This is a genomic window from Pseudomonas shiyinii (genome assembly GCF_056725765.1).
In genome coordinates this window covers 2107606-2272500 of record NZ_CM161522.1, presented here as the reverse complement: position 1 = coordinate 2272500, position 164895 = coordinate 2107606, and the positions used below count along the sequence as shown (strand labels likewise).

The window sequence follows — 164895 nt, the reverse complement described above, 5'->3', positions numbered from 1 at the left end:
AAGCTGGATGCTCGAACGGCGGAACTCTTGGCGTGCCAGGCGCGCCTGCCCTGACGCCGTCGGGCGCAGTGGGCGCAGATGGATCAAACTTCGTGAGGCTTGCAGGTTCTTCCGTAGACACCCTACCGGAGACAGCCCATGAGCAGACCCGAACAGCACAAGCCCGCCGACGGCCCTCATTCTTCCGAGCACGCGACACGCAAGAACGACCTGGGTTTCGACCCGGACTCCCCCGACCTGGAAGACCCGCAAGTCGACCCGCAAGGCCCGGCCAAGGCGCCTCGGGACGACGAAAAAAAGGATTGAACCAAGAAGGCTTCACCAGCGCCCCGAGGCGCTGGTGAAGGTCAGGTGCCGCCAGGTGCATTCAGCCTTGCGGCATTTTCTTGGCTTCCTCGACGCCTGCGGACGACAGCTTGATTGGGTAGTTCACGCTCAGCCGATGCTCGGCATCGACATCGACGCTGCCATCCTGGATCAACCCCTGCTCCTGCAGAGTCTTGAGCATCCCGGCCACGGCTTTTTCACCGCGGTAGTTGTCCAGCAGCTCCTTGCCCAGGCCTTGCGGGTGGGCATGGAACAGGCGGGTGAGGATTTCGGAACGTAGTGCATCGTTACTCATGGCGTGCCTCACACGTGCTGCAGGTCATTTGCCGTGCTTGGCCTGGAGCTGCTTGGCGTGCTCCAGGTGCTGCTCGAGCTTGGGCAGGGTTTCGCTGGCAAAGGCCTTGAGCTCGGGTTTGTCGGAGGTGTTCGCTTCGTCCTTGAACAGCTTCACGGCCTTTTCATGGGCCTCGACCTGGTTGTTGATATACGACTGGTCGAAGGACTCGTCGCGCCATTCCAGGATCATCTTCTTGACCTTGTCGGTCAGCGCGGCTTCGTCCGGCACGCTGATATCCAGCGAGCGGGCGATATCGCCGAGTTTCTGATTGGCCTGGGTGTGGTCGGTGACCATCTGTTGGGCGAAGGCCTTGATCTCAGGGTTCTTGCTCTTTTCCTGGGCCAAATTGCCCGTCACCACTTCGGCGATGCCCGACTCGGTGGCACTGTCGACGAAGTCGTTGGAGCTGGCGGCCAGCACATGCATCGAAGCCATGCCCAGCGCGACGGTCAGGCCGACCCGCTTGAGGAACAGATTGCTCATGTGTCACTCCTTATCCATTGGCGCGACCTCAGTGTCGCTTATGGTTGAGCACGGCCAGTGGGCAAAGGTTTGATTTTTCTGCACGCCACGAGGCAAGTGGTCATTGGGTTGAACGTTGCCGGCAACCAGCGCTCAGACATTCAAAGGTTGCACCGAGGAGCCTGCCCATGAGCATCGAACGCAGCATTCCCGAGCTCGAAGCCTGGTACGCCCAGTACGATGACGCGAGCTATCGGCGCGAGTCGCCGGATGCCTACCACCATGAACTGATCCGTACCGCCGAAGCCCTGCGCGACGATGGCGCCATCGACTGGGACGACTGGCTGGCGCTCAAGGCCCTGGCCGACCAGGCCCATGGCCGTGCGCTTGAAGAAGCGGTGCAGGCCCATGTCGATGACCCTGACGCATGAAGACCTTGAAGATCGCCACGTTCAACATCAACGGCATCCGCAGCCGCCTGCCCGGGCTTCTGGCCTGGCTGGCGCGCGAGCAACCGGACATCGCCTGCCTGCAGGAACTCAAGGCCGCCGACAAGGATTTCCCGCGCGATGCCCTGGAGGCCGCAGGCTATGGCTGCCTGCACCACGGTCAGCCGTCCTGGAACGGCGTGGCCATCCTGGCCCGGGGTAGCGAGCCGCTGGAGGTACGACGCGGCTTGCCAGGCATGGAGGCGGACAGCCAGAGCCGGTACCTGGAGGCCGCGGCCCATGGGGTATTGGTGGCATGCCTGTACCTGCCCAACGGCAACCCCCAGCCTGGGCCGAAGTTCGACTATAAACTGCGCTGGTTCCACTGCCTGAACGCGCACGCCCAGGGGCTGCTGGACAGCGGCCACCCAACGGTGCTGGCAGGGGACTTCAACGTGGTACCCACCGACCAGGACATCTACAACACGCGCTCCTGGCTCAAGGATGCGCTGCTCCAGCCCGAGAGCCGTGAATGCTACCGCCAGCTGCTGGCCCAGGGCTGGAGCGACGCCATCCGCCAGTTGCACCCGCACGAGCAGGTCTATACGTTCTGGGATTACTTCCGTAACCATTGGCAGCGCAACGCGGGCCTGCGCATCGACCACCTGCTGCTCAGCCCCGAGCTTGTACCACGGCTCGAGGCCGCCGGGGTGGATGCCTGGGTGCGCAACGAGCCGAAGGCGAGCGACCATGCGCCGGTCTGGGTCTCGCTGCAAACCGCGTCGTAGGCCAGCGCAAAGGTGCCAAGCGTTGTCTGCGTGCCTGGCACGCTGTTCTATAGTCATAGGCGGCGAGGGCGGGACAACAAGGGACTGTAATGGCTGCAAGCAGGAAACCGCACGAAGAGGGGCTTTTGGCGATCACCGGCGAAGGCCGGGCTGTCGCGTTGTTCCGCCTGGTGTTGAGCTTCATGGCCGTGGTGATGCTGGCTTTCGTCTCGGTCGAAAGCTGGCGGATCGCCCGTGACTACCGCCATGCGTCGCTGAATGCAGAGGACGCAGTGATCAACCTGGCCAGGGCCACCGCTCAGCACGCCGAAGATGCGATTCGCCAGGTCGACGCCATTACCGCAGCGTTGGCCGAACGGCTCGAAGGCGATGGCTTCGCCAACCTGGACCGGCCGCGCTTGCATGCCTTGCTCAAGCAGCAGAAGGCCATCATGCCGCAGCTGCACGGCCTGTTCGTCTACGACGCCGAGGGCCGCTGGGTGGTAACCGACCAGGCCTCGACGCCCAAGCACGCCAACAATGCCGACCGCGACTACTTCATCTATCACCGCACCCATACCGACCGCGGTGTGCGTATCGGTTCGGTGGTGCGCAGCCGTTCCACGGGCGACCTGGTGATCCCGATCTCTCGGCGCCTGGACCACCCGGACGGCCGTTTCGCCGGGGTGCTGCTGGGCACCATCAAAGTGGACTGGTTCGTACGCTACTACGGCGACTTCAAGATCGACGAACGCGGCGCGCTGGTACTGGCCAAGCGTGATGGCACCATCCTGGTCCGACGGCCGTTCGTCGAGCAGGTAGTGGGGCGCAGCCTGGCGGACAGCGAGATCTTCCGCAACCACCTGCCTTACGCCGACCAGGGCGTGGCCGAGGCGGTGGCGGTGGTCGACGGTACCCCGCGGCTGTATGCCTACCGGGCACTGTCCAGCTACCCACTGGTGGTGGAAGCCGGTTTGTCGCGGGAGTCGATCCTCGCCCCATGGCGCCACGACATGCTCAAGTCGGTCGCCGTGCTGCTGCTGTTGCTGGTGGGGCTGGCGACCTTCGGTTGGGTGGTGCTGCGCCAGCTACGCGAGCGCATCGTCATCGAACGCGCCTTGCACCAGGCGCACCAGACCCTCAAGTCCCTGGCGCTGACCGACAGCCTGACAGGCCTGGGTAACCGGCGCCGGCTCGACGGTGTGTTCGACGCGGAGATTCGCCGGGCCCGCCGCCAAGGCTACCCGTTGGCGCTGGTGATGATGGACCTGGACTACTTCAAGGCCTACAACGACCGCTATGGCCACCCCGGCGGCGACCAGTGCCTGCGACGCGTGGGCGAAGTGCTGCGCCATGCGCTGAAGCGCCCAGGCGATCTGGCGGTGCGCTATGGCGGCGAGGAGTTCACCTTGCTGCTGCCGAACACCGACGCCCAGGGTGCGGTGGCGATCGTGCAGGAGATCCTGACCTTGCTGCGCCGGCAGATGATCGAACATGCCGGCAGCCCGCTGGGGCATGTCACCGCCAGTGCGGGCATCGCGGTGGGGTACCCAGGGCCTGAAACGATCACGCCGGAAAACCTGATGGCGACGGCGGATGGCGCCCTGTACGAGGCCAAACGGCAAGGGCGGGACCGCTATCAGCTGGCCACCGGTGCGCTGACCGGCACCCATTCGTGAGCGATCAAGCCGCCGGCACGATCGTCAATGCCATCGCGCAGCGCCCGGTCAGGCCGTGGGCGCGTTCGGCCTGCAGGATATCGCCCAGGCGGGCGTCCAGTTGTGCGGGGTCGATGATTTTGAACCCGTGCCGGGCGTAGAACGGCGCGTTCCAGGGGACCTCGGCGAAGGTCGTCAGGGTGACGACCCGCTTGCCGTGGCTCCGCGCGATGCTGATTGCTTGCTGGAGCAGGGCGCGCCCCATCCCTAGGCCCTGGGCCTGCGCGCTCACCGACACTTCGTGGATATGCAGCCAGTCGTGTGCCTGTTCGGTGCAAACGAAACCTCGCGGGCAGTCGTTGCCGTCCACCGCCACCCAGCTGCCTTGCCCGGCAATGAAGGCCCGGTGGGCGTTTTCGTCCAGCACATCGCCGGTGGCCAGCCAAGCCAGGTCGGGCAAACGCAGGAAGGCCTGGGCCGCCGAGCGCTCGATGGCGGCAAGCAAGGGGACATCATGAAGGCGGGTAGGGCGAATGTGCATGAGCGGTCCCTGGCAAAATACCCAGTCTGCGAGCCCTGCCGCGCCAAGGCAAGGCTCGCCAGCGGCTCATTCGCCGACCAGCTCGCGCAGCTGCCAGCGCACCGAGCTGACGCCTTTTTCGAGGCTTACCCGGCTGACCAGGCGTTCCAGCTGGGTAGGGGCCTGCGGTGTACCGAGCAGCTCGGCGCGCACCTCCAGGCGCGCGGGGTTGGCCAGGTCTTCGCTGTGCAGCGACTGCAGGCGCAGGCCGGGGTCGCTGAGGCTGTGCAACATCAGGCTGCGTACCTGGATTTCGTCCTCGGCGCGGCAGACGATGCGGACCTCGAAACGCTGCTCCACCTCGCTGGCCGGCAGCACCTCCTGGCGGTCCAGGCGCTGGGCGATGTCGCGCAGCAGGATATTGGCGCACAGCACCACCAGGCTGCCCAATGCGGCCTCGAGGAGTAGGCCCAGGCTGCACAGCACACCAATGGCGGCCGTGCACCAAAGTGTGGCTGCGGTGTTCAGGCCTCGCACGTTGAAACCGTCGCGCATGATCACGCCACCACCGAGAAACCCGATACCGGACACCACGTAGGCGGCGATTCGCGAAGCATCGGTGGGTGCCATGCCAGGCACCGCCTGGGTCATGAGCACGAACAGGCACGCGCCGGTGCTGACCAGCGCATTGGTGCGCAGGCCGGTCAGGCGCTGGCGCAGTTGACGTTCGGCACCGATCAGGGCGCCGAGTACCAGGGCTACGCTGACGCGCAGCAGAAAGACTTTCCAATCCATAGCAAACCTCATTTCCCGGGCACATGCCCGTGGGGCGCCGCCTGCGGCGCAACTGAAAACAACGAGTGCGAGGACCACATGCCTGCGTGCTGGGCACAAGGGCAGGTAGGAAAGAAGGGGAGACATCGACCCGCCTGGGCCGTGATGAACCACCGTCTACCGTGTGCGGCAAGACAGTGGCAAGAGGGCTGCCGGACTAGCTTGCCGTGTGGGCCTGTCGCAATCGACTGGGGCTACTGTCCAATGCAGGACTCCTGTTGTGGGATGCAAAACTGCGCCGCGGACCTTACGCCTGGCGCCAGGCAGGGTCAAGGACAGTTGCGTGACAATTGCGCGATCTGGGAAATTTCCTTCATGAAACCGGAGGTTCGGCGACCGGACTTTCATGAAAAAGGCCTCTGAAGCGCGCCCAGGCGGTGTTAACCTTGCGCCCTTCGTTACAACCTCGGACCGTTACATGCTGTTCAATCTCGCCATCCTGTTCGGCACGCTGGTGGCCATGGAGGGCGTCGGCACGCTGGCCCACAAGTACGTCATGCATGGCTGGGGCTGGTGGCTGCACCGCTCGCACCATGAGCCCCACCTGGGCATGCTGGAGACCAACGACCTGTACCTGGTGGCACTCGCCCTGATCGCCTCGGGCCTGGTCGCCCTGGGCAAGGCCGGGTACGCACCGCTGCAATGGGTCGGCGCTGGCGTGGCGGGCTACGGCGTGTTGTATGTACTGGCCCACGATGGCTTCTTCCATCGCCACTGGCCCCAGGCGCCGAAGCCGGTGAACCGCTACCTGCGACGCCTGTATCGGGCCCATCGGCTGCACCACGCGCTGCCCGGACGCAAGGGCAGCGTGTCGTTCGGGTTCTTCTATGCACCGCCTTTGCGGGTGCTCAAGCGCCAGGTACGCGAGCGTCGGGCACAAGGCCTGTAGACACGTCAGGCCTTGCGGCGCAGCATCAGAATGAAGAACAGGCCGCCGATGGCGGCGGTGGCGATGCCGATGGGCAGGTCCTGAGGCGCGATCAACGTACGTGCGCCGATGTCCACCCAGACCATGAACAGCGCCCCGAGCAAGGCACAGGCCGGGAGCAGCCGTCGATGTTCGGCGCCTACCAGCCGGCGGGCGACATGGGGCAGCATCAGGCCGACAAAGCCGATGGCCCCGGACAACGACACCAGCACGCCTGTGAGCAGCGCACACCCCACGAACACCTGGGCTCTTACCCGACGGGGCTCGAAGCCCAGGCTGACGGCTGTCTGTTCGCCGCTCATCAAACCATTGAGGGCCCGCGCCAGGCTCATCAGCAAGGCAAAGCCCGCCAGCACGCACAGTGCCGGCAGCCACAGCAGCGACCACTGCGCCAGGCCCAGGCCGCCCAGCATCCAGAACATCACCGAGCTGGCCGCATGTGGGTCGCCGGTGTAGAGCAGCAGGTTGGCCAGGGCCATGATCACGAAGGACACGGCCACCCCCGCGAGCAGCAGCCGGTCGCTGTCCAGGCGCCCGCGTCGGCTGGCCACCGCCAATACCAGCAGCATGCTGGCCAGCGCGCCGATGAACGCCGCAAGCGGCAGGCTGAACGGGCCGGCGAAGGCGCCCAGAAACAGCACCACTAGGACAGCGCCCAGCACCGCACCGGAACTGACCCCGAGCAGATGCGGATCGGCCAGCGGGTTGCGGGTCACGGCCTGCAATGCACCACCGACCAAGGCCAGGCCTGCACCCACCAGCGCACCGAGCAGCACCCGCGGCGCGCGGATCTGCCAGACGATCTGTGCCTGGCCCCGGCTCCATTCCCCTGGGTCGGCCAGGCCTGCCTGTTGCAACACGATACCCAGCACATCGGCCAGGGGTACCTGGGCAGCACCGAACCCCAGGGACACCAGACACGAGCACAGCATTGCCATCAGCAGCGCGACGAGCAACAACCGGTAGGCGCGACGATCACGTATCGGCATCACTGCAGTGTGCCTGCGAACAGGCGGGGATGCAGCGCCGCTGCCAACTGCTCGATGGCGCTGGCGTTGTCCACCGATGGGGTGACCTGAATATAGGAGAGCACCACGAAACGTCGTTCGCGGATGGCCGTCACCTCGCCCAGGGCCGGGTGCGCGAGCAGGAAGTCGCGCTTCTGCTGCCAGGAGGTCGGGCCGTAGTCGACGATCACGATCACCTGCGGGTCGCGCTCCACCACGCTCTCCCAGTTCACTTCGGTCCAGCTGGCGTTGACATCGGCCATTACATTGTCACCGCCGGCCGCCTCGATCAGCGCTTGGGGCATGCCGAGGCGGCCGGAGGTGGTGGGGCGGTCTTCGCCGCTGTCATAGAGAAATACACGGGGCGCCTGGGAGGCAGCGGCGACCTGCGCCTGCACACGCGCCACGCGCTGGCGCAGGGTGGCGATCAGGGCCTGGGCCTGCTGGCGAACGTCGAAGATGCGCCCCAGGTTGTCCAGGTCCCGGTACAGGTCATCGAGGCTGGCGCGGTGCTGGGGCATGACCCGCGAGCAGGACTCGCTGAGCTCGTACACCGGGATGCCGAACGGTGCCAGGGCCTGTGGCGTGACCGGGCCGCCCACGTACATGCCGTAGCCCCAGCCGGCAAAGAGGAAGTCGACGTTGGCATCGAGCAGGGTTTCCACCGATGGGTAGCGTGGCGCGAGTTCCGGCAGGCCGTCCAGGGCACCCGTCATGGTTGGGTCAAGGGTCTTCCAGCCACTGATGCCGGTGAAGCCAACCATACGCTCGCGCAACCCCAGGGCCAGGAGCATGCCGGTCAGGTTGCTGTCATGGCTCACCGCCCGCTGGGGCGGCTGGCTGAAGGTGACATCGCGCTCGCAGCTGCGCACGGTCACGGGGTAGTCGCCTGCCCAGGCGACGAAGGGCAGGGCGGCCAGCAGGGCCAGGCAGGTGAGGCTTCGCTTCATGCGGGGCTGATCCAGGTGATGCGTGGGTGAAAGGCCACGGGGTGACGGTCGACCAGTGCCCGTACACCGAAAACTTCGGCCAGGCATTGTTCGGTCAGTACCTCGGCCGGAGTGCCGTGGGCAACGATGCGACCGGCCTCGATGACATACAGCCGGTCACAGAAGGCCGCAGCCAGGTTCAGGTCGTGGAAACTGGCGAGCAGGCTCAGGCCTGTGGCGCGCAAGTGCTCCAGCAAGGCCAACTGGTAGCGAGGGTCCAGGTGGTTGGTGGGTTCGTCGAGGATCAACAGGCGCGGTTGCTGGACCAGCGCGCGAGCCAACAGCACGCGCTGCTTCTCGCCACCGGACAACGGGGTAAAGCCATGATCGCTGCGCTCTTGCAGGCCCAGGCGATGCAGGCTGGCGTTCACCAGCGCATCGTCATCATCGCCGTCGAACCAACCCTGGTGCGGCGCGCGGCCCATGGCGACCACATCGCGTACGCTCAGGCCAAAATCCTCGGGAAACTCTTGGAGCATCACCGCGATGCGCTGCGCCACCCAGCGCGCCGGGCGCTGCCAGATGTCCTCGTTTTCGAGCAGCACGCGCCCGCCATCAGGCCGTGTGAAGCGATAGGCGCAGCGCAGCAGGCTGGTCTTGCCGCTGCCGTTGGGGCCGATCAGGCCGACGCATTCACCGGGGAGTACCTCCAGGTCAATGCCGTCGAGCAGCCGCCGGCCACCAGGCGATGGTGCCCAGTGCAAACCTTCGAGACGCAGGGTAGGGGCAGACATGACGAGCAACCGTACCGGGAATGAATGTAACCCGACGATGACGGCGCGCAAGGGAATCGCGGGCAAGCTGCTGCCCAAGACCGGCCCGCGCCCGCCCACCGCGGGAGTTGCCAAACGAGGTGACAGGCCGGTCTCCGGGCTTGCGAGAGGCGTGAGGCATTCACCTTCCCATGCCGGTGGCACAGTGGCGTATCGAATGCATCGCTCGCTTACCGTTGCGGGGGCAGCGCCGGACTGATCGCACAAGGCGAGGCACCGGCTTCCCGTTTAATCCCCGGCGCGGCGGCAGGGGACACCTGAAACTGGGGCGCATCTGAGCATTTATGGGGTGGGGAGTCAACTTGCAGGGCGGTCGTTATGGCATCGCACGCAGCCAAAACCTGAACCGGCGCACCCGGTTCAGGTTTTGGCGCGCGGCAGCTTACGAGACGAAGTCGGTGGAAAGAGACAACACGTCGAACATCAAGGCCTCGAAGATCACCAGCAGGTTCAGGTCAATACGACGCAGGTCGTTGCGGTTCAGGCATTCGCCTCGTCCTGCGCGTCCTGGCTAAGAAGCCGCGCTGTTGAAACTGCAGCCTGGAGATCAAGATGGCTCGAGGCAAACGACTTCATCAGGAGCGAGCGGGGAAGAGCCCAATCCCATTTCTCTTGGATCATGTTTTCGACGTTCTCCAATATGGACTCTACATCTGAGATGTCCATCTGGCCGACCACGCGCAACGCTCGCAGCGTATCCTCCCCACCGAATGCAACTTCCAGGAAGAGTCCCGTATTTTCACACTGAATGCCCACATGCCTGAGCAACAAGGCCAGCGCATCGTTGGTATAGTCCCCTCGCCAGGTCGCGACGTGGCTTACGCTAGCTGAGCCAACAATCGCAGCGGCACTCAAGCCGAGGGCACGGAAGTTACTCCGAGCTTCCTCCAGTAGGGCTTGAGCATGCTTGTCCAGGAAGGGACAAGGGGTGGTTTCCGTCAGTACGTTTCGCATTTCAAGCCTGACGCGATCATCCACCTGCGCGCCTAGCCCATCAAACTGAGGGGGCTCGCCGCCCCGCGCCGGCGTGACCACGATCACCTTCGCTTCAAGGTCGACGTCCTGAACCTGCCAGCGTCTGCCGCCGAAAATGATACGTTGCTCCTTGGTCAGGGGTTTGCTGATGGGCAGCGAGCCAAGTGGTTTGCCATTCTGGAGCAAACGAAACTCTTCATCACTCGTGAAGGCGGTGTAGAACTCATAGTGGTTGATTAACCGCTCCCCGAGTTCGCCTGGCAGCAGAAGTCCTGAGCTGTCCTGGACGATCAACTCTTTCTCACCCATACCTTTGAGCAAAGACAGGAAATCAGGCTTGGTGACGCTCGCAAAACTGCCGCTAGCTATGAGATTTCCCCATAATTGCGCCGCCGAGGCACCGCCGAGCTGAGCAATCGAAGACAAGCACTGCTGCACCAGTGTCGAGGCGTGTAGGCCTTCCGACCGTGGTGGTTCAAACCATCCATTGATCAGCAAGCGGATCATGGCGACCGTTTGGACAAGGCCCTCACGTAACTGATCGGAGAGATTAGACTGATCCGTTAAGGGGCGCTCTCGGCAGTACGCTCTGAGCATAGCAGGCTCACCGGGTCGACGACCTGAGCGGCCAAGCCGTTGCCTGAGACTCGCAACAGAGGGGGGGGAGCCGATCTGTGCGACCGTCCTGATGTTACCGATGTCGATACCCAGCTCAAGGGTGGTAGTGCATACGGCAGAAGCTGGAGGGTCTCCCGCCTTCAACGCCTGTTCGGCATCCTGGCGGAGGTCCTTGGACAAGCTACCGTGGTGCGGCCAGAACTCGTTTGGCACTCCATCGTTCTCGCACAGTGAACGCAGACGGTCGGCAAACCATTCAACCTCCTGGCGCCTGTTGGGGAAGATCAGGTTGTTATGCCCCCTGAGTACCTTATACAAGTGACCTGCGATAGCCACTTTCGTACCTGAGGTGTCTTCCTTCTCGGCGCTTTCATCTGTTGATGCATTGTCAGGGTGTTCGGCCACCAGTTGCTGCATGGGCTGTTCAATGTACCCACGTACCTGCACCTGGAGTTCCTGGCCAGAGGATTTCGACTCGATGACAGTAATGTCATCGGGGCGAACTGGCCTCAGAAATTTTCGGGCCAGCGACATCTCCCCAAGCGTCGCCGAAAGTCCTACACGAGGCAGGGCCCTACCTACGACGATCTCAACCCGTTGCATAAGCGATTGCAGCTGCTTACCGCGTTCACTGCCAATGAAGGCATGGAGCTCATCGACGACGATATAGCGCAGGTTCTGAAAAGCTCCAGGCAAACTCGAGCCTCTGTTCACGAACAGCGCCTCGAGCGACTCCGGAGTGATCAGCAAGATGCCTTCGGGTGATTTCAAGAACCGTTGTTTCTTACTTGCTGCCACATCACCATGCCAAGCAACGACAGGCAGCTCTAGCCGCTCGCACAGCCGGCTGAGTCTGTCCCACTGGTCGTTGATCAGTGCCTTGAGTGGGCTGATATACAGCACTGCGCCGGCAGGCTCACAGTCGTTGAGTAGGTTGGTCAGGATGGGGAGGAATGCAGCCTCCGTTTTGCCTGCCGCGGTGGACGCAGCAATGATCACATCGCGATCAGCGCCCACCAACGCCGGTACCGACCACTCCTGGGCATCACGTAACGACGTCCACCCCTGTGACCAGATCCATTGCTGGACCTCGGGGTGCAGACGTTCAAAAGAAGAAGAGTCAGAGCTTGAAGCTGGCGAGCTCATCGTCGGCCTCTACTTCAAGATCCTGTTGCCCAGCCTCATCCTTGGCCAGCTCCACGGCGCCCAGCAAGGTACGCCAATCCACTGTAGGGTTTTGCTCGATCACCGCGAGCAGGTTGATGAAAGCTGTAATGGTCGTGCGTGGCGTCCGGAAGTACGCCTCGCCCAAGCGCTGGTTGCAGTGCGCCATGAAAGCGGGGATTGCTTCGTCCGGCAGCAAGAACTTTTCAGGCTCGCCGAAGGCGTAGACGTTACGCAGCTTTTGTAGCAGCACATAGAAGTCTTCTGGGGTCAGGCTGCTGAGTCGAATGACCGGCCCAGAAAGATCGACCAGGCCGGATTTAGCAAAGCTGTTTTCAGCGAGGCGCGACTGGAGGGCAGGGTAACTATAGAGCCCGCGACGCGTGTCCATCAGAAACTCAGGTGTGCCCCCCAGGACAAAGCCCAGGCCTTCAGCGGAGCCCTGCAGAGAATCGTTGAGGATGCGCAGGATCTGTTCGTAGTTGGCGTTGCGGGCTTGGGTGTTCGCCAGTTTGTACAAGTTTACTAATTCATCCAGGCAGACCATCAAGCCGCCAAAACCTGCTAAACGCACAAACCGTGATAGCAGCTTCAACTGGTCGTAGACGGAGGCATCGTCGACGATCGTACGTACGCCGAGCGCAGCCCGAGCATCGGTCTTGGTGGAAAATTCGCCGCGCAGCCAGCGGATGGCATCAGCTTTGAGCTGCTCATTGCCTTCTTCGAAACCGCGACAGTAAGCAGCAATGACGTCGGCAAAGTCATAGCCGTTGACCATCTCGGTGAGCTCTGCCAGGTACTCACGAATGACGACCTCGCTCTCAACACCTTTGGCCTTGGCTTCCGCTTTAGCCTGGGAAATGAATTTCTCGACGATACCCTGGAGTGCACCGCCGTCGGGTTTGGTACGCGTGGACATGTTCTTGGCGAGCTCCGAGTAAAGTGAGCGCGCTTGACCGCCTGAGGCGTGAAGCCGGCGGTCTGGATTCAAGTCGGCGTGCATGGTGACGAGCTTTCGCTCCATGGCGATGCCGCGCACCAGATTGAGGAAGAAGGTTTTACCTGCACCGTATTCGCCGACAACGACCCGAAATGCCGAGCCGCCATCCGCGAGACGATCCACATCCTTGAGCAGGGAATCGAGTTCTCCTGCTCGACCTACCTGAATCAGATGCTGCCCCACACGGGGCACAACGCCCGCTCGCAGCGATTGAATGACCGCGTCGCGATCCTTGGCTCGTATCTTACTCATAGGGCTAATTCATCCAGAATTTCAGGGTTGATTTCGATAGGGTCGTCGCCTTCAGTCACGGGCATGTCGAACAGCTCAAACGCTGTGTCGTTGATCCGTTCTAGAGCGCCATCCAACATCAGATCCATATCACTGGCTGCGTCTTCCAGCTCAGCGCGGCTCCATTCAGTCCTAGAAACCAATAGACGGAGAAACGCGGAATGCTCGACGTCCAAACCATGTACGGTAGCAAGCTGTTCGGCGGTACTGCCTTCCTGTTCTTGGGGGGCCTCTTGTCCCGAGGCATTAGGTGTTTCAGTAGGCGATTCTTCATTGAAGACGCTTGCCAGAAGCGCCGACACTTCTGCTGTTTCTTGTTGCAGACGAGCGACCTTGTCCATGTCCAAGGCAAAGCCTGAACCACTGCTTTCTGAAGACGGTGCCATAGTGGCCGATGCGGCAGTCGCAGTCATTGCCTCCACGACTTGGGGAGGGCGAACGGCTGCGCTATGTAGGTCGCTATAGACGAACTGTGGATCGAGAGCGAGCGATTTGTACACGCGCTCAAGCAGCTTCACTTCCTGCGGTGTCACCTCACCATCGGCTTGCGCCAGATGAGCCAGGAAACTGGCAATTTTTCGTTTGGCCTCAAGGGGCAGCGGCTCAAGTTTCTTCTTGAGGCTTACCAGCGTGGGCGGCTGCTTCAATTGAATCTGGAGATGCGCCTTCAAGCGTTTGCGGTGCGCGACGCAGAGGTGATCCCATGAGTCAATGTGTCCTGACAACAGATTCACCTCCTCAAGCGAGGTGTCACCGTCTGCCGCAGCGACTGCACTGGCCAGATCTAAGGTCACTGCTGCAGCGCTGTAAGCATCGGTAGAACGAAGGGTTCCTTCGTCAGAGTCCACAGCGAACAGCGCGATGGTGTCTTCTGCCTTGGGCGTACGGCTGCCAGAAAGGACATCGGGCTCCAATCCAATTCGCTTGCTTTCCAAGGCCCGGGCGAGTGCGACGACTTTGTCGCGGGAGAGCGCGCCGGCTGATTTGAATCGGCCTGCCAGCTCACCGAAACTCATGCAAATGGTTTCGCCCCCGACACGTTGCTCCAACTGTTCGAGCTCTGCTTTTGCTTCAGCAGGCCAGAGTTCTGTTGGCAACTGCAGGATGGCTTCCAGGCTATCCCCGGCGTCTGGATTGCGCCCCAGGTACCGACTGTAAGCGTCAAGCACGGTGGTGCAGTCCTCGACAATGACCTGCAGCTTGTTACGCGTTCCCGAAGTTGCCGCAACATCGGGAAGGTCACCTACGGCCACTGCCGGAATGCTCAACCCGGCGGAAGCAGGACGATAGGCAATTTTCAGCTTGGTCTTGTTCTGAGGAAGCACAATGCCGTTGGGGTAGTGCTTCGCAAATTCGTTCTTGAAGAGCGCTGCAAATTGCTCCGGGCACCTTGTCACAGGTGTACGCCTGGAAATGTTCGGTTCCGCAAGCGCCCAGGCCAATGCCCAGCTCGGATTGAGTGGGTACTTATCTACGGCCATCTGACCCAACGCGACCCTCAGTGACATGGGCAGCTCATATCCATCTGCGGCACTGGCGGCGGGCTCATTCATGTAACTCTGAGGTTGAACAGAACCCGCGTCGATATGAGCGAGGAAGCGGGTAGCGTAGCCGCGGAAAGAATTGTTGTCGCCGTAGAGACCAAGCAAGCGCTCGACCTCAGCCTTGATGACTGGGATCTCTGCCTTGGCCTGAGGGTCAGTCAGTGCATCGACCAGCGCGCGGCGCTCAAGCCCGTAGAAAAACAGGAACACATAACCTGCATCGGCAGGCTGGCGGCGACCACCTGCCAACCATTGGAGATACGCTCGCCGCGCCTCAGGCGTGATGCTTCGGTAGCTTGGCCAGTAGGGCATCTGCCGCTCGGTGAGATTCATAGGTGAGCGCGCGACTCGGAGCGTAGCATCGATCAAGGACGGTTCAGTCTGGCCGAACTGTGTCGCTCGTTCGGTGATGTAGAGCATTCCGCCTGGGATGGCCAGCCCAGCCACGTTGATGGAGTCACCTTCAGCAAGCCAACGAACCCCGGTGGGCTTAGCACTTGGCTTTGGGATGGCGTAGCTCTGACTATCACTGGACGAGCCGATTTGGACGGTATGGAAATCTCGCTCGCGGGTATTAGTGCTGAACTGGACGGTTACTGTGGGGGAGGTTGCTTGTCGAGAAGACGCAGCGATCTCCGTGGCAATATCGTCTTCAGGAACGTAGGGCTTTGCCTGGGTGGTGCGCCTAACCGCCCATATCAAAACGCCTATGCCCAGGATCACCCCAAGGGCGATCCACACCTGTTTTGGAATCTGTGCCAAGAGGGCAACGACGAACAACAAGGCGTACAGAGCGATCGACCCGCCGCCGCCCCCTTTGAGCTTCCGTGGCATATGAGTGTTCCGTAAAGTGGGTAATGGCCAAGTGATATTCTTGCGGATTTTCCATGACCGGCCAAGCCGTCTGTGCGAACGATGTCAACTTAGCGACGAACGCCTACCGAGCACGTGTCCCTACTTGGCAGAGAGGGGGTCCGGTTGGCGATCTTTGAATGAGCCAGCTGCATTTGAGCTCAGTTTTCACCCTTAGCGTTCGTGGCGGGTGAGCAGTTCGAAGAGATTATGGGAATTCAAGGTTCCAGAGACAGCCGGACTCATAACTCGACTAAATGAATATTTAGTGTAGTTATTCCTTGAGGTCATATTATAAGGGCAGGGTAGCTGATCTCGTGAGGTACCTTCGGCGTCATTGACCATCGAGGATTACCACTCAATGACTCATTTTCCAGGCTGGATGCTTGAAAGCGCCCATAACTACCTCAAGGCCGCTGAGCTTCTACACGCCCAAAACCTCCCAGATGTCGCCATGGTCAATGCGGCGCTCGGTATGGAAATCCTGCTGAAAAGCTTTATTTCCTTGCCAGATCAGCACCCAGGTACTTCTGGCGAAACCTACAAGCTCGACGTCGAAGCTCTCAAAACGGCCCACCAGCACCTGCAGTCAATTGGCAAGATTCCACCCAAACAAAAGCGTGATGCTCACGATCTGCTGACGCTGTTTCACGCGATGCCTGCGGCGATTCGAGAGCGCCTGGCCCTTAACAGCCAGGAACATTCATTCGAGCGGTATCGCGATGTGTTCACCAACAGCCGATATCAGTATGAGTCGGTCAGCAGGAAATTTTCCGATCCAGTACTGATGGAGTTGCTACGGTGGACGTTGGCCAACGTGGTTGGCTACTACAAGGAGCGAGGCTCGCAGGATCCGTTAGTGCTGGGTTACATCGCTGAGGTTCAAGCTCGATCTGAAGCGCAGTGATCTAGGCCAGGGGCCTGGCTTCAAATCTGTCCACCCACGGCCCCGGTAGCTCCATAGGAAGCTGCGCATAATGTATATTATGTTAAATTACAGGTCATGTCATAAATGTTCATGAGCTACCTAGGCTGCTGATTCGACAACCCCGTTTTTTGCATCCACTCTCTCAACGGGCCATGTCCTTGGTGTTCATGGCGAGTCATTGCATGGGCTTCCGATGAAGCTGATTCAGTGCCGTTTCTCCTCAGGTCAACGTGTACCGCTGCTCGTGCAGACCGGAGATGCGGCGCCGTTGCCCATGCTAGTCCCATTCATCTACGTTCAACTCAAGTTACGGTACCGTGCGTACAATACGGCTGCGGCGCATCTACGCGCGATCCAGGCTTTCTACATCTATGCGAAAGGCCGAGACCTAGATATCGATGAGGCCATCTTGGCCTGCGACTTCGAGTCGATTTTGGCTTTACTGGATGGTTACGCTATCTGGCTCCAAAGCGGCCGCCACGCCGACAACGTAGTCGCCCAAATCGGCACAACTGCAACGGTACCTTTTCCGCAGATCGATCCGCGTACCCGTGACCAATACCTGCGGCTGTTGAAGCAGTACCTGTCCTGGTGTGTCTCCCGATACATTTCTCGCGCTCGCCAAACTTCAACCTCCCTGGCTAACATCGAGTTGGCATTTGCAGATCTCGCCGACGTCGTTTAACGGCGCTTTGAGAGCCACATCATTAATGCCCGACCCGACCGCACTCGTTACCGCGGCCTGACCGATACCCAACTCCAGATTGTTCGTACACTGATTAGCCCGGGAGCCGCGGAGAATCCGTTTCCGGAACGATTGCAGTTGCGAAATTGGCTAATGATTGAATTGTTGCTGGAGACCGGTATCCGGCGTGGAGAGCCTCTGAAGCTCTACACTACGGATATCAACCAAGGTTCTCAGCACGCCTATGTCACCATCAATGACCGCGAACGTGACCCCGCCGACCCACGTGCTGAAGAGCCTGCGCTGAAAACCCACGGACGAACCGTAGGTATTTCTGCACAGTTGTATGAGGTCTACGAGCACTACATCCAGAGCGAACGGCGTCCTCTACGTGACGGCAAACCAATGAAATTGCTGCACCGCTATCTGTTCATCTCTGACAGAGGCCGCCCGCTGTCGATTCGCGCATTGTCTAACGTCCTCGATCGGCTGTTTCTGACCATTGAACTGGCGCATCCGGGGTTGTTGCCGACTCTTTCTGCGCATGACTTTCGCCACACCTTCGCCGACCGTTTCTTGGCTTACCTGGTCGAGCAGCGTGGGCACGACCTGAAGCGCGCCACGGACGAACTCCGGCGAGTCTGCGGTTGGGCTGAGACTTCGGCGATGCCACGTCGTTATGCAAGTCGTTATCTAGCCGAGTCGGCCAACCACCGTAACGCGCAGCGTGCCTCGGCAGCTTGGGGCCGACTTGACAGTTAAGGAGGTTCGTCGTGCCTAAATCAGCCGATCCCAAACAGGCATCACCCTCCTCCTCTCTTTCGGCCTACGTATTCGAGGGCCCGGCTCTGGTTGCGATTCGAACTCGCACCAATGATCAGCCAAAGTACGTCGATACCCGTTTGCCGGTGTGGACGTGGTACGACGGCGGGCTCGCAATGACAATCGATTGGGCTGCGCTTCAATTGAACTCAGAGTTCATCGAAATTGGGAAGGGCTTCATGGCCTACGCACTTGAGAAATACGCGCCTCGAACAGCGGCAATGTTCGCAGACTCCCTTCGCTCTTTATCTAATACGAACCTAGCGACTGGGCTCCCCTGGGAATCTACTGAGCTAACCTCAGCTCTTGAAGAGTTAAAAAAATCTAGAAGAGCTTTGGTAGGATTTCGAGGGTTTTATCGTTGGGCAAACGATAGAGGAAGCTCCATTAACTGTGGCTCTGGATTAATCCTGTACGCTTAACGTCTTCAAAAACGCGTGACTGCTGTCATCTTTCTACGAGATAAACGTGGGTCGCCCAGAGATAACCAACGCCCTTCAGCTGAGCCATGCAATCCGGCAAAAGTCTTGGATAGCTCAGACTGAACGTACGGTGTAGCCCTAACCTACTACAGAGATGGTACAGATTTTATTGAAGATCAATCTGCTCAGGGTCGTATTGCGACTGTCGCGACCGGTCGGCCTATGGCGAGCAAAAATTTGCGGAAATTAGCGTTGACTCGTGATCCTTGCTATTCATCACTAGTTTTGTATAGTAATTAACATTAGTCATCAGGCTCCGTTCAATCGCCGTCGGCTTCATGCCATTACCCCCTTCCGAAACGCACCGAAGAAATCCAGAAACGTCTGTGTGCTGACATCAGCGGAGTCGCTAATTTCTAAGGCTGTGTCCCTAAATGGAGCAAGAGGCCATCAAATGCATACTGCACTGAAAAAGAACCCGCATATGCGGGTTTTATATTGACTTGTGTTGACTCTATGAAGCGTTCACACTGAGCGATTGGCTACAACAGTAATTCACGATATGTGCTTGAACAGCAGCCCTGTCGGCGAATTTTCACGGGCATTTTGTTCTGCCTGAAGATCCTTATACTTTGTCCTGATGTCTTTAAGATTAGGCAAACCAACCATTCCTAAAACACCACCTAGCGCGCCTAGTGCCACACTTCCTGTCAGAGCCCCCGCCACTCCAATTGTTCCGGCAGCCAGGCATGATGCAACGTCGATTCCGTAAAGCTTGAGTTTTTTATTACGTGCTTCTTTCAACGACGCCTGGTGCGCCGCGAAAGCACGATCCAGGTTTTCGACGACTTGGTCGGCCGTCCGGAAGTAGTTTTCTGGTCGCACTTTGATCAGCTCAGAAACTCCCTGCCCTAGCAAAGACCTAAGCTCCCCAGCCAAACCGGCCTTCCGGATATTCAGCACTGTTTCCGGAGGAACGTTGCCAAGCCACTCCAAATTTTTATTTGCCTCAGCGCTCAATGCACGCATTACATGCATACTCTTTCGATCATCAGTTGGACGCTCCACTGCTCCACCTTGGTAGTCCAACATCCAATTAAAGTACTTCCACGACGTTTCCGCACCTATAAATGGTGTCCCACCAAAGTGATTAGCGCACTGTTGAGAGGCCAATGCCTGGGGCATGCGCCCCAAGCAAGCATACAGCACATGATTTCCTGCTATAGCGGGGTCCAAGCCTGGGGTGCGTCCTTCTTTCAAAGCCTTGGTCAGTTGCGCACGAGCATCTCTCCCCCACTCGGTATCAATGATCAATCGATCAGTACCTTTAAGCTCAGCTAGTACGGCGTCAACAGAATGCAGCTCTCCACAAAAATCTACCAAGTGTTCAACGGACTCAAATTCACGACCAAACAGGTAGCCGCCATGATTACAGGACAGAGGCCGGCTCTGCTCAGCTAGCAGCTCCCTATCCTCACTATTCATATCCCTTGGGTTAGGTGAAATGACCACCAACGGAGGGTCTACTTCAGCTAGCGCGATGTCCCTGTACGTCATCGCATTCAAAACGTGCTTAATAAATAGCTCAATGACCTGTTTGGCTGGCAATGCCTCAAAGAGCGGGGCGATCTTGAGAATCGGGCAAGGAAGCACGATCGTGTCGATGTAAAGGCCAGCAGTGGATACAACGTTTTCCCAATGCGCGGGAAACAGGTCACCAGAGAAGGTAGCCTTGAACTGCTGGCCATCTTGAAGGTGGAACGCTGCGGGATCTGACACCGATAACCAGAATTCTCTGATACCCTCTGCGAGTTCAGGCAGAGCTTTCGTACAATGGTTTACCAAATCGTCATTCCTCACCGCAACTGCAGCCGCCTGTGCAGGTGTCGCATCAGCCTTGACCATCTGTTTGTAAAGAAAATCGAATTCTCGGAACAAAAAATCGAAATAAACGCTCTGGATTTTTTGTAAGCTTACCGACTTTTTAGATTCATCTCGATAGGCGAAGGCTTTGATGGCCAAAGTCATGGCACGAATCCGGCCATCAACGGTTGTCGGATCAACTAAGCCGTCAGGTCGTAACCTAATCGCCATTAAACTCTCTCTGAAGCCATCTACCAGATGCGCTGCTATATGAAGTTTCCCCTCATCGAGCCGGGCTCGGAGCAAGAAGACTCTATCCGTGAGATCCTGAACTTCTTCTTCAGAGTATTGGCGCATCCTGATCGTCTCTTCATATTTGATGGTGAATAGGCACTAACGCCCCGTAGACATTCTATGGCAGATTACACTGCAAGCGCACGCGGCCTTGCATTCATCGTTGCAAAGGATCGCCCGCTTGCTGCACACAGCTTAATCCCCTTCCTCCGCGACATTCTGGATCGGTGTAGCTTACCTTCCAACTCTATAGTGCTCACTCCATGAGGCGCAGCTTGCAACATGGGCGGCGAGCTCTGGCTGGGATATCAAAACGCTGATGGAGTACGTGGGCTGGAGTGATATGAAATCAGCGCTTCGCTAGGTTGAGCCTGCGCAGCAGTTTGGTGGGCTCATTAGGAAGCCTGAAGCGTGATAAGGAGTGTGCAGATGCGATGGCCGATTAAGCCAACCAGAGCCGCTGAATCGAGAAGGCAGAATTGCCCCTGTTTTCGTAGACGCTCCAAGCCTGACAGGCTGGGCGAGCTCCAGGCTTTTTTGAAGGTGCACGGAATAGCCATAAAATGACGGCTCAATTACGTTTGCTCCAAACCACAATCCGCTTGGCTTCAGGTTTGACGGTCCCCACAAAACCCCTTGTAGCAAGTGCATCGATCAGTCGGCGATCCACATCATGAACCGGGAAATTCACGCGCCTCTTTTTGAGTAAAGCCTGATACTCCTCACCCGCGAGTGGCAACACTTCAGCCACTTCTAGCCAACTGCAGCCCATTGAGAGAGCATGAATCAGTAGATTGATCCGCTGCTCTCTAGAAAGCGCCCCAGTCGGAAGCAGCCTCAGTATCGTCGGAAGGTAGGCCATCGGGAATCGCAATCCATCACGTGTTGCGCGATCACACACCCCAGCCAATGCTTCAACGGCACCTTCGCATGTGTCATAGGCATCGCCGGGAATGCCCGACCAAATCTCGATGGCTTCAGCTGTCGAGCATACCTCTGCATTGCTGAGCTCAAGGGCCAACGACACCGGTAACGCTGACATGTCCATCTGGTCACGGGCGACACCCCACCGGTGGATGAGGTAAGCCCCTAGGTAAGAGAAAGCGTGATCGGTAATGAATGCCTGAATCTCCTCTCTGTACTCGACCATGTCACCGTTGGCGAACACCGCCCAACGATTGCCAGGCGCCGCGGTGTCCATGACAACGCCTGGGCTCAACACGACCTTCGAGAGAAGCGTACGAAGGGTTGCATTGTCGACTTGCGGCGCGCGAATGAGGAAAGTCTGCAAGTCATCGTTGCGATTCGCGTCCTGCCATAATTCTTCAGCCAGGTTTTGAGCGTTGTGCTTGAGGTAATCAACGAATGTAGCCAGTGCTGACTCACCCAAATCGACGAAGTCTTTGGATTCATTATCAGCTACAATCGCCCGATTGAAGTACGTCCAAGCCGCATCACTAACAGGGTGAACACGTCCCGCCATCAGGATCTTCGTCCATAACGAGGTCGGTACCGCGTCAAGGTCAGTCACGCTGCAAGTTGTCTTTTCGAGCAATACCTCCAGTGTGTAGGGTTCTCTCTGACAAAGTCCGAACAAGGCCACGAGCGATTCCGGTGTCTCTTCGAGCACCCCCTCTTGGCTTACGAGCTGCGCCACGAACCCGTCCGGATCCTCCTCGATCATGCTGTCCAGGCCAGTAATTTCCAGCTTGCTGAGCCGTTGGTAAGTTACCCTATCGCTCTGATTACCCGGATCCAGTGTCCGGCAGAGCAATTGCAGCATTTTGAGGTTCAGTGCCAAACACCCCCACTCCACCATTTGCCGCAGATCTGCAGCCGTGGCACTCGAATCAAGGTTCGAGAATTGCGCCGGTAGCTCCCTGACCCACCTCCATCCGCTCTGGTTGCTCGCAATCTTCGCGGTGACAACCGATGCCTCACGAAGCTCACTGATGGCCTTCCGTAGCCCGCGAGGCTTATCGTCGAGTGTTTGCATCTCCTTGGGTGTCAGGACATCCAGAAGCGCAACGAGGAACTGCTGCCTCAAGGTGGGGGCTTTAAACCGATCATGGTTAAGCAATAAAGGGATGAGGTCGCGGTCTGCGTCATAAATAGCTCTTATGAGCGCCGTGGCCTGCAACCGAGGGGTAATCGATGCAACAGCCTCGGCGAAACGCTCTGTGTAATCATGACCACTTCGAAGGATTAAGCGGAGCTTGTCCTTCCTGGCAGCCGCGTCATCCTTGTGCGTGTGCAGTAGCTCATGGATGAGATCAACCATGATACCGCGCCCGCCATCTACCGACTCCAGATCCAGCTTTCTGACCACAAGCTCCGGATTATGTATCGGGGTGGTTACATCGTACTCCTCACCCCGAACCATTCCCATTATGAGGTTCTTGTCCGACTGGGTGAGTGAGCCTTCGTAGAAATAGCCGAGGTAATCGACATAGTCAGTGTCGAAGAAGCCGCGGTGAACCAGGAAGACGATGAGTTCCAACCCCTTCAGACGCTTGGCAACTTCATTGCCGTACCCCATGGATACAATCTGTCGGAAGCCTGCCGTCTTGAGACGCTGCACCTTGCGTCGATTCGTGTCGAACTGCTCATCCAGCTCATCAAGCGAGGTCTGGAAAAGCTCCAGGCGCTCATCGTAACGAGCTGCTTGCAGAGCCTTTTTAGATAGGACGGCTTGTCCGCCATCCTGCCAGTGTGAAATCACCATAGGTTGCACGCTTCGGCATGCTACTACCTGGGCGAACACAGAATCAGATACGAAGTCCAACAGCGTGAAGGTAGTCCCGCCATCTAGCCGAACGTGGTTTGCAGTTGGCTTACTCCCAAGTTTCAAAATCTCAAACCAGACCGACATTCGCAAGTGCTCCACACTATCGGCCACCTCGTCTTCACGTACTGCACGCTGATCCTTTAGCGCTTGAGCTTCCGCATCGAGCAATTCTGTTTGAGCTTTTACCCACTTTGCGTAGCCATCAACGACGCCGTAGATCGCGCCCCGCCGCTTGACCAAGTCCGCATAGGCATTAGGGTGCAGGTTTCGAATCGCAACCATGGCAAACAGCTTGTTGGGATCCAGCTCCAGACCGTCGTTGGCCAGTACATTCGCGTAGACGTCATACTCGTTGACGATATTCTTGATCAGCCGCATTTCGTCGATGTAGTAGCACACCGCCTCTATGAGTTTGCGATTCAATCCATCATCGAGCGGTTTGCCGGCCACCTGGCGCGCCTTCATGAGCTCGACCAGCTTCTCCCTGGAGTTCTCGGAGTTGATCACAGGGATGATGGGGATGATGAGGTCGAAGAATTTCGTCTTGTCAGTGACCGTGAACAGCTCATCACGGATGGCGTAGACGAAATGGACAGAACGCCTAACCTGAGGTGATCGCTGGATGATGAAGTTGATCTCTCGCAGCCTGAAGAAGATGTCCTGGATGTCGAAACGATCCAGATCTTCGATGACCACTACGCTGATATCACTGCGCTCGAAGCAATAGAGGATCTCATCGACGTTTTTATGAAGCACTGATCCATGATGAGTTGCCTCAAGCTTGCCCCCCTTGAGGGTCAGGCCGTCGATGGTGAACAGGGACATGAACTTCAACCCCGAATACAACAGATAGACAGCACCAACGGCCACGCCAGCCAATGCCGCAGACTCGGGAAGAAGCATCAATCCCTGGATCAGCCATTCCAGCGACACGGTTTTTATCATCGCAAGCTTGGGTACATAGAGCCTCAAGGCGCAGACGGCAAGCAGAGTAAAACCGAGGGTGCGCATGCAGATACTGAGGGTTGAGGCTTGGACTATCCGCTTCAGGCGAGTCTTGGGCACTTTCGCTGCGGGCACCGCGTAGAGCAGTTGCTGGACGATGGTCTCTTCAATGCGATTGACCAAATCGACATCGGTTGGTGTGTGCTCGGCCCCAGTAGCAGCCGGGCCCTCAGGTTCCGAGTCAGTGTCGGAAGGTTGACCACTCGGCTGAGGTGTCAAACCCGAGGTGGGTTTGCTGAAGGTCGCTAGGGACACATAGGTGTGGTTGAACTGTGGATGATTGCTGAAGAACGTCTTCAGCACGCTGCTCTTGCCCGCGCCATAGCTACCTGTGAGCGCGATGTTCAGAACATTGGGGTTTTCTAGTGCATGTAGCAGCTCACGCTCATACCGGGCCGATCGGCCATCCGTCACAATGACGGGAGTCAAGGGCTCAAAGAAGGGGTCAACGTTGTCCCCCTGGTGACGGGTAGAAAGCACCCTCCACGCGGCTCTCCCTCCAACCACAAGCGCTTCCCACGCCAAGCCTAGACGACTTTTGATAGCTCCCAGCATCTACCCCGATCTCATGCAATGGCCTTCCGTGTCCCGCTGAGCAGGCGAATGACCGCTAATAGTCCAGTCGATGCAGCTTTGGCGCTGCAACAAAATCCATAGAGGCTATATGCCATATTCGGTCGCGAAACACCACGTAAGCGCACCTCTTGCTGAAGTGGAACATACCTGAACCATCCGGACGGATGGGCGACGAGACTAATGACGGGAAAGCTAGATCTATGAACACCAATCGATGAACAGATGCGTTCATTTCAGGAGCACTGAGCTAGTAATTGAGCGCTTTTGTGGCGCTTATGGACATTCGACATCGCCCACTTGTTAAATCATGTATTATTAGGAGCTTGCGGTCCTCAATTTGAAATGCCTTGGATGCCATTGAGACTTACCGTCACGTTCCCCCTCCACCACTAAAAATCCACCTTTCCGCGACCCGCCTTGACTTCACTCCGCCTGGCCTTTCCTTCGAGGCGCCGGGTCTTGGACCCAAGGGTCGGCTTGGTGGGACGGCGCTTCTTCTCGGTCTTGCCGGCAGCGATGATCAACTCGGCAAGACGTGCCAATGCGTCTGCGCGGTTCTGCTCCTGGGTGCGGTATTGCTGGGCCTTGATAATCAATACGCCATCGCCGGTGATGCGACTGTCACGCAACGCCAGCAGCCGTTCTTTGTAAAACTCAGGCAGCGACGATGCCAGGATATCGAAGCGCAGATGCACGGCGCTGGACACTTTGTTGACATTCTGCCCGCCCGCGCCTTGTGCGCGAATGTATGTGAGCTCGATGTCGGTGTCCGGCAGGCATACGTTATTTGAGATGGTCAGCATGGCATGGTCCTGGTAATTAGCACCTGCTGAGACTTTACGCCTTTTTTATTCGACATTTCCCCAGGGTCCCCAATACTCCCGGCATCCAATCTTCGGATTCACTCGATGCCACTCCCAGCATTGCGCTTCATCGCCTTCATCATCGGTGTCTTCCTGATCACCTTGGCTGTGAGCATGGTGATCCCCATGGCCACCCTGCTGGTCTATAACCGCAGTGACGATCTGGGCGCGTTCGTCTGGTCGAGCCTGATCGCGCTCTGTGCCGGCCTGTTGATGATCGCCCGAGGCATTCCTGAGGCTCCGCAACTGCGCGCCAGGGACATGTACATGCTGACGACCGCCAGCTGGATCATCGTCTGCGCGTTCGCGGCGTTGCCCATGGTGTTCATCCGGCATATCAGCTACACGGATGCTTTCTTCGAAACCATGTCGGGCATCACCACGACCGGCTCTACAGTGTTGACTGGTCTGGATACGGCGTCGCCCGGGCTGTTGATCTGGCGGTCCCTGTTGCATTGGCTTGGCGGCATCGGCTTTATCGGCATGGCGGTCGCGATCTTGCCCTTGCTGCGTGTGGGCGGCATGCGCCTGTTTCAGACCGAGTCGTCGGATTGGTCGGACAAGGTCACGCCACGCTCGCATGTAGCGGCCAAGATGATTCTTGTGACCTATCTCGCCTTGACCGCCATGGGTGCGCTGGCGCTTTGGGTTGCAGGCATGACGCCGTTCGAGGCCGTCAATCATGCGATGTCGTTGATTTCCACGGGCGGTTTCTCGACGTCCGATGCTTCACTGGGTCATTGGACACAACCTGCAGTGCACTGGCTGGCAGTCGTGATCATGATCCTCGGCAGCCTGCCGTTCACGTTGTACGTGGCCACGTTGCGTGGGCATCACGGTGCCTTGTTCAGCGACCACCAAGTTCGGGGTTTCCTTGGTTTTCTGCTCTTCGTATGGGTCACAGTCGGCACCTGGCTGTGCTGGCATAGCGACCTGTCCTGGTGGGACGCCTTTCGTGTCGTTGCGGTGAACGTCACCTCGGTGGTTACCACCACCGGCATCGCCGTTGGAGACTACACACTTTGGGGTAGCTTCTCGGTTCTGTTGTTCTTCTATCTGACGTTCATCGGTGGCTGCTCAGGCTCCACGGCCGGGGGCCTGAAGATCTTCCGTTTCCAGGTGGCGGCCGCGCTGTTGGTCAGCAACCTTAAGCAATTGACGCATCCGCGGGCAGTGATTTCGAAGAAATACAATGGGCACCCGATCGATGAAGAGATCGTTCGTTCATTGCTGACATTCTCTTTCTTTTTCTCCATCACCATCGCCGTCATCGCACTGGGCCTTGCCTTGATCGGGCTCGACTGGACCACGGCACTGACCGGTGCAGCCACCGCCGTGTGCAACGTCGGGCCAGGGCTGGGCGCGATCATCGGCCCTGTAGGCAACTTCGCGTCGCTGCCGGACGCTGCCAAATGGCTGCTGACGGTGGGCATGCTGCTCGGTCGGCTCGAGATTCTCACCGTGTTGGTCCTGGTCTCCCCTGCTTTCTGGCGATTCTAAGCGATGTAGAAAAGCACTGACGGCCAACAGGCCAGCGTGGCCATGGCGGCAAATTGGGCTTATCTCTCGTTATGTCGTAAAGTGGCCGATTGCCGAAAGAACCGTCATGGCCCTAGCCATGAAGGGCTTTCATCCTTTACAAGCGAAAGTGGTGAAGATGAACAAGCCTTTCATTTCGCTGTGCCCTGAAATCACTCGGGCACACGCGCTGATGCTGATGGATTGGTTGCAGGATGAGCGCGTTACCTGTTACTTGAGCGATTCGCGTCACGTCTCCCGCTCCATCGAGCAAGCCATCGATCGGACGCAATTGCCGATCCTGACCCACCTGTTCAACCGTGGCGGCCGATTCTTCATCGCCTATGACCGGCATGACGCCCCGGTGGGTTTTGTCCGCCTCGTCAAGACCGGCTCGGATTGCGAGATCGTGCTGGCCATCGGAGACCGCAAAAAATGGGGTCGGCGGCTTGGTCTGCGCACGATCCGCGAAGGCATGAAACTGGCCTTCTTCGACATGCGCGCGGCGAAACTGATTGCCAAGATCCACCCTGACAACACGCGTTCGTTGCAAGCCTTCCTGCGCAGCGGCTTTGTGCTGGAGAGCGAAACACCGACATTGAAGTCGTTTTCCATGACGCTGGTGCGCTATCGCCAGTTATTGCGCGAAGGTGTCGTCAGCGATTGCTCTGGGATCTACATCACTGAAATCGACAAAGCCAGGCTCGAGCGCTTGATTGCGCTTGAGCAAGGCCCGGCCGTTGTCGACCTCGAACATGAACTCGAGCGGGCCATTGTCGTCAAGCCGCAGAAGGTGGCGAGTACCGTTGTCACGATGAACTCCAAGGTCTTGCTGCAGCTGGACGATGAAGAGATCGAGGTCGCCTTGGTCTACCCTGAAGACGCGGACAGCAGCGCGGGGAAGCATTCCGTGTGTTCCGACATTGGTGCGGCCATTCTGGGCTACCAGGAGGGGGACGCCATCGATTGGCGAATTTCTGAACGCAATCGCCGGATCGAGATCAGGAAAGTGCTTTACCAACCGGAGACTGCGGGGCATTTTCACCTGTAGCCACACGCCGGCTACAGTGCGATACACGATGGGCCTTGCTCGACACATCCCAGATAAACGCCATTGGCACCATGGCTCCACCACGCGGCGGCATCCCGCTCGCCGCATTCCCTCCGGAGCCTGCCATGAACCGAACCGCTGACACCGCCAACCTGTATGGTTGGCGCCTGTTTTCCTTGTTGTCCGTGCTGGTGCTCATCGCCGCCGCACTGGCCCTATGGGCCCAGCCGCAATGGGTGGATGCCTTGCGTAGCGCCATCAGGGTCACCGCGTGCACGTCCTTTGCCCTGTTCCTGGCGACTTTTCTCGCCTCGTCGATGGCAGCCCTGGTGCCCAGCCCACTGACCCGAGGTCTGCTGCGAGAGCGACGCTTCCTAGGGCTGGCATTCGCGTTCTCCCATGCCGTGCATGCGGTGCTGATCATCCTGTACGCGAACGGGTTTCCCGAATCGTTCTGGCATGGGCGCAGCGCCGCCACGAATATTCCAGGTTCGATCGGCTATGTGTTCATCCTTTTGTTGACAGTCACCTCCTTCCCCGCCGTGGCCAAGTTGCTCGGTGCCCGTTTATGGAAGGCGCTGCACAGCACGGGGACCTGGGTGATCGCCGGTGTGTTCCTGCTGTCCTTCTACAAGCGTTTGCCCATGGGGTCTTGGTATCCACTGGCGTTCGCGCTGATGTTCAGCGCGATCTTCTTCAAACTGACCGCCAAATGGGCCTTGCGTCTACGCCGCAACGCTCGCGCAGGAACAGAGCGAACCACAGTGGCTTGAGCGATGGAGATGCGGCTCGGGCGGCTCGAGATGCAGGTCCTGCTCTCCCCTGCTTTCTGGCGATTCCCGGCCCGGCGGGGTCGATTCAAAGCCCGAGCTCACTCAACCCAGGGTGATCGTCCGGTCGCCGCCCTAACGGCCAATGGTACTTGCGCTCGCTTTCGGCAATCGGCAGGTCATTGATACTGGAGAACCGCCGCTGCATCAGCCCGTTCGCGGCGAACTCCCAGTTTTCGTTGCCGTACGAGCGGAACCAGTTACCCGAATCGTCGTGCCATTCGTACGCATAACGGACTGCGATACGGTTATCCGCAAACGCCCACAGCTCCTTGATCAACCGGTAGTCGAGCTCCTTGTGCCATTTGCGTTCAAGAAATGCCTGCACCTGGGCGCGGCCTTCGATGAACTCGGCGCGGTTGCGCCAATGGGTATCTTCCGTATACGCCAGCGCCACTTTGGCCGGGTCGCGTGAGTTCCAACCGTCTTCAGCGCCACGGACTTTCTGGATGGCCGTTTCCAAGGTGAACGGCGGCAAGGGTGGACGCAGTGCTTCGGTCATTTCGGTGCCCTCTGTAAATGATCTGGCGCATTAAGCTATAGCTCAAGCAAGTCGACATCGCGTCGCTTTTCTATTCCAAAACAGGTCACACACATCAACCAAACTAAGCGGTTTGGTTATAAGATAGACCCATTCATTCTTTCCTCTCCCTCCCGCTCCCCTGCCAGAATCCATCTCGCCAGCGGTCTACCACCGTCGCTCTACAACGGGCCTTTCCTATCCGCAATCGCCCGCTCTCGCCCATCCCAGGAGCTGCATATTCATGAAGAAACTCACTGCCCTCACCATCCTCGCCCTGGTCGTCCTTTCCGGCGCGGCCCATGCCGATCGCCTGGCGGATATCAAGCAAGCCGGTGTGCTGCGTGTCGCTGCCTTCGACAGCAACCCACCGTTCGGCTTCGTCGATGCCAAGAGCAAGCAGATCGAAGGCCTCGACGTGGATTACGCCAAAGCGTTGGCCGACAAGCTCGGCGTCAAGCTCCAGGTGCTGCCAACCAACCCGGCCAACCGTGTGCCGCTGCTGACGGCGAACAAGGTCGACCTGGTGCTGGCCAACTTCACCATCACCCCGGAACGTGCACAGCAGGTGGACTTCAGCATCCCCTACTTCTCCTCAGGGCAGCAGTTCATCGTCAAGAAAGGCAGCCTGAAAAGCCCGGACGATCTGAACAAATGGCGCGTCGGCGTCGACAAGGGCACGGTCAACGAAGGGGTGCTGCGCGACAAGTTCCCCGGCGCCAAGGTCATCGCCTACGACGACACGCCGTTTGCCTTCACGGCGCTGCGCAACGGCCAGGTACAGGCCATCACCCAGGACGGCCCGAAGCTGATCGGGTTGTTGGCCAACGTGCCGGACAAGGACAAGTACGAAGTGCCGCCCTTCACCATCTCCAACGACTTGATCGGTGTCGGCATCCCCAAGGGCGAGACGGCCCTGGCCGACTTCGTCAACCAGAGCCTGCGCGACCTCGAAGCCAACGGCCAGGCACAGAAGATCTACGACACCTGGTTCGGCCCCCAGACCAAGACCCCGCTCGCGCGCCTGTACAAGATCGGCGACAAGAGCTGATCGCGCCGCTGCAACCGCGCGCCTCACGCCCGTAAGGCGCGCGACTCGTTTCGTTCGCTGGAACCCCCTCGATGTTCGGTGACCTCCTCGCCCCGCGTTACCTGCTCCTGCTGCTCGACGGTTTCTTGATCAGCCTGGGCCTTGCCCTGCTTAGTTGCGTGCTCGCCACGCTGATCGGCGCACCATTGGCCATCGCCCGCCTTGCGCGCAGGCGGCGGTGTGCCTGGCCGGCGCGTGCCTATCTGGCCGCCTTTCGCAATACCCCGCTGCTGGTGCAGTTGTTCTTCTGGTACTTCGGTGTGCCGGCGCTGTTGCCGGAAACTCTGGTGGCCTGGCTCAACACGCCGCATCAATGGCTTGGCTTGCCGTGGCCTTCGTTCGAGTTCCTCGCCGCGGCCTGGGGGCTGACGCTCTATACCGCGGCCTTCGTTGCCGAGGAAATCCGCGCCGGCATCGCCTCGGTACGCCCGCAGCAGCGAGCGGCGGGCCTGGCGCTGGGGCTGCAGCCGGCACAGGTGTGGCGGGTGGTGGTGTTGCCCCAGGCGCTGCGTACTGCGCTGCCGCCGTTGCTGGGCCAGTACATGAATGCGCTGAAGAACTCCTCCCTGGCCATGGCTATTGGCCTTGCCGAACTGTCCTACGCCTCGCGCCAGGTGGAGACCGAGACCTTCAAGACCTTCCAGGCCTTCGGCGTCGCCACCCTCCTCTACATCGGTGCGATCGCGCTCATCGAAGCCCTGGGCCAAGCCCTGCAGCACAGCCGCCGCTACCGTCAGGGAGGGGCGTGAGCCATGGACTTCTCGGTGGTTGTCGACAATCTGCAATACCTATTGATGGGCGCCTATCCCGACGGGCCGATCGGTGGCGCCGTGCTGACCGTCCTGCTGGCGTTGTTCTCTGGCCTGACCTCAGCCGTGCTGGGCCTGGGGCTGGGTATCGCCCTGGCGGTGTTGCGTGGCTGGCCACGCTGGGTATTGGTGACGGTACTGGGGTTCTTTCGCGCCATCCCGGTACTGATGCTGATCTTCTGGAGCTACTTCCTGCTGCCGATCGTGTTCAAGGTCGACGTGCCGGCGTTGGCCACGGTGGTCTGCGCATTGTCATTGATCGGCGGCGCCTACCTTGCGCACTCGGTGTACGCGGGCATCCACAGCCTGCCCGCCGGGCAATGGGCGGCGGCGAAAGCCTTGGGCCTGCGACCTTGGCAGGTACTGCGTCTGGTGATATTGCCCCAGGCGTTGCCGATCATGCTGCCGTCGTTCCTCAATCAATGGGTCTCGTTGATCAAGGACACCTCGCTGGCCTACGTGATCGGGGTGGGCGAGCTGTCGTTCGTGGCGACCCAGGTGAGCAACCGGGTGATGGTGCATCCCACGGAAATCTACCTGTTCGTTGCCCTGCTCTACTTTCTGTTCTGCTCCATGCTCGACCTGTTTGCCGGGTCGCTCGCCAAGTCTCGTAGCCCGGGGCAGCCAAAGATGCACTGACGTTATTCTGGCCATGACCTGCAAGGCTTCAACGACGTCCACCCGATCGGTCGCGTTGGTACATCAGAGAATGTCGCTGACGTGATAACCTTCTTGCTTCCAAGGCCTGCTAGGTCACCGGCGCGATCAGGGACGTGGACGGCGGTGTGATGGCCGGTGGCAACTGAGTCGCGGCACTCGATCATGAAGGGGCCGGCCCAAAACTGGATTACGCAGATGCTCGTCAACGCAGACTTCTCCCGCCGCGCCACCGTTTCACCCGATGACTACCAATGGGTGCCCTCGCCGCAACAGGGCGTCGAGCGGGTGATGCTCGACCGGCTCGGCGGCGAACGGGCCCGAGCGACCAGTATCGTGCGGTACGCCCCCGGCTCGTGCTTCCCGCCCCATGGCCATCCTGGAGGCGAAGAGGTGCTGGTCCTATCCGGCACCTTTTCCGAAGGCGATGTGCACTACCCTGCCGGCTACTACCTGCGCAACCCGCCAGGTTCGGCCCACCAACCTTCCAGCGCCGACGGCGCAATCATCTTCGTCAAGCTCTGGCAGATGCAGCCGGACGAAAGAATGCCCGTGCGAATCGACACGCGAGACGCCGCCAATTGGCACATGCAAGGCGGCCGAGAAGTCTGCCCCTTGTTTGCCAACGACACCGAGCGCGTGAGTTTGCAACGACTGCCGCCAGGCGCACCAATGTTCGATGGAGGGGTGGCCAGCGCCGAATGGCTGGTCGTCTCCGGCCGGCTGGAAACCGCTGACGGGGCATTTGACCAAGGCAGCTGGATGCGGCTGCCGCAAGGGTCCTACCCGGACATGGTGGCCGGCGCACACGGCGCCGTCGTGTACCTCAAGACCGGGCACCTGCCTCCTGAATGCTGAGCCCGACCAGCCAGCGGCTTCGACGACCGGCTCCAACAACCGTGCGAAGTCTGCATAGCGTGCATCGGCAAAGTCTGCCAATGCACGGCAGCTTATGACCTCAGCGTTTATCTATACGTTTCGCCGGAAATGGGAAAGTAGTCCTCAGGTGTATAGGGGCGCGCATAGGGCGAACGCGGGATCGTTATAGGCGCGAAAGTTTAAAATGGTGCGTACCCTATTTGGTTGAAAGTTCATTGAATTCGTCATGGAGCTCTATGAATTTTTAACAGATTTAAAACGGGCTGGCGGGTACAGCCAACCCTTGTGTACCGCCATACGCACTGCGCAAGCGATGCTGCCTTATTGCGCCAGAAAACACAACGACGTATTCTCGCGCAACTTTCGAGTTATCGAAGAAAGTTGCGCCGCCATATGGCCATTACTTGCATAAAGCCATCACCATGAACTTACGCATCCCCAACCCCAACGATATATGTGAGTGGTTGCTGAGTACCGGCGCCTTGCAACTCACCGATATCCAACGTGCTACCCGCTTGGGGTTGGCCCAAGGTATTGCCGAGGATGAAAAGTTACATACGCTGCTGCGCCTGGGTGCGGTAAAAGAGCAGCAAATGGCCACTGCCTATGCGCAATTGCTCGGCGCGCCAAGGCTGACGAACGAAACGGTCCAGGCCAGCCCCACCGTGCCCGAGCGCTTTGCCCGTCACTATGGGGTCATTGCCTTGAGCGAAGATCCGACACGGCTGCGGGTGGCCGCCGCGGTGCCGCTCAGCGGCTACGCCATCTCCGCCCTTGGCTACCAGGCGGAAAAACCGGTCGAGGTGGTGATCGCCACTGCCGACGAGGTCACCCGGTTGATCGGGCAGGCGTATGGGGACGGCCGATCGAGCGCCGTGGCCTCGATCGAGGCGGTGGTCGACGACGGCCTCGCCGACAACGACCTGGAACAGCTCAAGGACATGGCCTCCGAGGCTCCGGTCATCCGCCTGGTCAACCTGATACTGCAGCGCGCCGTGGAACAACGGGCGTCGGATGTCCATGTCGAGCCGTTCGAGCAGCAGCTGAAGGTGCGCTACCGGGTCGATGGCCTGCTGGTCGAAGGCGATGCGCCGCCCAGTGGTTACGCGGCGGCGATCATCTCGCGCCTGAAGATCATGGCCCGCCTGGACATCGCCGAACGCCGGCTGCCTCAGGACGGGCGCATCATGCTGCGCATCCATGGGCGCGAGCTGGACCTGCGCGTCTCCACCGTACCGACCAGCTTCGGCGAGTCGGTGGTGATGCGCCTGCTGGACCGGCAAAACGTGCGCTTCGATTTCGCGAGCCTGGGCATCGGCCAGCCAACCCTCGAAGCCATCGAACACCTGCTGGCACGCCCCCACGGCATCTTCCTGGTCACCGGCCCGACCGGCTCAGGCAAGACGACCACGCTCTACACCGCGCTCTCGGGTCTCAATACCGCTGAGCGCAAGATCATCACGGTCGAAGACCCGGTCGAGTACCAGTTGCCAGGCATCAACCAGATCCAGGTCAAGCCGGCGATCGGCTTGGATTTCGCCAACGCGCTGCGTTCGATCGTCCGCCAGGACCCCGACGTCATCATGGTCGGTGAAATACGCGACCTGGAAACTTGCCGTATCGCCATCCAGTCTTCCCTGACCGGCCACCTGGTGCTGTCGTCGCTGCACACCAACAGTGCCGCAGCCACCATCACCCGCCTGCTGGACATGGGCGTGGAAGGCTACCTGCTGGCCTCGACCCTCCAGGGTATCCTGGCCCAGCGCCTGGTCAGGCGGCTGGATCCGGCGACCCGAATCGCCTTCGAGGCCCCCGCCGAGCTCATCGAGCGCTACGACCTGGCGCGTCATACCCGCCAGCGGCCGATCCTGCTCTATCGGGCAGACGAGCAGGCCGCCGGAGGCGGCTACCATGGCCGCGTCGCCATCACCGAATTGCTGGTACTGGATGACACGTTGCGCGCCTTGCTGATGGGGCGTTGCGACAGCACCAGCCTGGAGGCTGCCGCTCGCGCCAAAGGCCTGGTGACACTTCACGAAGATGGCCTGCGCCAGGCCCTGGCGGGCACTACCTCGCTCGAGGAAGTGCTGCGCGTCACGGGAGACGCCTGAGGTGCCGGTATTTTCCTACCGGGCACTGGATGCCGAGCGCCGTGAGCAACAGGGCGAGCTGCAGGCCAACGACCGCAACGACGCAGCCTGCCAGTTGCAACGGCGTGGCCTGCTGGTCCTGAGCCTTAAGCCGGGCAGCCGTATGCGTCGAGGGAGCCGCCAGCGCGCTGTGTTGCGCGCAGCGGAACTCGCCACGCTGACCCAGCAGCTCGCCACCCTGATCATCGCCGGTCAACCGGTGGACAAGGCCCTGGCCACGCTGCTCAAGCATGTGCGCAAGCCTGCTGCCCAGGCAGTGCTGGAACAGGTACGCGACCAGGTCAAGGCCGGGCATTCGTTGTCCCAGGCCCTTGCGGTACACCCGGCGACGTTCCCGCCGTTCTATACCAGCCTGGTGCGGGCCGGCGAAGCCGCGGGCGTGCTCGAGGTGACCCTGGCGCAGTTGAGCAGCTACCTGGAGCGCAGCCACAGGCTGCGTGGCGAAATCACCAATGCGCTGATCTACCCGGCATTCCTGGTGGTTGGCGTGATCGGCTCACTGGGGCTGCTCCTGGCCTACGTGGTGCCGCAGTTCGTACCCGTGTTCCAGGACCTGGGCGTGCCGCTTCCGCTGGCGACCCGTGTCATCCTGGCCCTGGGTGAATGCGTCAACACCTGGGGCCTGCCGGGCCTGGCCATGCTGGTCGGCGCAGCATGGTTGTGGTCGGCCGTGCGGCGCAACCCGCAGCGACGTGAGGCCCTGGACCAAAGAGTCTGGCGCAGCCGTCTGTTGGGGCCGCTGGTGCAACGGCTGGAAACCGCTCGCCTGGCGTTCACCCTGGGCACCTTGCTCAACCACAGCGTGGCCTTGCTGCCAGCACTGGTCATCAGCCGCGACATCAGCAGCAATCACGGCCTGCGCCAGCACCTCGGGCAGGCCACCGAACAGGTCAAGCAAGGCAGCAGCCTGGCCCGGGCGCTGTCTCGCGCGCCGATGCTGCCGGAGCTTGCCATCCAGATGATCGAGGTCGGCGAACAGTCCGGCAGCCTCGGCGCGATGCTGCTCAAGCTCGCCGACCTCTACGACCACGAGGCCAAGCGCACCCTCGAACATCTGCTGGCGGCCCTGGTGCCGACCCTGACCCTGCTCATGGCGGTTGCAGTGGCGGCGATCATGCTCGCCATCATGCTGCCGCTCATGAGCCTCACCGACACGCTCTAGGAGACCAACATGCGCGCCCAGCGACGCCAAACCACCCGCCAAGCGGGCTTCACCTTGCTCGAAATGCTCGCGGTCATCGTGCTCCTGGGCATCGTCGCAGCGATTGTGGTGCGCCAGGTCGGGGGCAATGTCGACAAAGGCAAGTACGGCGCCGGCAAGGCGCAGTTGGCCAGCCTGGGCATGAAGATCGAAAGCTATGCCCTGGATGTGGGCACCCCACCTGGCGAGCTGGGCCATTTGCTGCACAAGCCTGCCAATGCCAGCCGTTGGGCCGGGCCCTATGCCAAGCCTTCGGACCTGCTCGACCCGTTCGGCCACCCCTTCGCGTATCGCTATCCAGGCGAGCATGGCAGCTTCGACCTGATCTTCCTCGGCCAGGACGGCGCGCCCGGCGGGCAAGGTCACGCCGCCGACCTGGGCAACTGGGAATAACCCGCTTCGTGGCCCGGCCCCGCGAGCGCGGCTTCACCCTCTTCGAGCTGTTGCTGGTACTGGTATTGGCCGGCACAGCCATGGCGATCCTGGCCCCGGCACTGGGCCGCGGCATGCAGGCGGCGACCGAGCGCAGCGCGTTGGCAAGCATGGTCGGCGCCTTGCGCAGCGCACGGGTCCAGGCCATCGCCGGTGGGCAAACCGTACAGGTGACCTTCGACCTGGGTGCCCGTCTCGTCCGGGCGCCAGGGCGCAAGCCTACCGCATGGCCCGCCGACTTCAGGGTACGCCTGCACACTGCGCGCGAGCTGGGCGCGGCCTTTGCGTTCTACCCTGATGGTGCCGCCAGCGGTGGCAACATCCTGGTGACCCGTGGCCAGGCGCGTTGGCGCATCGACATCAATTGGCTGACCGGCAGCGTCACCCTGCGGGCATTGCCATGAGCTGCCAACGTGGCTTCACCTTGCTGGAAATGCTCGCGGCCATTGCCGTGTTGACGATGGCGACCGTGATCGCGCTGGGCGCTTTCGCCCAGGGCAGCCGCGCGTTGCAGCAGGCTGAGCGCGCCGACCGGCACACAGGCGCTGCGCGATCGTTGATGGACGATTTCGACCTTGGCGGGCTGGAACCCGGTAGACATCGTGGCACTTGGCAAGGCCTGGACTGGGTGCTGGAGGTGTCCGCCGAACCTGTGGCCGCGGGCACGGTCGAGCTGTACCGGCTGGTATTGTCGATCAACGATGGGCAGCGCACCACCCACTACAGCACGCTGCGTGCGCGCAACGGGCAGGCCCGGCCATGAGGCGGCAAACGGGTTTCACCTTGCTGGAAACGCTCATGGTCTTGAGCCTGGTGGGGCTGCTGATGGGGTTGGTGGCGTCGGTACTGGTGCTGGCCAATCGCTCGCTGGCCAGCGCCGAGCACCTGGCCACACAGTTGGATGAGCAACGTGCCGCCCAGCGCATGCTGCGCCGTGCCCTGGGCCAAGTGCTCGCGCTGAGTGCACAGACCGAAGACGGCAGGCATACCGCGACGTTCGAAGGCCATGGCGACCAGGTGGTTTTCTACGCGCCTGTACCCAACTCGGTGGGCGGCGGCCTGTACCGCCAGCGCCTGCGACTGCGCGAGGGTCGCCTGCAACTGCAGCTGGCAAGGCTGGACGGGCAATGGCTGCATCCCTGGAGTGAGCCCCTTCCCTTGCAAGGCGGGGTCAAGGCATTGAAGCTGCGCTATAGCGGCGACTCCCCCCTGGGCAAGGCCACCGGCTGGGTGGCTGACTGGCCATGGCCCCAGCGCCTTCCCCGAGCGGTGCGCGTCGATGTGCTGCTCGCCAACGGCCAGGCCTGGCCCACCCTGCACGTCAACCTCCTGCTGGACCATTCTGGCGACGGTGGTCGGCCATGACGGGTCAACGAGGGGCGGCGTTGCTGGTCGTACTGTGGGTGGTCGGGGTGCTTGGCGTGCTGCTGGGCGGGCTGGTGACGGCCGTTCAACTCCAGCAACGCCTGGCACGCCTGCAAGGCGACCAGACCCAGGCAGCCTTCGCCGCGCAGGCGGGCGTCGAGCTTGCGGTGGCCAATGCCCTGCGCAACGACAGGGCCCGCTGGTTGCCCGATGGCCAGGCGCACACCCTGCACTTCGCCGGCAGCACGCTGCGAGTCAGCCTCACCAGCGAGCGCGGCAAGCTCGACCTCAACGCCTGCTCGCCCACAAGCCTTGCGAAGCTGTTGCGTGCCAGCGGCGCCACTGAACAGGCCACAAGCAGCGTGACCCAGGCCTTACTGGCAAGACGTAACGAGGTCCCCCTGCGAATGCCCGAAGAATTTCGTTCGCTCCCCGGGATGACCCAGGCGGTCTATGACCGCGCGTTGCCGTCCATCACCGTCTGGGCCGGTACTCCGTTGCCCGCGACGGGGCTCGCCTCGCCACGGCTGGCCGCGGTGCTCGGCTTGCCCAGCCCTCGCGGCACAGCCCCGGAGCCGGGGCCGGTATTGACCGTCACCAGCGAGGCGCGATTGGCCAATGGCTCCACCTCACGCCTGCAGGTGACGCTGATCCTTCGACCCGCCTATGCCGGCAACAAACCCTACCGGCTGCTAAGGAGGCAAGAATGAAGCGGATGATGAGGCGGCTCGCGGCACCACGGCACGCTTGGCACACCGGTTGGCTGAACAGCAGCGTGCGCCGCTGGGTGGGCGCCTGGGTTACAGAGCTGGTCGAGATGTTGCCGCCTGCGCTGACGGCGCGGATGGGGACGCGTAACGTCGATCAGGTGGTCACCTGGCCGTTGCCCGCCGATTGCCAACCAGGGCGCCCGACTGTCTTGCTGCTCGCGCCTACCCAGGTCATGGCCCAACGCATCAGCCTGCCCTTGGCGGCCATACGCAACCTGCGTGAAGTGCTCACCTACGAAATCGACAAGTACACGCCCTATACCGCGGACCAGGTGCATTTCGTCGCGCGTGTGCTGCACCGGCACGCTTCCAGCGCCGATGTGCAGTTGGTGGCCGTTGCGCGTACGGCCCTGCAGACGATGATCGCTGCCTGCCGCGAGCGGGGCCTGCACCTGCTTGCCCTGGACGCCCAAGGCGTCGACGGCGAGCGCTTGCGCATCGACCTGCTGCCGCCCGGCACGCGTCGTGTGCTGACACGCTCCGCCCGGCTCGACCGCTGGCTATGGCTCGGTTGCTGTGCAGCCACCCTGGCGTTGGCGGCCGCATACCTGGAGCGTCGCCAGGCCGAGGTCCAAGCCATGCAGCGGGAAGTGGCCGTACAGCGCAATGCCGTGCAGCACCTGCTGGAGCTGCGCAACACGTTGGATACGACGCTGGACGCATCGGCCTACCTGGCCCGCCTGAAGGCGCAGCGCCCCTCCCTGAGCTGGCTGCTGGCAGACCTTACCTCATGCCTGGGCAGGGACACCTGGGTGGAGCACCTGCAGGTGCACGCAAACGGCCAGGTGACGTTTACCGGCCAGAGCGCCCAGGCCAGTGCGCTGCCCACCCAGCTGAAGGGTTGCCAGACCTTCGTGGACGCCCGCTTCCAGGGCGCGATCCTGGTCGACCAGGCCGGCAACCGAGACCAATTCACCATCAGCGCCCAACTCACACAGGAGCCCCGTGATGCGTCCGCTAAGCCGTAGAGAACGCAAGGTCGCTGCACTGGGCCTGCTGGCCGCGCTGATCGGGGCAGCCTGGTACCTGGGGGTCGAGCGCCTCTGGCTGGCTCCCCTGCGCACCCTGGATGAACAAACCCAGGCCCTGCAGGAGCAACAGCGCCGCTACGCCAGCTTGATGCTGCAGAAACCAGCGCTGCAGGCCCAGTTCAAGCGTGCCCAGGATGACCCCGCCAGGCGCGAAAGCCTGCTGCCTGGCGACGACTCGAACACCGTCGCGGCGGACTTGATGCAGCAGGTAGCCGACCAGGTCGAACGGCTGTCCCGCCATGGCGCGGGTTGTGAAGTGACCCAGAGCATGCCGATGCCCACCGGCGAACAAGGCGCACCACCCACCACGCCTTATCGCCAGGTGAAGGTGAGCCTGACGCTGGCCTGCGCCATCGAGCCCCTGGCGCTGCTGATGCATGCGCTGGAGTACGACCAGCCCAGCCTGTTCATCGACCAGCTGAGCATTCGCCGCGCTGCCTCGGCACCAGCACAGGGCGGCGCGGGCCGCCTGGACGTGCACCTGCTGATCCATGGCTACATGCGTGAAGCCGCCTCAGCAGGGGCTTCTTCATGAAGCGGCGCCCTCGCACACGGGTGCTGCTGGTGGTGAACCTGGCGCTGCTGGTGGCCATCGCCTGGACGCTCGGCGCACCGATCACGCCCCAGTGGCTGGCCGCAGACCCGGTTCCCGGCCCCAAGGCCCCCACACCACCTGTGCCCTCGCCCCAGCTCTCGCAAGCGCTGCTCGCTGAAACCTGGGCCCGCCCCCTGTTCGCCCCGGACCGCCAGCCCGACCCGTCCGTGCCCGGGGAACAGGTGCCGGTGCTTTCCGGCCTGACCTTGACCGGCGTGGTCTTGAGCGCCGGCGCCAAGCTCGCCTACCTGCGTGAAGGCGCTCAGCCTGCGCACAAGGTCGAACTGGGGGCGACCCTGGGCAGTGGCTGGACCCTCAGCCACCTCACCGCCACCACCGCCACTTTCACCCGCAACGCCCAGACCTACACGCTCAGCCTGCCCGTGCCGCGCTTGCCCGCGCCATCGAAGGCCTCCGTCATCACACCGCCACGTACCTCATCACCATGACCATGCCGTTATTCCCGCATTTTCTCCTGCCGACATTGCGCACGCCGTTGCTGGGCCTGGGTGTCGCTGTCGCCCTGGCCGGGTGCGCCCTTCCCAGGCAAGGCCTGCAAACCGACCAGGCGCTGATGCGCGAAGCCCTCGAGGGGGCCGGTGCGCCACCGCCGCCTGCCAGCATCACACCGGCGCCCACCCCCGCTCGCAGCGATATGACTGTCGCGCCCCCTGCACGGCGCATCATCGAGGGCGACCAAGGTTTCCTTCGCCCGTCGCCCAAGACCCTGCGTACGCCAGCTCCGGAGCCAGGCGACATCGTCTTCAATTTCACCGACCAGCCGATCGAAGCGGTGGTCAACAGCATCATGGGCGACCTGCTGCATGAGAACTACAGCATCACCCAGGGCGTGCAAGGCACGGTCAGCTTTTCCACCTCCAGGCCCGTCAGCCCGAAACAGGCCCTGTCGATCCTGGAAACACTGCTGTCCTGGACCGACAACGCGATGATCCGCCAGGGCGATCGCTATGTCATCCTGCCTGCGGACCAGGCCGTAGCCGGCAAGCTGGTGCCTGAAGTGGCCACGGCGCAACCCGCCCCGGGCCTGGCCGCCCGCCTCTACCCTTTGCGCTACATCGGCGCGACCGAAATGCAAAAGCTGTTGCAGCCGTTCGTGCGCGACAACGCCTTCCTGTTGGTCGACCCGGCACGCAACCTGATCAGCCTGGCCGGCACGCCGGATGAATTAGCGAACTATCAGGACACCATCGACACTTTCGATGTCGACTGGCTCAAAGGCATGTCGATCGGCGTCTACGGCCTGCAACGCGCCTCGGTTGGCGAATTGATGCCACAGTTGCAGAAGCTGTTCGGCCCGGACAGCGACCTGCCGTTGGCCGACATGGTCAGGTTCATGCCCAACGAGCGCACCAATTCGATCGTCGCCATCTCGGCGCAACCGGCGTACCTGCAAGAAGTGGGCGACTGGATCAGGACCATCGACGAAGGCGGCGGCAACGAGCCGCAGCTGTATGTCTACGATGTGCGCAACATGAAGGCCGTGGACCTGGCTCGCTATCTACGCCAGATCTATGGCTCGCGCAGGGTTGCCGAAGCCGCGGCGGCCAAGGTGGCGCCGGGGCTGAAGACGACCAACCTGTTGTCGTTGAATGGCAGCGGGCAGCCAGATAACGGCTTCGCCTCGCATGCCTCAGGAGACGAAAGCCTTGGCGATGATGAAACGACCGATGAACTGGGTGAACCGAGCGACGAAGCCGCCGTAGCGGAACCCGACGTCGGCACGCCAGGGAGCAGCGGCGCCAACCCTCTCGAGGAGGCCGTGCGCATCACGGCGCAGAAAAGCAGCAATCAGTTGCTGGTCAGAGCCCGGCCGGCCCAATGGGAAGAGATCGAGTCGGCAGTCAAGCGCCTGGACAGCCCGCCGCTGCAGGTGCAGATCGAAACCCGGATTCTTGAAGTCACGCTCACCGGCGACCTCGACCTGGGCGTGCAGTGGTACCTGGGGCGGCTGGCGGGCAACTCGTCCAGCCCTACCGTGGCCAACGAACCCGGCAGCCAGGGAGCATTGGGCGCAGGCGGGGTCGCCTTGGGCAGCAGCTCGATGTTCTACTCGTTCGTCAGCGACAACCTGCAAGTCGCACTGCGAGCCTTGGAGACGCGAGGGCTGACCCAGGTGCTGTCGGCGCCTTCGCTGGTGGTGCTGAACAACCAGCAGGCGCAGATCCAGGTGGGGGAAAACATTCCGATCAGCCAGACCACGGTCAATACAGGCGCCTCGGATACGACCCTGAGCAGCGTCGAATACGTGCAGACCGGGGTGATTCTGGATGTGGTACCGCGGATCAACCCCGGCGGCCTGGTGTACATGGATATCCAGCAACAGGTCAGCGATGCCGACGACAGCGCGATCACACCCACCCAGCCCAACCCGCGTATCACCAGCCGCGCCGTCTCGACCCAGGTGGCCGTGCAGAGTGGCCAGACGGTATTGCTGGGCGGGTTGATCAAGCAGGACAACGCCAAGCTGCAGACCCGCGTGCCCTGGCTCTCGGACATCCCCGGCCTTGGGTGGTTGTTCGGCAGCCGTTCGAAGCGCCGCGACCGTACCGAGCTGATCGTGCTGATCACACCGAAGGTGGTGAACAACCCCGAGCAGGCACGCCAGGTGACGGCGGAGTATCGCCAGCAGATGCAGTTGTTGAAAGCCCAGGCGGCGGGTTACTGAGCGCTTGGCAGCGCCCCGGCTCTCAAATCAATGAGTTATCGGGGCGGGCCTGATTGCGGGACAAGCCTGCTCCCGCAATCAGCCCAGCGCCGTCAGATCCCGTCGCGGGCCAGGTCCATCGCGAAGTAGGTCAGGATCAGGTCGGCGCCGGCTCGCTTGATCGAGCCGATGCTCTCGCGCACCACCCGTGCCTCGTCGATGGCGCCGGCCAGGCCGCCGAACTTGATCATCGCGTACTCGCCGCTGACCTGGTACGCCGCCAGCGGCAGGCGCGAGGCGGCGCGGATGTCGGCGATCACGTCGAGGTAGGCGCCGGCTGGCTTGACCATCAGCACATCGGCCCCTTCCTGCTCGTCGAGCAGCGACTCGCGCACAGCTTCGCGGCGGTTCATCGGGTTCATCTGGTAGCTTTTGCGATCACCTTTGAGCGCGGTGCCGCCGGCTTCGCGGAACGGGCCGTAGAGCGAAGAGGCGAACTTGGTCGAGTAAGCCATGATCGCCGTGTCATGGAAGCCTGCACCGTCCAGGGCGCTGCGGATGGCCTGGACCTGGCCGTCCATCGCCGCCGACGGGGCAATGAAGTCGGCACCGGCGGCAGCGGCCACCACGGCCTGCTTGCCCAGGTTGGCCAGGGTGGCGTCGTTGTCCACGCCATGGTCGTGCAGCACGCCGCAATGGCCGTGGCTGGTGTACTCGCAGAAGCAGGTGTCGGACATCACCACCATTTCCGGCACGGTGTCCTTGCAGATACGCGCCATGCGCGCCACCAGGCCGTTTTCGTTCCAGGTGTCGCTACCGGTCGCGTCCAGGTTGTGCGAGACGCCGAAGGTCATCACCGACTTGATGCCGGCGCGGGCGTAGCGCTCGATTTCGCTGGCGAGCCGCTTCTCGGGGATGCGATTGACCCCGGGCATGCTGGTGATGGGCACGAAATCGTCGATGCCTTCTTCGACGAAGATCGGCAGGATCAGGTCGTCGAGGCGGAATTCGGTCTCCTGGAACAGGTTGCGCAACGACGGGTTCTGGCGCAGGCGACGTGGGCGGACGATGGGGAAGTTCGACATTGGAGCTCCAGACAAGTTTTGCTACCCGCCACCATAAGTCGTAGGGCCGTCACTGACCAGTCTTGACGTGAAGAATATGTGTTGCGCCCCGGGCAACAAACCCGGGCGGGCGCGGTCTGGCGCCCGTTCCGGTGTCTGCTGAGCGACAATCGGTCGCAATCACCTGGGCAGTGGGTACAGCGCCTCGTCGAACTGCGACAGCTTGGGGAATTCCAGTGGCAGGTCGTCCGAGAGGTGGCTCAGGCGTTGCTGGTAGTCGTGCAGGAAGCTTTTACGCGCCTCATCGCTGATGTACGGCACATGCCAGGCCACGAACGGCGGCAGCACCTCGAAGCCGACATAGGCCAGGGTACCGCGCAGGATCGGCCGCAGCATGTCCTCCAGCGGCCCATGGATCGCGCCCTCGCCGAACATGTGCTCGCGCCCGCCCAGGGTCACGGTCACCAGCGCCTTCTTGCCCACCAACCCGCCCTGGTCGTAGAAGCGCTTGCCGCCGTAGCACACGCCGGAGACGAGTACGCGGTCGATCCAGCCCTTGAGCATGGCCGGGGTGGAGAACCAGAAGATCGGGAAGTTGAGCACCAGCAGGTCGGCCCACAGCAGCTTGTCCAGCTCGGCCTGGATATCCGCGGCGATGGAGCCGCTCTTGACCCCCAGGCGCTGCTCCAGGGCATACACCAGGTAGTCAGGGTTCTCACGCGTGCCGAAATCCTCGGCGCTGGCCACCGGGTTCCAGCCCATGGCGTACAGGTCGCTGACCTGCACCTGGTGCCCCTGGGCCGTGAAGGTCTCGACCGCCTGGTCGCGCAGGGCGGCGGTGAAGGATTTCGGCTCGGGGTGAGCGTGGACGATCAGTACGTTCATGAAGGTTGTCCTTGCACAGTTTGCAGGTTGGATTGCCCGGCCCGGCGGGCCAGCAGGCGGTTGAGCCAGTCGGGGTCCATTTCCGGTTCGGAGGAAAACAGCAGCCCGGTGTAGTCGTGGTACGGCGGCGCGAAGATGGCTTCTCGGCTGCCATGGTCGACCACTCGCCCGCGCTGCATCACCATCACTTCGTCGGCGATGGCGCGTACCGTGGCCACGTCGTGGGTGATGAACAGGTAGGAAACGCCCAACTGGCGTTGAATACGGTCAAGCAGCTTGAGAACGCCCTCGGCCACCAGTTGGTCCAGGGCCGAGGTGACTTCGTCGCAGATGATCAGCTCAGGCTCGGCGGCCAGCGCCCGAGCGATGCAGATGCGCTGCTTCTGGCCGCCGGAGAGTTCGCGAGGCTGGCGGTGCATGTACTTGCCCGGGTCGAGTTCTATCATCTCCAGCAACTCGGCCACACGTTGATGCAGCGCCTTGCCCTTGAGCCCCAGGTAGAGGGTCAGCGGTCGACCGATGATATCGACGATACGCTGGCGTGGGTTCAGTGCGGTATCGGGGATCTGGTAGATCATCTGGATCCGCCGCAGCTGCTCCTTGCTGCGCTGACGATAGTCCGCCGGCAGTGCCTCGCCGTCGTACAGCACCTGGCCGCTGCTGGCCGGCAACAGGCCCGTGATCAACCGTGCGGTAGTGCTCTTGCCGCTGCCGGACTCGCCGATCACCGCCAGGGTCTGGCCACGGTGCAGCGTGAGCGAGACATCGTGCAGCACCGGCTGGGCGCCATAGCTGGCATTGGCCCGGCGGACTTCCAGCAAGGGCCGGGCGTGGGCCAGGCACGGCTTGACCTCGGTATGGAAGCTGCGCACGGCCCACAGCGACCGGGTGTAGTCCTGGCGCGGGCTTTCCAGCATGGTGCGGGTCTGGGCCTCCTCCACCAGGCTGCCATGGCGCAGCACCATGATGCGATCGGCGATCTGCGCCACCAGCGCCAGGTCATGACTGATGTACAAGGCCGCGCTGCCGTAGGTGCGTATCGCATCGCGAATGGCGGTCAGCACTTCGATCTGGGTGGTGACGTCCAGAGCGGTGGTCGGCTCGTCGAAGACGATCAAATCTGGATGGCACGCCATGGCCATGGCGGTCATCACCCGCTGCAACTGGCCACCGGAAACCTGGTGCGGGTAGCGTTGGCCGATGCGTTCCGGATCCGGCAGGCGCAGTATCCGGTACAGCTCCACCGCCTCGGCCTCGGCGCGGACACGGTCGATGCCGCCGTTCTTCACGGCGGTCTCGATGTGCTGGTCGATCAGCCGATGGGCCGGGTTGAACGAGGCAGCGGCGCTTTGCGCTACATAGGCGATGCGAAGGCCACGCAGGCGACGCAAAGTCTCGGACGCAGCGCCCACCAACTCTTGGCCGTCGAAACGCACCGAGCCGCCGCTGATGCGGCAACCGTCACGCACATAGCCCATGGCCGCCAGGCCCAGGGTCGACTTGCCCGCCCCCGACTCGCCGATCAGCCCCAGCACCTCGCCTCGCGCGAGGGTCAGGTCGATGCCCTTGATCAACGGGTGCCAGGCGTCGTCATGGTGTCCGTCGATGCGCAGGTTCCGTATTTCCAGCAACGGTGTATTCATGCTCAGCACTCCTTCAGGCCACTGGAAGTATGCAGTACCCAGTCCACGACGAAATTCACGCTGACGGTGATCAGCGCCACGGCCAGCGCCGGCAGCAACGGGCTGAGTTCACCGAAGGTGATCAGCACCGCATTGTCGCGCACCATGCTGCCCCAGTCGGCGGTCGGTGGCTGAATGCCAAGGCCCAGGAACGACAAGGCACTGATGAACAGGAAGACGAAACAGAAGCGCAGGCCGAACTCGGCGATCAAGGGGGCTGCGGCATTGGGCAGCACCTCGCGGCTGACCAGCCACCACAACCCTTCCCCACGCAGGCGCGCGGCCTCGACGAAGTCCTGCACCACCACGTTCATCGCCACCGCCCGTGCCAGGCGGAACACCCGGGTGGCATCGAGCAGCGCGATCACCAGCACCAGCGAAGTCGCGGTGGTGCCGACCACGCTGAGGATCAACAAGGCGAAGATCAACTGCGGGATGGCCATGAGGATATCCACCAGGCGCGATAACCCCTGGTCGACCAAGCCGCCCTTGACCGCCGCCATCAGGCCGCAGAAACCGCCCACCGCGAAGGCCAGAGCGGTGGTCAGGAAGGCGATGCCCAGGGTGTTGCGCGCACCGTAGATCAGGCGGCTGAACATGTCACGGCCCAGGTTGTCGGTGCCCAGCAAGAACTGCCCGCCCCAGGGCGCGAAACCCTCGCCGACCACTTCGGTCTCGCCGAACGGCGCCAACACCGGTGCGAACAGCGCCACCAGCACGTAGAGCAGGATCACCAGTACACCGAACTTGGCGCTCAACGGCGCACGTTGCAATTGCTTGAACAGGCTCATCGGCTGGCTACCCCTTGGGATGCATCAGGCGCGGATTGCTGGCGATCGACAGCACATCGGCAGTGGTATTGAGCAGGACGTAGGTGGCGGCGAAGATCAGGCTGCAGGCCTGCACCACGGGGATGTCGCGCTTGGCGACCGAGTCCACCAGCAGTTGGCCAAGCCCCGGGTAGACGAACACCACCTCGACCACCACAACGCCGACCACCAGGTAGGCCAGGTTCAGCGCCACTACGTTGATGATCGGAGCCAAAGCGTTGGGCAAGGCATGGCGGAAGATGATCCGCCCCGGCGAAATGCCCTTGAGCCGGGCCATTTCAATGTAGGGACTGGCCAGCAGGTTCACCAACGAGGCGCGGGTCATGCGCATCATCTGCGCGATCACCACCAAGGCCAGCGTCAGCACCGGTAGCAACGAACGCTGCAGAACCTCGCCCAAGGAGGCGTCCGGTGGCAGAATCGAGATGCTCGGCAGCCAGCCCAGGCTCACCGCGAACAGCAAGATCAAAATGTAGGCCACGAAGAACTCGGGAAACGAAACAGCGGTCAGGGCACTGGTGTTGAGCAACCGGTCGAACCAACTGTTGCGGTACAGCGCCGCGAGCATACCCAGCAGCAACGCCAGGGGCACTGATACCAATGCGGCCAGCAACGCCAGGCTGAAGGTGTTGCCCAGGCGCGCGCCGATCAGTTCGGCGATAGGCCGCTGGTTCGCCAGGGACACTCCCAAGTCGCCGTGCAGCAATTGCCAGGCCCAGTGGCCGAAGCGGCTCGGCGCTGGCATGTCCAGGCCCAGCTGGGCCCTCAGCGCGGCCACGGTTTCAGGGGTGGCGGACTGGCCGAGCATGGCCTGGGCGACATCGCCGGGCAGCATGCCGACGGCCAGGAAGACGATGACCGAAACCGCCAGCAGCGACAGCAGCCCCAAGGCCAGACGCCGTGCAAGCAATGAACCAAGGCTATTCATCATTGAGCTTCTCCAGGAACAACCAAAGGGTCACGCCAACCACCAGCGCTCGATCAAGCGCAGGCCGTCCAGCTCGCCATAGGGTGCGGTGACGCCGCCATGGGTGACTCGGCGCGAACGCGCCGCCACGGAGCTGGCGAACAAGGGCACGATGGCCCCGCCATCATCGCGGCACAGGCTCTGCATTTCGTCGTACATCTCCTGGCGCAACGGTGCGTTCATCTCTCCCCGGGCGGCGGCCAGCAACTGGTTGAAGCGGGCATTGTCCCAATGCGTCTCGTTCCAGGCCGCGCCCTTGGCGTAGCCGATGCTGAACATGCGGTCGGCGGTCAAGCTGCTGTACCAGAACGAGGTGGTGAAGGGCTGTTTCATCCACACGTTGGTGAAAAAACCATCGACCGGCTCGCGTACGACCTCGATGTCGATACCGGCACGCCGTGCCTGCTCCTTGAACAACACCGAGGCATCGACCGCGCCGGTGTAGGCAGCTTCCGACGCCTGCAAGCGTACCTTGAGCCCGTCCATGCCGGCCTTGCGCAGGTGAAAGCGTGCCTTGTCCGGGTCGTAGCTGCGCTGTTCCAGGGCGGCGTTGATGAAGCGGCTGCCGGGCTGGATCGGATGGTCATTGCCGATCTGGCCGTAGCCGTGCAGCACAGAAGCCAGCAGGGCCTTGCGATCGATGGCGTACTTGAGCGCCAGGCGTACGTCGTTGTTGCGAAACTGCGGGCTGTCGCAAAGCATGGGAAAGGTGTAGTGCTGCGCGCCCTTGGTTTCCTCGATGACCAGCTGCGGGCTGCGCTTGAGCAGCGCCACGATCTTGAGGTCGACCTTGTTGATCACGTCCACCTGGCCGGTGACCAGGGCATTGACCCGCGCCGTACCATCGGAGATGGCCAGCAACTGCGCGCCAGCGAAGTGTGCTCGGCCGGGTTTCCAGTAGTCCGGGTTGCGCTCCAGGTCCATACGCACCCCCGGCTCGAAGCGCTTGAGGCGATAACCACCCGTGCCGATGCTATGGCGCCAGTCGGCCACGCCGTCCTTGGCCGGCATGATCACCAGGTGGTAGTCGGCGACTACATAGGCAAAGTCGGCGTTACCCGCGTGCAGCTCGAATACGACCGTATCATTGCCCTGAGCGCGCACCTGGGCTACGTCGCCCAGCACGGCCTTGGCCGCCGAGGTGGACTTCTCGCCCAGGTGGTGCTGGATCGAGGCGACCACGTCCTGGGCATCGAGGGTCTTGCCGTCGTGAAAGGTGACGCCCTGGCGCAGGAAGAAGGTCCAGACCCTGGCATCGGGGCTGGACTCCCAGCGTTCTGCCAGTTCAGGGATCGCCGTGCCATCCACGCCGATCTCGCTGAGGGTGTTATACACCGCCGAGAAGCCGACAAAGGTGAAGGTGTCGCTCCACGAGCCAGGGTCGCCAGAGTCGGTGCTGCTGCCGCCGGCCAGCCCTAAGCTCAGGATACCGCCGGCCTTGGGTGTGGCCTGCCCGGCCCAGCTCGGCAACGGCAGGCCCAGAGAGAAGGCGCCGGCGACGGTCGCAGCGGCCCCGTACTTGAGAAAATCCCGACGCGGCAGGCCAGCTTCGGGTATCGCTTGAGTGATCTTGTTCTTGTTATCGCTCATGGCATCGCCTTTTTGAACCGCTAAGAGAAAGGTCGCGCACTTCGATGACTCATAATTGTAATTGTCATCGTGATAAATACATTAGACTCTATGCCGTGCCTCTGCCAAGTGGATTTTCACAGGGGTGTAGACTTCGATTTTCGACCCAGGAACCTTCGCCGATGAGCCAGTCGACGCGTCTGATCACCGCCTCCTATATCCTCTCGTTCGTGGCCGCCAACGCCCCGCAGAAGCTTCGCACCGACACCATCTCCAAGTGGGTCAAGGTTCACCCTGCACGGGTGCGCAGCCTGGCCTCGCAGCTGGTCAAGGCCAATATCCTCAAATCCTGGCGCGGCGCCCATGGCGGCCTGACCCTGGCGCGCCCACCCAGCGAGATCACCCTGCGCGATGTGTATGACGCCGTGCAGGAGAGTTCATTGATTGCCGAGAAGATCGACAACCCGTTCTCCGGGATGGAAGACCACTGCAAGGTGTATGAAGTGTTCACCAGGCTGTTCGCCATGCTCGAGGCGAACATGCGCCTGGACCTGGGATCGATCACCGCAGACCAGTTGTTCGTGGCGTTCGACAGGCCGGTGGACGATGCGGCCGCAGGATGAACCCGGTTCGCCGACGATTGGCGCGGCCCTGCCATCGCGGTTGCATGGCAAGGGCCGCGCCGTGGATCGCGGAGCAAGCGCAGGGTTGTGCAAGATCATGGCCCTGCTCGTTCAGAGCTGCACCGCCTTGACCTCGACGAACTCGCCCAGCCCCTCCTCGCCCCATTCCCGGCCATTGCCGGATTGCTTGTACCCGCCAAACGGCGCCCGGTAGTTGAACCCGGCCCCGTTGACGAAGCACTGCCCGGCGCGCATCTGTCGCGCCAGGTCCAGGCCGCGCTCGCGGCTACCGGCCCAGACCGCGCTGGACAGGCCGAACGGCGAATCGTTGGCCATTTCGACTGCCTCGGCCTCGTCGGCATAAGGGATCAGGCACAGCACCGGCCCGAAGATTTCCTCCTGGGCGATGCGCATGCGGTTGTCGACGTCGGCGAACAACGTAGGCGCCACATAGTAGCCCCGCTCGAAGCCCGTGGCGGTGTCGCCGCCGCACAGCAGCCGCGCGCCCTCCTCCTGGCCCAGGCGAATATAGTCCAGCACGGTGCGCCGCTGCCCGGCCGAGCACATGGGGCCGAGGAAGCTGCGTGGGTCTCGCGGGTCGCCCATGGCCAGCGCCTGGGTTTGCGCCACCGCGATTTCCAGGGCCTGCGCATAGCGCTCGGCCGGCAGCAGCATGCGGGTGAGCGCCGTGCAGGTCTGCCCCGAGTTGATCATCACGTCCTGCACGCCATGGCGCACGGCCGCTTCCAGGTCGGCATCGGCGGTGATCAACAGCGGCGACTTGCCGCCCAGCTCCAGGCACACGCGCTTGACCGTCGGCGCGGCGGCCTGGGAGACCCGTACCCCGGCACCGGTGGAGCCGGTGAACGACACCATGTCCACCTGCGGATGCCGGGCCAGGGCCTCGCCCACCTTCGCCCCCGGTCCGCTGACCAGGTTGAACACGCCGGCAGGCAGGCCGATGGCGTCGATCATCTCGGCCAGCAGGAAGGCGTGCAAGGGTGTCTCCTGGCTGGGCTTGACCACCACCGTGCAGCCGGCGGCCAAGGCCGGGGCCAACTTGCCGATCATCTGGTGCAGCGGGTAGTTCCAGGGGTTGATGAAGGCGCACACCCCTACCGCCTCGCGGTACACCAACGAATTGCCGACCTCGCGCACCTCGTCCATCAGCCCGGCCAGCTCACTGTATTGCTCCAGGCCCTCGATAGGGCCGTCGACCTGGACCATCTGGCACCACTGCACCGGCATGCCCAGCTCGGCGGTGATCACATCGGCCATTTCCCCGGCCTTGGCCTTCAGTTGCCCGGCCAGGGCACGAATGTAGCCGGCCCGCACGCTGGAGGGCGTGCGCGACCAGGCGTCGAACGCACGCCGGGCGGCAGACACCGCCCGATCTACATCCTCCTCGTTGCCCAGCGGGACACGGCCGATGGCCGCCTCGCTGGCCGGGTCGATGACCTCGGCCATGCCCTGCCCGCTCGGCAATTGCCAGGCGCCGTCGATATACAGTCGCGGGTACTCACGCATGGGCCTGCTCCTGCATCAGGGCCCGCGCACAACGGGCTATGCGCCGGCAGGCGTCGTCCAGCGCCTCGGCGCCGAGCACCAGGCCCAGGCGTATATGCCCGGCGGCGCTCGGCCCGAAGGCCTCCCCTGCCAACACCGAGACGCCTTCCTGGTCCAGCAGGCGGTCTGCGAAGGCCTGGGCGCTCAGGCCGGTTTCACGAATATCGACCATCACGAACATCCCGCCATCGGGCTTGAGCGCCTTGATGCCCGGGCAGCCGGCCAGGCGCTCGCAGACCAGGTCGCGTCGTTGACGATAGGCGTCGCGCATTGCCTCGAGCTCCGCCAACGGCTGCTCCAGGGCCACCACCGCGGCATCCTGGATGAAGTCGGGCGAGCCGTAGAGCATGCACAGGGCGAGGTTCTCCAGATGGCCGGCCAGCTCGGCCGACCCCACCACCCAGCCTACCCGCCAGCCGGTCATGGCATGGGACTTGGACAGGCTGTTCAGCGTCGCGGTGCGCTCGGCCATGCCCGGCAGGCTGCCGGGGCTGACGTGCTCGCCGTCGTACAGCAGCTCGCTGTAGACCTCGTCGGAAATCAGCCACAGGTCATGGGCGATGCACAGCTCGGCCAGGGCCTCCCAGGTGGCGCGTGGCAGGCTCGCCCCCGAGGGGTTGTGCGGGCTGTTCAGGGCCAGCGCACGGGTACGGGGGGTGATGCGTGCCGCCACATCCGCGGGGCATACGCGAAAACCGTTCTCCGGCTTGACCGGTACCGGCACCACGGTAGCCCCACAAGCACCGAACACGGCTTCGTAGGTGACGTACATCGGCTCGGCGACGATCACCTCGTCACCCGGCTCCAGCACGCACTGGGCCACGCAGAACAGCGCGCACTGGGCGCCGGCCAGCACGGTGACCTGATCGGCATCCACCTTCTGGCCGCTGCGTTGCTGGTGGCGACGGGCAATGGCCTGGCGCAAGGCCAGCTTGCCGCGTACGTCCGAATAATGGGTGTGGCCGTTGCGCAGGCTGTCGATAGCTGCCTCGACGATGGGTGCCGGGGTGTCGAAGTCGGGGTCGCCCACCGACAGCAACAGGATGTCCCTGCCCTCGGCCTGCATCGCCAGGGCGCGGTAGTGGATGTCCCAGGCGGCGGCACCGTCGCCGGCGATGCGTTGGGTCAGCTTGGAAAAGCGCATGGCAATCCTCCGTCAGTGCGCACAGGCGTGCTTGAGTTCGACCAGGGTCACACCGTTGCGGGCAAAGCCCGCCTGCAGCGCCCGTTGCAGCTCATCGAGGCTGCGCGGTTGCGCCACGGTGCAGCCGAACGCCCGGCCGAGCGCGGCGAAGTCCGGGTTGCGCGGCAACACGCCGATGGGTTCGATGTCCAGGCCGAGCATGTCGTCGCGGATCTGGCCCAGGGCGTCGTTGTTCCACAACAGCACCACCAGCGGGCGGTCCAGCTCCTCGACCGCGGTAGCCAGCTCCTGCGCGGTATAGAGGAAGCCGCCATCGCCCACCAGCACCAGGCCCGGACGGTCAGCGCTGGCGAACATGCCGCCGATACCCGCTGGCAGGCCATAGCCGAGGGTGCCGTAGCCGGTGGGGTGCAGCCAGCTGCGCGGCGCGCGGCTGGTGAAGGCATAGTTGCCGGTGTAGGCCAGCTGGGTCATGTCGCTGCTGATGAAGGCGTTTTCCGGCAGCACGGCGGCTATACGGTCGAGGATCGCCTGGTGGATGCCTTGCAGCGGGCCATGGCCTGCGCGGATCGCCTGACGCAAGTTGGCCACCGCCTCGATGGCGGCGCCGGCGTCGCGCTGGATGTGCGGCAGGTGTTCCAGCAGGCCGGCGAGGGTCTGCCGGGCATCGCCATGCAAGGCCAGGGCACAGGGGTAGAAGTCATTGAATTTGCGCGGGTCGATGTCCACCCGCAGCAGTTCGCCACGAAGCGGCAGGCGCTCGCGCCAGAAATCGGTGTCGGCCATTTCCGTACCCACCGCCAGCACCACGTCGGCTTCGCCGATCAGTTGCCAGCCAGGTTCCACGCACAGGCTGGCACCGGCATTCAAAGGCGATTCCGGCGGCAACAGGCCCTTGCCGGCCACGCTGGTGAACACCGGCGCCGCCAGGCGCTCGCTGAGCTGGCGCAGTTCGTCGGCCGCCTGCAAGGCGCCGCCACCGGCGATGATCATCGGCCGCTTGGCGGCGGCGAGCTTCAAGGCCGCCTGGTCCAGGCTGTCGCGATCGGGCAGGCCACGCCCGGGGCGGCGCACCACCTCGGTGCTCCAGTCGCGGGCGACCGGGGCCGCCAACACATCCAGCGGCACCGAGATGTGCACCGGGCGTGGGCGCTCGCTGTCGAACACGGCCCAGGCACGGGCGATCAGCTCTGGCAGGTCTTCGGCGCACAGGGCCACGGCGGAGAACGCGGTGATCGGCGCGGTCATGGCGCGCTGGTCCTGGGTCTCATGCAGGCAACCCCAACCTTTGCCCAGGCTTGCGGTGTGGTTGACGCTGGAGATCACCAGCATCGGGATGGAGTCGGCATAGGCCTGGCCGATGGCGGTGGCCGCGTTGGTCACGCCGGGGCCGGTGATGACGAAACACACGCCCGGCTTGCCGCTGACCCGGGCATAGCCGTCGGCCATGAAGCCGGCGCCCTGCTCATGGCGGGTCAGCACATGGCGGATGCCACTGCCCGGCAGCCCACGATACAACTCCAGGGTATGCACCCCGGGGATGCCGAACACGGTATCGACGCCATAGTTGCCCAGCAGCCGCACCAAGGCCTGGCCGGCGGTCATGGAGGGTTCACGCATTATCGTTCTCCTTGCGGCTGGCCGAGGCGGATCAGCGCATCGACCGCGGTGGTGCCCTGGGCACCGACCATCAATGGGTTCACGTCCAACTCCAGCAAGCGGCCTGCATTCTCGCAGGCGTAGTCGGCCACGGCGCGGATCGCCGCCACCAAGGCGTCCAGATCGGCCGCCGGGCGCCCCCGGAAGCCTTGCAACAGGCCGGCGCTACGCAGGCCCAGCACGGCATTGCGGATGGCCCCGTCGGTGGTGGGCAACAACAGGTTGACGCTGTCCTTGAGCAGCTCGACCAGCACCCCGCCGGCGCCGATCACCAGGGCCAGGGCGAAGTCGTTCTCGCGCTTGATGCCAACGATCAGTTCGGCCAGTGGCGCCTCGGCCATGGGCTCGAGCAGCACCTGGTCGAACGGCACATTCGGCGCGTAGGCCGCAATACGCTCGCGCATCTGCTCGAGCGCTGCCGCCAGGGCGTTGGCATCACGCAGATTGAGCGCCACGGCGCCGGCTTCGGTCTTGTGCGGCAACTGCGCACTGACTGCCTTGAGCACCAGGGGGAAGCCCACCCCGACGGCATCCGTGACAGCCTGCCCGGGCGTGCTCAGCACACCGGCTGGTACCGGCAGGCCGAACGCACGCAGCGCCTGCTTGGATTGCCACTCGTCGAGCACGTTCGCCTGGCCATCCAGCGCCTGAGGGCACAGCGGCACCAAGGCCGACTCGCCCAGTGCCAGCAAGCGCGGGCGGTTACGTTGGTAGGCGACGATCCGCCCCCAGGCCGCCAGACCGTCCTCCACGCCTTGCAAGGCGGCGATGCCATGGGCGTGCAGGCGCTCGCGGGCATAGGCCGGCAGCAGCTCCGGGAAGGCCGAGGTGACGAAGCCGACCTTGCCGTGGCGCGCCAGGGCGTCGCAGTAAAGCCCCAACAGCAGGTCGCACTCCTTGCGCTCGCCGGTGAACTGCGCCGGGTAGTCCAGCACCAACATGGCTGCGTCGGCATCGCCGCGCAGGGCACTGTCGAGCATGCGCTCGAGCGCGGCGGCATCGCCCCAGATCGCCGTGGTGAAATCCAGTGGGTTGACCAGGTTGGCGTAGGCCGGAAGCACCTGGGCCAGTTCATCCACCTGCCCGGGTTCGAGCTTGGGCAAGGTCAGGTGATTGCGTTCGGCATAGTCGGCGATCAGCCCGGCGTCGCCACCGGAACATGCCAAGGCGATCAGGCGGCCATCCTTGGGCAGTTGCCCGCAGGCAGCGGCCTTGAGGGTTTCGACGAAGCTCACCGGGCCGCTCACACGGATCACGCCCAGGCGCTGGAACAGGCTGTCGTACAGCGCGTCGGAGCCCGACAGCGAACTGGTGTGGCTCAGCGCCAGTTCCGCGCCGATCTGCGAGACACCTGTCTTCAAGGCAATGACCGGGATGCCGCGCTCCAGAGCCTTGTGCGCGGCGCGGGCAAAGCCGGGCACGTTCTTCAGGCCTTCCAGGTGCAGGCCGATGGCCGTGACCCGTGGGTCGTCCAGCAGCACGTCCATCAGCTCGGCCACGCCCAGCTGTGCCTGGTTGCCGACCGAGGCCATGTAGGCCACCGGCAGCGAGCGGTCGCTCATCGACAGGTTGTAGGCGAAGTTGCCGCTCTGGGTCAGGATCGCTACGCCCCTCTCCACCTGCTTGCCGCCGTGGGCGACCGGCCACAAGGCAGCGCCATGCAGGTAGTCGAGCAGGCCGTAGCAGTTGGGGCCAAGCAAGGCCATGGAGCCGGCGGCCTCGAGCAGGCGCTGTTGCAACAGACGCCCTTGCTCGCCGCTCTCGGCGAAACCCGAGGCGTAGCAGATGGCACCGCCGGCACCACGATCGGCCAGGGCCTGGACGCATTGCAGGGTCAGGTCCTTGTTGGTGGCGATGAACACGGCGTCCGGTGCACACGGCAGGTCGGCGACGCTCGCCACGCATGGCACGCCGTCCAGGCTTTCGTGCTGCGGGTTGACCAGCCACATCTGGCCGGCGAAGCCACCTTCGGCGCAGCGCTTGAGCGCCCGTGCCATGCTGCGGCCGCCGACGAAGGCCAGGTGCCTGGGTGCCAATAGGCGCTTGAGGTTGTCACGAATCGAATGCGACATGGGGGTTCTCCAGGCCGATCAGCGCAGCAAGGGGCGCAGCAGTTCGCGGGAAATGATGTGCCGCTGGATCTCCGAGGTGCCCTCCCAGATCCGCTCGATGCGCGCGTTGCGCCAGATGCGTTCCACCGGCCCTTCATCCATCAGGCCCATGCCGCCGAAGATCTGCACCGCCTCGTCGGCGACCTTGCCCAGCACTTCGCTGGCGAACAGCTTGGCCATGCCGGCCTCACCGTCGGTCATGCTGCCCTGGTCCATCTTCCAGGCGGTGTGCAGGGTCAGCAGCTCCGCGGCGCGGATCTGCGTGGCCATGTCGGCGAGCTTGAACGACACCCCCTGGTAGCTGCCGATCGCCTGGCCGAACTGCTTGCGGTCGGCCGACCACTGCAGCGACAGGTCCAAGGCACGCTGTGCCTGGCCGACGCAGTTGGCGGCGACCATCACCCGGCCGGCGGTGAGCCAGGCGTTGGCCACTTCCCAGCCCTTGTCCACTTCGCCCAGCACCTTGCTGGCCGGCACGCGGCAGTCGTCGAAGAACAGCTCGTAGGTGTGGTAGCCCCGGTTGCTCACGCACTTGGGCCCACGGCGCACGGTCATGCCAGGGGTTCCGCGGTCGACCAGGAAGGCGGTCACGGCGTTGCGCTTGCGCCCGTTGTGCTCGTAGGTGTCGGTGACGGCGAAGACGATGGCGAAGTCGGCATGGCCGGCATGGCTGATGAAGTGCTTGCTGCCGTTGATCACGAAGTCATCACCGTCGCGCACGGCGCGGGTCTTGATGGCGTTGGCGTCGGAGCCGGCGCCTGGCTCGGTGAGGGCGAAGCAGTCGATCTTCTCGCCTTGCACGCACGGCAGCAGGTAGTCGTTGATCTGCTCGTCCTTACAGGCCATGAGGATCTTCGAGGGGCGTGCGACAAAGACATGCAGGGCCCAGGACACCTTGGACAGCTCGCGTTCGATCAGCGCCTGGGACAGGTAGTCCAGGCCACCACCGCCGACCTCCTCAGGCATGTTGAAGGCGTAGAAGCCGGCGGCGATCGCCTTGCCGCGGATCTGCGCGGCAAGCTCGGGTGACACGGCATCGGCGCGGTCCACCTCTTCCTCGTAGGGCAGCAGCTCCTTGTTAACGAAGCTGCGTACCGCTTCCACCAACATTTCTTGTTCTTGGGTCAGTTGGAAATTCATCTGGAATGGTCCTGAAGAAGGTCGTGTAAGTGGTTATTTGCCAACGAAATGTGGTGCACGTTTCTCGATCGAAGCACGCAGTGCCTCGGCGCCGTCCTGGCTACGCCCGCACAGCAGGCCGGCAGCGAGCTCCGCCTGCAACTGCTCGGCCAGGGTGCGCTGGGCACCGTCGCGGATCAGGCGCTTGGTCTGGGCATGGGCGAAGGTCGGGCCATTGGCCAGGCGTCCGGCCAGCTCGGCGGTTACCGCAGGCAACTGGTCGTCAGCGCAAACCTCGCCCACCAGCCCGGCGGCCAGGGCACGTTCGGCGCTCCAGAGCTCGTCGAGGAACAGCAGGCGCTTGGCCTGTTCGCTGCCGATCAGCCGTGGCAGGTGCCAGCTGGCCCCGGCATCGGGGCTGTAGGCCATGCTGGTGTAGCCAGCCTTGAAGCGTGCCGAGGCTGCGGCGATGCGCAGGTCGCAGCACAGGCTCAGGTCCATGCCGGCGCCGACCGCGGTGCCGTTGATGGCGGCGATGGTGGGCTTGTCCAGGCTGTGCAGGCGCTGCATCAGGGCGTGGGCGGTCTCAGTCCAGCCGTAGCTTTCCAGGGCGCCGCGCGCTTCGGCCTCGGCCCATTCGGCGAGGTCTGCGCCTGCGCAGAAGCTGCGGCCGGTGCCGGTGAGTACCACTACCCGTACTACAGGGTCGGTGTTGAAGGCCTCCAGCAGCGTGTGCAGTTGTTTCAGGCTGGGGATGTCCAGGGCGTTGCGCTGCTCGGGGCGGTTTAGGGTGATCCAGGCAACGCCGGCTTCGACCTTGCTCAGCAGTGGCGACGGGCTAGTCATGGGAGGCCTCGATGTTGTTTGAGTGGTATGAGGGATCTGGTTTGAAGAGATACTAAACGAGTGTTCAGCAAGGCGGCAATCGAGGCTATATTGCGTGTAACAAATGAAGTTACGCATATAACTCATTGTTTTTTATTGATTTGAATTGACGACAAACGAATTCGATCGGTGCCTTGTTACAACTTTGTACAACTGAGGTTTTTGCAGTGCCTGCCCCAACGCAATCGCGGGACAAGCCCGCCCCTACAGGTGCTTCTTTTCCTGTAGGAGCGGGCTTGTCCCGCGATTTGAGCCTTCAGTTGAGGGCGCGGCTCAAACCCCAGGGGCGCTCGGCGCGAAAGCACCCTGGCGACGACGGTTGACCAGGAAATACGCCGCATAGCACAGGGCAATGAAGCCAAAGCCCCAGTACAACGACGGCCGCTGGGTCTCGTCCATGGCCAGGAACACGAACAGCGAGCTGCACAGGGTGATGCACAGCAGCGGCACCAGAGGGTACAGCGGTGCACGGTACTTCAGGTCCTCAAGCTTGCCGCCGTCACGCAGGTACGCCTTGCGGAAACGGTACTGCGCCAGGGCGATGACGATCCAGGTCACGGTGCCGGACATCCCGCTCACCGCCATCAGCACCATGAACAGCGTGTCCGCGGCGACGAAGCTGGTCATCAGCGACACCAGCGCGAAGCACAGGGTGATGCTCAAGGCACGCAGCGGTACGCCACGCTTGCTCAACGGCGACAGGCTCCTGGGCGCCATGCCGGTCTTGGACATGGCCCAGAGGATGCGGGTGGAGGCGTACAGCCCAGAGTTACCCACCGACAGAATGGCGGTGAGGATGACGAAGTTCATCAAGTCCGCCGCGTAGGGGATGCCGACCATGTCGAACACCTGCACGAACGGGCTTTCCATCAGGCCGGCCTGCTCATGGGGCACGATGGCCGAGAGCACGGCGATCGCCAGGACATAGAAGATCAGCACGCGGAACACCACGTTGCGCACGGCACGCGGGATGCTCTTTTCCGGGTGCTCGGTCTCGCCGGCGGCCACGCCCATGATCTCGCAGCCCTGGAAGGCATAGACCACGGTCATCATCACCGCGAACACCGCCGACAGGCCATGGGGGAATACCGCGTCGCCGACCAGGTTGTCCAGCATCGGTGCCGGTGCCCCGTTGTTCAGCGGGATGCCGCCGAAGATCACCAGCAGGCCAATGACGATGAAGCCCAGGATGGTCGCCACCTTGATGCCGGAGAACCAGTACTCGGCCTCACCGAAGGCCCGGGTAGCCAGGGCGTTGAGGCCGAACAGCACGCCGACGAACAGGGCCGACCAGTACCAGATCGGCACGTCGGGGAACCAGCGGGTCATGAGCATGCCTGCGGCAGTGAACTCCAGGCCCACGGTGGTGGCCCAGCTCATCCAGTACACCCAGCCGATCATGAAGCCGGTGGCCGGGCCGATGAACTTCGTGGCGTGGGCCTGGAACGAGCCGGACACCGGCATCTGTACCGACAGTTCGCCCAGGCAGACCATCACCAGGTACATCAGCAAACCTGCCACCAGGTAGGCCAGGATCGCGCCCATCGGGCCGCCCTGGTTGATGGTGACCCCCGAACCCATGAACAGGCCGGTGCCGATCACACCGCCCAACGACAGCATGAAGATGTGGCGGCTCTTGAGCGCGCGGGTCAGCTGGATACCTTTGCGGTCGGTGGTGTCAGACATGGCGCACCTCGGCTGGGCAGGTACGCTGCAAAAGCAGTGGATTCAGGCGGGCATCAGCTTTACGGCAGTTCATTATTGTTATCTCCAATAAGCCTCATGGACCGTGTGGAGCACGGTTGCGATCGATTATTGGAAACGGATGTAAGGTGCCGTTGTACGAAAGGATCGAAGATGTAAAAAGTCGTAACTTTTTTGTACGTCAGCCCTGGATCAGGCGTTCCAGGGTGTCATGCGCTGCGGCAAGCTGCTCGGCCAAGGGATCGCCGAGGCCTTCGAGTGCCGCCAGGTCATCGGCCGAGGCGGCATCCTCCATGCGCCGCAGCACCGCCGCCAGGCCACGAAAGCCCAGGGAGTCGCTACTGCCCGCCAGGCGATGGGCCAGGTGCGCGACCTCGGTGCAGTCCCTGGCCTGCAGGGCCTGGGCCAGGGGCGCCTGGTGCTGCTCGATGGCCTGGCGCAGGCCCACCAGCAAGCCCTGCACCTTCTGCTCGCCGAGCAGCGTGCGGTGGGTCTGCAGCAATGCCCAGTCCAGGCTTTGCTCCGGCGCCTTCGCCGGCATCGTCGGCGCCGCCTCGGCCAGGGCCTGGCGCAGGCTGTCCAGGCGCAGCGGCTTGGCCAGCACGCCCTGCATGCCCGCTTCCAGGTAGCCAGGTACCTGTGCAGGCTGAACACCGGCGGTCAAGGCCAGGATCCGGGTATCGCGATTGGGCCCCGCCGTGGCGCGCAATTGCCGGCACAACTCCACGCCGCTCATGCCCGGCAGGTGCACATCCAGCAGGATCAGGTCGAAGCGGTGGCGCGCGCACATCGCCAGGGCTTGCCCTGCGTCTTCGGCAAAGCTCACCTGGTGGCCATCGCGGGTGAGCAGGCCGCCGGCCACGTCGCGGTTGAGCGGCACGTCCTCGACCACCAGGATATCCAGCGCCTGGGAAGCCTGGCGAATGGGCGCCTGGGCCCGTGGCTGCCGGCCGCGGGCAAGCTCCAGCTCGAACCAGAAGCAACTGCCCTGCCCCTCGGCGCTGTCCAGGCCGATGCGACCGCCCAGCTTTTCCACCAGGTGCTTGCAGATCGCCAGCCCCAGGCCCGTGCCGCCATAGCGCCGGGCCACGGCGTCGCTGGCCTGGGTGAAGCGTTCGAAGATCCTGGATTGCATGGCCGGGGCGATGCCAATGCCGTCATCACTGACCTCTACCCTCACCCACTGGCCCGCGCCCTGGTTGCCCAGCACCTGGACCTGGACGCTGACCTGCCCGTGCTCGGTGAACTTGATGGCGTTGGCCAGCAGGTTGCTCAGCACCTGGCGCAGGTACTGCTCGGCACCGTACTGGAAGGGGGCCAGTTGCGGGTCGACCTGGCAATGCAGGCGGTTACCGTTACCCACGGCCCGGGGCTCGAGCAGGGTCATGACCTCCTCGCACAGCTGACGCAGGGAGAAGTCGACCCGGTCCGGGCGGCTCTCACCCTCCTCCAAGCGTGCGAAATACAGCACTTCGTTGAGGATCGTGAGCAACCCTTCCCCGGCCTTGTACAACGCGTCCAGGCGTTGCCGGTCGAGGTCGTCCAGGTGCCCGCCGCGCAGTAGTTCAGCCATGCCGAGGATGCCGTTCAGGGGCGTGCGCAGCTCATGGCTCATGGTGGCCAGAAAACGTGACTTGGCCAGGTTCGCCGCCTCGGCCTCGTCCTTGGCCCGCGCCAGGCTCTCGGTACGCCGCTCGACCATGGCCTGCAGCTCGTCGCGTTTGTCCTGCAAGGCCAGCCGGTCCAGCTCGCGGCGCTCGATGTCGCTGAGAATCGCCCGGCGCATGTCATCCAGGGCATGGGCCACGGTGTCGATCTCGTCAGGGCGCGCCGAGCGACGCCGGCCCAGGCGCAGAGGCTCCTGCCACTGCCCGGCGCCGATACGCCGGGCAAACTCGGCCATCACCTGCAGGTGGCGCGTCACCAGGCGGTAGAACAATCCCGACAGCGCCACCGCCAAGCCGCACAGGAACACGCCCATCCATAACAGGCTGGTGAGCCCGGTGGCGAACAGGCGCCGGTGCACCGCTCCCAGGTCGATGCTGACTTCCAGCTCGCCCAGGTGGCGCAACGGCCCCGAAGGCGGCTGGTAGTCCAACGGGAAGCGCTCGATGCGCAGCGGCCCCTTGGGCTCGGCCTCGCCGCGCAGCAACCGGAAGTCGTCGCTCTGCAGGCGCACCCGGGCCACATCGGAAAAGTCCACCAGGCCGCGCAGCTGCACGTCCAGCTGCGCCTCGTCCAGGTCCCACAGGCTGCGCTCCAGGCTGGCCAGGTAGCCGGCGCGGATCAGGTCCATGCGCGCCTCGATGTCGCGCATTTCCCGGCGGTACTCGAAATACAGCTGCACGGAGCTTGCCAGCACGGTGAAGCACAGGCTGAACAGGAAGATGAACAGCAGCAGGCGGCGCAGCAGGCCATCGGTGTGCAGGCGGATCATCGTGCGTTCGCCGGCAGGTCGATCATGTCGCGGTAGGTCACCTCGCTCTGCCCCAGCCAGCCGTCGATTTCGCCGCTGTCGGTCATGCGCTGCAGTTGCGCGTCGATGGCGTCCATCTTCTGGCTCAGGGGTGAGTGGCGCGACACCGCGACACGCAAGTAGTCCACGCTCAGGGCCTTGGGCAGGGCCTGGATGTCCTCGGCACCGGGCAGGTGCTCGATGAACAGCTCGCCGGTGCGCCGCTCCTGGATGACGAAATCGATGCGCCCTCGGATCAGCTTGCCGAAGTTCTGCTGGCTGGAGGACACCCATTCGATGTTCTGGTGCCGTGCCACGAAACGGTCGAACTCGGCACCATAGCTCTCGCCGAACAGCAGCCCGCCGCGATAGCCGGCCAGGTCTTCGATGCGCTCGAAATGCACCGGCCGACGCCGGTTATAGAACACTGCCACTTCCTCGCGCAGCACCGGCACCGTGGAAAAGCGCATGCTCTGGTCACGCTGGTCGGTGTTGTAGGCCAGCACCACGTCGACCCGCCCGGCAGCAGCGTCCATCAGGCAGCGCTTCCAGTTGCCCAGCACCACGATCTGCATCTCGTAGCCCAGGCGCCCGAGCAGCTCACGTACCACGGTCGGCGCCAGGCCACGTACCTGGCGCCCGTCGCTCCAGGAAATCGGCGGGTAGACCGGGTAATCGCAATAACGGATGCGCTCCCCGGCCCCGGCCTGCAGGCTCAGCAGCACCAGGGCCAGCACCAGCAGGCGGGCCATGGGGTTCAGGCCGCCACGCTGGCGGTGAACAGGTAGCCGGTGCCGTGGATGGTGATGATCAGGTGCGGCTCGGCCGGGTCGTCGTGCAGCTTGCGCCGCAGGCGGCCGACCAGCACGTCGATGGAGCGATCGTTGGGCACCCATTCGCGGTTGCGGATCTGGTCCATCAACTGGTCGCGGGTCAGGGTATGGCCACTGTTGCGCAGGAACACGCTGAGCAGCTGGAATTCGCCATGGGTGAGCAGGGTTTCGCCGCCGTCGGGGTCGATCAGCCGGCGCCGGTCGGTATCGAGCGACCAGTCGGCGAACTGCTTGAGAGATTGGGTGCATGGCGGTGCGGGCTGGGCGACACGAGCATGGCGCACGCGGCGGATCAGGTTCTTGGCGCGCGATACCAGCTCACGGGGGTTGAGCGGCTTGATCACGTAGTCGTCGGCGCCGCATTCCAGGCCGACGATGCGGTCGATGTCGTCGTTGCGGCCGGTGATGAGGATGATCCCGACCTCCGAACGCACCCGCAGTTCACGGGTCAGGGTCAGGCCGTCCTTGCCCGGCAGGCGGATGTCCAACAGCACCAGGTCGACATCCTGGCTGGTGAGGAAGGCATCGGCCTGCTCGGCGGTGGCGGCGCTATGGACGTCGTAGCCTTCCTGGGACAGGTAGGCATGCAGCAAGTCGCGAATAAGCGGATCGTCATCGACGACCAGTACCCGAGGCGTCATTGCGTGTTGTCTCTTTTCTTATTGGTGTTGTTTTTCGAACCCGCGACGGCAGCGTACCCGTTACTGAACAGGCGATCAACAGCCCTCGGTCACACTGAAGCGCCGCCGCCCCCCTGCCTGCAGGCCGTCTACCCAGGCTTCGCAGATCAACACCCCCTGCTCCGGCGAGAAGGTTCCGGGGTTGAGCCCGGATTCGAGCCACAAGCCGTCGAGCAAGGCGCTCAGGCTGATGGCGGCAAGGTCCGCGTCGAAGCCCTGCCAGCCTTCCTCGCTGGCCAGCGCGCCCAGCAGGCGGCTCAGTTCGTTGCGGTACTCGCCGTAGGAATGGTCGTGCACCTGGTTGATGGCGTCAGCCGTTTTCACCGCCCCCCAGAACGCCAGCCAGGCATCGAGCAGTTGCGGGTCGAGCAGCTCAGCACAGAACGAGGCGCGAAAGAACGCCGACAACCGCTCGCGGGCATTGGGCGCTGCCTGGGCCATGGCTTCGCGCAGCAGGCCCATGACCCGCCCGGTCACGGCCATGTAGGCGTCGGCGACCAGTTCGTCCTTACCCGAATAGTGGTGGCTGATCAGCCCCACCGACACCCCGGCCTCGGCCGAGATCTTGCGGATCGAGGCGCCCTGGAAGCCGTGCCGTTTCAGGCAGGCAAGGGTCGCCTCGACCAGGTTGGCCTTGCGCAGTTCCGGCAGCATGCGGTTGTAGCGGGCTTCCTGGCTCATCGTGGTTCTCATCGGGACTAGTCTGGCTGAACGACTGTACAACAAGCCGAGCACCGTGATAAACCCTCCCTGCCACCGGCCCGGCGTCCATGCCCCGGGCCCCGACCACAACAACAAAAGCGGCTGCCATGAACGACCTGATCACCTACGCGCTGGACCAGGGCCTGCTGACCCTGACCCTCAACCGCCCCGACAAGCTCAACGCCCTGAACGTCGCCATGTATCGCCAACTGGGCGACCTGCTGCGCGCAGCCGATGAAGACCCGCTGGTCGAGGTCATCCTCATCACCGGCGGCGCGCAGGCCTTCAGCGCCGGCAACGATCTGCGCGATTTCCTCGACAACCCGCCCCGCGACCGCGACAGCCCGGTGTTCCGCCTGATGCGGGTGGTCATGGGCTTGGCCAAGCCGCTGATCGCCGCCGTCAATGGCCCGGCCATCGGCATCGGCACCACCCTGCTGCTGCACTGCGACCAGGTGCTGGTAAGCCGCTCGGCCAAGCTGCGCATGCCTTTCGCCCCGTTGGGGGTGTGCCCGGAGTTCGGTTCGAGCCTGCTGCTGCCCCGGCTGCTTGGCCACGCCCGGGCCGCGCGGTTGCTGCTGGCCAACGAACTGCTCACGGGTGAACAGGCAGTGGCCTGGGGCCTGGCCAATGAGCTGCATGAGGATGGCGAGCAGTGCCTGGCCGCCGCCCGGCAGCTGGCGCGCAAGCTGCAGGCCATGCCCCAGGAGGCCCTGCGCATCAGCAAGCGGCTGCTCAAGGACGGTTACCGTGCGCAGCTGGAAGCCACGGTGGAGCGTGAAAGCCAGTTGTTCGTCGAGCGCTTGCAGAGTGCCGAGGCGAAGGCTGCGTTGCGGGCGCTGATCAAGGACTGAGCCTCAGCGCGCGAAGGCCCGGGCCAATTGCTCGATGATCAGGCGTATCCGGGCCGTGTGGCGAAGGTCCTTGTGGGTGACCATCCACACCTCGTAGAGATCCTTGCGCTGGCGTGCCGGCCATAGGCGTACCAGGCCGTCACGCTCGCCCATGTCGATGGGAATCTCGCCGATACCCAGCCCTTCGGCAATGGCACGGCGCACCATCAGGCTCGAATTCACAGCCGCCACTACCCGCCCCTGGTCGATCGCTTCATCGACCAATGTGGGTACCGGCCGGTCGCGCCAATACGGCTCGTACATCACCAGATCGTGCCCGGCGAAACCGCTGCCCGGCACCGGCTCGTCATGCTGCTGCAGGTACTCGGCGCTGGCATACAGCCCCATCGGCCAACTGGCGAGTTTGCGCAGGATCAGGTCCGGGTTGTCCGGACGCAGGTTGCGGATGGCGATATCGGTCTCCCGTTGCGACAGGTTGACCAGCTCCGAGGCGCCATGCAGCACCACGCGGATGTCCGGGTGCTCCAGGTGAAGCGCGCGCAGCGCCGGCAACACGAAGTCGCAGGCCAGCGAGTCGGTGGTAGAGATCCGTACCTCGCCCGCGCCTTCACTGTCGACCCCGCCGATACGTCGGGTCAGCTCCAGTGCGGCACTTTCGACCTTTTGTGCAAGCGCGAATGCTTCTTCGCCGATGCTGGTCAACTGGTAACCCCCCGGGGTTCGCAGGAACAGGGTCGAGCCCAGGTCCGCCTCCAGCGCAGCAATACGCCGCCCCACGGTGGCCTGGTCGATCCGCAACACCCGTGCGGCACGGCGCAATGTCAGTTCGCGGCCCAGGGCCAGCAGGATCCTGGCGTCATCCCAATTCATCGATGTTTTTCCTCGCAGCACATCTGCAACAAGGCGCCGCAAAATCGCCGCGCGCCCTCAACAACGCAGTTCCGTACCCTTTCACGTAGTCTCCTACACGAAAAGGCTGGAACCCATGAACAAACGCTTCGACATGATGGCCATCGAAATCAGCCAACCAGGCGCCCCCGATGTCCTCAAGCCCACTCGCCGGACCGTGCCCACGCCTGGCGCACGGGAGGTGCTGATCAAGGTACGGGCAGCCGGCGTCAACGGCCCGGACCTGCTTCAACGCAAGGGCCTGTACGACCCGCCCGCCGGTGCTTCGGACATTCCCGGCCTGGAAATCGCCGGCGAGGTCGTCGCTTTGGGCCACGAGGTACGGCATTTTGCCATTGGCGACCCGGTGATCGCCTTGGTGACCGGCGGGGGCTACGCCGAGTACGCAGTCGCCGATGAGCGCACCACCCTGCACCAGCCCGAAGGCCTGACAATGGTGGAGGCCGCCGCCCTGCCGGAAACCTTCATGACCGTCTGGGTCAACCTGTTCCAGCGTGGCGCCTTCAAGGCCGGCGAATCGGTGCTGATCCATGGTGGCGTCTCCGGCATCGGTACCACTGCGACCATGCTGGCCAAGACCCTCGGCGCCTCGCGGATCTTCACCACCGTGGCCAACCCTGAACAGCAGGCGGCCAGCCGGGCCCTGGGCGCCGATGTGGCGATCGACTACAACCGCCAGGATTTTGCCCGTGAAGTGCTGCACCATACCGACGGCCAAGGCGTGGATGTGATCGTCGACATCATCGCCGGCGATTACGTGGCACGTAACCTCCAGGCCGCCGCCTTGAACGGCCGGATCGTGCAGATCGGCGTACTCAAGGGCCCCGCGCCGCAGCTGGATCTGTTCCCGTTGCTGACCAAGCGCCTGACCCTTGTCGGCTCGACCCTGCGCTCGCGCAGCGCCGACGACAAGGCGCAGATCATCGCCCAGTTGCAAGAACAGGTCTGGCCTCATGTTCGCAGCGGCGCAGTCAAACCCCTGATCTTCCGTACCTTCGACCTCACCGAGGCAGCCAAGGCCCATGCTTTGATGGAAAGTGGTCAGCACATGGGCAAGGTGGTGCTCACCGTCGACGCTTGAGTTCAATCGCCCATGTCCGCCAGCTCGCCGTTGCGCAAGGCGACCCTGACCGCTTGTGCGGTCGTATCGACGCCAAGCCGACGGCGTGCCGAGCGCAGGTGGTTCTCCACCGTGCGCGGCGACAGGCCAAGGGTCGCGGCGATGTCGGCCTGGCGTCGCCCGGCAGCTGTCCAGGCCAGCACCTCCCGCTCACGCTCGGAGAGCTGGCGGACATCGCTGTCGACCGGCGCCTCCAGCAAACGACGGGCTGCCCAGAACGCCGCGGTCGCCAGCATGGTCAAGGCCAGCCGCTCACGCGCAGACGCGGCGATCCGCTCACCGCCCAGGCTCATCGCCCCCTCCAGCCCTGCCGGGCCGAACACCGGAACCTGCAGGCCATGGACGCCAGGGCCACTGGGCGCGCGCACCACCCGATAGCGTTCGTTGCCGTCCACCGACACCTTGCTCCAGTAGAACGGTGCACGTGCGTGCAGGATATGGCGGGTCACCGGGCAATGGCGCACATAGGTTTCGGCATCCACCGGCGACTGGTCGCCGAACCAGTTGCCCTCCACCCAATGGATGCGCTCGACCACCTCGTCTCGCGCTGCTGTAGCGGAGAACAGCACGAAGCGGTCGTACCCCAGTGGGCCGGCGTAGCTACGCACGGCGTCCTGGACGACCGTGAGCGCCGTGGCGCCCTCGATCGCCAAGGCGGTGGCGAACATACCCTCAACGCAAAGGCGGCTCATCCTGCGCCGACCTCCTCGAGCAGCGCAGCCGCCGCCAGCTTGCCGAGTGCGTTGCCGGCCAATGGGCTGTCACCGGTGAGCAGCTTGCGGTCGCGCAGGGTTGCACCCGAGATGTCCTGGTTGACGATTTCCACGCCCAGGGCCTTGAGCCGCTCGCCGAACTTCCAGGTCAGGTGGCCGGGCATGTAGCCGATGTCAGGGGTCTTGGCATCCAGGTCATCGGGGAATGCGCAAATACGGTAACCGTTGTAGATGCAGCTTTCACGGCTTTCATCGAGCCCCGCAGCCAGTAGCGCAGCAGGCCCGTGGCACAGGGAGATCACAAACTTGTCCTGCGCGGCCGCCCATTGCAACACCCGCTTGACGTCCCGGCTTTCGGGCAGGCCGATCAACGCACCATGACCGCCGGGGATGAACACACCGATATAGTCCGAATCCGGGCCCAATGCCCGCTCGATCACATCGGCAAGCTTGAGCGGCTGCTTGAACGCATCCCGGTAGCGGGCATACAGGCCCTTGACCTCAACGTCCTGCGAAGGCATCGCCCAGAATTCGAACTTCACCGGGTTGCCCGATAAGGTCGCCACGTCGAAGGTGAAACCGGCCTTGTCCAGGTGATACATCGGCAGCAGGGTTTCCACGGGATGGTTGCCGGTAGAGAACATGGTGCCGTTGTCGGTCAGCAGATAGCGCTCGTCGGCACCGATCATCAGCACCTTCCAGCGACCGCCGGTGTAGGGTTTGGGGTAGTCGGCGCCACTGAGGTCGGACTTGGGCGCGGTGAACTGGCTGAGCGAATAAGGGGAAGGGAAGAAAGCGTTATCTTCGGCTGGGTCAGGTGTGGGGCGCTTGTCGTCCTGGGGGCTCGTCATGGTGTTCTCCAGCTGGGTTGGATTGGCGAAGTCCATGCTAGGTGCCTGGTTGGCCGGCGACAATGAGGGTTTTCCCCCAATTCGGTTGACGCCAACCAGGCAGTCTAGCCCCGCGACAAGCTGCTGGTGCTGTTGCACTGGGTGATGATGCCCCGCGCCTCAGCGGCGCGCCACCTGCCAAAGCCTGGCGATGTCGGTCGCCCGCGCCTTGAGCAGTACCCCGGCCTCGGCACAGGCTCGCTCCAGGGTCATCGGCCCGCTGGCCAGGGCAAACGCGGCATCGATACCGTGGGCGTAAAGTTGCTGGTAGCCCTCGCCGAGGGTACCGGCCAGCACCACCACGGGTACGCCATGACGCTTGGCGACGCGCGCAACGCCCATGGGCGTCTTGCCGCGCAGGGTCTGGGCGTCGAAGCGCCCTTCCCCGGTGATCACCAGGTCGGCGCCTTGCACCAGCGTGTCGAGGCCGGCAAGGTCCGCGACCACCTCGACGCCAGGGCGGAAGCGAGCGCCCATGAACGCCTTGGCGGCAAAACCCATACCTCCCGCCGCACCGCAGCCTGGGAAATCGCGTACATCTTCGCCCAGCAGTTGCGCGCAATGGTCGGCGAAATGGCCCAGGGCCTGGTCCAGCGCCTGCACCTGCTCTGGGCTTGCACCTTTTTGCGGGCCAAAGATCGCCGAAGCGCCATGGGGGCCACACAGGGGGTTGTCGACATCGGCAGCCACTTCCACCTGGACTTCAGCCAAACGTGGGTCCAGGTCACTGGCATCGATGTGCGCCAAGCCGGCCAAGGCCTGCCCGCCTTCTGCCAGCGGTTGGCCGTTTGCATCCAGCAAGCGCAAGCCCAACGCACGCAGCATACCGCTGCCGCCGTCGTTGGTGGCGCTGCCGCCGATGGCCAGGACGATACGCGTGGCACCGGCGGCCAGGGCGGCGGCGATCAGCTCGCCGGTGCCCCAGGTGCTGCTGCGGCAGGCGTCGCGCTGGCCGGTGGGCACCAGTTGCAGGCCGCTGGCCTGGGCCATTTCGATGATCGCCGTGCGGCTGGATGCCAGCCATCCCCAACCGGCTTCGACCGGCGCACCCAGCGGGCCACGCACCCTCTGGCGGCGCAGTTCGCCCTGGCTGGCGGCGAGGATCGCCTCCATGGTGCCTTCGCCACCGTCAGCCATGGGGCATTCGACAAGCTCCGCGTCCGGCCAGGCTTCGGCCAGGCCGGTGCCGATGGCACGGGCGACACCGGCAGCGTCGAGGCTGTCCTTGAACGAATCGGGGGCGATGACGATTTTCATGGGGATTCTCCTGATCCAGATAGCCCGCATGCTGACAGGTGTAGCGCAAGGTGGCCTCTGGCGAATGCACAAAAGCGTGGCGGTGGTGTTTGGGCGAATGCCTTCGCGCCAGACTTCCCAAGGGCACGGCTCCCACAGGGTCGGTGAGCGGTACCGTTGTGGGAGCCGGCTTGCCGGCGATAGGACCGGAGCAAGCGCTACACAGCCAGGCCTATTCCGCCGGCAGCAACTGCAACCCCAGATACAAGCTCAGCATGCCCTCCAGCCGTAATGGGTCCACCTCGCCGACTTCGGCAATGCGCTCCAGGCGGTAGCGCAGGCTGTTGCGGTGAATGCCCAGCGCGTCCGCACAGGCCTGGCTCTGCCCGTCGTGGGCGCACCAGGCGCGCAGGGTCGCCAGCAATTGCCCGCTGGTGTCCTTGGCGCGGATGCGCTGCAACGGCTCGAGCAGTTCGTCCAGGGCGTCATCGTTGCGGTGGCGCCAGAGCAAGGCCGGCAACCGGTAACGGCCAAGGCTGAGCAGGCGCTCGCCTGGCAGCACTTCGCGGCCATAGGCCAGCAAGTCGCGAATCCGCCGATAGCCGCGGCGCAACTGCTCCAGGCTGTGGGCCACGTTACCCAGGGCCAGGCGTTCGACCTTCCAGCCATGGCGTGCCAGGCGCTCCACCAGGCGCTGCTCGTCCAAGGCCACGCTCGCCGGGCGGCACCAGAGCAGCGAATGCCGTGCGGGGCTGACGCACCAGCTGTCCGGGAAGCGGCTCATCAACCAGCCGGCCAAGGTTTCCGCCGGCGGCCCAGACTCGAGTTCGAACAGGCAAGGCACCCGTGCCAATTGGGGTTTGAGCCCCAGCTGTTGGGCCTCGTCGAGCAAACGTGGCGAGTCGCCGCTGCTGCCCAGCAGCAAGGCCAGCAGGTCATCGCAGCGCTGGCGCCGCCATTGCTGCTCCACTTGCAGGTGGCGCTGGGCCAGGAGCATCTCGGCGGTCATGCGCACCAGTTCGCCATAGGTGCGCAACTGCTGTGGGTCACCCGTCAGGCCCAGCACCCCGATCAACCGGCCATCGAGCATCAAGGGCAGGTTCACCCCCGGTTGCACACCCTTCAGGCACTTGGCCGCGTCCACGTCCAGCTCGACGATCCGGCCGTTGGCCAGTACCAGTTGCGCGCCCTCGTGGCGGGTGTTGATCCGCTCCGGCTCGCCACTGCCGAGGATCAGGCCTTGGCTGTCCATGACATTGACGTTGCACGGAAGGATGGCCATCGCCCGGTCGACGATGTCCTGTGCCAGGTCGTGGTCCAGTTCGAACATGCAGGGATCCTTGGTAGGCTTTGGTCGCCGGCACAGCAGGCCGTGCCGGAGGCTGTGCAAAAGCACAAAGACAGCCGCGCTGCGCTCACCGAGACTCGTCAGGGCGAGCGCCGGAACAGGCGACGCGGCGACAACCATAACAAAAGAGAACCCGATCATGGCATACAGCCCCGCCCCTGACCAAGGCAAAGACATCACCCGCGATGCGCTCTACCGGCGCATCACCCTGCGGCTGATTCCGTTCATTTTCATCTGCTACCTATTCAACTACCTGGACCGCGTCAACGTCGGCTTCGCCAAACTGCAGATGCTCGATGCGCTGCAGTTCAGCGAAACCGTCTATGGCCTCGGTGCCGGGATCTTCTTCATCGGCTACGTGCTGTGCGGCCTGCCCAGCAACCTGGCGCTCAACCGCTTCGGCCCGCGGCGCTGGATCGCGGTGATGATGATCGCCTGGGGTAGCCTTTCGACTTGCCTGCTGTTCGTCACCACCCCCACCGAGTTCTACGCCCTGCGCCTGCTCACCGGCGCCGCCGAGGCGGGCTTCTTCCCGGGTGTGGTGCTATACCTTTCGCGCTGGTTCCCGGCCGACCGTCGTGGTCGCATCATGGCGCTGTTCATGTCGGCGATCCCGGTCTCGGGCCTGCTCGGGGGGCCATTCTCCGGCTGGATCCTCGACCACTTCGCCGCCGGCCAGCATGGCCTGGCCGGCTGGCAGTGGATGTTCCTGATCCAGGGCCTGCCCACCGTAGCCTTGGGGATCCTGGCGATCATGCTGCTCAGCGACGGCTACCAGAAAGCGGCCTGGCTGAGCCCAGCCGAACGCCAACTGATCGAGGCCGACCTCAAGGCCGACGCTGCCTCCAAGCCAGCCGCTCGCGGTGATGGCGTGCTCGCCGTGCTGGGTAACCCACTGATCTGGACCTTCGGCTTCGTCTACTTCTGCATCCAGAGCGGTGTGTACGCGATCAACTTCTGGCTGCCGTCGATCATCAAGAACCTGGGCTTCGACAGCCCGCTGCTGATCGGTTGGCTGAGCGCCATCCCATACCTGCTGGCCGGGGTGTTCATGATCATCGTCGGCCGCTCGGCAGACCTGCGCAACGAACGCCGCTGGCACCTGGTGGTGCCGATGCTGATGGGCGCCATCGGCCTGCTGATCGCGGTGAACTTCGCCCAGAACCCGACCATCGCCCTGCTCGGCCTGTCCATCGCCACCATGGGCGCACTCACCGGCCTGCCGATGTTCTGGCCGATGCCGACTGCCCTGCTCAGCGCCAGTGCCGCCGTGGCGGGCCTGGCGATCATCAACTCGGTCGGCCAGATGGCGGGCTTCCTGAGCCCTTACCTGGTCGGATTCATCAAAGACCAGACCGGCTCGACCGATGCCGCGCTGTATTCGCTGGCGGCGTTGATCGTGTTCGGCAGCCTGGTAGCGCTGCGGGTGACCCGTGCCGGCGCACTGAAAGCCGTGCGCGCCGACTGACTGGTCCCTCCGATCGTCGGTTGCCTGCATCCCTCGTGCGACAAGGGCGTCAAATGGACCTGAACGGTTCCTTGGAGACGCCCCATGACCCAGCACAGCGTGGCCCGCCTCGACCAGCTCGACGAACACAAGCCCCTACGAGCCCAGGCCGGCAACGAAGACATCATCCTCATTCGTCAAGGCGACCAGGTCCACGCCTATCAGGGCAACTGCCCCCATGCCGGCGCGCCACTCGAAGAAGGCGCCTTGTGCGGCGGCCTGCTGGTCTGTCCTTGGCACAAAGCCGCCTTCGCCGTGGACGAAGGCGCGGTATGCGAGCCCCCGGCCCTGGCGGACCTGCGCCGTTACCCGGTGCAGATCAAAGACGAGCAGATCTGGGTCGATGACCAGGCCCTGCCCGTAGGCGACCCGCCCCGTCACAGCGACGCCCGCTGTTTCGTGGTGATCGGCGCTGGCGCGGCAGGCACTGCGGCCGTGGCCACGTTGTTGGACCACGGTTTCGGTGGTCGCCTGGTGTGGGTGGACCAGGAACGTCGGCCATCCTACGACCGTACCGCCCTGAGCAAATTCGTCATCGCCGGGCAGATGCCGCCCGACGAGGTCCCCGCCCTGCTGGCGCCCGACGCCCTGCGCCGCGGCCACCTGGAACGCGTGCACGGCAAGGTGCGCCTCCTCGATGTCGACAAACGCCAGGTAGTACTGGCCGATGGCAAGCGCCTTGACTACGACGCCGCCCTGCTGGCCACCGGCGGCAAACCCAGGCGCCTCGACATCCCAGGGGCACAATTGCCGGGCATCTGCCTGCTGCGCTCCCGGGACGACGCCGCCCACCTGCTCGACGCGGCCGAACCGGGGCAATCGGTGGTCATCGTCGGCGATGGATTCATCGGCCTGGAGGCCGCCTCGGCGTTGCGCAAGCAGGGCTTGAACGTGCATGTGGTAGCCCGCCATGACATCCCCCTGGCCAAGCAGTTGGGCGAGCGCATCGGCCGCAGCCTACGCGAGCTGCACGAACGCAAGGGCGTGGTGTTCCATGGCCCCACCGAGGTGCTGCGCTTCGAAGGCACGGACAGGGTCCAGGCAGTGCTGCTGGCCAACGGCGAGCGCCTGGAAACTCCATTGGTCCTGCTGGGCGTCGGGGTCAAGCCGGCGACTGCCTTCGTGCATGGTCTGGACCTGGCCGATGACCATTCGCTGGCCGTGAACGCCCAGATGCAGGCTGCCGAAGGCCTGTGGGCCGCCGGGGACATCGCCACCTTCCCGCTGACCGGCCGCCCGACGCGCATCGAGCATTGGCGCCTGGCCCAGCAGCATGGCGTCATCGCCGCCGCCAACATGCTCGGCGAGCAGCGCCGCTACGATGACGTACCGTTCTTCTGGACCTACCAGCATGGGCGTACCCTGGAAGTGCTCGGCCACGGGCGCCACTGGAACCGCATCGAGTACGTCGGCGAACCGGAACAAGGCAACTTCATCGCCCTGCAGTGTGTCGACGACCAGGTCGAAGCGGTGATCGCCAAAGGTTACTCCAGGGCCATGGCCGCCCTATCGCAGCGGATGAAGCGCCCCCTGACCAGCCGCGAGGCGCGGGAATTGATCGATGCCTGGCCGGATTGAGAATCCGATTTGCCCTACGCACGAGCGCCCAACATTCTCGCGAGAGCGCCTTATCGTTGCCAGCCAAAGCCTTTCAATGCCCGGGGGATATGTGTAAAACAGCCCAACATTCCCAGACAAAAGGCCTTCAGCAATGATCTACCGTCCCCTCGGCCATAGCGGCCTCCAGGTCTCTGCGCTCACCCTGGGCAGCATGATGTTCGGCGAGCAGACCAGCACCGAGGACTCGCTGCGCATCATCGACAAGGCTTGGGACCAGGGCATCAACTTCATCGACACCGCCGATGTCTACAACGGTGGCCGTTCCGAAGAGATCGTCGGTGAAGCCGTGGCGCGCCATCGCCAGGACTGGATCGTCGCTTCCAAGGCCGGCTATGGCCCGGTGGACGGCGTGCCCAATCGCAGCGGGCTGTCGCGCAAGCACCTGTTCAATGCCCTCGACGCCTCGCTGACGCGCATGGGCCTGGACTACCTGGACATCTACTACCTGCACCGCGAAGACCACAACGTGCCGCTGGAAGAGACCGTGCGCGCGATCGGCGACCTGCTGCAGCAGGGCAAGATCCGCTACTGGGGGGTGTCCAATTTCCGTGGCTGGCGCATCGCCGAGATCTGCAACCTGGCCGAACGCCTGGGTGTGGCCAAGCCTGTGGTCAGCCAGCCGCTGTACAACATCGTCAATCGCCAGGCCGAGCCCGAACAATTGACCGCTGCGGCCTACCACGGCCTGGGCGTGGTGCCGTTCAGCCCGCTGGCCCGTGGTGTGCTCAGCGGCAAGTATGCGCCAGGCTCCACACCCGATGCCGGCAGCCGCGCCGGGCGCCAGGACAAGCGTATCATGGAGGTCGAATGGCGCCAGGAATCGCTGGCCATCGCCCAGAAGATCCACGCCTATACCGACGCCAAGGGCGTGGGCATCGTCGAATTCGCCATCGCCTGGGTGCTGAACAACCGCCTGGTCAGCTCGGCGATCGTCGGCCCGCGTACCGAGGCCCAGTGGGACACCTATGCCGGTGCGCTGGATGTGAAGATCAGCGCCGAGGACGAAGCCTTCATCGATTCGCTGGTGACCCCGGGGCATGCCTCGACACCAGGCTTCAACGATGTGGCGCATTTCGTCACCGGGCGGTTGCCACGCGCCTGATCTTGAGAACGGCGCAATCTCGGTGGAAGCTGGCGACAGCCTGCGCTCATAGAACAACGCATGACCATTTGATTTGCGGCACCGCCGCTCCCACAGGGTGCTGCATCGGCCAAGCGGAGCCTGGGTCGTATTGGCACGGGCGCCCATCAGCGCCCGACTTCGGCCGCCTGCGCCGGCCCCAGGTACTTCTGGGTCCAGGCCGCCAGCGGCAGCGGCGGTTGCTGCTCGACGATGCGTCGCCAGATCAGCATCAGGTCCTGGGCATTGAACATCGATCCCATGTCATCGCCCAGCCACAGCGTGGGAGTGCCGGCGGTCCAATGGCCTGTGTCGTCACGGCGGGCCATGGTGAAGCGGAAGGTGTAGTTGCCCGGTATGCCCATGCGCAGGTCGGTCACCACCAGGGCATCGCCCACCACGTCATAGCGCAGCCAGCCATCGGTGAACCAGCGCAGGCGTTCGTGCAGCGGCACGCCGTCGAGCACCTTGGCCGCCTCCAGGTTCAACGACTGGCGCTGCATCTCCGGGGGCTCGCGGTCGAACAGGCTGCTGACGCCTTCGTAGTAATGCCCATCGGGGGTCTTGGCCAGCACGCGCCATACCAGGCTGTTGAAGGCGATCGGCACAGCGCGCACCTCGGTGACGGCGATGCCTTGCTGGTCCAGTGCGAACTGGAAGCGCTGCTCGGCCGCCATGCGCCCGGCCAGGCCAAAGCCCAGGTAGGCGGTGCTGAACACCAGCGCCAAGGTCAACAGCGGGATCGCCCTGCCCTGCATACCCTTGAATGCCGCGTACAGCACGGCGCCGAGCAGCGGCACCGTGTACACCGGGTCGATGATGAACACCGCCGCCCAGCTTTCCGGGGTCAGGTGCAACGGCCAGAACAACTGGGTGCCATAGACCGTGAAGGCATCGAGGATCGGGTGGGTCACCAGGGCCAGCCAGAACGCCAGGAACAGCCTGGGCCAGCGGTAGCCCTTCTCTGGCCAGCGCCTTCGGGCGATTGCGCTCACCAGCCAGGCCAGCAGCAGGGCCAGGCCGGTAAGAACGAAGATCGAATGGGAAAAACCCCGGTGGAAGGTCATCTGCGACACCGGGTCGGCGTAGCGGATGACCACGTCCAGGTCTGGAAGCGTGCCGAGGGCTGCGCCATACAGCAGTGAGCGGCGGCCCTGGATGCGCCCCAGCACCGCGCCTTGCAGCGCGGCGCCGAGGACGGCTTGGGTCAGTGAGTCCAAGGTAGAAATCCATGAAAAGTCGTTTTCAGGAAGCTACCTGCATCCTGGCGGGCAGTGCAAACCCTATCGCCGGCAAACCCGCTGCCACAGGCTTTCCGGCATCCTGCAAAGCACAGCCATGGCGCTGGGAGCGGGTTTACCCGACGGTCAGGCTTGCTGCAAGGCCCGTGGTCGCCCGCTGCGCTGCTCGGCCTCCTTGTCTGTGGCCTTCTGCAGTTGGAAATCGAATGCAAGTTCCGCGTAGCGCCCCTGAACACCCCGCGCGCCGTCCTCACGGAAGGTGATCTCGCCCACCAGGCCATCACGGGTGGCATAGGCGAAGTCATCCCACAGGTAGCGGTCGCCGGCGAGGTTGATCTGGGTGGTCAGGTGTCGGTGCCCCGGCGCCGAGATGAAGAAGTGCACATGGGCCGGGCGCTGGCCGTGGCGGCCGAGCAGGTCAAGGCACTCCTGGGTGGGTCCCTGCGGGTCGCAGCCATAGCCCGACGGCACGATGGTGCGGGCGCGGTAGCGACCTTCAGCGTCGGTAACGATGCGTCGACGCAGGTTGTAGGCCGACTGGCTCTGGTCGAAGAACGAATAGGTGCCTCGGGTATTGGCATGCCACAGGTCGACCGTAGCACCGGCCAAGGGGCGGCCCTGGGGATCGAGCACCTGCCCTTCGAGGAACATCACCGTGGCGACGCCGTCCTCGCTGCCGTCGTCCATGCGTGTTTCGCCCTTGGCCAGCGGTGCACCGGCAACGTACAGCGGGCCTTCGATGGTGCGCGGGGTGCCGCCGGTGAGGCCGGCCTGGGCGTCCTTGGCGTCCTGCAGCAGGTCGAGGAAGTGCTCCAGGCCCAGCCCTGCCACCAGCAGCCCGGCCTCGCCGCGACCGCCCAGGCGGTTCAGGTAGTCGACGGCATGCCAGAACTCGTCCTCGCTGATCTCGAGGTCCTCGATCAGCCTGGCGGTATCCTGCAGGACCCGCTGCACGACGCGCTTGAGGCGCGGGTTGCCCTCGTCGTTACCGAAGCCTGAGGCCTGTTCGAAGAATGCCTGGACATCGGCGGTGTGGGAGATCTTCACGGTCATGGTGGCGTACCTCGTCTTGTTCTTGTGCAAGGGTTCGAATCAGCGGTCGTCGGCATGGATCGATGAGGGGTGGCGGCACAGGCCGTGCACCTCGATGTCCATGTAGGGGAACAGCGGCAGTTGCATCAGGATGTCGTGCAAGGCCTCGACGCTGGGCACGTCGAACACGCTGTAGTTGGCGTACTGCCCGGCGATGCGCCACAGGTGGCGCCAGGTGCCCTCGTGCTGCAGGCGCTGGGCCAACTCCTTCTCGTCGGCCTTCAGTTGCGCGGCCTTGGCCGGGTCCATGTCCAGGGGCAGTTTCACCGTCATCTTCACGTGGAACAGCATGGGGCTCTCCTTCAGAGGCAGTCAGGTTCAGCGGCGGGCGAAGCGCGCCAGGCGCGTCTCGTCCAGGGTCAGGCCCAGCCCGGGCGTACGCGGCACGTGCAGCTGGAAGTCGTGGTAACGGGGTGGCTCGGTGACGATTTCCTCGGTCAGCAGCAGCGGGCCGAACAGCTCGGTACCCCAGGTCAATTGGCGCAAGGTCAGGAAGGCATGGGCCGAGGCCAGGGTGCCGACCGACCCTTCGAGCATGGTCCCGCCGTACAGGGCGATACCGGCGGCTTCGGCGATCTGCGCGGTGCGCAGCACAGCACGAGGCCCGCCGTTCTTGGCGATTTTCAGAGCGAAAATACTGGCGGCGCCGTCGGCTGCCAGGCTGAAGGCGTCCTCGACGCTTTCGATGGACTCGTCGGCCATGATCGGCGCCGGGCTACGCTGGTTCAGGCGCACCTGGCCGGCGCGGTTGATCCGCGAGATGGGTTGCTCGACCAGGTCGATGCCGTTGTCGCCCAGCACCTGGCAGGCCCGGATGGCCTGGGATTCGTCCCAGTACTGGTTGACGTCGACCCGCACGCTGGCCCGCTCGCCCAGTTCGCGCTTGATCGCCAGCACATGCTTGAGGTCCTGCGCCAGTGGGTTGGCGCCGATCTTGAGCTTGAACATCCGGTGGCGACGAACCTCGAGCATGTGCTCGGCCTCGGCGATGTCGCGGGCGGTGTCGCCGCTGGCCAAGGTCCAGGCCACTTCGAGGCTGTCGCGTACCCGCCCGCCGAGCAACTCACTGACCGGCAGGCCGAGGCGCTTGCCCTGGGCATCGAGCAACGCGCTTTCGATGCCGGACTTGGCGAAGGTATTGCCCTTGGCCAGCTTGTCGAGCGTGAGCATGGCGGCATTGATGTTGTCCGCCGCCATCCCGACCAGGGCCGGGGCCAGGTGCGCGTCGATGTTGGCCTTGATGCCCTCGGGGCTTTCATAGCCATAGGCCAGGCCACCGATGGTGGTGGCTTCGCCGATGCCCTCGACACCGTCGCTGCAGCGCAGGCGCAGGATCACCAGGGTTTGCTGCTGCAGGGTATGCATCGCCAGCTTGTGCGGGCGAATGGTCGGCAGGTCGACGATGAGGGCGTCCAGCCGGTCGATGGTTGGGGTTGTCATGCCAGGTCTCCAGTCAGGTCATTGGAAAGGGTCATGCCTGGGCAGCCTCAGCCGAGGTCGCCGCCACCGACCGGCAGTGTGACGCCAGTGATGTAGGAGGCCTCGTCGCTGGCCAGGAAAAGGATCGCGCCGACCTGCTCGTCGATGGTCCCGTAGCGTTTCATCAGGCTGCTGGAGACGGTCTGGTCGACGATCTGCTGGTACCAGCCTTTCTCCAGCTCACTCTGTTCGCTGCTATTGCGCGGGATGCGTCGGGGCGGTGCCTCGGTGCCACCAGGCGCGGTGGCGTTGACGCGAATCCCACGCCCGGCGGTTTCGAAGGCCAGGCAAGCGGTCAGCGCATTCACCCCGCCTTTGGCCGCGCCATAGGGCACACGGTTGACGCCGCGAGTGGCGATGGACGAGACGTTGACGATGGCCCCGCGGCCCTGCTCGAGCATGTAGGGCAGCGCGGCATGGCAACACCACAGGGTCGGGAACAGCGAACGGCGCACTTCGGCCTCGATCTGCGCGACTTCGTAGTGCTCGAAGGGCTTGGCCCAGAGGGTGCCGCCGACATTGTTGACCAGGATGTCCAGGCGGCCGAAGGTGTCCACGGCGGTGGCCATGACCCGGGCGCAGTCGGTGTGCAGCTCAAGATCGCCGGTGAGGGTCAGCACGCCCTCCCCGGCCAGTTCATGGACCAGCTCTGAGCGGTCCACCGCCACCACCTGTGCGCCTTCAGCCTTGAGCCGCCAGCACACGCCCCGGCCGATGCCCTGGGCAGCGCCGGTGACCAGGGCGACCTTGCCTTGGAATCTGTTGTTCATATGCAAACCTCCGCTGCCCCGCCCCCACAGGAGGCGGGGCAGGCAATAAAAAGAATCAGGCCGCCGCCGCGAACTTCTCGTAATAGAAGTTCGCCGGGGTGATGCCCTGTTCGCGGATGTACTGGCTGACCGCCTCGACCATCGGTGGCGGGCCGCACAGATAAACGTCCACATCGCCATCGTTGAGGTGGCGTGGCTCGATGTGCTGGGTCACATAGCCCTTGTGCGGGTATTGGCTGTCGGGGTTGGCCACGCAGGCGCTGAAGCTGAAGTTGGGAATCTGCGCGGCCAGGGCCTGGAGGCGGTCGAGTTCGACCAGGTCGAAGTCGTTGGTCACCCCGTAGATCAAATGCAGAGGGTGCTCGCTGCCCTGCTCGGCGATTTTTTCCAGCATCGCCGTGAACGGTGCCAGGCCCGTGCCGCCGGCCAGCAGCAGCAAAGGGCGCTGGATCGGGCGCAGGTAGAAACTGCCCAGGGGCCCTGCCAGGGTCATGCTGTCGCCGGCCTTGGCCAGGCTGGTGAGGAAGCGGCTCATCAGGCCGCCTGGCACGTTGCGGATCAGGAAGCTGACCTCGCCGTCCTTCTGCAGCGAGCTGAAGGAGTAGGCCCGGCTCTGGTCGCTGCCCGGCACCTTGAGGTTGACGTACTGCCCCGGCAGGAACGCCAGGCGGCTCAGTGCCTCCCCCTTGATCGACAAGGCAATGGTGCTGGCCGACAGCTGGCGCACCTCGCTGATGGCCGCTTCGAAACTGGCCTGTTCGGTCTTGCACAGTTGCGACGAGGCCGGGATACGTACCACGCAATCGCTCTCGGCGCGCATCTGGCAGGTGAGCACGAAGCCCTCGGCAATTTCGTCTTCGCTCAGGGCGTCTTCGATGAAGTTGTCGCCCAGGTCGTAACGCCCGGACTCGGCCTTGCACTTGCAGGTACCACAGGCGCCATCGCGGCAGTCCAGCGGAATGTTGATGCCCTGGCGGTAGGCGGCGTCGGCCACGGTTTCATGGCCGCTGGCCTCGATGAAGCGGGTGACTCCGTCTTCGAAATTAAGTGCGATCTGGAAGCTCATGTTGCACCTCGCGGGCGAGCCTGGCCACGGTGCACCCGTTGGCACACCGAGCGGCTCGCGTGACCTCGGATCAGATGTGGTAGATGTCGATGACCTGACGCACGTAGTCGTTCTTGAGCACCACCTTCTTGGCCAGGATCAGCGGCTGTTCGCCGCGCAGGTCGAGGGTGTAGAAGCTGGTGCCGAAGTAGCTGTCGGTGGTCTTGTAGCGAAAGCTCAAGGTGTGCCAGTTGAAGCGCACCTGGCATTGCCCTTCGCCGTGCTCGACGATCTCGATGTTGCTGATGTTGTGGGAGGTGCGGGTATCCGGCACCGTGGCGCTGGAGCGCTCGGTCTTGATGCGGAACACCCGGTCCTCCAGGCCACCGCGGTTGCCGTACCAGATCAGCGAGATCTCGCGCTGGGGGTCTTCGGTGAGGGTGTCGTCATCGTCCCAGGACGGCATCCAGAAGGTCGCATCGGCGGCGTACAGCTCCAGCCATTGGTCCCACTGGGCATCGTCCAGGTAACGCGCTTCGCGGTAGAGAAAGTCCCGCACGGTGTCATGGATACTCATTGCACGGCCTCCACGGGAATCAACCGCTGTTCCTGTTCCAGAGCCTGGAGCAGGGTCTGCTGCCAGTACTTGTGCTGCAGCACGAACAGGCCTTCGTCCTCGGTGCGCACGCCCGAGAGCAGTGGCCGGAGCTCGATCTGCCGCGCCGCATCGTCGGCGCCCTCGACCCAGTGCGCAGCGCCACGGGACATGTCGTTCCAACCGCTGCCTGCGCCGTAGCCGGTCTGGCAGGAGCGAAACTCCTCAAGGTCGTCCGGGGTGGCCATGCCGCTGACGTTGAAGAAGTCCTCGTACTGGCGGATACGCTTGGCCCGCGCCTCGGCGCTCTCGCCCTTGGGTGCGATGCAATAGATGGTGATTTCGGTCTTGTTCACCGAGATCGGCCGGGCGACACGGATCTGCGAGCTGAACTGATCCATCAGGTAGACGTTGGGATACAGGCACAGGTTGCGCGAGTTCTCGATCATCCAGTCGGCGCGGGCCTGGCCGAAATCGGCCGCCAGCTGGTCGCGCCGCTCGTAGGCCGGGCGGTCCTCGGGGTTGGCCCAGCGGGTCCAGAGCAACAGGTGGCCATGGTCGAAGGAATAGAAGCCCCCGCCCTGCTTGGCCCAGGCGCCGGCGCTCATGGTCTTGATCTCGTCGCCGGCCTCGCGCTGTTTGCGCTGGTTCTGGGTGGCGGCGTAGTTCCAGTGCACGGAGCTGACGTGGTAGCCGTCTGCACCGTTCTCGGCGGTGAGCTTCCAGTTGCCTTCGTAGATATAGGAACTGGCGCCGCGCAGCACCTCCAGGCCCTCGGGCGACTGGTCGACGATCATGTCGATGATCTTCGCCGACTCGCCCAGGTGCTCGACCAGCGGCTTGACGTCGGCATTCAGGCTGCCGAACAGGAAGCCCCGGTAGGACTCGAAGCGTGCCACCTTGGTCAGGTCATGGGAGCCATCGCAGTTGAAGCTGTCGGGGTAGCCGGCATTGGCCGGGTCCTTGACCTTGAGCAGCTTGCCGCTGTTGTTGAAGGTCCAGCCATGGAACGGGCAGGTGTAGCTGGCACGGTTGCCGCGCTTGTGGCGGCAGAGCATCGCGCCACGGTGGCTGCAGGCATTGAGGAAGGCGTTGAGTTCCCCGTCCTTGTTGCGCGCGACGAAGATCGGCTGACGCCCCATGTTCAGGGTCAGGAAGTCGTTCTTCTCGGGGATCTGGCTTTCATGGGCCAGGTAGATCCAGTTGCCCTCGAAGATGTGTTTCATCTCCAGGTCGAACAGGCGCGGGTCGGTGAACATCTCCCGCTTGCAGCGGTAGACACCTTTTTCCCGATCGTCCTCGAGCATGGCATTGAGGTAGTCGAATCCCAGGGACATGGCCAGGGTCTCCATTTGTTATTGTTCAGGCCATGTCAGGTTAGGGCGGGGTCGGCAGGGGCAATATCCGGATCGTGCAGAGTGCTATCCGAATTGTGCAGGTTCACGTTCGCAGGGCCGCGCCCACGAAAGAACGCTACGCGCGGCGCTTGAGCGTCTCGGAGGGCAGCTCACCGAACTGTTGCCGGTAGCTGTCCGAGAATCGGCCCAGGTGCAGGAAGCCGTAGTCCAGGGCCAGCTCGGTGACATTGCGCACCGGGCAACTGGCATCGCTCAGGCAGGCGTGCACCTGTTCGAGCTTGCGCTGGCGAATGTACTGCCTGGGTGTGATGCCCAGGTGCCGGTCGAACAGTGCATAGAGCGAGCGCACGCTCATGCAGGCCTGCTCGGCCAGGCCTTCGACCGAGAGCTCCAGCTTCAGGTTGCGGTCGATATGCTCGAGGATCCGTTCCAGGCCCGCCCCTGGCGAGCCGAGGGCTTCACGCAGGACGTTGGTGTGCATCAGCGTCAACAGCTTGCTGGCGACGATCTGGCTGTAGTGCCCCTGCACCCGCGGCAACGCATCGCTCACCTCGGCTTCGTGGCAGACCATGGCCAGCAGGTTGACGAAACCATCCAGTTCTTCGAGCCGGTAGTGGTTGCGCAAGAAACGCACACCGCCGCTGGGCCGTTGCCAGCGCTGTTCGTCGCAGATCGACTCGAGCAGGCGCGTGGGCACCTTGAGGATGAATTTCTCGCAGTCCTGGGAATAGGTGAGGTCCACCGGGTCGTCGGGGTTGATCAGCAACAACTCCCCTGGCACCAGGTAGTGTTCGCGCTGGTGCCCACGCCACAGGCAATGGCCATTGAGCAGGATCTGCAGGTGGTAGATGGTTTCCAGCGCCGGTGAAGTGACCCGCACGCTGCCGCCGTAGCTGATACGGCACAGGTCCAGCTCGGCGAACTTGCGATGGCTCAGGCTGGCCTGGGGGTGGGTGGTGCGGGACAAACCGATGCAATGCTGGCCCACATGCCGGTTGACGTAGTCGGACACGGCATAGGGGTCGGCGTGGTGGAACACGCTGCTGCGCTCGCTCAACAAGCGGCTTTCCATAGGCAAGGCACTCGGCTTCGTTATTGTTCTGGTCGCCGCGCCCTACGGGCACTCAAGGCCCGTGGCCACGGTCGCTCACGGTCAGTCTATCGAGCCGGTGGTACAAGGATGCGGGCAGGCGACCACCGGCGGTGCCCGGCACAGGCTAAGCAAAAAGCCGGCGAGCAGGCAATGGGACCAAAGCAAAGGCTGTGCGAACAGCGAACGATCGACGATCAGACCTGTTCGATGATCGGACGGCCGCGCCATCTGCAGAACGGGGCACTGAGGAGCGGCTTGCCCAGTGATCAGGCCGGGCCCGATATCACCGTCGATTGTCCAAAGGTGCTACTGCACCGGCAGGAAGTTCATCAGCAACAGGCTCTGGGCGTAGTTCAGGCCGATGCGCCGGTAGCGTTCGTCGAGCATCTGGGCCAGCAGGTCCAGCCGCGCCACGATCTTGCCGAACTCCACGGCGAAGCTCAGGTTGCTGCCTTCTTCGGAGATCTCGTTGGAGAACAGCAGCAATACCCCGTTGGCATCCTGGCGCTGGCTGAGCATCCAGGTGGCCTTCTCGATGTTGCGCGCAGCGTTGTTGACGAACAGCGGGTCGATGGTGTCGGTCATGTAGAACTCGGTGCGCCCGCCATGGGCGGTGATCACCATGCTGCCGATGGCGTAGATGAACGCCCCGACCCGGTCGCCGCGAAACTCCGGGCTCAAGGCGTAGCTCAGGGCCGCAAGGTCGCGACGGTTGCCCAATTGCGGCAAGGGCTGACGCTGCTCGATGGCCAGACGAATCTGCCGCTCGGCGGTGGCGGCGTCGAGGTAGCCGGACAGTTTCCATTGGCTGGGGTTGCGCTGGTAGAGCTTGTTCATCAGCAGATACAAGCTCTGCAGGTTGTCACGCATGGACAGGGTCGCCATGCGATCGACGCTGGTCTGGAACAGCTCGCTGGGCTTGCCGTCACCGAACTGGGTGATGATGTCGCGGCCCTGCTCCTGGGTACAGGCGCACAGGGCGAGCGTGGCGCCTGCCAAGAGCAGGCGCAAGGAAGGTTTCAGCAGTGATACAACCATCGGCACCGGGGTCTGGGGTCAACGGCTGGGGCGGACATCGGCCCAGCCTGGCCATGGATAGAGCCCGTAAATGCAAAAAAGTGCGATGGTGGGCAAAACTCGGGACTGCTACATGGCGTGACGCAACATCTCCACCACCTGCGCGTGCAGCGTCGGGTCGCCACACGCCACGACGCAGCCGCCATTTTGCGCCGAGCTGCCATCCCAGGCAGTGATCACCCCGCCGGCGCCTTCGATGATCGGCATCAGCGCCTGCACATCGTACGGCTGCAGGCTGGCCTCGACGATCACATCGACGAAGCCCGAGGCCAGCATGCAGTACGCATAGCAGTCGCCACCGTAGCGCATCAGCCGCGCCTTCTGCGCCACGGCTTCGAAGGCTGTCTTGCGCTCGGGCGTGTCGAACATGTCAGGGGTGGTGCACATCAGTGTGGCCGCAGCCAGGTCAGCGCAGGCCCGGGTCTTGAGCGGCGTACCGCTGCGCCAGGCGCCGGCGGGGGTGCCGACGAAACGTTCGCCGGTGAAGGGCTGGTTCATCACCCCCACGACCGGGCGGGTGCCGTCATTCAGGGCGATCAGCGTGCCCCACAGCGGCAGGCCGGTGATGAAGGCGCGGGTGCCATCGATCGGGTCCAGGACCCAGGTCAGCGGGCTGCTGCCGACGGCCGCGCCGTGTTCCTCGCCGAGAATGCCATGCTCCGGGTAACGGGCCAGGATCTGCCCGCGCATGGCGTCTTCGGCGGCCTTGTCGGCCACGGTCACCGGGTCGTACAAGCGCCCGCCCTTGTCCTCGACGTCCAGGCTTGCACGGAAATACGGCTGGATCGCCGCGGCGGCGACATCGGCCAGCTGCTCGGCGAAGGCGCGGAATTCGCCAATCTGTTCAACGCTCAGGGACATGGATCGGGCCTCGATGTGGAGAAAGGGCTCGCATCATACCCCAGGTCCGGCACGTCGGCTGGTCGGCCGGTAGGGTCTAGACTGAATGAGGGATTCGGCCATTTGGCCCGGACAACCAGCGCTGGCAGGAATGGGGGCTGCCGCACGTGGAGGTATGAGATGAGCCAGTTCAAGCGATTGTTCGTCATGCTCGGACCGCAGATGCGCCACACCCCTGCCCTGCAGCGGGCGGCGGCGCTGGCCGAGTCCAGCGGTGCACTGCTGGATATCAACGTGTTCGTCGACGATGTCGACACCTTCGGTCTGATGAGCGACAGTCGCGAACGTGAGCGCCTGCTCGAACACAACCGCCAATGGTTGGCCGACGAGGCCGAGCAACTACGCAATGCCGGGCTGGATGTGTCCACCGAGCTGCTGCTCACCCGCGACCCGTTGGGCAGCGTGCTGGAACAGGTCGAACGCTTGGGCTGCGACCTGCTGGTCAAGGATGTGCAGCACGAGCCGGTGCTCAAGCGCCTGCTGGTGACGCCCCTGGACTGGCAACTGCTCAAGGACAGCCCCATCGCCGTGCACCTGGTCAGCGATATCCGCCTGCCGCTGCCCCGGCAGATCGCCGCTGCGGTAGATCTGAACTGCCACGAAGGTGCCGAGCACCTGGACGAACAAGTCATCCGCTGCGCCCACGCCCTGGCCTTGCAGTGCAACGCCGAACTGCACCTGCTGCACGTCTGCGATGCGGCCAAGACGCATATTGCCGACTTCGGTGCCGGTACCGTGACCATGCCAGGCTTCGATGGCAGCGTGCGCACCGCCCAGCGGGCAGCCTTCAACCGCCTGGGCGACCATCACCAGATCGACCTGGAACGCAGGCATTTTCTCGAAGGGCCGGCCATACGGGAAATCGCCCAGTTCGTCAGCCACAGCCGGGCGGACGTGATCGTCATGGGCAGCCACCGGCACGATGCGATGCGTACCTTCCTCGGCGGGACCACGGCCCATGTGGTGGAACACCCGCTGTGCAACGTGCTGGCGATCAAGGCGGTGCGGTGAGGCCTGGGGGCCAAGCGCGGAGCAAGCCCGCTCTCATAGAACAACGCATGACCATTTGATTTGCGGCACCCTGTGGGAGCGGGCTTGTCCCGCGATTGGGCCGGGCCCGATATCACCGTCGCCTGGCAAGGGCTTCGCCCTTGATCGCGGGGCAAGTCGGACCGCCGCACCGCCGCTCCCACAGGGGCTGCATTGGCCGCTTGTTCTCTGTGTGACAGCGCAGCCCGAAGGGCTGGGTAATCTCCCACGAGGCAAGCGGAGCCTGGACCGTATTGGCGATCAGAAGCCTTTGCTGTAGTACAGCGAGTAGGATTCGATACCGTCGTTGGGTTGCTTCAGGCCGGCATTGGAATAGTGCATCGCGCGAATACCGATCTTCTGCTCTTGCGGCAACTTGAGACCAAAGCCGATGCGGTCTTCGAAGTTGACCGAAGAGCCCAGGCGCTGGTCGCCGACATCGGTCTTGGAGAACGCGGCAAGGCCGATACCCGCCTCGATGAAGGGGGTATAGGTGAAGCCGCTGAATTCATAGACGAACACCGGGCTGAACGACAGCGAGTGAGCACCACTGGCTTCACCGCCTTCCCAGTACGTGTAGGCCGCATCCCAATAGCCGGTCAGGTGGCCCGTGTTGCTTTCGAACCACTTCTTGTCCCAGTCGAAGGAAAGGCCGATGCGGTAGGTCATGTCGCCTTGGCCGGTGGCACCAACGGCGCCGGACACTTGTGCGGCCTGGGCCATGTTGGCGCCGGCCAAGGCCAGGATGGCGGCGGCCAGCGAAGCGGCGAGACGGGTTTTCATCAATGACATCTCCTGATGGTCTTCACGGACAAGCCGGTGCATTGCCTGCCGGCTTGTTGCCAGTCGGGGGCTCGTGCCCCTCGTTCTTGCTTGTCGAACCTGGTGCATCCAACCAAGTAACAAGGCGTAATACTTTTTCGATTATCGACCAGTTAAACCAAAAGTTGAAACTCATTTGCCACTAAGGTCGACAACAGACTGTTGCAGTTTTGTCAGCAATGCATTTTCAGTCATAGACCGATTCCTGGTGTTCTCCCAATAACCGTCGTTGCCGCGGTGTCGCTTCTTCCACGACTTCGGGATTGAACCGCCACGTCAAGTAAGGCGAAAACTTCTGCGCGACCATGCGCCGGCCATAGTGCACCTGGAGCATGTCGCGGTCTCGCCCGCCACTGCTGTTGGCCCCGCCGCTATGCCAGACATCGCTGCGAAAGACCAGTGCGTCACCCGCCTGGCACAACACCGCCCGTGCCCCCTGCCCCAGCCAACTATCCTCGCCATCACGGGGCGGGCGGCCGGCCCGGTGGCTGCCGGGCACGATCCAGGTCGGCCCCACGGCATCGTCGATATTGCACAGGTACACCTGGGCGGTAAGGATTTGCGCCGGTTGGCTGAAGTCCTCACGGGCACGTATCCAGTCAGGCATTTCCATCGGCAGATAGTCCAGGTGCAGCCCCATGCCGGGGTACCCCGGATGGCTGCGCCAGGCTGTCTGGCCGATCACATGGCAATCGGCGCCCAGCACCGCTTCAGCTAGCTCGATCAGTGGTGGCAGGTCGAGAAACGACAGCCACAACGGGTCGCGGTTGAATACGCACTTGTAATGTTCGAGCAGGCCCTGGTAGTCCCAGTGCAGCGGTTGCAGGTCGTCGATGGCGCAACGCAGCAAGGCAATGCGCAGCGGGTCGAGTACGCCCGGAATCAGTACGTATCCACGGTCATGCAGGGATTGCAACTGGACGTCCAGGTTCATGGCCATGCTCCGGCAGGCACGCTCTGAAGTATCAGAAGGGCGAGGATTCAGGATCGTTCAAAAAATATAGGCCCGATCCGTGGCGCCGTGTGACGCCGGACCGAGCCTTGGCTGCTGAACCCATGGAGTACATGTGTACTCCACTCTTTTTCGGGCGAGCCCTAACGCCAGTGCAGGTTCACATTGGCCGGCGCCTTGCCGTCCACTGTCACTTGCTGCTGCACGGTTTCGCCATCGGCGGTACCGGTCACGCGGTACTGCCCTGGCGGCAACTGCACGAACAGCAATGGGCCGACATCCTGCAATGCCAGCACCGGCTGGCCCTGGGCATTCTGGATGTCCACGGCGGCGCCGCTCTGGAACTTGCCTTCCGGGCCGATCGACAGGGTAACGTGCAGGTCATAGCCCGGGGTGCGACGCAGGGCATTGGCTTCGTCCTGGCCGATACCACCCTGCAGGTAGCGCACGCCGTTCTGTTCCTGCGGCTGCAGGTGCACGCCTTGCGGATCGATCGGTGCGTTCAGGTCGGCCGCGGCGGCCAAGGTCCAAGGCATGACCAGGGCCACCAGCAGCGCCGCGCACAAGCCGAAATGATGGTTGCGCATGGTGCATTCCTCCCTCGAGGGATGGTCTACACAATGTTCGACGCCGTGCCAGCAGTGGCGTTCGAGCCAGACAGGGCCGCCCGTCAGGCCGCGCGGCGTTCCTCGAGCAGCTTGATGAACGTGCTCAGGCTGCGCGACACCGTACCCCGGCGCCAGACCAGCCAAGTCCTGAGGTAGCGAAAATCCTCCGACAGCGGCCAAACGCTCACCGTGCTGCAACCGGGCATGCTGTCGAGCATGCTGCGTGGCATCAAGGCAAGGCCGGCACCGGCGCTCACGCAGGCCAGCATGCCGTGGTAGGACTCCATTTCATGGATCTTGCCCGGCACCGCCTGGTCCTGGACGAACCAGTTCTCGAAATGGTGGCGGTAGGAGCAGTTGGCGCGAAAGGCATAGATGCTCTCGCCGTTCACATCGCGGGCACGGCGCACCGGGGCATGGTTGAGCGGTGCGATGATGACCATTTCCTCCTGGAAAACCGGCATGCCCTCCAGGGTGGGGTGCAACACCGGGCCATCGACGAATGCCGCCACCAAGCGCCCGGACAATACGCCTTCGAGCATGGTCCCCGACGGCCCGGTGGACAGGTCCAGGTCGACCTTGGGGTAGCGCTGGTTGTAGGCCGCCAGCAGCCCGGGAATGCGCACCGCCGCGGTACTTTCCAGCGAGCCCAGGGCGAAGGTGCCCTGGGGGTCCTCTCCCGCCACGGTCAGGCGCGCCTCGTGCACAAGGTCGAGGATGCGCCGGGTGTACTCGAGGAAGTTCCACCCGGCCGGTGACAGGCGCAGGCGGCTTTTCTCGCGGATGAACAGGTCGACGCCCAGGTCTTCCTCCAATTGCTTGATCCGCGTGGTGAGGTTCGAGGGCACCCGGTGGATCTGCTGGGCAGCGGCGCTGATGCTGCCGTGCTCGGCGACGGCCTTGAAGATTTCCAGTTGCACCAGGTCCACAGACTTCTCCATTCGTGAATGTTTCGCTCATTATTATTCAGTTTTCATTAACGTTGCACGCCACTAGTCTGGGCGCTCGCTGGACACAACAATGAGGAGCCCCGCCATGAGCGAGATCAGCAGCCTGACCCACGCCATTTCCATCGACCCACACAGTGGCGAGCGGATCGGCCACTACCCCTTCGATACCGACGCCGCACTGGAAGCGGCGCTGCAACGCGCCAAGGCAGGCTTCGGCCACTGGCGCCAGGTGTCGCCGGGTCAGCGCAGCGAATACCTGCTCGCCCTGGCCTCTGCCCTGCAGGCCCGGCACGAAACCTTCGCGCAGATGATCAGCCGCGAGATCGGCAAGCCGATCACCCAGGCCCGTGGTGAAGTCAGCAAGTGCGTAGGCTTGTGCCAGTGGTACGCCGAACACGGCCCGGCCATGCTCGCGCCGGAGCCGACCCAGATCGAAAAGGCCCGCATCGAGTACCGCCCGATGGGCCCGATCCTCGCCGTGATGCCGTGGAACTTCCCGGTCTGGCAGGTGCTGCGAGGCGCCGTACCGGCGCTGCTGGCCGGCAACACCTATGTGCTCAAGCACGCACCGAACGTGATGGGCAGCGCCTACCTGCTACTGGAGCTGTTCAAGCAAGCCGGCCTACCAGAAGGCGTGTTCGAGGTGATCAACGTCACCCCGGAGGGGGTCACCCGCGCCATCAATGACCCGCGCATCGCCGCGGTCACCCTCACCGGCAGCGTGCGGGCCGGCATGGCCATCGGCGCCCAGGCCGGTGCCGCGCTGAAAAAGTGTGTACTCGAACTGGGCGGTTCCGACCCGTTCATCGTCCTGGCTGACGCTGACCTCGACGCTGCAGTCAAGGCAGCGGTCATCGGTCGCTACCAAAACACCGGCCAGGTCTGCGCGGCCGCCAAGCGCATGATCGTCGAGCAAGGCATCGTCGAAGCGTTCACGCAAAAGTTCGTCGAAGCCACCCGCCAGCTCAAGATCGGCAACCCGCTGGACGACGACACCTACATCGGCCCGATGGCCCGTTTCGACCTGCGCGACGAACTCGACGGCCAGGTCCAGGCAACCCTGGCCGAAGGCGCGACCCTGCTGTTGGGCGGCAAGAAGGCCGAAGGCGTGGGCAACTACTACGAGCCCACCGTGTTCGGCGACGTTACCCCGCACATGACCGCCTTCAAACAGGAACTGTTCGGCCCGGTGGCGGCGATCATCACCGCTCGGGATGCAGACCATGCCGTCGAACTGGCCAACGACAGCGAGTTCGGCCTGGCCTCGACCCTCTACACCGCCGACCTGGCTTTGGCCGAGCGCATGACCGCGGCGCTGGATACCGGTGGCGTGTTCATCAACGGCTACTGCGCCTCCGACCCCCGTGTGGCCTTTGGCGGTGTGAAAAAGAGCGGCTTCGGGCGGGAGCTGTCGCATTTCGGTGTACGAGAGTTCTGCAACGTGCAGACCGTGTGGCTGGATCGCAACTGATTCTGGCATATATTCGCCGGGGTAGTTTTGGCGCCTGTGGAATCGAGCGCCGCCCGCGCGGCGCTCGATCTCATAGGCAGCGGAGCGGCTATGGCGAACGCTTGAGGGTCTCGCTCGGCAACTCCTTGAACAGCTCCCGATAGCTTTCGGAAAACCGCCCCAGGTGCCAGAACGACCAGCGCATCGCCACCTCGGCCACGGTCACGTCCCCGGCGCCATGGCGCAGCAGGTCACGCCTGGCCCCGTTGAGCCTGCGCAACCGCAGCCACTGCCCCGGCGGCATGTCGGTGAACGCCTTGAACGCCTGCTGCAACTGACGCAACGACACCCCGGCCACATCGGCCAGCTCCATCAAGTTGAGGGTTTCTTCTGGGCAATCGGCCGCCCATTCGCTGACCCGGCGCATGATCGCCCGCGCTTCGTCACGCCGCCCCAGCGCATCGCCCTGCAGGCGCTGGCAGGCGTTGTCGAGGATGAACAGGCAGTCTTCCAACAGTTGCTCGGCCAGCGCCTTGCCCTCCAGCGGGTAATCGGCATCGCCCAGCCGCGTGAGGGTCGCGCTCAGCCAGCTGCCGAACAAGGCGTTCTGCCCACTGCCGAGGGGCACCATGAACAACCCGTCCAGCCGCTCCAGGTTCAACCCATGGCGCACCATGAACGCCTGGTCGAAGACCACCGCCACTTCCTGGTAGTTCTCCGGGGTGATCCAGATATTGCGGCTGTCTTCGTTGAGCAGGTAGAGGCTGTTGTCGCTGCGGTCGAAGCAGAACGCCAACGACCCGCTCGGCGCGCGGAAGAACTGCTCGACCCGCGTGTTCAGGCACTCTTCGTAAACTTCCACCCCATCGAGCCCCAAACAACGCAGCTGGCCGTTGAAGTGCCCAGGGGACATCTGCCGATATTGCTGCTGCCACCCCGGGGTGGCGCGCACCTGTTCGGTCACGTCATGAGTATGGAAAGCCTGGACCTGCAAGGCATTGGCCGTTGTCACGCGCTCGCCCCTTACGCACTCTTTTGGTGCATTTGTTCGCGAAGAAAGTGGATAGATTGCCCCTGGGGGCTGCGACCAAGATAGACCTCAGCGCGTCGCCTGGGAAGATTCCAACGCGGACTCGCCCACAAAACCCAACCAAGAGGTCTGTATGAACGCCCCCTTCGATCAGCTGTCCGCCTGGCTGAAAGAACACCGGATCACCGAAGTCGAATGCGTGATCAGCGACCTGACCGGCATTGCCCGTGGCAAGATCGCCCCTACCGCCAAGTTCCTCCATGAGCGCGGCATGCGCCTGCCGGAAAGCGTGCTGCTGCAGACGGTCACCGGCGACTACGTCGATGACGACATCTACTACGACCTGCTCGATGCCGCCGACATCGATATGGTCTGCCGCCCCGACCCTGCGGCGGTGTACCAGATTCCCTGGGCGATCGAGCCCACCGCCATCGTCATCCACGACACCTTCGACAAGCATGGCAACCCGATCGAGCTGTCGCCGCGCAACGTGCTCAAGAAGGTGCTCAAGCTGTATGCCGACAAAGGCTGGCAGCCGATCGTGGCCCCGGAAATGGAGTTCTACCTGACCCAGCGCTGCGAAGACCCGGACCTGCCCCTGCAGGTGCCGCTGGGGCGCTCGGGCCGTGCCGAGAGCGGCCGGCAGTCGTTCTCCATCGATGCGGCCAACGAATTCGACCCGCTGTTCGAAGACGTCTACGACTGGTGCGAACTCCAGGGCCTGGACTTGGACACGTTGATCCACGAAGACGGCCCGGCGCAGATGGAGATCAACTTCCGCCACGGTGACGCCCTGGACCTGGCCGACCAGATCACCGTGTTCAAGCGCACCCTGCGCGAGGCGGCGCTCAAGCACAACGTCACGGCCACCTTCATGGCCAAGCCGATTACCGACGAACCGGGCAGCGCCATGCACCTGCACCAGAGCGTGGTCGACATTGCCACCGGCAAGCCGATCTTCGCCAACGACGACGGCAGCAAGAGCGAGCTGTTCCTGTACCACATCGGCGGCCTGCAGAAGTACATCCCCAAGGTGCTGCCGATGTTCGCACCGAACGTCAACTCGTTCCGCCGCTTCCTGCCGGACACCTCGGCACCGGTGAACGTCGAGTGGGGCGAGGAAAACCGCACCGCCGGCTTGCGCGTGCCGACCTCCAGCCCCGAGGCCATGCGCGTGGAGAACCGCCTGCCCGGCGCCGACGCCAACCCGTACCTGGCGATCGCCGCAAGCCTGTTGTGCGGCTACCTGGGCATGGTCGAGCGGATCGAGCCGAGCGCGCCGGTGCAGGGCCGCGCCTATGAGCGGCGCAACCTGCGCCTGCCGATCACCATCGAGGATGCGCTGCAGCACATGGAAGACTGCCAGATCCTGCACCAGTACCTGGGCCGGCAGTTCGTCCAGGGCTACGTGGCGGTCAAGCGCGCCGAGCACGAGAACTTCAAGCGCGTGATCAGCTCGTGGGAGCGTGAATTCCTGCTGCTGAGCGTCTGAGCCTCGGGGCGCCTGTGGGAGCGCATGGGTCGATATACGGCCTATTCGCCAGAGAACCCGCTCCCACGGGGCCTTCGCCCGCCAGCTCCGAAACAACACCGTAAACAACAAAGCCAAACGAGGTGTCGACATGCGTCATCTGCAAACCCTGATTCCCGCCGCGCTCACCCTGCTGTTCGGCGCGGCCGCCCAGGCCCAGCCCGAGGTCAAGGTCTACAACTGGACCGACTACATCGGCAGCACCACCCTGGCCGACTTCCAGGCCAGCACCGGCATCAAGGTGGTGTACGACGTATTCGACTCCAACGAAACCCTGGAGGGCAAGCTGCTCGCCGGGCGCACCGGCTACGACGTGGTGGTGCCCTCCAACCATTTCCTCGCCCGCCAGGCCAAGGCCGGCGCCTTCATGCCGCTCGACCGCGCCAAGCTGCCGAACTGGAAGCACCTGGACCCGACGTTGCTCAAGCAACTGGAGCAGAACGACCCCGGCAACCAGTACGCTGTGCCCTACCTGTGGGGCACCAACGGCATCGGCTACAACGTCGACAAGGTCAAGGCGGCACTGGGCATCGACCATGTCGATTCCTGGGCGGTCCTGTTCGAGCCGCAGAACCTCGAAAAGCTCAAGCAGTGCGGCGTCGCCTTCATGGACTCGCCCGATGAGCTGTTCCCCGCCGTGCTCAACTACATGGGCCTGGACCCGCGCAGCGAAACCCCAGGCGACTACGCCAAGGCCAAGGCCAAGCTGATGGCGGTACGCCCCTACGTGACCTACTTCCATTCGTCCAAGTACGTTTCGGACCTGGCCAACGGCAACATCTGCGTGGCCTTCGGTTACTCCGGCGATGTGTTCCAGGCCGCCCAGCGCGCCGAAGAGGCCGGCAATGGCGTGAAGATCGCCTACAGCATTCCCAAGGAAGGCAGCAACCTGTGGTTCGACCTGCTGGCGATCCCCAAGGACGCGGCCAACCCGGAACAGGCCCTGGCCTTCATCAACTACCTGCTCGACCCGCAGGTGATCGCCAAGGTCAGTGCCAGCGTAGGCTACGCCAATGCCAACCCCGACGCCCAGGCGCACATGGACACTGCGCTGGTGAACAACCCCGAGGTCTACCCGCCCCAGGCGGTGCTGGACAAGCTCTATGTGTCCACCACCCAGAGCCCGAAGATCATGCGCCTGATGACCCGCTCCTGGAGCGATATCAAGTCCAACCGTTGAGCCGAGCCCGTCATGCACACTACCCAACACACCGCGTCCTACTACGCCGCCACGGCGCGCCACAGCGCGCCCTACCCCGCGCTCGAGGGCGAGCTTTGCGCCGATGTCTGCGTGGTCGGTGGCGGCCTGACGGGCGTCAACACCGCCCTTGAACTGGCCGAGCGCGGGCTCTCGGTGATCCTGCTGGAGGCCCGGCGCATCGGCTGGGGCGCCAGCGGGCGCAACGGCGGGCAACTGATCCGCGGAATCGGCCACGACGTCAGCGGCTTTGCCCGCTACGTCGGCCAGGACGGCGTGCGCTACCTCAAGCAGGCCGGCATCGACTCGGTCGAGCTGGTCGCCGAGCGCATCGCCCGCTATGGCATCGAATGCGACCTGCGCTGGGGCTTCTGCGAACTGGCCAACACCTCGGCGCAGTTCGCCGCCTTCAAGAACGAACAGGACGACCTGGCCGCGCTCGGCTACCGCCACGAGACCCGCCTGGTGGGCCCGGAGCGAATCCACGAGGTGGTCGCCAGCGACCAGTACGCCGGCGGCCTGGTGGACATGGGCTCGGGCCACCTGCACCCGTTGGACCTGGTCCAGGGCGAGGCCCGCGCCGCCGCGCAGCTGGGGGTACGGATCTTCGAGCAGAGCCCGGTGCAGCGCATCGAACATGGCCCTACCGTGACCCTGCACTGTGCCCGCGGCAAGGTCCGGGCCCAGCGCCTGGTGCTGGGCTGCAATGCTCACTTGGATGAGCTGGAGCCGCGCCTGAGCGGCAAGGTGCTGCCCGCCGGCAGCTACGTGGTGGCCACCGAGCCGTTGCCCGAACGCGTGGCGCGTGCGCTGATCCCGCAGAACATGGCCCTGTGCGACCAGAAAGTGGGTCTTGACTACTACCGCCTGACCGCCGACCGCCGTCTGCTGTTCGGCGGCGCCTGCCACTATTCCGGGCGAGATCCGAAGGACATCGCCGCCTACATGCGGCCCAAGGTGCTCAAAGTGTTCCCGCAGCTGGGCGATGTACGCATCGACTACCAGTGGGGTGGGATGATCGGCATCACCGCCAACCGCTTTCCCCAGGTCGGCCGGCTGAGCCAGCACCCCAATGTCTACTACGCCCAGGGCTACTCCGGCCATGGCCTGAACGTCACCCACTGGACCGCACGATTGCTGGCCGAGTCCATCGCCGTGGGCCACAGCCAGGGCCTGGATGTGTTCAGCGCCGTGCCGCACCTGACCTTCCCCGGCGGCAAGGCCCTGCGCTCGCCACTGCTGGCCCTGGGGATGCTGTGGTATCGGCTGCGGGAGGTGTTGGGCTGATGTCGACGGCCCGTTCGCAGATGGGGGCGAACGGCTCGCCAGTTCAAGGAATGGCTATTCAACTACATGGCCACTGGCCAACTCGCAATGTCCTGCTAGCGTTGTTCTGGCCGCTCTCTCAAGGATGCCGAACCCATGAAAGCACTGCCCCGCGTCACCCTATTGTGCGCCGCCCTGCTGGCGCTGGCCGCCTGCTCCAGCAACCGCGTCGACCCCAGCGACTATTCCGGTTTCCTCAAGGACTACAGTCGCCTGCAGCCAGCGGAAAGTGCCTCCGGCGTGCCGGTGATGCGCTGGATCGACCCGAACGTCAAGGCCAGCCAGTACACCCACGTCTTCATCGAACCCAGCCAGTTCTACCCCAAGCCGCAACCGACCGAGGTGATCTCGGCCCAGACCCTGGGCCAGATCACCCGTTATTTCAACGAAGCGATGCGCCGGGAGATGGGCAGCGTGCTGACCCTGACCAAGGCTCCGGGGCCCAATACCATCGTGGTACGCCCGGCGATCACGGCGGTGTCCACCAGCACCGAAGGCCTCAAGCCCTATGAGGTGATCCCCATCGCCCTGGTGGTGGCGGCGGTCAACACCGCTGCCGGAGGCCGCGACCAGGACGTGAAGGTCGCCGTGGAAGCGGCCTTCCTGGACGGAGCCAGCCAGCAGGTACTGGCCCAGGTGGTGCGCAAAGGGAGCGGCACGGAACTGGAAAACGACACCCAGAAGCTCACCCTCGAGGACGTCAAGCCCGTGCTCGACGGCTGGGCCAGCGACATGCGCCGCAGCTTCGTCGCCCTGCGCGACAAGGCGCGCTGAGGCCCCCTGCCCCTGGCATGGGGCACCCTGGGCAAGCGAAACGGCAAAACCCGGTCTTTAATGGCCGGTAGACCGTGATCCGCACTCAGGACGAGCCCCATGCCACTGCTTGACCCCACCTCCAACGAAAGCAAGTATTCCAAACTCTCCAGCGCCGCCCTGATCGGCGCCACTACACCGACCAGCACTCGCCTGTGGGTACGCCTGTATCGCCCCGGGACCTGGTACCTGGCGGTGAGCGCCCAGCCACTGCGTGGCGACCTGGTTCGCCTGGGCGACCTGCCCGTGCCCCAGTACCTCAAGGGCCAGGGCATCAAGACCGTGTACCTCAAGGCCCAGACGCTGGGCTTCGAGACGGACGTGACCGGGGTGTTCGATGTCGACGGGCTGAAACCCGGCACCACCTACTACTACGCTTTGATCAGCGACGAACGCGACCCGGCCAAGGTGGGCCGGCGCACCGAGATCGGCGGCGACCGCCCGCGCTTCTTCGTCACCCCGCCGCAGGCACCTACTACCCTCACCTTCGGTTTCTACAGCTGCCACGATCCGATCAGCGCCGACGGCAGCGCCGGAGCCTGGCCCCTGATGCACCAGCAACTGGCCGATCAGCGCGCCACCTTCGTCATCGGCGGTGGCGACCAGGTGTACGTGGACACCAACAAGAAGAACGGCTTCCTGGATATCTGGGAATGGCTAAAGGACAACAAGGAGGAACTGCTGCAGGCCTACAAGCAAGGCAAGGGCTACGACAAGCCCGGCATCGAGCGCTACCTGTGCAATCTCTACCGCTGGTTCTACCGGGTCTACTGGAATGTGCCCAGCCAGCGGGAAATCTACGAGCGCCTGCCTCAGTACATGATCTGGGACGACCACGAGATCATGGACGGCTGGGGCTCGTTGACCAATGCCGAGCGGCGCAAGCGCATCGCCCTGCTGTTCGAGAGCAGCAACAACACCGCGACCAACCAGATGCTCGTCGACCTGATGTGGCGTGCCGCCTGCCGGGTGTACTACGAATACCAGCACAGCCACAACCCACCAACGCCGATCGACCTGAACGACCCCGACGCCTGCCAGTGGGACTACGCCTTCGAGCAGGGCCGCTCGGCCTTCTACGTACTGGACATGCGCGGCCATCACGACGTCGAGGCAGACGACCCGTACAAACTGCTGGGCAGCGCGCAGATGAAGCGCTTCGCAAGCTGGCTGAAAAGCCCGGCGGTCGAGGCTGCCGATGCGGTGTTCGTGGTGTCGCCGGTACCAGTCATGCATTGGCGCAATGCCGTGACCAACTACGCCGACATCGGCTCGTTCAAGGACGACTGCATGGATGAATGGGACCACAAGACCAACCAGGCCGAGCGTAAGCACCTGCTCGACCAGGTGTTCGCGACCCTGGGCGGCAGTGGCAAACCGGTGGTGTTTCTCAGTGGCGACGTGCATTGCGCCGCGGTGTTCCGCCTGCTGCACAAGCGCTACCCGACCGCCAAGGTGTTCCAGGTCACCTCCAGCGCCATTTCCCGGATGCCAGCGCCAGGCGTGCTGAAGCTGGCGATCAGTGCAGGCGGTAGCATGCCCGGGATCAACGACATTGTCTGCGAGCGCTGGTACGCCATGGCCGGCTCGAAAAACTTCGCCATGCTCCAGGTCCGCCCGTCGCTCGACGGCACTCATACAGAGGTACTGGTGGAACTGCACTGGCCGGGTGGCGACGACGGTGAGCTGACCAAGCGGCGAGTGCTGCTCAAGTGAACCTGGGGCGACAGGGCTGCGAAGCAGCCCTGCCCCGCCTACTCAAGCCACGAAGGTATAGACGATCGCCGACAAGGTGATCAGCCCTACCAACACCACGAACAGGTTCGACAGCCTGCCCGAGTACTGGCGCAGGCTTGGCACCTTGCGCACGGCATACATCGGCATCAGGAACAGCAGGCAGGCGATCACCGGCCCGCCCAGGCTCTCGATCAGGCCGAGGATGCTCGGGTTGAGCGTCGCGACCAACCAGCAGGCCAGCACCATGAACAACGCCGTCACCCGCTCCAGGCGCTTGGCCGGCCAGGCCTTGCCGCGCCCGCGCAGGCTCTTGATGATCATGCCCTGGAAGCCTTCGCTGGCACCGATGTAATGGCCCAGGAACGACTTGGTGATAGCCACCAGGGCGATCAGCGGGGCGACGAAGGCGATCACCGGGGTCTGGAAGTGGTTGGCCAGGTACGACAGGATCGAGATGTTCTGCGCCTTGGCCGCCGCCAAGTCACCCGGGCTCAAGGCCAGCACGCAGCTGAAGCAGAAGAACATCACCGTCACCACCATCATCAAGTGGGCGGTGGCCAGGGTACGGCCGCTCTTGCGGTCGGCGTCGGCGCCGTAGCGGTGCTTCTGGTCCACGGCGAAGGCCGAGATGATCGGCGAGTGGTTGAACGAGAACACCATCACCGGTATCGCCAACCACAGGGTCAGCAGCAGCTTCGATGCGTCCAGCCCTTCATTGGCCTGGGCGAAGAAAGCGCCGTTCCAGTTGGGAATCAGGCTCAGGGCGAGCAGCAGCAAGGAGGCGACGAAGGGATAGACCAGTACGCTCATGGCCTTGACGATGATCTGCTGGCCGCAGCGCACCACGACCATCAAGCCCAGGATCAGCAACAGCGACAACAGCGCCCGCGGCGGAGCGGTCATCTGCAGCTGGTGCTCCAGGAAGCTGGTGAGGGTATTGGTCAGGGCCACGCTGTAGACCAGCAGGATGGGGAAAATGGCGAAGAAGTACAGCAACGTGATGAGCTTGCCGGCACCGGTGCCGAAATGCTCTTCCACCACTTCGGTGATGTCCTCGCTGCCGCCTTTGCGGCCGGACAGCACGAAGCGGGTCAACGCCCGGTGCGCGTAGAAGGTCATGGGGAAGGCCAGCACGGCCAGGATCAGCAAGGGCCAGAAGCCTCCCACGCCGGCATTGATCGGCAGGAACAAGGTCCCCGCCCCGATCGCCGTGCCATACAGCCCCAGGGCCCAGGTGGTGTCGTGCCGGTTCCAGTGGGTCGTGCCCTCGGTCGAAGCCGGGGCGGCCGAATCCGCACGAATGCTCGTGGTGTTTTGTACATCAGTCATGGGTATCGCCTTGTAGTTGTTTTTGTTGCTCGGTACAGCGGGTGTTGCATTGTTTCGATGACTCAGCACTCCACGAAGGCCACGGCCAGGCCGCCGCGGGAGGTCTCCTTGTAGTTCGCGTGCATGTCGGCGCCGGTGTCGCGCATGGTGCGGATCACCCGGTCCAGGGAGATGAAATGTTCACCGTCGCCGCGCAAGGCCATCTGCACGGCATTGATCGCCTTGACCGCGGCAATGGCGTTGCGCTCGATGCAGGGCACCTGAACCAGGCCACCGACCGGGTCGCAGGTCAGGCCCAGGTTGTGCTCCAGGGCGATTTCGGCGGCATTCTCCAATTGCGGCGGCGTGGCGCCGAGTACTTCGGCAAGGCCGGCCGCCGCCATCGAGCAGGCCGAGCCGACCTCGCCCTGGCAGCCGACCTCGGCGCCGGAAATGGAAGCGTTCTTCTTGCACAGGATGCCCACCGCTGCAGCGGCCAGCAGGAAGGCGACCACATCGTCGTCGCAGGCGCTGGGGTTGAACTTCATGTAGTAGTGCAGCACCGCCGGGATGATCCCCGCCGCGCCATTGGTGGGCGCGGTGACCATGCGCCCACCGGCGGCGTTCTCTTCGTTGACCGCCAGGGCGAACAAGTTGACCCACTCCATGGCGCTCAAGGTCGAACCGATCACGTTCGGCTTGCCCAGCTCCTGCAGGCTGCGGTGCAGCTTGGCCGCGCGGCGCTTGACCTGCAGCCCACCCGGCAGGATGCCCTCGTTGCGCAGGCCGTTGTCGACGCAGTCCTTCATGGCCCCCCAGATCTTCAGCAACCCCGCGCGCACCTCGGCCTCGGGCCGCCAGGCGCATTCGTTGGCCATCATCAGTTGGCTGACGCTCAGCCGGTGGGCCTTGCACAGGGCCAGCAGCTCGGCGCCGCTGCCGAACTCGTAGGGCAGGCTGACCTGGGCGGCATCGTCCTTCGGCGCATCGATATCGCCCTGTTCGACGATGAAACCGCCGCCGATGGAGTAGTAGGTCTGGCTGAACAGGCTGCCTTGCCCGTCCATCGCTTCCAGGGTCATGGCATTGGGGTGATACGGCAGGCTCTCGTCAAGCAGCAGCATGTCACGGGCATACTCGAAGGCCAGCGGGTGGCTGCCATCGAGCAGCAGGCAACGCTCCTGCATCAGCTGGGCGATACGCGGCTCGATGCTGTGCGGGTCGATGCGGTCCGGCCACTGGCCCATCAGGCCCAGCAGGCACGCGCGGTCAGTGGCGTGGCCAACGCCGGTGGCCGACAGCGAGCCATACAGGCGCACCTGGACGCGGGCTACCCGCGCCAACAGGCCACGCTCGCGCAGCGCCTGGGCGAAGGTTGCCGCAGCGCGCATCGGGCCTACGGTGTGGGAACTGGACGGGCCGATGCCGATTTTGAAGAGATCGAAAACACTGATAGCCATGCTAATGCCTGAGCTTGACAGCTTGTCTGGCTGCTGCCCGCTCCTCCGGAAAAATTGAACGCTGTTGCGAAGTTGCGCGATACTGCCGCGCATCATTGGCAATGACCAACGAAAATTCCTAAGCAAGGCTTTAGCGGTACTAAACCATGAGGCGTCAACTCAATGGCCAGATGTTCGTCTGGCTGAACGTGTTTTCCTGTGCGGCGCGGCACCTATCGTTCACCCGCTGCGCCGAGGAGCTGCACATCACCCCGGGCGCGGTCAGCCAGCAGATGCGCCAACTCGAAGAGCGCCTGGGCTATCGCCTGTTCCTGCGCCGGGCCCGCGGGGTAGAGCTGAGCGCCGAGGGCCAGCGCCTGGCGCAGACCGTGGCCGAGGCCTATGGCAGCATCGAGGCCGAACTGCTGCGCCTGGATGCAGGCGAGATCCGTGGCACCCTACGCCTGCGTTCGATCCCCTCGTTCCTGGCCAAATGGCTGACGCCGCGCCTGCCACGCTTTCAACAACGCTATCCGGACATCGAGCTACGCCTGGTGGCCGAGGACAGCAACCAGGCCCTGCACCCGGACGACTTCGACCTGGCCATCGACCTCAATGACGGCAGCTACCCCGGCATGCTCTCCACGCCGCTGCTGGACGAGCAGGTGTTTCCGGTGTGCTCGCCGGCCTTGCTGCGTGGTCGCCCGCCCCTGCACGGCCCGGCCGACCTGGTGCACTACCCGCTGTTGCACGACATCACCGCCTGGCGTGGCAGTTCGGAATACGCCGAATGGGAGTTCTACCTCGAAGGCATCGGTGCCGGCAGCCTGGACGTGCGTCGCGGCCACACCTTCAACCGCAACCACCTGACCATCGAGGCGGCCATCGCCGGCGTGGGCGTGGCCATCGCCCGGCGTACCCTGCTCAACGACGAGCTGGAGCGTGGCACGCTGATCGTGCCTTTCGGCGTGCCGATCGCCAACCACAAGCGCTACATGTTGCATTACCCGCCCGGAGGCCTGAGCCAGCCGGGGGCCCGCGCGGTGCATGATTGGCTGGTGGAAGAAGCGCAGGCGTTCCGGGCGTTGCATACGCCCCTGCCCCCTGTGTAGGCGGGCCCAAGGCACGATAGGCATCAGGGCGTCGTTGTACTGGCCATGTCGACCGCCTTGTCAGGTGTCATGACCTGCCCCAGGTCGATGTGCCGGAAATCCGGCCTGGCCCCCAGCCGCGCGTTGAAACGGGCATTGAAGGTGAAGGGATCATCGGTCGGCATGTCCAATGATCGACCGTAAACCGACGTCACCGCGTCTGCGTCATAGCCCATCAGGCGCAGCAATGTCGGAAAAATGTTGTAGTGGCTGGAAGCGTCATGGTTTTGCGCCATATGGGCTTGCCAATCGAGTGATTCGACCTGCCGGCCTTGGATAAGCACCAGTGGAACCAGCCCTTCCTCGGCGACCGGATCGCTGCCGCAATGGGTATTCAGGCCCGGATTACCGCGCTCATGCAGGTCCTGACCGTGATCGGAGGTATAGATCACCACGGCCTGGCCCAACAAGTCTGCGGACGCGAACATGCGCCGGAAGAATTCACCCACGTTCCAGGACAGCGTGTTCCGATAGCTGTTTCGGTAGAGCACCCAGGCCTGGGGGCGTCCGTCGAAACCTTCACGCTCGCCGGTGTCGGCCACCTCGGTGAAACGCCCACGCGGCAGGACAGGCCGGTATTTCATGTATGCGTCCGGGTACTTGTCATTGACCGGAAAGTGCGCGCCAACCTTGTTGATCATGATGAACTGTGGCGTCGGCTCCGCGAGCTGGGTCATCAGGGCTTGCAGCGCAGCCATGTCCCGCTGTAGCACGGCGGTATCATCGAACTGGATGAACCGGTCGATATCCTGTTTTTCCTTTGCAGTCATCAGGTTCTGCAAATAACCACCCGTACGTTGGGCATCAATGTAGACCGTGCCCATTCCAGCTGCCTTGGCGTACTGCCAGATCGAGGGTTGCGTCGAGTTGATCCTCAGGTAGTCCGCTCGGGTGCCACCGTAGCGTAACGTCACGTTGGTCTCGGCACTGCAGTTGGCGATGGATGCGGCATACCCGAAGTCGTGAATATCGACACCGGGTTGCGGTTGGGCCAGATGGCTGGTGATCCCGGCCGGCGTGTTCACATCCAGGTAATTGCCCGCGACGCTTTCATCGACGATCAGTACCACCTTCCTGGCCATTGGCGGCCCGGACCGGCCAAGGCGGACGGGTTGGCGAGGGCCGACGCCATCGACCAACGACTCATAGCCGAACAGCCCCAGGTAGGCCAGTGGCGTATACATCACCGGCAGGCCGCGAGCGCCTTCGCCGGCACGCATGAACAAAATGCCCGTCAGCACACACAGCCCCAGCACCGGCGCGATCGCCGGCAACAGCCGCGGCACGCGTGGCCACGGCCCCGGACGCAGGCCGATACCGACCAGTACCAACAGCGAACGACCCACGGCAGCCAGGATCACCTGATGAAACTGGACGAAGGCTTCCTGGACGAACCCGCCTGAATAGATCAGCGAGACGAAGGCACTGTAGGTCAGGTAGGCATGGGTGATGCCGGCATAGGCGTCGAAGAATGCGGCACTGGCCGCAAAGGCCACCGCCCATGTCCTGCGCAACCTGTCCGAGCGGACCCAAGCGCACGCCAGCAAGGCCGCGACCAGCGCCACCCATAGCCCCAGGTACAGGCCCAGGGTCAGGCCCGGGCCCAATGCCTCGATGCGTTCGCGATAGCTTTCATGAAAGCTTGCCAGATAGGCGATCAGCAAGCCTGCCTTCATCCACCCGCGCATCACATGCCTCGCCCTTGTGTGTTTCTCAAACCGTAGCAGTTGAACTGCATTTCACAAGTCCGAATCGTCAACATAATGACGCATGGACACCCTCTTGAATTTGGCACTCCGCAGGCGTCTTCATAAACGAATCTATTAGCTGGAGGCTACGTATTTCGCCACATTCAGCCGTTTATCGGATTCTTCCAGCAACGAAAAACCACTAGCTTTGCGCGCTAACTCTCGGATCGAAAACGACTTGATGGCAATTAGCCGCGCAATTACATGGACTAAGTTGAAGCACCAGTGCCATCTGTTTGACGCAAAGCCGGACAGCTGCGCTATACCCTTTCACACCTGTTTCATCTTCCTTACTGATCACACGAGGCGCCAGGCATGGACGTGAGTGTATTTGGCATTGGCTACGTCGGGCTGGTACAGGCCGCGGCCCTGGCGGATGTCGGTCATCGGGTGCTGTGCGTCGATATCGACGCGCACAAGATCGAACAGCTCCGCCAAGGGGTGCCCCCGATCAGCGAGCCCGGCCTCTCGGCATTGCTTGAAGACAATATCGAGCAAGGGCGGCTGTTGTTCAGCACCCAGGCCAGCGATGCGGTTGTCCATGCAGAGCTGATCTTCATCGCCGTCGGCACGCCGCCCGACGAGGACGGCTCTGCCGACCTGACCCATGTACTCGATGTTACCCGGCAGATCGCCATGCTGATGACCAACGACCGCACCCTGATCGTCAAGTCGACGGTTCCCGTGGGGACCGCCGACCAGGTCTTGCTCGTGGCCCGGGAAGAATTGCAGCGCCTGGGCAAAGGCCAACTGCAGGTACGGGTCGTCTCGAACCCCGAGTTCCTCAAGGAAGGCAGCGCCTTGGCCGACTGCATGCGCCCGGATCGCATCATCGTCGGCACCCATGACGAGGTGGCGAGCGCGCAGCTCACGGAGCTCTATGCCCCCTTCTGCCGCAACCACGAAAAACTCATGTTCATGGACAACCGCAGTGCCGAACTGACCAAGTATGCCGCCAATGCCATGCTGGCCACACGTATCAGCTTCATGAATGAACTGGCCAACCTCAGCGAGCAGCTTGGCGCGGATATCGAAGCGGTGCGCAAGGGTATCGGCTCCGACCCGCGCATCGGCTACCACTTCATCTACCCAGGCTGTGGCTTTGGGGGATCGTGTTTCCCCAAGGACATCAAGGCACTGCTTCATACGGCCGAGCACAGCGGTATGCCTCTGCGCCTGCTGCAGAGCGTCAACGAGGTCAATGACCGGCAGCGGCGGATCCTGTTCGCCAAGCTCAAGCAGCACCTGGGTGGTGACCTTGCAGGCAAGTCCATCGCTCTCTGGGGCCTGGCCTTCAAGCCGAACACCGATGACATGCGCGAGGCACCCAGCCGCTACCTGATGGAGTCCCTCTGGGCCGAGGGGGCCAAGGTGCGTGCCTATGATCCGGAAGCCATGGACGAATGCCGACGGCTCTACGGCTACCGGGACGACCTGCACCTGTGCGCCACACGCGACGACACGCTGCAGGACACCGATGCCCTGGTGATCTGCACCGAGTGGAAGAACTTCCGCGTGGTGGACTTCGCCCTGCTGGCCACCAAGTTGCGCACCCGGGTGATCATCGATGGCCGTAACCTGTACAACCCCGAGCAGGTCGCGGCCCATGGCCTGCACTACAGCGGCATCGGCCTGCGCACCGTCCCGGCCCAGGAAGGACGACCATGAAAGTCCTGGTGACCGGCGCCGCCGGGTTCATCGGCGCGCATACGTGCCTGCGCCTGCTGCGCGATGGCCATCAGGTGCTGGGGCTGGACAACTTCAACAGTTATTACGACCCGGCGCTCAAGCATGCGCGTGTGCAATGGGTCCGCGACCAGGCAGGCGAATTCGACCTGCGCTGCATGGACCTGTGCGACCGGGAGGGCATGGCCGGCCTGTTTGCCCAGGAGCGTCCGCAGGTCGTCGTGCACTTGGCGGCTCAGGCAGGTGTGCGCTACTCGCTGCGCAACCCCCAGGCCTATATCGACAGCAACCTGAACGGTTTTCTCAACGTGCTCGAGGGCTGTCGGCATCATCCGGTACACCATCTGCTCTATGCCTCGTCCAGCTCGGTATATGGCGCAAGCCTGCGCCTACCGTATCGGGTCGAGGATTCGGTGGACCACCCGCTGTCGCTCTATGCGGCAACCAAGAAAGCCAACGAGGCCATGGCTCATTGCTACAGCCACCTGTTCGGCATTCCTAGCAGTGGCTTGCGTTTCTTTACCGTCTATGGGCCGTGGGGGCGACCGGACATGTCGCCGATGCAGTTCGCCCAGTCGATCACCGAGGGCAAGCCAGTCCAGTTGTTCAACCATGGCCAGCATCGACGCGACTTTACCTATATCGACGACATCATCGAAGGCCTGGTGAGGCTGATCCCGCGGGCGCCGACGGCAAACGCCGACTGGCGGGCCGATGCACCCGACCCTGGCACCAGCTCAGCGCCCTGGAGGCTACTCAATATCGGCGGTCAGCAGCCGGTGGCGCTGCTCGACTACCTCGCCTTGCTCGAGCGCCATCTGCAACGCAAGGCAGTGGTCGAGCTGCATCCCTTGCAGCCAGGCGATGTGCTCGCCACCAGCGCCGACGCCAGCGCGCTGGCGCAACTCACAGGTTTCGTTCCCCAGGTCTCGCTGGATGAAGGGCTCGGACGCTTCGTCGAATGGTTCCGCGCGCACTACCCCTCATGGACCAGAAAACCGCATCCGCAGGACCAAGAGCCACAGCAGCGGAGGGTGTTATGACCGGCCAACCCAGCGAAGCGCAATTGCACAACCTGTATCAGGACAAACGCCTGGACCCCTTGCATCGCCAGCGCATCGACACCGCCATCCATGTACAAGGCAAAGGCTGGATCACCGGTCGTGCGGGTGGGCGCCCATGGAACCTTTCGCGGACCAATCGGGTGTTCTCGTGCCTGGCCGCCCTCGGGCTGCTGACCGCCCTGGCGCCTGTGCTGCTGGTGCTTGCCCTACTGGTGAAACGGTCGGGTCCTGGCCCGGTGCTTTTCGTGCAAAAGCGCACCGGATACCGGGGAAGGGGCTTCGGCATGTTCAAGTTCCGCAGCATGGTCGCCGACGCCGAGGCCCTGAAGGACTCCGTACGCCACCTGAACAAGCACGGAAGCGACTCCATCGACTTCAAGATCGACAACGACCCGCGCATCACGCCGATCGGCCGCTGGCTGCGCCGCAGCAGCCTCGACGAGTTGCCCAACCTCATCAATGTGGTCACCGGCGACATGCGCCTGGTCGGCCCCCGCCCCACCTCGTTCAATGCCTACCGCTACAAGGACAACCATCTGGCAAGGCTGTCCATTTATCCCGGCATGACGGGCTTGTGGCAGATATCGGGACGCAGCGACATCGATTTCGACCAACGCGTAGAGCTGGACCTTAGCTACATCAACGAACAGAGCCTGTTGCTGGATCTGAAGATCCTCTTCAAGACACCGTTCAAAGTGTTCACTGGCCACGGAGCAAGTTGAGATGGACGGTTCCACTTCGAGAAGCCTGAGTATCGCCCCTGCTAGCGAGACCAACCTGACCGCCACGGTACTGGACCTCGAGCAGCGAACGCTGCTGCTGACTGCGGCCAACGCCGGTACCGGCACCAGTACCAGTGCCTTGGCCTTTTCCGGACAACTGGCAGCCATGACCACCGGCAATGTGCTGCTGATCGATGCCAGCCCAGGCGCCAACAGCCTCAGCCAGCAATTGGGCATGGGCAAACTGCGCGGCTACACCGACCTGCTGTACGACCAGCAGACCCCGCCCCTGGCCCAGGACTGCGTGGTGCGCCTGTCCGAACATCCGTTCGACATCCTGCCTGCCGGGACCTGGAAGCGCGACCGCGAGCACTTCGACCCCGAAAGCCTGCGCACGCTGCTGCGCCACCTGGGCGCTCACTATCGCTTCGTGGTCATCGATGGCGAAGCGGTGTATGCCAACGCCGACAGCCTGGCGATCGCTCCATTGGTCGATGGCGTGATCCTGGTCGTCTGCGCCGAGCAAACCCGCTGGGAAGTGGCCCAGGCTGCCGCGCAACGCCTGGCCCAGGCCGGAGGCCGCCTGATCGGCAGCGTATTCAACAAGCGCAAGTACTACATGCCCAAGTGGCTGTACGACAACCTCTGAGAGGCCGCACAGGATGAATGCCATGAGATATCCATCGATAGCCTTGTGCCTGCTCGCCCTGGCTGGCTGCGCCAACCAGCAGAACCGCGAGATGCCGGTACAGATCATGACGGCCCCACCCGCCGAGAGCCAGGCCACTGAAGTCGCCCGCCGCGAGCAGGTATTGCGACCACAGGACGTGCTGGACGTCATCTTCCACGTCAGCAATCGGTCGTCCGGTATGTACCGTATCCAGTCCGGCGACACGTTGGACCTTACCTTCATGGCTGCCAGCGGCCTCAATGGCAACCAGTTGGTGCAGCCAGACGGCACCATCACGCTTCCGAGCACCAACTCGGCGGTGCGCGTCGAAGGCATGACCACCGCCGAGGCCGAGAGCGCGATCCGTCAGGCGTACAACGACAAGCGGGTGTTCAAGCCCAACCGCGACCAGGTCACCGTGCGGGTCGTCAGCCCCATGACCGATGAAGTCAACCTCAAGAATGCACTGGCCCACCCTTCGACCGGCATGAGCCGGGAGATCACCGTAGGCAACGACGGACGTGCGACGTTTCCGGAGATCGGCTCCATCCCTTTGCAAGGCATGACCGTCAACCAGCTGCGCGATTATCTCAATGAGCGCTATGCCAGCCTGCCCGGACGCATGACGGTGGACGTGCTGCTCAAGTCCACCGCCGCCAATGAAATCTACGTGCTCGGCGAAGTCGGCCAACCCGGCGCCTTCCAGATCCGCCGCCCGGTCTCGGTCCTGGAGGCTTTGACCCTCGCCCGCGGCCCTACCCTCAAGGCCAAGCTCGGCTCGGTCGTGATCATGCGTCGCGAAGGCAACACCGTACATGCCGTGAACTACGACGTGGACAAGGCGCTTTCCGGCGGCACCCAGGCCCTGGCCTACCTGCAGCCGGAAGACATGCTCTACGTGCCCAAGACCACCCTGGCCAGCGCCGCGGAGCTGTCCCGGCAGTTGGCCGACGTGGTCCTGTTCCAGGGCTTCGGTTTCAGTTTCAGCTACCGCGTCGACAACAAAGAAAGCAGCGACTGACAGGAGCCACCAGCATGACCACGCAACCGAAAGAGAACTATATCCATGAGTTCTTTCGCATCTTCTTCGCCAACCGCCGGTTGGTGAAACGGGTGTTCCTGCTCTTCGCTCTGGCCGCCGTGTTGATACCGCTGGTGCTGACTCAGCGCTACGACATCACTGCCGAAGTCATCGTCCAGTCGAAGAAGCTGTCGCAGAGCGATACCAATTCGGCATTGGCACAGGAGGCCGACCAGTTCATCCCGCCGTCACTGGCCGACATGGAGACCGAGAGCAATATCCTGCGTTCGCCTGCGTTGATTCGCGAAACCATCGACCAGCTGCGCCAGCAGGGCCATTACGCGACCGAGCCAGGCCTGCTGCAACGCATTGTGTTCGCTCCGCTGGACAAGGCACTCGTCGAACCGTTGCGTCGCTGGTTCTCCCAGCCGGAGGCGCAACCACGCGATACCGAACTCGACACCCTCACCGACCAGGCCATCAAGGACCTGGAAGTCGAAACCCTGCCCGGCTCCAACGTCATTTCGATCCTGTACAGCGCCGAAGACCCGAAGCTGGGCACCTTGTTCGTCGCAAGACTGCTCGACAACTACCTGAAGAACCGCCAGGACCTGCAGTCCAACGAGCTGCCGGAAACCTTCTACCAGCAGAAGAAACTGCATTACCAGACTCGCCTGGGTGACCTGGAAAGCCAGCGCATGGCGCTGTTGTCCGCCGCCGGCTCCTCCGACCCCAAGGAAGAGATCACCTTCCGCCTCAACGCGATCAACACCGAGGAGGAAGCGTTGAACCTGCAACGCGACCGACAACTGCAGAACCGTCGATGGCTGGACTACCTCGAGCAGAGCCTGGCTTCGGCCGGCAAAGCGCGAATGGCCGACTATGCCTTCCCATACGCCTTCACCACCACGGTCGACAATGTCGCGTTCGAGGATCGGGAGATCAAGCAGATCGGAGAACAGCTGACCATCCTGCTGGCCCGTTACAACGCCGATGCCATGGTGTTCCAGCCAGGCGCGGAGCAGATGCAACTGGCCCGTCAGCAGATCGCGCAGTTGCGCTCGCAGTTCCTCAAGATCGTCGAGAACCGGATCCGTGAGCGCCGCCAGGATCTGGCGGTGAGCGCGCAAATCATCGAACAGAAGACGCAACGCATCGCCCAATACAAGGAACGCATCGACCAGTTGCGGGAGACCCAGAGCAAGACTCGGCAGCTGGATACCGAGATCGATGCCCTGCACAAGGCGTTTTCGACCTACGCCCAGCGCTACGAGGAAAGCCGAGGCCAAGGCCTGTTCGATGGCAGCCAGTCCAACGCCAGGATCCTCAGCGCGCCCTATGAACCCTCCGCACCTGCGTTCCCCAAGCCTGGCCTGATCATTCCACTGGGTATGCTCACCGGCCTGCTGCTGGCAATCGCCATGGTCTATGTCAAAGAGTTCTTCGACCACCGGTTCAAGCACCCGGCCCAGATCGGCCATGAGCTTGACCTGCCCGTGCTGCTGGTGATCAACGACCAGACCCCGGCCTTGCCCAACCCGCACCGGACGTGGACGCTGCCACGGCTCGTCCATTGGGTGCGCAATTGAACGCCGTCATGCCTACACAAGCGCCCGTGATCCTCCACTTGCTCAGCAGTGGAGGGTTCTACGGCGCCGAGCGCATGCTTCTGGACCACTGTCTGGCGACCCCCGGCCGACATCGAGTGCTGTTCCTCGATGGCCCGGCCGAGCTGATCGAACGGTTCCAGGCGGCCGGTATCGAGTGCTTGGCGTGCCGGGGGCTTGGCGCGCTGCTGCGCTACCTGGGCAGGCAACGCAGCGAGCGGCCCTTGCTCAACACCCATAATTTCAAGGGCCAGCTCTTCGGCTGGTATGGTGCCTTGCTGTGGGGCCTGCCACTTGTATGCACCCAACACGGGTTCACGCCGCGCAGCCGCAAACAACGCCTCTATACCTGGTTGAGCCTTCAGCTGTGTCGTACCCCAACGGTCAGGCGAGTGGTGTGCGTAGCCCGAAGCATCGCCTCTATCCATCGCAAGGCGGGTGTCCCTGACGCCAAGCTGGATGTGATTCCCAATGGGCTGCCCGAGTGTCGCGCCCTGCCCGCGCGGCATACCACCGATCGCTGGCGGGTCGGTTATGTGGGACGCCTCTCGGGCGAAAAAGGCCCGGACCTGTTCCTCGAGGCACTGGTGCCCCTGTGCCTGCAGCACCGCCATGTCGATGCCGTGTTGCTGGGCGAAGGGCCAGATCGCGCGGCACTGCAGGCACGCATCGATGCGGCCGGCCTTGGTGTGCGCATCACGTTGCCCGGCTACCAGCGCGACATGGCCCACTGGATGGCGCGCCTGGACGCTCTGGTGATCAGCTCCCGCACCGAAGGCACGCCCATGATCCTGCTCGAAGCGATGCAGGCCGGCGTACCCGTGGTCGCGTTCGCCGTGGGCGGGATTCCGGATGTCATCGAACATGGCCGCAGCGGGCTGCTGGCCACCCCCCTGGCAGCCAGTGAAATCGCCCGGCACCTGGAAGCCTTGATGCTCGATGCCGGCCAGGCGCAGGCGCTGGTAGCACGAGCCCGACAGGTCCAGCGCGAGCGTTTTCACCTGCCCACCCTGGCACAACACTGGCATCGGGTATACCAAGGTGCCATCAAGGAGGTTGCCCTATGATCATCCCCTTGTCGCTGGTGGGCTTCACGGCCCTGCTGTGCCTGGGCTTGCTGGCCAGTCCCTATCCTTATCTCGCACCCGCTGGCGTGGTTGGCCTGGCGGCGGCCCTGATGCTCTACCGCAAACCAGCCTGGGGGCTGCTCGCCATTGCCGCGCTGGTGCCTCTGGAAGGCCTGCTCAAAGACGGCCAGGTCTCGCTGGCCAAACTGGTCGGTATCGGCCTGGTGCTGGTACTTGGGCTGCAACTGGCCGTGCGCAGGATGCCGATGGAATGGCTGCGCAGTAGCCACTGGCGCCTGCTTCTGCCCTTCCTCGCCCTGTGTCTGCTCAGCCTCTGGACCAGCGAAGACCAGGCGCTATCGCTGGGTTACCTGCGCGAACTGCTGGTGGGGCTGGTGGTGTTCATCATCACGCTGCTGTTGGGCCGCGACCTTCACCTGGCGACCTGGGCCCGGTTGATCACGGTCAGCGTCTGCATCACGTGTTTGTTCGCGATCTTCTCTACCCGGTACCAGGAGCAGGGACGGGCCTCAGCCATGCTCGACCCCAACGCCTTCGCTCTGTTGATCAGCATTGCAGTCCCGCTGGCCTTGTGGCTGGCGATCCAGGCGCGGCGCTTGCCGACCAGACTGTTGTGGGGCGCAGCCTGCCTGCTGCTGCTGGCTGGTATGACCAAGACCGAGTCTCGCTCCGGTCTGGTCGTCCTGTTGATCAGCCTCGCCATCCTGTTGCACAACTACCGTGAACGACTGTCGGCTATCCGGCCTCGTCACCTGGGCTTTGCCATGCTGGGCCTTGCCATTGTCCTGCCTCTGGGTGCGGTGGTCATGCCCAAGGGGTATATCGAACGCATCCAGTCGCTGGCGCAGCTCAAGGCCGGCGTCAATGCGCATCAGGACGAATCGCTTGGCCGACGTGCCTCCTACCTGGTCGTAGGCAAAACGATGATCAGCCAGAACCCCTTGCTCGGCACCGGGCCTGGCACCTTCCCGCTGCATTATGCAAGTACGGGCTTCGCCAAGGCCTTCGCTCCCGTCAAAGCCAAGACCACCGACCTCTACCGACGCGCCCACAATACCTATCTCGAACTGGTCACGGAGGTCGGCATACCCGCCGTCCTGCTCTTCATCGGCATGATCGTGCTGGCCCTGCACAACCTCTGGAGGGCACGCGCGGCCTGGCGCCGCTCGGGCAACCTCGACCGGGCCGACCTGATGACGCACCTGACCGTGAGCATGCTGGCGATCGGGATGTTCCTGATGTTCCTCAGTGCCCCGAGCCACAAGTTCCTTTGGATGATGCTGGGTCTATCGAGCGTGTTGGTGCGCCAGGCTGAGCAGGGAGACTGGGTGGAGGCCGAACGATGACCAAGGTCAGCATCATCGTGCCGATGTTCAACGAGGCCCGGCACATCGAACGGACCCTGCAGGCCGCCGCGCGAGCAGCCCGATTCAGTGGCCTGGCACATGAGTTGATCGTCGTGGACAACGGCTCCAGCGACGGTGGTGCAGCTATCGCGCAACGCCTGGGCGCCAAGGTGCTGGTCGTTCCGGGTGTGACCATCGGTGCTTTGCGCAACCGCGGGGCCCAGGCCAGCCAAGGGGACTGGCTGGCATTTCTCGATGCCGACATCGAAGTGCCGCAAAACTGGCTCACGGTACTGATGACGTTGTATCGCGACGGGGAAGGCGACGTGCTGGCCCTGAGCTGCGTCGCCCCAGGCAAGGCCCCCTGGTACGCCCGCGCCTGGCAACGTCGCACCCTGCCTGCCAATGACCACCTGCGTGACAGAAACTGGCTGCCGGCGCCCAACCTGCTGATGCTGCGAAGCTGGCACGAACGGGTCGGCGGTTTCGACGAACAGCTGCGGACCGGCGAAGACAGGGACTTCACCCTGCGCCTGCGTCAGGCAGGTGCACGCTTGCGGATGGCCAGGCAACCGAGCGTGCTGCATTGGGGTTATGAACACAGTTGGAGCGAGTGGCTGCGCAAGGAATTGTGGCGCCAAGGCAGCCATCTGCAATTGTTGCGTCAGCATGGGCCAAACCTGCGTCTGCTGCGCTTTCCGCTGTCTTCGCTGGCCTTGTGGGTGGTGGATGGATCGAGCCTGCTAGCCCTCGGAGCGGGGCACGCCTCCCAGGCCCTGCTATTGCTGGCGCTCGGCGCACTGCCGGCCCTGGCCCTGAGCCTGCGCCAGGGCTTCAGGCAAGGAGACTCGCTGTTGTTGCTGCAATTGTGGGGCCTGCACTGGATCCGCCTGCACCTGGCGGGAGGTGCCCTGGCCCTGAGTCTGTTCAACCTTCAGACAAGGAGGCCCGCCCGTGGCTGAGGTCATCTTCTGGTCTTGCCTGGCCTTGCCGGTCTACGCCTGGCTTGGCTACCCACTGCTGCTGGCCCTGGCTGCACCGCTGTTCCCACAGCGTCGCTATCCGCCTCTGCCTGCGTTGCGTGTCAGCGTGGTGATCGCCGCGCACAACGAACAACGGCATATTCAGCAGAAGCTTGCCAGCGTGTTGCGCCAGCACTATCCAGCAGCCGAACTGCAGGTAGTGGTCGCCAGCGACGGCTCCACGGACCGAACCGTCGAGCTGGCCCGGGCCGTACCCGGCCCCTGCGTGCGTGTGCTGGACCTCCCACGCCTGGGCAAGCCGGGGGCATTGAACCACGCCGTGAATGTCTGCCGTGGCGAGATCCTGGTATTCACCGATGCAGACAACCAGTGGGCGGACGATACACTCGGCCTGCTTCTGGCCCCATTCAGCGATCCGACCGTCGGTGCGACGGCAGGCCATATGATCATTCCCCGCCCCGGCAAAGGTTTGAGCGTGGGCGATAGCCTGTACCGCCATTACGAGGCCTGGGTGCGCAACCTTGAAAACCGGACCGGGTGCATGGTTTCGGCTGACGGCGCCTTGCTCGCCCTGCGACGGGAGCTGTATCAGGCGATTCCCGCCCAGGTCAACGACGACTTTTTCATCAGCACCTGCGCACCCGCAGCAGGCAAGCGAATCGTCTACGTGCCGGAAGCCGTGGTGCTGGACCAGGGTGTGGACGAGGCCAACAAACAGTTCCGCAGGCGCCAGCGGGTAACGGTTGGTGGCCTGCTGAGCCTGGCGGCCCGGCGAGATCTGCTCAATCCGTTGCGCCATGGGCTGTATGCCATCGCCTTGCTCAGCCACAAGCTGATCCGCCGGCTCGCGCCGGTCTTGCTGTTGCCCCTGCTGCTCGCCAACCTCTGGCTGGCAATCGAACCCGGGCCCTATCGAATCGCCCTCGCCCTCCAGCTCTGTGGCTATGCCATTGCCGTCGTGGGCTTGTTCGATCGTCGCCGCCGCCTGCCCAGGCCATTCCGACTGGCCGCGTTCGCCCTGGTCACCTTGGCCGGCATGACCGTCGGGCTGTGGCGATACCTGCGCGGACAACGCTACACCCAATGGAACCCCGATCAGAACCGATGAGCCAGGCCCATGTCGATCAAGACTCCTCTCAAGCAGGCCCGTGGTTGGCTGTACCTCAGATCACCGAGCCACCGCGCCCAGTTGCTCGGGAGCGGTACGATCCTGATGCTCCATCGCGTGTTGCCCGACGATGCCAGCGCGGCGTTACCGCATCGCAATGAATTGTGCGTCGGCATGCAGGCGCTGGACAGGCTGCTGCACTGGCTGAAACGGCATTTCGAGTGTGTGAGCCTGATGGCGTTGCTCAGGCGCGAGGGCGAGACGGGCCTTCGCCCCAAGCTGGCCCTGACCTTCGATGACGGTTGGCGCGACAATGCGCTCAACGCGTTCCCCCTGCTGCGCCGCCATGGCGTACCGGCGAGCATCTTTCTTTCCACCGACTACATCGGCAGCAGCCAGCGCTTTTGGTGGGAGAGCATCGGCGAAACCTTGTGGGGCAGCCACGGCGAATCTGCCCGTCGTCGCCTGGCCGGGCAATTGCACGCGCTCGGCCATCCAGTGCCTACCGGCTATTTCGTGGCCAACCACGAGCACCTGCGCAGCCAGGTCCTGGCCGGTTATCTCGAAAGCCTCAAATACCTTGGCCACGCTGCCCTGCAGCACATCACCGATGCCTGCCCGCCGGAGTCCGTGCCCCAGGCAATGGACTGGCCACAAGTCCGCGAATTGGAAGCCTCGGGCCTGGTACGCTTCGGCCCCCATGGTGCAAGCCATGCACTGTTGCCGGGGCTTGACGACCAGCGCCTGGAGGAGGAACTCAAGCGCAGTCACGCGGCGCTGGCTCATGGCTGCCGAGAGCCGTTACCGGTGTATTGCTACCCCAATGGTGACCATGACCAACGGGTACGTGCCCGTGTCGCAGCACAGGGTTATCCGTTCGCGTTGAGTACGCGTACCGGCATCTGCAGCAGGCACGATGACCCGCTTGCACTGCCGCGCATCGGCGTCAGCCATCACACAGCCAGCAGCCCCTCCCTGCTGGCCTGGCGACTGAGCCGCGGAGCCAGGCCATGACCCGAAGCCCGTATCTGCGCCAGATGTTGCTGAGCGTGGCCACCAAGTTGGCGATGATCGTGCTGCGCCTGTTGCGCAACGTGCTGCTCGCCAGGATTCTGGGCCCCAGCGAGCGCGGGCTGTTCGCCTTGCTCAGCGCCCTCCCCGAGCTGATCGGCGCCGCCACCTGCGGCGGGCTCAACAGCGCCGTCGGCTACCGGGCCGCCAAGCGCGGCGACATGGGCCTGCTGCTTACCCAGGTGCTGCTGTACGGGTGTCTGTTCGCTGGGTTGCTGACCCTTGCCTGCATCTTCCTGGTACGGACGTTCGGCGCGCAACTGGACGTGACGCTCCAGCTCGGCCTGCTGATCTGGCTGTTGCTGTTGGCAGTGCCTGTCACCGTGCTCAAGAGCGGCTTGCTCACTTTGCACAATGCCAGCGGCGGCGTTGATGCGTTCAACGCCTTGCGCCTTGCCGAATCGTTGCTTCCGTTACTGCTGTTCATCGGGCTGTTCTGGATGTGGCACGACCGAGCCCTCGAAGCCGCCTTGATCAGCTGGCTGGCAGGTCTTGGCCTGGTCGTCCTGCTGGGCCTGTACTGGCTCGCTCGCGAACAACGCCTGCGTCTGCGCTGGGAGTGGAGCGGACAACGGGCACTGCTGGCCTATGGCGGCAGGAGTCACCCCGACGTGCTGTTCCAGCAACTGATCCTGCGCGCCGACTACCTGCTCATCGGCGCCTTCCTTGGCAGCACCGCTCTGGGCCACTACGCCATGGCCAGTGCAGCGGCGGAATTGTTGCTGGTCATTCCCGAGGCGGTCACTACGCCGTTGATGAAGCGTCTGCTGCGCCAGGACAGCGACATGCAGCGCCTGACACCGCTCGCCCTACGCCTGACCGCAACCGTGATGCTGTGTGCCTGCCTGGCAATGGCCTTGTGCGGGCATTGGTTGATCAGCCTGTTGTTCGGCGATGACTACCTGCCGGCCTATCCTGCACTGCTGGCCCTGTTACCGGGTTTGCTGGGCCTATGCCAGGCGAGCATCCTGCGCCTGGACCTGTTGGGCCGGAACCGCCCCGGTACGGTGTCACTGATGATGGGCGCCGGCGCGGCGCTGAGCCTGTCGCTCAACGTCCTTCTGATACCGGCCTGGAGCATCGTCGGTGCGGCGGTCGCCTCGTCCTGCGCCTACCTCGCGGTCGCCCTGGCAATGCTGGTGCTGTACTGCCGACTGAGCGGCACCTTGTTGCGCCATACCTTGGTGATCCTGCCCAGCGACATCGCCCCGCTGCTGCAGATGTTGCAACGGAGGCCGGCATGAGGTGCCTGCTGGTGTTCTGCCTCCTGATTTGCCAATGGGCCCAGGCCACCGAATTGAAATGGGACGGCATCCGCGATGGCAGCCTGTACCTGATCCCCGGCCAGGAGGACCAACTGCGCCTGAGCTGGTCACCCGCCTGGCAAGCAGATGCCAACAATGAACGCATCTACCTGATCGACGGTCGGGGACAACTGCGGGGTGACCGCCCGATTCCGGCCGAACAGGTGCGTGGCGACCAATCCTGGCAATTGCGACCGGACGACGGCCCCTACCGGCTCGAGATCCCCGGGTACAGTTTTCGCAGCTACCAGATCAAGCACCAAGGAACGACCCGAGCTCTGTTCGCGCCGGCCAAGGTACACTTCTGCGCCGAGGTCGGGCCGGGGGTAGAACTGTATTTCCGAGTCAAGGCCGGCGAGCAGGCCGTGCTGGCAGGCAAGTACCATGCAGGTATACGCCGCCTCCAGGCCCAACGCGTCAGTGACGGGCGCAAGGTGGTGGTCGAACTGAAGCGTCACCCAGCCTATTGGCAGTTCGACCGCCAGCCGCTTCCGGCCAGCGATCGCGACGAAACCTGGCGGCTGCGCCTGCTAGGTCGAGGCAAGGCGGCGTTCTGGCTCGATGGCACGGCCAACTTGTTCGCCCAACGCAGCCAGGATCTCGTCGACCTGGTGCAAGCCGAAGGTCATGTGAAGTTGCAGGTGCGCGAGCGAAAGCTCGGTCCTTCGCCCGCACTGGGCGTTGCACTCCCTTATGCCATGCCACCGCCCTCCAGCTATCAGGTCCTGGCAGCCCTGCACCCTCAGGCAGCCGGTTTCTACAGCATGACCGACGTCATGGCCGAGCGGCCCACCCATGAGGATGCCTGGCGCCAGCTCTACCAGCAGCGCTTCTCCATCAATCTGGACATCACTTTGCTCGCGGCTACGGGGCGACGCGCCGACCTGGCCGTCGACCAGACCACGCAAAAGGGCCTGGATGCCTGGCTGGCCGCGACGACCAGGCTGGGCGGCAAAGGTCTGCATTACTTGAGCTTCGCCGACGAGCCCAACCTGAACTACCCCGACTACACCACGTATCGCAACCTGTTCCAGGGCCTGGCCGAACAGGTACGGGCGTTCCCCGGCGCACGTGAGGCCGGGGTGAGAATTGCCATGCCAGCGTCTTCGCGACTGCTCGGTGGCCCGTTCACTCACGACAGCAAGTCGCGGCGTGGCATTGACTGGGCGCGCCGGTTGCTCCGCGAGCAAGGCAGCACGATCGACGCACTTGCCTGGCACGAATGGATGGTCCGCGACCTGCTGGCCACCCGCACCTATCGCGACAGCGTGCGGCAGGCCGCAGCCCTGGTCGGTTTGGACAGCAGAGGTCGTCCAACCAAGGCGCTGCTGCTGGACCAGACCAACCTGTCCAGCGGATCAAGCCTGAGCCCCTATGAGCAGGACACCCACTATGCCGCTGTCTGGTGGAGTTCCGTGGTCTTCAATGCGTCGGCCGATGGCCTGCTGACCCTGCTCAACTGGTTTCACGTCGCCGACGAAACCGAATGGCCCAAGGGCATGGTGCGCATGGAAGCCAACGACCGATTCGTACTCAAGCCGGTAGGCCTGGCCCAGCAGTTCATCCAGCGTCATTGGCTGGCATCCGTGCTGAGCCTGGAAAATGACGCCTTCGAGGTCGATGCGCTGGCCATGGCCGACGACAGGCAGCGCAGCCTGTTGGGGGTGAACAAGGTTGAGCGGCTGCAGCAGGTCGAGGTTGCATTGGGAACTTGCGCCCGGGCTCGCCTTGAGTTGCTCGGGCCCCATGATCGACAAGACAACGCACCGTTCAGCTGCGAAAACGGCCAGCTCCGTTTCCAGCTTCCCGGTCAGACACTCTTCGCACTTACCTGGACCGCGTCATGAGACGCACCACGCTCAACGTCGGGAGGACACCATGGCTACGCTGACCAAGATCCGTAACAGCATCAAGCGCAAGGGGCTACGCAATAGCCTCGCCAGTGCATACCAGCGCTACATCTACCAACACCGCGAACTGCTCTGGATGGAGCGGGACCTGGTCAGCCCGGTACCGCCCCACAACCTCAAACCCTACCCACCCGTGCAAGTCCTGCCCATCACCGTACACAACGTCCAAGCGTTCACACGCTACTTCGGCCACTACATCGAAGCCATGCGCGAGCTGATTGCCGAAGCCTACACGGGGCTGATGTGCGTGGACGAGGAAGGCGACACCGTAGGGTTCATCTGGGGCAGCACTCGCCATTACCACGACAGGCATTACTATGGCTGCTGGTTCCCGGTGCAGCCCGGCGAGTTCTTCGAGTTTGGCGGCGAGCTGACCCGCAGGTACTGGGGTACCGAACTCTCCGTGGACATGCAATTGGCCTTGTGGAAAGCCATGGCGGCCCAAGGCTGCACCAAGGTGGTCGATGTCTGCGAAGAAGGCAATATTCCCGCCCTGAAGCTGCACATCCGCATGGACTACCACGAGCAAGGCCGTATTACCCATGTCCACTGTCTGTTCGGTCGCTGGAAGTTCTTCCGTGAAACCCGTTACACCGGATCACGGCTCGAACCGCTGCGCAAACCGGCAACCCCTTCGGCTGCGGTCACGGTGTCCTGACCGTGGGCTTGCAACTGAGGTGGTGCGATTCGCTGCTGGATGGGCATTTTCCGGCGGCCGACTATGAAGCCCTGCGGCTGCGGGTTAGCCGCAGCACGCCGTTCAACCACCTGGGCTGGCAGCAGGCCGCCGAGGCCAGCCTGGACGCAGGCCAACAATTGCAAATCTTGCTCGGCTATCGCGATGGCCGGCTCTGCCTGTGCCTGCCGCTGGTTCGACAGCAGGTGCGTTTCGGCCTGCTGCGCGTCCCTGTGGTCCGGCATCTTGGTTATCCCTTGAGCGACCGCATCGCATTACTGATCGACCTTCCGTCCAGCTTCGCCAACCACGTCCTGCGGGCCATCCGCCAGAAGCTGCCCCATGCCCTGCTGCAGCTCAATGAGGTAGCAGGTGAGCCTGATGACTGGCAGCGACGGTGGGCCTTGGCAAGCTCGTACTTCGAACGGCAGCTGTCCTGCAAGGTTCCGACGCACCGTATCCAGGAATCCGATCGTCAGGAAGTAAGCGGCCCGCCACGTTACAAGCTGCGCCGTGCGCGCAAACGTCTTGCACTCTGTGGCGCACGGGAACGGCGGGTCACCCCGACGGTAGAGACCATCAATGAAGTACTCGACGCCCTCAGCCGCGTCGAGCAGGCCAGCTGGAAAGGCGAGGATGGCGTCGGCATCTTTTCAGGAGACCGACGCCGACAATGGATGTACCAGGGATTTTCCGCCATGGCTGAGCACGGGCTGGTACGGGTGGTGCTGCACGAAGTGGACGGTCGATGTATCAGCTACCGTCTGGGCCTGCTCGAACATGGGCGGCTCTACGACTACAACCTGGCATTCCTGCCCGAGTTCCGTGAACTGGGCAGCGGCCGGGTCTTGCTCGAGGAGTGGCTTCGCTGGGGCCTGGACGAGGGCTGGCGCTGGCTGGACGCTTCGAGGGTGAGCCTGGACAATTCCAGCCATCAATTGCACGAGCGAATGACCGACCATGTCGAACAGTGGCGCCTGAACAGCTTCAGCTGGCGACTCGACGGTATCTGCCTGGGCCTGGCCATGCGTTGTTGGCATTGGCTGAAGCCGCACCTGCGTAACGGCCGTGCAAAAGGTGCGGACAAGCGAGGCAAGCAACCTGCTGCTATACCCGATGCGGCATCGTAGATGAAGGCTACCTGAGATTCAGTGCAGGTGGCCTTGCCGCTGATTGTCGCCACGTTCGGCCAGCCATCGCGAGAACGCCTCCACCGGCATCGGCCGCCCCAACAGGTAGCCCTGCCCCTGGTCGCACCCAGCGTTGCGCAGGAAGTCATATTGCGCCTGGGTCTCGATACCCTCGGCGGTGATCCGAAAGCCCAGGGCGTGGCCCAGGTCGATGATCGCGCAGGCGACCGCCTGGGCATCATCGTCGCCTGGCAGGTCCTTGATGAACGCCCGGTCGATCTTCAGGTGATCGATGGGCAAGGCACGCAGGTAGGCCAGCGACGAATAGCCGGTACCGAAGTCATCCACTGCCGTGGCCACCCCCATGGCCCGCAATTGTGCGAGCACCGCGCAGGCCTGCTGCTGGCTTTCCATCAGCAGGCTTTCGGTGATCTCCACTTCCAGCAGGCTCGCCGGCAGGTCGTAGCGGGCTAGCACCGTGGCCAGGCTGGTGACATAGTCGCTACGCTCGATCTGCAACGCCGCCACGTTGATCGCCATCGGCCCGGGCAGGCAGTCGGCGGCGCGCCAGGCGGCCAACTGGGCGCAGGCCAGCTCCAGCACACGCTCACCCAACGGGATGATCAGGCCGGTGCGTTCGGCCAGGGGGATGAACTCGGCCGGCGACACCAGCCCGCGTTCAGGGTCACGCCAGCGCAGCAATGCCTCCACCCCTTCCACGCGACCACTGAACAGGTCGAGCTTGGGCTGGTACCACAACTCGAACTCGTCATGCTGCAAGGCCCGGCGCAGGTTGCGCTCCAGCTCCAGGCGCTGCTGCAGGCGCTCGGTCATGTCCGGGTGATAAGGCCGCCAGGCATTGCGACCGCCCTCCTTGGCCGCATACATGGCGGTGTCGGCGTGGCGCAGCAGGCTGTCCACCGTCTCGCCATGCTGCGGGCAGCGGGCAAGGCCGATGCTGCCGGTGACCAGCGCGGCATTGCCGTTGAGGTCGAATGGCCGCTGCAGGCAGCGCAGCAAGGCGCATACCTGGTGGCTGACCTGGCCCTGGCTGCCCTGAAGCATGAACACGAACTCGTCGCCGCCCAGGCGGCAGAGCCGGTCGGCGCTGTCCAGCTCCTGCAGGAAGCGCGCCGTGGCCTGCTGCAGCAGCAGGTCACCCATCGGATGGCCCAGGCTATCGTTGACCTGTTTGAACCCGTCGATATCGAGGATCAGCACGGCCAGCCCATGGTCCCTGGCAATGGCCTCTGCCAGCTGTTTCTGGAACAACACGCGATTGGGCAGCCCGGTGATGGTGTCGTAGTGGGCCAGGCGTTCGAGCTGCGCCTGGGACTGGCGCAGCTCGCGGTTGCGCTGCTGCAACAGGCGCTGGTTGCCGTTGAGCTGGGCGACGAACAGGCTGAACAGCCCCGTGCAGGTCAGGGCGAAAAGAAACAGCGGCGAGGCGAACAGGCCCAGTACCGGCCAGCCATCGCGAGGCGCGGCGGCTATCTGCCAGTGCCCTCCCGGCACCGTCACCAGCTGGCTGAGCAGCGGGTCGTCGAACAGCTGCGGATCGCCCCAGATCAGCGCACCATCCGTGCCCTTGCCGTCGGCCCCGCGCAGCGCCACCTGAATATCCATGTCCGGGCGCAGGCCTGCGGCCCATAGCAGCCGGTCGATATCGGCGACGATCGACACGTTGCCCCAATAGAGCTTCACCCCTCGCTTGCCGGAGACGAACACCGGCCGCCGATAGATCAATGCCCGCCCGCCCTGGTACAGGCCGACCGGACCGGCCAGCACGGCCTCGCGGTGCTCACGGGCCGATTGCAACATGGGGAACTGATCAGGCAGCCGACGATAGTCCAGGCCCAGGATCGACTGGTTGCCTTGCTCGGGATAGACCGCGCTGATCACATCGTCCGGCGCCAGGGCGATGTGGTGCATGTAGGGCACCGACTCGAGCGCGTCCTGGGCCATCCCGTGGAAATGCCCGGGGCTGATCCGCCCATCGGTGGAGATCAGTTGGGCGATGCCTTCGGCCTCGGCGAATGCCGCCCGCAGCTGCGCCTCCAGGGCGCTGCGCACCCCGGAAAGGCGTGCGGCGATGTTCGCCAGCTGCTCGCTTTGCTCACGGCGCATGTCCAGGTGCCCGAGCGCGATGGACAGGCCGATGCCCACCAGGGCGAAGCCGACCGGCAGCAAGCGGTGCACAGTGCGCCGCAGCGTGCCTTTGCAGGACGGCGGCTGGTCAGGGGATACGTGGAGAGTCTTCATTGGGCGGAAATCGGCGGCGATTAATTGTGTATCGGCCCGGCAAAGGCAAATTTGAGCCAGACTGGTGTTTTTCTTCCAGTGGGTGCATGCTCGCATGCTGAAGCGATTCACCTACCCAAGAACAAACGAGGTGCAGTACCCATGGACCGTCTGCTCGATTCGCTGTTTCCCGCCCCCGACGCTATCCCCGAGGCCTGGCGCCTGGGCGAACCCCTGGAGCAACGCGACTACCTGGTCGGTGGCCAGCTCAGGCGTTGGGACGGCCCCTTGGCCACGGTACGCAGCCCGGTCTGGCTCAAGCACGGCGACAGCGAACAGCAAGTGATCCTCGGCAGTGCCCCGCTGCTCGACGCCGATACCGCCCTGACCGCCCTGGATGCCGCCGTACAGGCCTACGACAAGGGCCGTGGCGCCTGGCCGACGATGCGTGTGGCCGAGCGTATCCAGCATGTCGAAGCCTTCCTGGGACGCATGCGCGAACAGCGCACGGCGGTGGTCAAGCTGCTGATGTGGGAGATCGGCAAGAACCTCAAGGACTCGGAAAAAGAGTTCGACCGCACCTGCGACTATATCGTCGACACCATCAATGCCCTCAAGGACCTCGACCGACGGTCGAGCCGCTTCGAACTCGAGCAAGGCACGCTCGGCCAGATCCGCCGCGCACCGCTGGGCGTCGCGCTGTGCATGGGCCCGTACAACTACCCGCTCAACGAGACCTTCACCACCCTGATCCCGGCGCTGATCATGGGCAATACCGTGGTGTTCAAACCGGCCAAGTTCGGCGTGCTGCTGATCCGCCCGTTGCTCGAAGCCTTCCGCGACAGCTTCCCGCCAGGGGTGATCAATGTCATCTATGGCCGTGGCCGCGAAACGGTCAGCGCCCTGATGGCCAGCGGCAAGATCGACGTGTTCGCCTTCATCGGCACCCACAAGGCCGCCAGCGACCTGAAAAAACTGCACCCACGCCCGCACCGCCTGCGTGCGGCCCTGGGCCTGGATGCCAAGAACCCCGGTATCGTCCTGCCCCAGGTGGACCTGGACAATGCCGTCGAAGAAGCGGTCACCGGCGCCCTGTCGTTCAACGGCCAACGCTGCACCGCGCTGAAGATCCTGTTCGTGCACGAAGATGTGGTCGAGCCGTTCCTCGACAAGTTCCAGCGCAAGCTCGCCGCGCTCAAGCCCGGCATGCCCTGGGAGCCGGGCGTGGCCCTGACGCCGTTGCCCGAGCCTGGCAAGGTCGACTACCTCGACGGCCTGGTGGCCGACGCCACGGCCAAGGGTGCCCGCGTGCTCAACGAGGGAGGCGGCACCAGCCGCGGCTCGTTCTTCTACCCGGCCCTGCTCTACCCGGTGGCGCCCAGCATGCGCGTCTACCACGAGGAGCAGTTCGGCCCGCTGGTGCCGGTGGTGCCCTACCGCGACCTGCAGACGGTGATCGACTATGTGCTCGATTCCGACTATGGCCAGCAGTTGAGCCTGTTCGGCAACGACCCGCAGACCATCGGCATGCTGGTCGATACCTTCGCCAACCAGGTTGGCCGCATCAATATCAACGCCCAATGCCAGCGTGGCCCGGACACCTACCCGTTCAACGGCCGCAAGAACAGCGCCGAAGGCACCTTGTCGGTACACGACGCCCTGCGTGTGTTCTCTATCCGCACCCTGGTGGCCACCAAATTCCAGGAAGCCAACAAGGCGCTGATCAGCGAGATCATCCGCAACCGCCAGTCGAGTTTCCTGACCACCGACTACATCTTCTAGCCGGGCAGCCTCTAATAGGGAAAAGGCATTTGCGCATTTGCCGAAACTGTACAAACATACAGCTTCGGCAAATGCGTGAAGCCTGTCGCGGATATATCTGCGGCGGGTCGGTACTGACCTTACCTGAAGGAGGAACCTTGCAATGGCGGTCAAACCTGTTCCCGAAGGACAACACAGCATCACGCCCTACCTGGGCATCAAGGACGCAGCAAAGGCCATCGAGTTCTACAAGCAGGCCTTTGGTGCGGTGGAGATGTTCCGTCTCGAAGGCCCCGACGGCCGCATCGGCCATGCGGAGCTCAAGATCGGCGATTCCTCGCTGATGCTCGCCGACCCCTGCGACATGGAAGGCGGGCTCACCGCCAGCCAGTCGCTGGGCGGTACTGCCGTCGGCCTGCACCTGTATGTCGAGAACTGCGACAAAATCTACGACCAGGCCGTCGCCGCCGGCGCCCTGGCCCTGCGCCCGGTGCAGGACCAGTTCTACGGCGACCGCAGCGGCACGCTGAAGGACCCGTTCGGCAACCTGTGGTTCGTCTCCACCCATAAAGAAGACCTCAGCCCAGAGGAAATCCGCGCCCGCGCCGCCAAGCTGTTCGGCGGCCAGTGAACCACAAGCTGCGAGCTTCAGGCGTTCGGGTTGAAAGCGCCCTGACTTTGCCGGAAGCTTGAGGCTCGTAGCTTGGAGCTGCTGAATGCGAATCATCGAAAAGAACGCTGCGCAGGTGCGCAGCCTCACCCCGGCCGAAGAGGAACTGCTGGTCGGTTTTGCCTCCGGTACCCTCCCCGGCCCGCGCCTGTTGCAGGCCAACCAGTGGCTGATGAAGGTACGCAGCGCCAACCAGTGGCTGGCCTGCGACTGCCGCCGGGATGCCATGCCAGTGCTCAACGTCAGCCTCAACGGCAATACCGGCACCCTGTACCTACGCAACAACCCGGATACCCCCGAACATGCGCCCGGCTGCGCGTTCACCAAGGTCGAGCGCGACACCGGCGAACCCAGCGAGCAAACCACCGTGCCTGCCGCCTGGCTGCCGCCGGATACCCCGCTGCGCCTGCTGGGTGATTTCAATCGGGCGGGTGTCGGCGGCCCTGGCGCCACGACGGAGCGCCGTGAACAGCAACGCTTGCTGTCGTTGCTGCTGACCTGGATCGAAGCCAGTGGCTTGAACGTCTACGCCACCCACCTGAAGAAGGACCTCACGGCCCAGTTCGCCGACCTGCGCGGCGTGGCCGGTCGCTACCCGCTGGTGGAGCGAGTACCGGCGAGCAACTACCTGGAAACCCGCCTGGACATGAAGCACATGATGATGCTCAAGTCCCGCCTGCGTGACGCCACGGCCTTCGGCAATCACCGCCGTCATGGCCTGCTGCTCGACTGCATCGACCAGGTCAAGGGGCGCAAGCTGTTCAACGCCCGCACCGAGGACGGCTTCGACTTCCAGGGCCACCATCTGTTCTGGGACGGTGGCCGCACCAGCGGGCCATTGCTGGCCCTGGCGCTCTATTCGCCCACCACCGCCGGCAGCCATTTCTATGAGCTGATCCACGTCGCCAGCGTACCGGTGCTGTCGCGCGGGCATCTGTTCCCGGTGTACCGCGACGAAGAGCGCGAGCCGCTCAAGGCATTGGTGTCGCTGATCGACTGGATGGCGGGCAAAGGCGTCAAGGTGCTCATGCGCCGGCCGGTCATCGGTGGCCAGGTGATGGATGAACTGGTGCTCACGTCGGACCAGGACCGGGTGCTGTCGGTGTCCCTGCTGGCGCAACCCATCGGCCCTGAACCGGATGCAGAGAATTTCAAGCGTTATGCCGACTTCAAGAGCCTGGAGACGTTCCGCAAGTATGTGGCAGGGTTCTTTATGCGTGAGCGGTGAGGGCCCCGTCTGCAGGGGCTGCTGCGCAGCCCCATCGCGGTAGAGTCGGCGAACCTGTTAGCTGCTAGAACGCCGCCTTGAAGATCGCCTCGATCTCTGCCTGGTTCGCCGGCCGCGGGTTGGTCAAGCCACAGGCATCCTTCAGAGCATTGGCCGCCAGCACCGGTACGTCCTCCACCTTGACCCCGAGCTCTGCCAGGCCGGCCGGAATGCCGATCGCCGCCGCCAGGTGCTCGATGGCTGAAATCGCTGTACCTGCGCCCTGCTCTGCGTCCAACCCACACACCTTCACACCCATGGCCTTGGCCACATCGCGCAGGCGCGCGGCACTGACCTTGGCGTTGAAACGTTGCACATGGGGCAGCAGGATGGCGTTGCACACCCCGTGCGGCAGGTCGTAGAAGCCCCCCAGCTGGTGCGCCATGGCATGTACGTAGCCCAGGGATGCGTTGTTGAACGCCATGCCAGCGAGGAACTGGGCATAGGCCATGTTCTCCCGTGCCTGCAGGTCGTTGCCATCGACCACAGCCTGGCGCAGGTTGGCGCTGATCAGGGTCACGGCCTTGAGCGCGCAAGCGTCGGTGATCGGCGTGGCGGCAGTCGATACGTAGGCTTCGATGGCGTGGGTCAGGGCATCCATGCCGGTGGCGGCGGTCAGCCCCTTGGGCATGCCGACCATCAGCGCCGGGTCATTGACCGAAAGGATTGGCGTGACGTTGCGGTCGACGATGGCCATCTTCACGTGGCGCGCCTCGTCAGTGATGATGCAGAAGCGGGTCATCTCGCTGGCGGTGCCGGCGGTGGTATTGATGGCGATCAGCGGCAGTTGCGGTTTGCTGGAGCGATCGACGCCTTCGTAGTCGCTGATCCGCCCACCGTTGGTCGCGCACAGGGCGATCCCCTTGGCGCAGTCGTGGGGCGAGCCGCCGCCAAGGGACACCACGCAATCGCAACGCTCACGCTGCAACAAGGCCAGCCCGGCCTCGACGTTGGCGATGCTCGGGTTCGGCTTGGCGCCGTCGAATATCACCGAATCGATGTCGCGCCCGGCCAGCAAGCCGGCAATACGCTCGGCCACGCCGGCTTTCGCCAGGCCCTGGTCCGTGACGATCAGGGCCTTGCGCAGGCCGTAGCCGGCGATGGCCGCCATCGCCTCGTCAAGGCAGTCGATGCCCATGATATTCACGGCGGGGATGAAGAAGGTGCTGCTCATGGCCGGATCCTCTTGGAAGGTCTGTCTACCCATGAGGATCCGCCTGCTGGCGCGGGGCAGTATTGACCCAGCGCAACGCACAGTCAGCGAACACCACCGAACCTGTCGCGGGCTTGCCCTGCTGTGGGGCCGAGCCTGCCCGACACTCAGCCCAGGAACAACCGGTAAGCCGGGTTCTCGGTCTCGTCCCAATAGCGATAGCCCATCTCGTCCAGGGCCTGGGGCAACCCGGCGAGTTCCTCGCCAGGCACCTCCAGGGCCGCGAATACCCGCGCCTCGGCCGCACCATGGTTGCGGTAATGGAACAAACTGATGTTCCACCGTTTGCCCAGCCGCTCGAGAAAGCCCAACAGCGCACCCGGCCGTTCGGGGAACTCGAAGCGCAGCACCCGCTCCTGCGCCCCCGGCGCGGCATGCCCGCCTACCGTATGGCGTACATGCAGCTTGGCCAGCTCGTTGTCGGTCAGGTCGAGCACGTTGTAGCCCTGCTCGCGCAGACTGGCCAGCAACGCCTGACGCGGGTCGTGTTGTGGGTGGGTCTGCACACCGACGAACAGCCGCGCCTCCTTGCCGGGGTAATAGCGATAGTTGAACTCGGTGATCTGGCGCTTGCCCAGGGCCTGGCAGAAGGCCCGGAAGCTGCCTGGGCGCTCCGGAATGGTCACGGCGATGATCGCCTCGCGCTGCTCACCCAGCTCGGCACGCTCGGCTACGTGGCGCAGGCGGTCGAAGTTGACGTTGGCACCGGAATCGATCGCCACCAGCGTCTGCCCAGCAACCCCTTCGCGGGCCACGTACTTCTTGATGCCGGCCACCGCCAGGGCGCCGGACGGCTCGGTGATCGAGCGGGTGTCGTCGTAGATGTCCTTGATCGCGGCGCACAGTTCGTCGCTGCTGACCGTCACCACTTCGTCGACGAAATGGCGGCACAGCTCGAAGCAATGGGCACCGACCTGCGCGACCGCGACGCCATCGGCGAACGACCCCACTTGCGGCAGGATCACCCGTTCGCCGGCAGCCAGGGCCGCTTGCAGGCAGTTGGAGTCCTCCGGCTCGACCCCGATCACCTTCACCTCCGGGCGCAGGTACGTGACGTAGGCGGCGATGCCGGCGATCAGCCCGCCTCCACCGACCGGGACGAAGATCGCATCCAATGCACCCGGGTGCTGACGCAGGATCTCCATGGCCACCGTGCCCTGGCCGGCGATCACGTCCGGGTCGTCGAACGGCGGCACGAAGGTCGCGCTCTGGCTGTCCGCCAGTTGCAAGGCATGGGCCAGGGCATGGGGAAAGCTCTCGCCATGCAGCACCACATGGCCACCGCGCGAGCGCACGCCCTGGACCTTGAGCTCCGGCGTGGTGGTGGGCATGACGATGGTCGCGCGCATTCCCAGGTGCGATGCCGCCATCGCCACGCCCTGGGCATGGTTGCCCGCCGATGCGGTGATCACCCCCCGTTCCCGTTGCACCGGGGTCAGCCGCGACAGCCGGGTGTAGGCTCCCCGGATCTTGAACGAGAAGGTCGGTTGCAAGTCCTCGCGCTTGAGCAGCACCTGGTTGCCAAGGGCGGCCGACAGCGCCGGGGCCGGTTGCAGGGGCGTCTCGATGGCCAGGTCGTACACAGGGGCACTGAGAATGCGGCGAACCTGCTCCGACAGCAGTTGCTGGGGCGAGGTGCTACGAAGGCTGACGCTAAGGCTGGTCATCGATGACTCCTGGTGGTTTCAAGTACCCAGGAGCCGGAAAGAAGAAACCCGCCTCCAGGGCGGGTTCGGTGCACGTACGCGCTAGCCCGCCAAACGAATAATGGCGGTAATAATGCTGATGGCGCGACGCTGCGGGACTCTGTTCATGGGGCAGGAACTTATCCTGCCGCCAGGCAGCGAGTCAACACCCCTGTGAACCTTCTCGGGCCTCCTGGGCAGAAACCGGAACGTCGAAGACCTTGTCGAAGCCCCACTGGAACACGAAGGCATAAACGAAGAAAAACAGGAACAACGCCAGGTTGGTGAGCAAGGCCGCCCACAGGCTGATATCCATCCAGTAGGCCACCAGCGGCAGCAGGATCAGCACCAGCCCGCCCTCGAAGCCCAAGGCATGCAACAGCCGGCGCAGGAAGGTCCGGCTGCGCTTGTCCTGGCGCGCCTCCCAACGTTCGAACACCCAGTTGTAGCCCATGTTCCAGCTCATGGCGATGGCCGACATGAGGATCGACAGCACCGTCGAATGGGCCATGCCCGCATCGAACATCAGCGACAAGGCTGGCGCTACGCAAGCCACGGCGATGACTTCATAGAGGATGGCCTGGACGACCTTGCGTGCCTTGCCTTGCATGGAGCAGCTCCTTGGTAATAAGGCCTACAAAGTTACAAGCAGAAGCCTACAAGTAAAAGCTTGTAATACATCTTGCAGAGAAAGCGGAACAAAAGTACTAGAATAACCGTTTCAGCAAACACCCACCCTTCCCTGGCATTCCGGTGTCTTGGAGCCGATACGTGCCCTTCCCCGGATGCTCTCTGCCGCGCTCCGAACGTCTCGCGTCGGCGCGTGTCGATATTGGACAACCCCGCATTTGACTGCTTGTCTATGACGTGCTGCAGCGCGCGTCACTTCGTCCAGGGAATAGAACGGAGGATTCAAACCATGGCACATACCGTCATGATGGTATTCGGTACCCGCCCTGAAGCGATCAAGATGGCCCCCCTGGCCCGCGTGTTGCGTCAATGGCCCGGGATCGACCTGCACATCTGCTCCACTGGCCAGCACCGGGAAATGCTTGAGCAAGTGCTGACCGCCTTTGGCCTTGGCGTCGACCAGGACCTCAAGGTGATGACCCACAGCCAGACCCTCAACGGCCTGTCCCGCGACCTGCTGGACAAGCTCGACAAAGCCTACGAACAGGTCAAGCCGCAGATCGTCCTGGTCCATGGCGACACCACCACCAGTTCCATCGCCGCCCTCGCCGCCTTCCACCGCCAGATTCCCATCGGCCACGTCGAGGCGGGCCTGCGCACCGGCAATCTCAGGCAGCCCTGGCCGGAGGAAGCCAACCGTCGCCTGACCGGCGTACTGGCCGACCTGCACTTCACGCCTACCCGCGACTCGGATGCCAACCTGATCCGCGAAGGCGTGCACCCCGACCAGATCGAAGTCACCGGCAACACGGTGATCGATGCCCTGTTGTGGATGCGCGACCACCTGGCCGCGCAGAACTGGCAACCTGCCGCCGACTCGCCGCTGGCCGTACTGCACAACGACCAGCGCATGGTGCTCATCACCGGCCACCGCCGGGAGAACTTCGGCCAGGGCTTCGAGCGCATCTGCAAGGCGCTGGCCCAGTTGGGCGAGCGCTACCCGCACGTGCAGTTCGTCTATCCGGTACACCTGAATCCGCAGGTCCAGCAGGCGGTGTACGGCGTGTTGTCCGGGCGTGGCAACATCCACCTGGTGCCGCCCCAGGACTACCCGCATTTCGTCTGGTTGATGAACCGTGCCGACGTGATCCTCACCGACTCCGGCGGCGTGCAGGAGGAAGCCCCCGCCCTGGGCAAGCCGGTGCTGGTGCTGCGCAAGGTCACCGAGCGCCCGGCGGTGCTCAAGGGTGGCACGGTCAAGCTGGTAGGCACCGATACCGACCAGATCGTCGCTCAGACCAGCCTGCTGCTCGATGACCCCGAGGCCTACGCACGCATGGCCAGGGTGTACACCCCCTTTGGTGACGGCCACGCCAGCGAGCGCATCGCCGAGCGCTTGAGTCGCTGGTTCGAAGAGCAAGCCGCCGGGCGGAGCGACGCATGAGCCTGGCTTTCATCGACTTCCTCGTCTATGTGCTGTTCGGCCTGAAGCTGCTCGCCATCGCTCTGGCCAGCCTGATGTTCCTGCTGGGCCTGGACGACCTGTTCATCGACATCTGCTATTGGGGCCGCAAGCTGATCCGGCGTTTTCGCATCTACGACCGCTTCGAGCCGGCCGACGAGAAGCGCCTGTTCGAAGTACCGGAAAAACCCCTGGCGATCATGGTCCCGGCCTGGAACGAAGTGGGCGTGGTCGGCGAGATGGCGCGCCTGGCTGCCTCGACCATCGACTACGAGAACTACCAGATCTTCGTCGGCACCTACCCAAACGACCCGCAGACCCAGGCCGACGTCGATGCCGTGTGCCTGCACTACCCCAACGTGCACAAGGTGGTCTGCGCGCGCCCCGGCCCGACCAGCAAGGCCGACTGCTTGAACAACATCATCGACGCGATCCTGCGCTTCCAGCAGGACGCACGCATCGAGTTCGCCGGTTTCATCCTGCACGATGCCGAAGACGTGATCTCGCCCATGGAACTGCGCCTGTTCAACTACCTGCTGCCGAACAAGGACATGATCCAGATCCCGGTCTACCCCTATGCACCGGAATGGAAAGGCTTCACCGCCGGGCACTACGTCGATGAGTTCGCCGAGAACCACGGCAAGGACGTGATCGTGCGCGAGGCATTGACCGGCCAGGTGCCCAGCGCCGGGGTCGGCACCTGCTTCAGCCGCCGCGCCATCAGCGCCCTGCTCGAGGATGGCGACGGCATCGCCTTCGACGTGCAGAGCCTGACCGAAGACTACGACATCGGTTTTCGCCTCAAGCACAAGGGCATGAAGTGCATCTTCGCCCGCTACTCCATCACCGACCCGGCCTTGGCCCTCAAGCAGGAATGGCGCTGGGGCATGAGCCGGCGGTTCTCCCAGGTGATCTGCGTGCGCGAGCACTTCCCGCGCGACTGGCAACATGCCATTCGCCAGAAGTCGCGCTGGATCGTCGGCATCGTGTTCCAGGGCACCAGTAACCTGGGCTGGAGCCGCAAGGGCGCGCTCAACTACTTCCTCTGGCGCGACCGCCGTGGGCTGTTCGCCTACCTGCTGAGTTTTTTGGTCAACCTGTTGCTGCTGGTGTTGCTGGCCATCTGGCTGGTGACCACCATCGCCCCTGAGTCGTGGCGTTTCATGTCGATCCTGGGCGACAGCTGGCTGCTGTCCACCTTGCTCTGGCTCAACGGTCTGCTGCTGATCAATCGCCTGTTCCAGCGCGGCTGGTTCGTCACCCGTTACTACGGCATCGGCGAAGGGCTGTTGTCGGCACCGCGCATGATGTGGAGCAACTTCGTCAACTTTTTCGCCAACCTGCGGGCCCTGCGCCAAGTCATGGAAATGGGCGATTCGCGGCGCGTGGCCTGGGACAAGACCACCCATGAATTCCCTGCCATCGCTTCGCCCGCCCGCATCCCCCTGGGCCAGCGCCTGGTAGCCAAGGGCCTGATCACCGACGAGCAGCTGCAACAGGCGATCACCAGCCCGGTGCGCCGTCGCCTGGGACGCGAACTGCTGTTGCGCGGTTGGCTCACCAGCGAGCAGCTGGTCGAGGCCCTGGCCGAGCAGATGGACATGCCCTGGGCTCCCCTGAACCCATTCAAGGTTTCGCCGCAACTGATCGCCCAACTGCCCCGACGCCTGGCCACCCACTACGGCGTACTCCCAGTCGCCGAGGAAGGCGAAACCCTGGTACTGGCCAGTGAAAGCCCGGTCAGCCAGGTCTCGCTCGGGGTCATCAGCCGCCAGCTCAAGCGCCCGGTCAGCAATCGCTTGGCGCCCCAGGGCCGGGTCGCCCTGGGTCTGCACCATCACTACCCCAGCCCCTGGCAGAAGGAGGAAACCCGGCAGATGCTCGCAGTGCTGGAGCGCAACCAGGACGATGCCGCGCTGCTGGAGCGGGTATGCGTGCACCTGGTCATGCTCGGCGCCCTGCTGCAAGTACGCGGCATGGTGCCGGTGACCCTGTTCAACCAGGCGCTGATCGACTTCGACCCCGAGCACATGACCCTGGGCCAGCACCTGGTCGCCCGCGGCATCATCACCGAGGACGTGCTGCAGCAAGCCCTCGCCGAACAGGCCAGCGAGCAGCAGGCCGCCTATGACCTGACCCGGGAGGTGGCATGAAGCCCCGTCTTTCCCTGACCCTCACTGGCCTGTTGCTGTGCACCGCCTCCCTGCCCACGGTGGCCGCGCCGATGAGCGACTTCCAGCGTTTTCGCAGCTACCCGTTCATGGAGCGCAGCTACCGCGAAGCGCAACGCGACAACTGGCAGGAGGTCGAACGCCTGACCCGCCATGTATTGCAGCGGGTGCCCAACAACGACGAAGCCAGGGCCCTGCTGATGCAGGCCCTGGCCCACCAGCGCCGCTACAAGGAGGCCGAGGCGCTCGCCGAGCAGCTCGACGATACCCCCGAGCATGTCGATGCCTTGCTCGAGCTGCGCCTGACCTGGATCGAACAGGACCCGCCACCGGCCAGCCAGGTCGAAGGCTGGCTCGCCAGCAGCGAAGGCCACCAGCGGGTGCGCCTGTGGCAGGCCTATAGCCTGAGCCTGGCCAAGTTCGGCGGTGCTGCCCGCGCCCTGGACTGGCTCAACCACCTGCCACCGCGGGACGACGGCATGGTCCTGCGCCTGACCCGCGCCAACTTCGCCGAGCAGTTGCGCAACTGGGGCGAAACCATCGAGCAATTGCAGCCGCTGGCCGAGCAAGGCACCTTGCCGGTGCAAGACTGGCACCGCCTGGCCAATGCCTATATCCAGCAAATCGACGAACAAGGCCTGCAAAAGCTGCTGGCCAGCGCGCCGTCCGAGAAGGTCGCCAACGAGGCGCGTCTGGCCATGGCCAACCGCGCCATCGCCGTCGGCCACAACCAGCAGGCGCAACGCTGGCTGCAGGCTCTGCCCAGCGAGCAGTTGCAACAGCCCGAACAACGCCAACAATTGTGGGAGTTGGCCCGTGAAGGCGACGACGCCGCCTTGGTGCGCACGCTCAGCAACGAACTGCAGCGGCCCTGCCTGGAAACCGTCGACTGGCTTTCCCGTCACGACCCGCAACAGGCCCGAGAACAGTTCGCAGACTGCAGTGCCAGCGCCGACCCGCATGCCCATGCGGTGCTCAAGCAGCGCCTGTATGGCGACCCGCCTGCCCCGCCCCAGCCGCGTACCGCCGCGCAATGGGAGCAGCGCTATCGCCAGACCGGCGACCTGGCCGCCCTCGAACAGGCCAGCTACCTGTTGCTCGAACAAGGCCACCCGGACCGCGCCCGACAGCTGCTGGTACCCGCCTACGATCGCCGCCAGGGCCGCCTGACAGCGAGTCTGCTGCAACGCCTGGGCAACCTCTACGCCCGCAACGACGCGCCCCTGGATACCCGGCGCATGCTGGGCCTGGTGCCCCGAGTCGATGCCGGCACCCGTGCCCAGCTGCTGGGCCGACTGGCCGAGGCCGGCCAATGCGACGCCGTACGCCAGGCGGTGCCCACGCCCACCGAGGCCGGCCAGTACCGCGCCCTGGGGCGTTGCGCCATGCCCGGCCAGCCCGGGCAGGCAGTGGTCTACTACCAGGCCGCCGAACGCCTGGGCGACCCGGGCAGCCGCCTGCCGTTGGCCTATGCCCTGGAAGCTGCCGGCGATTCCGAAGCCGCCGCGCCTATCTGGCGCAACCTGCCTGCCGACGCCTGGAACGACAACGCGCGGATGACCGCCGCCCAGGGCGCGCTCAATGCCGGTGATGCCAGCGCAGCCCGTGCTCATTGGGACGCAGCCGCCCACCAGAGCGCCGACGACTGGGCCCTGGGCGCCGCCATTGCCCAGCGCCAGGGCAACCCGGCTGAGGCCCTGGAATTCCAGCGCCAGGCCCTGGCCCATACCCCCCGCGCGGATCACTACTACGCCGCGGCCAACACCGCACAGCAGGCCGGCGACAGTGCCCAGGCAACGGCCTGGCTGGCCGAGGCCGTGCGCCTGGCACCCGACCAGCCACGCTACCGAGCCGACTATGGCATGCGCCTGGCGGGTTCGGCGGACAGGCAGCAACGCCTGGCCGCCATTCCCTACCTGGAGCGAGCCACCCGCGACTTCCCCGAGGACTACCGCCTGGGCGAGACCCTGGCGCTGCGTTACGACGAAGCCGAGGACAGCGCTGCGGCACGCCGTGAGCTGCGCCGGGTCATCGACGTGGAACAGAACCTGGTGGACGGTGACGACGAATACGGTAGCCTCGAGGCCCGCAAGTACCGCCAGCGCCGAGCCCACGAAACGCTGTCGCGGCGTGACACAGTCACCCTGGCCAGCACCTGGTCGCCCGCCGGCACCTCGACCAACGACAAGTTTCTCGAGAACGGGGCACGCAGCACCGAGCGGCGGGCCCGTTCGCAGAACGTGCAGATCGCCATGTGGGACCATGCCCTGGGCGAAGAGCCCAGCCGCAACGGCAGCACCCTGTCGGTCTATGGCCGCGTGCTGTTCGGCGGCCAGAGCCGCACCGACTACGCCCAGAGCCTGGGCGCCGGCGTCGGCCTGCGCTACAAGCCGTTCGGCCAGGCCAACCTCAACCTGTATGCCGAGCTCTATCACCAGCGCCAGGTCGATAGCGACCACTACAATGGGCTGAGCCTGGGGGAGCTGCTCAGCCCGGCCAAGGTGGGCGGCAACTGGGGCGACCTGCGCCACCATGCCGAATCGAGCAATGACCTGCTGCTGCGGGCCACCGCTTCGTTCCTCGACCAGGGCGATTGGCGCAACGACTGGCGAGTGGACGAGGACCAATGGAACGAGCGTTTCCTCTACCTGGATGCCGCCTGGTGGACCCGCGCCGGCGACCATGCGTGGTTGTCGCGCTACCAGCAAGGCCACGCTTGGAAACTGCCTGGCAACTCACCACAGACGGTCATGCCCTATGGTTTCCTCGAGTTCGCCAGCCAGGACCCGAGCAACGACTGGCGCCAGGACCTGCGCACGGGCGTGGGCGTACGCTGGCAGTGGTGGTTCGACGACGACCGCTACAATGCCTACCGTGGCTCACTGAAAGTACGCGCCGAATACCAGCAGTCGCTGGGCGGCAACCTCTACGAGCGCGCCAATGGCGTGCTGCTGGGTGTGGAGTTGACCTTCTGATGCGCACGATTCTGGTGATTTGCATGCTCGCCCTGTGCCTGCCGGCCGTGGCCGACCAGCGTCTGTTCTACCAGCCACTCAACCGCGACGCCGCCGTGACGCCCAGCCAGTGGCAACAGCTGTGGCGGGACACCAAGGCCCAAGGAGGCAAGACCCTCATCGTCCAGTGGACCGCCTATGGCGACAGCGACTTCGGCGGCGCCCAGGGCTGGCTGGCCAACAGCTTGCGCGAAGCCCAGGCCCAGGGGCTGGAACTGGTGCTGGGGTTATATATGGACCCGGCCTACTACCAACGTCTGGAAGAACTCGATGGCGAGGGCCTGGCCAACTATTGGAAGGCCCAATTGGGTCGCGCCCTGACCCAGTACAACCAGGTCCGCCTGCACTGGGACCTGCCCGTCGCGGGCTGGTACCTGCCCCTGGAACTGGACGACCTGCATTTTCACGAAGCCAGCCGCCGCGACGCGCTGCATCGTCAATTGCAGGCCTTCAACCGGCAGCTGGACCAGCCGTTGCACCTGAGCGCCTTCAGCGCCGGGCACCTGGCGCCGCGGGTCAACGCGACCTGGCTGGACCAACTGGCCGAGCTGGGCTTGACTGTGTGGTGGCAGGACGGCGCGGGCACCGCTCGCCTGCCGGCGCAGGTCCGCCAAGGCTATGAGCAGGCCTTGCCCTGCCGCGTGGGTATCGTGCGCGAGGCATTCCGCCAGGTCAGCGCCCCGGGCCAGCCGTTTCGCGCCGAGCCGGCACAACCGGCGTTGACTGGAGGGTGCCATGCCGAAGCGGTGTTCGCCTTGCGGTACCGACCTTGGGCGCGTGCGCTGCCGTTGAATTGAGCGAGGGTCCATCGCGGGACAAGTCGGACCGCCGCTCCCACAGCGGTCGAGGGCGGTGCAGCCCGGTGGGAGCGGCCTTGCCCGCGATGGCGCCAGCACCGACATCCTTGAGGAAACTTCTGGCGACCATGTTCAAGACCATCGAAGCGCATGTGCGCAGGCAGACGGTACCGGCAGCCCTGCGTGCCGAATTCCGCCAGCATGAATTCGAGGCCATGCAGCGCTTCTGCCTGCTGGTGTTTTGCATCAGCATTGTCATCTGGTTGATCTTCGACCTGATCGTGAGCTATCTGGGCCAGCAAGGCTTCACCTGGCTCTCGGTGCTGTTCCTGGGTCTGCTGTGCGCCCTTACCGCGATACTCGGCGTCATCCGCAAGAGCCAGCATTTCGACCTGCTCAACCTGGCATTCGTCGCCGCGATCACCCTGGCCATGCGTCTGGTGATCGAGGGCATCCCCATCGCCTTGCGGCCAGTTTGGCTGGTGCTGGGCGTATCGACGGTGCTCTACAGCGTCTCGGTGCTGCCGGTGCGCAGTTGGTCGTTCTTCTGCGCCATGGCGGTCACCTGGCTGGTGCTCAACCCCTTCTACCACACACGCATCGCCGTGCTGGAGCTCGAGGGCGCGATGCTGCTCAGCTATGCGGTATTCCTGTGCGGGCTGGTCATCTATACCTACCTGCGCATGCGCCAGGCCAAACTGTACAACTACTACCTGTCCAAGGTGTTGTTGGACCAGGCCTACCTCGACACCCTCACCGAGATCCCCAACCGCCGGGCCTTCATGGCAAGGGCCGAGCGCCATCTGCAAGGTGGCGCACCGGGGCAGTACCTGGCGATGGTCGACATCGACAACTTCAAGCAGGTCAACGACCGTTTCGGCCACGACACGGGCGACGTGGTGCTCAAACGCGTGGCCGGGCACATCCGTGCGACGATGGGGCAGCATGAGTTCGCCCGGCTCGGCGGCGAGGAGTTCGCCATCTTCTTCCAGGGGCTGGACCAACCGGGCGCCGAGCGTGAGGCCGAGGCTCTGTGCCGGCAGGTGCGCGAGGATGCCAGCCGCTACCCGGTGACGATCAGCATTGGCCTGGCCCGGGTCGATCATGGCGACACGCTGAGCATGGCGTTGGTGCGGGCTGATCAGGCCTTGTACGAGGCCAAGCACGCCGGCAAGGACCGCTTCGTGCTATGGACGACCAGGCTGGCAAAAGGTGCCTAGCAGGCCCGGCTCAAGAGAGTTGGACGATCTCCCACTGTGTCATGGGCAGTGCGGTCCTTGTGGGAGATTTCTATGGTGCTGGACAAGCCCAAATTGCCTGCGGTTGGTTTAATACTGCTCAGCCGTGCCAATACGGCCCAGGCTCCGCTCGCTTGGTGGGAGCTAGCGGAGCCTGCGATGGGCCGCAAAGCGGCCCCTCGAGTCTGGAGGGGCTCCACCGTTTGAAGGCTTGGGGCTGCTTTGCAGCCCATCGCAGGCTGTCGCCAGCTCACCGAGATTGCTGCCGCTCTCAAGACTGGCGAAATCCCTGTTGGAGCGGGCTTGTCCCGCGATTGGGGCGTTACAGGCTATCCTGCCGGCAGGCGAATCCTGAACTGCGCTCCCCCCAGGGCCGACTGCGCCACAGTCAAGGACCCGCCCTGCCCTTCGATGGCCCTGCGGCTGATCGCCAAGCCCAGTCCGAAACCGCCAGTGTTACGGTCGCGGCTGCGATCGAGGCGGTAGAACGGCTGGAAGATCCGCTCACGCTCTTCAGGCGGAATGCCGATGCCGTCGTCTTCCACGGTCAACAAACAGGCGCCATCATCCTCACGGCGCAGACGCAGCAGCAAGCTTTCATCGCAGTAACGCATGGCGTTACGCACCAGGTTTTGCACCGCACGGGCAGTCAGCCTGGGGTCCAGGACGAACCGTGGCAGGTTGTCCTCGGCGCGCACCTCCCACTGAATACCCCGGCCGTCGAGCTCTTCGACGAACCCACCCAGCACACTGTCGACCAGTTCCAGCAACGACACCTCGACCCGTTCACGCGCCTGGTCGGCATTCTGCAGGCGGCTGTAGGACAACAGCTCCAGCACCAGTTCATCCAGCTCGCGCACGTGCCCCACCAGCTCCAGCAGGCGCTTGCGGCTGGCCGGCGGCACTTCGTCGAACAGCAGCACCAGGCCGAAGTCCAGGCGGGTCAAGGGGGTGCGCAGCTCGTGGGACACCGCATTGAGCAGCTCGCGCTGCTGGTTGACGTGGCGCTCCAGGTCGCTGGCCATGGTGTCGAATACCCCCGCCAGCTCACCGATGTTCGAGCGTGGCGAAATGTGCGTACGTTCGGACATCTGCCCCTGCCCCAGGCGCCTGGCGGTTTCCTTGAGGCGCTCCAGGTCGCGCCAATGCGGCCATACCCACAGCAGCAGGCAGCCCAGCAGGGCGGCACCGATCAACACCGTGACGCCCCAGGACAGCAGGTTGATGTCGATCGGGTCAGGCGGGGTGTGCAGGCTCACCAGCCATTGCGAGTCCAGCGGGGCCAGGGCCGTGTCGTAATAACCCCAGTCGCCGATACGTACCACGTTCAGGCCGTGTTCCAGGCGAGCCTGCTCCTGCACCGTAAGCCCCGCCTGGGCCATGGGCAGCAGCTTCACCTCCAGGGGGGCAAAGCTCTGCGCCAATTGCTGCTCGACCGCTGGCCATTGATCGGGCGGTGCCTGGCGGAACTGGCGGACGATCAACGACTGCACGCCCTTGGTCTGCTCCAGGTTGTAGGCCATGAAACGGTCATGGAACAGCGCGACGATAGAGTCGGGGATGAACAAGATCGCCCCGGCATAGGCGGCGATGATCACCAGGTACAGGCGCACCAGGATCTTAAGCATGGCGTATCAGCACTCCCACTCGACCCGGCTGAACAGGTAGCCCTTGCCCCAGACGGTCTTGATCTTGCGGGCTTCGCCGGCGTTGTCGTCGAACTTGCGCCGCAGCTTGGAGATCGCCACGTCCACCGAACGGTCGGTGCCGTTGAACTCGATGCCTCGCAGTTGCTGGAGGATGCGGTCGCGGCTGAGCACCTCGCCGGCGTTGCGCGCCAGCACCACCAGCAGGTTGTACTCGCCGCTGGACAACTCCACTTCGTCGCCCCGCCAGGTCACCACGCGTTCAGCCAGGTCGATGCGCAGCCCGCCGACCTGGATCAGGTCGCTGTCCAGCCGAGGCTCGTTGACACTGCTGCGGCGCAACAGGGTGCGCACCCGGGCGAGCAGCACCCGCGGCTCGCAGGGTTTGGTGACGTAGTCGTCGGCGCCCATCTCCAGGCCCAATACCTGGTCATGGCTGTCATCGCGGGCCGTGAGCATGAGGATGGGCAGGGTCTGCGACTCCTGGCGCAGCAACCTGCACACCTGCAAGCCGTCCAGGCCGGGGAGCATGAGGTCGAGCACCACCAGGTCCGGCCGTTGCCGGCGGAACTCCTCCAGCACATGGTCGCCCCGGGCGATCACCCGGACATGGAAGTCGTTGCGTTGCAGGTAGCTGGCGATCAGTTCGGACAGGGCGCTGTCGTCTTCGACCAGGAGAATGTTCGGCATAGAGGTGAGGAAGGAACAGGGTTGGTGATGAGGCAGGATATAGAATCCACGCACGATCAACGCCAATTCTTACACTTTTTCACATTCGCCCTACAGAGCTTCACAGCCAGGCGCGCAGCGGCTGCCTTAGCATAGGCACTGTCATTTCTGGAAGATCCGTATGTCCATTTCCCTTCCCTTTCGCCTGCGCCCACTGGCGCTCCTGGCGCTGCTGACCTTGTCGCTGGCCGGTTGCGACGACGCCACCGACCAGGATGAACAGGCGCCCGCCCCCCAGGTGCGGGTGGAAACGGTGCAGGTCCAGCCCCTGGCCATCAGCACCGAACTCAGTGGGCGTATCCTCGCCCCCCGTACTGCCGAGGTCCGTGCCCGGGTGGCCGGCGTGGTGCTCAAGCGTGTGTATCGCGAGGGCAGTGACGTCAAGCAGGGCGACGTGCTGTTCCTGATCGACCCTGCGCCGTTCAAGGCCGACCACGACAGCGCCCGCGCGACCCTGGCCAAGGCCGAGGCCAACCTGTACCAGGCCCGCCTGCAGGAGCAGCGCTACCGCGAGCTGGTCGACGACAAGGCGGTCAGTCGCCAGGAATACGACAACGCCCGGGCCACCTTCCTGCAGGCCGGCGCCGAAGTCGCGCAAGCCAAGGCCGCCCTTGAACGGGCCCGCCTGAACCTGGGCTATGCCACGGTCACCGCGCCGATCTCCGGACGTATCGGCCGTGCCTTGGTCACCGAAGGTGCACTGGTCGGCCAGAACGAGACCACGGCGCTGGCGATCATCCAGCAACTGGACCCGATCCATGCCGACGTCACCCAGTCGACCCGCGATCTCAATGCCCTGCGCCGTGCCATGCGCGCCGGCGAGCTGCAACAGGTCGGCCAGGACCAGGCCCGGGCCACGCTGATCCAGGACGACGGCAGCGCCTACCCGCTGCCGGGCAAGCTGCTGTTCTCCGACATCAGCGTCGACCCGAGCACCAACCAGATCACCCTGCGCAGCGAGTTCCCCAACCCGGACCTGGACCTGTTGCCCGGCAGCTACGTGCGCGTGCGCCTTGAGCAGGCCGTGCAACCCAAAGGTATCAGCGTGCCGCAGCGGGCCATCCTGCGCGACAGCGCCGGGGTGCCGAAGGTGCTGGTCGTCGACCCACAGCAACGCATCAGCGAACGCCAGGTGGTGCTCGGCAACGCCCAGGGCGACCGCTGGATCGTCAGCGAGGGCCTGGCACCCGGCGAGCGCGTGGTGATCGAGGGCCTGCAACACGTCAAGGCCGGCGACCAGGTCCAGGTCGCCCTGCCCCAGGATGGCCTGCCCATCGTCCAGCACAACGGCCAGTGAGGGCCTGATCCATGCCGCAGTTCTTCATCGACCGCCCGGTGTTCGCCTGGGTGGTCGCGCTGTTCATTCTCCTGGCCGGGGCCTTGGCCATTCCGCAGTTGCCGGTGGCCCAGTACCCCAACGTGGCGCCTCCCCAGGTGGAGATCTACGCCGTCTACCCGGGCGCCTCGGCGGCGACCCTGGATGAAAGCGTGGTCAGCCTGATCGAGCAGGAGCTCAACGGTGCCGACAACTTGCTGTACTTCGAGTCCCAGAGCAGCCTGGGCAGCGCGACCATTACTGCCACCTTCGAGCCAGGCACCCACCCGGACCTGGCCCAGGTGGATGTGCAGAACCGCCTGAAGGTGGTCGAGTCACGCCTGCCCCGGCCGGTGACCCAGCAAGGCCTGCAGGTGGAGAAGGTGTCCACGGGCTTCCTGCTCCTGGCCACCCTCACCTCCGAGGACGGCAGCCTCGACGAGACGGCCCTCTCGGACATCCTCGCACGCAACGTGATGAACGAGATCCGCCGCTTGAAGGGCGTGGGCAAGGCCCAGCTGTATGGCTCCGAGCGCGCCATGCGGGTGTGGATCGACCCGCAGAAGCTGATTGGCTTCAACCTCACGCCCGACGATGTGGCCGCGGCCATCGCCGCGCAGAACGCCCAGGTGGCTCCGGGTAGCATCGGCGACCTGCCGGGGCGCAGCACCCAGGAAATCACCGCCAACGTGGTGGTCAAGGGCCAGCTGAGCGCGCCCGAGGAGTTCGCCGCGATCGTCCTGCGTGCCAACCCCGACGGCTCCACGGTGACCATCGGCGACGTCGCCCGGGTGGAGATCGGCGCCCAGGAATACCAGTACGGCACGCGCCTGAACGGTAAGCCGTCCACTGCCTTCAGCGTGCAACTGTCCCCCGGCGCCAATGCCATGGAGACCGCGACCCTGGTGCGGGCGAAAATGGAGGAGCTCTCGGGCTATTTCCCCGAGGGCGTGCGCTATGACATCCCCTACGACACCTCGCCATTCGTCAAGGTCTCGATCCAGCAGGTGATCAGCACCCTGTTCGAGGCCATGCTGCTGGTATTCGCGGTGATGTTCCTGTTCCTGCAGAATCTGCGTTATACGCTGATCCCGACCCTGGTGGTGCCGGTGGCGCTGATGGGCACCTTCGCCACCATGCTGGCGCTGGGCTTCTCGGTGAACGTGCTGACCTTGTTCGGCATGGTCCTGGCCATCGGCATTCTGGTGGACGACGCCATCGTGGTGGTGGAGAACGTCGAGCGGATCATGGCCGAGGAAGGGCTGCCACCCAAGCAGGCCACGCGCAAAGCCATGGGCCAGATCAGTGGGGCCATCGTCGGCATCACCCTTGTGCTGGTGGCGGTGTTCCTGCCGATGGCCTTCATGAAAGGCTCGGTGGGCGTGATCTACCAGCAGTTCTCGGTGTCCATGGCGGTGTCGATCCTGTTCTCGGCATTCCTCGCCCTGAGCCTGACCCCTGCCCTGTGCGCCACCCTGCTCAAGCCGGGGGCCAAGGGCGAGCACCATGAGCGCAAGGGCTTCTTCGGCTGGTTCAACCGGCGCTTCGAGGGCATGAGCAACGGCTATCAGCGCTGGGTGGAACACGCCCTGGCGCGCAGCGGCCGCTACCTGCTGGTATACGGGGCGCTGCTGGCGGTGCTTGGCTACGGCTTCAGCCAATTGCCGACCGCCTTCCTGCCCACCGAGGACCAAGGCTATACCATCACCGACATCCAGCTGCCGCCCGGGGCCAGCCGCATGCGCACCGAGCAGGTGGCCGCACAGATCGAGGCGCACAATGCCGAAGAGCCAGGCGTTGGCAACACCACACTGATCCTGGGTTTCAGCTTCTCGGGCAGCGGGCAGAACGCAGCATTGGCGTTCACCACGCTCAAGGACTGGTCCGAGCGCGGCGCCGACGACAGCGCGCAATCGATCGCCGACCGGGCCACCGCAGCCTTCAGTCAGCTCAGGGACGCGGTGGCCTATTCGGTCTTGCCGCCGCCGATCGACGGCTTGGGCGAGTCCACCGGCTTCGAGTTCCGCCTGCAGGACCGTGGCGGCATGGGCCACGCGGCGTTGATGGCGGCACGTGACGAGCTGCTGGCCAACGCCCGCAAGAGCAAGGTGCTGGTCAACGTGCGCGAGGCCTCGCTGGCCGAGAGCCCGCAGGTGCAGCTGGAGATCGACCGCCGCCAGGCCAATGCCCTGGGGGTCTCGTTCGCCGACATCGGCGCGGTGCTCGATACTGCCGTGGGCTCCAACTACGTCAACGACTTCCCCAACCAGGGCCGCATGCAGCGGGTGGTAGTGCAGGCCGAGGGCGACCAGCGCAGCCAGGTGGAAGACCTGCTGAAGATCCACGTGCGCAACAGCAGCGGCAAGATGGTGCCCCTGGGCGCCTTCGTCCAGGCCCGGTGGGTCAGCGGCCCGGTGCAGCTGACCCGCTACAATGGCTACCCGGCGGTGTCGATTTCCGGCGAGCCCGCCGCCGGCTACAGCTCCGGCGAGGCCATGGCCGAGATCCAGCGCCTGGTCGACCAGCTGCCAGCCGGCGCCGGCCTGGAGTGGACCGGCCTGTCGCTGCAGGAGCGCCTGTCCGGCAGCCAGGCCCCCTTGCTGATGGCCCTGTCGCTGTTGGTCGTGTTCCTGTGCCTGGCGGCGTTGTACGAGAGCTGGTCGATCCCCACCGCCGTGCTGCTGGTGGTGCCCCTGGGCGTGCTCGGAGCGGTCCTGGCGGTCACCCTGCGTGGCATGCCCAACGACGTGTTCTTCAAGGTCGGCCTGATCACCCTGATCGGCCTGTCGGCGAAGAACGCCATCCTGATCATCGAGTTCGCCAAGAGCCTGGTCGACCAAGGCCAGGACCCGGTAGGCGCGGCCGTACAGGCCGCCCGCCTGCGCCTGCGGCCGATCGTGATGACCTCGTTGGCGTTCATCCTCGGCGTGGTGCCGCTTGCGATCGCCACCGGGGCAAGCTCGGCGAGCCAGCAGGCCATCGGCACCGGTGTGATCGGCGGCATGCTCAGCGCCACCCTGGCGGTGGTGTTCGTGCCAGTGTTCTTCGTGGTGGTGATGCGCCTTGCCCGGCGACGCCAAGCCAAGGACAGCCAGGCAGTGACCCACCAAGCCTGACTGGACAACACCGGCCTGACATGGGAGGGTTCCCGGCATCAACTGCCTGGAACCCTTTTTCATGTCCACTGCCCTGCCCCCTTGCTCCACCTTGATTCTTGCCGGCGGTCGCGGCCAGCGCATGGGCGGGCGCGACAAGGGCCTGCTGCCCTGGCGGGGCGAGCCGCTGGTGGCGCACGTACAACGGGCGGTGAGGCCGCTGTGCGACGATGTGGTGATTTCCTGCAATCGCAACCACGAGGCCTATCGGGGCTATGCCGACCAGTTGGTGTCCGATGCCGAGGCGGATTTCCCCGGGCCGTTGGCCGGTGTGATCGCTGGGCTCGCGGTGGCGCGGCATGCGTGGGTGGTGCTGCTGGCCTGCGACGCGCCCCAGGTCGACCGGGCATTGATCGAGGGCCTGCTGCGCTTGGCCGTCGAACACGACAGCCCGGCCATGGTGCGCCAAGGTGGCTATTGGCAGCCGATGTTCAGTGTGTTGCCGCGCAAGGTATTGCCGGTGCTGGAGCAGGCCTGGCGGGAGGGCGAGCGCAGTTTGCAGAAGGCGCTGTTGCGCGGGTCGGTGCAGGGGTACGCGTGTGCCGAGGACGATGCAAGATTGAGCAATTTCAACAGCCCCGAACGGCTGGAAGAATAAGCTGCCTGGGCCGGACTGATCGCGGGACAAGCCCACAGGGATTTCGCAAGTTTTGGGAGCCGCGCAATCTCGATGGGAGCTGGCGACAGCCTAGGCCGTATTTGTACGGCTGAGAAGTATTAAACCAACCTAGGGCAATTTGAGCTTGTCCAGCACCATAGAATCTCCCACAAGGACGGCTGGGTTATCTTCCACTGGCCGACGCTACAACGGGTGATGTTGCCCCCCGGCATTCCCCAATGCTGGGGACCACAGCCCACCGCCGCTCCCTGCAACCGCAACGCGAAGCCCCTCTGTAACCTCCGTCCTAGAGCCATTCAAGCGACCTATCGAAAAATTGGCACGGCTGTTGCCGATCCCTCATCAGACGCCCCAACCCATGGGCCCGTTTGCAGGAGGGTTTGACTCATGCACCGATTGACACCCCACCCGCTGGCAGTGGCGATCTTCGCCAGCATGCTCCAGCTTCCGGCCCAGGCTGCGCTCAATGCGGTCGACCAGGGCGCTCCCCTACCCGAGAACGGCGGCTTCGCCGCCTGGTACCAGGACACCCATGGCCGGACGCTCGACCTGTGCCTGTCCAAGGCGGTGAGCTCCCGGGCGCCCGGTGCCCCCGGCGCGCCGTCGTACATGTGCACGCTGCTACCAACGCCCGGCGTGTTCGACGACACCAAGCCGATCGCCTTCCCCACCAACTTCCCCGACGAAGCCTTCTGGTTCACCGGTGACGCCTCCATCGTCGATGCCGCCCGGGGCATCGACCTGGGCTACGTCTCGGCAATCGAGGCGGCGTTCAGTGCCGAGGAGCCCAAGGAAGGCGACCAGATCAGCTTCGCCCGGATACGCATCCGAGTCGACGTACCGACCGCCGGGACCTACATCATCACCCACCCCTACGGCGTCGAGGTGTTCGACGTGACCACCCCGGGTACACGGGCGATCAACATGACCCGCGACATCGGCATCGGCTCACCGGGCAACTTCACCGGCGCGCTCAAGGGCGATGTCGGGCCGTTCCTGCGCAGCGTCAACGGCCCCTACACCGAAACCAACCCGGAAACCGGCGCGAGCGAGCAGTTCGTGGGCGACCCCAACTTGGAAGAGCGCGTGACCGGCAGCCCGTTCAATACCAACTACGTGCGCATCGAAGGGCCCAATGGCCTGGATCTGCGCACCGAACTGTTCGCCGTGTCCGGCAAGCTGTCCATGGTCAACCTGCCGACCCCGCTGCTGCCTCAGCGCAGCACCTATTCACGGCACTTCGAGAATGGCGACCTGCGCGCTCAGCAGGATGTCTTCGTCATGGCCCCGCCACCGCCGGCCACGGTCACCCTGACCAGCCAGACGCCCAACCTGGCACTGACCGAAGCCAATGGCACCGGCACCTGGTATGCCCAGTCGGCGCTTGACCCGACGTTGCCCACCAGCCTTGGGATCACCGCCGACAACAGCGTGGCCATCCCCACCAGCAGCGCCACCAGCGCCAACCTGGCGCTGACCGATCTGGTGACCATCACCCGCGCCGAATACAGCCTGTCCAGGGCCGAGCTGACCCTGGTCGCTGCCACCAGCGACGAGACAGCGCCGCCGACTCTCACGGCCCACACCGGCAACGGCGCGCTGATCGGCGACCTCGGCGGCGAAGGTGCGGTGAAGACGCTCACCCGTGGGCTTTCGCCACTTCCGCCGGCCACGGTGCAAGTCACCAGCGCGCATGGCGGCAGCGACAGCGAAGACGTGGTGCTGGTGCCATGAACAGACAAAGGCCCCGCCTTCAAGGAGGCAGCATGAATACTTGGCCACGCCGCGCGCTGTACGCAGCCGGGCTTTCCCTTACCCTCTCCGGCGCGGCCTGGGCCACGCTCACCGAGGTCGACCCAGGCCCCTACACCCTTGCCACCGGTGGCTACCCGATGTGGTACAAGGACGCCAGCGGCCTGTCCCTGGAGCTGTGCCAGTCGCGTGCCACCAGCTCACGGGCACCGGGCGCGCCAGGTGCACCGGCCTATATGTGCACCCTCCTGCCAGAGCCTGGCGTGTACGACGACACCTTGCCCCTGGTGTTCCCGGACAACTGGCCACCGGAGATGTTCTGGTTCCTGGCCGAGACCGATATCCCTGCAGTCGGCAACAGCGGCTATGAACTGGAGGTCTATGTCGCCGGTATCGAAGCCGCCTTCGCCGCCGAGAACCCGGTCGATGGCGACCAGCAGAGTTTCGCCCGTATCCGTATCCGCGCCTCGGTCCCTACCGCCGGTACCTACACCATCACCCACCCGTATGGCGTCGAGACAGTCGTGGTCAACACCCCTGGCCGGCGGGCGATCAACATCACTCGCGATATCGGCATCGGTGCGCCAGGCGACTTCAGCGGTGCCTTGCGGGGCGATGTCGGGCCGTTCCTGCGTAATGCCAGCGGGGCGCTGTATACCGAGATCAACCCGGACACCGGCGCGCTCGAGTCCTTCGTCGGCGACCCAAACCTCTCCCAGGAGGTCATCGGCAGCCCGTTCGACACCAACTTCGTGCGCATCGAAGGCCCGGCCGGGACCATCCAGACCAATGTCTTCAGCCTCTCCGGCAAGGTCCTCGACCCACGGGCCCAGACGCCTGCGACTCTGGAGCGCGCCACCTACCAGCGCAACGGCAATGGCACCCGCGTCGAAGTCTTCGCCAAGGCCCCGGGCGATGCCAGCGTGTGCATGCGCTTTGGCCTGGCACTGGTCGGCTCGCCCGCGACGCCCTGCCAGTTCGACCTGCTGCCCGACAGCAACGGCCTGTTCTTCGGCCAACAGCTCAACCAGGAAGCGCCGCCCTCGGTGGTAGTGGTGACCGCGACCAGCCCTGACCCGGACACCCGGCCGACGGCCTTGTCGAGCAAGCTCACCGACGTGGTGAAAGTCAACACCGCACGCTTCGACTGGGCCACCAAACGCCTGGTGATCGAGGCCAGCTCCAGCGACGAAGTGCAGGTGCCGGACCTGGTCGCACAAGGCTATGGCCGCCTGTCCAAGGGCGGCATCGTGCAGACCCTGACGGTCAACGACCTGGCCCAGCCCCCGGCCAGCGTCACGGTGAAGTCCGCCGCCGGTGGCAGCGATGTCGAGCCGGTGGTGGTGGTCGGCACTGCGCCGGTCGCGGCCGAGAACCAGCCACCGCTGGCCCAGGCCGATGTCGCCAGCACCAGTGTCGGGGTGCCCATCACCCTCAACCTGCTGGAGAACGACAGCGACCCGGACGGCAACGTGCCGCTGGTCATCGCCGACCTCACCCAACCCGGCACCGGCCTCGGCTCGGTAGTGGCCAACGGCAGTACGGCGGTCACCTATACCCCGCCACCTGACGCCACCACCGCGTTCCCTGCCACCTTCAGCTACCGCGCCCAGGACGCCAAGGGCCTGAAGTCGGAAGTGACCACCGTCACCGTCAACGTCGCGCCCAACCAGGCACCCACCGCTGTCGCCGACAGCGCGGCAACCCTGGGCGTACCGCTGACCATCAACGTCCTGGCCAACGACACCGACCCTGAAGGCAACCTACCGCTGGTGATCGACAGTGTCACCCAACCGGCATTGCTGCGCGGCACGGTGACCCACAACGGCAGCACGGTCACCTACACCCCACCGGCCCTGGTCCTCACGCCCTTCACCACAACGTTCACCTATGTGGCGCGTGACTCGGTGGGTGCGCGCTCCAGCGCCGGGACGGTAACGGTACAGGTGTCGCCACGTCCGGCCCAGGAGACCTTCACGGTCACTGCGGCAACCGTCACGGCGCGCTCCAACAACCGCTTCAACTGGGACATCAGTGGTACGTCCTCGGTGGTCACCGGTAACACCGTCACGGTGCAGGTGACCACCCCGACCGGCCTGGTGACCCTTGGCAGCGTGCCGGTGCCGCTGACCGGGCGCTGGCGCCTGGTGGTGAGCAATAGCACCACCATCGTGCCATCGGCCAACCCAACGGCGACCGCCACCACCAGCCAGGGCACCACGCGCACCGTACCGGTGGTCGTGCAGTAGCCCAAGGAGGACGCCATGAAACGCCTGAACCCCTTGCTGCTCTGCCTGGCCCTGGCGGGCCAGGCCCTCCAGCCAAGCTGGGCCGATGACCTGATGGACAACGCTGACCTTGCGGTCGGCAGCGACCTCGGCGAACCGGTGATCGTGCGCCTGCTGCCGGCCGGCGCCGGCCAGGTGGCGGTGATCGAGCAGCAGGGTTCGGGCAACCGCGCCGCCCTCGACCAGAACGGCCAGGCCCTGCTGGGCCGGATCGTCCAGGCCGGGGACGCGCAGGAAGCTTACATCCTGCAGGAAGGCAGCGACCTGATGGCCACAATCGTCCAGCAGGGCCAGGGCAACAACGCCGCGATCCGCCAGAGCGGCAGCAACAACAGCGCGTCGATCGAACAGATCGGCAACTACAACAACGCCAGCATCGAACAACGCGGCACGGGGCTGACCAGCGCCGTGACCCAGGCCGGCAACGGCCAATACGTTCAGATCACCCAATACCGATAGACCTGGAGGCACCACCATGTTCAAGCTCGCTCCCTTAAGCGCCGCCATTGTCCTGGCGGTCGCCGGCCAGGCCATGGCCACAGACAGCGTTTCGGAACAGTCCCAGCAGGGCACCGAGAACATCGCCGAAGTGCTGCAGAACCTGGCACCGAACGCCACGATCATCCAGGACCAGACGGGCCTGGGCCACAACCACATGGCGGTGCAGGACACCAGCACCAGCCAGATCGAGCAAACCGCCACCGGCTCCTACAACGCCGGCTACGGCGACCAGATCTTCGAGAACGGCAGCACGCTGATCCAGAAGTCCGGCGGCAGCGGCAACGACAACTTCGCCAGCCAGTCCCTGGGCGCGGAGAACCAGTCATTGCAGATCCAGGACGGCGTGGGCAACCGCTCGCAGGTGTTCCAGGACTCGCAGATGGGCGCCAAGGCCACCACCGAGCAGAAAGGCAGCGGCAACGATGCGGTGGTCGAGCAGCTGTTCAGTGGCAGCGGCAACAAAAGCCTGATCAAGCAGGAAGGCACCGGCAACAGTGCCGCCGCCGAACACCTGTTCCACGAGAACGGCGAGATCAAGATCCAGCAGATCAACAGCAACGCCAGCTGGGCCTATGGCGACCAGCGCGACGGCCTGGGCGGCGTGCTGGAGATCCATCAGGTCGGTACCGCCCACAACGCCGAAGTCTGGCAGGACACCCAGATCGCCAGCAACGCCAGTGTCTATCAGCAAGGCCAGAACAACGAAGGCTACATCGACCAGAGCTTCGGCCAGGGCAACAGCGCGAGCCTGTCCCAGAGCGGCCAGCGCAACGCCAGCTGGTCGGACCAGTTCGAGACCAACCAGTCGGTCACCAGCATCACCCAGAACGGTAATGACAACCTGCACTTCACCTACCAGAACGGCGACAACCACAGCCTGGTCATCAGCACCACCGGCAACGGCAACAAGATCCAGGCCAGCAACTGGAAAGGCGACCGCGCAGGTGGCCAGTTCGGCATGGGCCAGCAGGCGCAGATCACCCAGAATGGCTACGGCAACACGGTGAACATCACCCAGAACGGCATGGAGCAATTCGCCAAGCTCGGCCAGACAGGTACCGACAACACCATGCTGACCAACCAGGCCGACAGCAACAACGAGCTGTATTTCGAACAGAACGGCACCGACAACCTGCTGATCGCCGACCAGCGCGACAACAACAACTATGCCGCAGGCTTGAGCGCCGGCAGCGACAACAAGGTCACCCTCGACCAGTCTGGCCAGTACAACCAGAGCTACACCTACCAGCTGTACGGTAGCGGTAACGAAGCCACCATCAATCAGGTCGACAGCGCCAACGTCGCCTACGTGACACAGGGAGGCACCAACAACCAGGCCTTCGTAGACCAGAGCAGCATGAACCAGAGCGCCACCATCACCCAGTACGGCACCGCCAACCTGGCCACCGTCACCCAGCAATAACCCCCTCCCCCTTGGACCGCGGTGTTCCCTCTCCCTGGCGCCGCGGTTCCTTTTTCCTGCGATCTCACAAACACCGAAGCAACTGAGGCAAACCTCTTCGCGCAACGACGTTACAATGGCCGCACATCAACCGGCGCCGTCACCATGATCCAGTCCGACCTCGACCTGTTCGGCCCCCAGCCGCAACGCCTGGCCAGCCATACCGTGCTGCTGCCCGGCTTCGCCCTGGCCGAGGTCGAGACGCTGCTCGATGCCCTGCGCCCGGTGCTGCGCGCCGCGCCCTTCCGGCACATGCGCACCCCTGGCGGCCTGCACATGGCCGTGGCTCTGACCAATTGCGGTGCCCAGGGCTGGGTCAGCGACGAGCACGGCTATCGCTACAGCCCTACCGACCCCAGCACCGGCAAGCCGTGGCCGGCGATGCCCCAGGCGCTGCTCGATCTCGCGGCACGCGCCGCCGATGCAGCCGGTTTCGAGGGGTTCGTGCCCGATGCCTGCCTGATCAACCATTACCTGCCCGGCACCCGCCTGACCCTGCACCAGGACCGTGACGAGCGCGATTTCGGCCAGCCGATCGTGTCGCTGTCCCTGGGCTTGCCGGCGGTGTTCCTGTTCGGCGGGCTGCATCGTTCGGACCGGACCCAACGGATACCCTTGAGCCATGGCGATGTGCTGGTGTGGGGTGGCGAGGATCGCCTGAGGTATCACGGGGTGATGCCGATCAAGCCTGGTGTGCACCCGAGGATGGGGGAGCGGCGGATCAACCTCACATTGCGCAAGGCCAGGTAACGCAGTCGCGGCACAAGCCGGAGCTCCGAACGCTGTAGGAGCGGGCTTGTCCCGCGATCAAGGGCGAAGCCCTTGCCAGGCGACGGTGATATCGGGCCCGGCCCAATCGCGGGGCAAGCCCGCTCCCACAAGCTCCTGCACAATCAGACAGCAGTGCCCTACTGCTGCTGATACTGGCTCAGGTACTTGTCCAGCACCGCCTTGTCGCCGCTGCCATCGCCCGCCACCTGCCACAGCCGGCGCTCGATACCCTGGGCCAGCAGGTGGCCTACCGCCGCCTCGATGGCCGAAAGCACGCACAGCTGGGCCGGCTCGTTGGTGGTGTAGCCGACCTCGGCCTCCAACAGCTTCTTGAATTCGATGAACTTGAACACACCGGCACTGCGCCCGACCGAATAGATGGTCTTGCTGGTCATCACGTTGGCCAGCACCTGGCCGCTGCGCACGTCCACCGCCCGCAGGTTGACGGTGACCTGGTCGACCCGGTATTCACGGGAGATGTCGATACCCAGGTAGCGGGCTCCTTCGCCGCCGCTGCGTACGTTGGTGTCATAGGCGATGATGCCGCCCTCGAGCATCAGGTTGGCCGCCTGCAGGGGCGGCAGTTCGCCCTGGATGTTCAGCGGCACGTCCGGCTTCTTCTGCGAGGCGCGGATGATCTTGCGTTCGGTCAGCAGGTTCTGCAGCCCCTCGCGTTCGAGCACCACGAACCAACCGCTGGCATTGAGCGCATCCATCAGCATGCTGGCCGCCCCCTGGGTGACGCTGGTGGAGAACGAGCTGGCCGGGGTCGGCTTGTACTGGCCGGTCTGGTCGCGGAAGCCGTACACCACCGCCATCAGCCTGCCCTTGGGCCGTGGCATGTTGATCAGGTCGTAGTAGGTCGAGGCGCGCGGCGTCAGGGTCGGGATCGCCCCGTCCTGTTCGGCGGGCATGGGCTCGCGCAGGCCGCAGCCTTGCAAGGTGGCGAGGATCAGCAGTGTGCTCAGCAGGCGTTTCATGGTCGTTCTCCCCTATCGGCCTTCCCTCTCAGGGGTTAAGGCCACTGACCTCGATGATCGAGACTTCCCCTGTCGCACGGTCGGTGACCTTGATGCTCAGGGCCCCGGAGTCGTCGATCACGTCGATCAGGAACGAGTCCGTGGACATGCTGCCGGTGGTGCCGTTGCTGATGTTGTCCAGCAACTGCGAGAGCAACCGTGATTCGAGCTGGTTGCTGAAGCGCTCCAAGGCCGAGGTGCCGGCGAAGGCCGAGGCGCGGTCCTTGAGGTCCGGATCATCGTGGTCGTTCTGCGCCTGGGCGTTGTTGAGCAACCAGGTCCCGTTGAGCGGGTTGCCGCCGAACGCTGGGTTGACCGGGGTATACACCAGCTCCGTGGCCTGGATGGGGCCGACGAAGGCGCCGGCCAGCAGGCAGGCGGCGATACAGCGGGGCATGCGCGTGTTCATAGCTCGTCCCTCTCCAGATCAGTGGTGTCCTGCAGCAGGCGTTGCAGCTTGCGCTGGATGATTTGCTGCTTGACCAGGTCCGCCGCCGCGACGGCCTCGTCTTTGAGTTGCGTGGTGTTGGGCGGCAGGAAACGCCGGTACAGCACCTCGCGTTCGTACTCCACCGTCACCAGGCTGCCCCAACGGGCGTCGGGGCGTTCGCGCACCACCAGGTTAAAGTCCAGGCGGCTCGTGGCGCGCAGGCGGTCGGTGAAGTCGTTGTAGAAGTCGTGGCCAATGTGCGAAATGGTGTTGTCGACGATGAAACCCATCATTTCGTCCTCGGCGCCGGCCCGGGCCGGCGTGGGCATCCAGGCGGCCAGCAGCAGGCACAGGCAACACAGGGTGGCGCGCGCGTTCATGGCGTGTCTCCTGGGCCGGCGTGGGTGCGGGCGCCACCGCCGGCCTCGGCGAAGGGCTGCTCGGCGACGAACTGCCAGTCGCTGTAGTGCTCCAGCCCTTCGAAGCCGGACCACTGGGCATCGAAGCCGCTGCGCTTGAGCGGCGCGGCATCGGAGCTGCTGTAGACGCCGGTGATGCGGCCATCCACCGAGCGCAGCAGGCCCCATTCCTGGCCGTTGGTGACCGGGTCCGGGTAGAGCCTGCGGATGTGCCGCTGTGGCGATGGGAAGCGATTGTCCTCGAGCAGGTCCTCCAGGGCCTGGGGGTACTGAGCCAGGCCTGGCGAGGCGCGGTAGTAGCTGCGCAGGGCCTGGGCATACTGGCCGCCGACCCACAACAGCTGGCGCTCACGCTCGCGCTGGGCATTGGTGGCCCACAGGGTCCCGGTGGCGGCCAGGGCCATGCTGCTGACCGCGATCAGGAACAGCACACCCAGGTAGGTGAAGCCCGCGCAGGCCTTACCATTCGGCATAGAGGCTGCCATCACGCGCCCTCCCTGTGGCACCGCTCTTGATATCGGCCACGCCGCCGCTGACCCCTTCCGGTGGCGGCACCAGCTTCCAGGCATCGCTGCGCTCGGTGAGCGGATCGACCGGGGTGTTGCGCAGGTAGCGTTGTTCGACCAATTGCTCCAGCGACTCGGGGTAGCGGCCGGTATCGCCGTAGTAGTGGTCCAGGGCCTCGCGCAGCACCGCCAGGCTCTGGCGCAGGGTCGCCTCGCGGGAGGCTTCCAGGCTGTTGAAGTAGCGCGGCATGGCGATGGTCATCAGGGTGGCGATGATTGCCATGACCACCAGCAGCTCGATCAGGGTGAAACCGCGGTTGCGTTTCATGGCCGTCACCATTGCCCGTAGGGGATGCCGTTCAGGCCATTGCCGCTGGCCTTGGAGTACACGTCGAAGACATCGCGGCCTTCGCGTGGGTTGTCGGCGCTGCTGTCGTAGGCGCGCAGGCCCCAGCCGCCTTCGTCCTCATGCTTGGCCGCCAGCAGCGGGTCGTGGGGGATGCGGCGCAGGAAGTAGAACTTGGCACCCTTGGCACTGCGCACGTCGCGTACGCCTTCGACCAGCACCTGCAGGCTCGGCGGGTAGCCGCTGCTGTCCAGGCGCTTCTCGATGTAGCCGGCGTCGAAGGCGCGCTTGTAGGCGTCGATGGCATCGCGGATCTGGTACAGCGCCTCGCGCAGTTGCTGCTCCTTGCCGCGACGCACCACGGTCTCGGTCAGGGGCGCGGCCATGGTCGCCAGCAGCCCGAGCAGCACCAGGGTCAGCACCACCTCGATCAGGCTGAAGCCCTGCTGTTGGCGTTTCATGGCAGCGGGTCCGCTTGACGGGTGATGGCGGCCGGCACAGTGGCCACGGTACCTTGCGGTTGCGAAGCGTCCGGTTGCGAGGTTTCAGGCTGAGCTACCGGTGCCATCATCTGCTGGCGCACCTGCAGGCTCGACTCGGTGCCGGTGGCGAACTCCATGTCCGACGGGCTCTGGTACGGCAGGTTGCGCACGATGCGCGGGGTGATCGCCAGCACCAGCTCGGACTTGCTCTTGTCGTCGCGGTTGCTGCCGAACAGCCGGCCCAGTCCAGGGATGTCGCCGAGGCCAGGGATCTTGTTGCCGCTGGAGGTCAGGTCGTTGCGCACCAGGCCCGCCAGTACCTGCGTTTCGCCGTCGTGCAGGCGCAGGCTGGTCTGGGCGTTGCGGGTGTCGACCTGTACCGGGATGGTGCCCTGGCGGGTCGGCTCCAGAGGGGTGGCATTGCTCACTTCCAGGGCCACCTTGATCGCCACTTCGTTGTTCAGGTGCACGGTGGGCTGCACTTCGAGCTTCAGGCCCACGTCCAGGTAGGTGACGCTCTCGGTGATCACCGGGCCTTGGGTCGACGGCACCGAGGTGGCGCTGATGATCGGCACCCGCTGGCCGATGTGGATGCGCGCCTGCTCGCGGTTGCTCACGCGGATCACTGGGCTTGCCAGGGTGTTGATGTCTTTGTCGGCCGCGTTGATCTTGGCTTGGGGCGCCGGGGCGATGCTGATGCGGCTCGAATCGATGCCGCGCAGCTGATCGAGCACACTGACCGGGTTGCCTTCGTCGTTGAGCACGCCGAAGGTGTTGGGCCATTGCAGGCCGAGGTCGAGGATGCGCGAACGGGCCACTTCCATCACCTCTACCTCCAGCACCACTTCCGGGTTGGACTGGTCCTGGGACTGCAGCAGCTTCTCGGCCATACGCACGGCGTCGGGGGTGTCGCGCATGGTCAGGGTGTTCAGGCGCTCGTCGACGAACACGTCGCGGGTCTTGAGCATGGTCTTGACCATGTTCAAGGCGGTGTTGGCATCGATACTGGTCAGGTAGAAGGTGCGCATGACCAGTTCCTGGTAGTCCTTGGTCTTCTGCGGCGAGTCGGGGTAGATCAGCAGGGTGTTGTCGTTGACGATCTTCTGGTGCAGCTGGTTCTGCTCCAGCAGCAGCGCCACGGCGTCCTCGATGCGCACATCGCGCACGAAGATGGTGGCTTTCATGTCCGGGCGCAGGTCCTTGTCGAAGATGAAGTTGATCCCGGCGACCTGGGCCAGGACCTCGAAGATGGTCTTGAGGTTGGCATCGCGAAACTCCAGGGTCACGGGCCGTTCCAGCTTGCTGCGCAGCTGCGGGTAAGGCTGGGCGGTGCGTGCCTGGACGTTCTCGATGTCGCTGCGCAGGGCGATGCCCTTCTGGTTCTGCGGGTCCAGGCGCAGCACTTCGCGCATGTAGCGCTCGGCGCCGAACAGGTCGCCCTGGCGCAGCGCAGCCTGGCCCATGGCCACGCGCTCGTCGAGGTTGCGCACCAGCTCCAGCTGGCGGATACCCTCCTGGGCCCGGCGGTTGTTCGGTTCGATGGTCAGCACCCGGCCATAGCCCATGCGCGCCCCGGCGAAATCGTGGCGAACCCGGTCGCTGTCGGCCTGGGTCAGCAAGGCTTCCACCGCCTGCTGGCGACCGTTGGCCAGGGCGATGTTCAGCTCGGTATCACGCGGGTCCTCGCGCAACGCCTCCTCCAGCATGGCGATGCCCGCCTCGTACTGCCCTTCTTTCATCAGCTCCGCGCTGTCCTGGCGCGTGGCGTTCGAGCCGCAGCCGGCCAGGGCCACGCAAAGGGCCAGCAGCATGAACGGAGCAGGCTTGCACAACTTCGACGGCTTCATGGTGCGCTCCCGACAGACAAGGTCTGTGACTGGTGCAATGGCAGGTAGACCAGGTCCAGCTCGGTGGCCGAGACCCGGTCGAGGCGGTAGGTTTGATCGATCACATCGCCCTGGCGTACGACGTAGAGCTTCTCGCCGCTCTGCAGGAACACCTGCTGGTCATCGCGGTCGCCCAGGCGGCCGATGAACTGGAACGGCAGCACCGGGGCGGTGGGCGCAGCCGGTGCCACGGGGGCAGCGGCCGCAGGTTGCTCGGTGACGGTGGCCAGGGTCTTGGCCGGGGTCCACTGCTGGGGTGGGAACAGGTCCCTCGAAGGTTGGGCTGGCTTCATCGCCGGCAAGCCGGCTCCCACCTGGGTGGCTGCGCCTTGCAGTTGGGTGGGCGCCGGCTTGCCGGCGATTGGAGCCACCTCATCCTGCTGCCCGAACCAATGCCCGGGGGCCCAGGCCAAGGCGCCTGAAAGCCCGAGGAAACCCGCCCACATCACCGCGCGCTGAATGTTCATCACGACCTCGACAGGTAAAGGGTCATGCGCAGGCGACCATTGAGCTCGCGGTCGCCGATACGCTTGCGCTGCAGCTCCAGGTCTTCGAGCACCAGGGTCGGCAGCTGCCCAAGCAGTGCCTGGAGGAAGCCGCGGATCTGCGGGTAGCTGCCTCGAACCGGCAGCACGATCTGGTAGCGCGCCAGCTGGGTCTTGGGGTCCACACCCAGGGCGTACTCGCCACGGGCCAGGCTGATGCGTTCGGCACTGGCCAGGTGATACAGGCGCTCGATCAGTTCGCTGGCCTGGGGCTGCCCGGGCAGCTGCTGGCGCAGGCTGTCGAGGGCCTGCTGCTCGGGCTTGGCGGCCACCTTCAGCTCGCCGCGCCTGACCCGCTGCACCTGCACGCTGGCATCGGCCTCGCTGGCGCGCAGTTCACGTACGCCCTGCCACTGCGGCAAAACCCAGACGAAACCGACCAGCACGGCCAGGACCGTGGTCAGCAGCGCCGCGCCACCGACACGGCCCAGGCGGGCCAGGTGTTCATGAAGGATCAGGCTAGGGACGCGCATGGCCGGTCTCCCAGGTGGCGGTCAGGTTGAAGCGCACCGGGTGCTCGGGCTGGCCGGACACCACCTCATGGTTGAGCAGCGAGACATCACGTAGCGCCTCGCTACGCTCCAGGCGCTGGTGGTACTGCAGCATGGCTTCCAGGTTGCGGGCCTCGGCAGCGATGCGCACTTGGCCCTTGCGTGCATCGGGGGTCAGTGTCAGCAGGGCCACGTCTTCCTGGGGCTGGGCCTCGAGCATGGCGAACAGTTGCTGCCAGGGGCGTTGCAGCTGTTGCGAAACGCTGCGCATCTGTGCCAACTGCTCGGCCTGCTCGCGGCTGGCCGCGCTGCCCTGCGGCGCGCTGTCCTGTGGGCGGCGGCCCAGTTGCTGCTCAAGCCGGTGGACCCGTCCTTCCAGGTCCTGCCGTTCACCTTCGAGCTGCTGCTGAATCAGCAGCAGCGCAGCCAGTACGGTGCAACCCAGGGCCAGTGATGCCCAGGCCATCGGGCTGCTGCGGGGGGGCTGGAATTCCAGGTCGAGGCGGCGCATGTCAGGCCACCGCCCGCCACATGGCGCACAACGGGTCGTTCTCGGCGGCCGGCTGGCACAGCTGCACCGCTGCCAGCTGCGGCACGTCACCCCGGCCAGGCGCATGCAGGTACACCCGTGGCAGGTGTTCGCCATACAGCTCGCAGGTGCGATCGATCAATGCCTGCAAGGCCTGGTCGCTGTCGGCGCAGCCTTGGCTCAGCACCTGTTGCCAGGCCCCGCCGGCGGCCAGCAGCAACACGCTGCGCCGGGGCTCAGCCAGGACGAAGAGGAAGTCGCCCTCCTCCAGTTGCGCCGAACAGCTGTTGTAGGCGGCCATCAGGTACGGCTGCACCGAGCGCAGGACCAGGCGGTTTTCCCGGCCCAGGGTCTTGAGTGCCTGCAGCAGTGCCTCGGGCAGCGCTGTGGCGATGCGCGCGGCACCGGCCACTTCCGGCGAAAGGACGATGCGCCAGTCGTCCAGCGGCTGGCCGTAGAGGTTCTCGAAGCAGGCCCGGGCATAGGCATCCAGCTCGCGCGGATGGCCGATGGCATCGCTCCAGGGCACCAGGCAGAAGCGGCTGTAGCGGGCCGACAGCAGCACCTGCAGCCGGGCACCACGGGGCGCATGCTCGGCCAGCAGTTCGGCCAGGGCGGCGATGGCCGGCGCCCAGGCCGGTTGCCCGGCGTCGCAGGCGAATGCGCGGCTGCCCAGCCACTGGTGTTGGTTGGCGTGCCAGCGACCCAAGCCGACACCTTCGGCGCCGAGCACGGCGCAATAGCGATCAGGCGATAAATGTGACACGGTTGATCTCCTCAAGCGTGGTACGGCCCTCGCGGACCAAGTCCAGGGCAGATGCGCGCAGCAGCCGCAAGCCGCGCTGGCAGGCCAGCGCCTTGATCTGCGACAGGGGGCGGCGCTCGACGATCATCTGCCGCAGGTCGTCATCCAGGTGCAGCAGTTCGGCAATGGCGCTGCGCCCGCGGTAGCCGCTGCCGCGGCACTGGCCGCAGCCTTGGGCGCGGACGAAGGTCCAGCCGGCGACGCCTTCGCGGGTCAGCCCGGAGGCGGCCAGGGTTTCGTCGTCCGGCTCGGCACCGACTGCGCAATGCGGGCAGGCCAGGCGGATCAGGCGCTGGGCCAGCACGGCGTTGAGCGCCGAGACGAAGCTGTAGGGGTCGACCTGCATCTGGCTGAAGCGGCCGATCACATCGAAGACGTTGTTGGCGTGGATGGTGGTGAACACCAGGTGCCCGGTGAGTGCCGACTGCACGGCGATCTGCGCGGTGTCCGGGTCGCGGATCTCGCCCACCAGGATCTTGTCCGGGTCGTGGCGCAGGATCGAACGCAGGCCACGAGCGAAGGTCAGGCCCTTCTTCTCGTTGACCGGGATCTGCAGCACGCCGGGCAGCTGGTACTCCACCGGGTCTTCGATGGTGATGATCTTGTCCATGCCATGGTTGATCTCGCTGATCATGGCGTAGAGGGTGGTGGTCTTGCCGCTGCCGGTGGGGCCGGTGACCAGGATCATGCCGTAGGGTTCGGCGGCCAGCCGGCGCAGGGCCTGCAGGGTGTGTTCGGCAAAGCCCAGGGCCTGCAGCTGCACGCCACTGACCCGGTCGGACAAGTCCTGCTTGTCGAGCACCCGCAACACCGCGTCCTCGCCGAAGATGCTCGGCATGATCGA

General features: G+C 64.1%; 143 protein-coding genes, 1 pseudogene and 1 riboswitch (2 of these 145 cut by a window edge). Of the genes and pseudogenes, 71 read left to right on the top strand and 73 right to left on the bottom strand.

Annotated elements, in window-relative coordinates; genetic code table 11:
• Both ACXHGZ_RS10305 and ACXHGZ_RS10300 read left to right on the top strand, forming a co-directional pair.
• On the top strand, window positions 1–54 hold the 3' end of the coding sequence (locus ACXHGZ_RS10305; protein ID WP_480463703.1) for a DNA-binding protein. It extends 813 nt beyond the left edge of the window; the window shows 54 of its 867 coding nt (coding positions 814–867); its start codon lies off the left edge, out of view; its stop codon occupies window positions 52–54.
• 84 nt (window positions 55–138) lie between these two features.
• Window positions 139–306: a DUF6021 family protein gene (locus ACXHGZ_RS10300; RefSeq protein WP_480463702.1), complete on the top strand. Its 168-nt coding sequence runs from the start codon at window positions 139–141 to the stop codon at window positions 304–306.
• A 61-nt stretch (window positions 307–367) separates the two neighbouring features.
• Here ACXHGZ_RS10300 and ACXHGZ_RS10295 read toward each other — a convergent pair whose 3' ends face one another.
• Both ACXHGZ_RS10295 and ACXHGZ_RS10290 read right to left on the bottom strand, forming a co-directional pair.
• Window positions 368–622 (bottom strand): hypothetical protein, encoded by a 255-nt coding sequence (locus ACXHGZ_RS10295; RefSeq protein ID WP_084857850.1) that lies wholly within the window; start codon window positions 620–622, stop codon window positions 368–370.
• Window positions 623–646: 24 nt separating this feature from the next.
• The gene (locus ACXHGZ_RS10290) at window positions 647–1147 is read right to left on the bottom strand and encodes a DUF4142 domain-containing protein (protein ID WP_084857851.1); all 501 of its coding nucleotides are present in this window, start codon (window positions 1145–1147) and stop codon (window positions 647–649) included.
• A 167-nt stretch (window positions 1148–1314) separates the two neighbouring features.
• Here ACXHGZ_RS10290 and ACXHGZ_RS10285 point away from each other — a divergent pair, with 167 nt between their 5' ends.
• From ACXHGZ_RS10285 to ACXHGZ_RS10275, 3 genes are all read left to right on the top strand, one after another.
• Window positions 1315–1557, top strand: coding sequence for a hypothetical protein (locus tag ACXHGZ_RS10285; RefSeq protein WP_084857852.1), 243 nt, complete (start codon window positions 1315–1317; stop codon window positions 1555–1557).
• Window positions 1554–2342 (top strand): exodeoxyribonuclease III, encoded by a 789-nt coding sequence (xth, locus tag ACXHGZ_RS10280; protein WP_480463699.1) that lies wholly within the window; start codon window positions 1554–1556, stop codon window positions 2340–2342. The genes ACXHGZ_RS10285 and xth overlap by 4 nt, the downstream gene beginning before the upstream one ends.
• A gap of 89 nt (window positions 2343–2431) precedes the next feature.
• Window positions 2432–4000, top strand: coding sequence for a sensor domain-containing diguanylate cyclase (locus tag ACXHGZ_RS10275; RefSeq protein ID WP_480463698.1), 1569 nt, complete (start codon window positions 2432–2434; stop codon window positions 3998–4000).
• A gap of 4 nt (window positions 4001–4004) precedes the next feature.
• Here the strand turns inward: ACXHGZ_RS10275 and ACXHGZ_RS10270 are convergent, their stop codons facing one another.
• Together ACXHGZ_RS10270 and ACXHGZ_RS10265 are read right to left on the bottom strand one after the other, a co-directional pair.
• Window positions 4005–4520, bottom strand: coding sequence for a GNAT family N-acetyltransferase (locus ACXHGZ_RS10270; RefSeq protein ID WP_480463696.1), 516 nt, complete (start codon window positions 4518–4520; stop codon window positions 4005–4007).
• Between the two features lie 66 nt (window positions 4521–4586).
• Window positions 4587–5294, bottom strand: a complete 708-nt coding sequence (locus ACXHGZ_RS10265) for an MgtC/SapB family protein (protein WP_084857856.1) — start codon at window positions 5292–5294, stop codon at window positions 4587–4589.
• Between the two features lie 457 nt (window positions 5295–5751).
• On the opposite strand from ACXHGZ_RS10265, the gene ACXHGZ_RS10260 reads away from it, so the two are divergent.
• Window positions 5752–6222 (top strand): sterol desaturase family protein, encoded by a 471-nt coding sequence (locus ACXHGZ_RS10260; protein ID WP_480463694.1) that lies wholly within the window; start codon window positions 5752–5754, stop codon window positions 6220–6222.
• A 5-nt stretch (window positions 6223–6227) separates the two neighbouring features.
• On the opposite strand, the gene ACXHGZ_RS10255 is transcribed toward ACXHGZ_RS10260, so the two are convergent.
• The 6 genes from ACXHGZ_RS10255 to ACXHGZ_RS10230 all read right to left on the bottom strand — a co-directional run bounded on the left by ACXHGZ_RS10255 (window position 6228) and on the right by ACXHGZ_RS10230 (window position 15456).
• Window positions 6228–7250, bottom strand: a complete 1023-nt coding sequence (locus ACXHGZ_RS10255) for a FecCD family ABC transporter permease (protein ID WP_480463693.1) — start codon at window positions 7248–7250, stop codon at window positions 6228–6230.
• Window positions 7250–8218 carry an ABC transporter substrate-binding protein gene (locus tag ACXHGZ_RS10250; RefSeq protein WP_480463692.1) on the bottom strand — a complete coding sequence of 323 codons (969 nt, stop codon included), beginning with the start codon at window positions 8216–8218 and terminating at the stop codon, window positions 7250–7252. The genes ACXHGZ_RS10255 and ACXHGZ_RS10250 overlap by 1 nt, the downstream gene beginning before the upstream one ends.
• Window positions 8215–8991 (bottom strand): ABC transporter ATP-binding protein, encoded by a 777-nt coding sequence (locus tag ACXHGZ_RS10245; protein ID WP_480463691.1) that lies wholly within the window; start codon window positions 8989–8991, stop codon window positions 8215–8217. The genes ACXHGZ_RS10250 and ACXHGZ_RS10245 overlap by 4 nt, the downstream gene beginning before the upstream one ends.
• A gap of 108 nt (window positions 8992–9099) precedes the next feature.
• Window positions 9100–9306: riboswitch (cobalamin riboswitch) on the bottom strand.
• 204 nt (window positions 9307–9510) lie between these two features.
• Complete coding sequence (locus ACXHGZ_RS10240; RefSeq protein WP_480464029.1) at window positions 9511–11700, bottom strand: DEAD/DEAH box helicase; 2190 nt, start codon at window positions 11698–11700, stop codon at window positions 9511–9513.
• 43 nt (window positions 11701–11743) lie between these two features.
• Window positions 11744–13039 (bottom strand): ATP-binding protein, encoded by a 1296-nt coding sequence (locus ACXHGZ_RS10235; protein WP_480463690.1) that lies wholly within the window; start codon window positions 13037–13039, stop codon window positions 11744–11746.
• Complete coding sequence (locus ACXHGZ_RS10230) at window positions 13036–15456, bottom strand: tellurite resistance TerB family protein (protein WP_480463689.1); 2421 nt, start codon at window positions 15454–15456, stop codon at window positions 13036–13038. The genes ACXHGZ_RS10235 and ACXHGZ_RS10230 overlap by 4 nt, the downstream gene beginning before the upstream one ends.
• A 379-nt stretch (window positions 15457–15835) precedes the next feature.
• Here ACXHGZ_RS10230 and ACXHGZ_RS10225 point away from each other — a divergent pair, with 379 nt between their 5' ends.
• Entirely contained in the window at window positions 15836–16381 is a 546-nt protein-coding gene (locus tag ACXHGZ_RS10225; RefSeq protein ID WP_480463688.1) for a hypothetical protein, read from the top strand.
• Between the two features lie 214 nt (window positions 16382–16595).
• Window positions 16596–17849 (top strand): annotated as a pseudogene (locus ACXHGZ_RS10220) (tyrosine-type recombinase/integrase).
• Between the two features lie 1037 nt (window positions 17850–18886).
• Here the strand turns inward: ACXHGZ_RS10220 and ACXHGZ_RS10215 are convergent.
• The 3 genes from ACXHGZ_RS10215 to arfB form a co-directional block, all read right to left on the bottom strand.
• Entirely contained in the window at window positions 18887–20551 is a 1665-nt protein-coding gene (locus tag ACXHGZ_RS10215; protein ID WP_480463687.1) for a hypothetical protein, read from the bottom strand.
• A gap of 508 nt (window positions 20552–21059) precedes the next feature.
• Window positions 21060–24761, bottom strand: a complete 3702-nt coding sequence (locus ACXHGZ_RS10210; protein ID WP_480463686.1) for a YobI family P-loop NTPase — start codon at window positions 24759–24761, stop codon at window positions 21060–21062.
• Between the two features lie 485 nt (window positions 24762–25246).
• Window positions 25247–25660: an alternative ribosome rescue aminoacyl-tRNA hydrolase ArfB gene (gene arfB / locus ACXHGZ_RS10205; RefSeq protein WP_480463685.1), complete on the bottom strand. Its 414-nt coding sequence runs from the start codon at window positions 25658–25660 to the stop codon at window positions 25247–25249.
• A gap of 105 nt (window positions 25661–25765) precedes the next feature.
• On the opposite strand from arfB, the gene ACXHGZ_RS10200 reads away from it, so the two are divergent.
• The 3 genes from ACXHGZ_RS10200 to ACXHGZ_RS10190 all read left to right on the top strand — a co-directional run bounded on the left by ACXHGZ_RS10200 (window position 25766) and on the right by ACXHGZ_RS10190 (window position 29062).
• Window positions 25766–27220: a TrkH family potassium uptake protein gene (locus tag ACXHGZ_RS10200; RefSeq protein WP_480463684.1), complete on the top strand. Its 1455-nt coding sequence runs from the start codon at window positions 25766–25768 to the stop codon at window positions 27218–27220.
• Window positions 27221–27326: 106 nt separating this feature from the next.
• Complete coding sequence (locus ACXHGZ_RS10195) at window positions 27327–28289, top strand: bifunctional GNAT family N-acetyltransferase/nucleoside diphosphate kinase regulator (protein ID WP_480463683.1); 963 nt, start codon at window positions 27327–27329, stop codon at window positions 28287–28289.
• A 125-nt stretch (window positions 28290–28414) separates the two neighbouring features.
• The gene (locus ACXHGZ_RS10190; RefSeq protein ID WP_480463682.1) at window positions 28415–29062 is read left to right on the top strand and encodes a hypothetical protein; all 648 of its coding nucleotides are present in this window, start codon (window positions 28415–28417) and stop codon (window positions 29060–29062) included.
• An 85-nt stretch (window positions 29063–29147) separates the two neighbouring features.
• On the opposite strand, the gene ACXHGZ_RS10185 is transcribed toward ACXHGZ_RS10190, so the two are convergent.
• Window positions 29148–29621 carry a nuclear transport factor 2 family protein gene (locus tag ACXHGZ_RS10185; RefSeq protein ID WP_084857874.1) on the bottom strand — a complete coding sequence of 158 codons (474 nt, stop codon included), beginning with the start codon at window positions 29619–29621 and terminating at the stop codon, window positions 29148–29150.
• Window positions 29622–29883: 262 nt separating this feature from the next.
• On the opposite strand from ACXHGZ_RS10185, the gene ACXHGZ_RS10180 reads away from it, so the two are divergent.
• From ACXHGZ_RS10180 to gspD, 15 genes are all read left to right on the top strand, one after another.
• Window positions 29884–30690, top strand: coding sequence for an ABC transporter substrate-binding protein (locus ACXHGZ_RS10180; protein WP_084857875.1), 807 nt, complete (start codon window positions 29884–29886; stop codon window positions 30688–30690).
• A 71-nt stretch (window positions 30691–30761) separates the two neighbouring features.
• Complete coding sequence (locus ACXHGZ_RS10175; protein WP_084857876.1) at window positions 30762–31478, top strand: amino acid ABC transporter permease; 717 nt, start codon at window positions 30762–30764, stop codon at window positions 31476–31478.
• Window positions 31479–31481: 3 nt separating this feature from the next.
• Window positions 31482–32177 carry an amino acid ABC transporter permease gene (locus ACXHGZ_RS10170; RefSeq protein WP_084857877.1) on the top strand — a complete coding sequence of 232 codons (696 nt, stop codon included), beginning with the start codon at window positions 31482–31484 and terminating at the stop codon, window positions 32175–32177.
• Window positions 32178–32393: 216 nt separating this feature from the next.
• The gene (locus ACXHGZ_RS10165) at window positions 32394–33053 is read left to right on the top strand and encodes a cupin domain-containing protein (protein WP_480463681.1); all 660 of its coding nucleotides are present in this window, start codon (window positions 32394–32396) and stop codon (window positions 33051–33053) included.
• Between the two features lie 443 nt (window positions 33054–33496).
• Window positions 33497–35185, top strand: a complete 1689-nt coding sequence (gene gspE / locus ACXHGZ_RS10160) for a type II secretion system ATPase GspE (RefSeq protein WP_480463679.1) — start codon at window positions 33497–33499, stop codon at window positions 35183–35185.
• A 1-nt stretch (window position 35186) separates the two neighbouring features.
• The gene (locus ACXHGZ_RS10155) at window positions 35187–36386 is read left to right on the top strand and encodes a type II secretion system F family protein (protein WP_480463678.1); all 1200 of its coding nucleotides are present in this window, start codon (window positions 35187–35189) and stop codon (window positions 36384–36386) included.
• A 9-nt stretch (window positions 36387–36395) separates the two neighbouring features.
• Window positions 36396–36818: a type II secretion system major pseudopilin GspG gene (gene gspG, locus ACXHGZ_RS10150; protein WP_480463677.1), complete on the top strand. Its 423-nt coding sequence runs from the start codon at window positions 36396–36398 to the stop codon at window positions 36816–36818.
• Between the two features lie 8 nt (window positions 36819–36826).
• The gene (locus ACXHGZ_RS10145) at window positions 36827–37261 is read left to right on the top strand and encodes a GspH/FimT family pseudopilin (protein ID WP_480463676.1); all 435 of its coding nucleotides are present in this window, start codon (window positions 36827–36829) and stop codon (window positions 37259–37261) included.
• On the top strand, window positions 37258–37620 hold the full coding sequence (locus ACXHGZ_RS10140; RefSeq protein WP_480463675.1) for a type II secretion system protein: 363 nt from the start codon (window positions 37258–37260) through the stop codon (window positions 37618–37620). Before ACXHGZ_RS10145 ends, ACXHGZ_RS10140 begins: the two co-directional genes overlap by 4 nt.
• Window positions 37617–38222: a type II secretion system protein GspJ gene (locus ACXHGZ_RS10135; protein ID WP_480463673.1), complete on the top strand. Its 606-nt coding sequence runs from the start codon at window positions 37617–37619 to the stop codon at window positions 38220–38222. Before ACXHGZ_RS10140 ends, ACXHGZ_RS10135 begins: the two co-directional genes overlap by 4 nt.
• Window positions 38219–38932, top strand: coding sequence for a type II secretion system minor pseudopilin GspK (locus ACXHGZ_RS10130; RefSeq protein ID WP_480463671.1), 714 nt, complete (start codon window positions 38219–38221; stop codon window positions 38930–38932). The genes ACXHGZ_RS10135 and ACXHGZ_RS10130 overlap by 4 nt, the downstream gene beginning before the upstream one ends.
• Window positions 38929–39960 (top strand): type II secretion system protein GspL, encoded by a 1032-nt coding sequence (locus ACXHGZ_RS10125; protein WP_480463670.1) that lies wholly within the window; start codon window positions 38929–38931, stop codon window positions 39958–39960. The genes ACXHGZ_RS10130 and ACXHGZ_RS10125 overlap by 4 nt, the downstream gene beginning before the upstream one ends.
• Complete coding sequence (gspM, locus tag ACXHGZ_RS10120; RefSeq protein ID WP_480463669.1) at window positions 39938–40558, top strand: type II secretion system protein GspM; 621 nt, start codon at window positions 39938–39940, stop codon at window positions 40556–40558. The genes ACXHGZ_RS10125 and gspM overlap by 23 nt, the downstream gene beginning before the upstream one ends.
• Entirely contained in the window at window positions 40555–41067 is a 513-nt protein-coding gene (locus ACXHGZ_RS10115; RefSeq protein WP_480463668.1) for a type II secretion system protein, XpsN-like, read from the top strand. Before gspM ends, ACXHGZ_RS10115 begins: the two co-directional genes overlap by 4 nt.
• A complete protein-coding gene (gspD, locus tag ACXHGZ_RS10110) occupies window positions 41064–43304 on the top strand; it encodes a type II secretion system secretin GspD (RefSeq protein ID WP_480463667.1) in 2241 nt (746 codons plus the stop codon). Before ACXHGZ_RS10115 ends, gspD begins: the two co-directional genes overlap by 4 nt.
• A gap of 92 nt (window positions 43305–43396) precedes the next feature.
• On the opposite strand, the gene hemB is transcribed toward gspD, so the two are convergent.
• The 6 genes from hemB to ACXHGZ_RS10080 form a co-directional block, all read right to left on the bottom strand.
• On the bottom strand, window positions 43397–44368 hold the full coding sequence (gene hemB, locus ACXHGZ_RS10105; RefSeq protein ID WP_084857879.1) for a porphobilinogen synthase: 972 nt from the start codon (window positions 44366–44368) through the stop codon (window positions 43397–43399).
• Between the two features lie 159 nt (window positions 44369–44527).
• Window positions 44528–45232: an NAD(P)H-dependent oxidoreductase gene (locus ACXHGZ_RS10100; protein ID WP_480463666.1), complete on the bottom strand. Its 705-nt coding sequence runs from the start codon at window positions 45230–45232 to the stop codon at window positions 44528–44530.
• Window positions 45229–46875: an ABC transporter ATP-binding protein gene (locus ACXHGZ_RS10095; protein ID WP_368828963.1), complete on the bottom strand. Its 1647-nt coding sequence runs from the start codon at window positions 46873–46875 to the stop codon at window positions 45229–45231. The genes ACXHGZ_RS10100 and ACXHGZ_RS10095 overlap by 4 nt, the downstream gene beginning before the upstream one ends.
• A gap of 2 nt (window positions 46876–46877) precedes the next feature.
• The gene (locus ACXHGZ_RS10090; protein ID WP_172403028.1) at window positions 46878–47705 is read right to left on the bottom strand and encodes an ABC transporter permease; all 828 of its coding nucleotides are present in this window, start codon (window positions 47703–47705) and stop codon (window positions 46878–46880) included.
• A gap of 7 nt (window positions 47706–47712) precedes the next feature.
• Complete coding sequence (locus tag ACXHGZ_RS10085; RefSeq protein ID WP_172403029.1) at window positions 47713–48672, bottom strand: ABC transporter permease; 960 nt, start codon at window positions 48670–48672, stop codon at window positions 47713–47715.
• 30 nt (window positions 48673–48702) lie between these two features.
• Window positions 48703–50301, bottom strand: a complete 1599-nt coding sequence (locus tag ACXHGZ_RS10080) for an ABC transporter substrate-binding protein (RefSeq protein WP_480463665.1) — start codon at window positions 50299–50301, stop codon at window positions 48703–48705.
• Window positions 50302–50462: 161 nt separating this feature from the next.
• Between ACXHGZ_RS10080 and ACXHGZ_RS10075 the strand changes: the two genes are divergently transcribed.
• On the top strand, window positions 50463–50903 hold the full coding sequence (locus ACXHGZ_RS10075) for an RrF2 family transcriptional regulator (protein ID WP_084857883.1): 441 nt from the start codon (window positions 50463–50465) through the stop codon (window positions 50901–50903).
• Between the two features lie 111 nt (window positions 50904–51014).
• Here the strand turns inward: ACXHGZ_RS10075 and ACXHGZ_RS10070 are convergent, their stop codons facing one another.
• The 11 genes from ACXHGZ_RS10070 to ACXHGZ_RS10020 all read right to left on the bottom strand — a co-directional run bounded on the left by ACXHGZ_RS10070 (window position 51015) and on the right by ACXHGZ_RS10020 (window position 65740).
• Window positions 51015–52430: an aldehyde dehydrogenase family protein gene (locus ACXHGZ_RS10070; RefSeq protein ID WP_480463664.1), complete on the bottom strand. Its 1416-nt coding sequence runs from the start codon at window positions 52428–52430 to the stop codon at window positions 51015–51017.
• On the bottom strand, window positions 52423–53613 hold the full coding sequence (locus tag ACXHGZ_RS10065; protein ID WP_480463663.1) for a pyridoxal phosphate-dependent aminotransferase: 1191 nt from the start codon (window positions 53611–53613) through the stop codon (window positions 52423–52425). The genes ACXHGZ_RS10070 and ACXHGZ_RS10065 overlap by 8 nt, the downstream gene beginning before the upstream one ends.
• Before the next feature lie 12 nt (window positions 53614–53625).
• Complete coding sequence (locus ACXHGZ_RS10060; protein WP_480463662.1) at window positions 53626–55233, bottom strand: 5-guanidino-2-oxopentanoate decarboxylase; 1608 nt, start codon at window positions 55231–55233, stop codon at window positions 53626–53628.
• Window positions 55233–57344: an acetate--CoA ligase family protein gene (locus ACXHGZ_RS10055; RefSeq protein ID WP_324818936.1), complete on the bottom strand. Its 2112-nt coding sequence runs from the start codon at window positions 57342–57344 to the stop codon at window positions 55233–55235. Before ACXHGZ_RS10055 ends, ACXHGZ_RS10060 begins: the two co-directional genes overlap by 1 nt.
• Before the next feature lie 18 nt (window positions 57345–57362).
• Window positions 57363–58523: an acyl-CoA dehydrogenase family protein gene (locus ACXHGZ_RS10050; protein ID WP_084857888.1), complete on the bottom strand. Its 1161-nt coding sequence runs from the start codon at window positions 58521–58523 to the stop codon at window positions 57363–57365.
• Window positions 58524–58556: 33 nt separating this feature from the next.
• On the bottom strand, window positions 58557–59348 hold the full coding sequence (locus ACXHGZ_RS10045) for an enoyl-CoA hydratase/isomerase family protein (protein ID WP_465001078.1): 792 nt from the start codon (window positions 59346–59348) through the stop codon (window positions 58557–58559).
• 312 nt (window positions 59349–59660) lie between these two features.
• Window positions 59661–61073 (bottom strand): amino acid permease, encoded by a 1413-nt coding sequence (locus ACXHGZ_RS10040; RefSeq protein WP_084857890.1) that lies wholly within the window; start codon window positions 61071–61073, stop codon window positions 59661–59663.
• A 199-nt stretch (window positions 61074–61272) separates the two neighbouring features.
• On the bottom strand, window positions 61273–63528 hold the full coding sequence (locus tag ACXHGZ_RS10035; RefSeq protein WP_480463659.1) for an ATP-binding protein: 2256 nt from the start codon (window positions 63526–63528) through the stop codon (window positions 61273–61275).
• Window positions 63525–64298, bottom strand: coding sequence for a substrate-binding periplasmic protein (locus ACXHGZ_RS10030; RefSeq protein ID WP_143515224.1), 774 nt, complete (start codon window positions 64296–64298; stop codon window positions 63525–63527). Before ACXHGZ_RS10030 ends, ACXHGZ_RS10035 begins: the two co-directional genes overlap by 4 nt.
• A gap of 5 nt (window positions 64299–64303) precedes the next feature.
• The gene (locus ACXHGZ_RS10025) at window positions 64304–65020 is read right to left on the bottom strand and encodes a response regulator (protein WP_084857892.1); all 717 of its coding nucleotides are present in this window, start codon (window positions 65018–65020) and stop codon (window positions 64304–64306) included.
• Between the two features lie 75 nt (window positions 65021–65095).
• Window positions 65096–65740 (bottom strand): TetR family transcriptional regulator C-terminal domain-containing protein, encoded by a 645-nt coding sequence (locus ACXHGZ_RS10020; protein ID WP_084857893.1) that lies wholly within the window; start codon window positions 65738–65740, stop codon window positions 65096–65098.
• 128 nt (window positions 65741–65868) lie between these two features.
• On the opposite strand from ACXHGZ_RS10020, the gene ACXHGZ_RS10015 reads away from it, so the two are divergent.
• Window positions 65869–66615, top strand: coding sequence for an enoyl-CoA hydratase (locus ACXHGZ_RS10015; protein ID WP_480463657.1), 747 nt, complete (start codon window positions 65869–65871; stop codon window positions 66613–66615).
• Between the two features lie 3 nt (window positions 66616–66618).
• Here ACXHGZ_RS10015 and ACXHGZ_RS10010 read toward each other — a convergent pair whose 3' ends face one another.
• Window positions 66619–67485 (bottom strand): LysR family transcriptional regulator, encoded by an 867-nt coding sequence (locus ACXHGZ_RS10010; protein ID WP_480463655.1) that lies wholly within the window; start codon window positions 67483–67485, stop codon window positions 66619–66621.
• A gap of 133 nt (window positions 67486–67618) precedes the next feature.
• Here ACXHGZ_RS10010 and ACXHGZ_RS10005 point away from each other — a divergent pair, with 133 nt between their 5' ends.
• Window positions 67619–68605, top strand: a complete 987-nt coding sequence (locus ACXHGZ_RS10005; RefSeq protein WP_480464027.1) for an NAD(P)H-quinone oxidoreductase — start codon at window positions 67619–67621, stop codon at window positions 68603–68605.
• Window positions 68606–68607: 2 nt separating this feature from the next.
• On the opposite strand, the gene ACXHGZ_RS10000 is transcribed toward ACXHGZ_RS10005, so the two are convergent.
• The 4 genes from ACXHGZ_RS10000 to ACXHGZ_RS09985 all read right to left on the bottom strand — a co-directional run bounded on the left by ACXHGZ_RS10000 (window position 68608) and on the right by ACXHGZ_RS09985 (window position 72813).
• A complete protein-coding gene (locus ACXHGZ_RS10000; RefSeq protein WP_480463654.1) occupies window positions 68608–69336 on the bottom strand; it encodes a PA1136 family autoinducer-binding transcriptional regulator in 729 nt (242 codons plus the stop codon).
• Window positions 69333–70208 carry a glyoxalase III HchA gene (gene hchA, locus ACXHGZ_RS09995; protein WP_480463652.1) on the bottom strand — a complete coding sequence of 292 codons (876 nt, stop codon included), beginning with the start codon at window positions 70206–70208 and terminating at the stop codon, window positions 69333–69335. The genes ACXHGZ_RS10000 and hchA overlap by 4 nt, the downstream gene beginning before the upstream one ends.
• Before the next feature lie 159 nt (window positions 70209–70367).
• Window positions 70368–71504 carry a glycerate kinase gene (locus tag ACXHGZ_RS09990; RefSeq protein WP_480463651.1) on the bottom strand — a complete coding sequence of 379 codons (1137 nt, stop codon included), beginning with the start codon at window positions 71502–71504 and terminating at the stop codon, window positions 70368–70370.
• Window positions 71505–71715: 211 nt separating this feature from the next.
• On the bottom strand, window positions 71716–72813 hold the full coding sequence (locus ACXHGZ_RS09985; protein ID WP_084857898.1) for a sugar diacid recognition domain-containing protein: 1098 nt from the start codon (window positions 72811–72813) through the stop codon (window positions 71716–71718).
• Between the two features lie 157 nt (window positions 72814–72970).
• Between ACXHGZ_RS09985 and ACXHGZ_RS09980 the strand changes: the two genes are divergently transcribed.
• From ACXHGZ_RS09980 to ACXHGZ_RS09970, 3 genes are all read left to right on the top strand, one after another.
• Entirely contained in the window at window positions 72971–74299 is a 1329-nt protein-coding gene (locus ACXHGZ_RS09980; protein WP_480463650.1) for an MFS transporter, read from the top strand.
• A gap of 84 nt (window positions 74300–74383) precedes the next feature.
• Window positions 74384–75916, top strand: a complete 1533-nt coding sequence (locus tag ACXHGZ_RS09975) for an FAD-dependent oxidoreductase (RefSeq protein ID WP_480463648.1) — start codon at window positions 74384–74386, stop codon at window positions 75914–75916.
• Window positions 75917–76049: 133 nt separating this feature from the next.
• The gene (locus ACXHGZ_RS09970) at window positions 76050–77060 is read left to right on the top strand and encodes an aldo/keto reductase (protein ID WP_084857901.1); all 1011 of its coding nucleotides are present in this window, start codon (window positions 76050–76052) and stop codon (window positions 77058–77060) included.
• A gap of 146 nt (window positions 77061–77206) precedes the next feature.
• Here ACXHGZ_RS09970 and ACXHGZ_RS09965 read toward each other — a convergent pair whose 3' ends face one another.
• The 11 genes from ACXHGZ_RS09965 to hisN form a co-directional block, all read right to left on the bottom strand.
• Window positions 77207–78298, bottom strand: a complete 1092-nt coding sequence (locus tag ACXHGZ_RS09965) for a metal-dependent hydrolase (RefSeq protein ID WP_480463647.1) — start codon at window positions 78296–78298, stop codon at window positions 77207–77209.
• A 147-nt stretch (window positions 78299–78445) separates the two neighbouring features.
• On the bottom strand, window positions 78446–79372 hold the full coding sequence (gene catA / locus ACXHGZ_RS09960; RefSeq protein WP_480463645.1) for a catechol 1,2-dioxygenase: 927 nt from the start codon (window positions 79370–79372) through the stop codon (window positions 78446–78448).
• Window positions 79373–79411: 39 nt separating this feature from the next.
• Window positions 79412–79702, bottom strand: a complete 291-nt coding sequence (catC, locus tag ACXHGZ_RS09955) for a muconolactone Delta-isomerase (protein WP_480463644.1) — start codon at window positions 79700–79702, stop codon at window positions 79412–79414.
• A gap of 27 nt (window positions 79703–79729) precedes the next feature.
• Window positions 79730–80851 carry a muconate cycloisomerase family protein gene (locus ACXHGZ_RS09950; protein WP_480463643.1) on the bottom strand — a complete coding sequence of 374 codons (1122 nt, stop codon included), beginning with the start codon at window positions 80849–80851 and terminating at the stop codon, window positions 79730–79732.
• A 47-nt stretch (window positions 80852–80898) separates the two neighbouring features.
• Window positions 80899–81660 (bottom strand): 1,6-dihydroxycyclohexa-2,4-diene-1-carboxylate dehydrogenase, encoded by a 762-nt coding sequence (locus ACXHGZ_RS09945; RefSeq protein ID WP_480463642.1) that lies wholly within the window; start codon window positions 81658–81660, stop codon window positions 80899–80901.
• 55 nt (window positions 81661–81715) lie between these two features.
• Window positions 81716–82726, bottom strand: coding sequence for a benzoate 1,2-dioxygenase electron transfer component BenC (gene benC, locus ACXHGZ_RS09940; RefSeq protein ID WP_480463640.1), 1011 nt, complete (start codon window positions 82724–82726; stop codon window positions 81716–81718).
• Between the two features lie 70 nt (window positions 82727–82796).
• Window positions 82797–83282: a benzoate 1,2-dioxygenase small subunit gene (gene benB, locus ACXHGZ_RS09935; protein WP_084857908.1), complete on the bottom strand. Its 486-nt coding sequence runs from the start codon at window positions 83280–83282 to the stop codon at window positions 82797–82799.
• Window positions 83279–84637: a benzoate 1,2-dioxygenase large subunit gene (gene benA, locus ACXHGZ_RS09930; protein ID WP_480463639.1), complete on the bottom strand. Its 1359-nt coding sequence runs from the start codon at window positions 84635–84637 to the stop codon at window positions 83279–83281. The genes benB and benA overlap by 4 nt, the downstream gene beginning before the upstream one ends.
• Window positions 84638–84773: 136 nt before the next feature.
• A complete protein-coding gene (locus ACXHGZ_RS09925) occupies window positions 84774–85730 on the bottom strand; it encodes an AraC family transcriptional regulator (RefSeq protein ID WP_480463637.1) in 957 nt (318 codons plus the stop codon).
• A 327-nt stretch (window positions 85731–86057) separates the two neighbouring features.
• A complete protein-coding gene (locus ACXHGZ_RS09920) occupies window positions 86058–86789 on the bottom strand; it encodes a hypothetical protein (RefSeq protein ID WP_480463636.1) in 732 nt (243 codons plus the stop codon).
• Window positions 86790–86897: 108 nt separating this feature from the next.
• The gene (gene hisN / locus ACXHGZ_RS09915) at window positions 86898–87689 is read right to left on the bottom strand and encodes a histidinol-phosphatase (RefSeq protein WP_480463635.1); all 792 of its coding nucleotides are present in this window, start codon (window positions 87687–87689) and stop codon (window positions 86898–86900) included.
• A 159-nt stretch (window positions 87690–87848) separates the two neighbouring features.
• Between hisN and ACXHGZ_RS09910 the strand changes: the two genes are divergently transcribed.
• On the top strand, window positions 87849–88739 hold the full coding sequence (locus ACXHGZ_RS09910; protein ID WP_368828978.1) for a universal stress protein: 891 nt from the start codon (window positions 87849–87851) through the stop codon (window positions 88737–88739).
• 279 nt (window positions 88740–89018) lie between these two features.
• Here the strand turns inward: ACXHGZ_RS09910 and ACXHGZ_RS09905 are convergent, their stop codons facing one another.
• From ACXHGZ_RS09905 to ptrR, 4 genes are all read right to left on the bottom strand, one after another.
• Complete coding sequence (locus ACXHGZ_RS09905) at window positions 89019–89480, bottom strand: acyloxyacyl hydrolase (RefSeq protein ID WP_411969637.1); 462 nt, start codon at window positions 89478–89480, stop codon at window positions 89019–89021.
• 286 nt (window positions 89481–89766) lie between these two features.
• Complete coding sequence (locus tag ACXHGZ_RS09900) at window positions 89767–90513, bottom strand: phytanoyl-CoA dioxygenase family protein (RefSeq protein ID WP_480463633.1); 747 nt, start codon at window positions 90511–90513, stop codon at window positions 89767–89769.
• A gap of 161 nt (window positions 90514–90674) precedes the next feature.
• Entirely contained in the window at window positions 90675–91118 is a 444-nt protein-coding gene (locus tag ACXHGZ_RS09895) for a hypothetical protein (protein WP_084858921.1), read from the bottom strand.
• Between the two features lie 83 nt (window positions 91119–91201).
• Entirely contained in the window at window positions 91202–92068 is an 867-nt protein-coding gene (gene ptrR / locus ACXHGZ_RS09890; protein WP_480464025.1) for a putrescine utilization regulator PtrR, read from the bottom strand.
• Window positions 92069–92174: 106 nt separating this feature from the next.
• Here ptrR and ACXHGZ_RS09885 point away from each other — a divergent pair, with 106 nt between their 5' ends.
• Entirely contained in the window at window positions 92175–93560 is a 1386-nt protein-coding gene (locus ACXHGZ_RS09885) for an aldehyde dehydrogenase family protein (protein WP_480463632.1), read from the top strand.
• An 88-nt stretch (window positions 93561–93648) separates the two neighbouring features.
• On the opposite strand, the gene ACXHGZ_RS09880 is transcribed toward ACXHGZ_RS09885, so the two are convergent.
• On the bottom strand, window positions 93649–94551 hold the full coding sequence (locus ACXHGZ_RS09880; RefSeq protein ID WP_465002207.1) for a helix-turn-helix domain-containing protein: 903 nt from the start codon (window positions 94549–94551) through the stop codon (window positions 93649–93651).
• A gap of 151 nt (window positions 94552–94702) precedes the next feature.
• Between ACXHGZ_RS09880 and ACXHGZ_RS09875 the strand changes: the two genes are divergently transcribed.
• From ACXHGZ_RS09875 to ACXHGZ_RS09855, 5 genes are all read left to right on the top strand, one after another.
• A complete protein-coding gene (locus tag ACXHGZ_RS09875) occupies window positions 94703–96061 on the top strand; it encodes a glutamine synthetase family protein (protein ID WP_084858925.1) in 1359 nt (452 codons plus the stop codon).
• A 130-nt stretch (window positions 96062–96191) separates the two neighbouring features.
• Window positions 96192–97280: a polyamine ABC transporter substrate-binding protein gene (locus tag ACXHGZ_RS09870; protein WP_480463631.1), complete on the top strand. Its 1089-nt coding sequence runs from the start codon at window positions 96192–96194 to the stop codon at window positions 97278–97280.
• Between the two features lie 12 nt (window positions 97281–97292).
• Window positions 97293–98585, top strand: coding sequence for an NAD(P)/FAD-dependent oxidoreductase (locus ACXHGZ_RS09865; RefSeq protein WP_480463629.1), 1293 nt, complete (start codon window positions 97293–97295; stop codon window positions 98583–98585).
• Between the two features lie 135 nt (window positions 98586–98720).
• Entirely contained in the window at window positions 98721–99398 is a 678-nt protein-coding gene (locus tag ACXHGZ_RS09860) for a DUF3313 domain-containing protein (protein WP_480463628.1), read from the top strand.
• Window positions 99399–99497: 99 nt separating this feature from the next.
• The gene (locus ACXHGZ_RS09855) at window positions 99498–101153 is read left to right on the top strand and encodes an alkaline phosphatase D family protein (RefSeq protein ID WP_480463627.1); all 1656 of its coding nucleotides are present in this window, start codon (window positions 99498–99500) and stop codon (window positions 101151–101153) included.
• Between the two features lie 42 nt (window positions 101154–101195).
• On the opposite strand, the gene ACXHGZ_RS09850 is transcribed toward ACXHGZ_RS09855, so the two are convergent.
• On the bottom strand, window positions 101196–102503 hold the full coding sequence (locus ACXHGZ_RS09850; protein ID WP_480463626.1) for a serine/threonine transporter: 1308 nt from the start codon (window positions 102501–102503) through the stop codon (window positions 101196–101198).
• Between the two features lie 62 nt (window positions 102504–102565).
• Window positions 102566–103942, bottom strand: coding sequence for an L-serine ammonia-lyase (locus tag ACXHGZ_RS09845; RefSeq protein WP_480463625.1), 1377 nt, complete (start codon window positions 103940–103942; stop codon window positions 102566–102568).
• 146 nt (window positions 103943–104088) lie between these two features.
• On the opposite strand from ACXHGZ_RS09845, the gene ACXHGZ_RS09840 reads away from it, so the two are divergent.
• Entirely contained in the window at window positions 104089–105033 is a 945-nt protein-coding gene (locus tag ACXHGZ_RS09840; RefSeq protein WP_480463623.1) for a LysR substrate-binding domain-containing protein, read from the top strand.
• 23 nt (window positions 105034–105056) lie between these two features.
• On the opposite strand, the gene ACXHGZ_RS09835 is transcribed toward ACXHGZ_RS09840, so the two are convergent.
• On the bottom strand, window positions 105057–106760 hold the full coding sequence (locus ACXHGZ_RS09835) for a sulfatase-like hydrolase/transferase (RefSeq protein ID WP_480463621.1): 1704 nt from the start codon (window positions 106758–106760) through the stop codon (window positions 105057–105059).
• A gap of 375 nt (window positions 106761–107135) precedes the next feature.
• Here ACXHGZ_RS09835 and ACXHGZ_RS09830 point away from each other — a divergent pair, with 375 nt between their 5' ends.
• The 15 genes from ACXHGZ_RS09830 to ACXHGZ_RS09760 are packed head-to-tail and all read left to right on the top strand — an operon-like array spanning window position 107136 to window position 124206.
• Window positions 107136–108488, top strand: a complete 1353-nt coding sequence (locus ACXHGZ_RS09830) for a UDP-glucose dehydrogenase family protein (RefSeq protein ID WP_480463620.1) — start codon at window positions 107136–107138, stop codon at window positions 108486–108488.
• Window positions 108485–109549, top strand: a complete 1065-nt coding sequence (locus tag ACXHGZ_RS09825) for an NAD-dependent epimerase/dehydratase family protein (protein WP_480463618.1) — start codon at window positions 108485–108487, stop codon at window positions 109547–109549. Before ACXHGZ_RS09830 ends, ACXHGZ_RS09825 begins: the two co-directional genes overlap by 4 nt.
• Window positions 109546–110292: a sugar transferase gene (locus tag ACXHGZ_RS09820; protein ID WP_480463617.1), complete on the top strand. Its 747-nt coding sequence runs from the start codon at window positions 109546–109548 to the stop codon at window positions 110290–110292. The genes ACXHGZ_RS09825 and ACXHGZ_RS09820 overlap by 4 nt, the downstream gene beginning before the upstream one ends.
• 1 nt (window position 110293) lies before the next feature.
• Complete coding sequence (locus ACXHGZ_RS09815; protein WP_480463616.1) at window positions 110294–110941, top strand: CpsD/CapB family tyrosine-protein kinase; 648 nt, start codon at window positions 110294–110296, stop codon at window positions 110939–110941.
• A 22-nt stretch (window positions 110942–110963) separates the two neighbouring features.
• Complete coding sequence (locus ACXHGZ_RS09810) at window positions 110964–111983, top strand: polysaccharide biosynthesis/export family protein (protein ID WP_480463614.1); 1020 nt, start codon at window positions 110964–110966, stop codon at window positions 111981–111983.
• Window positions 111984–111997: 14 nt separating this feature from the next.
• Window positions 111998–113572, top strand: coding sequence for a GumC family protein (locus tag ACXHGZ_RS09805; RefSeq protein ID WP_480463613.1), 1575 nt, complete (start codon window positions 111998–112000; stop codon window positions 113570–113572).
• The gene (locus tag ACXHGZ_RS09800) at window positions 113569–114657 is read left to right on the top strand and encodes a glycosyltransferase family 4 protein (RefSeq protein ID WP_480463612.1); all 1089 of its coding nucleotides are present in this window, start codon (window positions 113569–113571) and stop codon (window positions 114655–114657) included. Before ACXHGZ_RS09805 ends, ACXHGZ_RS09800 begins: the two co-directional genes overlap by 4 nt.
• Window positions 114654–116024 carry an O-antigen ligase family protein gene (locus ACXHGZ_RS09795; RefSeq protein WP_480463611.1) on the top strand — a complete coding sequence of 457 codons (1371 nt, stop codon included), beginning with the start codon at window positions 114654–114656 and terminating at the stop codon, window positions 116022–116024. Before ACXHGZ_RS09800 ends, ACXHGZ_RS09795 begins: the two co-directional genes overlap by 4 nt.
• Window positions 116021–116986: a glycosyltransferase family 2 protein gene (locus tag ACXHGZ_RS09790; RefSeq protein WP_480463609.1), complete on the top strand. Its 966-nt coding sequence runs from the start codon at window positions 116021–116023 to the stop codon at window positions 116984–116986. The genes ACXHGZ_RS09795 and ACXHGZ_RS09790 overlap by 4 nt, the downstream gene beginning before the upstream one ends.
• A complete protein-coding gene (locus ACXHGZ_RS09785) occupies window positions 116979–118115 on the top strand; it encodes a glycosyltransferase (protein ID WP_480463607.1) in 1137 nt (378 codons plus the stop codon). Before ACXHGZ_RS09790 ends, ACXHGZ_RS09785 begins: the two co-directional genes overlap by 8 nt.
• A gap of 9 nt (window positions 118116–118124) precedes the next feature.
• The gene (locus ACXHGZ_RS09780) at window positions 118125–119129 is read left to right on the top strand and encodes a polysaccharide deacetylase family protein (RefSeq protein WP_480463606.1); all 1005 of its coding nucleotides are present in this window, start codon (window positions 118125–118127) and stop codon (window positions 119127–119129) included.
• Entirely contained in the window at window positions 119126–120430 is a 1305-nt protein-coding gene (locus tag ACXHGZ_RS09775; protein ID WP_480463604.1) for an oligosaccharide flippase family protein, read from the top strand. The genes ACXHGZ_RS09780 and ACXHGZ_RS09775 overlap by 4 nt, the downstream gene beginning before the upstream one ends.
• The gene (locus ACXHGZ_RS09770; protein WP_480463602.1) at window positions 120427–122337 is read left to right on the top strand and encodes a hypothetical protein; all 1911 of its coding nucleotides are present in this window, start codon (window positions 120427–120429) and stop codon (window positions 122335–122337) included. The genes ACXHGZ_RS09775 and ACXHGZ_RS09770 overlap by 4 nt, the downstream gene beginning before the upstream one ends.
• 31 nt (window positions 122338–122368) lie before the next feature.
• A complete protein-coding gene (locus tag ACXHGZ_RS09765; protein WP_480463600.1) occupies window positions 122369–123058 on the top strand; it encodes a GNAT family N-acetyltransferase in 690 nt (229 codons plus the stop codon).
• 2 nt (window positions 123059–123060) lie between these two features.
• Window positions 123061–124206 carry a GNAT family N-acetyltransferase gene (locus tag ACXHGZ_RS09760; protein WP_480463598.1) on the top strand — a complete coding sequence of 382 codons (1146 nt, stop codon included), beginning with the start codon at window positions 123061–123063 and terminating at the stop codon, window positions 124204–124206.
• An 18-nt stretch (window positions 124207–124224) separates the two neighbouring features.
• On the opposite strand, the gene ACXHGZ_RS09755 is transcribed toward ACXHGZ_RS09760, so the two are convergent.
• A complete protein-coding gene (locus tag ACXHGZ_RS09755) occupies window positions 124225–126468 on the bottom strand; it encodes a putative bifunctional diguanylate cyclase/phosphodiesterase (protein WP_480463597.1) in 2244 nt (747 codons plus the stop codon).
• 141 nt (window positions 126469–126609) lie between these two features.
• On the opposite strand from ACXHGZ_RS09755, the gene ACXHGZ_RS09750 reads away from it, so the two are divergent.
• The 3 genes from ACXHGZ_RS09750 (at window position 126610) to ACXHGZ_RS09740 (ending at window position 130106) form a co-directional block, all read left to right on the top strand.
• On the top strand, window positions 126610–128229 hold the full coding sequence (locus ACXHGZ_RS09750; RefSeq protein WP_480463595.1) for an NADP-dependent glyceraldehyde-3-phosphate dehydrogenase: 1620 nt from the start codon (window positions 126610–126612) through the stop codon (window positions 128227–128229).
• A 142-nt stretch (window positions 128230–128371) separates the two neighbouring features.
• Window positions 128372–128839 (top strand): VOC family protein, encoded by a 468-nt coding sequence (locus ACXHGZ_RS09745; RefSeq protein WP_084858948.1) that lies wholly within the window; start codon window positions 128372–128374, stop codon window positions 128837–128839.
• An 85-nt stretch (window positions 128840–128924) separates the two neighbouring features.
• A complete protein-coding gene (locus tag ACXHGZ_RS09740; RefSeq protein ID WP_480463593.1) occupies window positions 128925–130106 on the top strand; it encodes a DUF8534 domain-containing protein in 1182 nt (393 codons plus the stop codon).
• Between the two features lie 64 nt (window positions 130107–130170).
• Here the strand turns inward: ACXHGZ_RS09740 and yiaY are convergent, their stop codons facing one another.
• From yiaY to ACXHGZ_RS09725, 3 genes are all read right to left on the bottom strand, one after another.
• Window positions 130171–131319, bottom strand: coding sequence for an L-threonine dehydrogenase (yiaY, locus tag ACXHGZ_RS09735; RefSeq protein ID WP_368828994.1), 1149 nt, complete (start codon window positions 131317–131319; stop codon window positions 130171–130173).
• A 146-nt stretch (window positions 131320–131465) separates the two neighbouring features.
• Window positions 131466–133025, bottom strand: a complete 1560-nt coding sequence (gene ilvA, locus ACXHGZ_RS09730; RefSeq protein ID WP_480463592.1) for a threonine ammonia-lyase, biosynthetic — start codon at window positions 133023–133025, stop codon at window positions 131466–131468.
• 181 nt (window positions 133026–133206) lie between these two features.
• Window positions 133207–133653 (bottom strand): PACE efflux transporter, encoded by a 447-nt coding sequence (locus tag ACXHGZ_RS09725; RefSeq protein ID WP_480463590.1) that lies wholly within the window; start codon window positions 133651–133653, stop codon window positions 133207–133209.
• Window positions 133654–133962: 309 nt separating this feature from the next.
• Here ACXHGZ_RS09725 and wecB point away from each other — a divergent pair, with 309 nt between their 5' ends.
• From wecB to ACXHGZ_RS09700, 5 genes are all read left to right on the top strand, one after another.
• On the top strand, window positions 133963–135117 hold the full coding sequence (wecB, locus tag ACXHGZ_RS09720; protein WP_480463588.1) for a non-hydrolyzing UDP-N-acetylglucosamine 2-epimerase: 1155 nt from the start codon (window positions 133963–133965) through the stop codon (window positions 135115–135117).
• Window positions 135114–137288: a cyclic di-3',5'-guanylate-activated glycosyltransferase NfrB gene (gene nfrB / locus ACXHGZ_RS09715; protein ID WP_480463587.1), complete on the top strand. Its 2175-nt coding sequence runs from the start codon at window positions 135114–135116 to the stop codon at window positions 137286–137288. The genes wecB and nfrB overlap by 4 nt, the downstream gene beginning before the upstream one ends.
• On the top strand, window positions 137285–140281 hold the full coding sequence (locus ACXHGZ_RS09710) for a phage receptor (protein ID WP_480463585.1): 2997 nt from the start codon (window positions 137285–137287) through the stop codon (window positions 140279–140281). The genes nfrB and ACXHGZ_RS09710 overlap by 4 nt, the downstream gene beginning before the upstream one ends.
• Window positions 140281–141117, top strand: a complete 837-nt coding sequence (locus ACXHGZ_RS09705) for a DUF4434 family protein (RefSeq protein WP_480463583.1) — start codon at window positions 140281–140283, stop codon at window positions 141115–141117. The genes ACXHGZ_RS09710 and ACXHGZ_RS09705 overlap by 1 nt, the downstream gene beginning before the upstream one ends.
• Window positions 141118–141245: 128 nt before the next feature.
• The gene (locus ACXHGZ_RS09700; protein ID WP_480463581.1) at window positions 141246–142337 is read left to right on the top strand and encodes a GGDEF domain-containing protein; all 1092 of its coding nucleotides are present in this window, start codon (window positions 141246–141248) and stop codon (window positions 142335–142337) included.
• Between the two features lie 347 nt (window positions 142338–142684).
• On the opposite strand, the gene ACXHGZ_RS09695 is transcribed toward ACXHGZ_RS09700, so the two are convergent.
• Window positions 142685–143983 carry an ATP-binding protein gene (locus ACXHGZ_RS09695; RefSeq protein WP_480463579.1) on the bottom strand — a complete coding sequence of 433 codons (1299 nt, stop codon included), beginning with the start codon at window positions 143981–143983 and terminating at the stop codon, window positions 142685–142687.
• 6 nt (window positions 143984–143989) lie between these two features.
• On the bottom strand, window positions 143990–144691 hold the full coding sequence (locus ACXHGZ_RS09690; RefSeq protein WP_480464023.1) for a response regulator: 702 nt from the start codon (window positions 144689–144691) through the stop codon (window positions 143990–143992).
• A 160-nt stretch (window positions 144692–144851) separates the two neighbouring features.
• Between ACXHGZ_RS09690 and ACXHGZ_RS09685 the strand changes: the two genes are divergently transcribed.
• The 8 genes from ACXHGZ_RS09685 (at window position 144852) to alkB (ending at window position 156572) form a co-directional block, all read left to right on the top strand.
• Window positions 144852–146027, top strand: a complete 1176-nt coding sequence (locus ACXHGZ_RS09685; RefSeq protein WP_480463578.1) for an efflux RND transporter periplasmic adaptor subunit — start codon at window positions 144852–144854, stop codon at window positions 146025–146027.
• Window positions 146028–146038: 11 nt separating this feature from the next.
• Window positions 146039–149161: a multidrug efflux RND transporter permease subunit gene (locus ACXHGZ_RS09680; RefSeq protein ID WP_480463576.1), complete on the top strand. Its 3123-nt coding sequence runs from the start codon at window positions 146039–146041 to the stop codon at window positions 149159–149161.
• A 61-nt stretch (window positions 149162–149222) separates the two neighbouring features.
• Window positions 149223–149798 (top strand): molybdenum cofactor guanylyltransferase MobA, encoded by a 576-nt coding sequence (gene mobA / locus ACXHGZ_RS09675; protein ID WP_480463574.1) that lies wholly within the window; start codon window positions 149223–149225, stop codon window positions 149796–149798.
• Between the two features lie 408 nt (window positions 149799–150206).
• Window positions 150207–151553, top strand: coding sequence for a hypothetical protein (locus tag ACXHGZ_RS09670; protein WP_480463573.1), 1347 nt, complete (start codon window positions 150207–150209; stop codon window positions 151551–151553).
• Window positions 151554–151585: 32 nt separating this feature from the next.
• Complete coding sequence (locus tag ACXHGZ_RS09665) at window positions 151586–153820, top strand: Ig-like domain-containing protein (protein WP_480463571.1); 2235 nt, start codon at window positions 151586–151588, stop codon at window positions 153818–153820.
• 15 nt (window positions 153821–153835) lie between these two features.
• Window positions 153836–154318 (top strand): curlin, encoded by a 483-nt coding sequence (locus tag ACXHGZ_RS09660; RefSeq protein WP_480463570.1) that lies wholly within the window; start codon window positions 153836–153838, stop codon window positions 154316–154318.
• A gap of 16 nt (window positions 154319–154334) precedes the next feature.
• Window positions 154335–155783: a curlin gene (locus tag ACXHGZ_RS09655; RefSeq protein WP_480463568.1), complete on the top strand. Its 1449-nt coding sequence runs from the start codon at window positions 154335–154337 to the stop codon at window positions 155781–155783.
• Window positions 155784–155927: 144 nt separating this feature from the next.
• Entirely contained in the window at window positions 155928–156572 is a 645-nt protein-coding gene (alkB, locus tag ACXHGZ_RS09650) for a DNA oxidative demethylase AlkB (RefSeq protein WP_480463567.1), read from the top strand.
• 158 nt (window positions 156573–156730) lie between these two features.
• Here alkB and ACXHGZ_RS09645 read toward each other — a convergent pair whose 3' ends face one another.
• The 12 genes in view from ACXHGZ_RS09645 to ACXHGZ_RS09590 are tightly spaced (at most 28 nt apart) and all read right to left on the bottom strand, a layout consistent with a single transcriptional unit that may run on beyond the window.
• The gene (locus ACXHGZ_RS09645; protein WP_084858975.1) at window positions 156731–157573 is read right to left on the bottom strand and encodes a CsgG/HfaB family protein; all 843 of its coding nucleotides are present in this window, start codon (window positions 157571–157573) and stop codon (window positions 156731–156733) included.
• A gap of 28 nt (window positions 157574–157601) precedes the next feature.
• Entirely contained in the window at window positions 157602–158021 is a 420-nt protein-coding gene (locus tag ACXHGZ_RS09640) for a curli assembly protein CsgF (protein ID WP_480463565.1), read from the bottom strand.
• Complete coding sequence (gene csgE / locus ACXHGZ_RS09635) at window positions 158018–158422, bottom strand: curli production assembly/transport protein CsgE (RefSeq protein WP_084858977.1); 405 nt, start codon at window positions 158420–158422, stop codon at window positions 158018–158020. The genes ACXHGZ_RS09640 and csgE overlap by 4 nt, the downstream gene beginning before the upstream one ends.
• Window positions 158419–158946: a type II secretion system protein gene (locus ACXHGZ_RS09630; RefSeq protein WP_480463563.1), complete on the bottom strand. Its 528-nt coding sequence runs from the start codon at window positions 158944–158946 to the stop codon at window positions 158419–158421. Before ACXHGZ_RS09630 ends, csgE begins: the two co-directional genes overlap by 4 nt.
• Window positions 158921–159295, bottom strand: a complete 375-nt coding sequence (locus tag ACXHGZ_RS09625; RefSeq protein WP_224459132.1) for a type II secretion system protein — start codon at window positions 159293–159295, stop codon at window positions 158921–158923. Before ACXHGZ_RS09625 ends, ACXHGZ_RS09630 begins: the two co-directional genes overlap by 26 nt.
• 5 nt (window positions 159296–159300) lie before the next feature.
• Window positions 159301–159774 carry a prepilin-type N-terminal cleavage/methylation domain-containing protein gene (locus ACXHGZ_RS09620; protein WP_480463561.1) on the bottom strand — a complete coding sequence of 158 codons (474 nt, stop codon included), beginning with the start codon at window positions 159772–159774 and terminating at the stop codon, window positions 159301–159303.
• Window positions 159771–161642, bottom strand: a complete 1872-nt coding sequence (locus ACXHGZ_RS09615) for a secretin GspD/PilQ domain-containing protein (RefSeq protein WP_480463560.1) — start codon at window positions 161640–161642, stop codon at window positions 159771–159773. Before ACXHGZ_RS09615 ends, ACXHGZ_RS09620 begins: the two co-directional genes overlap by 4 nt.
• Window positions 161639–162148 (bottom strand): hypothetical protein, encoded by a 510-nt coding sequence (locus ACXHGZ_RS09610; RefSeq protein WP_480463558.1) that lies wholly within the window; start codon window positions 162146–162148, stop codon window positions 161639–161641. The genes ACXHGZ_RS09615 and ACXHGZ_RS09610 overlap by 4 nt, the downstream gene beginning before the upstream one ends.
• Window positions 162148–162699, bottom strand: coding sequence for a GspMb/PilO family protein (locus tag ACXHGZ_RS09605; protein ID WP_480463556.1), 552 nt, complete (start codon window positions 162697–162699; stop codon window positions 162148–162150). Before ACXHGZ_RS09605 ends, ACXHGZ_RS09610 begins: the two co-directional genes overlap by 1 nt.
• Window positions 162686–163228: a PilN domain-containing protein gene (locus ACXHGZ_RS09600; protein WP_480463555.1), complete on the bottom strand. Its 543-nt coding sequence runs from the start codon at window positions 163226–163228 to the stop codon at window positions 162686–162688. The genes ACXHGZ_RS09605 and ACXHGZ_RS09600 overlap by 14 nt, the downstream gene beginning before the upstream one ends.
• 1 nt (window position 163229) lies before the next feature.
• Complete coding sequence (locus ACXHGZ_RS09595) at window positions 163230–164012, bottom strand: hypothetical protein (protein WP_084858985.1); 783 nt, start codon at window positions 164010–164012, stop codon at window positions 163230–163232.
• A protein-coding gene (locus ACXHGZ_RS09590; RefSeq protein ID WP_480463553.1) for a GspE/PulE family protein crosses the window boundary here: on the bottom strand, window positions 163993–164895 show its 3' portion. 786 nt of this gene lie beyond the right edge of the window; only the last 903 of its 1689 coding nucleotides appear in the window; the start codon falls outside the window, past its right edge; the stop codon is at window positions 163993–163995. Before ACXHGZ_RS09590 ends, ACXHGZ_RS09595 begins: the two co-directional genes overlap by 20 nt.

Coding starts and splice junctions, on each gene's coding strand:
- ACXHGZ_RS09700 (WP_480463581.1), top strand. CDS start 141,246: ATGTTCAAGACCATCGAAGCGCATGTGCGCAGGCAGACGGTACCGGCA.
- ACXHGZ_RS10175 (WP_084857876.1), top strand. CDS start 30,762: ATGTTCGGTGACCTCCTCGCCCCGCGTTACCTGCTCCTGCTGCTCGAC.
- alkB (WP_480463567.1), top strand. CDS start 155,928: ATGATCCAGTCCGACCTCGACCTGTTCGGCCCCCAGCCGCAACGCCTG.
- gspE (WP_480463679.1), top strand. CDS start 33,497: ATGAACTTACGCATCCCCAACCCCAACGATATATGTGAGTGGTTGCTG.
- ACXHGZ_RS09710 (WP_480463585.1), top strand. CDS start 137,285: ATGAAGCCCCGTCTTTCCCTGACCCTCACTGGCCTGTTGCTGTGCACC.
- ACXHGZ_RS09810 (WP_480463614.1), top strand. CDS start 110,964: ATGAGATATCCATCGATAGCCTTGTGCCTGCTCGCCCTGGCTGGCTGC.
- ACXHGZ_RS10295 (WP_084857850.1), bottom strand. CDS start 622: ATGAGTAACGATGCACTACGTTCCGAAATCCTCACCCGCCTGTTCCAT.
- ACXHGZ_RS10185 (WP_084857874.1), bottom strand. CDS start 29,621: ATGACCGAAGCACTGCGTCCACCCTTGCCGCCGTTCACCTTGGAAACG.
- ACXHGZ_RS10010 (WP_480463655.1), bottom strand. CDS start 67,485: ATGAATTGGGATGACGCCAGGATCCTGCTGGCCCTGGGCCGCGAACTG.
- ACXHGZ_RS10040 (WP_084857890.1), bottom strand. CDS start 61,073: ATGTCTGACACCACCGACCGCAAAGGTATCCAGCTGACCCGCGCGCTC.
- ACXHGZ_RS09655 (WP_480463568.1), top strand. CDS start 154,335: ATGTTCAAGCTCGCTCCCTTAAGCGCCGCCATTGTCCTGGCGGTCGCC.
- ACXHGZ_RS10165 (WP_480463681.1), top strand. CDS start 32,394: ATGCTCGTCAACGCAGACTTCTCCCGCCGCGCCACCGTTTCACCCGAT.
- ACXHGZ_RS10245 (WP_480463691.1), bottom strand. CDS start 8,991: ATGTCTGCCCCTACCCTGCGTCTCGAAGGTTTGCACTGGGCACCATCG.
- ACXHGZ_RS09805 (WP_480463613.1), top strand. CDS start 111,998: ATGACCACGCAACCGAAAGAGAACTATATCCATGAGTTCTTTCGCATC.
- ACXHGZ_RS09725 (WP_480463590.1), bottom strand. CDS start 133,653: ATGCAAGGCAAGGCACGCAAGGTCGTCCAGGCCATCCTCTATGAAGTC.
- ACXHGZ_RS09975 (WP_480463648.1), top strand. CDS start 74,384: ATGACCCAGCACAGCGTGGCCCGCCTCGACCAGCTCGACGAACACAAG.
- ACXHGZ_RS09740 (WP_480463593.1), top strand. CDS start 128,925: ATGCGAATCATCGAAAAGAACGCTGCGCAGGTGCGCAGCCTCACCCCG.
- ACXHGZ_RS09660 (WP_480463570.1), top strand. CDS start 153,836: ATGAAACGCCTGAACCCCTTGCTGCTCTGCCTGGCCCTGGCGGGCCAG.
- ACXHGZ_RS10270 (WP_480463696.1), bottom strand. CDS start 4,520: ATGCACATTCGCCCTACCCGCCTTCATGATGTCCCCTTGCTTGCCGCC.
- ACXHGZ_RS09990 (WP_480463651.1), bottom strand. CDS start 71,504: ATGAAAATCGTCATCGCCCCCGATTCGTTCAAGGACAGCCTCGACGCT.
- ACXHGZ_RS10060 (WP_480463662.1), bottom strand. CDS start 55,233: ATGCGTGAACCCTCCATGACCGCCGGCCAGGCCTTGGTGCGGCTGCTG.
- ACXHGZ_RS09690 (WP_480464023.1), bottom strand. CDS start 144,691: ATGCCGAACATTCTCCTGGTCGAAGACGACAGCGCCCTGTCCGAACTG.
- ACXHGZ_RS09780 (WP_480463606.1), top strand. CDS start 118,125: ATGTCGATCAAGACTCCTCTCAAGCAGGCCCGTGGTTGGCTGTACCTC.
- ACXHGZ_RS09910 (WP_368828978.1), top strand. CDS start 87,849: ATGAGCCAGTTCAAGCGATTGTTCGTCATGCTCGGACCGCAGATGCGC.
- xth (WP_480463699.1), top strand. CDS start 1,554: ATGAAGACCTTGAAGATCGCCACGTTCAACATCAACGGCATCCGCAGC.
- ACXHGZ_RS09685 (WP_480463578.1), top strand. CDS start 144,852: ATGTCCATTTCCCTTCCCTTTCGCCTGCGCCCACTGGCGCTCCTGGCG.
- benA (WP_480463639.1), bottom strand. CDS start 84,637: ATGTCCCTGGGATTCGACTACCTCAATGCCATGCTCGAGGACGATCGG.
- ACXHGZ_RS09855 (WP_480463627.1), top strand. CDS start 99,498: ATGCCACTGCTTGACCCCACCTCCAACGAAAGCAAGTATTCCAAACTC.
- ACXHGZ_RS10025 (WP_084857892.1), bottom strand. CDS start 65,020: ATGACGCCTCGGGTACTGGTCGTCGATGACGATCCGCTTATTCGCGAC.
- ACXHGZ_RS10235 (WP_480463690.1), bottom strand. CDS start 13,039: ATGAGTAAGATACGAGCCAAGGATCGCGACGCGGTCATTCAATCGCTG.
- ACXHGZ_RS10020 (WP_084857893.1), bottom strand. CDS start 65,740: ATGAGCCAGGAAGCCCGCTACAACCGCATGCTGCCGGAACTGCGCAAG.
- ACXHGZ_RS10265 (WP_084857856.1), bottom strand. CDS start 5,294: ATGGATTGGAAAGTCTTTCTGCTGCGCGTCAGCGTAGCCCTGGTACTC.
- ACXHGZ_RS09705 (WP_480463583.1), top strand. CDS start 140,281: ATGCGCACGATTCTGGTGATTTGCATGCTCGCCCTGTGCCTGCCGGCC.
- ACXHGZ_RS10115 (WP_480463668.1), top strand. CDS start 40,555: ATGAAGCGGCGCCCTCGCACACGGGTGCTGCTGGTGGTGAACCTGGCG.
- ACXHGZ_RS10290 (WP_084857851.1), bottom strand. CDS start 1,147: ATGAGCAATCTGTTCCTCAAGCGGGTCGGCCTGACCGTCGCGCTGGGC.
- ACXHGZ_RS10045 (WP_465001078.1), bottom strand. CDS start 59,348: ATGACTAGCCCGTCGCCACTGCTGAGCAAGGTCGAAGCCGGCGTTGCC.
- ACXHGZ_RS09750 (WP_480463595.1), top strand. CDS start 126,610: ATGGACCGTCTGCTCGATTCGCTGTTTCCCGCCCCCGACGCTATCCCC.
- ACXHGZ_RS09670 (WP_480463573.1), top strand. CDS start 150,207: ATGCACCGATTGACACCCCACCCGCTGGCAGTGGCGATCTTCGCCAGC.
- ACXHGZ_RS09875 (WP_084858925.1), top strand. CDS start 94,703: ATGAACGCCCCCTTCGATCAGCTGTCCGCCTGGCTGAAAGAACACCGG.
- ACXHGZ_RS10195 (WP_480463683.1), top strand. CDS start 27,327: ATGGCCCTAGCCATGAAGGGCTTTCATCCTTTACAAGCGAAAGTGGTG.
- ACXHGZ_RS10255 (WP_480463693.1), bottom strand. CDS start 7,250: ATGCCGATACGTGATCGTCGCGCCTACCGGTTGTTGCTCGTCGCGCTG.
- ACXHGZ_RS10030 (WP_143515224.1), bottom strand. CDS start 64,298: ATGGCCCGCCTGCTGGTGCTGGCCCTGGTGCTGCTGAGCCTGCAGGCC.
- ACXHGZ_RS10215 (WP_480463687.1), bottom strand. CDS start 20,551: ATGCGCCAATACTCTGAAGAAGAAGTTCAGGATCTCACGGATAGAGTC.
- ACXHGZ_RS10190 (WP_480463682.1), top strand. CDS start 28,415: ATGAACCGAACCGCTGACACCGCCAACCTGTATGGTTGGCGCCTGTTT.
- ACXHGZ_RS09640 (WP_480463565.1), bottom strand. CDS start 158,021: ATGAACACGCGCATGCCCCGCTGTATCGCCGCCTGCCTGCTGGCCGGC.
- ACXHGZ_RS09665 (WP_480463571.1), top strand. CDS start 151,586: ATGAATACTTGGCCACGCCGCGCGCTGTACGCAGCCGGGCTTTCCCTT.
- ACXHGZ_RS10000 (WP_480463654.1), bottom strand. CDS start 69,336: ATGAGCCGCCTTTGCGTTGAGGGTATGTTCGCCACCGCCTTGGCGATC.
- ACXHGZ_RS10085 (WP_172403029.1), bottom strand. CDS start 48,672: ATGAATAGCCTTGGTTCATTGCTTGCACGGCGTCTGGCCTTGGGGCTG.
- ACXHGZ_RS09630 (WP_480463563.1), bottom strand. CDS start 158,946: ATGGCAGCCTCTATGCCGAATGGTAAGGCCTGCGCGGGCTTCACCTAC.
- hisN (WP_480463635.1), bottom strand. CDS start 87,689: ATGTCCCTGAGCGTTGAACAGATTGGCGAATTCCGCGCCTTCGCCGAG.
- ACXHGZ_RS09865 (WP_480463629.1), top strand. CDS start 97,293: ATGCACACTACCCAACACACCGCGTCCTACTACGCCGCCACGGCGCGC.
- ACXHGZ_RS10135 (WP_480463673.1), top strand. CDS start 37,617: ATGAGGCGGCAAACGGGTTTCACCTTGCTGGAAACGCTCATGGTCTTG.
- ACXHGZ_RS09835 (WP_480463621.1), bottom strand. CDS start 106,760: ATGCGCGGGTGGATGAAGGCAGGCTTGCTGATCGCCTATCTGGCAAGC.
- benC (WP_480463640.1), bottom strand. CDS start 82,726: ATGAGCTTCCAGATCGCACTTAATTTCGAAGACGGAGTCACCCGCTTC.
- ACXHGZ_RS10015 (WP_480463657.1), top strand. CDS start 65,869: ATGAACGACCTGATCACCTACGCGCTGGACCAGGGCCTGCTGACCCTG.
- ACXHGZ_RS09755 (WP_480463597.1), bottom strand. CDS start 126,468: ATGAAGACTCTCCACGTATCCCCTGACCAGCCGCCGTCCTGCAAAGGC.
- ACXHGZ_RS09905 (WP_411969637.1), bottom strand. CDS start 89,480: ATGGCCCAGGCCGCACAAGTGTCCGGCGCCGTTGGTGCCACCGGCCAA.
- ACXHGZ_RS10090 (WP_172403028.1), bottom strand. CDS start 47,705: ATGAGCCTGTTCAAGCAATTGCAACGTGCGCCGTTGAGCGCCAAGTTC.
- ACXHGZ_RS09825 (WP_480463618.1), top strand. CDS start 108,485: ATGAAAGTCCTGGTGACCGGCGCCGCCGGGTTCATCGGCGCGCATACG.
- ACXHGZ_RS09860 (WP_480463628.1), top strand. CDS start 98,721: ATGAAAGCACTGCCCCGCGTCACCCTATTGTGCGCCGCCCTGCTGGCG.
- ACXHGZ_RS10125 (WP_480463670.1), top strand. CDS start 38,929: ATGAAGCGGATGATGAGGCGGCTCGCGGCACCACGGCACGCTTGGCAC.
- ACXHGZ_RS09980 (WP_480463650.1), top strand. CDS start 72,971: ATGGCATACAGCCCCGCCCCTGACCAAGGCAAAGACATCACCCGCGAT.
- ACXHGZ_RS09920 (WP_480463636.1), bottom strand. CDS start 86,789: ATGGTTGTATCACTGCTGAAACCTTCCTTGCGCCTGCTCTTGGCAGGC.
- ACXHGZ_RS10035 (WP_480463659.1), bottom strand. CDS start 63,528: ATGATCCGCCTGCACACCGATGGCCTGCTGCGCCGCCTGCTGCTGTTC.
- ACXHGZ_RS10260 (WP_480463694.1), top strand. CDS start 5,752: ATGCTGTTCAATCTCGCCATCCTGTTCGGCACGCTGGTGGCCATGGAG.
- ACXHGZ_RS09745 (WP_084858948.1), top strand. CDS start 128,372: ATGGCGGTCAAACCTGTTCCCGAAGGACAACACAGCATCACGCCCTAC.
- ACXHGZ_RS10300 (WP_480463702.1), top strand. CDS start 139: ATGAGCAGACCCGAACAGCACAAGCCCGCCGACGGCCCTCATTCTTCC.
- mobA (WP_480463574.1), top strand. CDS start 149,223: ATGTCCACTGCCCTGCCCCCTTGCTCCACCTTGATTCTTGCCGGCGGT.
- ACXHGZ_RS09850 (WP_480463626.1), bottom strand. CDS start 102,503: ATGACTGATGTACAAAACACCACGAGCATTCGTGCGGATTCGGCCGCC.
- ACXHGZ_RS09600 (WP_480463555.1), bottom strand. CDS start 163,228: ATGCGCCGCCTCGACCTGGAATTCCAGCCCCCCCGCAGCAGCCCGATG.
- benB (WP_084857908.1), bottom strand. CDS start 83,282: ATGAGTATCCATGACACCGTGCGGGACTTTCTCTACCGCGAAGCGCGT.
- ACXHGZ_RS10225 (WP_480463688.1), top strand. CDS start 15,836: ATGACTCATTTTCCAGGCTGGATGCTTGAAAGCGCCCATAACTACCTC.
- ACXHGZ_RS10095 (WP_368828963.1), bottom strand. CDS start 46,875: ATGAATACACCGTTGCTGGAAATACGGAACCTGCGCATCGACGGACAC.
- arfB (WP_480463685.1), bottom strand. CDS start 25,660: ATGCTGACCATCTCAAATAACGTATGCCTGCCGGACACCGACATCGAG.
- ACXHGZ_RS10230 (WP_480463689.1), bottom strand. CDS start 15,456: ATGCCACGGAAGCTCAAAGGGGGCGGCGGCGGGTCGATCGCTCTGTAC.
- catA (WP_480463645.1), bottom strand. CDS start 79,372: ATGACCGTGAAGATCTCCCACACCGCCGATGTCCAGGCATTCTTCGAA.
- ACXHGZ_RS09830 (WP_480463620.1), top strand. CDS start 107,136: ATGGACGTGAGTGTATTTGGCATTGGCTACGTCGGGCTGGTACAGGCC.
- ACXHGZ_RS09900 (WP_480463633.1), bottom strand. CDS start 90,513: ATGAACCTGGACGTCCAGTTGCAATCCCTGCATGACCGTGGATACGTA.
- ACXHGZ_RS09895 (WP_084858921.1), bottom strand. CDS start 91,118: ATGCGCAACCATCATTTCGGCTTGTGCGCGGCGCTGCTGGTGGCCCTG.
- ACXHGZ_RS10050 (WP_084857888.1), bottom strand. CDS start 58,523: ATGAATTTCCAACTGACCCAAGAACAAGAAATGTTGGTGGAAGCGGTA.
- ACXHGZ_RS10080 (WP_480463665.1), bottom strand. CDS start 50,301: ATGAGCGATAACAAGAACAAGATCACTCAAGCGATACCCGAAGCTGGC.
- hemB (WP_084857879.1), bottom strand. CDS start 44,368: ATGTCGAACTTCCCCATCGTCCGCCCACGTCGCCTGCGCCAGAACCCG.
- ACXHGZ_RS09765 (WP_480463600.1), top strand. CDS start 122,369: ATGGCTACGCTGACCAAGATCCGTAACAGCATCAAGCGCAAGGGGCTA.
- ACXHGZ_RS09790 (WP_480463609.1), top strand. CDS start 116,021: ATGACCAAGGTCAGCATCATCGTGCCGATGTTCAACGAGGCCCGGCAC.
- ACXHGZ_RS10275 (WP_480463698.1), top strand. CDS start 2,432: ATGGCTGCAAGCAGGAAACCGCACGAAGAGGGGCTTTTGGCGATCACC.
- ACXHGZ_RS09885 (WP_480463632.1), top strand. CDS start 92,175: ATGAGCGAGATCAGCAGCCTGACCCACGCCATTTCCATCGACCCACAC.
- ACXHGZ_RS10285 (WP_084857852.1), top strand. CDS start 1,315: ATGAGCATCGAACGCAGCATTCCCGAGCTCGAAGCCTGGTACGCCCAG.
- ACXHGZ_RS09615 (WP_480463560.1), bottom strand. CDS start 161,642: ATGAAGCCGTCGAAGTTGTGCAAGCCTGCTCCGTTCATGCTGCTGGCC.
- ACXHGZ_RS09605 (WP_480463556.1), bottom strand. CDS start 162,699: ATGCGCGTCCCTAGCCTGATCCTTCATGAACACCTGGCCCGCCTGGGC.
- ACXHGZ_RS09945 (WP_480463642.1), bottom strand. CDS start 81,660: ATGAACAACAGATTCCAAGGCAAGGTCGCCCTGGTCACCGGCGCTGCC.
- ACXHGZ_RS10055 (WP_324818936.1), bottom strand. CDS start 57,344: ATGTCGCATTCGATTCGTGACAACCTCAAGCGCCTATTGGCACCCAGG.
- ACXHGZ_RS10170 (WP_084857877.1), top strand. CDS start 31,482: ATGGACTTCTCGGTGGTTGTCGACAATCTGCAATACCTATTGATGGGC.
- hchA (WP_480463652.1), bottom strand. CDS start 70,208: ATGACGAGCCCCCAGGACGACAAGCGCCCCACACCTGACCCAGCCGAA.
- ilvA (WP_480463592.1), bottom strand. CDS start 133,025: ATGACCAGCCTTAGCGTCAGCCTTCGTAGCACCTCGCCCCAGCAACTG.
- ACXHGZ_RS09795 (WP_480463611.1), top strand. CDS start 114,654: ATGATCATCCCCTTGTCGCTGGTGGGCTTCACGGCCCTGCTGTGCCTG.
- ACXHGZ_RS09815 (WP_480463616.1), top strand. CDS start 110,294: ATGGACGGTTCCACTTCGAGAAGCCTGAGTATCGCCCCTGCTAGCGAG.
- ACXHGZ_RS09970 (WP_084857901.1), top strand. CDS start 76,050: ATGATCTACCGTCCCCTCGGCCATAGCGGCCTCCAGGTCTCTGCGCTC.
- ACXHGZ_RS10070 (WP_480463664.1), bottom strand. CDS start 52,430: ATGCGTGAGTACCCGCGACTGTATATCGACGGCGCCTGGCAATTGCCG.
- ACXHGZ_RS09770 (WP_480463602.1), top strand. CDS start 120,427: ATGAGGTGCCTGCTGGTGTTCTGCCTCCTGATTTGCCAATGGGCCCAG.
- gspG (WP_480463677.1), top strand. CDS start 36,396: ATGCGCGCCCAGCGACGCCAAACCACCCGCCAAGCGGGCTTCACCTTG.
- ACXHGZ_RS10180 (WP_084857875.1), top strand. CDS start 29,884: ATGAAGAAACTCACTGCCCTCACCATCCTCGCCCTGGTCGTCCTTTCC.
- ACXHGZ_RS10005 (WP_480464027.1), top strand. CDS start 67,619: ATGATGGCCATCGAAATCAGCCAACCAGGCGCCCCCGATGTCCTCAAG.
- csgE (WP_084858977.1), bottom strand. CDS start 158,422: ATGAACGCGCGCGCCACCCTGTGTTGCCTGTGCCTGCTGCTGGCCGCC.
- ACXHGZ_RS09845 (WP_480463625.1), bottom strand. CDS start 103,942: ATGGCTATCAGTGTTTTCGATCTCTTCAAAATCGGCATCGGCCCGTCC.
- gspD (WP_480463667.1), top strand. CDS start 41,064: ATGACCATGCCGTTATTCCCGCATTTTCTCCTGCCGACATTGCGCACG.
- ACXHGZ_RS09820 (WP_480463617.1), top strand. CDS start 109,546: ATGACCGGCCAACCCAGCGAAGCGCAATTGCACAACCTGTATCAGGAC.
- yiaY (WP_368828994.1), bottom strand. CDS start 131,319: ATGAGCAGCACCTTCTTCATCCCCGCCGTGAATATCATGGGCATCGAC.
- nfrB (WP_480463587.1), top strand. CDS start 135,114: ATGAGCCTGGCTTTCATCGACTTCCTCGTCTATGTGCTGTTCGGCCTG.
- ACXHGZ_RS09610 (WP_480463558.1), bottom strand. CDS start 162,148: ATGAACATTCAGCGCGCGGTGATGTGGGCGGGTTTCCTCGGGCTTTCA.
- ACXHGZ_RS10065 (WP_480463663.1), bottom strand. CDS start 53,613: ATGCGCTTTTCCAAGCTGACCCAACGCATCGCCGGCGACGGTGCCGCC.
- catC (WP_480463644.1), bottom strand. CDS start 79,702: ATGCTGTTCCACGTGAAGATGACGGTGAAACTGCCCCTGGACATGGAC.
- ACXHGZ_RS10200 (WP_480463684.1), top strand. CDS start 25,766: ATGCCACTCCCAGCATTGCGCTTCATCGCCTTCATCATCGGTGTCTTC.
- ACXHGZ_RS09840 (WP_480463623.1), top strand. CDS start 104,089: ATGAGGCGTCAACTCAATGGCCAGATGTTCGTCTGGCTGAACGTGTTT.
- wecB (WP_480463588.1), top strand. CDS start 133,963: ATGGCACATACCGTCATGATGGTATTCGGTACCCGCCCTGAAGCGATC.
- ACXHGZ_RS09775 (WP_480463604.1), top strand. CDS start 119,126: ATGACCCGAAGCCCGTATCTGCGCCAGATGTTGCTGAGCGTGGCCACC.
- ACXHGZ_RS10140 (WP_480463675.1), top strand. CDS start 37,258: ATGAGCTGCCAACGTGGCTTCACCTTGCTGGAAATGCTCGCGGCCATT.
- ACXHGZ_RS10250 (WP_480463692.1), bottom strand. CDS start 8,218: ATGAAGCGAAGCCTCACCTGCCTGGCCCTGCTGGCCGCCCTGCCCTTC.
- ACXHGZ_RS09925 (WP_480463637.1), bottom strand. CDS start 85,730: ATGGAAAGCCGCTTGTTGAGCGAGCGCAGCAGCGTGTTCCACCACGCC.
- ACXHGZ_RS10075 (WP_084857883.1), top strand. CDS start 50,463: ATGAGCCAGTCGACGCGTCTGATCACCGCCTCCTATATCCTCTCGTTC.
- ACXHGZ_RS10100 (WP_480463666.1), bottom strand. CDS start 45,232: ATGAACGTACTGATCGTCCACGCTCACCCCGAGCCGAAATCCTTCACC.
- ACXHGZ_RS09645 (WP_084858975.1), bottom strand. CDS start 157,573: ATGAAACGCCTGCTGAGCACACTGCTGATCCTCGCCACCTTGCAAGGC.
- ACXHGZ_RS09870 (WP_480463631.1), top strand. CDS start 96,192: ATGCGTCATCTGCAAACCCTGATTCCCGCCGCGCTCACCCTGCTGTTC.
- ACXHGZ_RS09950 (WP_480463643.1), bottom strand. CDS start 80,851: ATGACAACCCCAACCATCGACCGGCTGGACGCCCTCATCGTCGACCTG.
- ACXHGZ_RS10130 (WP_480463671.1), top strand. CDS start 38,219: ATGACGGGTCAACGAGGGGCGGCGTTGCTGGTCGTACTGTGGGTGGTC.
- ACXHGZ_RS09985 (WP_084857898.1), bottom strand. CDS start 72,813: ATGTTCGAACTGGACCACGACCTGGCACAGGACATCGTCGACCGGGCG.
- ACXHGZ_RS09620 (WP_480463561.1), bottom strand. CDS start 159,774: ATGAAACGCCAACAGCAGGGCTTCAGCCTGATCGAGGTGGTGCTGACC.
- ACXHGZ_RS09625 (WP_224459132.1), bottom strand. CDS start 159,295: ATGAAACGCAACCGCGGTTTCACCCTGATCGAGCTGCTGGTGGTCATG.
- ACXHGZ_RS09695 (WP_480463579.1), bottom strand. CDS start 143,983: ATGCTTAAGATCCTGGTGCGCCTGTACCTGGTGATCATCGCCGCCTAT.
- ACXHGZ_RS09680 (WP_480463576.1), top strand. CDS start 146,039: ATGCCGCAGTTCTTCATCGACCGCCCGGTGTTCGCCTGGGTGGTCGCG.